The organism is Rhodococcus sp. BL-253-APC-6A1W (assembly GCF_012843405.1).
Lineage (GTDB): Bacteria > Actinomycetota > Actinomycetes > Mycobacteriales > Mycobacteriaceae > Rhodococcus.
In genome coordinates, this window is sequence record NZ_JABAFB010000004.1 from 115,343 (window position 1) to 346,028 (window position 230,686).

215 protein-coding genes and 1 pseudogene (2 of these 216 cut by a window edge) are annotated in these 230,686 nt (G+C 67.7%); 135 read left to right on the forward strand and 81 right to left on the reverse strand.

What is annotated here, in order from left to right; translation table 11 throughout:
• From HF877_RS07170 to thiD, 4 genes are all read right to left on the reverse strand, one after another.
• Positions 1–604, reverse strand: the 5' portion of a protein-coding gene (locus tag HF877_RS07170; RefSeq protein WP_169620494.1) for a hypothetical protein. 425 nt of this gene lie to the left of the window's left edge; the window shows 604 of its 1,029 coding nt (coding positions 1–604); it begins with the start codon at positions 602–604; its stop codon lies beyond the left edge, outside the window.
• Positions 594–1,670: a hypothetical protein gene (locus tag HF877_RS07175; protein WP_169620495.1), complete on the reverse strand. Its 1,077-nt coding sequence runs from the start codon at positions 1,668–1,670 to the stop codon at positions 594–596. Before HF877_RS07175 ends, HF877_RS07170 begins: the two co-directional genes overlap by 11 nt.
• A gap of 3 nt (positions 1,671–1,673) precedes the next feature.
• Positions 1,674–1,964 (reverse strand): hypothetical protein, encoded by a 291-nt coding sequence (locus HF877_RS07180; RefSeq protein WP_169620496.1) that lies wholly within the window; start codon positions 1,962–1,964, stop codon positions 1,674–1,676.
• Between the two features lie 242 nt (positions 1,965–2,206).
• Positions 2,207–2,998, reverse strand: a complete 792-nt coding sequence (thiD, locus tag HF877_RS07185; protein WP_169620711.1) for a bifunctional hydroxymethylpyrimidine kinase/phosphomethylpyrimidine kinase — start codon at positions 2,996–2,998, stop codon at positions 2,207–2,209.
• A gap of 173 nt (positions 2,999–3,171) precedes the next feature.
• Here thiD and HF877_RS07190 point away from each other — a divergent pair, with 173 nt between their 5' ends.
• The 11 genes from HF877_RS07190 (at position 3,172) to proB (ending at position 18,154) form a co-directional block, all read left to right on the forward strand.
• A complete protein-coding gene (locus HF877_RS07190) occupies positions 3,172–3,612 on the forward strand; it encodes a hypothetical protein (RefSeq protein ID WP_169620497.1) in 441 nt (146 codons plus the stop codon).
• Positions 3,613–3,652: 40 nt separating this feature from the next.
• A complete protein-coding gene (locus tag HF877_RS07195) occupies positions 3,653–5,641 on the forward strand; it encodes a S9 family peptidase (RefSeq protein ID WP_169620498.1) in 1,989 nt (662 codons plus the stop codon).
• Positions 5,642–5,736: 95 nt separating this feature from the next.
• On the forward strand, positions 5,737–8,400 hold the full coding sequence (locus HF877_RS07200) for a valine--tRNA ligase (protein WP_206036802.1): 2,664 nt from the start codon (positions 5,737–5,739) through the stop codon (positions 8,398–8,400).
• Positions 8,397–9,818: a folylpolyglutamate synthase/dihydrofolate synthase family protein gene (locus HF877_RS07205; protein ID WP_169620500.1), complete on the forward strand. Its 1,422-nt coding sequence runs from the start codon at positions 8,397–8,399 to the stop codon at positions 9,816–9,818. The genes HF877_RS07200 and HF877_RS07205 overlap by 4 nt, the downstream gene beginning before the upstream one ends.
• On the forward strand, positions 9,815–10,219 hold the full coding sequence (locus tag HF877_RS07210; RefSeq protein ID WP_296550941.1) for a DUF4233 domain-containing protein: 405 nt from the start codon (positions 9,815–9,817) through the stop codon (positions 10,217–10,219). Before HF877_RS07205 ends, HF877_RS07210 begins: the two co-directional genes overlap by 4 nt.
• Positions 10,220–10,235: 16 nt before the next feature.
• Entirely contained in the window at positions 10,236–10,655 is a 420-nt protein-coding gene (gene ndk, locus HF877_RS07215) for a nucleoside-diphosphate kinase (protein ID WP_169620501.1), read from the forward strand.
• A gap of 454 nt (positions 10,656–11,109) precedes the next feature.
• Positions 11,110–14,577, forward strand: coding sequence for a translation initiation factor IF-2 N-terminal domain-containing protein (locus tag HF877_RS07220; protein ID WP_169620502.1), 3,468 nt, complete (start codon positions 11,110–11,112; stop codon positions 14,575–14,577).
• 219 nt (positions 14,578–14,796) lie between these two features.
• The gene (rplU, locus tag HF877_RS07225; protein WP_072698676.1) at positions 14,797–15,108 is read left to right on the forward strand and encodes a 50S ribosomal protein L21; all 312 of its coding nucleotides are present in this window, start codon (positions 14,797–14,799) and stop codon (positions 15,106–15,108) included.
• Positions 15,109–15,145: 37 nt separating this feature from the next.
• Complete coding sequence (gene rpmA / locus HF877_RS07230; protein WP_169620503.1) at positions 15,146–15,409, forward strand: 50S ribosomal protein L27; 264 nt, start codon at positions 15,146–15,148, stop codon at positions 15,407–15,409.
• A gap of 169 nt (positions 15,410–15,578) precedes the next feature.
• On the forward strand, positions 15,579–17,036 hold the full coding sequence (gene obgE / locus HF877_RS07235) for a GTPase ObgE (RefSeq protein ID WP_169620504.1): 1,458 nt from the start codon (positions 15,579–15,581) through the stop codon (positions 17,034–17,036).
• Positions 17,037–17,053: 17 nt separating this feature from the next.
• On the forward strand, positions 17,054–18,154 hold the full coding sequence (gene proB, locus HF877_RS07240) for a glutamate 5-kinase (protein WP_169620505.1): 1,101 nt from the start codon (positions 17,054–17,056) through the stop codon (positions 18,152–18,154).
• Positions 18,155–18,157: 3 nt separating this feature from the next.
• Here the strand turns inward: proB and HF877_RS07245 are convergent, their stop codons facing one another.
• Positions 18,158–19,009 carry an NAD-dependent protein deacetylase gene (locus HF877_RS07245; RefSeq protein WP_169620506.1) on the reverse strand — a complete coding sequence of 284 codons (852 nt, stop codon included), beginning with the start codon at positions 19,007–19,009 and terminating at the stop codon, positions 18,158–18,160.
• A gap of 5 nt (positions 19,010–19,014) precedes the next feature.
• Positions 19,015–20,553, reverse strand: coding sequence for an ATP-dependent DNA ligase (locus HF877_RS07250; RefSeq protein WP_169620507.1), 1,539 nt, complete (start codon positions 20,551–20,553; stop codon positions 19,015–19,017).
• A gap of 129 nt (positions 20,554–20,682) precedes the next feature.
• Here HF877_RS07250 and ligD (HF877_RS07255) point away from each other — a divergent pair, with 129 nt between their 5' ends.
• A complete protein-coding gene (ligD, locus tag HF877_RS07255; RefSeq protein WP_169620508.1) occupies positions 20,683–21,645 on the forward strand; it encodes a non-homologous end-joining DNA ligase in 963 nt (320 codons plus the stop codon).
• Between the two features lie 20 nt (positions 21,646–21,665).
• On the opposite strand, the gene HF877_RS07260 is transcribed toward ligD (HF877_RS07255), so the two are convergent.
• From HF877_RS07260 to HF877_RS07280, 5 genes are all read right to left on the reverse strand, one after another.
• Entirely contained in the window at positions 21,666–22,601 is a 936-nt protein-coding gene (locus HF877_RS07260; RefSeq protein WP_169620509.1) for a D-isomer specific 2-hydroxyacid dehydrogenase family protein, read from the reverse strand.
• A gap of 73 nt (positions 22,602–22,674) precedes the next feature.
• A complete protein-coding gene (locus HF877_RS07265) occupies positions 22,675–23,073 on the reverse strand; it encodes an ectoine synthase (RefSeq protein WP_169620510.1) in 399 nt (132 codons plus the stop codon).
• Positions 23,074–23,130: 57 nt separating this feature from the next.
• Positions 23,131–24,414, reverse strand: a complete 1,284-nt coding sequence (ectB, locus tag HF877_RS07270; RefSeq protein ID WP_169620511.1) for a diaminobutyrate--2-oxoglutarate transaminase — start codon at positions 24,412–24,414, stop codon at positions 23,131–23,133.
• Between the two features lie 61 nt (positions 24,415–24,475).
• A complete protein-coding gene (ectA, locus tag HF877_RS07275) occupies positions 24,476–24,994 on the reverse strand; it encodes a diaminobutyrate acetyltransferase (RefSeq protein WP_169620512.1) in 519 nt (172 codons plus the stop codon).
• Positions 24,995–25,135: 141 nt separating this feature from the next.
• Entirely contained in the window at positions 25,136–27,274 is a 2,139-nt protein-coding gene (locus HF877_RS07280; protein ID WP_169620513.1) for a DEAD/DEAH box helicase, read from the reverse strand.
• A 365-nt stretch (positions 27,275–27,639) separates the two neighbouring features.
• On the opposite strand from HF877_RS07280, the gene HF877_RS07285 reads away from it, so the two are divergent.
• Positions 27,640–29,226, forward strand: a complete 1,587-nt coding sequence (locus HF877_RS07285; protein ID WP_169620514.1) for an acetyl-CoA hydrolase/transferase family protein — start codon at positions 27,640–27,642, stop codon at positions 29,224–29,226.
• 31 nt (positions 29,227–29,257) lie between these two features.
• On the opposite strand, the gene HF877_RS07290 is transcribed toward HF877_RS07285, so the two are convergent.
• Positions 29,258–29,896 (reverse strand): DUF3515 domain-containing protein, encoded by a 639-nt coding sequence (locus HF877_RS07290; protein WP_169620515.1) that lies wholly within the window; start codon positions 29,894–29,896, stop codon positions 29,258–29,260.
• A 109-nt stretch (positions 29,897–30,005) separates the two neighbouring features.
• On the opposite strand from HF877_RS07290, the gene HF877_RS07295 reads away from it, so the two are divergent.
• From HF877_RS07295 to HF877_RS07305, 3 genes are all read left to right on the forward strand, one after another.
• Positions 30,006–30,977: a thiamine-phosphate kinase gene (locus tag HF877_RS07295; protein ID WP_296550968.1), complete on the forward strand. Its 972-nt coding sequence runs from the start codon at positions 30,006–30,008 to the stop codon at positions 30,975–30,977.
• Positions 30,978–30,987: 10 nt separating this feature from the next.
• Positions 30,988–31,509, forward strand: a complete 522-nt coding sequence (locus HF877_RS07300; protein WP_169620516.1) for a gamma carbonic anhydrase family protein — start codon at positions 30,988–30,990, stop codon at positions 31,507–31,509.
• 72 nt (positions 31,510–31,581) lie between these two features.
• Positions 31,582–32,277 carry a uracil-DNA glycosylase gene (locus tag HF877_RS07305; RefSeq protein ID WP_346765086.1) on the forward strand — a complete coding sequence of 232 codons (696 nt, stop codon included), beginning with the start codon at positions 31,582–31,584 and terminating at the stop codon, positions 32,275–32,277.
• Positions 32,278–32,301: 24 nt separating this feature from the next.
• Here the strand turns inward: HF877_RS07305 and HF877_RS07310 are convergent, their stop codons facing one another.
• Both HF877_RS07310 and rpmB read right to left on the reverse strand, forming a co-directional pair.
• The gene (locus tag HF877_RS07310) at positions 32,302–33,096 is read right to left on the reverse strand and encodes an enoyl-CoA hydratase-related protein (RefSeq protein WP_169620517.1); all 795 of its coding nucleotides are present in this window, start codon (positions 33,094–33,096) and stop codon (positions 32,302–32,304) included.
• 87 nt (positions 33,097–33,183) lie between these two features.
• Entirely contained in the window at positions 33,184–33,372 is a 189-nt protein-coding gene (rpmB, locus tag HF877_RS07315; RefSeq protein WP_072698660.1) for a 50S ribosomal protein L28, read from the reverse strand.
• A 177-nt stretch (positions 33,373–33,549) separates the two neighbouring features.
• On the opposite strand from rpmB, the gene HF877_RS07320 reads away from it, so the two are divergent.
• The 23 genes from HF877_RS07320 to trmD all read left to right on the forward strand — a co-directional run bounded on the left by HF877_RS07320 (position 33,550) and on the right by trmD (position 61,158).
• The gene (locus HF877_RS07320; RefSeq protein WP_169620518.1) at positions 33,550–35,262 is read left to right on the forward strand and encodes a DAK2 domain-containing protein; all 1,713 of its coding nucleotides are present in this window, start codon (positions 33,550–33,552) and stop codon (positions 35,260–35,262) included.
• A gap of 46 nt (positions 35,263–35,308) precedes the next feature.
• Positions 35,309–37,618: an ATP-dependent DNA helicase RecG gene (gene recG / locus HF877_RS07325; protein WP_169620519.1), complete on the forward strand. Its 2,310-nt coding sequence runs from the start codon at positions 35,309–35,311 to the stop codon at positions 37,616–37,618.
• A 196-nt stretch (positions 37,619–37,814) separates the two neighbouring features.
• Entirely contained in the window at positions 37,815–41,216 is a 3,402-nt protein-coding gene (locus tag HF877_RS07330) for a pyruvate carboxylase (protein ID WP_169620520.1), read from the forward strand.
• Positions 41,213–41,779, forward strand: coding sequence for a 16S rRNA (guanine(966)-N(2))-methyltransferase RsmD (gene rsmD, locus HF877_RS07335; RefSeq protein ID WP_169620521.1), 567 nt, complete (start codon positions 41,213–41,215; stop codon positions 41,777–41,779). Before HF877_RS07330 ends, rsmD begins: the two co-directional genes overlap by 4 nt.
• Positions 41,776–42,279, forward strand: a complete 504-nt coding sequence (gene coaD / locus HF877_RS07340) for a pantetheine-phosphate adenylyltransferase (protein ID WP_169620522.1) — start codon at positions 41,776–41,778, stop codon at positions 42,277–42,279. Before rsmD ends, coaD begins: the two co-directional genes overlap by 4 nt.
• Before the next feature lie 140 nt (positions 42,280–42,419).
• A complete protein-coding gene (locus HF877_RS07345) occupies positions 42,420–43,178 on the forward strand; it encodes a DivIVA domain-containing protein (protein WP_169620523.1) in 759 nt (252 codons plus the stop codon).
• 111 nt (positions 43,179–43,289) lie between these two features.
• Positions 43,290–43,904: a DUF177 domain-containing protein gene (locus HF877_RS07350; protein ID WP_169620524.1), complete on the forward strand. Its 615-nt coding sequence runs from the start codon at positions 43,290–43,292 to the stop codon at positions 43,902–43,904.
• A gap of 2 nt (positions 43,905–43,906) precedes the next feature.
• Positions 43,907–44,089, forward strand: a complete 183-nt coding sequence (rpmF, locus tag HF877_RS07355; protein WP_006551208.1) for a 50S ribosomal protein L32 — start codon at positions 43,907–43,909, stop codon at positions 44,087–44,089.
• A gap of 13 nt (positions 44,090–44,102) precedes the next feature.
• Positions 44,103–44,876 carry a ribonuclease III gene (rnc, locus tag HF877_RS07360; protein WP_169620525.1) on the forward strand — a complete coding sequence of 258 codons (774 nt, stop codon included), beginning with the start codon at positions 44,103–44,105 and terminating at the stop codon, positions 44,874–44,876.
• 4 nt (positions 44,877–44,880) lie between these two features.
• The gene (mutM, locus tag HF877_RS07365) at positions 44,881–45,744 is read left to right on the forward strand and encodes a bifunctional DNA-formamidopyrimidine glycosylase/DNA-(apurinic or apyrimidinic site) lyase (protein ID WP_169620526.1); all 864 of its coding nucleotides are present in this window, start codon (positions 44,881–44,883) and stop codon (positions 45,742–45,744) included.
• Between the two features lie 57 nt (positions 45,745–45,801).
• Entirely contained in the window at positions 45,802–46,239 is a 438-nt protein-coding gene (locus HF877_RS07370; RefSeq protein WP_169620527.1) for an OsmC family protein, read from the forward strand.
• Between the two features lie 7 nt (positions 46,240–46,246).
• Positions 46,247–46,528 (forward strand): acylphosphatase, encoded by a 282-nt coding sequence (locus HF877_RS07375; RefSeq protein ID WP_169620528.1) that lies wholly within the window; start codon positions 46,247–46,249, stop codon positions 46,526–46,528.
• Between the two features lie 22 nt (positions 46,529–46,550).
• Entirely contained in the window at positions 46,551–50,177 is a 3,627-nt protein-coding gene (smc, locus tag HF877_RS07380; protein WP_169620529.1) for a chromosome segregation protein SMC, read from the forward strand.
• Between the two features lie 12 nt (positions 50,178–50,189).
• Positions 50,190–51,692 (forward strand): signal recognition particle-docking protein FtsY, encoded by a 1,503-nt coding sequence (ftsY, locus tag HF877_RS07385; RefSeq protein WP_169620530.1) that lies wholly within the window; start codon positions 50,190–50,192, stop codon positions 51,690–51,692.
• 268 nt (positions 51,693–51,960) lie between these two features.
• The gene (locus HF877_RS07390) at positions 51,961–53,268 is read left to right on the forward strand and encodes an ammonium transporter (RefSeq protein WP_169620531.1); all 1,308 of its coding nucleotides are present in this window, start codon (positions 51,961–51,963) and stop codon (positions 53,266–53,268) included.
• An 89-nt stretch (positions 53,269–53,357) separates the two neighbouring features.
• A complete protein-coding gene (locus tag HF877_RS07395; RefSeq protein WP_169620532.1) occupies positions 53,358–53,696 on the forward strand; it encodes a P-II family nitrogen regulator in 339 nt (112 codons plus the stop codon).
• A complete protein-coding gene (locus HF877_RS07400) occupies positions 53,686–56,199 on the forward strand; it encodes a [protein-PII] uridylyltransferase (protein ID WP_169620533.1) in 2,514 nt (837 codons plus the stop codon). Before HF877_RS07395 ends, HF877_RS07400 begins: the two co-directional genes overlap by 11 nt.
• Before the next feature lie 112 nt (positions 56,200–56,311).
• The gene (ffh, locus tag HF877_RS07405; RefSeq protein WP_169620534.1) at positions 56,312–57,880 is read left to right on the forward strand and encodes a signal recognition particle protein; all 1,569 of its coding nucleotides are present in this window, start codon (positions 56,312–56,314) and stop codon (positions 57,878–57,880) included.
• Positions 57,881–57,886: 6 nt separating this feature from the next.
• Positions 57,887–58,993 (forward strand): amidohydrolase family protein, encoded by a 1,107-nt coding sequence (locus HF877_RS07410; protein ID WP_169620535.1) that lies wholly within the window; start codon positions 57,887–57,889, stop codon positions 58,991–58,993.
• Between the two features lie 172 nt (positions 58,994–59,165).
• Positions 59,166–59,600: a 30S ribosomal protein S16 gene (gene rpsP, locus HF877_RS07415; protein WP_169620536.1), complete on the forward strand. Its 435-nt coding sequence runs from the start codon at positions 59,166–59,168 to the stop codon at positions 59,598–59,600.
• The gene (locus tag HF877_RS07420) at positions 59,600–59,842 is read left to right on the forward strand and encodes an RNA-binding protein (RefSeq protein WP_072698641.1); all 243 of its coding nucleotides are present in this window, start codon (positions 59,600–59,602) and stop codon (positions 59,840–59,842) included. Before rpsP ends, HF877_RS07420 begins: the two co-directional genes overlap by 1 nt.
• Before the next feature lie 10 nt (positions 59,843–59,852).
• A complete protein-coding gene (gene rimM / locus HF877_RS07425; protein WP_169620715.1) occupies positions 59,853–60,446 on the forward strand; it encodes a ribosome maturation factor RimM in 594 nt (197 codons plus the stop codon).
• Positions 60,447–60,450: 4 nt separating this feature from the next.
• Positions 60,451–61,158 (forward strand): tRNA (guanosine(37)-N1)-methyltransferase TrmD, encoded by a 708-nt coding sequence (gene trmD, locus HF877_RS07430; protein ID WP_169620537.1) that lies wholly within the window; start codon positions 60,451–60,453, stop codon positions 61,156–61,158.
• Positions 61,159–61,177: 19 nt separating this feature from the next.
• On the opposite strand, the gene HF877_RS07435 is transcribed toward trmD, so the two are convergent.
• Entirely contained in the window at positions 61,178–62,194 is a 1,017-nt protein-coding gene (locus HF877_RS07435; RefSeq protein WP_169620538.1) for a serine hydrolase, read from the reverse strand.
• Between the two features lie 128 nt (positions 62,195–62,322).
• Here HF877_RS07435 and HF877_RS07440 point away from each other — a divergent pair, with 128 nt between their 5' ends.
• The 9 genes from HF877_RS07440 to dprA all read left to right on the forward strand — a co-directional run bounded on the left by HF877_RS07440 (position 62,323) and on the right by dprA (position 71,269).
• Positions 62,323–64,701 (forward strand): Tex family protein, encoded by a 2,379-nt coding sequence (locus HF877_RS07440; RefSeq protein WP_169620539.1) that lies wholly within the window; start codon positions 62,323–62,325, stop codon positions 64,699–64,701.
• A gap of 97 nt (positions 64,702–64,798) precedes the next feature.
• Positions 64,799–65,695 carry a hypothetical protein gene (locus HF877_RS07445; protein ID WP_206036818.1) on the forward strand — a complete coding sequence of 299 codons (897 nt, stop codon included), beginning with the start codon at positions 64,799–64,801 and terminating at the stop codon, positions 65,693–65,695.
• A 96-nt stretch (positions 65,696–65,791) separates the two neighbouring features.
• A complete protein-coding gene (rplS, locus tag HF877_RS07450) occupies positions 65,792–66,133 on the forward strand; it encodes a 50S ribosomal protein L19 (RefSeq protein ID WP_072698636.1) in 342 nt (113 codons plus the stop codon).
• A 103-nt stretch (positions 66,134–66,236) separates the two neighbouring features.
• Positions 66,237–67,100, forward strand: a complete 864-nt coding sequence (gene lepB / locus HF877_RS07455; RefSeq protein ID WP_169620541.1) for a signal peptidase I — start codon at positions 66,237–66,239, stop codon at positions 67,098–67,100.
• A gap of 5 nt (positions 67,101–67,105) precedes the next feature.
• Entirely contained in the window at positions 67,106–67,804 is a 699-nt protein-coding gene (locus tag HF877_RS07460; protein WP_169620716.1) for a ribonuclease HII, read from the forward strand.
• Positions 67,805–67,841: 37 nt separating this feature from the next.
• Positions 67,842–68,156, forward strand: coding sequence for a DUF2469 domain-containing protein (locus HF877_RS07465; RefSeq protein WP_072698634.1), 315 nt, complete (start codon positions 67,842–67,844; stop codon positions 68,154–68,156).
• Positions 68,157–68,280: 124 nt separating this feature from the next.
• A complete protein-coding gene (locus tag HF877_RS07470; RefSeq protein ID WP_169620542.1) occupies positions 68,281–68,637 on the forward strand; it encodes a YraN family protein in 357 nt (118 codons plus the stop codon).
• A complete protein-coding gene (locus HF877_RS07475; protein WP_169620543.1) occupies positions 68,637–70,145 on the forward strand; it encodes a YifB family Mg chelatase-like AAA ATPase in 1,509 nt (502 codons plus the stop codon). The genes HF877_RS07470 and HF877_RS07475 overlap by 1 nt, the downstream gene beginning before the upstream one ends.
• Complete coding sequence (dprA, locus tag HF877_RS07480; protein WP_169620544.1) at positions 70,142–71,269, forward strand: DNA-processing protein DprA; 1,128 nt, start codon at positions 70,142–70,144, stop codon at positions 71,267–71,269. The genes HF877_RS07475 and dprA overlap by 4 nt, the downstream gene beginning before the upstream one ends.
• A gap of 19 nt (positions 71,270–71,288) precedes the next feature.
• Here dprA and HF877_RS07485 read toward each other — a convergent pair whose 3' ends face one another.
• Positions 71,289–72,623: a ClC family H(+)/Cl(-) exchange transporter gene (locus tag HF877_RS07485; RefSeq protein WP_169620545.1), complete on the reverse strand. Its 1,335-nt coding sequence runs from the start codon at positions 72,621–72,623 to the stop codon at positions 71,289–71,291.
• Between the two features lie 216 nt (positions 72,624–72,839).
• Complete coding sequence (locus tag HF877_RS07490; protein ID WP_169620546.1) at positions 72,840–73,121, reverse strand: hypothetical protein; 282 nt, start codon at positions 73,119–73,121, stop codon at positions 72,840–72,842.
• A 99-nt stretch (positions 73,122–73,220) separates the two neighbouring features.
• On the opposite strand from HF877_RS07490, the gene HF877_RS07495 reads away from it, so the two are divergent.
• A complete protein-coding gene (locus HF877_RS07495) occupies positions 73,221–74,003 on the forward strand; it encodes a siderophore-interacting protein (RefSeq protein WP_169620547.1) in 783 nt (260 codons plus the stop codon).
• 80 nt (positions 74,004–74,083) lie between these two features.
• Here the strand turns inward: HF877_RS07495 and HF877_RS07500 are convergent, their stop codons facing one another.
• Entirely contained in the window at positions 74,084–75,271 is a 1,188-nt protein-coding gene (locus tag HF877_RS07500; protein WP_169620717.1) for a multidrug effflux MFS transporter, read from the reverse strand.
• A 108-nt stretch (positions 75,272–75,379) separates the two neighbouring features.
• Between HF877_RS07500 and HF877_RS07505 the strand changes: the two genes are divergently transcribed.
• Positions 75,380–76,294, forward strand: coding sequence for a tyrosine recombinase XerC (locus HF877_RS07505; RefSeq protein ID WP_240952167.1), 915 nt, complete (start codon positions 75,380–75,382; stop codon positions 76,292–76,294).
• A 129-nt stretch (positions 76,295–76,423) separates the two neighbouring features.
• Complete coding sequence (locus HF877_RS07510) at positions 76,424–77,833, forward strand: MinD/ParA family protein (protein ID WP_169620549.1); 1,410 nt, start codon at positions 76,424–76,426, stop codon at positions 77,831–77,833.
• 44 nt (positions 77,834–77,877) lie between these two features.
• Here HF877_RS07510 and ligD (HF877_RS07515) read toward each other — a convergent pair whose 3' ends face one another.
• Together ligD (HF877_RS07515) and HF877_RS07520 are read right to left on the reverse strand one after the other, a co-directional pair.
• Complete coding sequence (gene ligD, locus HF877_RS07515; RefSeq protein ID WP_169620550.1) at positions 77,878–78,849, reverse strand: non-homologous end-joining DNA ligase; 972 nt, start codon at positions 78,847–78,849, stop codon at positions 77,878–77,880.
• An 80-nt stretch (positions 78,850–78,929) separates the two neighbouring features.
• Positions 78,930–79,463: a M23 family metallopeptidase gene (locus tag HF877_RS07520; RefSeq protein ID WP_169620551.1), complete on the reverse strand. Its 534-nt coding sequence runs from the start codon at positions 79,461–79,463 to the stop codon at positions 78,930–78,932.
• 302 nt (positions 79,464–79,765) lie between these two features.
• Here HF877_RS07520 and rpsB point away from each other — a divergent pair, with 302 nt between their 5' ends.
• From rpsB to HF877_RS07550, 6 genes are all read left to right on the forward strand, one after another.
• Entirely contained in the window at positions 79,766–80,635 is an 870-nt protein-coding gene (gene rpsB / locus HF877_RS07525) for a 30S ribosomal protein S2 (protein ID WP_072698618.1), read from the forward strand.
• A gap of 132 nt (positions 80,636–80,767) precedes the next feature.
• Positions 80,768–81,592, forward strand: a complete 825-nt coding sequence (gene tsf, locus HF877_RS07530; protein WP_072698617.1) for a translation elongation factor Ts — start codon at positions 80,768–80,770, stop codon at positions 81,590–81,592.
• A 210-nt stretch (positions 81,593–81,802) separates the two neighbouring features.
• Positions 81,803–82,537: a UMP kinase gene (gene pyrH / locus HF877_RS07535; protein WP_072698616.1), complete on the forward strand. Its 735-nt coding sequence runs from the start codon at positions 81,803–81,805 to the stop codon at positions 82,535–82,537.
• 28 nt (positions 82,538–82,565) lie between these two features.
• Complete coding sequence (gene frr / locus HF877_RS07540; RefSeq protein WP_072698615.1) at positions 82,566–83,123, forward strand: ribosome recycling factor; 558 nt, start codon at positions 82,566–82,568, stop codon at positions 83,121–83,123.
• Positions 83,124–83,125: 2 nt separating this feature from the next.
• Positions 83,126–84,058 carry a phosphatidate cytidylyltransferase gene (locus HF877_RS07545; protein WP_169620552.1) on the forward strand — a complete coding sequence of 311 codons (933 nt, stop codon included), beginning with the start codon at positions 83,126–83,128 and terminating at the stop codon, positions 84,056–84,058.
• Between the two features lie 32 nt (positions 84,059–84,090).
• Positions 84,091–84,789, forward strand: a complete 699-nt coding sequence (locus tag HF877_RS07550) for a class I SAM-dependent methyltransferase (protein WP_169620718.1) — start codon at positions 84,091–84,093, stop codon at positions 84,787–84,789.
• A gap of 20 nt (positions 84,790–84,809) precedes the next feature.
• On the opposite strand, the gene HF877_RS07555 is transcribed toward HF877_RS07550, so the two are convergent.
• Complete coding sequence (locus HF877_RS07555) at positions 84,810–85,640, reverse strand: CoA ester lyase (protein WP_169620553.1); 831 nt, start codon at positions 85,638–85,640, stop codon at positions 84,810–84,812.
• 84 nt (positions 85,641–85,724) lie between these two features.
• Between HF877_RS07555 and rlmN the strand changes: the two genes are divergently transcribed.
• Complete coding sequence (gene rlmN, locus HF877_RS07560) at positions 85,725–86,834, forward strand: 23S rRNA (adenine(2503)-C(2))-methyltransferase RlmN (RefSeq protein ID WP_072698613.1); 1,110 nt, start codon at positions 85,725–85,727, stop codon at positions 86,832–86,834.
• Between the two features lie 45 nt (positions 86,835–86,879).
• Here rlmN and HF877_RS07565 read toward each other — a convergent pair whose 3' ends face one another.
• The 19 genes and pseudogenes from HF877_RS07565 to HF877_RS07655 all read right to left on the reverse strand — a co-directional run bounded on the left by HF877_RS07565 (position 86,880) and on the right by HF877_RS07655 (position 106,537).
• A complete protein-coding gene (locus HF877_RS07565) occupies positions 86,880–87,620 on the reverse strand; it encodes an ATP-binding cassette domain-containing protein (protein WP_169620554.1) in 741 nt (246 codons plus the stop codon).
• A complete protein-coding gene (locus tag HF877_RS07570) occupies positions 87,613–88,386 on the reverse strand; it encodes an ABC transporter ATP-binding protein (protein WP_072698611.1) in 774 nt (257 codons plus the stop codon). Before HF877_RS07570 ends, HF877_RS07565 begins: the two co-directional genes overlap by 8 nt.
• Positions 88,376–90,382, reverse strand: a complete 2,007-nt coding sequence (locus HF877_RS07575; protein ID WP_169620555.1) for an ABC transporter permease — start codon at positions 90,380–90,382, stop codon at positions 88,376–88,378. The genes HF877_RS07570 and HF877_RS07575 overlap by 11 nt, the downstream gene beginning before the upstream one ends.
• 53 nt (positions 90,383–90,435) lie before the next feature.
• A complete protein-coding gene (locus tag HF877_RS07580; protein WP_169620556.1) occupies positions 90,436–91,662 on the reverse strand; it encodes an ABC transporter substrate-binding protein in 1,227 nt (408 codons plus the stop codon).
• Positions 91,663–91,682: 20 nt separating this feature from the next.
• Positions 91,683–92,294: a carboxymuconolactone decarboxylase family protein gene (locus tag HF877_RS07585; protein WP_072698608.1), complete on the reverse strand. Its 612-nt coding sequence runs from the start codon at positions 92,292–92,294 to the stop codon at positions 91,683–91,685.
• 49 nt (positions 92,295–92,343) lie between these two features.
• On the reverse strand, positions 92,344–93,087 hold the full coding sequence (gene fabG / locus HF877_RS07590) for a 3-oxoacyl-ACP reductase FabG (RefSeq protein ID WP_072698607.1): 744 nt from the start codon (positions 93,085–93,087) through the stop codon (positions 92,344–92,346).
• Positions 93,084–93,917 carry a TauD/TfdA family dioxygenase gene (locus HF877_RS07595; RefSeq protein WP_072698606.1) on the reverse strand — a complete coding sequence of 278 codons (834 nt, stop codon included), beginning with the start codon at positions 93,915–93,917 and terminating at the stop codon, positions 93,084–93,086. The genes fabG and HF877_RS07595 overlap by 4 nt, the downstream gene beginning before the upstream one ends.
• Positions 93,918–93,970: 53 nt before the next feature.
• On the reverse strand, positions 93,971–94,540 hold the full coding sequence (locus HF877_RS07600; RefSeq protein ID WP_169620557.1) for a nuclear transport factor 2 family protein: 570 nt from the start codon (positions 94,538–94,540) through the stop codon (positions 93,971–93,973).
• Positions 94,537–95,442 carry an SDR family NAD(P)-dependent oxidoreductase gene (locus HF877_RS07605; RefSeq protein WP_169620558.1) on the reverse strand — a complete coding sequence of 302 codons (906 nt, stop codon included), beginning with the start codon at positions 95,440–95,442 and terminating at the stop codon, positions 94,537–94,539. Before HF877_RS07605 ends, HF877_RS07600 begins: the two co-directional genes overlap by 4 nt.
• A gap of 25 nt (positions 95,443–95,467) precedes the next feature.
• A complete protein-coding gene (locus tag HF877_RS07610; protein WP_169620559.1) occupies positions 95,468–96,016 on the reverse strand; it encodes a nuclear transport factor 2 family protein in 549 nt (182 codons plus the stop codon).
• Positions 96,013–97,449, reverse strand: a complete 1,437-nt coding sequence (locus HF877_RS07615; RefSeq protein WP_169620560.1) for an aldehyde dehydrogenase family protein — start codon at positions 97,447–97,449, stop codon at positions 96,013–96,015. Before HF877_RS07615 ends, HF877_RS07610 begins: the two co-directional genes overlap by 4 nt.
• Before the next feature lie 63 nt (positions 97,450–97,512).
• On the reverse strand, positions 97,513–99,219 hold the full coding sequence (locus HF877_RS07620) for a thiamine pyrophosphate-binding protein (protein WP_169620561.1): 1,707 nt from the start codon (positions 99,217–99,219) through the stop codon (positions 97,513–97,515).
• Entirely contained in the window at positions 99,209–100,132 is a 924-nt protein-coding gene (locus tag HF877_RS07625) for an SDR family NAD(P)-dependent oxidoreductase (RefSeq protein ID WP_169620562.1), read from the reverse strand. The genes HF877_RS07620 and HF877_RS07625 overlap by 11 nt, the downstream gene beginning before the upstream one ends.
• 45 nt (positions 100,133–100,177) lie before the next feature.
• A complete protein-coding gene (locus HF877_RS07630; protein WP_346765087.1) occupies positions 100,178–101,125 on the reverse strand; it encodes a hypothetical protein in 948 nt (315 codons plus the stop codon).
• 123 nt (positions 101,126–101,248) lie between these two features.
• Positions 101,249–102,199 (reverse strand): SMI1/KNR4 family protein, encoded by a 951-nt coding sequence (locus tag HF877_RS07635; protein WP_169620563.1) that lies wholly within the window; start codon positions 102,197–102,199, stop codon positions 101,249–101,251.
• Between the two features lie 471 nt (positions 102,200–102,670).
• A pseudogene (locus HF877_RS07640) lies at positions 102,671–103,584 on the reverse strand (NAD(P)/FAD-dependent oxidoreductase); the annotation flags it as partial.
• Positions 103,585–103,615: 31 nt separating this feature from the next.
• Entirely contained in the window at positions 103,616–104,998 is a 1,383-nt protein-coding gene (locus HF877_RS07645; RefSeq protein ID WP_169620564.1) for an aromatic ring-hydroxylating dioxygenase subunit alpha, read from the reverse strand.
• A 26-nt stretch (positions 104,999–105,024) separates the two neighbouring features.
• On the reverse strand, positions 105,025–105,870 hold the full coding sequence (locus HF877_RS07650) for an SDR family oxidoreductase (RefSeq protein ID WP_169620565.1): 846 nt from the start codon (positions 105,868–105,870) through the stop codon (positions 105,025–105,027).
• Positions 105,871–105,877: 7 nt separating this feature from the next.
• Positions 105,878–106,537: a hypothetical protein gene (locus HF877_RS07655; RefSeq protein WP_206036768.1), complete on the reverse strand. Its 660-nt coding sequence runs from the start codon at positions 106,535–106,537 to the stop codon at positions 105,878–105,880.
• Between the two features lie 95 nt (positions 106,538–106,632).
• On the opposite strand from HF877_RS07655, the gene HF877_RS07660 reads away from it, so the two are divergent.
• Together HF877_RS07660 and HF877_RS07665 are read left to right on the forward strand one after the other, a co-directional pair.
• Positions 106,633–107,139 carry an acetyl-CoA hydrolase/transferase C-terminal domain-containing protein gene (locus HF877_RS07660; RefSeq protein WP_346765088.1) on the forward strand — a complete coding sequence of 169 codons (507 nt, stop codon included), beginning with the start codon at positions 106,633–106,635 and terminating at the stop codon, positions 107,137–107,139.
• Between the two features lie 16 nt (positions 107,140–107,155).
• Entirely contained in the window at positions 107,156–107,938 is a 783-nt protein-coding gene (locus tag HF877_RS07665) for an enoyl-CoA hydratase-related protein (RefSeq protein WP_169620566.1), read from the forward strand.
• Positions 107,939–108,077: 139 nt separating this feature from the next.
• Here HF877_RS07665 and HF877_RS07670 read toward each other — a convergent pair whose 3' ends face one another.
• Positions 108,078–108,326 carry a DUF2631 domain-containing protein gene (locus tag HF877_RS07670; RefSeq protein WP_296550871.1) on the reverse strand — a complete coding sequence of 83 codons (249 nt, stop codon included), beginning with the start codon at positions 108,324–108,326 and terminating at the stop codon, positions 108,078–108,080.
• Positions 108,327–108,478: 152 nt separating this feature from the next.
• Between HF877_RS07670 and dxr the strand changes: the two genes are divergently transcribed.
• The 5 genes from dxr to HF877_RS07695 all read left to right on the forward strand — a co-directional run bounded on the left by dxr (position 108,479) and on the right by HF877_RS07695 (position 114,867).
• Complete coding sequence (gene dxr, locus HF877_RS07675) at positions 108,479–109,633, forward strand: 1-deoxy-D-xylulose-5-phosphate reductoisomerase (protein WP_169620568.1); 1,155 nt, start codon at positions 108,479–108,481, stop codon at positions 109,631–109,633.
• 15 nt (positions 109,634–109,648) lie between these two features.
• The gene (locus tag HF877_RS07680) at positions 109,649–110,866 is read left to right on the forward strand and encodes a M50 family metallopeptidase (RefSeq protein ID WP_169620569.1); all 1,218 of its coding nucleotides are present in this window, start codon (positions 109,649–109,651) and stop codon (positions 110,864–110,866) included.
• Between the two features lie 45 nt (positions 110,867–110,911).
• Complete coding sequence (gene ispG, locus HF877_RS07685) at positions 110,912–112,066, forward strand: flavodoxin-dependent (E)-4-hydroxy-3-methylbut-2-enyl-diphosphate synthase (RefSeq protein WP_169620570.1); 1,155 nt, start codon at positions 110,912–110,914, stop codon at positions 112,064–112,066.
• Between the two features lie 73 nt (positions 112,067–112,139).
• Entirely contained in the window at positions 112,140–112,976 is an 837-nt protein-coding gene (locus HF877_RS07690) for a GNAT family N-acetyltransferase (RefSeq protein ID WP_169620571.1), read from the forward strand.
• A 46-nt stretch (positions 112,977–113,022) separates the two neighbouring features.
• Complete coding sequence (locus HF877_RS07695; RefSeq protein WP_169620572.1) at positions 113,023–114,867, forward strand: penicillin-binding transpeptidase domain-containing protein; 1,845 nt, start codon at positions 113,023–113,025, stop codon at positions 114,865–114,867.
• Positions 114,868–114,870: 3 nt separating this feature from the next.
• Here HF877_RS07695 and HF877_RS07700 read toward each other — a convergent pair whose 3' ends face one another.
• Both HF877_RS07700 and HF877_RS07705 read right to left on the reverse strand, forming a co-directional pair.
• The gene (locus HF877_RS07700) at positions 114,871–116,250 is read right to left on the reverse strand and encodes an APC family permease (RefSeq protein WP_169620573.1); all 1,380 of its coding nucleotides are present in this window, start codon (positions 116,248–116,250) and stop codon (positions 114,871–114,873) included.
• A gap of 45 nt (positions 116,251–116,295) precedes the next feature.
• The gene (locus tag HF877_RS07705; RefSeq protein ID WP_169620574.1) at positions 116,296–117,153 is read right to left on the reverse strand and encodes a LuxR C-terminal-related transcriptional regulator; all 858 of its coding nucleotides are present in this window, start codon (positions 117,151–117,153) and stop codon (positions 116,296–116,298) included.
• Positions 117,154–117,266: 113 nt separating this feature from the next.
• Between HF877_RS07705 and HF877_RS07710 the strand changes: the two genes are divergently transcribed.
• Positions 117,267–118,895, forward strand: a complete 1,629-nt coding sequence (locus tag HF877_RS07710) for an AMP-binding protein (RefSeq protein WP_169620575.1) — start codon at positions 117,267–117,269, stop codon at positions 118,893–118,895.
• A gap of 117 nt (positions 118,896–119,012) precedes the next feature.
• Positions 119,013–119,870 carry a type I methionyl aminopeptidase gene (gene map, locus HF877_RS07715; RefSeq protein WP_169620576.1) on the forward strand — a complete coding sequence of 286 codons (858 nt, stop codon included), beginning with the start codon at positions 119,013–119,015 and terminating at the stop codon, positions 119,868–119,870.
• Positions 119,871–119,916: 46 nt separating this feature from the next.
• On the opposite strand, the gene HF877_RS07720 is transcribed toward map, so the two are convergent.
• Positions 119,917–120,531 (reverse strand): DUF1360 domain-containing protein, encoded by a 615-nt coding sequence (locus HF877_RS07720; RefSeq protein ID WP_169620577.1) that lies wholly within the window; start codon positions 120,529–120,531, stop codon positions 119,917–119,919.
• A gap of 146 nt (positions 120,532–120,677) precedes the next feature.
• Between HF877_RS07720 and HF877_RS07725 the strand changes: the two genes are divergently transcribed.
• Positions 120,678–121,244, forward strand: a complete 567-nt coding sequence (locus HF877_RS07725) for an alpha/beta hydrolase (RefSeq protein ID WP_206036770.1) — start codon at positions 120,678–120,680, stop codon at positions 121,242–121,244.
• A 59-nt stretch (positions 121,245–121,303) separates the two neighbouring features.
• Here the strand turns inward: HF877_RS07725 and mtr are convergent, their stop codons facing one another.
• Positions 121,304–122,677 carry a mycothione reductase gene (gene mtr / locus HF877_RS07730; RefSeq protein ID WP_169620578.1) on the reverse strand — a complete coding sequence of 458 codons (1,374 nt, stop codon included), beginning with the start codon at positions 122,675–122,677 and terminating at the stop codon, positions 121,304–121,306.
• Positions 122,674–123,738 (reverse strand): alpha/beta hydrolase, encoded by a 1,065-nt coding sequence (locus tag HF877_RS07735; protein ID WP_169620579.1) that lies wholly within the window; start codon positions 123,736–123,738, stop codon positions 122,674–122,676. The genes mtr and HF877_RS07735 overlap by 4 nt, the downstream gene beginning before the upstream one ends.
• 219 nt (positions 123,739–123,957) lie before the next feature.
• Here HF877_RS07735 and mqo point away from each other — a divergent pair, with 219 nt between their 5' ends.
• The 3 genes from mqo (at position 123,958) to HF877_RS07750 (ending at position 128,359) form a co-directional block, all read left to right on the forward strand.
• On the forward strand, positions 123,958–125,487 hold the full coding sequence (mqo, locus tag HF877_RS07740) for a malate dehydrogenase (quinone) (RefSeq protein WP_169620580.1): 1,530 nt from the start codon (positions 123,958–123,960) through the stop codon (positions 125,485–125,487).
• 125 nt (positions 125,488–125,612) lie between these two features.
• A complete protein-coding gene (gene cobA / locus HF877_RS07745) occupies positions 125,613–126,851 on the forward strand; it encodes a uroporphyrinogen-III C-methyltransferase (protein ID WP_169620581.1) in 1,239 nt (412 codons plus the stop codon).
• A gap of 59 nt (positions 126,852–126,910) precedes the next feature.
• Positions 126,911–128,359, forward strand: a complete 1,449-nt coding sequence (locus HF877_RS07750; protein WP_169620720.1) for an MFS transporter — start codon at positions 126,911–126,913, stop codon at positions 128,357–128,359.
• Between the two features lie 37 nt (positions 128,360–128,396).
• Here the strand turns inward: HF877_RS07750 and yaaA are convergent, their stop codons facing one another.
• Positions 128,397–129,140, reverse strand: coding sequence for a peroxide stress protein YaaA (gene yaaA, locus HF877_RS07755; RefSeq protein ID WP_169620582.1), 744 nt, complete (start codon positions 129,138–129,140; stop codon positions 128,397–128,399).
• A 53-nt stretch (positions 129,141–129,193) separates the two neighbouring features.
• On the opposite strand from yaaA, the gene HF877_RS07760 reads away from it, so the two are divergent.
• The 3 genes from HF877_RS07760 (at position 129,194) to HF877_RS07770 (ending at position 132,542) form a co-directional block, all read left to right on the forward strand.
• A complete protein-coding gene (locus tag HF877_RS07760; RefSeq protein WP_169620583.1) occupies positions 129,194–130,927 on the forward strand; it encodes a proline--tRNA ligase in 1,734 nt (577 codons plus the stop codon).
• 35 nt (positions 130,928–130,962) lie between these two features.
• Positions 130,963–131,619: an O-methyltransferase gene (locus HF877_RS07765; RefSeq protein ID WP_169620584.1), complete on the forward strand. Its 657-nt coding sequence runs from the start codon at positions 130,963–130,965 to the stop codon at positions 131,617–131,619.
• 71 nt (positions 131,620–131,690) lie between these two features.
• On the forward strand, positions 131,691–132,542 hold the full coding sequence (locus HF877_RS07770) for a phytanoyl-CoA dioxygenase family protein (protein WP_346765089.1): 852 nt from the start codon (positions 131,691–131,693) through the stop codon (positions 132,540–132,542).
• A 35-nt stretch (positions 132,543–132,577) separates the two neighbouring features.
• Here the strand turns inward: HF877_RS07770 and HF877_RS07775 are convergent, their stop codons facing one another.
• Positions 132,578–133,189, reverse strand: a complete 612-nt coding sequence (locus HF877_RS07775) for a TetR-like C-terminal domain-containing protein (RefSeq protein ID WP_169620585.1) — start codon at positions 133,187–133,189, stop codon at positions 132,578–132,580.
• Between the two features lie 161 nt (positions 133,190–133,350).
• Between HF877_RS07775 and HF877_RS07780 the strand changes: the two genes are divergently transcribed.
• Entirely contained in the window at positions 133,351–134,328 is a 978-nt protein-coding gene (locus HF877_RS07780; RefSeq protein WP_169620586.1) for a DUF5692 family protein, read from the forward strand.
• A gap of 83 nt (positions 134,329–134,411) precedes the next feature.
• Here HF877_RS07780 and HF877_RS07785 read toward each other — a convergent pair whose 3' ends face one another.
• A complete protein-coding gene (locus tag HF877_RS07785) occupies positions 134,412–134,855 on the reverse strand; it encodes a ferritin-like domain-containing protein (protein WP_169620587.1) in 444 nt (147 codons plus the stop codon).
• Positions 134,852–135,349, reverse strand: a complete 498-nt coding sequence (locus HF877_RS07790) for a hypothetical protein (RefSeq protein ID WP_169620588.1) — start codon at positions 135,347–135,349, stop codon at positions 134,852–134,854. The genes HF877_RS07785 and HF877_RS07790 overlap by 4 nt, the downstream gene beginning before the upstream one ends.
• Positions 135,350–135,504: 155 nt before the next feature.
• Here HF877_RS07790 and rimP point away from each other — a divergent pair, with 155 nt between their 5' ends.
• From rimP to truB, 11 genes are all read left to right on the forward strand, one after another.
• Entirely contained in the window at positions 135,505–136,098 is a 594-nt protein-coding gene (gene rimP, locus HF877_RS07795; protein WP_169620589.1) for a ribosome maturation factor RimP, read from the forward strand.
• Complete coding sequence (gene nusA, locus HF877_RS07800) at positions 136,095–137,123, forward strand: transcription termination factor NusA (protein ID WP_169620590.1); 1,029 nt, start codon at positions 136,095–136,097, stop codon at positions 137,121–137,123. The genes rimP and nusA overlap by 4 nt, the downstream gene beginning before the upstream one ends.
• A gap of 44 nt (positions 137,124–137,167) precedes the next feature.
• Positions 137,168–137,521 (forward strand): YlxR family protein, encoded by a 354-nt coding sequence (locus HF877_RS07805; protein ID WP_169620591.1) that lies wholly within the window; start codon positions 137,168–137,170, stop codon positions 137,519–137,521.
• 163 nt (positions 137,522–137,684) lie between these two features.
• Positions 137,685–140,633 (forward strand): translation initiation factor IF-2, encoded by a 2,949-nt coding sequence (gene infB / locus HF877_RS07810; RefSeq protein ID WP_169620592.1) that lies wholly within the window; start codon positions 137,685–137,687, stop codon positions 140,631–140,633.
• Positions 140,634–140,718: 85 nt separating this feature from the next.
• Positions 140,719–141,009, forward strand: a complete 291-nt coding sequence (locus tag HF877_RS07815; protein WP_169620593.1) for a DUF503 domain-containing protein — start codon at positions 140,719–140,721, stop codon at positions 141,007–141,009.
• A gap of 58 nt (positions 141,010–141,067) precedes the next feature.
• The gene (gene rbfA, locus HF877_RS07820) at positions 141,068–141,526 is read left to right on the forward strand and encodes a 30S ribosome-binding factor RbfA (RefSeq protein ID WP_169620594.1); all 459 of its coding nucleotides are present in this window, start codon (positions 141,068–141,070) and stop codon (positions 141,524–141,526) included.
• Positions 141,527–141,584: 58 nt separating this feature from the next.
• Positions 141,585–142,550, forward strand: coding sequence for a DHH family phosphoesterase (locus HF877_RS07825; protein ID WP_296550894.1), 966 nt, complete (start codon positions 141,585–141,587; stop codon positions 142,548–142,550).
• Positions 142,551–142,588: 38 nt separating this feature from the next.
• The gene (locus HF877_RS07830) at positions 142,589–143,920 is read left to right on the forward strand and encodes an MATE family efflux transporter (protein WP_346765093.1); all 1,332 of its coding nucleotides are present in this window, start codon (positions 142,589–142,591) and stop codon (positions 143,918–143,920) included.
• 5 nt (positions 143,921–143,925) lie between these two features.
• Positions 143,926–144,864 (forward strand): metallophosphoesterase, encoded by a 939-nt coding sequence (locus HF877_RS07835; protein ID WP_169620597.1) that lies wholly within the window; start codon positions 143,926–143,928, stop codon positions 144,862–144,864.
• Positions 144,865–144,905: 41 nt separating this feature from the next.
• On the forward strand, positions 144,906–145,568 hold the full coding sequence (gene npt / locus HF877_RS07840; RefSeq protein WP_169620722.1) for a 4'-phosphopantetheinyl transferase Npt: 663 nt from the start codon (positions 144,906–144,908) through the stop codon (positions 145,566–145,568).
• Positions 145,569–145,571: 3 nt separating this feature from the next.
• Positions 145,572–146,492, forward strand: a complete 921-nt coding sequence (gene truB / locus HF877_RS07845; protein ID WP_169620598.1) for a tRNA pseudouridine(55) synthase TruB — start codon at positions 145,572–145,574, stop codon at positions 146,490–146,492.
• A 4-nt stretch (positions 146,493–146,496) separates the two neighbouring features.
• Here truB and HF877_RS07850 read toward each other — a convergent pair whose 3' ends face one another.
• From HF877_RS07850 to HF877_RS07865, 4 genes are read right to left on the reverse strand one after another with little or no spacing between them, the layout of a single operon-like run.
• Entirely contained in the window at positions 146,497–147,186 is a 690-nt protein-coding gene (locus HF877_RS07850; RefSeq protein WP_169620599.1) for a metal-dependent transcriptional regulator, read from the reverse strand.
• Positions 147,187–147,195: 9 nt separating this feature from the next.
• Entirely contained in the window at positions 147,196–148,077 is an 882-nt protein-coding gene (locus HF877_RS07855) for a metal ABC transporter permease (RefSeq protein ID WP_169620600.1), read from the reverse strand.
• A complete protein-coding gene (locus HF877_RS07860) occupies positions 148,077–148,841 on the reverse strand; it encodes a metal ABC transporter ATP-binding protein (protein ID WP_169620601.1) in 765 nt (254 codons plus the stop codon). The genes HF877_RS07855 and HF877_RS07860 overlap by 1 nt, the downstream gene beginning before the upstream one ends.
• Positions 148,838–149,761, reverse strand: a complete 924-nt coding sequence (locus HF877_RS07865; RefSeq protein ID WP_169620602.1) for a metal ABC transporter substrate-binding protein — start codon at positions 149,759–149,761, stop codon at positions 148,838–148,840. The genes HF877_RS07860 and HF877_RS07865 overlap by 4 nt, the downstream gene beginning before the upstream one ends.
• A gap of 80 nt (positions 149,762–149,841) precedes the next feature.
• Here HF877_RS07865 and HF877_RS07870 point away from each other — a divergent pair, with 80 nt between their 5' ends.
• From HF877_RS07870 to HF877_RS07925, 12 genes are all read left to right on the forward strand, one after another.
• Complete coding sequence (locus HF877_RS07870) at positions 149,842–150,804, forward strand: bifunctional riboflavin kinase/FAD synthetase (RefSeq protein WP_169620603.1); 963 nt, start codon at positions 149,842–149,844, stop codon at positions 150,802–150,804.
• A gap of 182 nt (positions 150,805–150,986) precedes the next feature.
• Positions 150,987–151,256 (forward strand): 30S ribosomal protein S15, encoded by a 270-nt coding sequence (gene rpsO, locus HF877_RS07875; RefSeq protein ID WP_169620604.1) that lies wholly within the window; start codon positions 150,987–150,989, stop codon positions 151,254–151,256.
• 325 nt (positions 151,257–151,581) lie between these two features.
• Positions 151,582–153,855, forward strand: a complete 2,274-nt coding sequence (locus HF877_RS07880) for a polyribonucleotide nucleotidyltransferase (RefSeq protein ID WP_169620605.1) — start codon at positions 151,582–151,584, stop codon at positions 153,853–153,855.
• A gap of 310 nt (positions 153,856–154,165) precedes the next feature.
• Positions 154,166–155,335, forward strand: a complete 1,170-nt coding sequence (locus HF877_RS07885; protein ID WP_240952173.1) for a nitrate/nitrite transporter — start codon at positions 154,166–154,168, stop codon at positions 155,333–155,335.
• Positions 155,332–159,030 (forward strand): nitrate reductase subunit alpha, encoded by a 3,699-nt coding sequence (locus tag HF877_RS07890; protein ID WP_169620606.1) that lies wholly within the window; start codon positions 155,332–155,334, stop codon positions 159,028–159,030. Before HF877_RS07885 ends, HF877_RS07890 begins: the two co-directional genes overlap by 4 nt.
• Positions 159,031–159,064: 34 nt before the next feature.
• Positions 159,065–160,738 (forward strand): nitrate reductase subunit beta, encoded by a 1,674-nt coding sequence (narH, locus tag HF877_RS07895; RefSeq protein ID WP_169620607.1) that lies wholly within the window; start codon positions 159,065–159,067, stop codon positions 160,736–160,738.
• Between the two features lie 2 nt (positions 160,739–160,740).
• The gene (gene narJ / locus HF877_RS07900) at positions 160,741–161,418 is read left to right on the forward strand and encodes a nitrate reductase molybdenum cofactor assembly chaperone (RefSeq protein ID WP_206036840.1); all 678 of its coding nucleotides are present in this window, start codon (positions 160,741–160,743) and stop codon (positions 161,416–161,418) included.
• A 3-nt stretch (positions 161,419–161,421) separates the two neighbouring features.
• Positions 161,422–162,150, forward strand: a complete 729-nt coding sequence (narI, locus tag HF877_RS07905; protein WP_169620608.1) for a respiratory nitrate reductase subunit gamma — start codon at positions 161,422–161,424, stop codon at positions 162,148–162,150.
• 92 nt (positions 162,151–162,242) lie between these two features.
• Positions 162,243–163,580: a pitrilysin family protein gene (locus HF877_RS07910; protein ID WP_169620609.1), complete on the forward strand. Its 1,338-nt coding sequence runs from the start codon at positions 162,243–162,245 to the stop codon at positions 163,578–163,580.
• A 115-nt stretch (positions 163,581–163,695) separates the two neighbouring features.
• On the forward strand, positions 163,696–164,451 hold the full coding sequence (gene dapB, locus HF877_RS07915) for a 4-hydroxy-tetrahydrodipicolinate reductase (RefSeq protein WP_169620610.1): 756 nt from the start codon (positions 163,696–163,698) through the stop codon (positions 164,449–164,451).
• Positions 164,448–164,921, forward strand: coding sequence for a hypothetical protein (locus HF877_RS07920; protein ID WP_169620611.1), 474 nt, complete (start codon positions 164,448–164,450; stop codon positions 164,919–164,921). Before dapB ends, HF877_RS07920 begins: the two co-directional genes overlap by 4 nt.
• 48 nt (positions 164,922–164,969) lie before the next feature.
• On the forward strand, positions 164,970–165,461 hold the full coding sequence (locus tag HF877_RS07925; protein WP_169620612.1) for an NAD(P)H-dependent oxidoreductase: 492 nt from the start codon (positions 164,970–164,972) through the stop codon (positions 165,459–165,461).
• 13 nt (positions 165,462–165,474) lie between these two features.
• Here the strand turns inward: HF877_RS07925 and HF877_RS07930 are convergent, their stop codons facing one another.
• Positions 165,475–165,915 carry an SRPBCC family protein gene (locus tag HF877_RS07930; RefSeq protein ID WP_169620613.1) on the reverse strand — a complete coding sequence of 147 codons (441 nt, stop codon included), beginning with the start codon at positions 165,913–165,915 and terminating at the stop codon, positions 165,475–165,477.
• A 63-nt stretch (positions 165,916–165,978) separates the two neighbouring features.
• The gene (locus tag HF877_RS07935) at positions 165,979–166,503 is read right to left on the reverse strand and encodes a toxin-antitoxin system HicB family antitoxin (RefSeq protein WP_169620614.1); all 525 of its coding nucleotides are present in this window, start codon (positions 166,501–166,503) and stop codon (positions 165,979–165,981) included.
• A gap of 144 nt (positions 166,504–166,647) precedes the next feature.
• Between HF877_RS07935 and thyX the strand changes: the two genes are divergently transcribed.
• From thyX to HF877_RS07965, 6 genes are all read left to right on the forward strand, one after another.
• Positions 166,648–167,403: an FAD-dependent thymidylate synthase gene (gene thyX, locus HF877_RS07940; protein WP_169620615.1), complete on the forward strand. Its 756-nt coding sequence runs from the start codon at positions 166,648–166,650 to the stop codon at positions 167,401–167,403.
• A gap of 60 nt (positions 167,404–167,463) precedes the next feature.
• Entirely contained in the window at positions 167,464–168,369 is a 906-nt protein-coding gene (dapA, locus tag HF877_RS07945; protein WP_169620616.1) for a 4-hydroxy-tetrahydrodipicolinate synthase, read from the forward strand.
• Positions 168,370–170,181 carry a ribonuclease J gene (locus tag HF877_RS07950; RefSeq protein ID WP_169620617.1) on the forward strand — a complete coding sequence of 604 codons (1,812 nt, stop codon included), beginning with the start codon at positions 168,370–168,372 and terminating at the stop codon, positions 170,179–170,181.
• An 86-nt stretch (positions 170,182–170,267) separates the two neighbouring features.
• A complete protein-coding gene (locus tag HF877_RS07955) occupies positions 170,268–170,891 on the forward strand; it encodes a TIGR03085 family metal-binding protein (protein ID WP_169620618.1) in 624 nt (207 codons plus the stop codon).
• Between the two features lie 125 nt (positions 170,892–171,016).
• Positions 171,017–173,746, forward strand: a complete 2,730-nt coding sequence (locus tag HF877_RS07960; RefSeq protein ID WP_206036775.1) for a DNA translocase FtsK — start codon at positions 171,017–171,019, stop codon at positions 173,744–173,746.
• Between the two features lie 165 nt (positions 173,747–173,911).
• Complete coding sequence (locus HF877_RS07965; RefSeq protein WP_169620619.1) at positions 173,912–174,895, forward strand: TerC family protein; 984 nt, start codon at positions 173,912–173,914, stop codon at positions 174,893–174,895.
• 13 nt (positions 174,896–174,908) lie between these two features.
• Here the strand turns inward: HF877_RS07965 and HF877_RS07970 are convergent, their stop codons facing one another.
• Together HF877_RS07970 and HF877_RS07975 are read right to left on the reverse strand one after the other, a co-directional pair.
• Positions 174,909–175,193 (reverse strand): YciI family protein, encoded by a 285-nt coding sequence (locus HF877_RS07970; protein ID WP_169620620.1) that lies wholly within the window; start codon positions 175,191–175,193, stop codon positions 174,909–174,911.
• A gap of 39 nt (positions 175,194–175,232) precedes the next feature.
• Positions 175,233–175,721, reverse strand: a complete 489-nt coding sequence (locus HF877_RS07975) for an amino-acid N-acetyltransferase (RefSeq protein ID WP_169620726.1) — start codon at positions 175,719–175,721, stop codon at positions 175,233–175,235.
• 82 nt (positions 175,722–175,803) lie between these two features.
• Between HF877_RS07975 and pgsA the strand changes: the two genes are divergently transcribed.
• From pgsA to HF877_RS08000, 5 genes are all read left to right on the forward strand, one after another.
• Positions 175,804–176,481 (forward strand): CDP-diacylglycerol--glycerol-3-phosphate 3-phosphatidyltransferase, encoded by a 678-nt coding sequence (gene pgsA, locus HF877_RS07980; protein WP_169620621.1) that lies wholly within the window; start codon positions 175,804–175,806, stop codon positions 176,479–176,481.
• Positions 176,478–176,984 (forward strand): CinA family protein, encoded by a 507-nt coding sequence (locus HF877_RS07985; RefSeq protein WP_169620622.1) that lies wholly within the window; start codon positions 176,478–176,480, stop codon positions 176,982–176,984. Before pgsA ends, HF877_RS07985 begins: the two co-directional genes overlap by 4 nt.
• A 101-nt stretch (positions 176,985–177,085) precedes the next feature.
• A complete protein-coding gene (locus HF877_RS07990) occupies positions 177,086–177,475 on the forward strand; it encodes a helix-turn-helix transcriptional regulator (RefSeq protein WP_169620623.1) in 390 nt (129 codons plus the stop codon).
• Positions 177,476–177,667: 192 nt separating this feature from the next.
• Positions 177,668–178,477, forward strand: a complete 810-nt coding sequence (locus tag HF877_RS07995) for a PspA/IM30 family protein (protein WP_169620624.1) — start codon at positions 177,668–177,670, stop codon at positions 178,475–178,477.
• Between the two features lie 33 nt (positions 178,478–178,510).
• On the forward strand, positions 178,511–179,326 hold the full coding sequence (locus HF877_RS08000) for a hypothetical protein (RefSeq protein WP_169620625.1): 816 nt from the start codon (positions 178,511–178,513) through the stop codon (positions 179,324–179,326).
• 25 nt (positions 179,327–179,351) lie between these two features.
• Here HF877_RS08000 and HF877_RS08005 read toward each other — a convergent pair whose 3' ends face one another.
• The 3 genes from HF877_RS08005 to HF877_RS08015 are packed head-to-tail and all read right to left on the reverse strand — an operon-like array spanning position 179,352 to position 181,251.
• A complete protein-coding gene (locus HF877_RS08005) occupies positions 179,352–179,957 on the reverse strand; it encodes an energy-coupling factor transporter transmembrane protein EcfT (RefSeq protein ID WP_169620626.1) in 606 nt (201 codons plus the stop codon).
• Positions 179,954–180,634, reverse strand: a complete 681-nt coding sequence (locus HF877_RS08010) for an ABC transporter ATP-binding protein (RefSeq protein ID WP_169620627.1) — start codon at positions 180,632–180,634, stop codon at positions 179,954–179,956. Before HF877_RS08010 ends, HF877_RS08005 begins: the two co-directional genes overlap by 4 nt.
• A 20-nt stretch (positions 180,635–180,654) precedes the next feature.
• Positions 180,655–181,251, reverse strand: a complete 597-nt coding sequence (locus HF877_RS08015; protein WP_169620628.1) for a biotin transporter BioY — start codon at positions 181,249–181,251, stop codon at positions 180,655–180,657.
• A 250-nt stretch (positions 181,252–181,501) separates the two neighbouring features.
• On the opposite strand from HF877_RS08015, the gene HF877_RS08020 reads away from it, so the two are divergent.
• The 6 genes from HF877_RS08020 (at position 181,502) to recX (ending at position 185,971) form a co-directional block, all read left to right on the forward strand.
• Complete coding sequence (locus HF877_RS08020) at positions 181,502–181,678, forward strand: hypothetical protein (RefSeq protein ID WP_169620629.1); 177 nt, start codon at positions 181,502–181,504, stop codon at positions 181,676–181,678.
• 123 nt (positions 181,679–181,801) lie between these two features.
• Entirely contained in the window at positions 181,802–182,521 is a 720-nt protein-coding gene (locus HF877_RS08025; RefSeq protein ID WP_169620630.1) for a PIG-L deacetylase family protein, read from the forward strand.
• Positions 182,522–182,560: 39 nt separating this feature from the next.
• On the forward strand, positions 182,561–183,706 hold the full coding sequence (locus tag HF877_RS08030; protein ID WP_296550890.1) for a nucleotide disphospho-sugar-binding domain-containing protein: 1,146 nt from the start codon (positions 182,561–182,563) through the stop codon (positions 183,704–183,706).
• A gap of 88 nt (positions 183,707–183,794) precedes the next feature.
• Complete coding sequence (locus HF877_RS08035; RefSeq protein ID WP_169620631.1) at positions 183,795–183,989, forward strand: DUF3046 domain-containing protein; 195 nt, start codon at positions 183,795–183,797, stop codon at positions 183,987–183,989.
• Positions 183,990–184,191: 202 nt separating this feature from the next.
• Positions 184,192–185,232 carry a recombinase RecA gene (gene recA, locus HF877_RS08040; protein ID WP_169620632.1) on the forward strand — a complete coding sequence of 347 codons (1,041 nt, stop codon included), beginning with the start codon at positions 184,192–184,194 and terminating at the stop codon, positions 185,230–185,232.
• Positions 185,233–185,329: 97 nt separating this feature from the next.
• Positions 185,330–185,971 (forward strand): recombination regulator RecX, encoded by a 642-nt coding sequence (recX, locus tag HF877_RS08045; protein ID WP_169620633.1) that lies wholly within the window; start codon positions 185,330–185,332, stop codon positions 185,969–185,971.
• A 4-nt stretch (positions 185,972–185,975) separates the two neighbouring features.
• Here recX and HF877_RS08050 read toward each other — a convergent pair whose 3' ends face one another.
• The 4 genes from HF877_RS08050 to gluA all read right to left on the reverse strand — a co-directional run bounded on the left by HF877_RS08050 (position 185,976) and on the right by gluA (position 189,352).
• On the reverse strand, positions 185,976–186,878 hold the full coding sequence (locus tag HF877_RS08050) for an amino acid ABC transporter permease (RefSeq protein ID WP_169620634.1): 903 nt from the start codon (positions 186,876–186,878) through the stop codon (positions 185,976–185,978).
• Positions 186,875–187,555: an amino acid ABC transporter permease gene (locus HF877_RS08055; protein WP_169620635.1), complete on the reverse strand. Its 681-nt coding sequence runs from the start codon at positions 187,553–187,555 to the stop codon at positions 186,875–186,877. Before HF877_RS08055 ends, HF877_RS08050 begins: the two co-directional genes overlap by 4 nt.
• A gap of 131 nt (positions 187,556–187,686) precedes the next feature.
• Positions 187,687–188,520 carry a glutamate ABC transporter substrate-binding protein gene (locus tag HF877_RS08060; protein WP_169620636.1) on the reverse strand — a complete coding sequence of 278 codons (834 nt, stop codon included), beginning with the start codon at positions 188,518–188,520 and terminating at the stop codon, positions 187,687–187,689.
• A gap of 103 nt (positions 188,521–188,623) precedes the next feature.
• The gene (gene gluA / locus HF877_RS08065) at positions 188,624–189,352 is read right to left on the reverse strand and encodes a glutamate ABC transporter ATP-binding protein GluA (protein ID WP_169620728.1); all 729 of its coding nucleotides are present in this window, start codon (positions 189,350–189,352) and stop codon (positions 188,624–188,626) included.
• A gap of 221 nt (positions 189,353–189,573) precedes the next feature.
• On the opposite strand from gluA, the gene miaB reads away from it, so the two are divergent.
• Positions 189,574–191,103 carry a tRNA (N6-isopentenyl adenosine(37)-C2)-methylthiotransferase MiaB gene (gene miaB, locus HF877_RS08070; RefSeq protein ID WP_169620637.1) on the forward strand — a complete coding sequence of 510 codons (1,530 nt, stop codon included), beginning with the start codon at positions 189,574–189,576 and terminating at the stop codon, positions 191,101–191,103.
• On the forward strand, positions 191,100–191,645 hold the full coding sequence (locus tag HF877_RS08075) for a hypothetical protein (RefSeq protein WP_169620638.1): 546 nt from the start codon (positions 191,100–191,102) through the stop codon (positions 191,643–191,645). Before miaB ends, HF877_RS08075 begins: the two co-directional genes overlap by 4 nt.
• A 66-nt stretch (positions 191,646–191,711) precedes the next feature.
• Here HF877_RS08075 and HF877_RS08080 read toward each other — a convergent pair whose 3' ends face one another.
• The gene (locus HF877_RS08080) at positions 191,712–193,124 is read right to left on the reverse strand and encodes a DUF349 domain-containing protein (protein ID WP_169620639.1); all 1,413 of its coding nucleotides are present in this window, start codon (positions 193,122–193,124) and stop codon (positions 191,712–191,714) included.
• Between the two features lie 152 nt (positions 193,125–193,276).
• Between HF877_RS08080 and HF877_RS08085 the strand changes: the two genes are divergently transcribed.
• From HF877_RS08085 to HF877_RS08105, 5 genes are all read left to right on the forward strand, one after another.
• Complete coding sequence (locus tag HF877_RS08085; RefSeq protein WP_169620640.1) at positions 193,277–193,990, forward strand: class III extradiol dioxygenase subunit B-like domain-containing protein; 714 nt, start codon at positions 193,277–193,279, stop codon at positions 193,988–193,990.
• Positions 193,978–194,934 carry a tRNA (adenosine(37)-N6)-dimethylallyltransferase MiaA gene (gene miaA, locus HF877_RS08090; protein WP_346765090.1) on the forward strand — a complete coding sequence of 319 codons (957 nt, stop codon included), beginning with the start codon at positions 193,978–193,980 and terminating at the stop codon, positions 194,932–194,934. Before HF877_RS08085 ends, miaA begins: the two co-directional genes overlap by 13 nt.
• Positions 194,935–194,996: 62 nt before the next feature.
• The gene (gene dapF / locus HF877_RS08095) at positions 194,997–195,863 is read left to right on the forward strand and encodes a diaminopimelate epimerase (RefSeq protein ID WP_169620642.1); all 867 of its coding nucleotides are present in this window, start codon (positions 194,997–194,999) and stop codon (positions 195,861–195,863) included.
• Between the two features lie 73 nt (positions 195,864–195,936).
• Complete coding sequence (gene hflX, locus HF877_RS08100) at positions 195,937–197,403, forward strand: GTPase HflX (RefSeq protein ID WP_169620643.1); 1,467 nt, start codon at positions 195,937–195,939, stop codon at positions 197,401–197,403.
• Entirely contained in the window at positions 197,403–198,449 is a 1,047-nt protein-coding gene (locus HF877_RS08105; protein ID WP_169620644.1) for a hypothetical protein, read from the forward strand. The genes hflX and HF877_RS08105 overlap by 1 nt, the downstream gene beginning before the upstream one ends.
• On the opposite strand, the gene HF877_RS08110 is transcribed toward HF877_RS08105, so the two are convergent.
• The 4 genes from HF877_RS08110 to HF877_RS08125 are packed head-to-tail and all read right to left on the reverse strand — an operon-like array spanning position 198,430 to position 202,608.
• A complete protein-coding gene (locus HF877_RS08110) occupies positions 198,430–198,687 on the reverse strand; it encodes an HPr family phosphocarrier protein (RefSeq protein WP_169620645.1) in 258 nt (85 codons plus the stop codon). The genes HF877_RS08105 and HF877_RS08110 overlap by 20 nt on opposite strands.
• 31 nt (positions 198,688–198,718) lie before the next feature.
• Positions 198,719–200,833, reverse strand: a complete 2,115-nt coding sequence (locus HF877_RS08115) for a fructose-specific PTS transporter subunit EIIC (protein ID WP_169620646.1) — start codon at positions 200,831–200,833, stop codon at positions 198,719–198,721.
• Between the two features lie 9 nt (positions 200,834–200,842).
• Positions 200,843–201,844: a 1-phosphofructokinase gene (gene pfkB / locus HF877_RS08120; RefSeq protein ID WP_169620647.1), complete on the reverse strand. Its 1,002-nt coding sequence runs from the start codon at positions 201,842–201,844 to the stop codon at positions 200,843–200,845.
• Entirely contained in the window at positions 201,841–202,608 is a 768-nt protein-coding gene (locus tag HF877_RS08125) for a DeoR/GlpR family DNA-binding transcription regulator (RefSeq protein WP_169620648.1), read from the reverse strand. Before HF877_RS08125 ends, pfkB begins: the two co-directional genes overlap by 4 nt.
• 112 nt (positions 202,609–202,720) lie before the next feature.
• Here HF877_RS08125 and ptsP point away from each other — a divergent pair, with 112 nt between their 5' ends.
• The 4 genes from ptsP (at position 202,721) to HF877_RS08145 (ending at position 208,361) form a co-directional block, all read left to right on the forward strand.
• The gene (ptsP, locus tag HF877_RS08130; RefSeq protein ID WP_169620649.1) at positions 202,721–204,388 is read left to right on the forward strand and encodes a phosphoenolpyruvate--protein phosphotransferase; all 1,668 of its coding nucleotides are present in this window, start codon (positions 202,721–202,723) and stop codon (positions 204,386–204,388) included.
• 190 nt (positions 204,389–204,578) lie between these two features.
• Complete coding sequence (locus tag HF877_RS08135) at positions 204,579–205,658, forward strand: DUF2776 family protein (RefSeq protein WP_206036777.1); 1,080 nt, start codon at positions 204,579–204,581, stop codon at positions 205,656–205,658.
• A 205-nt stretch (positions 205,659–205,863) separates the two neighbouring features.
• Entirely contained in the window at positions 205,864–207,114 is a 1,251-nt protein-coding gene (locus HF877_RS08140) for a solute carrier family 23 protein (RefSeq protein WP_169620730.1), read from the forward strand.
• Between the two features lie 104 nt (positions 207,115–207,218).
• A complete protein-coding gene (locus HF877_RS08145) occupies positions 207,219–208,361 on the forward strand; it encodes an acyl-CoA dehydrogenase family protein (protein WP_169620650.1) in 1,143 nt (380 codons plus the stop codon).
• 99 nt (positions 208,362–208,460) lie between these two features.
• Here the strand turns inward: HF877_RS08145 and lexA are convergent, their stop codons facing one another.
• The gene (gene lexA, locus HF877_RS08150; protein ID WP_169620651.1) at positions 208,461–209,183 is read right to left on the reverse strand and encodes a transcriptional repressor LexA; all 723 of its coding nucleotides are present in this window, start codon (positions 209,181–209,183) and stop codon (positions 208,461–208,463) included.
• Positions 209,184–209,556: 373 nt separating this feature from the next.
• Here lexA and HF877_RS21280 point away from each other — a divergent pair, with 373 nt between their 5' ends.
• Both HF877_RS21280 and nrdR read left to right on the forward strand, forming a co-directional pair.
• Positions 209,557–209,988 (forward strand): hypothetical protein, encoded by a 432-nt coding sequence (locus HF877_RS21280; protein ID WP_240952121.1) that lies wholly within the window; start codon positions 209,557–209,559, stop codon positions 209,986–209,988.
• A gap of 197 nt (positions 209,989–210,185) precedes the next feature.
• Positions 210,186–210,656 (forward strand): transcriptional regulator NrdR, encoded by a 471-nt coding sequence (gene nrdR, locus HF877_RS08160; protein ID WP_169620652.1) that lies wholly within the window; start codon positions 210,186–210,188, stop codon positions 210,654–210,656.
• A gap of 21 nt (positions 210,657–210,677) precedes the next feature.
• On the opposite strand, the gene hrpA is transcribed toward nrdR, so the two are convergent.
• Complete coding sequence (gene hrpA, locus HF877_RS08165) at positions 210,678–214,571, reverse strand: ATP-dependent RNA helicase HrpA (protein ID WP_169620653.1); 3,894 nt, start codon at positions 214,569–214,571, stop codon at positions 210,678–210,680.
• Positions 214,572–214,708: 137 nt separating this feature from the next.
• On the opposite strand from hrpA, the gene HF877_RS08170 reads away from it, so the two are divergent.
• Positions 214,709–215,971, forward strand: a complete 1,263-nt coding sequence (locus HF877_RS08170; RefSeq protein WP_169620654.1) for an aminotransferase class III-fold pyridoxal phosphate-dependent enzyme — start codon at positions 214,709–214,711, stop codon at positions 215,969–215,971.
• 4 nt (positions 215,972–215,975) lie between these two features.
• On the opposite strand, the gene HF877_RS08175 is transcribed toward HF877_RS08170, so the two are convergent.
• Positions 215,976–216,239, reverse strand: a complete 264-nt coding sequence (locus HF877_RS08175; RefSeq protein WP_169620655.1) for a hypothetical protein — start codon at positions 216,237–216,239, stop codon at positions 215,976–215,978.
• 50 nt (positions 216,240–216,289) lie between these two features.
• Between HF877_RS08175 and HF877_RS08180 the strand changes: the two genes are divergently transcribed.
• Complete coding sequence (locus HF877_RS08180; protein ID WP_169620656.1) at positions 216,290–217,012, forward strand: hypothetical protein; 723 nt, start codon at positions 216,290–216,292, stop codon at positions 217,010–217,012.
• Positions 217,013–217,085: 73 nt separating this feature from the next.
• Here HF877_RS08180 and HF877_RS08185 read toward each other — a convergent pair whose 3' ends face one another.
• Positions 217,086–217,619, reverse strand: coding sequence for a carboxymuconolactone decarboxylase family protein (locus tag HF877_RS08185; RefSeq protein WP_169620657.1), 534 nt, complete (start codon positions 217,617–217,619; stop codon positions 217,086–217,088).
• Entirely contained in the window at positions 217,616–218,206 is a 591-nt protein-coding gene (locus tag HF877_RS08190; RefSeq protein ID WP_169620658.1) for a peroxiredoxin, read from the reverse strand. Before HF877_RS08190 ends, HF877_RS08185 begins: the two co-directional genes overlap by 4 nt.
• Positions 218,207–218,380: 174 nt before the next feature.
• On the opposite strand from HF877_RS08190, the gene HF877_RS08195 reads away from it, so the two are divergent.
• Positions 218,381–219,310, forward strand: a complete 930-nt coding sequence (locus tag HF877_RS08195; protein WP_169620659.1) for a hydrogen peroxide-inducible genes activator — start codon at positions 218,381–218,383, stop codon at positions 219,308–219,310.
• A gap of 7 nt (positions 219,311–219,317) precedes the next feature.
• Here the strand turns inward: HF877_RS08195 and HF877_RS08200 are convergent, their stop codons facing one another.
• The 4 genes from HF877_RS08200 to HF877_RS08215 all read right to left on the reverse strand — a co-directional run bounded on the left by HF877_RS08200 (position 219,318) and on the right by HF877_RS08215 (position 224,890).
• Positions 219,318–220,097 (reverse strand): LysR family substrate-binding domain-containing protein, encoded by a 780-nt coding sequence (locus HF877_RS08200; protein WP_169620660.1) that lies wholly within the window; start codon positions 220,095–220,097, stop codon positions 219,318–219,320.
• A gap of 38 nt (positions 220,098–220,135) precedes the next feature.
• Positions 220,136–222,640, reverse strand: a complete 2,505-nt coding sequence (locus HF877_RS08205; RefSeq protein ID WP_169620661.1) for a DEAD/DEAH box helicase — start codon at positions 222,638–222,640, stop codon at positions 220,136–220,138.
• A gap of 76 nt (positions 222,641–222,716) precedes the next feature.
• Positions 222,717–223,754: an alpha/beta hydrolase gene (locus HF877_RS08210; protein WP_169620662.1), complete on the reverse strand. Its 1,038-nt coding sequence runs from the start codon at positions 223,752–223,754 to the stop codon at positions 222,717–222,719.
• 191 nt (positions 223,755–223,945) lie between these two features.
• Entirely contained in the window at positions 223,946–224,890 is a 945-nt protein-coding gene (locus tag HF877_RS08215; protein WP_169620663.1) for a PAC2 family protein, read from the reverse strand.
• A 148-nt stretch (positions 224,891–225,038) separates the two neighbouring features.
• Here HF877_RS08215 and HF877_RS08220 point away from each other — a divergent pair, with 148 nt between their 5' ends.
• Both HF877_RS08220 and HF877_RS08225 read left to right on the forward strand, forming a co-directional pair.
• A complete protein-coding gene (locus tag HF877_RS08220; RefSeq protein WP_346765091.1) occupies positions 225,039–225,845 on the forward strand; it encodes a sensor domain-containing protein in 807 nt (268 codons plus the stop codon).
• Positions 225,846–225,993: 148 nt separating this feature from the next.
• Positions 225,994–227,121, forward strand: a complete 1,128-nt coding sequence (locus HF877_RS08225) for a DUF4192 domain-containing protein (protein WP_169620664.1) — start codon at positions 225,994–225,996, stop codon at positions 227,119–227,121.
• Between the two features lies 1 nt (position 227,122).
• On the opposite strand, the gene galE is transcribed toward HF877_RS08225, so the two are convergent.
• Complete coding sequence (galE, locus tag HF877_RS08230; RefSeq protein WP_169620665.1) at positions 227,123–228,121, reverse strand: UDP-glucose 4-epimerase GalE; 999 nt, start codon at positions 228,119–228,121, stop codon at positions 227,123–227,125.
• Positions 228,122–228,173: 52 nt separating this feature from the next.
• Positions 228,174–228,860, reverse strand: a complete 687-nt coding sequence (locus HF877_RS08235) for a metal-dependent transcriptional regulator (RefSeq protein WP_169620666.1) — start codon at positions 228,858–228,860, stop codon at positions 228,174–228,176.
• 104 nt (positions 228,861–228,964) lie between these two features.
• Between HF877_RS08235 and HF877_RS08240 the strand changes: the two genes are divergently transcribed.
• A complete protein-coding gene (locus HF877_RS08240; RefSeq protein WP_169620667.1) occupies positions 228,965–230,236 on the forward strand; it encodes an acetoin utilization protein AcuC in 1,272 nt (423 codons plus the stop codon).
• A 55-nt stretch (positions 230,237–230,291) separates the two neighbouring features.
• Positions 230,292–230,686 carry the beginning of a bifunctional GNAT family N-acetyltransferase/acetate--CoA ligase family protein gene (locus HF877_RS08245; RefSeq protein ID WP_169620733.1) on the forward strand. Its footprint extends 2,290 nt past the window's final position, so 395 of the gene's 2,685 nt are visible here — the first part of the coding sequence; its start codon is at positions 230,292–230,294; its stop codon lies off the right edge, out of view.

A 230,686-nucleotide genomic window follows, 5' to 3' on the forward strand; every position in this document is an offset into this window, starting at 1 on the left:
CGTCATGGGCGTAACCCCGGAGGTGAATTCCGTCGTGCCGGATGGCAATGTGGCCGGGGCGGACACGTCCGAGCAGGATCTGCATGACGACGACTGCCTGATATCCGAAAGCGAACACCGCGAGGATTGCCCACTTCAAGGGCGCGGTCTCAGGCTCGGCCACATAGACATCGGTGGTGGAGAAGTTGATTTTGACCAGGAACCAGATGGCGACAGAAATTGCAGGGAGTACCACGAACATCGACAGGTTGTAGATCAACCGTGATTGAAGGAGCAGGAGTGCCGGTACGCCTTCGTCGGTACCGACGGCGATGTCGGAATGCCGGGTTCGAGGGCTGTGCATCAGCAGGAGGAAGACCGGAAGGAGCCAGGTGAACACCCCGAATCCGAGCGCGAACCATAGCCAATCGGTCGGGTAGGTCGGACTGTGGAACCTCCCGGCCGAAGTGAGCGACACCGGATCATCCGGGGCGACAACAAAAAAGCCGACGCTGAGAAGAATCAATGCAGCACCGGTTACACAATGCCCGTAGACCGTGCGGGTTCCGTACACCTTCCACCGGGTCCGGCTACCCGACTCCATCGGCGCATCCTCAATTGCCATCGCTGAGCACCTCTCGGACGACCCCACCGAGGTCCGCCAACGCATCTTTTGCTTCGTTCAGTTCACTGACCCCGGCGTCGAGCGTGCTGAGAAATGTCGCAGAGGAATCCTCGTAGAGGTGGTCGACACTTCCGGAGGCGAAGATGCCGACCGCTGTTCCTGCCAGTGCACCGCCCAGAGTGCCTAGGCCGGGAAAAGCAGATCCAGCAATGGCTCCCGCCGCAATCGATGCCGCGAGCCCGGCCGAATTCGACACCACAGCCTGCTCGAGAGGCTCACCGGCGAAGTAGTCGATTCCCGCACCGGCAAGAAGGCCCACGGCGCCGGTCCCCACTGCCAGCCTGGTCGGGATGGGCGCCAGAGCGCCGCGCTTCGCGATCGTGGAGGCGAAATCGTCGGTGGATGCTTTCGCCTGCCCGAAGAGCCGCCGCACCTCGTCGTACGGAGTGCCCGGTGCAAGGTCGATTACGGCCTGCATCGACCGCACCGAATGCTCGAGACACATGCTCGCTCTCTGTGCGAGTTGATCGACACGTTGGGCCAGTTCGCCGGTGAGATAATCGAATCCGGTTGTGGTGGTGAACAATGCGGCCCACGCGGCACTTGTCCACCGATGGGTGACCTCCGCGATGGCGCGTGCCCACCGGCGGTGCACATCTGTCGCGGCATCCGCCAACTCGTCATAGATTCGGAGCAGAGACTCGTCCGAATACGGACCCGGATCGCCGATGGTGTTGCACACGACCGGGAGTCCGGCACTCGCTGCGCGGTCGCGAATATCCGACATATCCGCGAGAGCCGAAGCGAGCGCAACCGACAGCGTGTCGAAATCGTCCGCAGCGGAGAGCGTCCTCGCGTGAAACTCGTCGACGACCCGCACGATCCGCGATGCCTCGCGCAGGTACCGGTCGGACGCCTCTCCCTCCCATGCGTCATCGGCGATGCGGCGGGCTTCTTCGGCATTGTCCCCGGCCGCAGCGAGGGCGGCCGCGAGGTGGCAGCGGATCAAGTGCCCGACGCGCGAGATATCGGCGGGATCGCCGTCGATGTAGGTATCGATCGGCACGGCTCACTCGCCCTGATCGGGCCATGCAGTGACGATTCGCTCGGCGGTGCCGGCGTCACTGTCGCGGTACGCCTCGGCGCAGGAGCTGAGCATGCCCGCAGCGATACCGAGCGTGTGCACGAGACCTGCGACATCCCCGACGGCCCGCCCGAGTACGCCGACAAGCGCGCCGGTGGCCGCGCCCGCCTGCACTGTGTCGGGAAGCGGGTCGACTGCGGCCGCCACAACACGGGCGGAGTCTTCGTATCGCGCTGCGGCGCGGAGTAGTTCGTTCGGATCGACGTGCAGGCTCAACGCGTCGCCTGCCGGCGCGGCGTGCTCCCGTTACCCGGTCGTCGGCCTTCGCCGCCGTACAACGCTCGGCCACATGGACTTTGCAGAAGTGGTGACACTGCATGCGACGGTAAGGTCACGACGATCCCCCCTGATCGGTCGGCGACGCCGGACCCCCCGGTCGGCGACATCGGTGACAGGGTATCAAGATCGAATCGGTTGTGCGATGCGGGCGCAGCGACTACGCCCCGTGACTACGGCGGTCAGGCACCCTGCCACACGGTGTCGAACGGCGTGTGCCCCGACACCCGGCCCTTGATGCCCTTGGTGACGAAGTCCTTCGCATTCTGCACCGCGCGAGTGACGTCGGTGCCTTTCGCGATTTCCGCGGTGATCGCGGCGGCGAGAGTGCACCCGGCGCCGGAGACCCGCTCGCTGCCGATCTTGGGTGCCGACAGCAGCGTCACCTCCCGGCCGTCGAACAGCACGTCGACCGCGTCGTCACCGGCGAGTTCGACACCGCCCTTCGCGACGACGTACTGCGGTCCGAGATCGTGGATGCGGCGCGCGGCTTCGACCAGGTCGTCGACCGAGTCGATGCTGTCCATGCCGGACAGGGTGCGGGCCTCGAAGAGGTTGGGGGTCACCACGGTGGCGTGGGGGAGTATCTGGGTGCGCAGCGCGTTGTCGGTGTCGAGTGCCGCGCCGGGTTCCTGCCCTTTGCAGATCAGGACCGGGTCGAGCACGACGTGCCGCCAGTTCTTCTTGCCCAGCGCGTCCGCGACCACGTCGATCGTCGCCGGAGTTCCGAGCATGCCGATCTTCACGACGTCGAGGTCGTGGGCCGCCGTCGCAGCCTGAATCTGGTCGGCGATGACCTGCGGGTCGATCGGTACGAATCGGTGACCCCAGTTGTTCCCGGGGTCGAACGACACGATGCAGGTGATGGCACCGACCCCGTACACGCCGAGTTGCTGGAACGTCTTGAGGTCCACCTGCAGCCCGGCACCGCCGGTGGCTTCCGATCCGGCAATGACGAAGGCGAGATCGACCACGATGAGTTCTCCGTTCGGCTGGGATGATCGCGGATGCATCAGCGATCGTGTAGCAGGCGTCCCAGCCTAACAACCGGGACTACGGAGCCCGCAGGGGTCATCGGGCGAAACGCCCGGTGTGTACGGTCCTCGTCCGGCAGCATGGAGGCATGTGACGGTGTAGGCGAGGGACGATGACACGCTTCTTCGGAGTGATGCTGGTACTGGTGGCAGTCGTCGCTGCCGGTTTCTATTTCGCCTTGCGAGGCCTCTCCGACTCCGATTCGACACGGACCGTCGAAGACACCCGGGTGCTCCTCGACGGCACTCCCACCACGTGCGGCGAACTGCTCGGCGCACCGTGCAGCGTGGCGATGCAGACCACGTACAACCGGATCGCGCCCCGACTCGACGGCTTCGTGCGCGGAGCCGATCTCGGTCCGTGGGCCGCAACGCTCGACTCCGACGAGACGGCCGCCCTCGTCGTCGAAGCGTGCAGCCTGAGCGGTCAGCCGGGGCAGACGCAACTCGAATTCGTCGACCTTGCCCGCGTCCGGCACCCGGAAGTGGGAAGCCCGGCGCTGTTCCCCTTCTGGAATCGTGCACGCGAGGGTCTGTGCCCACCTCCGGCCTGACACACCCGCAGGGCGCGTCCCCGACGTTAGGGTTTCGGGCATGACCGCCTTCGACGATCTCGACGACTACCTTGCGCTGCCGCGTGCCACGAGCCTCGTGATGTCGCCCGACGGCACCCGCCTGGTACTCGCGCAATCGGTGCTCGACGAGAAGGCCACGGCGTACACCGGGGCACTGTGGGAAATCGATCCCGCAGGCCACGAACCCGCCCGCCGGCTGACGCACGGCGTGACGGGCGAATCGAACCCGACGTTCACAGCCGACGGCGACCTGCTGTTCATCGCCTCCCGGGGGGACGGCGACCCGGCGTCACTGTGGAGCCTCCCCGCAGCCGGAGGCGAAGCCACACCCGTGGCCACACGCAAGGGCGGCGTCGCGACGGTCCACGCCGCGGCATCCGCAGATCGCATCGTCGCCACCGCGAGCGTGTTCGGGCACCGGGACAGCGACGACGAACGTATTCGCACCGCACGCGACGACGCGAAGGTGACCGCGACCCTGCACACCGGATATCCCGTCCGCTACTGGGATCGCGATCTCGGACCCGACCGCCCGCATCTGCTGACCGTGCGGGAACGCGGAGACCTGGTCGACCTGACACCCGGCATCCGCGGTGCTCTGCGCGACGCGCAACTCGACGTGGCCGCCACCGGGTCGTTCGCCGTGTCGACCTGGGTCGTATCCGGCCCGCGCGCATCCCGGCGGACCACTCTCGTGCGGATCGACCTCGCTACCGGACTTCGCACGCCGCTCGTCGACGATCCCACCGGGGACGCGCTCCACCCCGTCGTGTCACCGGACGAAACCCGGCTCGCCTTCCTGCACGAGACGGCGGGCGATCCCGACACGCCCCTGAAGACGACGGTGCGCGTACTCGACCTCACGGACGGCACCACCACCGTCGCGGCACCCGGATGGGACCGGTGGCCCACCTCGATCGCATGGCTACCCGACGGGTCCGGACTCGTCCTCACCGCAGACGACCACGGACGCGCCCCCATCTTCGTACTCCGCTCGGGAGCCGACCGCCCCGACGCACTCACCGGCGGGGACGAGGCCTACACCGACGTGCGTGTCGCACCCGACGGCACTGCTCTGTACGCGCTGCGCGCCTCGTATCGCATGCCGCCGCACCCCGTCCGCATCGCTCTCACCGGACCCGACGCGGGCACCGTGACCCCGTTGCGAGCCCCCGCGGACCTACCGGAGCTTCCCGGTAGGCACACCGAGATCACCACGACCGCCGCGGACGGAACCCCGCTGCGTGGATGGCTCGTGCTGCCGCACGACGCGACGGAGGGCACGCCCGTCCCACTGCTGCTGTGGATTCACGGTGGACCGCTGGGAAGTTGGAACACCTGGTCGTGGCGATGGAATCCGTGGCTGATGGTCGCGCGCGGATACGCCGTGTTGCTCCCGGATCCCGCACTGTCCACCGGGTACGGCGAAGAGTTCGTCCTGCGAGGCTGGGGCCGGTGGGGAGCCGAACCGTACACCGACCTCATGGCGATCACCGACGAGGCCGTCGCGCGACCCGACATCGACGCCGACCGCACCGCGGCGATGGGCGGATCGTTCGGCGGCTACATGGCGAACTGGGTGGCCGGGCACACCGATCGGTTCCGCGCGATCGTCACCCACGCGGGTTTGTGGGCGCTCGACCAGTTCACGCCGACCACCGACGTCGCCTGGTACTGGCAGCGGGAGATGACTCCCGAGATGGCCGTGGAGAACTCTCCGCACCTGTTCGTCGCCGACATCGTCACTCCGATGCTGGTCATTCATGGTGACAAGGACTATCGCGTGCCCATCGGAGAGGCGCTACGGCTCTGGTACGAGTTGCTCGACGAGTCGGGGCTGCCCGCGGAGGACGACGGAACCACGGTGCACCGGTTCCTGTACTTCCCGTCTGAGAACCATTGGGTCCTCAGCCCCCAGCACGCCAAGCTCTGGTACCGGGTGGTCGAGGCGTTCCTGTCCGAGCACGTTCTGGGCCGGCCGGTCGAACTACCGGAGCTGCTGGGCTGAGGGCCGTTCCCGTGCGGGCACCGGCGGCGGTCCGGGATACCGGCAGCGGCCGACAGCCCGTGTCCAGGCGGTTTGTGCTCGACGCTTACGATTGCCTGGTGACCAGTGCGCCAGAGAACCCCCAGAATCCCGCAGATGCCCTCCCCAAGAGCTGGGACCCCAGCGCTGTCGAGGCCGAGCTCTATCAGGGGTGGGTGGACGCCGGTTACTTCGAGGCGGACCCGGGAAGCGACAAGCCCGGCTACTCCATCGTGCTCCCGCCCCCGAACGTCACGGGCAGCCTGCACATGGGTCACGCGCTCGACCACACCCTGATGGACGCGCTGACCCGCCGCAAGCGCATGCAGGGCTGTGAGGTGCTCTGGCTCCCCGGTATGGACCACGCGGGCATCGCGACCCAGACCGTGGTGGAGAAGCAACTCGCCGTCGACGGCAAGACGAAGGAAGACTTCGGCCGCGAACTGTTCATCGACAAGGTGTGGGAGTGGAAGCGCGAATCCGGCGGCACCATCCAGGGGCAGATGCGACGTATCGGCGACGGCGTCGACTGGTCGCGTGATCGCTTCACGATGGACGAGGGTCTTTCCCGCGCCGTGCAGACGATCTTCAAGCGCATGTACGACGACGGCCTGATCTACCGTGCCGAGCGCCTGGTCAACTGGTCACCGGTGCTGCAGACGGCGATCTCCGACATCGAGGTCAAGTTCGAGGAGGTCGAAGGCGAACTCGTGTCGCTGCGCTACGGCTCGCTCGACGACGCCGAGCCGCACGTCATCGTCGCCACCACCCGTGTCGAGACGATGCTCGGTGACACCGCGGTCGCGGTGCATCCCGAAGACGAGCGCTACAAGCACCTTGTGGGAACCACGATCTACCACCCGATCACGGGACGCCAGATCCCGGTGATCGCCGACGCGTACGTCGATCCCGAGTTCGGCACCGGCGCTGTGAAGATCACCCCCGCGCACGATCCCAACGACTTCGAGATGGGTCTGCGGCACAACCTGCCGATGCCCACCATCATGGACAAGACCGGCAAGATCGCAGACAGCGGAACACGTTTCGACGGGATGGACCGTTTCGAAGCACGTGTGAAGATCCGTGAGGAACTCGCCGAACAGGGCCGCGTCGTCGCCGAGAAGCGTCCGTACGTCCACAGCGTCGGCCATTCCGAGCGGTCCGGCGAGACCATCGAGCCGCGCCTGTCGATGCAGTGGTGGGTGAAGGTCGACAAGCTTGCCGAAACCGCCGGCGACGCAGTGCGCAACGGCGACATGGTCATTCATCCCAAGAGCCAGGAACCGCGCTGGTTCGCCTGGGTCGACAACATGCACGACTGGTGCATCTCGCGGCAGTTGTGGTGGGGTCATCGCATCCCGATCTGGTACGGCCCCGACGGCGAAGTGCAATGCTTCGGCCCGGACGAAACCGCACCCGAAGGCTGGGAGCAGGATCCCGACGTCCTCGACACCTGGTTCTCCTCCGGACTGTGGCCGTTCTCGACGATGGGCTGGCCCGACAAGACGCCCGAACTCGAAAAGTTCTATCCCACCAGCGTTCTCGTCACCGGCTACGACATCCTGTTCTTCTGGGTCGCCCGCATGATGATGTTCGGTACCTACGTCGCCGACGACGACGCGGTGAACGGCGGCAAGGTGCCGTTCAAGGATTTGTTCCTGCACGGACTGGTCCGCGACCAGTTCGGCAAGAAGATGTCGAAGTCGCGTGGCAACGGCATCGACCCGCTGGACTGGGTGGACCGCTTCGGCGCCGACGCACTGCGCTTCACCCTCGCGCGCGGCGCGAACCCGGGTGCCGACCTCTCCGTCGGCGAGGACCACGCACAGTCCTCCCGGAACTTCGCCAACAAGCTGTTCAACGCCACCAAGTTCGCGCTCATGAACGGCGCCGTGGTGAGCGAGATCCCGGCCCGCGACGACCTCACCGACGCCGACCGGTGGATCCTCGACCGGCTCGACCAGGTGCGCGCCGAGGTCGACGAGGCCTTCGAGAAGTTCGAATTCTCCAAGGCGTGCGAGGCGCTGTACCACTTCGCGTGGGACGAAGTGTGCGACTGGTACCTCGAGCTCGCCAAGGTGCAGTTCGCGGACGGTGACGTCAGGAGCGCGCACACCAAGGCCGTGCTCGGAACCGTGCTCGACCAGTTGCTGCGGATGCTGCACCCGGTCATCCCGTTCGTCACCGAAACGCTCTGGAAGGTGCTCACCGGCGGCGAGTCGCTGGTGATCGCATCCTGGCCGGTCGCGAGTGGCGTGCCCGCCGATGCGGACGCCCTGCGCCGCGTCGAGGACATGCAGAAGCTCATCACGGAGATCCGCCGGTTCCGCAGCGACCAGGGCCTCAAGCCGTCGCAGAAGGTCGCGGCCCGGCTCGAGGGGATCGACGGTGCCGACCTCGTCGCCCAGGTTCCCGCGGTGCGGTCACTGGCGCGTCTCACCGATCCCGAGGACGGATTCGCAGCGACGGCGTCCATCGAGGTCCGTCTGTCCCGCGCGACCGTCACCGTCGAGCTCGACACCTCCGGCAGTATCGATATCGGAGCCGAAATCGCACGTCTGCGTAAGGATCTCGCCGCGGCGGAGAAGGATCTCGCGGCGACCTCCGGCAAGCTGTCCAACGATGCGTTCCTGGCGAAGGCGCCCGAACCGGTCGTTGCGAAGATCCGCGCGCGCAAGCAGGTCGCCGAGGAAGAGATCGCTCGCATCGACGCGCGACTGAAGGAGTTGGGCCAGGCGTGACCACCGATAATTCCGGGGGACCGTCCCCGGTCGACGTCGCCGAACTGGCGCTGGTCGAGGCGGAACTCGACCAGCGCTGGCCCGAGACCAAGATCGAACCGTCGCTGGCGCGTATCGCGGCGCTGATGGACATTCTCGGCTCGCCGCAGAACAACTATCCGTCCATCCACGTGGCGGGCACCAACGGCAAAACCTCCGTCGCCCGGATGATCGACGCCCTGCTGACCCGGATGCATCATCGCGTGGGCCGCACCACGAGTCCGCACCTGCAACTCGCGACGGAGCGCATCAGTATCGACGGCGCGCCGGTGTCACCGCGCACCTATGTCGACACCTACCGCGACATCGAACCGTATGTGCGCATGGTCGACGAGCAATCCGAGGCGGCCGGCGGACCGAAGATGAGCAAGTTCGAGGTGACCACCGCGATGGCGTTCGCGGCGTTCGCGGACGCACCGGTCGACGTCGCAGTCGTGGAGGTGGGCCTCGGGGGACGCTGGGACGCGACCAACGTGGTCACCGGTCAGGTCGCGGTGATCACCCCGATCGGAATCGACCACACCGGATACCTCGGTGAGACGCTCACCGAGATCGCGGGGGAGAAGGCCGGAATCATCAAGAAAGCCCGGGGCGACGACCTGGTCCCGCGCGACACGGTCGCCGTCATCGCGCAACAGGAGCCCGAAGCGATGGACGTCCTGCTCCGGCAGACCGTCGAAGCGGATGCGGCCGTTGCTCGTGAAGGCTCCGAGTTCGCGGTGGCGCGGCGTGCCGTGGCCGTCGGAGGTCAGCAACTCGACCTCCAGGGGCTCGGCGGTGTCTACACCGACATCTTCCTGCCGCTCCACGGCGAGCACCAGGCGCACAACGCCGTGGTGGCCTTGGCTGCCGTCGAAGCGTTCTTCGGCGCCGGCCCGCAGAAGCAACTCGACGTCGACGCGGTGCGCGAAGCCTTCGCCTCGGTCGTCAATCCCGGACGCCTCGAGCGCGTGCGCAACGCTCCGACCGTCTTCCTCGATGCAGCCCACAACCCGCACGGCGCGAAGGCGCTCGCGGCCGCGCTCGCCGACGAGTTCGACTTCCGCAAACTCGTCGGCGTGGTCAGCGTCATGGCCGACAAGGATGTGGCAGGTCTCATCGAGGCGCTCGAACCGGTCTTCGACGAAATCGTCGTCACCCATAACGGCTCGCCCCGGGCGATGGACGTCGAGGATCTCGCGAATATCGCTGTCGCGCGGTTCGGCGACGAACGGGTCGTCACCGCGGAGACACTGCCCGACGCGATCGAGACCGCGATCGCGATTGCCGAGGAAGTCGGCGAACCCGGTGAGGCAGTATCGGGTGCGGGCGTCGTGGTGACCGGCTCGGTGGTGACCGCAGGTGCTGCCCGCAGTCTGTTCGGAAAGGAACCCGCGTGACCAACCAGAACCCGGCGGAACCGGAGTTCGGACCGCCGACCAAGGACCCCTGGAAGGGTTTCCGGGGTGTGATGGCCGGAACCCTCGTTCTCGAAGCGATCGTCGTACTGCTGGTGCTGCCGGTGATCGCGACCCTCGGCGGCGGCCTGACCGCGCTGTCGGGCGGGTACGTCGTCGGACTCGCGGTGCTCATGATCCTCGGGGCAGGGGTGCAGGGACGCTCGTGGGCGATTCCGTTCAACCTCACGCTGCAGGCTCTCGTCCTGCTCGGATTCCTCATCGACCCCGCGCTCGGCGCGGTCGGCGTGCTCTTCGGTGTGGTCTGGGCATACCTGCTCTACCTGCGGAAAGACATCAAGGATCGTGAATCGAGGGGTCTGCTACCGGGCCAGCGAGGCTGACCTCTACGCTTGTCGCGTGACTGAGCGCACCCTTGTACTGATCAAGCCCGACGGCGTTGCCCGCCGTCACGTCGGAGAAATCCTGTCGCGCATCGAGCGCAAGGGGCTGGACATCGTGGCTCTCGAGCTCCGTGTCGCCCCTGTCGAGGTCGCGGCGGCCCACTATGCGGAGCACGAGGGCAAGCCCTTCTACGACTCGCTGATCGAGTTCATCACCGGTGGCCCCCTCGTGGCCGCGGTGCTCGAGGGCCCGCGCGCGATCGCGGCGTTCCGTCAGCTCGCCGGCGGAACCGATCCGGTGGAGAAGGCCGTTCCGGGCTCGATCCGGGGCGATCTCGGCCTCGATCCGGGTGAGAACCTCGTCCACGGATCCGACTCCGCCGAGTCGGCCGAACGCGAGATCGCACTGTGGTTCCCGGCCCTCGCCGGTAACTAGTCCACCCACGGTGGCGGCCGTTCTGCTGGCGCCCCGGTGTCGTGCGGAAACCGTCCGCGACGACACGAATCAACGTTCCCGATATCGACCGACGGCGCCCCGCGGGGCGCCGTTGGCGTATCCGCGCACGCCTGTGTGGGATACTGGGGAAGGTTGCACCGTGCGAAACCCGTCCGGGGCGACCGAACGACATCACGGATCGATGCCCGACATCGCTGTGGCCGAGGACGAAGGAACCACCTCGCTCCGCGACATGCTGGATGTTCCGGCGCTCGAACCGCGATCAAGCCAGGCATCGCTCGGCCGTGCAGTGATAACGGGCACCGGACGGCCGTGTGATGCGAGACCGGATGATCTCGCGCCCCCAGGCGCGGGCATACAAGCAGCGCCCTCGCGTGGCCGCTCACATCGCACGAGTCGGTGATGGACGCGCCCGGGGGCTTAGGAGACTTACGTGGCCGATCAAGAGCCGCCGGAGAACAATTCCATCGAATCCGCGGACGTCGTCGCCGACGGCACCGAGGTACCGAACCTGCCCGCGAAAATTCGCGTGCACGCGCTCGCCAAGATGCTGGGACTCACCAGCAAGCAGGTGATCGCAAAGGCCACCGAACTCGGGACTGCGCTCAGCAGTGCGCACGCCACGCTGCACCGCGACGCCGCCCGAGAGGTGTACGCCGCACTGAGCGGCGCTTCCGAGCCGGTCGCTCCTGACGGACGCACCGAGGCTCAGGCACCTGAGGCCCAGGCACCCGAGGATCCGGCCGCCGAGGCGCCGGGCGACACGACGCTCGCGCACATCGAAGAGCCGGTGCTCTCCCCGGAGCCGAAGGTCGCGGACAAGGACGAGCCCGTCCAGGAGACGTCGATCGGTGGACCCACCGGTCTGTTCACATCCCCGGAACAGCACACCCCGTTGTTCGCGCCGCCGGAGCCGGTAGCCGACACGGTCGCCGCACCGCTGTTCCTGCAACCGGTCGCGCCCGCGCCTGCGGACGAGGACGCCGACGACGAACCGGTTCGTCCGCGCCGCCGCCGCGCCCGCCGAGGCGCAGCGGCGAAGGACATCGACGAGCAGACCGTCGAGAAGAACGCAGAGAAGACCGCAGAGAAGACTTCCGGGAAAGCATCCGAGACCACGTCCGACAAGGTCGCCGGAGCCGAGGCGCCGGCCGAGCAGGTCGACGAGGCGCCCGCCCGCGATACGGGCTCCGACGGCGGCCGGGCCCAGGGCCCGGACGATGACGATCAGGACGAGCATCCCCGTCGCCGCCGCCGTGGACGTCGTGGCCGTGGCCGTGGACGCGGTGACAGCGGCGAGAACGATCAGCACGACGACACCTCCTCCGAACACGAGGAGAAGAGCGGCAAGGACGACGACCGGACCGAGACCGGCCCCGCGGCCGACTCGGGCGACGACCGGCACGGCAAGCCGGCTGCCGCCGACGAGGAACCGTCGGACCAGACCAAGACGGACCAGACCAAGACGGACCAGACCAAGACGGACCAGAGCAAGTCGGACCACGCCGACTCGGACGACGACTCCGAGGACGACGAGCACAGCGACGGCACGTCGCGTCGCCGTCGCCGCCGTCGTCGCCGCCGCGGATCGGCCGATTCCGACACCGACACGTCGGGCGACGACGATGCAGTTCCCACCGTCGTGCACGAGCGGGAGCCGCGGCCCAAGGCGCGCGTCAAGGACGAGGTGCAGGGCATCAGCGGCTCGACGCGCCTCGAAGCCAAGCGACAGCGTCGCCGGGACGGTCGGGAAGCCGGCCGTCGCCGTCCCCCGATCCTCACCGAGTCGGAGTTCCTGGCACGCCGTGAGTCCGTGGACCGGGTCATGGTGGTCCGCGAGCGCACCTCCGGTGCCCATGCGGGAATGACGCAGGTCGCCGTGCTCGAAGACGGCATCCTCGTCGAGCACTTCGTCACGACCTCCGGGTCGGCGTCGATGGTCGGCAACATCTACCTCGGTCGCGTGCAGAACGTGCTGCCGTCCATGGAAGCCGCCTTCATCGACATCGGACGCGGCCGCAACGGCGTGCTCTACGCCGGTGAGGTCAACTGGGAGGCTGCCGGCCTGGGAGGAAACTCCCGCAAGATCGAGCAGGCGCTCAAGCCGGGCGACATGGTGGTGGTCCAGGTCAGCAAGGACCCCGTCGGCCACAAGGGCGCGCGTCTGACCACCCAGATCAGCCTGGCCGGCCGATTCCTCGTCTACGTCCCGGGTGGATCGTCGACCGGGATCAGCCGGAAGCTGCCGGACACCGAGCGCAAGCGCCTCAAGGACATCCTGCGGGAGATCGTTCCGGCAGAAGCCGGGGTCATCATCCGCACCGCCGCCGAAGGCGTCAGCGAGGACGAACTGGCGCACGACGTGACCCGTCTGCAGTCGCAGTGGGACACGATCAGCGCCCAGGCCGACAAGGTGCAGGCCGAGGCCTCCGGGCAGCCGAAGGCGCTGTACGAGGAGCCCGACCTTCTTGTGAAGGTCGTCCGCGACCTGTTCAACGAGGACTTCTCGAAGCTGGTCATCGAGGGCGACAACGCCTGGAACACGGTCGAGTCCTACATCCGCACGGTCGCACCCGACCTGCTGCCGCGCGTGGAGCGGTACCGCTCCAACAACTCGGTGGACGTGTTCGGTGCTCACCGCATCGACGAACAGCTGGCGAAGGCGCTCGATCGTAAGGTGTGGTTGCCCTCGGGCGGCACGCTCGTGATCGACCGCACCGAAGCAATGACCGTCGTCGACGTCAACACGGGCAAGTTCACCGGCTCGGGAGGCAACCTCGAGGAAACCGTCACCCGCAACAACATCGAAGCGGCGGAAGAGATCGTCCGTCAGATGCGGCTGCGCGACATCGGCGGCATGATCGTGGTCGACTTCATCGACATGGTGCTCGAGTCCAACCGCGACCTGGTGCTGCGCCGTCTCACCGAAGCCCTCGGACGGGACCGCACCCGCCATCAGGTGTCGGAAGTCACCTCACTGGGCTTGGTGCAGATGACGCGCAAGCGTCTCGGTACCGGTTTGGTCGAGGCGTTTTCCACCACTTGTGAGCACTGCAACGGACGCGGCATCATCGTGCACTCGGAGCCGATCGAGTCCAAGCCGCACGAGGAGTCGACGCGTTCGCAGGGCGGCGGTTCGCGGCGCAAGCGGGGGCGCGACAAGAGTGCTCCGGAACCCGTCGCCGAGGTGGTCGTGGAAGAGACCGTCGCCCCGGCACCCTCGCAGGAGGAGCTGGCCAGGCGCGCGGCTCATCCTGTGGCGCTCGCCATGGCCTCGCACCACCCGGAGCACAGCGATTCCGACTCCGCTGATGCTGCTGTGGCCGACTCCACCGACGCTCCTGTCGCCGAGTCCGCGAACGCGGGAGCAGACGCTCCGGCGACGCAGCCACCGGCCGGCCAGGAGGGCGACCCGGTGAAGATCTCCGAGCCGTTGCGGGCAGCCGATCCCGGCCGGATCGCCGACGCCGCCCGGAGCGAATCCGGCACCGGAGAGGACGCGACTACGGTCACGACCCCTGCGGACGAGCCGGAGGAGGTCGCGGAGGAGATCGCTGCGGCCGAGGCTGCGGTCGCGAAGTCGGCCCCGAAGAGTGTTGAGGCGGAGCAGGTTTCCGCGCCGGAATCCGACTCGGAGCCCGCTCCCCGTCGTCGTCGCGCGCGCCGTGTGGCACGCCCGGCAGCACCTGCCGGGGACGCGGACGCCGCTGCGACGGTGTTCGTCCTGCCGGCCCCGGCCGCCGACTCGACGCCGGTGACGCCTCCGGCCACCACGCCGGTGTCGACGCCCGAGGACGCGCCTTCGAGCGCCGACGAACCTGCCGTCAAGGTGGTCCGCAGGACACGTTCACGGCGGGCTGCGGGACGCCCCGCGGGTCCGCCCGTTGACGCCGAAGCATGACGGGTCTCCCCGGACCGGCAGAGACCGGTCCGGGGAGCTCGGCCCGGTTTGACCCTGGCCGCCACTTTCCCGTAATCTTGTTCAGTCGCTACTCGGCGATACTGCCCAGCCGCGCCTGGACTCAGGATGGCGGCGGGACCGAGTAAGCACCATACAGACCAGTCGCGACCGCAAGACTGTGGCGCGAGCACGTTCGAAGAAGCAAGGGGTAGCCGTCCGATGGCAACGTACGCGATCGTCAAGACCGGCGGTAAGCAGTACAAGGTCGCTGAAGGCGACCTCGTCAAGGTCGAGAAGATCGAGGGTGAGCCCGGCGCTGCTGTCTCGCTTGCTCCGGTCCTCGTCGTCGACGGATCCGAGCTGACCACCGACGCCGACAAACTGGCGAAGGTATCGGTCACCGCCGAGATCGTCGAGCAAACCAAGGGCCCGAAGATCCACATCCACAAGTTCAAGAACAAGACCGGGTACCACAAGCGCCAGGGCCACCGTCAGAAGCTGACGGTCGTCAAGGTCACCGGCATCAAGTAACTCGAGCTTCGAGCTTCAACCCCCAGGAGGGTTCGTCATGGCACACAAGAAGGGTGCATCAAGCTCCCGTAACGGTCGCGATTCGAACGCCCAGCGCCTCGGCGTCAAGCGTTTCGGCGGCCAGTCCGTCAGCGCCGGTGAGATCCTCGTGCGTCAGCGCGGCACCCACTTCCACCCCGGTGTGAACGTGGGACGCGGCGGCGACGACACGCTGTTCGCCCTCGAAGCGGGTGCTGTCGAGTTCGGCACCAAGCGTGGACGCAAGACGGTCAACATCGTCCCGGTCGCGGCAGACGCCTGATCTGCCGTCCGAACAGGACACTGCGAGGGTTTCCTCGCGACATACTCCCAATAGGGGCGGGCCAGGGTCGCACACACCCTGTCCCGCCCTTGTTGGTTTTCCACACAGCACGTTTCGCCAGTACATATCGGGAAGCTTCGCCAGTTCTCGCACGGAAAGAGGTCCATCCATGTCCCGCTTCATCGACCGGGTTGTGCTGCACGTCAGCGCCGGTAAGGGTGGCAACGGTTGCGCCTCCGTCCATCGCGAGAAGTTCAAGCCCCTCGGCGGCCCCGACGGCGGCAACGGAGGAAACGGCGGTGACGTCGTCCTCGAGGTGAGCGGCAACGTCCACACACTGCTCGACTTCCACTTCCACCAGCACGCGAAGGCAACCAACGGCACGCAGGGTGCCGGTGGCAACCGCAGCGGTGCCAACGGCAACGACCTGGTGCTCGAGGTCCCGGACGGAACCGTCGTGCTCGACACCGACGGCAACGTCCTCGCCGACCTCGTCGGCGTCGGCAGCCGGTTCATCGCTGCGCAGGGCGGCCGAGGCGGACTCGGCAACGCGTCCCTTGCCTCCAAGGCGCGCAAGGCCCCCGGCTTCGCGCTGCTCGGCGAGGAGGGCGAAGAACGTGAACTCGTCCTGGAACTGAAGTCCGTCGCGGATGTCGGTCTGGTCGGGTTCCCGTCGGCCGGCAAGTCGTCGCTCGTGTCCGTGCTGTCCGCGGCCAAGCCCAAGATCGCCGACTACCCGTTCACCACGCTCGTTCCGAACCTCGGTGTGGTCCAGTCCGGCGACACCACCTTCACCGTCGCCGATGTGCCCGGACTGATCCCGGGCGCAAGCCAGGGCCGCGGTCTCGGCCTCGATTTCCTGCGGCACATCGAGCGCTGCGCGGTGCTCGCGCACGTCGTGGACTGCGCGACCATGGACCCGGGTCGCGACCCGATCTCCGACGTCGACGCCCTCGAAGCCGAACTCGCGGCATACCAGCCCGCGCTGTCCGGCGACAACAGCCTCGGTGACCTCGCGGACCGGCCCCGCATCGTCGTCCTCAACAAGGCGGATGTTCCCGACGCCGCCGAACTCGCCGAGTTCGTCCTGCCCGAGTTCGAGAAGCGCGGCTGGCCGGTGTTCACCGTGTCCGCGGTGACCCACGAAGGTCTGCGGCCCCTTACGTTCGCGCTGGCGAAGATGGTCGAGGAGTACCGCGAGGCGCATCCGCCCGCGGAGCCCACCCGTCCGGTGATCCGCCCGATCGCGCGCAACGAGACCGGCTTCACCGTCGTTCCCGATCCCGAAGTTCCCGGTGGATTCATCGTGCGCGGCGAGCGCCCGGAGCGCTGGGTCCGCCAGACGGCGTTCGACAACGACGAAGCCGTCGGCTACCTCGCCGACCGGCTGGCACGGCTCGGCGTCGAGGCCAAGCTGGTCAAGATGGGCGCGCAGCCCGGCGCCTCGGTCACCATCGGTGACGTCAGCTTCGACTGGGAGCCGCAGACCGCAGCCGGTGTCGACGTCGTGCGCACCGGGCGAGGCACCGACGCCCGCCTGGACCAGGTCGATCGCGTCGGCGCCGAAGAACGCCGCCATGCCAAGAAGGTCCGTCGGGGTCTCGCTTCCGACGACGACGACTTCTGATCTTTTCGAGGAGAGTTGTGAGCGACACGCGAGAGGTCATCTCCGACGCACGCAGCGTGGTGGTCAAGATCGGCTCGTCGGCGATCACCAGTCTGGTGGGCGGCCTCGATCGTGGCAGGCTCGACCGGCTCGCAGACGCGATCGAGTCGCGGATGCGGTCGGGTTCGAGCGTCGTGGTGGTGTCGTCGGGCGCTGTCGGTGCCGGACTCGCGCCGCTGGGACTCACCACGCGGCCCCGCGATCTGGCCACGAAGCAGGCGGCGGCCAGCGTGGGGCAACTCGCCCTCGCTCACGCCTGGGGCACCTCGTTCGCCCGGTACGACCGGACCGTCGGGCAGGTGCTGCTCACTGCGGACGACATCGCCCGCCGCACCCAGCACCGGAACGCCCAGCGCACCCTCGATCGTCTGCGCGCCCTCGGGGCCGTGCCGATCGTGAACGAGAACGACACCGTCGCGACGGCGGAACTGCGGTTCGGTGACAACGACCGGCTCGCGGCTCTCGTCGCGCATCTCGTCGGTGCGGAGGCGCTGATCCTGCTGTCCGACGTCGACGGACTGTACGACGGTGATCCACGGAAGGGCGGGGCTCACTTCATTCCGGAGGTCACCAGTCCGGAAGACCTCGACGGTGTCGTCGCCGGGTCGGGCGGCGCACTCGGCACCGGGGGAATGGCCTCCAAGCTGTCCGCCGCGCGGCTCGCCGCGGACTCCGGTGTGCCGGTGCTGCTTGCCGCGGCGTCGGACGCCGCACGGGCACTGACCACCGCGGACGTCGGGACGGCGTTCTCGGCGCGTCCCGATCGTCTGTCTGCCCGGCTGTTCTGGGTGCGGCACGCCGCCGATACCCACGGCGCGCTGCATCTCGACGAAGGAGCCGTCCGCGCGGTCGTCGATCGCCGCCGGTCGTTGCTGCCCGCCGGAATCACCGGTAGCAGTGGCAATTTCCACGCCGGCGATGTTGTTGCCCTCATCGCTCCGGACGGCCGCACCGTGGCCCGCGGAGTGGTTGCCTACGACGTGGCCGAACTCGACTTCATGATCGGTTTCTCCACCCGGAACCTGCCCGCCGATCTGCATCGTCCCGTGGTGCACGCGGACGATCTGGTGCGAATCTAACTGTTACGCAGTCGGTGTCGGCTCGGCGACGCGGGATGTCAACGCCGCGAGCGATTCCGACGTTCCTGCCTCGATCTTGAGTGCGGCGAGAGAGTCACCGCGCGTCGGTCCCCGGTTGATGATCGCCACCGGTATGTCGCGTGCCACGGCGTGCCGCACGAACCGCAACCCGGACTGCACGGTCAGCGAACTCCCGGCGACGACGAGTGCGTCGGCCTCGTCTATCACCCGGAAGGCGTCGTCCACACGCGGCCGGGGCACGATCTCACCGAAGTACACGATGTCCGGTTTCAGCATCCCGCCACATCGTTCGCAGTCGACCACGACGAAGCCGTCGGTATCGGCCACGACCGCGTCCGCGTCGGGCGCCACTTCGAGTCCCGTGATCGCGCGGGCGCGTTCGGCAAACCCCGGGTTGGCGCCGGTGAGGCGTTCGTGGAGGGTGAATCGGGAGATCCGATGCTGACAGGCCAGGCAGCGAACCTGCGCGTACGTGCCGTGCAGATCGATGACGCGGCGACTGCCCGCCTTGGTGTGCAGGAGATCGACATTCTGGGTGATCACGCCGGTGACGCACCCGGCGTGCTCGAGCGCGGCCAGGGCGCGATGACCGACGTTGGGGCGGGCGGCGTCCATATGCCTCCAGCCCACGTGGTTGCGTGCCCAGTAGCGGCGCCGGAACACCGGGTCTCCGACGAACTGCTGGATCGTCATCGGGTTACGCGGCGGAGAATCCGGTCCGCGGTAGTCCGGAATGCCGGAGTCGGTGGAGACGCCGGCGCCGGTGAGCACGGCGACCCGCTTGCCGTCCACCAGGGACCACAGGGAGTCGAGGGAAGGTCGAACGTCGATCACCCCTTCTACGGTAGGCCGTCGTTGCCGACCGGCGAGCGGGGGAGCAGTGCACGCACCGCGTCGATCGTGTCCGCCTCTGCCGGCGATTTGTCCGGGCGGTAGCGCAGTACCCGCGCGAATCTGAGCGCCACCCCGCCCGGATAGCGCGTGCTGACCTGGGCACCGTCGAGTTCGATCTCCACTACCAGGCGCGGTTCGAGATAGACGGTGTGCTCGTCCCGGTGCGACTCGTGTAGCGGGAATTCGGCTGTCTGCCACCGCAGCAACTCGTCGGTGAGGCCCTTGAACGTCTTTCCCACCATGATCGGCGGGCCGCCGTCGGGATCGCGCGCGCCCAGATGCAGGTTCGACAGATATCCGGTCCGGCGCCCATAACCCCACTCGGCGGCCAGCACCACCAGATCGAGTGTGTGCTCGGGTTTGACCTTCTGCCACGCGCGTCCGCGCCGACCCGCGTTGTAGGGGGACACGAGGGATTTCACCATGACGCCTTCGTGCCCGTGATCGAGCGACGCCGCGAGGTGCGCCTGCGCACGCTCCGGGCCGGGCGCCGTCACCGCAGGTATCCGGTGTCGCGCGGCCACACGGTCGAGGGCGGCCAGTCGTTCGGACAGGGGAGCGTCGAGGAGGTCGTCTCCGTCGAGGTGCAGGCAGTCGAAGAAGTACGGATGCAGCAGCAGTTCGCGCTCGCTGCGTGCGCCGAATCGGCTCATGGTCTCCTGGAAGGGGCGGGGACGGCCGGAATCGGTCAAGGCGAGCGTCTCCCCGTCGAGCACCACACTGGTGCACGGCAGGCCGGCGACGAGGTCGACCAGTTCCGGTACGGACCCGGTGATGTCGCGCAACGTACGCGTGAAGATCCGTACCTCGTCTCCCGCACGATGAACCTGGATGCGTGCGCCGTCGAGTTTGTACTCCACACTCACCTCGCCGCCGAGTTCGGTGAGCGCGGAGGTGAGGGACTCGGCCGGCGAGGCAAGCATGGGCCGTACCGGCCGGCCCACCTCGATCCGGAACGCGGCCAGGGCGTCGAGCCCGCCCTCGAAGGCCGCCGCTGCCGTGCCGCTGAGCCGTCCGGAGAGCATGAAGGCGCGCCGCACCGCGTCGAGGGGAAGGCCTGCTGCCGCGGCCACGGCATCGGTCATCACCCCTTCGAGCGCCCCTTGACGTAGATCGCCGCCGAGCAGACGAACGAGGAAATGCTGTTCGCCGGCGGTTGCGCGTGAGAACAATTCGTCGAGCTGTGCTCGACGTGTCGCAGCAGAACCCGGGCCCGACGTCGTCGCGAGGGAGTCGAGGATCGAGGCCACCTCGGAGACCTCGAGCGTCGCCGTGCCGGCCGGCGACAGATCGAGGCCCGCGAGCGTGCGGAAACCGACTCCGATCCGTCCTTGGGCCAGTTCCCCGGAGAGCCACGACACCACCGATTCGACTTCGGCCGGATCGGCGCGCACGAGCAATGCGCGCAACGCCTCGGTCTTCGCGCGCCGTGAGCGGGTCCCCGCCACCGCGTCCGATGTCTCCACCACGCTCTCGAGCAACACAGCTCGACGGTAACGCGCGGCAGGGAGCACGGCACCGGAAAGTGCTGCGGTGTGGTGTCCGGCGCGCGAGGATGGGTGCACGCCGGCGGGCCGCACGCGGTGGCCCGTGGGTACACGAGGAGGGACCGCATGGGGAAGGACTCGTCGGAAGCCGTCGAACTCGAAGCCGACGGCCGTACGGTTCGGCTGTCGCATCCCGAGCGTGTGTACTTCCCCGAAGTCGGTGTCACCAAGCTCGACATCGCGAACTATTACCTGGCCGTGGGCGACGGCATCGTCCGCGCCTTGCGGGAACGGCCGTGCATGCTGCACCGGTTTCCGTCCGGCATCGAGGGGGAGAAGGTGCACCAGAAGCGGCTTCCCCATGGCGCGCCGGACTGGGTCGACACCGTCCGGGTCCACTTTCCGCGCTACAACCGCGACGCGGACGAGTTGTGCGTCACCCGCGTCGCCGACGTCGTGTGGGCCGTCCAGATGTCCACGGTCGAGTTCCATCCCTGGAACTCGCGCCGCGCCGACGTCGAACGTCCCGACGAGTGGCGCATCGACCTGGACCCGATGCCCGACTGCGGATTCGATCGCGTGGTGCGCGTGGCGGGAGTGGTACAGGAAGTCCTCGCCGAACTGGGCGCGGTCGGCTGGCCGAAGACGTCGGGTGGCCGGGGACTGCACGTCTACGTCCGGATCGAGCCCCGATGGGGGTTCGACGACGTACGCCGGGCCGCATGGGCATTCGCGCGGGAAGTCGAACGACGAGCGCCCCGGGATGTGACGACCACCTGGTGGCGTAAGGACCGCGACCAGTCGGCCGTGTTCGTCGACTACAACCAGAACGCGCGCGACCACACCCTCGCGAGCGCGTACTCGATTCGCGGGGTGGCCGACGCCCGTGTCTCGACGCCGGTCCGCTGGGAGGAAGTGCCCGATGTCGACCCGCGGGAATTCACCGTCGCGACCGTCCCGGACCGGTTCGCGAAATACGGGGACCTGCACGCGGGGATCGACGACGCCGTCTTCTCGCTCGACGCTCTTCTCGAATGGGCCGACCGGGACGAGGCGGAGAACGGGGATATCGGTCGCGCCGGTTCGTGACCCCCCGCACCAAGGCGCGCTCAGTACCCGGCGCTCGGGTCGATCACAGCGACGGGATCGAGCCCGGACGCAAACCGGGTGACGTTCTCCGTGACGTGCTCGAGGTAGGCGGGGATGCGTACCGCCGGGGGGTTGGAGTCGTGGGGTGTGATCATCGCATTCGGCATCGACCAGAGGGGGTGACCGTCGGGGAGAGGTTCCGGGTCGGTGACGTCCAGACCCACTCCCGCGATGGTGCCCTGTCGTAGCGCCTCCACCAGTGCCTCGGTATCGATGAGGCGTCCCCGGGCAACGTTGATCACCCACGCGGTGGGTTTCATGGCGGCAAGTTCCGGGGCGCCGACGAGTTGTTCGGTCTCGGTGGTCGAGGGTGCGGCGACGACGAAATGGTCTGCGAGGTGCCAGATCTCGTCGATCCTCTCGACGGGGTAGGTTTCGACAGCGCCGGGTACGGGACGGCCGCTGCGGGTCACGGCCAGGGCGCGTGCGCCCAGTGCCGCGAGCATGGGGATCAGTGCCCGGCCGATGCCACCGGCGCCGATGATGCCGATGGTGGATCCTCGCAACGTCCCGAGGGTGGGAAAGAAGGCCTCGGGCTCCCAGGAGGTTGCCTCGAGGTGGGCCGGCAGTGCCCGCACCCCGGCGAGCAGCAGCATGAGCGCGTGCTCGGCAACGGTCGCCGAGTACGCACCCGCGGCGGAGGTCCACATCACTTGCGGATGAGCCCGGACGATTCCTTCGGACAGCCAGCGCTCGACCCCGGCCGCCGGAAGCTGAACCCAGCGCACGGACCGGGGGAGCGACTCGGGAAACGAGTCGGGTCCGCCGGTCCAGACCAGCGCGTCGGGCGCGTCGTCGAGGTCGCACACCACCCCACCGCCACTGGTGACGGCTCGGACGAAGCGCTCGTCCGGCGCCGGACCGACAGCAATGCGGGGCGAGCGCTCGAAAGTCATGATTCGACTCTAAGCGCCCGCCCCGCAATTGGTCACGTGCTCGCGTCGCGCGTGGCGACCACCCGGGTGGGTATCAGGCGGGTTCTTCGACGAGCGGGTAGACACCGTTCTCGTCGTGGACCTCGCGACCCGTCACCGGAGGATTGAACACGCACATCATCCGCATCGTCGTGCGCGGCAGGACGCGGTGGCGTTCGTGGCCGTTGAGCAGGTACATCGAACCCGGACCCAGCTCGTACTCCACGTCGTTGTCCAGGTCCTGGAGGGTGCCCTCGCCTTCCACCAGCCACACCGCCTCGATGTGGTTCGCGTAGTGGAACTCGTTGACGGTGCCCGCCTTGATGGTCGTCTCGTGGAACGAGAAACCGACCTTGTCGCCGGCGAGCACGATCCGCTTGCTGGTCCAGTTGCCGTCTTCGGACGTGACGTCGCGATCGGTACCGGTGATCTCTTCAGTCGTACGAACGATCATGGGTGTCGAAAATCCTTAGGGGTGAGGGTTTCTCGGGAAAGGGGGAGCGGACTGCGCTCAGGCCTGCACCTTCGCGGTGGCCTCGGCGAGGATGTTGAGTCCGAACTCCAGCTCGTCGTCACTGATGGTCAGCGGCGGAAGGAGCTTGACCACCTCGTCGGACGGTCCCGAGGTTTCCGCGAGAAGACCCTCCTCGAAGGCGAGCTCGCAGACCTTCTGTGCGTTCTCGTGCTTCTCGAACACCAGTCCCTGGACGAGACCGCGACCGCGCGTCGAGACGCCGTCGAACATGTCGGACAGGTTCATGAACGTCTGCCGGATGCGCTCGCCCTTGCGCAGCGTTTCGCGCTCGAGCTTGTCGTCGGCCCAGTAGTGCTCGAGGGCGGCGGTAGCGGTGACGAACGCCGGATTGTTCCCACGGAAGGTGCCGTTGTGCTCGCCCGGGCCCCAGACGTCGAGTTCGCGCTTGAACAGCGTCAGCGCCAACGGCAGACCGTAGCCACCGATCGACTTCGACAGCGTGACGATGTCGGGGGTGATCCCGGCGACCTCGAAGGAGAAGAACGGGCCGGTGCGGCCGCATCCCATCTGCACGTCGTCGACGATCAGCAGGATGTCGCGTTCCTGGCACAGATCCGCCAGCGCGCGAAGCCATTCGGGGCGGGCGATATTGACGCCGCCTTCACCCTGAACGGTCTCGACGATGACCGCGGCGGGGCGGTTGAGGCCGCTGCCGGCGTCGTCGAGCACGCGGGAGAACCACTGGAAGTCCTCTGTGACTCCGTTGAAGTAGTTGTCGAACGGCATCGGGGTCGCGTGCACCAGCGGGACGCCGGCACCCGCGCGCTTCATGGAGTTGCCCGTGACCGACAGAGCGCCGAGCGTCATACCGTGGAAGGCGTTGGTGAAGTTGATGACCGACTCGCGCCCGGTGACCTTGCGGGCAAGCTTGAGTGCGGCCTCGACCGAGTTCGTGCCGGTAGGACCGGGGAACTGGACCTTGTAATCGAGCCCGCGGGGCTTGAGCACGAGCTGTTCGAACGTCTCGAGCAGGCGCCGCTTCGCGACGGTGTTCATGTCGAGGCCGTGGGTGATGCCGTCGCTCATGATGTAGTCCACGAGCGCGGACTTGAGGATCGGGTTGTTGTGCCCGTAATTGAGGGCGCCGGCGCCCGCGAAGAAGTCGAGGTAGTCCTTGCCGCTCTCACTGCGGAGCCAGGATCCGGACGCTTTTTCGAATACGGTGGGCCAGCTGCGGCTGTAGCTGCGCACTTCCGACTCGAGATGCGTGAAGATATCCATGTCGCCCGTCGTGCCGGGCTTGTGTTCCAGGATGGTCATGTGGTGGTCCTCCTGCGATATTTAAGAAACTCGAAGTGATCGATACCCGAATCTCGGGTGATCACTCTCCGATCGTGTAAAGATCCTCAGCCAGATGAGAATCCGGAAAATCGTCGGGCGCGAACAAATCGCTCCGGGTGATATGGGTTCCGCGGCGGCGAGCCAATGCGGTGAACATCGCGATCGACGCTGCGTTGTCGGGACTCACCGTGGTCTCGAGGCGGGTGACGCCGAGGGGGGCGAGCCTGTCGAGCAGAGTGTCCAGCATGCGGCCTGCGACGCCACGACCGCGCTGATCGGCGTCGACGGCGACCTGCCATACGAACAACGTCTGTGGCGACTCGGGTCGCAGGTATCCGGTCACGAAACCGACGGCGCGGTCGTGCTCGTCGGTGGCGACCACGGAAGACTCGGCGAAATCACGGCACCACAACACATACGCGTAACCGGAATTGACATCGAGTACCTGGGAGTCGCGGGCGATCTGCCACAGCCGTTTTCCGTCGGCGATGCGCGGACTCCGGAAACTCAATTCAGCCGGCTCTACAGATGGGGTACTACTTTCCGTAACGGGCTTCATAAGTCCTCGTAACTTAACAAGATTTGATGTCGAATTCACCCGTTTCGACTGGCTCGGGTGCTAAAGTCCGCGCTTCGTGCAGGTAGGACATGTGGTGTGATACCGGTCACGAACATGTAGCGTCTGGTCTCCTCGTAGCGATTACTTCGGGCTCGCGAGCGCGAACGGCAGCACCGCGTCGGCTCCGGCGGCGACGAGAGTCCTCGCCGCCATCGTGAGCGTCCAGCCGGTGTCGGTCACCGCATCGACGAGAAGGATCGGACCGCGCACTCCGCTGAGATCGGGCGTCTCCCACGCATCGACGAGCGCGGCGATCCGGTATGCCGAATTCGCGGCCGTCGCAGGGGGATGCCCCGTTCGGCGACGTAATACACCTAAATCCTGAAGTCGGCCCAGTTGTGACAGACGCGACGCGAGCGAGGCGGTGAGCACCGGGTGGTCCGGGGACTCGACGGCCATCACCGCGGTGGGTCGTTGCGCCCAATCCCAGGACGCGAGCACTGCCACCGACGCCTGCACCACCGCGTCGGGAACGGGACCGTCCGGAGCGTCGAGAAGCGCACGCAGGCGGGGACCCCAGCCCAGATCCGACAGTCTTCCCAGAACGCGCCCGGGCTCGGGGCCGTCGGTGATGCGGCCCGAGAGCTTCACACCGAGCGTCGCCATGCCCGTCGGCCACTGCCGTCGCGGGGGGAGGTCGACGCCGGGGCGCTCGAGGCGAGCCTTCGTCCTGGCCACCTCCGCCTCGTCCACGACGTCGGACCATCGCGACCCCGTGCAGTTGTCGCACCGGCCGCATCCCGGGGTGTCCGCGGTGAGTTCCGGATCGTCGAGCTGGCGGCGAAGGAAGACCATGCGGCACTCGGTGGTGCGCTCGTACTCGATCATCGCGTTCTGTTCGGCGGTGCGGGCTTCTTCGAGGCGGGCATACCGCTCGGCGTCGTACACCCACGGTTGTCCCGTCGCGATCCAACCGCCCTTCACCCGGCGGACCGCTCCGTCCACGTCCAGCACCTTGAGCACCATCTCGAGCCGTGACCGGTTGAGGTCGACACGCGGCTCCAATGCCTGGGTCGACAGCGGCCGTTCCGGGTCGAGCGCCTCGATGACCCGGCGCACCAGCGACTCTTCCGGGAACGCCACGGAGGCGAACCACTGCCAGATCTGCCGGTCCTCGGGGCCGGGGAGAAGCACGACTTCCGCGCGGTCCGTCGAACGGCCGGCCCGGCCGACCTGCTGGTAATAGGAGATAGGAGAGGACGGCGCCCCGAGATGGACGACGAAGCCCAGATCGGGCTTGTCGAACCCCATGCCCAGCGCCGACGTGGCGACCAGCGCCTTGACGCGGTTGGCCAGAAGGTCCGACTCGAGCTGCTCCCGTTCGGCCGGGTCGGTCTGACCGGTGTACGCGGCGACGGCGTAGCCGTGGTCCGACAGCAGTGCCGCGAGATCGCGTGCGGCCGACACCGTCAGCGTGTACACGATGCCCGAACCCGGAAGCTCGTCCAGATGCTGGGCCAGCCAGGCCGCACGACGAGCCGGTTCGTCGATGCGGACCACCGACAGGTGCAGTGAGGGGCGGTCCAGTCCGCCGCGCAGAACGAGTGTTCCGTCGGACGACGACGCCGGCTCTCCGGGCACACCCGACCGGACCTGAGCGCCGACTCCCAGTTGCGCGGCGACGTCGGCGACCACCCGATCGTTGGCGGTCGCGGTGGTGGCCAGAACCGGCACTCCGTCGCCGAGGTCGGCGACGAGCGTGCGGATACGCCGGTAGTCGGGACGGAAATCGTGGCCCCAGTCCGATACACAGTGCGCTTCGTCCACGACGACGAGACCCGCGTCGCGTGCGAGAGCCGGGAGCACCTGATCGCGGAAGTCGGGGTTGTTGAGCCGTTCCGGACTGACGAGCAGGACGTCGACATCACCGGACCGGATCCGTTCGTGGATCTCGTCCCACTCCGTCATGTTGCCGGAGTTGATGGTCGCGGCCCGCACACCTGCTCGTTCGGCGGCGGCGACCTGGTTGCGCATCAGTGCCAGCAGTGGGGACACGATCACCGTCGGGCCGTGTCCGTGCGCCCGCAGCAGTTTGGCGGAGATGAAATAGACGGCGGATTTTCCCCAACCGGTGCGCTGGACCACGAGTGCCCGGCGGCGCTGGACGACGAGCGCCTCGATCGCGGTCCACTGGTCGTCGCGCAAGCGGGCGTCCGGTCCGGCAAGCTCTCGGAGGAGGTGTTCGGCGTCGTCGCGCAGACCGTCGGTGGGGATGCTCATTGCCCCATCGTGCCCGACATCACCGACTCGTACGGTGGCACTGCGAATCGGAGCGGCCCACCGTCGGCGGGTCGGGTACGCGTTTTTTCACGACGAGTGGCGCGTTCGTTCGGTGAGCGGTGCCGAGTGAGCGACGAACGCATCCAACGGTTGTCCTCCGTCCGCCTGCCCTGCGCCACCGTCCGCGCGACGCGCGGCGCCCGGGAACCTTGTGCGCAGAGCCGAAAGTATCTGTCACACAAGATGTTTGCCCGACAAGGTGGCGTATACGATACGACGCCGGACGCCGGCCGCAACGTGATCGGGATCGCGCCCGTTCGGCGAGTGTGATCGGCGAGTCTCTCGGCCCCTCTATCCTCATCGCCATGCACGCACCCACCCTTTCCTCTGCGCCGTCGAAGGCGGAGACAGTCGCCGGAGTCACCTCCGCGGGCCGCATCCGCAACGAATCCTTCAGGCGCAAGATCGTTTCCGCCGAGGAGGCGGTGCGGCACATTCGCTCCGGCGACACCGTCGCGATCAGTGGCTTCGCGAGCGCGGGTACCCCCAAGCGGGTCACTCCGGCACTGGCCGAGCACATTCGCCGTGCTCGGGCGGGCGGTGACGACTTCACGATCAATCTTCTCACCGGAGCCTCGGTGTCGACGGAGACCGAACGGTTGCTCGCCGAGGCGGACGGCATCGCTCTGCGCATGCCGTACCAAGCCGAGCCGACCGCGCGCGGACGTATCAACGACGGCCGCATGGATTACGTCGACATCCACCTGTCGCACGTGGCGCAGCAGGTGTGGGAGGGCTACTACGGGCACGTCGACGTCGCGGTCGTCGAAGTCTCCGGCATCACCGAGTCCGGTGAACTGATCCCCGCCACCTCCGTGGGAAACAACAAGACGTGGCTCGATGTCGCCGAGAAGATCGTGCTCGAGGTCAATTCCTGGATCCCCGATGCCATGGCCGGTGTCCACGACATCTACTACGGCACCGCGCTCCCGCCGCACCGCACCCCGATCCACCTCACCGATGTCGAGGACCGGATCGGGCAGCAGACCTTCCGGGTCGACCCGGCGCGCGTGGTCGCGGTGGTCGAGACCGATGTGTCGGACAGCGCGAACCCGCTGACGGCGCCGGACGCGACCAGTCAGGCCATCGCCGGGCATGTGCTCGACTTCTTCGCGCACGAGGTGGCCGCCGGGCGCCTCCCCGCCGACACTCTGCTGCCGCTGCAGTCCGGTGTCGGCAACGTTGCCAACGCGGTGCTCGCCGGACTCTCCAGCGGGCCGTACCGCGGGCTGACGTGCTACTCGGAGGTCATCCAGGACGGCATGCTGGAACTCATCGCGAACGGGACGGTGCGCTACGCGTCGTCCACCGCGCTCGCGCTGTCCGAGGCGGGCCTCGACGAGTTCGTGCGCAACATCGACTTCTACCGCAACCACATCGTGCTGCGCCCCCAGGAGATCAGCAACCATCCCGAGATCGTGCGCAGGCTCGGCATCATCGCCATGAACGGGATGCTCGAGGCCGACATCTACGGCAACGTCAATTCCACCCATGTCATGGGCACGCGCATCATGAACGGCATCGGTGGCTCGGGTGACTTCACCCGCAACGGTTACCTGTCGATGTTCCTCAGCCCGTCGACCGCGCGCAACGGCGCGATCTCCTCGATCGTGCCGATGGTGCCGCACGTCGACCACACCGAACACGACGTCCAGGTGATCGTCACCGAACAGGGCCTCGCCGACGTGCGCGGCCTGTCGCCGCGCCGGCGGTCCCGGGTGGTCATCGAGCGTTGTGCCCATCCCGATTTCCGGGCGGAACTACACGACTACGTCGATCGGGCCGAGGCGCTGCCCGGGGCCGGTCAGACGCCACACCTTCTCGACGAGGCGTTCTCGTTCCACAGCCGGTTCCAGCGCACCGGCACGATGCGCGCGGCCGCCGGGCAGTAACGGCACAGCCGCATCGGCAGCGGGTGACGGTTCAGGGCCCGCCGATCGGGGCGGGATCGATCTCCTGCTGGGGGAGCGTCTCGGCAATGGATGCCGAAACGTCCTGCAGCGGTGTCGGTCCCGACCCGTTGGGTACCGTCAGCGCGATGTAGACGGGACGGTCGACGGCGAACCACGTGCTCGCGTCGATGCCCTGCTGTGCGCCCGAGATCTCGAACCACTGGACCTGGTCGATGACCGTCAGCGCCGCGGCCTGATCGAATTCGGCGGGCCGCTCGAGTCCGCATCGCAACACGACCTCCGCGCCGTCTGCGGACTGCCACGCCGCGGCGCCGGCCGGTGCGGGATCGGCGAGTTCGGCGCGCGTGTAGTCGCCGAGATCCTCGGGCAGCGCGCCGAGCAGTGAGGTGCAGGATTCCGACTCGGCGTCGGGGGCGGGCACCGGACCCAGCCCGACCGGAGAGTTGACCGGGGTGCGCGCGACGAACACGGCGGCAACCACCACGCCCACCAGCAGTGCCACCGGCAGCGCGATCGCAGTCGCGATCAGTGCGGGATGGCGACGCGGTTCGGAGGGTGTCGTCTGCTCGGACCCGGCGGTGTCGGCGGGTTCCTGCTCGTCAGGACCCTGGTCGCCGGGTTCCTGCTCGGAAGAATGTGTGTTGTTCATGGTGTCCAGCGTCGGAGGGATGATGTCGGCAACGGTAGCGTGGAACGAACGTAGCAGGGGGCGTACCGGCCCGTATCCGCTGCCGACCGAGAAAGAGGCGCCCATCACCGTGGCAGATCAGACCGGCCCCACCGTCTCCGACATCGGCGAGTTTCCCGCCATCGCCCGTGCGATCGCGGGACGACGGCAACCCCGCACGACCCTGGTAGGACCGGGGCACGACTCTGCGGTCGTCGCCGCGGCCGACGGGAGAATCGCGGTATCCACCGACATGCTGGTCGAGGGCCGGCACTTTCGCTTCGACTGGTCGAGCCCGCACGAGGTCGGACGCAAAGCCGTCGCGCAGAACGGTGCCGATGTCGCCGCGATCGGGGCCCGGCCGGTCGCGTTCGTCGTGGGACTCGGCTGCCCGCCGGAGACGCCCGCCGCCGTGCTCGACGAGATCTCCGCAGGCATCGGTGAAGCAGCCGAAGCGCTCGGAGCAGGAGTTGTCGGCGGCGATCTCGTCCAGGCGCGCGAGGTGATCGTGTCGGTCACGGTCCTCGGTGACCTGGAGGGTCGTGCGCCGCTGCTGCGCTCGGGTGCCCGCCCCGGGGACGTCGTGGCTCTTGCCGGGAATGTGGGGCGGTCGGCAGCAGGTCTCGCCGTGCTCGTCGCCGGCCTCGACGGTTATCGGGATCTCGTCGACGCGCACCGCGTGCCCTCACCCCCGTACGACGCCGGCCCCGCCGCCGCCGATGCCGGTGCCCGCGCCGGAACCGACATCTCCGACGGTCTCGTCGCCGACCTCGGGCACATCGCCACCGCGTCGGACGTTGCGATCGATGTGGATCGCGCCGCGATCACACCCGACGAGCGTCTCGTCGCCGCCGGGGCGGAGTTGGGCGCGGACCCGTGGGAATGGGTGCTCGCAGGCGGCGAGGATCACGCGCTGGCAGCGTGCTTCCCACCGGGCGTGATGCTGCCCAGCGGGTGGCGGCGCATCGGAACAGTGCGGCAGGGGCGCGGGGTGACCGTCGACGGCAGGCCTCCGGCCGGTCCCGGAGGGTGGCACAGCTTTTCGCCCGGTACCTCGAGATAGGTTGGGCGACATGGCTCTCTATGCACTCGGTGATCGCGTTCCCGATATCCACCCCGATGCCTGGATTCATCCCGATGCGGTCGTGATCGGAAACGTCACACTCGGTGCCCGCGCGTCGGTATGGCCCACGGCGGTCCTGCGCGCGGACTACGGGACGATCACCATCGGTGAGGAAACCAACATCCAGGACGGAACGATCGTCCACTGCACCGCGATCGAGCCCACCGTCATCGGCGCGCGGTGTGTGGTGGGGCACAACGTGCACATCGAGGGCGCGACGATCGGCGACGGCGCTCTCATCGGATCCGGATCGCTCGTCCTCAACGGATCGACCATCGGCGCCGGCGCCCAGGTTGCCGCCGGAGCGCTGATCCCGCCGCGATTCGAGTTGCCGGCCCGCCGGATGGCGATGGGCGTGCCCGCAAAGGTTCGCGACGGAGTCGAGATCCCGGAAGGCCACTTCGACGCGAACGCGAAGATGTACGCGGCCAACGCCGAGTACTACCGCACCGCACTGCGTCGACTCGACTGACCGGGCCACCATCGTGTCGGGGAACCCAGTGCACGACCCGCGACATCAAGCACGAATCAGGAGCAGGAGAACGTGACAGAGCAGGCCGCCCGAGTGAGCAAGCCGTTGTCCGAGATCATCGAGCCCGGCTGGGCGCAGGCGCTCGCTCCGGTCGCCGACGACATCGCCTCGATGGGACAGTTCCTGCGGGCGGAACTGGCAGCGGGGCGTTCCTACCTTCCGGCCGGGGCCGATGTCTTGCGGGCATTCGCGCAACCCTTCGACGAGGTGCGGGTGCTCATCGTCGGACAGGATCCGTATCCGACTCCGGGACATGCTGTGGGCCTGAGCTTTTCGGTGGATCCGGCGGTCCGGCCCATTCCCCGCAGCCTGACCAACATCTATCGCGAGTACACCGAGGATCTCGGATTGCCGCTGCCCCCGAACGGTGATCTCTCACCGTGGACCGAACGCGGCGTGCTGCTGCTCAACCGGGTTCTCACCGTAGCTCCGGGACAAGCCGCCTCACATCGGGGCAAGGGCTGGGAGAAAGTCACCGAGCAAGCGATCCGCGCGCTGGTTGCCCGTCGGGCACCGCTCGTCGCCATCCTGTGGGGTCGCGACGCCGGGACTCTCGTACCGATGCTCGGTGATGTGCCCACGGTGCAGTCGGCGCATCCGTCGCCGTTGTCGGCGTCGCGCGGATTCTTCGGGTCGCGGCCCTTCAGCCGGGCGAACGCGCTGCTCGTCGAACAGGGCGCGGAGCCGGTGGACTGGCGACTGGCCTGACCACCGGCACCGCACCGCACGTCGTCAGGAGCGAGCGCGCACAGCAGACCAGTCGGGGCGGCGCTTCTCGACGAACGAGTCGACGCCTTCGATGCCCGTGGGTGTGGTCGCGGCTGCCGAGATGGCAGCGGCTTCGGCGTCGAGATGATCGGAGAGCGACCGGGAATCGGACTCGGCGACGAGTTTCCGGATGGACGCGTACGACTGGGTCGGACCGTGAGCGAGCGTCCGGGCGATACGCAGCGCCTCGCTCCCGATCTCGTCGTCGGCCACCAACCTGCTGAGCAGTCCGAGCCGGACGCCTTCGTCGGCGTTGATCACCGCGTCGGTCATGATGATCTCCCGCGCGCGTGCAGGACCGACGATCCGGGGCAAGGTCCACGACATGCCGCCGTCGGGAGAAAATCCGATCGACGGGTAGGCGGCACGCATCTTGGTGCCGGGACCGGCGAGCGCGATGTCGGCATGCAGAACGATGCTCATGCCGGCGCCGGCGGCCCAGCCGTGCACAGCCGCGACGACCGGAACGCCGATCGCGTCGATCTCCCGGATGAAATCGTGGAACAGGTTCGCGATGTCGAACAGATGCGCGCCCCGGTCCTCGGCACCCGCGAAGCCGCGGACGTTGCCGCCCGCGCAGAAATTGCTGCCCTCGCCGACGAGCAGGACCGCACCGATCTCGGGACCGGCGGCCCGGAGTGCCGCGGTGCCCTGTTCCATCCCCGCGGGGGACAGGGAAGTGCCGTGCTCGGCGGTGGCCACGGCGATCTGCAGCACGCCGTCCTCGATCTGCACGAGGGACTTATTGTTTTCGCTCATTCCGGCACACTATCCGGCACCCGACGCGAACGACGAAGGCCCCCTGCGCTTTCGCGCCGGGGGCCTTCGTCTGCAGCTCGACCTAGGTCAGCGCGTAACCTTGCCTGCCTTCAGGCAGGAGGTGCACACGTTGATCTTGCGGGTGTTGCCCGGGGCAACCTGAGCGCGGACGCTCTGGATGTTCGGGTTCCAGCGACGATTGGTACGCCGGTGCGAGTGCGAGACCGACTTCCCGAAGCCGGGGCCCTTGGCGCATACGTCGCAGACGGCAGCCATGTCGCGAACTCCTTGTGTGTCTAGTGGATAATGCATCTTCTCTGGTCTTGCTTCGCGTCCTACAAACACGGGGAACAGGGTCACCCGTGCGAGGCAACCCAATCAGCTTAGCGAACTCCACGGCGGATGACCAAACCGGACGTATGCACGACCCCCGGCTACTCTTTCGGGCAGAGGATGAACAGCGACGTAGAGGGGTGTGAGCTGGTGCTCGAGGTCGGGGACACGGTCGGCGGGCGCGCGCTGCGGCGATGGGCCGAGATCGCGCTCGAAGCCCTCGAAGAGCGCCGCCACGAGATCAACACCCTCAACGTCTTCCCTGTTCCGGACGGCGATACCGGCACCAACCTCGTGCTCACTCTCCACTCCGCCGTCGAGAACATCGGTGGCCCCGTCGACGGTGCGCTCACCGCGTGGGACGTGTCGGAGCGCCTGGCACGCGGCGCGTTCCTGGGCGCCCGGGGGAACTCGGGAGTCATCGTCGCCCAGGCCTTGCGAGGAGTCGCCGACGCCATGTCCGGGCACACCACCGTCGACGGCCGCGGACTCGCGGACGCACTGGCGCGGGCGTCGACACTGGTGATGAAAGCGCTGAGCACGCCCGCCGAAGGCACCATCGTCAGTGTCCTCGACGCCGCGGCGGACGGTGCGGAACGTGCGGCCCGTGACCCCGGTGCCACGGTCTGCGACGTCACGGTGGCCGCCGCCGACGCCGCAGCGGACGCCCTGCAGCGAACCCCCGCGCAACTCGACGTACTGGCCGAAGCGGGAGTCGTCGATGCCGGCGGCCTCGGACTCGTGATACTCCTCGACTGCCTGGTCGAAGTCACCACCGGGCAACGGCCCCGCCGTCGCATCCAGGTCACCGGACCACCCGTCCCGGCGGCGGCGAGTTCCGCGTCCGAACCCTCCCGTGCACCGCGGACCGAGACGCAGCAGGACTACGAAGTGATGTACGTCGTCGAGCGCGCCGAAACCGAGGACATCGACGTCCTCCGGGTCCGGCTCGACGCGCTGGGCGACTCGGTGGCGGTCGTCGGGGACGGCGCCGGGTCCTGGTCGGTCCATGTGCACTGCTGCGATCCCGGCGCTGCGGTGGAAGCCGGACTCGCCGCCGGTTCCCTGATCCGCATCGACATCACGTGCTTCGCGCTGGACGCCGCGACAGGCGACGCGTGCTCGGCGCAGCCCGGTATTCCCGCCACGGTGGTGCCGCTCACGGCAGTCGGTACCGCGCCGCGGGCTGTACTCGCTGTGGTGGCAGGCCACGGCACGAGGGAGTTGTTCGAATCCGAAGGTGCCGCCGTGTTGCACGCGGACACGGACTTCGGTCCGCACCTCCTCCTCGAGGCGATTCGCGCCCTGCCCAGCGGTGACGTGCTGGTCCTGCCGAACGGTTCACTGTCGGCGCAGGACGTCGTCGCCGTGGGTGTGCAGGCTCGGTCCGAGAACCGGAACGTGATGTTCCTGCCGAGTTCGTCGATGGTGCAGGGGCTGGCGGCGCTGGCCGTCCACGATCCCGGCCGCGCGACGGTCGACGACGCGTTCGCGATGTCCGAAGCCGCGGCCGCCGTCCGGTGGGGTTCGTTGCGCATAGCAGAGGAACGGGCTCTGACCTGGGTGGGAACGTGCGAGCCGGGCGACAGCCTCGGCTTGTCGGGACATGATGTCGTAGTCATCGAGCATGATCTGGTGGCAGCGGGAGTGTCTCTGCTCGACAAGATCCTCGCCGCGGGCGGAGAGCTCGTGACGATGCTGGTCGGCTCCGACGCTCCCGACGGACTTGCCGAGCAGCTGACCGAGCACCTCGATCGCCGTCATCCCGCGCTGGAGGTTGTGGTGTACCGGGGCGGCCAGTGCAGCGACCTGCTGCAGCTCGGCGTCGAGTAGTCGGTGCGCCGCGAGGGCCACCACACGGAATGCGGAAGGGACGGCAGTGGCGACACTCGCGGACCGGCTCGATCATCTCCTCGGGCACAAGACGGCGGATGCCCTGTCCGACGCGTTCGGGATGACCACGGTCGAGGACCTGCTGCGGCACTACCCGCACCGTTACGCGACGCAAGGAGCGGAACTCGGTGAGAGCCGCCCCGTCGAAGGCCAGCACATCACGATCATCGCGCGTGTCGAATCCGCGCAGGAAGTGCCGATGAAATCGCGCGCGGGCAAGCGACTCGCGGTCCGGCTGCGATCCGACCGGCACACCATCGACGTCACGTTCTTCAACCCGCACAAGGTCAAGCACAACATCAAACCGGGCGTCCGGGCGATGTTCTCCGGCACCGTCAAGTACTTCCGCGACAAGTGGAGCCTGACCCACCCCAGCTACGTGGTTCTGCCCGAACCTCGCACCGCCGCCGACCTCGTCTCCGCAGCCCCCGCGCGCGTCCGAGGTGCGGGTGCGCTCGCCGGCCTCGCACGTACCGCGCAGGACGCGGCGGGTGTCGACATGTCGGTGTTCGACCGCGCGTTGATCCCGATGTACCCCGCGACCCGCGACGTCGAGTCGTGGACGGTGATGCGCTGTGTGCGCCAAGTCCTCGACCAGCTCGATCCCGTCGAAGACCCGCTGCCCGACTGGGTGCTGGCCGACCGGGGTTTCATCGGCCTCGACGAGGCGCTGCGCTCGGTCCATCTCCCCGACACCAAGGAGGAGGTGGACCGCGCCCGCGACCGGCTCAAGTTCGACGAAGCCGCGGCCGTGCAGCTCGTGCTGGCGCAACGGCGCCACGACGTGGAGGTGCGCTCGGCACCGGCGTGCGCGCGCCGCGACGGGGGACTGGCCGAGGAGTTCGATCGGCGTCTGCCCTTCGAGCTGACCGCGGGCCAGCTCGCCGTCGCCGAAGAGATCTCCGCCGACGTGTCGCGTCCGCACCCGATGAACCGGTTGCTACAGGGTGAGGTGGGTTCCGGTAAGACGATCGTGGCGTTGCGGGCGATGCTGCAGGTGATCGACGCGGGACACCAGTGTGCGCTGCTCGCACCCACCGAGGTGCTCGCGGCGCAGCACGCCCGGTCATTGACCGCGATGCTCGGCGATCTGGCGTCGGCCGGAGAACTCGGAGCTCATGAACTCGCGACCCGCGTGACTCTGCTCACCGGCTCGATGAGTACGGCCCGGAAGCGGAAGGCGCTCAACGAGGCGGTCACCGGCGACGCCGGGATCGTCATCGGCACGCACGCGCTGATCCAGGACGGTGTGAACTTCTTCGACCTGGGACTGGTCGTCGTCGACGAGCAACACCGCTTCGGCGTCGAACAGCGTGATTCGCTGCGTTCCCGCGGCCGCGACGGCGCGTCCCCGCACGTGCTCGTGATGACCGCGACACCGATCCCGCGCACCATCGCGATGACGGTGCTCGGCGACCTCGAGGTCTCCACCCTCCGGGAACTGCCGCGTGGTCGTTCGCCGATCGTGAGCCGGGTGGTGCCGGCGAAAGTGCATCCGACGTGGGTCGACCGCGCCTGGGAACGCATCCGGGAAGAGGTCGCGGACGGCAGGCAGGCCTATGTGGTGTGCTCGAGGATCGGCGACGGAGATACCGACGAGGACCTCCCCGTCGACCCGGGCGAGCAGGGCGCCGCACCGGCCGGCAAGTCACGCGCACGCGCGTCCGGTGCGCAGGAGCCCCCCGAGACGACCTCCGTGCTCGAACTTCACGAGATGCTCGCCTCCGGCCCTCTCCGCGATCTGAACGTCGGACTCCTCCACGGCCGGTTGCCCGCCGACGACAAGGACGCGGTCATGCGCGAGTTCAACGACGGTGCCGTCGACGTGCTCGTCTGCACCACCGTGGTCGAGGTCGGCGTCGACGTGCCGAACGCGACCGTGATGGTGATCGTCGATGCCGACCGATTCGGTGTGAGCCAGTTGCACCAGTTGCGCGGGCGCGTCGGCCGAGGCGGTCACCAGGGCTTGTGCCTGCTGGTGACCGACACGAAGCCGGGATCCCCGACGATGACCCGCCTCCAGGCGGTCGCGGGAACGACCGACGGGTTCGAACTCGCGCAACTCGACCTGCAGTTGCGCCGCGAGGGCGATGTTCTGGGCAAGGCGCAGTCGGGCACGGTGACCACGCTGCGTCTGCTTTCGCTCGTCGACGACGGGGACGTCATCGAAGCCGCCCGGGCGTTCGCGCGGACCGTCACCGATCAGGACCCGGGACTACGGGAGCACCCGGGTCTGGCGAGCATGGTGACGGCTGCGCTCGACACCGAGAGCATCGAGTATCTGGACAAGTCCTGAGCCGCGATCCCGGTGTTACGTTTCGCGCACCGTCTCCGGGAGCGGGCCGAGAGGTTACGGCGAGAGGGCTGAGGGGATTGCCGGCGTGTTACCTCTGAGACGTCTGAATTGTTCCAGTCGTCACAGGTAGCCACACTTTCCCAGGATATGGAACCGGGGCAGCGAATCGATTGTTACGTCGCGGTACCGTCGTCCAATGTTCTCCAAAGTGCTTGTCGCCAACCGTGGCGAGATCGCGATCCGGGCGTTCCGTGCCGCCTACGAACTGGGCGCCGGAACTGTCGCGGTGTTCCCGTACGAAGACCGCAACTCGCTCCACCGCCTGAAAGCGGACGAGGCGTACCAGATCGGCGACGAAGGTCATCCCGTCCGGACTTACCTGTCCGTGGACCGGATCGTCGACGCCGCCGTGTCCGCCGGGGCCGACGCGATCTATCCCGGTTACGGCTTCCTCTCGGAGAACCCCGAACTGGCAGCGGCATGCGCGAACGCCGGCATCACCTTCGTCGGCCCGCCCGCCGAGATCCTCGAGCTGACCGGCAACAAGGCGCGCGCGATCGCAGCGGCGAAAGCCGCCGGTCTGCCGGTGCTGGCGTCGTCGGAACCCTCCGCCGACGTCGACGCTCTGGTGGCCGCGTCCGAGAACATGCATTTCCCGATCTTCGTCAAGGCCGTCGCCGGTGGTGGCGGACGAGGCATGCGCCGCGTCGCCGAGCCCGACCAGTTGCGGGAGTCCATCGAAGCCGCGTCGCGTGAAGCCGACGCCGCCTTCGGCGATCCGACCGTGTTCCTCGAGCAGGCCGTGGTCAACCCCCGGCACATCGAGGTGCAGATCCTCGCCGACAACTACGGCAACGTCATCCATCTCTACGAGCGCGACTGCTCGCTTCAGCGCCGCCACCAGAAGGTGATCGAGTTGGCGCCCGCGCCGAACCTCGACCCCGCACTCCGCGATCGCATCTGCGCGGACGCGGTCGCGTTCGCACGGGAGATCGGTTACCAGTGCGCCGGCACGGTCGAATTCCTCGTCGACGAGCGCGGCAACCACGTGTTCATCGAGATGAACCCGCGCATCCAGGTCGAGCACACGGTCACCGAGGAGATCACCGACGTCGACCTCGTCCAGGCACAGCTGCGCATCGCAGCCGGCGAATCGCTCGAGGATCTGGGGTTGAGCCAGGACAAGATCACCATCCGCGGTGCCGCGCTGCAGTGCCGCATCACGACGGAGGATCCCGCCAACGGGTTCCGGCCCGATACCGGACGCATCACCGGCTACCGGACCCCCGGCGGCGCCGGTATCCGCCTCGACGGTGGCACCTCGGTGGGCGCCGAGATCTCGGCGCACTTCGACTCCATGCTCGTCAAGCTCACCTGCCGCGGCCGCGACTTCGACGCGGCGGTGGCGCGTGCCCGCCGCGCGGTCGCCGAGTTCCGTATCCGCGGAGTCTCCACCAACATCCCGTTCCTCCAGGCCGTCCTCGTCGACGAGGACTTCCGGGCCGGGCGCGTCAACACCTCGTTCATCGAGCAGCGCCCGCAGCTTCTGACGCTGCGCTCGTCGGCGGACCGCGGAACGAAAATCCTCACCTACCTGGCCGACGTCACGGTCAACAAACCGCACGGTGAGCGGCCGACCACGGTTTACCCGCACGACAAGCTGCCGGACATCGATCTGAGCACCCCGCCGCCGGCAGGCTCGCGGCAACGGCTTCTCGAACTCGGCCCGGAGGGGTTCGCACGCGCCCTACGCGAGCAGAAGGCGGTCGGCGTCACCGACACCACCTTCCGCGATGCGCACCAGTCGCTGCTCGCGACGCGGGTCCGCAGCAAGGACCTGCTCACCGTCGCCGGGCACGTCGCCCGCATGACGCCCGAACTGCTCTCGATCGAGGCCTGGGGCGGCGCGACCTACGACGTGGCACTGCGCTTCCTGCACGAGGATCCGTGGGAACGACTCGCCGCACTGCGCGAAGCGATCCCGAACATCAATCTCCAGATGCTCCTGCGGGGCCGAAACACTGTCGGCTACACCCCGTACCCCGAGGCCGTGACCCGTGCCTTCGTGCAGGAAGCCGCGGCCACCGGCATCGACATCTTCCGCATCTTCGACGCACTCAACAACGTCGATCAGATGCGCCCCGCGATCGACGCGGTCCGGGAGACCGGCACGACGATCGCCGAGGTCGCCCTCTCGTACACCGGTGATCTGTCGAACCCGAACGAGACGATCTACACCCTCGACTACTACCTGAAGCTGGCCGAGCACATCGTCGAGGCCGGCGCGCATGTGCTCGCCATCAAGGACATGGCCGGACTTCTGCGCGCACCCGCCGCGGCCACTCTCGTGTCGGCATTGCGCAAGAATTTCGACCTCCCGGTGCACGTGCACACCCACGACACCCCCGGTGGCCAGCTGGCGACCTACCTCGCGGCGTGGCACGCGGGCGCCGACGCGGTCGACGGTGCGTCGGCGGCGTTGGCCGGAACGACGAGCCAGCCGGCGTTGTCGGCGATCGTGGCCGCGGCGGCGAACAGCGAGTTCGACACAGGCCTGGATCTGCAGGCCGTGTGCGACCTCGAGCCGTACTGGGAGGCGCTGCGCAAGGTCTACAAGCCGTTCGAGTCGGGCCTTCCGGCTCCGACCGGTCGTGTCTACACCCACGAGATTCCGGGTGGTCAGCTGTCGAACCTGCGTCAGCAGGCCATCGCACTGGGTCTCGGCGACCGCTTCGAAGACGTCGAGGCGGCGTACGCCGGGGCTGACCGCCTGCTCGGGCGGCTCATCAAGGTCACACCGTCGTCGAAGGTGGTCGGCGACCTCGCGCTGCACCTCGTCGGTGCGGGCGTGTCGGTCGACGAGTTCGCGGCGGACCCGGGCAAGTTCGACATCCCGGATTCGGTGATCGGATTCCTGCGCGGCGACCTGGGCACGCCGGCGGGCGGATGGCCCGAGCCGTTCCGCAGCAAGGCGCTGGCGGGCCGTGCCGACGCGAAGCCGGAAAAGCAGCTGACCGCGGACGAAGAAAAAGGCCTGGTCGCGTCGTCGTCCGAACGCCGGCGCACGCTCAACCGGCTGCTGTTCCCCGGCCCCGCCAAGGACTTCGAGAACCACCGCGAGCAGTACGGGGACACCACAGAGCTGTCCGCCAACCAGTTCTTCTACGGGCTCCGGCAGAGTGACGAACACCGGGTGCGCCTGGACAAGGGCGTCGAACTGCTCATCGGCCTCGAGGCGATCTCGGACGCCGACGAGCGCGGTTTCCGCACGGTGATGTGCATTCTCAACGGGCAGTTGCGCCCGGTGGCGGTGCGTGACCGCTCCGTCGCGTCCGAGGTGCCCGCGGCGGAGAAGGCCGACCGGAACCACCCCGGCCACGTCGCGGCGCCGTTCGCCGGAATGGTGACCCTGGTGGTCTCCGAAGGCCAGACCGTCTCGGCCGGCGACACCGTCGCCACCATCGAGGCGATGAAGATGGAAGCGGCGATCACCGCTCCTCGCGGAGGCCGCGTCGCGCGGGTCGCGATCGGTCCCGTGCAGCAGGTCGAAGGCGGCGACCTGCTCGTAGAGGTGTCCACCGCGGACAGCGCCGAGTGACACGCATCGTTGCCGGGACGGCCGGGGGGCGGCGCCTGAAGGTGCCGCCCCGCGGGACCCGGCCTACCTCGGAGCGGGTGCGCGAGGCGCTCTTCAGTTCGCTCGAAGCACGAATGGACCTCGACGGCGCCGCGGTCCTGGACCTGTTTGCCGGGTCCGGCGCACTCGGTCTCGAAGCACTGTCGAGGGGTGCTGCCCATGCCCTGCTCGTCGAATCGGATGCGAAAGCGGCCGCGGTGATCCGGGAGAACATCGCGACCGTGCGGGTGCCGGGAGCCGTCTTGCGTACGGCACCGGTGGCGGCGGTGCTCGCCGCTCCTGCCGATCGTGTGTACGACCTCGTGCTCGCCGACCCGCCCTACGCCGTGGACGAGCAGCAGATCGCGGCGATACTGGACGCGCTCCTTGCCGGCGGCTGGGTAAGGGAGGACTCCGTCGTGGTGCTCGAGCGGTCGTCACGATCACCGGAAACGGTGTGGCCGGACGCATTCGAGCCGGGACGTACACGTAGATATGGGGAGAGCAGGATCGAAATCGCTACCTGCTACGGTGCTGGGTCATGAGCCGCGCGGTCTGCCCAGGATCCTTCGACCCGGTGACCAACGGGCACCTCGACGTCATCGGACGGACTTCCCTCCAGTTCGACGAGGTCGTGGTGACGGTGGTGATCAACCCGAACAAACAGGGGATGTTCACCGTTCCGGAGCGACTCGACATGCTCGCCGAAGCGACATCGCATCTGGGGAACGTGACCGTCGATTCGTGGCAGGGCCTTCTCGTCGACTACGCGAAGGCGAACGACATCTCCGCGATCGTCAAAGGTCTGCGCGGCGCCAACGACTTCGACTACGAGTTGCAGATGGCCCAGATGAACCACAAGCTCACCGGTGTCGACACCCTGTTCGTAGCGACCAATCCCGCATTCGGTTACCTCTCCAGTTCACTGGTCAAAGAGGTCGCGACGTACGGGGGAGACGTGCACGACATGCTGCCCGCGGCCGTCCACGAACGGCTGCTCGCCCGCATCGCGGAACGGGCCGCTGCCCGCAACGGCGGCCGCTGAGCGAGACTTCTCACACTCTCTCCGGTTTCTCGCGGTTTCTCGACACACCGGCGCGGGGAACACCTGCTGGGGCCGCGCTGCGGCAGACTGGATGCGGCACGGTCGCAGCGGCCGGGTGAAGCGAGTGATTGGGGTAGAACGTGTACCGGGTATTCGAGGCACTCGACGAACTGGTCGCGATCGTCGAAGAGGCGCGCAGCGTCCCGATGACCGCGAGCTGTGTGGTTCCCCGCGGTGACGTACTCGAGCTTCTCGACGATGTCCGCGACGCACTGCCGCCCGAACTCGACGACGCACAGGACGTCCTCGACCATCGCGACAAGCTGATCGACGACGCGCGTGCGCAAGCCGACAAGACCGTCGGAGACGCCGACGAGGAGGCCCGCGCGCTCCTCGAGAACGCGCGCGCCGACGCCGACCGGATGCTCGCGGACGCGAAGGCGCAGGCCGATCGCATGGTCGGGGAGGCGCGTGCGCACGCCGACGAACTGGTGCAGGACGCGCGGGTCGAAGCGGACGATCTCATCACCGACGGCAAGCAGCAGTACGAACTTCTCACCGGCAGGGCACGCGCCGACGCCGAACGTCTGGCCGAGGCCGGGCAGGCCTCGTACGAGCGGTCGGTGGCCGACGGTGAGGCGGAGAAGGCACGCTTGGTGTCGCAGACCGAAGTGGTGCAGGCCGCGCACGCGGAGTCGGCCCGGGTCATCGACTCCGCCCACGCCGAGTCGGACCGGTTGCGCACCGAATGCGACGAATACATCGACAGCAAGCTCGCGGAGTTCGAGGAACTCCTCGGAGGCACGCTGCGGTCGGTAGGCCGCGGACGTCAGCAGTTGCGTACCTCCGGCGTTCCCGACTACGCGGAAGCCGATCATCGCGCTGTACGCCGGCGCTGACCGACGTAGCGAGCCGGAGTATCCGACGGTTTCCTGCCGGGGGCGTGATCGCGTATTATAGAACGGTTGCCCAATCACTTGGCAGTGCCGTCTATCCGAAAGTGAGTTTTCGTGTCCTCCCGCCATACCAACGCGTCTCGTCGCGATCGAGAGGGCGGTCTGGTTCTGGATACGCTCTCCCTGGGCAGGCGCCCCGGCTCCATGCGTACGGTAGAGCGCGTCGTTCCGTCTCCCTCTCGGATCGGGCTCGATCTGATCGCGATCGAGCCAGGAACCGATATCGCACTCGATCTTCGGATGGAGGCGGTGTCCGAAGGTGTTCTGGTCACGGGTACAGTTCGATCCGAGGCTGTCGGTGAGTGCTCGCGTTGCCTCGAGCAGTTCACCGAACCTGTCGATCTGTTTCTCACCGAGTTGTTCGCCTACCCGAACAGCGTCACGGATCAGACTTCCGCCGAAGATGAGGTCTACCGGGTCGAAGACGACCTGATCGACCTCGAACCCGTCCTCGTCGATGCCGTGGGCCTGGAGCTTCCGCTCCAGCCGCTGTGCAGCGACGACTGTGCGGGCTTGTGTCCCGAATGCGGCATTCGCCTGGCGATTGCGGAATCCGGGCACGGGCATGAGATAATGGATCCTCGCTGGGCTGGGTTGGCAGCCAAGTTCGGTGCAGGCTCCGAAAAATCCAGCAGTGAAATCGTCAGCATGAACAACGAGGAGAAGTAGACGTGGCCGTCCCCAAGCGCAGAATGTCGCGTTCCAATACCCGGTCGCGGCGCAGCCAGTGGAACACCACTGCGCCGACGCTCGTTACCTGCCCGAACCGTGGCTGCGGCGAGAAGAAGCTGCCCCACGTGGCGTGCCCGTCGTGCGGTACGTACAACGGCCGTCAGGTGACCGCGCCCGTCTAGTAACGGTATTCACGTGACGAGCAAGTCGACCAATACACCACCCGTGGGCGACGAGGAGCAGTACACACCTCTCCTCGTCGCCCTCGGCGTGACTTTGGAACCCGAATTATTGATCCTGGCGTTGACGCACCGCTCGTACGCGTACGAGAACGGCGGTCTTCCCACCAACGAACGTCTCGAGTTTCTCGGCGACGCGGTCCTCGGACTCGCCGTCACGGAAAAGCTCTATCTGACCCACCCGGACAAGTCCGAGGGTGAGCTCGCGAAGATCCGTGCGAGCGTCGTCAACATGCACGCTCTCGCGGAGGTCGCGCGCAAGCTCGGCCCCGGCGGACTCGGCGCACACCTGCTTCTCGGTAAGGGTGAAGAACTCACCGGAGGCAAGGACAAGGCCAGCATTCTCGCCGACGGCATGGAATCCCTGCTCGGCGCCGTGCATCTGCAGCACGGCATCGACGTGGCCCGCGAGGTGGTACTGCGTCTGTTCAGTGATCTCCTCGAGCGCGGCCCGCGCCTGGGCGCCGGTCTCGACTGGAAGACGAGCCTGCAGGAACTCACTGCGGAGCGGGGCCTCGGTGTTCCGGTGTACGAGATCACCGCGACCGGGCCCGATCACGACAAGGAATTCACCGCCACCGCGATCATCGGCGGTACTCCACTCGGTGTCGGCATAGGCCGGACCAAGAAGGAAGCAGAGCAGAAGGCGGCAGCCACGGCGTGGCAGGCGCTCTCCGATCAGTCCGCCGGCGAGACCGCAGAGACGGACGCTTCTTCCGAGGACGCCTGAGCACGTGCCCGAACTCCCCGAGGTGGAAGTGGTCCGTCGGGGTCTCGAGGCGCACATCCTCGGCGCGACCATCGAGTCCGTTCAGGTTCTGCATCCGCGCGCGGTGCGCCGGCACGAACCGGGACCGCGTGATCTCGCGCTGCAACTGACCGGGCAGCACATCACCGCAGCGGAGCGGCGCGGCAAGTACATGTGGCTCGTGCTCGAGCCCGGTGACATGGCACTCGTCGTACACCTCGGGATGAGCGGTCAGATGCTCGTGCAACCCCCGACGGTGCCCCAGGAGAAGCATTTACGCATCCGGGCTGTCCTCGACAACGGGGCAGAACTGCGCTTCGTCGACCAGCGGACGTTCGGGGGATGGGCGCTCGCGCCGCTCCTCGACGTCGACGGAGCACGCCTCCCGCTGCCGGTCACGCACATCGCGCGCGACCCCAGGGATCCGCGGTTCGACCCTGATGCGGTCGTAAAGGTGTTGCGCGGCAAGCACACCGAGATCAAACGAGCACTCCTCGATCAAACGGTGGTGTCCGGCATCGGGAACATCTACGCCGACGAAGCGCTGTGGCGCGCCAAGATCCACGGCAACCGCCTCACCGACAGCCTGTCCGGACCGAAACTGAAAGCGGTCCTCGCGGCGGCGCGAGAGGTGATGGGGGAGGCGCTCGACCAGGGCGGCACCTCGTTCGATGCGCTGTACGTCAACGTGAACGGTGAATCGGGCTACTTCGAGCGGTCGCTCAACGTGTACGGCCAGGAGAACCTGCCGTGCAGGCGGTGCGGGGCTCCCATCCGGCGTGAGAAGTTCATGAACCGCTCCTCCTACAGTTGCCCCAAGTGCCAGCCGCGGCCGCGCGCCGGGCGGTGAGCGGATCCGAGGTCCTGCGTGCGGCCCGTGTCGGACGCGCATGGCAGGATTCTCCGTATGGCTGACCCGACTCCTGATACCGCGCCCACCGAGTTGTGGGTGGAGCGCACCGGCACCCGTCGCTACACCGGCCGCAGTTCACGCGGCGCCGAAGTGGCCATCGGTTCCGAGGGCGTCGAAGGGGTGTTCACCCCCGGAGAACTGCTCAAGATCGCACTCGCCGCATGCTCGGGGATGAGTTCGGACTTTCCGCTCTCCCGCAGGCTCGGCGACGATTACGACGCCACCATCCGCGTCGCGGGTGCCGCCGATCGTGAGAACGAGGTCTACCCGCACCTGGCCGAGAACCTCGAGGTCGACATGTCCGAACTCGACGCCGATGCGCAGCAACGCCTCATCGCACTCGTCGAGCGTTCCATCGCCAAGGTGTGCACGGTGGGACGCACTCTCGAGCGCGGCACCCAGGTGACGCTGACCATCACCCCGGACGCGTAGGGACATCGTGACCGAGACACCGCAGCGCCTGACCGCGTGGGTGCACGGACGCGTGCAAGGCGTCGGATTCCGCTGGTGGACGCGGGCGCGCGCACTCGAACTCGGTCTGGTCGGTCACGCCACCAACCACCCCGACGGGCGGGTCCTCGTCATCGCCGAGGGTCCGCTCGCCGACCTGGAACGGCTCCTCGACCTGCTCCGCTCGCCGGGGACGCCGGGCGAGGTCCGGCTCGTCGTCGAGAGCTGGGAACCTGCGCGGGGCGGGCTGACCGGGTTCGTCGAGCGCTGAGTCGCCGGTAAGGTTCTCTCCCATGCACTTGAAGAGTCTGACGCTGAAGGGCTTCAAGTCTTTCGCGTCGTCGACGACTCTGCGCTTCGAGCCCGGTATCACCTGCGTCGTCGGACCGAACGGCTCCGGCAAATCCAACGTCGTCGATGCCCTCACCTGGGTCATGGGGGAGCAGGGCGCCAAAGCGCTGCGCGGCGGCAAGATGCAGGACGTCATCTTCGCGGGCACCGCGGGCAGGCAGGCACTCGGCCGCGCCGAAGTGACCCTCACGATCGACAACGCCGACGGCGCACTGCCCATCGAATACTCCGAAGTCTCCATCACCCGGCGCATGTTCCGCGACGGCGCCGGCGAATACGAGATCAACGGCAGTTCGTGCCGGCTCATGGACGTGCAGGAACTGCTCTCCGACTCCGGCATCGGCCGTGAGATGCACGTCATCGTCGGCCAGGGACGCCTCGCCGCGATCCTCGAGTCGCGCCCGGAAGATCGCCGCGCCTTCATCGAAGAGGCTGCCGGGGTTCTCAAACACCGCCGCCGCAAGGAAAAGGCCGTCCGCAAGCTCGATTCGATGCAGGCCAACCTCGCCCGGCTCACCGACCTCACCGCGGAACTGCGCCGCCAGCTCAAGCCGCTGGGCCGGCAGGCGGAGGTCGCGCGCCGTGCACAGAGCATCCAGGCCGACCTGCGCGACGCGCGGCTGCGGCTCGCCGCCGACGACCTCGTCACCCGCCGCGCCGAACTCGCCGGTCAGGACGAGCAGGAACGCACCATCCGGGAGCGCCTCGACCACATCCTGTCCGCGCTCGACGACGCCAACATCGAACTCGCCCACTTCGAGCAGTCGCTCGCCCAGCTCACCCCGGGCGCCGAGGCCGCGTCGCAGGCCTGGTTCCGGCTGTCGGCGCTCGCCGAACGGGTGTCGGCGACAGTGCGGGTCGCGCAGGAGCGCGCCCGCCACCTGCACAGTGAACCCGAGGACCGCTCCGGGCAGGACCCCGACGAGATGGAGGCCCGCGCCGACCGGATCGCCGCCGAGGAAGCCGAACTCGTCGAAGCCGTCGAGATCGCGCACGGAACGCTCGAGGCCGCACGGGAACAACTCGCCGCGCAGGAAGAACTCGCAGTTGCCGCCGAACGGGCACACATGGCGGCGGTGCGTGCCATCGCCGACCGACGCGAGGGGCTCGCACGCCTCGCCGGGCAGGTCGACACGTTCCGCACCCGCGCCGACTCCGTCGACTCGGAGATCGCGCGCCTGACCGTCGCGATCGAAGAAGCGCGCCTGCGCGGCGTCGAGGCCCAGGCGGAGTTCGAAACCGCGCAACGCAGCATCGCCGACCTCGACGCCGGGGAGATCGACGCGGACGCGCAACACGAACGGGCGGTCGCTGCGCAGCGCCTCGCCGACGCGCGGGTCACCGAACTGCAGGAAGCCGAACGTGCGGCCGGCAAGGAGGTGGCCTCGCTCGAGGCCCGCATCGACGCACTGTCGATGGGACTCGAACGTAAGGACGGCGCTGCCTGGTTGCTCGGCAACGACACCGGAGGAGCACTGCTCGGATCCCTCGCCGAGCGCTTGCGGGTGACACCCGGGTACGAGGCCACGGTCGCGGCCGCGCTCGGACCCGCCGCCGATGCCCTCGCGGTGGCGTCGGTGCGGTCCGCGAACGACGCGGTGGCAGCCCTCGCGGCAGCCGACCAAGGGCGGGTCGCGTTCGTCGCCGCCGACGCGTCCGGCCCCGGCGACGCGGGCGATCCACCGAGCGGTGCGCGCTGGGTCCGGGACGTCGTCGACTGCCCCCCGGACCTACGTGGAGCGCTCGACGCACTGCTTGCCCGCACCGTCGTCGTCGACGATCTCGACGCGGCGGCACACGTGTGTGCCCAGCGCCCCGACCTGCGTGCGGTGACCCGTGGGGGAGATCTCGCCGGTTCCGGCTGGGTGATCGGCGGATCGGATCGTGCACCGAGCACCCTCGAGATCCAGGCCGCGATCGATACGTCGCGCGACGGTCTCGACCGCGCGGTCCGGCGGTCCGAAGAACTCGCGGCGGCGCTCGCCGGCGCGCTCACCGAACAGAAGGATCGCGCCGAGCACGTCGAGCAGACCCTCGCCGCTCTCAACGAGTCGGATGCCGCGATGTCGGCGGTGTACGAGCAGCTGGGGCGGCTCGGGCAGGTGGCGCGAAACGCCCACGCCGAATCGGAACGGCTCGCCGCTCAGCGTTCGGCGGCAGAGAAGGAACGCGACACCGCGCGGGAGAAGCTCGTCGAGCTCGAAGAGCGGCTGCGGCTCGCAGAAGACGAACAGTCCGGCACCGGAGACGGCAGCGGCACCGACTCGACCGCGGCCGAGCGTGAGATGACCGCTGCGGCCCTCGCCGAAGTGCGCGCAGTCGAGGTCGAAGCCAGGCTCGCGGCCCGTACGGCCGAGGAACGCGCGGAATCCCTTCGCGGAAAAGCTGATTCTCTTCGTCGCGCCGCCCAGGCCGAGCGGGAGGCCCGCGCCCGCGCAGAGCGTGCCCGCCGCAGCCGGCGACAGGCCGCTGCGGTCGCCGCGGCGGTCGCGGAAGCAGGAGGCCGGGTCTCTGCGCATCTCGAGACGGTGGTCGCAGAGGCACTCGCCCACCGCGAGGAACTCACGCGCCTGCGCACCGAATGCACCGAGAAACTGGAACACGCGCGTGCACTCGTGCGGGAACTCACCACGCAGCGCGACCAGCTCACCGACTCCGTTCACCGCGACGAGGTGGCCCGTGCTCAGGCGGCGCTGCGAATCGAGCAGCTCGAGCAGACGATTCTCGAGCAGTACGGCATCGCGCTCGACGATCTGGTCTCGGAATACGGACCCGATGTGCCGCTGCCTCCGAGCGACGTCGAGATCGCGGAGTACGAGCAAGCTCGTGAGCGGGGGGAGCAGGTGGTCGCGCCTCAACCCATGCCCTACGACCGGACGACCCAGGAGCGGCGAGCCAAGCGCGCCGAGAAGGATCTCACCACGCTGGGCAAGGTCAATCCCCTCGCACTCGAAGAGTTCGCAGCCCTCGAAGAGCGGTACAACTTCCTGGCCACGCAGCTCGAGGACGTCAAGAATGCCCGCAAGGACCTCCTGGCCGTCGTCGACGAAGTGGACGCCCGGATCCTGCAGATCTTCACCGAGGCGTGGGTCGACGTCGAACGCGAGTTCGAGCAGGTGTTCGCGAAGCTGTTTCCCGGCGGTGAAGGCCGGCTGGTGCTCACCGAGCCCGGCAACATGCTCACCACAGGCATCGAGGTCGAGGCCCGGCCCCCGGGCAAGAAGGTCAAGCGGTTGTCGTTGCTGTCCGGTGGCGAGAAGTCGCTGACCGCAGTGGCGATGCTCGTCGCGATCTTCCGGGCCCGGCCGTCCCCGTTCTACGTCATGGACGAGGTCGAGGCCGCACTGGACGACACCAATCTCCGGCGGTTGATCGGACTGTTCGAGCAGTTGCGGGAAAAATCCCAGCTCATCGTGATCACGCACCAGAAGGCCACGATGGAAGTGGCCGACGCGCTCTACGGGGTCAGCATGCGCGGCGACGGCATCACCCGTGTCATCTCCCAGCGCATGCGCGGCCAGAACGTCCCGACACCCGTCCCCGGGCCGGAGGAAGAGGCGCAAGCCTGACAGTATGGGGGCGTGAGTACCGGAGCTTGGATAATCATCGCGGCCGCCCTGGCGGTTGTTCTCGTTGCGCTCGTCGTCGGTCTGACGCTGTACCGGCGCCGACAGGTGTCGCTCCAGGTGAAGGACACGCCTGAGCTCGACGCCGCCGACACCAAGGACCGCTCCGGCGGTTACACGGCGCAGAGCGGGTTCAGTTTCACCCAGGGGCCCACCGCCACGGCGCCGCCGCAGCCTGTCGAGCGGCCGGTGCCCGACAAGGCGCCCGCACCGCCCACGGTGCCGTTGCCGGAGGAGGTCACGGAGGCTCCGGCGCCGCCGACCACGCCGACCCCGCCGAAAACCGGTCCGGCCGAGCCCGCAGCAGCTCCCGAGACCGCTCCCGCACCTGAGACCGCTCCTGAGACCGCTCCCGAGACCGCTCCTGCACCCGAGACGGCGCCGGAGACCGTCGAACCCGAGGCAGTTCCCGAGACCACGGAGCCCGTCGAGCCCGTCGTCGTGACGCAGCCGACGACCGAGACGACCGTCGAGACGGACTTGGCGCCGGCACCGGTCGAGCCTGCCGCACCGGCCGCGCCCGACCTGGACGAGATCGACCCCACAGCCGGCCGGCTCGTGCGCCTGCGCGGGCGCCTCGCCCGCTCGCAGTCCGCGGTCGGCAAGAGCCTGCTCGGGCTGCTCGGCGGCGGCGACCTCGACGAGGACTCGTGGGAGGAGATCGAGGACACGCTGCTCGTCGCAGACCTCGGTGCCGCGACCACGACCAAGATCGTCGATCGTCTGCGTGAACAGATCGCACTGAACACGGTCCGTACCGAGGCGGAGGCGCGCGCCCTGCTCCGCAGCGTCCTCGTCGACGAGTTGCGACCCGAACTCGACCGTTCGATCCGCGCATTGCCGCACAAGGACCATCCGGCCGTGCTGCTCGTGGTGGGCGTCAACGGCACCGGAAAGACGACCACCACCGGCAAGCTCGCCCGCGTGCTCGTCGCCGACGGCCGCCGGGTGCTTCTCGGCGCCGCAGACACCTTCCGTGCCGCTGCGGCAGATCAGTTGCAGACCTGGGCGGAACGCGTGGGCGCCGAAGTGGTGCGCGGCAAGGATTCCGCCGACCCTGCCGCTGTCGCATTCGATGCGGTGGCGAAGGGGATCGAGAACGGTGTCGACGCGGTCCTGATCGACACCGCGGGGCGCCTGCACACCAAGATCGGCTTGATGGACGAACTCGGCAAGGTCAAGCGCGTCGTGGAGAAGAAGGCCGCGGTCGACGAGGTACTGCTCGTGCTCGACGCGACCATCGGCCAGAACGGTCTCATGCAGGCCCGGGTGTTCGCCGACGTCGTCGACATCACCGGTGTCGTCCTCACCAAGCTCGACGGCACCGCCAAGGGTGGCATCGTGTTCCAGGTTCAGCACGAGCTCGGTGTGCCGGTCAAGCTCGTCGGTCTCGGAGAGGGCGCGGACGACCTTGCGCCGTTCGAGCCGGAGGCATTCGTGGACGCTCTGCTCGGCTGACGGTCCCGCTGCGACACGCTCGATGTGGCCGCTTCCCTCGACAGAGGGGAGCGGCCACTCGCATGTCGGGCCTCGCATGAATCGGGCGAAATCGGCGAATACGCCGTGCGCGCGCCGTTGTTCTCCACAGGCGAAACACAGACGAAACACAGTCCGGTTCGTCGTTCACACCTCCGAAACAGTGCGGCGCTTCCGATGAAACATGACGCCGCCAAGCTTTCCCTCGATGACGACGCGCCGTCCGGCGCGACCAACAGGGAGGTTGCAAGTGGAGGAAGTGGTGAACACCGGGGACGCAGCATGGATGCTGATGGCAGCGTCGCTCGTGCTGTTGATGACACCGGGCCTGGCGTTCTTCTACGGCGGAATGTCCCGGGCGAAATCCGTCCTGAACATGATGATGATGTCGTTCGGGGCGATGGCCGTGATCGGCGTCGTCTACGTCCTGTGGGGCTGGTCGATGTCCTACGGCTCGCAAGACATCGCCGGCATCTTCGCGAACCCGTTCCAGCACTTCGGTCTGCAGGGTGCGATCTACGACGAGAGCGGCGAGTTCCTGCCCGGTCTCGGAAACTACCCGCAGATCATCGACATCGGCTTCCAGGTGACCTTCGCGATCATCACCACCGCGCTGATCAGCGGTGCTCTGTCGGAGCGCGTCAAGTTCGGAACCTGGATGGCGTTCGCGGCGATCTGGGTCACCTGCGCCTACTTCCCGCTCGCCCACATGGTGTGGGGTGGCGGCCTGCTCTCCGGTTCGGAAGACGGACTCGCGGCCAAGCTGTTCGGCACGTCGGACGACGGTGAAGGTGGGCTCGTTGCCACGGTCTCGCCGATCGACTTCGCCGGTGGCACCGTGGTCCACATCAACGCCGGTGTCGCAGCCCTCGTGCTGGCGCTGGTGGTCGGCAAGCGCGCCGGCTTCGGACGCACCGCGTTCCGCCCGCACAACCTCCCGTTCGTCATGCTCGGCGCCGCCCTGCTGTGGTTCGGCTGGTTCGGCTTCAACGCCGGTTCGGCATTCGCCGCAGACGGAACCGCGGGTCTCGCCTGGGTCAACACCACCACCGCCACCGCCGCCGCGATCCTCGGCTGGCTCCTCACCGAACGACTGCGTGACGGCAAGGCCACCAGCCTCGGTGCCGCGTCGGGTGCCGTCGCCGGCCTGGTCGCCATCACTCCGGCAGCCGGCTCGCTGAGCCCGGTCGGCTCGATCGCCCTCGGTGTCATCGCCGGTGTGCTGTCCGCCCTGGCCGTCGGCCTGAAGTACAAGTTCGGCTACGACGACTCGCTCGACGTCGTCGGCGTGCACCTCGTCTCCGGCCTGTGGGGCACCGTCGCCATCGGGTTCCTGGGAACCGAGACCGGCCTGTTCTACGGCGGCGACTACAAGCAGCTCGTGGTCCAGATCGTCATCGCGGTCGTCGCCCTGGTGTTCACCGGTGTCGTCACGCTCGTGATCGCATACGCCCTCAAGCCGCTCGGCTGGCGTGTGACGGACGAGGAAGAAGCCCGCGGAATCGACGAAGCCGAGCATGCGGAATCCGCATACGACTTCGCCACCGCGTTGAAGTGAACGACTTCTCCAACGCACCGAAGTGATAAGAAGACCAAGACAGCGGGCAGTGATCGCAGTAGCCAGTGGGCACTGGGAAGGATGAGGATATGAAGCTGATCACGGCAATCATCAAGCCGTTCACGCTCGAGGATGTCAAAGCGGGTCTCGAACAGGCGGGCGTGCTCGGCATGACCGTCAGCGAGGTGCAGGGCTACGGGCGCCAGAAGGGTCACACCGAGGTGTACCGCGGCGCCGAGTACTCCGTCGATTTCGTGCCCAAGGTGCGCGTCGAGGTCGTCGTGGACGACTCGGCGGTCGAGAAGGTCGTCGAGACCATCGTCGAGGCTTCCCGCACCGGCAAGATCGGCGACGGCAAGGTGTGGATCACCCCCGTCGAGTCGGTGGTCCGAGTTCGTACCGGAGAACGAGGAACGGATGCACTCTGACCCCCACGGGTCCGGAACTCGAGGCCCTGGCCCCGCCGCTTCGGCGGCGGGACCGGGGCCCTCGGTGTCTTCGGGCCACCACACCGCACACTCCGGAGCGGCCGACCTCGCCGCCGCCCGCGATGCCCTCCTGGCCGGCACCTCCCGAAACCGGCGCCTCGATACGCCCGCACTCCGGCACGCACTGGTCGACCTGCACGAATTCTGGTTGACCACGAAGGGTGCCGAGCTCGGCATCAAGCACGACTGTGGATTCGCGATCGTCGCGGTGGGTGGTCTGGGCCGTCGCGAGATGCTGCCGTACTCGGATCTGGACCTGATCCTCCTTCACGACGACATGGACAGCGCCGTGGTGTCCCAGGTCGCCGACAAGCTCTGGTACCCGCTGTGGGACGCCCACATCAAACTCGACCACAGTGTGCGCACGGTCCCGCAGGCGCTGCAGGTGTTCTCCTCGGACCTCACGGCGGCGCTGGGGATGCTCGAAGCCCGGCACATCGCCGGTGACGTGGAGCTGAGCAACCTGCTGATCGGCGGGGTGCGGCGCCAGTGGCGTACCGGGATCCGCTCCCGCTTCGACGAACTGCTCGAGATGACAGAGACCCGATGGCGGCGCAGCGGGCAGATCGCGCACCGCGCCGAACCCGACCTCAAGAGCGGCCGCGGAGGGCTGCGGGACGTACAGCTGCTCAATGCCCTGTCCGTCGCGCAGCTCACCGACGGCATGCCGGGACTCGGTCCGGACGTGCCCGGTGGCGGTCTCGCCGCCGCGCACCGCCGGCTCCTCGACGTGCGTACCGAACTCCACCGCGTCGCGGCACGCGGCCGCGACCAGCTCCGTGCGCAGGACGCCGACGAGATCGGGGCGGCGCTCCGCATCGGCGACCGCTTCGACCTCGCGCGCGTGCTCACCGAATCCGCGCGCACCGTGAGCTATTCGGTGGACGTCGGGCTCCGGACCGCCGCGAACTCGCTTCCACGCAAGGGCCTGTCGAGGTTGCGGCGCGGACCGGTGCGCAGGCCACTCGACGAGGGCGTCGTCGAGCACGGGGGAGAGGTCGCTCTCGCGCGGGACGCACATCCGCGTCGCGACCCGGGACTGATCACGCGGGTCGCTGCCGCCGCAGCGCAGTCCGGCCTGCCGATCTCCGCGGCCACCCTGACCAGGCTCGCGGACAACGCACCCGAACTCCGGGAACCGTGGCCGCGGGAAGCGCTCAACGACCTGCTCGTGCTGCTCGGTTCCGGGCGACGCGCAGTGGACGTGATCGAGTCGCTCGACCGGACGGGCCTGTGGGGCCGACTGCTCCCCGAATGGGGCGCGGTGCGCGACCTGCCGCCGCGCGACGCGATCCACACGTGGACCGTCGACCGGCACCTCATCGAAACCGCGGTGTATGCGAGCGAACTGACGACGCGCGTCGCACGTCCCGACCTGCTCGTGCTCGGCGCACTCCTGCACGACATCGGCAAGGGAAGGGGCGGAGACCACAGCGTCGTCGGGGCCGAACTGGCCCAGCAGATCGGCAGGCGCATGGGACTGTGGCCGTCGGATCTCGGCATGCTCACCGCGATGGTGCGCCACCATCTGCTGCTGCCGCACACCGCGACCCGGCGCGACCTCGACGACCCCGAGACGGTGGCGTCGGTGGTCGAGGCGCTCGACGGTGACCCCGTCCTGCTCGAACTGCTCCACGCGCTCGCCGAAGCCGATTCACAGGCCACCGGACCCGGGGTGTGGGGTGACTGGAAGGCGTCGCTGATGCGGGAACTGGTGCGGCGGTGCCGCATGATGATGGCCGGTGAGGAGCTTCCCGTTCCCGACCCCATCGATCCGGAACTGGCGGCGCTGGCCGCGGAGGGCGCCACGCATGTCGCGCTCGATCCCCGCGAGGACGGCCGCAGCTACTCGGCCACCTTCATCGCTCCCGACGAACGAGGCGTGTTGTCGGACGAGGCGGGTGTCCTTGCCCTGCACGGGCTCCGGGTGCTGTCCGCGTCGATCGGCAGTCATGCCGGCAGCACGGTCAACACCTTCGTGGTGGTGCCCCGATTCGGTGCACCACCGGAGGCGAGCCTGCTCCGGCAGGAACTCGGCCGAGCTCGATCCGGAGACCTGGACCTGCTCTCCGAACTCGACGCGAAAGACCGCGCCGCGCGGGAAGGCCGGACTCCGGAGCGGGCCGAGCACGCCGTGCCCGGCATGTACGCGCAGGCGCCACCGCGCCTGATCTGGTTCGACGCGTCCGAGCCCGGGCAGGTGGTTCTCGAACTGCGCGCGGAGGACCGCCTCGGACTGTTGTGCAGGCTGGCCGATGTGTTCGAACGGGTCGGCGCCGACGTGCGCTGGGCGCGGGTGACCACGCTCGGCACGACCGTGGTCGACGCCTTCGGAGTGGACCTGACCGGGCTCGACACACGAGCGTCGCGTGAGCGCCTCGAGCGTGAGCTCCTCGCCGTCCTGCCTACCGCCGAGCCGAAGAAGCCCGCAACGGAGTCCTGAACGACCGTGATCCTGCCGGCTGGGTGGCCGCACTCGATGCTTGTGGATCGGGAGCGGCTACCCTGGTTCGCAGAATTGTCCGCATCTTCGTCATAGCCCAGGAGCGCATTCGGTGTTCGAATCCCTTTCCGACAGGTTGACAGGGGTCCTGAAGGACCTGCGGGGCAAGGGACGCCTGTCCGACGCAGACATCGACGCCACGTGCCGCGAGATCCGCCTCGCGCTTCTCGAGGCCGACGTCGCCCTTCCCGTTGTGCGCGAGTTCATCAAGAAGATCAAGGAACGCGCCAAGGGTGCCGAGGTGCACGGCGCGCTCAACCCGGCGCAGCAGGTCGTCAAGATCGTCAACGAGGAACTCGTCACGATCCTCGGCGGTGAGACGCGCCGGCTGCGCTTCGCGAAGACCCCTCCGACGGTCATCATGCTCGCCGGTCTGCAGGGTGCCGGTAAGACGACCCTCGCCGGCAAGCTGGCGAAGTGGCTGAAGGATCAGGGCCACACGCCACTGCTCGTCGCGTGCGACCTGCAGCGGCCCGGTGCCGTGACGCAGCTTCAGGTGGTCGGTGAACGCGCCGGGGTCTCGGTGTTCGCGCCCCACCCGGGAACGTCCATCGGCGGCGGCGAGAACGCTCTGGGCATCACGGCGGCAGACCCCGTCGCGGTGGCCGAGCAGGGCATCGCCGAGGCGAAGAGCAAGCAGTACGACGTCGTGATCGTCGACACCGCCGGTCGTCTCGGCATCGACGAGGAACTGATGGCTCAGGCCGCCGGGATCCGCGATGCGGTGAATCCCGACGAGGTGCTGTTCGTCCTCGACGCGATGATCGGCCAGGATGCCGTCAGCACCGCCGAGGCCTTCCGTGCCGGCGTCGGATTCAGTGGCGTCGTGCTGACCAAGCTGGACGGCGATGCCCGCGGTGGCGCCGCCCTGAGCGTCCGCGAACTGACCGGTCAGCCGATCATGTTCGCATCGACCGGTGAGAAGCTCGAAGACTTCGACGTCTTCCACCCCGAGCGCATGGCGAGCCGGATCCTCGGCATGGGCGACGTGCTCACCCTCATCGAGCAGGCCGAGCAGGTCTTCGACGCCGAGCAGGCCGAAGCCACCGCCAACCGGATCGGTTCGGGAGAACTCACCCTCGAGGACTTCCTCGACCAGATGATGGCCGTCCGCAAGATGGGGCCGATCGCAAACCTCCTGGGCATGCTGCCCGGCGCGGGCCAGATGAAGGACGCGCTGGCCAACGTCGACGAGAAGCAGCTCGACCGCATCCAGGCGATCATCCGCGGCATGACCCCGGCCGAGCGGGCGAACCCGAAGATCATCAACGGTTCGCGTCGTCTCCGTATCGCCAACGGTTCCGGCGTGAAGGTCTCCGACGTCAACCAGCTCGTCGACCGCTTCTTCGAAGCCCGCAAGATGATGACGGCGATGGCCGGCCAGATGGGCATGGGCTCTCGCAAGAACCAGCGGTCCAAGAAGGGCAAGAAGGGCAAGAAGGGCGGCCGCGGGCCCACTCCGCCGAAGGTGCGGGGCGGCTTGCCCGGCGGCTTCCCGGGCCTGCCCGGTGGACTTCCGGGTGGCATGCCGGATCTGTCGAAGATGCCGAAGGGTCTCGACGAGTTGCCGCCCGGCCTCGAGGGATTCGACCTCTCGCAGTTCAAGCTGCCGAAGAAGTAGCGACCGGTGGCAGGGGGGACCGCCGAGGCATTCGCGGTTCGGGGAAAGACGCTCGACGGTGAGCCCGTCGAACTGTGGGTCGGCTCGGACGGCATGTTCGCGTCCGAGCCGATTCCCGGCGCCGAGGTTGCGTCGACCGGCGGGTGGATCCTGCCCGGTCTCGTCGATGCCCACTGCCATGTCGGAATCCGCTACGGCGGCGGCATCGAAGACGCTGCCGGGGCCCTCGCGCAAGCGATCGTCGAGCGGGACGCGGGCGTCCTGTTGCTCCGCGACGCCGGGTCTCCCGCCGACACGCGCAGCTTCGACGACGATCCGGCCCTGCCGCGCATCGTCCGCGCCGGCCGTCACATCGCACTCCCGAAGCGGTATATCCGGGGTCTGCCGGTCGAACTGGACGACGAATCGCAACTTCCCGCGGAGGTGGTGAGGCAGGCGCGCGCCGGCGACGGCTGGGTCAAACTGATCGGCGACTGGATCGACCGGGGGAGCGGCGACCTGGCGCCGTTGTGGAGCGATGCCATCCTCGTCGAGGCGATCGCCGCGGCACACCGCGAGGGCGCCCGCGTCACCGCGCACGTGTTCGGTGAAGACGCGTTGCCGGGTCTGCTCGCCGCGGGGATCGACTGCATCGAGCACGGCACCGGCCTGACCGACGAGACGATCGCGACCATGGCGGCAGCGGGCACCGCGCTCGTCCCGACGCTGGTCAACATCGACAACTTCCCCGAAATCGCCGATTCCGCAACGCGTTTCCCAGTGTATGCCGCGCATATGCGGGATTTGCACGCCCGCGTCGCCGACACGATCGGCGCGGCCCACGACGCCGGGGTCCCCATCTATGCCGGCACGGACGCCGGTGGGCACGTCCGGCACGGCCGGATCGCGGACGAGATCGCCGCACTCGCCCGCGTGGGTCTCGGCCCGACCGAAGCGTTCGACGCGGCCGGGTCGGCGGCCCGGACGTGGCTCGGCCACCCCAGCCTCGAGCCGGGCACTCCGGCCGACTTCATCGTCTACACCGAGGACCCGCGCCGGGACCCCGCGGCAGCACGTCCGGATCTCGTCGTCCTCCGCGGTGCGGTCGTCACGCGGAGTGCGTCACTCGCGTGACCTCCGGTTTCGTCCTGGCTCGGCGATCTGGCAGAATGGACCGCTGTCGTCGCATCCGGTTACGTACCGCGCGGCGGTCACAGGTTAGAGGCAAAACCGGGCGTGCCAAAAGGGTGCGCCGTCCGAATTGCACGTGACATGCGCCTTGTGCGCTTCGAAGGAGAACTCAGCCATGGCTGTGAAGATCAAGCTCACCCGTCTCGGCAAGATTCGCAACCCGCAGTACCGCGTGGTCATCGCGGACTCGCGTACCCGTCGCAACGGCCGGGCGATCGAGACGATCGGCAAGTACCACCCCAAGGAAGAGCCGTCGCTGATCCAGATCGATTCGGAGCGCGCGCAGTACTGGCTGAGCGTCGGCGCACAGCCGACCGAGCCCGTCCTCAACCTTCTGAAGATCACCGGTGACTGGCAGAAGTTCAAGGGCCTGCCGGGCACCGAGGGCACCCTGAAGACCGCAGAGCCCAAGCCGTCCAAGCTCGAGCTGTTCCAGGCCGCTCTCGCGCAGGCCGAGAACGAGCCGGCCGCCGCAGCGACCACCCCGAAGAAGAAGAAGGCTGCCAAGGAAGAGGCCACCGAGGCCGAGTCCACCGAGGCCGCCGAGTAATGAGCACCGTGGTCGCCGACGCCGTCGAGCATCTTGTTCGTGGAATCGTCGCCAACCCCGATGACGTCCGCGTCGACCTGATCACAGGCCGACGGGGACGCACCGTCGAGGTTCACGTCAACCCCGACGATCTCGGCAAGGTGATCGGTCGTGGTGGGCGTACCGCCACCGCGCTGCGGACCCTCGTCACCGGCATCGGTGGCCGGGGCATTCGCGTCGACGTCGTCGACACCGACCGATAGGCGCATGCAGGTGGAGCTCGTGGTAGGCCGGGTGGCGAAGTCGCACGGCATCAAGGGTGAGGTGGTCGTCGAGGTTCGCACCGACGAACCCGAGGAGCGCTTTGCTGTGGGTGCGGTCCTGCGTGGCCGCAAACCCCGCGAGAAGAACCTGCAGGACTACACGGTAGAAGCCGCCCGGGAGCATTCCGGGCGGCTTCTGCTGCGCTTGACCGGGGTTGACGATCGCAGCACGGCGGACGCGCTGCGCGGAACCCTGTTCGTCGTCGACAGCGACGACCTGGGGCCGTCCGACGATCCCGACGAATTCTACGATCACGAACTCGAAGGGCTGTCGGTGCGCATCGTCGCCGGCCGTCCCGACGGCGGCACCGTGGTGGGCACCGTGCGCGAGGTGCTGCACACGGCCGCCGGTGAACTGCTCTCGCTCCGTCCCGTCGACGACGAGCGCGCGGAACTGCTGATCCCGTTCGTCACCGACATCGTGCCGACCGTGTCTCTCGCGGACGGTGTCATCGAGATCGATCCGCCCGAAGGTCTGCTCGACCCCGACTTCGGGGAGCCGCCTTCGAAGGCGTCACAGCGGAACAGCAAGGGAGACAGGTAGTTCCGTGCGACTCGATGTCGTCACCATCTTTCCCGAATATCTCGCACCGATGCGTGCAGCGCTCCTCGGCAAGGCCATCGACAAAGGCCTGATCTCCGTGGACATCCACAATCTCCGCGACTGGACGCACGACGTCCACAAGGCCGTCGACGACTCGCCGTACGGCGGGGGTCCCGGAATGGTCATGAAACCCACCGTCTGGGGGCCTGCCCTCGACGACGTGCTCGCCGGCCCCGACGGCGACACCGACCCCGACGTCCTGCTCGTCGTCCCCACCCCCGCGGGGCGGCCGTTCGACCAGGCCACCGCCCAGCGCTGGTCGCAGGAGAAGCGCATCGTCTTCGCGTGCGGCAGGTACGAAGGCATCGACCAACGTGTCTTCGACGACGCGGCCCGCCGCGTGCGCGTCGAGGAAGTGAGCATCGGGGACTACGTACTGATCGGCGGGGAAGTCGCGGTACTCGTCATGGTCGAGGCCGTCGTCAGGTTGCTCCCCGGCGTCCTCGGCAATCAGCAGTCGCACCAGGAAGATTCCTTCTCCGACGGACTCCTCGAGGGACCGAGCTATACGCGGCCCGCCAGTTGGCGTGGACTGGACGTACCGGCGGTGCTCCTCTCGGGCGACCACGCGAAGGTCGCCGCCTGGCGCCGGGAGCAATCGCTCGCCCGCACCCGGGAACGCCGGCCCGACCTGCTGCCCGACGAGAACTGACCGCCCTGCGCGCTGCCGCTCAGCGATCGGCGCTGCTGCCCAGTGCCGTCTCCACCGCCATCGACACCGTCTCGCGCGCATGCCGGGCGCTGCCGTCGTAGGTCACGTCGTAGAGCGCCGTATCCGGCAGGCTTCCCGTGCCGAACTCGGGATCGCCCTCCTCGTAGGTGACCTCTTCCTGCGACGTCACGGCCACGACATACCGTTGGTCGTCGCCGAAGAAACCGGTGGACAGGTGCACCCACTCGCCGTCGAGGCAGCACATCCATCCCTGCTTGACCCCGAGATCGGTCATGCCCGGCAGGCCTTCGGGCAGACCGAACGTCTGGTCGTACCCGTCCGATCCTGTGGGTGTGAAATCGGTCAGATATCCGATGATCCGGGCGCGCGCCTCTTCGTCGAGCCCGCCGCGACCACCGAGCACATCGTCATACCAGGTGAGCAGGTCCGACGCCGTGGTCGTCGTGTTCCACCACCACGGTGAGAACGGCGGCGTGGTCCCGGTGAGGTTGTGCCGCTCCGCAACCCGCAAGACCATCTCCGAACCACCGTGCTGCGCCCACAGCAGATTCGCGGCCGTGTCGTCGGACGACCGGAGCATGTTCTCGATGAGGTCGTAGTCGTCCTCGGTGAGTGTCACTTCGCCGGTCGACTCGCGGAACAGCAGGTCGTCGGCGAGAAACAGTTTCACCACCGATGCGGTTTCCACGGGCTCGTCCACGCCGCCCACCGTGCGTGCGCCGGTGCTGCGATCCAGCACGGCGATGGTCATCCGGGCACCCCGGCGTTCCGCGAGGGTCGCTGCCGCTTCGATGCGGTCGGCGACCGACTCCACGTCGAGTGAGGACGAGCCCATCTGCAAGGCGAGGTCCGCGAACCCGTCACCGTCGGTATCCGTGACACCCGGGTTCAGCGCGGCAAGCGCCGGCACGATCTCTTTCGACCCGTCGGACTGCGATCCACACGCCACTACCGTTGCTGCTGCGAGCAGCACCGTTGCGTACGACCGAGCACCGGTCCGGCGACCCCGATTCATCGTTTGCTCCTGTATGCCATTGTGCGGCGCGCAGCACCATGCGTCCACGCGTCCGTCGTCGACGCTCCGTCCGGAACCCGATGTGGCGCCCGGGGAGCTTCGCAAGGATAAATGTAGGGTCGATCGTCGTGACAACCGAACCCGACACCGTGATCCGGCGAATCGCCGACGAACTCGACGTCCGCGAACACCAGGTGGCTGCGGCGGTGGGATTGCTCGACGGCGGCGCGACCGTTCCGTTCGTCGCGCGCTACCGCAAGGAAGCGACCGGCGGACTCGACGATGCCCAGCTCCGCACCCTCGAAGAGCGACTGCGGTACCTGCGTGAACTCGACGAGCGCCGCACTGCGATCCTCGAATCGATCGAGGCCCAAGGCAAACTCGACGACGACCTGCGCGCCCAGATCCGCCTCGCGGACACCAAGGCCAGGCTCGAGGACATCTACCTGCCCTACAAGCCCAAGCGGCGCACGAAAGCGCAGATCGCGCGGGAAGCCGGCCACGAACCCGTCGCCGACGCCCTCTACTCGGACCCGAGCACCGATCCCGCCGGGTTCTCCGCAGAGCAACTCGACGGTGCACGTGCCATCCTCGTCGAGCGTTTCGCGGAGGACCCCGACCTCGTCGGTGAACTTCGCGAGGCGATGTGGAGCCGCGGTTGCATGAAAGCGGCCGTCCGCCCGGGCAAGGAGACCGACGGCGCGAAGTTCGCGGACTACTTCGAATTCTCCGAGCCGTTCACCCAGCTTCCGTCCCATCGCATCCTCGCGATGCTGCGTGGCGAAAAGGAAGAGGTGCTCTCCCTGACGCTCGTTCCCGATGCCGACGAGCCCGAGCCGGGGGAGCCGTCGTACTTCGAGGGCCGCATCGCCGCACGTTTCGGTATCGCCGACCGCGGCCGGGCCGCCGACCGCTGGTTGCTCGACACCGTGCGCTGGGCGTGGCGGACCCGCCTGCAGGTCTCGCTCGGTGTCGACCTCCGGATGCGGCTCAAGCAGTCCGCGGAGAAGGATGCCGTCGACGTCTTCGCGGCAAACCTCAAGGATCTTCTGCTCGCCGCACCCGCCGGGTCCCGTCCCACCATGGGCCTGGACCCCGGCTTCCGCACCGGCACCAAGGTCGCAGTGGTCGACGCCACCGGCAAGGTCGTCGACCATGCCACGATCTACCCGCACCAGCCCCACAACAAGCGGGACCAGTCGCTGGCGACCCTCGCCCAACTCGTCGCGAGGCACGGCGTCGAACTGATCGCCATCGGTAACGGCACGGCGTCGCGGGAGACCGACGCGCTCGCCACCGAACTGATCGCGAAGCTCGGCACGCCCGGTCTCACGAAGATCGTGGTGTCCGAGGCCGGGGCCTCGGTGTACTCGGCCTCGGCGTACGCCTCACAGGAACTGCCCGACCTCGACGTGTCGATCCGCGGCGCGGTATCGATCGCCCGGCGCCTGCAGGATCCGCTCGCCGAACTGGTCAAGATCGATCCCAAGTCCATCGGCGTGGGGCAGTACCAGCACGACGTCTCGGAGACGATGCTCGCCCGGTCGCTCGGAGCGGTCGTCGAAGATGCGGTGAACGCGGTGGGGGTCGATGTCAACACTGCGTCGGTGCCGCTGCTCTCGCGCGTCTCGGGTGTCACGTCGTCGCTCGCCGAGAGCATCGTGGCGCACCGCGACCAGAACGGTCCCTTCCCCAGCCGCCGGGCGCTCAAGGACGTCGCGCGGCTCGGTCCCAAGGCGTTCGAGCAGTGCGCCGGATTCCTCCGCATCCCCAACGGTGAGGATCCGCTCGACGCGTCCGCCGTGCACCCCGAGGCCTACCCCGTGGTGCGACGGATCGCCGAACGCAGCGGGACGGCCGTGCGCGAACTGCTGGGCAACACCGCAACGCTCCGTACGGTGCGTCCCGACGACTTCGTCGACGACAAGTTCGGGCTGCCGACGGTCACCGACATCATCGGGGAACTCGAAAAGCCCGGACGCGACCCCCGCCCGGAGTTCAAGACCGCTACCTTCGCGGTGGGCGTCGAGAAGGTGGGCGACCTGAAGCCCGGGATGGTGCTCGAAGGTGTCGTCACCAACGTCGCCGCATTCGGTGCGTTCGTCGACGTCGGAGTGCACCAGGACGGTCTGGTGCATGTGTCGGCGATGTCGCGCAGCTTCGTCAAGGATCCGCACGACGTCGTCAAGTCCGGTGAAGTGGTCAAGGTGAAGGTCCTCGAGGTCGACGTGCCGAGACAGCGCATCGCGCTGACCCTCCGCCTCGACGACGAGCTGCCCTCGACCACGCCCGATGCGTCCGACGGGCGTCCGTCCCGGGGCGGTGCACGCCGCGGGGGACCGGCCGGCGGCCAGAGCCGGGGCAGCACTCAGGGCCGGGGCGACAGCCAGACGCGGGGCAACGGACAGGGCGGCCGGAACCGCGACGGGCAGTCGGGCCGGCGCACCGAAGCTCCGGCCGCCGGGTCCATGGCCGAGGCGCTGCGACGAGCCGGATTCGGGAAGTAGTTCGTATCCCGGTGCGGGGTCGCGTTGTTCCGCGGCGTGGCCCCGCACCTGCGATGCTGAGTTGTATGGAGTGGCTGCCGGTCGTGCGATGACCGGAATGATCGACTGGTTCCGCAGAGAAATCGTCGAGCAGGGGCGATTTCCGCTGCTGTGCTTCCTCATCGGTTTCGTGGTGGCCTTCTTGTTCATCCGGATGAGCGTGCGCATGATCCGCGCGAACGTGCGGTGGTGGCCCGGCAACATCAGTCCCGGCGGACACCATGTGCACCATGTGGTGTTCGGCGTGGTGACCATGGTGATCGCCGGTGGTGGCCTGATCGGCTTCTACGAGGACGGCAGCCTGGCGGCCGGGGTCGTGTTCGCGACGCTGTTCGGGATCGGCGCCGCGTTGACCCTGGACGAGTTCGCGCTGATCTTCTACCTCAACGACGTCTATTGGGACGAAGAAGGCCGCGTCTCGGTCGACGCGGTGTTCGTCGCGGTCGCCGTGACGGGCATGTTGCTCGTCGGGCTCCGGCCGCTGGACCTCGGGGACGCCGGCAATTTCGAGGACACCGGCGACCTGGTCAGCCGCGGCCTGCTGGTGGTGGGTGCGGTGATCGACCTGCTGCTGGCGATGGTCGTCCTGTCCAAGGGGAAGATCTGGACGGGGCTGGTGGGCTTGTTCTTCGCTCCGCTGCTGTGGGTCGGTGCGCTCCGGTTGTCGCGTCCGGCGGCACCGTGGGCACGGGCGCGGTACGCACCCGACTCGCGCAAGATGGCTCGGTCGCTCGCCCGGGAGCGGAAAGTACGTCGCCCCGTCGTCCGGGCGAAGGTCGTCGTGCAGAACCTCGTGGCGGGGGCTCCGACACTCGAGACGGTGCGCGGGAGCGTGGAGAATTCGAAGGTCGTGGCCGAGGAGGTCCTCGACCGGGAGGTGCATCCCGCGCTGCCACCGCCGTCGATTTCGCCTCCAGCGGCGTCGTCTGGCACAATTGACGGGTTGCCCCGTTAGGGCACGCCTACCTGACCTGGGTATGAACCGGTCGAGCCCGCCTCACGGTGGTCGCCGCCAGGTTCCTCTGCTCGAGCGAAAAAGAGGATGTAACCGATGAACACCCTGGACTTTCTGGACGCAAAGTCGCTGCGCGACGACATCCCGGACTTCCGTCCCGGCGACACGCTCGACGTGCACGTCAAGGTTATCGAGGGCTCCAAGGAGCGCGTGCAGGTCTTCAAGGGCGTCGTGATCCGGCGTCAGGGCGGCGGCGTCCGCGAGACCTTCACCGTGCGCAAGGTGTCGTTCGGCGTCGGTGTCGAGCGCACCTTCCCGGTCCACAGCCCCAACATTGCGAAGATCGACGTCCTCACCCGCGGTGACGTGCGTCGCGCCAAGCTGTACTACCTGCGCGACCTGCGCGGCAAGGCTGCGAAGATCAAGGAAAAGCGCTGATCTCCACGCGCTGAACCACGAGTTCGACAACCCGGTACGGACATTCGTCCGTGCCGGGTTGTTGCCGTTCGGAGAGCGTGGTGGCAGACGCTAGGCTGTCGTCGTGGCAGATTCCCCGCACGATCCGGCCGGTCCGGGTGCGCACCGTTACAGCGACGACGCCGTCGCCCGCAACCACCGAACCTCCGGTGCACACCACCGGCGCGACGACGCCGATCCGGGCGGTGGATTCTCCCGCAAGGACGACAACACGGACACGAAGAAGGAGAAGTCCTTCTGGCGCGAACTCCCGATTCTCATCGTGGTGGCGCTGGCACTGAGTTTCCTGCTCCAGACATTCGTCGCCCGCGTCTACCTCATCCCGTCCGAGTCGATGGAGCCCACGCTCCACGGATGCCCGGGGTGTACCGGAGACCGGATCGTCGTCGAGAAGATCAGCTACCGCTTCACCGATCCCCGGCCCGGCGACGTCATCGTGTTCAAGGGACCCGACTCGTGGTCGGCGGGATACACCTCGACTCGCTCCGACAATGTCGTTCTGCGCGGCCTCCAGGAGGTCGGCTCGCTGATCGGTGTCGTGCCGCCCGACGAGAACGACCTCGTCAAGCGCGTCATCGCGGTCGGGGGTCAGACGATCGAGTGCTGTGACGACCAGGGCCGCGTCCTCGTCGACGGCAAACCGCTCGACGAGCCCTATGTGCAGATGGACTACCCGTTCACGCCCGGTGTGGTCGACTGCGACACCGACGTACCGTCCGGCCGGTGCTTCGGCCCGATCACCGTCCCCGAGGACGCGGTATGGGTCATGGGCGACAACCGCAGCAACTCCGCGGACTCGCGGTATCACGTCGGCGACGAATACCAGGGTGCCGTTCCCCTGGACAACGTGATCGGCAAGGCCCAGTTCATCGTGCTGCCCCCCGGACGGTGGGGTCTGATCGATTCTCCGGAGATAATCCCCTCGTGACCGTTCTGGACAATTGGCCCCCTCGTCCGGTGATCCGCAGGTCCGCGGGCCTGCGGACGATGGAATCCGCCCTCGTCCGGTGCGGACTCGGTCCCGTGGCCGGAGTCGACGAGGCCGGGCGAGGTCCGTGCGCCGGCCCGCTGGTCATCGCGGCCTGCATCCTCGGCCCGAAGCCGCACCCGTCGCTCGATCGGCTCGACGACTCGAAGAAGCTCACCGAGAAGACTCGCGAAGAGTTGTACGCGGTCATCACGCGCAGGGCACTCGCGTGGAATGTGATCGAGGTACCGGCCGCGGAGATCGACGCGATCGGTATCCACGTGGCCAACATCGAAGGCATGCGACGCGCCGTCGCAGGCCTGTCCCTCGCACCCGGCTATGTGCTCACCGACGGATTCCGGGTGCCCGGTCTGCCGGTTCCGTCGCTTCCGGTCATCGGCGGAGACGGCGCGGCCGCCTGTATCGCGGCCGCCAGTATTCTCGCCAAGGTCACGCGAGATCGGATCATGGTGGACCTCGATCGCGAGATACCGGGGTACGGTTTCGCGGTACACAAGGGCTACAACACACCCGCCCACATCGCGGCGCTGCGAGAACGCGGCCCGTGCCACGAGCATCGACGGTCGTGGGCAAACGTCGCGGCGGTGTCCGGCGACACCCCGTTCCGGCGGCGATTGTTCATCGACGAGGCAGATGCGGGATGATGACAGGACACACCGGACTGGGAGGACACCGAAAGCGATGAGTGCCGAGGATCTCGAAAAGTACGAAACCGAGATGGAGCTCTCGCTGTACCGGGAGTACCGGGACATCGTCGGTCAGTTCGCGTACGTCGTGGAGACCGAACGACGGTTCTATCTCGCCAACGCGGTCGAGTTGCTCCCGCACAACGCGAGCGGAGAGGTGTACTTCGAGGTACGCATGTCCGACGCCTGGGTTTGGGACATGTACCGCCCCGCGCGGTTCGTCAAGCACGTCCGGGTGATCACCTTCAAGGACGTCAACATCGAAGAACTCGACAAGCCCGAGTTGAGGTTGCCCGACAAGCTGGGATAGCCGACCCGAGGGCGTTGTCCACAACGCCCGCCCTCATCCACAGATCACGCCTCGGGGCCCTTGTTTCCGTTGCCTCGCGCCCTCCCCGCTGCACAGTAGGTGCACGCAGGGGGAGGAGCCGGGCATGGGACGTAATCGGGATCTGGGGATACGCGGGGAAGACCTCGCCGCAGAATTCCTCGAGTCCGCCGGAATGGTGGTGCTCGAACGCAATTGGCGCACGCGGTACGGGGAACTCGATCTGATCGCGCAGGACGGCGCGGTCCTCGTATTCGTGGAGGTCAAGACCCGGTCGGGTCTCGGGTACGGCACGCCCGCCGAAGCCGTCACCCGAGGTAAGACCGAACGGATCCGGCGTCTCGCGGGCATGTGGCTCGCCGCGCAGAGCAGGCGGTGGACGCACATCCGGGTGGATGTCGTGACAGTGCTGCTCCAGCGCGGCTACGCGCCCGTCATCACCCACCTGCGGCAGGTGCTGTGATGGCGCTGGGCAGAGCCTGGTCGGTGGCGGTCTCGGGTGTCGACGGGCAGGTCGTCGAGATCGAAGCGGATATCGGCCGGGGGCTACCCGGCGTGACCATGGTGGGTCTGCCCGACACCGCGCTGCAGGAGTCGCGCGATCGGGTGCGCGCCGCGGTGTCCAATTCGGGTGCTGCATGGCCGGATTCGAAAGTCGTGCTGGCGTTGTCGCCGGCGACGCTGCCCAAAGTGGGCAGCGTCTACGACGTGGGTCTTGCGTGCGCGGTGCTCAACGCCGCCGACATCGTCCCCCTCGATCTCCTCGAGAAGACGATCCTGCTGGGTGAACTCGCACTGGACGGCAGGCTGCGGCCGATCCGGGGAGTGCTGCCGGCGGTCGTGACCGCGATGAATCACGGGTGGCGGAGGGTTGTGGTGCCCACCGCGACGATGATCGAAGCCGCGCTGGTGGAGGGGATCGAGATCTACGGCGCCGATACCCTCGCGGACCTCGTGCGCTGGTTGCGGGGTGACGGTGCTCTCGAGCGTCCCGGCGAGCGTCGCGCCCCTCCGCGTGCGGTCCGCGGGGACCTGAGCGAAGTCGTCGGGCAGTACGAGGCGCGCCGCGCCCTCGAAGTGGCCGCTGCGGGGGCGCATCACCTCATGCTCACCGGTCCGCCGGGGATCGGCAAAACGATGCTCGCACAGCGTCTCCCGGGAATTCTTCCCGTGCTCACCGAGAAGCACGCCCTCGAAGTGACCGCGATTCACTCGGTGGCCGGTACGCTCACCGCCGACCGTCCTCTGGTGACGGAACCCCCCTTCATCGCCCCTCACCACACCGCCTCGGTGAGCTCGCTGATCGGTGGTGGGACAGGGATGGCGAAGCCGGGCGCGGTAAGCCGAGCGCACCGCGGAATCCTCTTCCTCGACGAAGTTGCCGAGATGGGCACGAAAACACTCGAAGCGCTGCGGACACCCCTCGAGGACGGCGAAGTCCGGATCGCGCGGCGTGACGGCGTGGCACGGTACCCGGCGCGGTTCCAGCTGATCCTGGCGGCGAACCCGTGCCCGTGCGCACCGGCACGCGACGCCGACTGCGTCTGTGCTCCCACGGCGCGCCGCCGGTATCTGGGGAGGCTTTCGGGTCCGTTGCTCGATCGGGTGGACCTACGCATCCGGATGGAGTCCGTCGCGACCAGTGCCCTGATGGACGAGACCGGTGAGAGTACCGACGAGGTGCGCGCTCGGGTCGCGAACGCACGCGGCGCTGCGCGGGAGCGCTGGGCCGAGTACGGGTGGTCCACCAATGCCGAAGTTCCCGGACCCGCTCTGCGGCAGAAGTTCCGGCTCGCTCCCGCGGCGGTGCGGCCCGTCGAACGAGCGCTGCGGAAGGGTGCGATCACCGCGAGAGGCGCCGACCGGGCGTTGCGCGTCGCGTGGTCGCTGGCCGATCTCGCGGGCGCGGCCTCGCCGTCGGAGGTGCATGTCGCGACAGCACTGCAGTTCCGCGACAGGGGACTGGTGTGAGCGCGGCCGACGAGAGACGCCTCGCCTGGGCGTATCTGTCCACGGTGGCGCAGGGCGCGTCCCGGTCGTTGTCCGCGGCGATCGGGGAACACGGCGTGGTCGAGGTGGCCGAGGCGGTTCGTCAGGGCGGCGCCGGCGGACGGTTGTCGTCCCGGCTTGCCGCGCGGGCGCACCTCGACACGGCGGCGGAGGATCTCGGCAGGCTCGCACGATCGGGAGGGCGCCTGGTCACGCCGGACGACGAGGAGTGGCCGGCCTGGCACCTGCTCGGATTCGACTCGCTGACCACCACCGCCGATGCCGACGCGCCGCCTCTCGCGCTGTGGGTGTGGGGGGAGCGAAGAATCGACGAACTGACCGACCGGTCCGTGGGCATCGTGGGCACCCGCGCGGCGAGTGGATACGGCGAACACGTGACCGCGCAGGTCGCCGGGGATCTCGCTGTCGACGGGTGGACCGTGGTGTCCGGTGCGGCGTTCGGGGTCGATGCTGCAGCGCATCGGGCGGCGCTGGGGGTCGGGGGGCCGACGCTGGCCGTCCTTGCGTGCGGCGTCGACCGGGCTTATCCCGCCGCGCATTCCGCGCTGCTGCGATCGGTCTCGGAAACGGGCCTGGTTGTGAGCGAGTACCCCACGGGCACTACGCCTGCCCGGTACCGATTCCTGGCGCGCAATCGCCTGATTGCGGCGTTGTCGGCGGGCACGGTCGTGGTGGAGGCGGGATGGCGCAGCGGCGCTCGCAATACGGCGACGTGGGCTCGACGGCTCGGCAAACCCGTGATGGCGGTGCCGGGTCCGGTGACCTCCGCATCGTCGCAGGGTTGTCACCGGATGATCCGCGAGGGTGAGGCGCGTCTGGTGGGCAGTGCGCGCGAGATCGTGGAGGAATGCGGACCGCTGCTCGCCCGCGACGACGGACGTGACGCGTTGTTCCACCGAGATCTCGATGGCTTGTCGACGGAGAGTTCTCTTGTGTACGAGGCTTTTCCGGCCACGGGCAGTTGCACTCCGTCGGTCCTGGCGGAGTCGGCGGGTGTGCCGGTCGAGCAGGTTCGTGCGGCGTTGACTCTGCTCGAGCTGGACGGGCTCGTGGTTCTGGTGGACGGTGGCTGGCGGCGTGCGTGAACCTCACCAGGGCCGGATGTCAGTCTCTACGTGGGGGGTGGTGCAGTTGCGCGAGCATGCGTTCTCTCAGGCTGTCGTAGATCGGCGAGGATCCCATCAACTGTGCTACGGCGAATGCCCCGGCGACGGCTGCGAGCATCGGGACGGTGACGCTGGTCGTCGCGGTCATCTCCATGACGAGGACCGCGCCGGTGACGGGTGCGCGCACCGTCGCACTGAACATCGAGGCCATTCCCACGATTGCCATCGGCACCGCAACAGAGGAATCGATTCCGGGAACTATTGCGTGGCAGATCCCCGCGTAGAGCACGCCCCACAGCGCACCGAGTGCGAGTAGCGGAGCGAACAGACCTCCCGGAGTGCCCGCGGCATACGAGACGGGCCCCGTGGCGAAGCGCAATGCGACGTACAACGCGACGAGCGGGATCGCGAGCGCGCCGCCCGACAGCACGTGCTGCACCAGGGAGTCGCCGCCGCCGGTAGCAGGAGGTGAGGCTGCGGAGAGCAAGCCGATGGCACCTCCGATCGCAGTGGCCTTCACCACCGAGGGGACCGAGCGGAGAGCGTCCACAACGGACAGTGAACCCATCACCGCACGGTTGTAGGCAGCGCCGAGAACTCCGGTGAGGAGACCGAACACGACGAACACCGGGAGAAGGGTGATCGAGGGGGGATCGACCGGGCCGACCGAGAAGTCAGACGAATCTCCGACGACAAGACGGGAGCACGCGACCCCGACGGCGACAGACACCAGAACCGGCACCACAGTCCGGAGCCGGAACGAGTGCATGACTTCCTCGAAGACGAACAGCGCGCCACCGATGGGCGCATTGAACGCGACCGCCAGTCCCGCGCCGGATACCGACGTCTGCAGGAGTCGCTGGTGATCGGCGTTCATCCCCGCGCGGCGAGCTGTCTCGGCCCCTGCGACTGCGCCCATGTGCACGATGGGGCCTTCACGTCCGAGCACGAGACCCGACCCGATGCTGAGGACGCCGCCCACCAACGTCGCAGGCAATATCCGGAATTGCGGTGGGTCGACCTCGCCGCGGGAGACGGCCTCGACATGCTGAATACCGCTACCGGATGCGAACGGCACCCAGCGCACTATCAACGCCGCGATCGCGGCACAGACGGCCGTGACCCCCATCGGGATCAACCATCCCGGTCCGGGCAACTCGTGCGCCCAGCCCAGAAGATCGATCCGTGCTGCGTCAGCCCTCAGCAGACACCATCGGAACGCTCCTCCGACGAAGCCGATCAGCGCGCCGGCAACAGCAGCGACCAGGCAGACGATTGCGAGTTCGCGCGCGACTACGGGAGCTTCGTCCGATTTGTCGCGTGAATCCGCCATGCGCTCTCCAGTACCGGGGGATGTCGGCTACGGGCGCAGGCCGCGCCGTGCCGGCGCGGCCGTGAAGGGATCGAAAGCAGGCGATCGAGAACAATCCACACTCGGAAGTATGGCCACCGGAGTCTGTCCTGCGTGGTCGTTCGGACGTTTCGGCCGGTCCGGGAATCGGAGTATCGCGGAATCGTCCCGGCGGGTCGGCGTCGCCGGGGTGTCGTGTCAGTTCTCGGTGGTCTCCGAGTCGGTGCCTTCGGCGGCGGCGGTGTCGTCCACGTACCAGGCGCGATCCTCCCGGTCCCACTTCACGCCACCGCGGTGGGCCTTGCGGAACTCCCGGAGAACGGCCCGGTCGATCGACGCGTGACCGTTGTCGTTGACGTAGGTCCACTCGGGTCCGAACTTGGCCTCGATCGCGTCGACCATGTCGGTCTGGGTGACCTTGTGTTCCGTGGTGATGATGTCGGTCATCCAGGTGGCGATCTCGGTCGCGGTGGTGCTCATGGGTATCGAGCCTAGAGCGTCCCGAGGGGTGACGTCCCCGCTGGACCCCGCCTCGGAGTACGGTTGCGCCGATATAGGTAACCCTTACCAGGAGGCGCAGTGGCCCGGAAATCTCCGTCATCGACGACCCTGACCGTGTTGCGCACGGAGACGATCGCCGAACACTTCGTCCGGGTCGTCCTCGGCGGAGACGGCTTCGGCGACTTCGCCGCGCGAGCCGACACCGACAGCTACGTCAAGATCGAACTTCCCACGGGAGAGGACACCGCGGTACGCACCTACACGGTGCGCCGGGTCGACGAGGCTGCCCGCGAGATCTGGATCGACTTCGTCGTGCACGGTGACCAGGGTGTCGCCGGACCGTGGGCGCGCAGTGTGCAGCCCGGGACCGACGTCGTAGTGCGCGGACCGGGCGGTGGATACCGGCCCGATCCGGCCGCGGATTTCCACCTGCTCGCGGGCGACGAGACGGCGCTCCCGGCGATCGCTGCTGCGCTCGAGTCGCTGCCCGGCGACGCTCGGGGGGCGGTATTCGTCGAGGTGGCGGGCGTATCGGACGAATTGCCCTTGCCCGCTCCGGCGGGTGTCGAGGTGCACTGGGTGCATCGTGGGGTGGCCGCCGGTGACGCACCGCAGGACCTGATCGACGGTAACGCGCCGCTCGTCGCCGCGGTGAAGTCGCTTCCGTGGCCGGCCGGGGACGTCCACGTCTTCGTGCACGGTGAAGCGGAGACGGTGATGAAGCATCTTCGTCCGTACCTGCGAAAGGACCGGGGCGTGAGTCCTGCCCGCGCCTCTATCTCCGGGTACTGGCGTCGTGGTCGTACCGAAGAAGGCTTCCGGACCTGGAAGCAGGAATTGGCGACCATCGAAGCGTCGTAACGGCATTCACAACGAGTGCGGCCCGGGTCCCCGGTGAGGGGAGCCGGGCCGCACTCGTCGTGCCGACGGGGCGCGTTGCGTCAGTGCGCAGGCTCGCGGGCGGCGTCGACGCGGGCTTCCCTGGTGAGCACGGTGAACGCGGTCAACGCGAGGGTCCCGCACACGAGGATCGAGATCGCCATGGGTACCGCGGTGCTCTCACCGCCGAGTCCCACGAGGGGCGAGACGAGTGCCGCGAGCCCGAACTGGGACGCGCCGATCACCGCCGAACCGGTGCCGGCCGCCTTGGGGACCTGCGACTGGGCGAGCGCGGTGGCGTTACCGAGGATGAAGCTGAGGCTGCTGACGCACACGAACATCAGCGGGAGGATCAGCCACGGTGTGTACCCGACGACCAGGATCGACAGCAGCAGGAGTGCTCCACCGCAGAAAAGGGTGGTGACGCCGGCGCGCAGCAGCGACCGCGTCGGGAAACGTCCGATCAGCCGGCTGTTGACGATGTTACCGCCGACGAGACCGACGGAATTCACGGCGAAGACGAGAGAGAACTGTCCCGGGCTGAGTCCGAGGATCTCCTGCGTCACGAACGGGGACGCCGAGATGTAGGAGAACATCGCCCCGAAACTGAGAGCGAAGGTCGCGGCGTAGCCGACGAACCGCCGCTGCGACAGCACGTACCCGAAGTTGCCTGCCATGGCGGAGAAGCCGCCGCCGTGCCGCTTCTCCGGCGGCAGGGTTTCCGGGACGAAGAGCAGCACCGCGACGGTCATCGCGACGGCCAGCGCCGTGAGAACCCAGAAGATGCCACGCCACCCGATGGGGCCGAGAAGCGCGCCGCCGAGCAGGGGCGCGGCTACCGGCGCGATACCGCCGATGATCATCATGATGCTGAAAAGCTTGGCGGCCTGATCGCCCCGCGCGCGGTCGGCGATGACCGCACGCGCCAGGACGATTCCGATTCCGCCGCTGAATCCTTGGACAAGACGCGCGGCGATCAGCACCTCCACCGTCGGCGCCAGCGCGCAGAGGGCGCTGCTCGTCACCAGGACGAGCGTGCCGATGATGAGCAGTCGGCGTCGCCCCCAGCCGTCGGAGAGCGGCCCGATCATCAGCTGTCCCAGGCCGAGACCGGCCATGAACGTCGTCAGGGTGAGCTGGACACCGACCGTCGTCGTGCCGAGGCTTTCGGACATGACGGGGAGCCCGGGAAGGTACATATCGGTGGAAAGTGGTGCGATCGCCGACAGCAGCGCGAGCGCGCAGAGCATCGACAACGGGATTGTTTTACTCACTAACGAACTGTAACGGCGTGGCTCGTTGCGTCGTGCGGTGACTCCGCGCACGGTAGACCCATGCGAACCGACGGTCCGAGAGAACTGCCGCCCCCGCTCGCCGTGCACCTCGACGATTTCGCCGACCACCTCGCCCTCGAGAACAACCGCTCCGCCCACACCGTGCGCGCCTACTCCACCGATGTCCGGTCCCTGCTCGCCCACCTGGCTGCAACGAACCCGGACGCTCGCATCGCGGACCTCGACCTCGCGACGCTGCGATCGTGGCTCGCAGGGCAGGTCGAGGCCGGCGCGGCACGGACCACGATCGCGAGACGCACGTCGACGGCGCGGGCGTTCACGGCCTGGCTGGTTCGGACCGGGCGGCTCGACCAGGATCCGGCAGTGCGACTCGCGTCGGCGCGGGCACATCGGACACTGCCCACCGTGCTGCACGACGAGCAGGCCATCGAGGTCATGGAGGCTGCGAAATCGGGTGCGCAGGAACTCGACCCGTCGGCACTCCGCGACCGGGTCATCCTCGAGGTCCTGTACGCGACGGGCATCCGTGTCGGCGAACTGTGCGGGATGGACCTCGGCGACGTCGACAGCGAGCGGCGCGTGCTGCGTGTGCTCGGCAAGGGTGACAAGGAGCGGGTGGTGCCCTACGGCGTTCCGGCGGCCGACGCGCTCGATGCCTGGCTCCGTCACGGCCGCCCGCATCTGGTGCGGCCGTCGTCCGGCGATGCGCTGCTGCTCGGCAAGCGCGGCGGACGCGTCGACCAGCGTCAGGTCCGCACGGTCGTGCACGACGCGGTGTCGGCGATACCCGGAGCCCCCGATCTCGCGCCGCACGGACTCCGGCACAGTGCCGCGACCCATCTCCTCGAGGGCGGCGCGGATCTGAGAGTGGTCCAGGAAGTGCTCGGGCATTCGAGCCTCGCAACCACCCAGCTCTATACGCACGTGTCCGTCGCGCGGCTGCGTGCCGTGCACGAGCAAGCACATCCACGGGCCTGACGACCGGAACGTCGGCCCTCGTCGCCCGCGCGAACTGTCCTCCGCGCAGGGGTTCGCCCGGTGCGGACGTGCGCAGTCCCGCCCGGATTGATAGCGTGCGCGCCGCACCATCGAATTCGGGGGGATCAGATGAGACGCGACGAACCGGGCCATGCTCTGCCCGCGTGGCTGCGGGACCAGCCGCCTGCCGCAAGTGAGCCACCACCGGCACGGAAGTCTTTCCGCCGGGTGGTCCGGCCGGAGGGGGCAGGCTCCGAACCGAAGAGTGAGACGCCCGAGACAGCTGCCACCGCTGTGCAGGCGGCCGAGCGCCCCGTCGCGTCGGTCCCGTTCGGAACGCCACTCCTGCCCCCGGCCGGTGCGGCGGATGACACGGGAGAGACACCGAGTCCGGAGCCCGGAGCGCCGCGATCCGAAGACATGCCGCGCTCCGAAGAGACCGAGCCGTCCGTCCCGGCTTCCGAACCATCCCCGGTGAACGCGTCCGGGGAGGACTGCCCCGATCCGGTGGTCGAGGCCGAGGAACACTGGGCGCCGCACCAGGCCGCTGAACACGATCCGTCGGCGTTGCTCCCGCACGCGTTCGAGCACCAGCCGTCCACCGTCGATCTCGCGTCGGACGTGCTGGTCCGACGATCCCGTCGTTCTTCGCCGGCCGGGTGGCGCCGCGGTGTGCAACGGTTCGCGAAGGGACTCCTCGAGCCCGGCGACTCCACGGGGAGCGCTCGCCACGAACATCTGGTGGAACGAATCCGGCAGCCGATCTCGGGGGATTACCGCATCGCGGTGCTGTCCCTCAAAGGTGGGGTGGGCAAGACGACCACGACGATCGGGCTCGGTTCCACGTTCGCCTCGTTACGTGGCGACTGTGTGGTGGCGGTCGACGCGAATCCTGATTTCGGCACGCTCGCGCAGCGCATCCCGCAGCAGACCGACGCCACGGTCCGGGACCTGCTCGCGGCAGGGCCCGCGATCCGGCGCTATTCCGATGTCCGGGCGCATACCTCCCAGGCGCCGAGCCGGCTCGAGGTGCTGGCGAGTGAACGCGACCCGGCGGTGTCGGAGGCGTTCAGCGAGGACGACTATCGCGCTGTCGTCGACATCCTCCAGGTCTTCTACAACATCATCCTCACCGATTGCGGTACCGGGATCATGCACTCCGCGATGCGGGGAGTACTCGATCTCGCGAATGCCCTCGTGCTGGTGGGCTCGCCCGCGCTCGACGGTGCGCGGAGCGCTGCCGCGACCCTCGACTGGTTGCAGGCACACGGGTACGACGATCTGGTCGACCGCACGGTCGTCGTGATCAGCGCGCCGCGCCCGGGCACGTCGACGATCGACATGGATGCGCTGACTGCGCATTTCCTCGCGCGGTGCCGCGCACTGCATGTCGTCCCGTTCGACGAGCATCTGGCGGAGGGAGCCGAGATCGACCTCGAGCGGTTACGGCCTGCGACCCGGCGTGCCTTCGTCGAACTCGCCGCGATCGTGGCGGACGACTTTCCTCCGTTGTCCGGCCGGCATGCCGGCCGCGGCTGACGATGCGGGTGTCTCCGGTCCGGCCGAGGGTCGCGGCGCGCTCCTCAGTGCTTGCCCGGTAGCTCGACCTCGGCCGGTGATTTGTCGGTCCGTAGTCCTTTCCAGCTCGGATGGCGCAGGCTCCCGCCCGCGTATTCGCGGAACTCCACGTCGCCGACGAGGACAGGCTCGACCCAGTGCGCATCGCGGGTGTCGCGAGCCGGTGCCGGGACTGCCAGCGGGCTCGTCGTCCGCTCGAGCGAATCGAGTTGTGCGCGCAGCGTCCGCCGGGTTGCGGCGGTGAAACCCGTGCCGACCTTCCCGATGTACACCAGCTGCCCTTCGTCGTCGTGCGCGCCGAGAATCAGGGAACCGATGCCTCCGGCGGCCGACCCCGACCCGGGGAGCCAGCCGACGACCACGACCTCGGTGTTGTTCCGCAGCGGTGATTTGATCCAGCTCGGCGCCCGGGCCCCGGGCAGATACGTCGAGTCGAGGCGTTTGGCCACCACGCCTTCGAGCCCGTGCAGGCGGGCGAGGTCGAGCATCTGCGCGCCGTCGACATCGGTCCAGTACGGCGGGATCTGCACCTGCGGACTCGGCCGCACCAGATCGTCGAGCACGGCCCGGCGCTCGGCATACGGCAACGCGGTGGTCGACCGGCCGTCGACGGCGAGAACATCGAACAGGTACAGCACCACCGGGATCTCGCGTCGCAACGCAGGCGTGGGCCGCTGCACGTGCATCCGGCGCTGGAGCCGGTGGAACGACGGTCTTCCCTTCGCATCGAGCGCGACGATCTCGCCGTCGAGTACCGCCTCGCGGCCGCCCAGGGCGATCGACACCGGGCCGGGCAGTTCCGGATAGGAGACGGTGATGTCGTTGCCGTTGCGGCTCGAGAATCGGCAGTCGTCGGCTCCGGCCCGCGCGATCGCCCTGACACCGTCCCATTTCATCTCGAATGCCCAGCCGTCCCCGGCCGGCAGCACGCCGAGGGTCGCCAGCATCGGGGACGGCTCCGTCGACGCGGAAGGCATAGACCGAGTCTGCGGCATCCACCCGGGCGGTGATCGGCGAATCGGCAGCGTGGTCCCCGGTTACTCGTCCTCGATGCCGGTCACACCGGATGGAGACGGATCACCGGTCGCTCCACGAGGGGGAGGGAGTCGAGATACTCGTCCCGGTCCCGGCGCAGTCCCCAATGCAGGCACGCCGCGACCGGGCACCCCTCGTGACCGCTCTCGACGGTGCCGATCGGATCGCCGCGCCCGATGCGCCGCCCGGACACGACCGCGGCGACGACGGGTTCGTACGTCGTGCGCAGCCCACCGGGATGGTCGACGGACACGACAGGCTTCCCCGCGACGGTGCCTGCGAACACCACCACACCGTCACCCGCAGACCGGACGTGCTGTCCGGGCGACGCGGCCAGGTCGACGCCGCGGTGACCGGGCAGCCAATTCCGGTCGGGCGGGTCGAAGGCGCGAGTGACGGCGGGCCGGGGATCGAGCGGCCATCCGAACAGCGGACCGGCGGGCGGCCCGTCGGTCCGGAGGGGGCCGCCCAGGGCCGGGACGGTCCCCACGGTGAACACCAGCACCGCGAGGCAGGCGCTGCGGGACACGATCCGGCGGACGGCCGCGATACTCATGCAGGAAGGGTGCCGTCCGCAGCCGCCCGAGCGACAGACCCGATCCGGGTCTGTGGACAAAGCGGGAGTGCTCCACAGGGGCGACGTGCCGGTTTAGCGATCCGGCACCTGGGCACGTACACTTGTCGGGCGGTCTGTGTTCGCAGATCGACTTCGCGCGTCCGCGCACGGTGTCACCCGTTCGTACGGTGTACACCCGATGGCCGTCGATCGGTCCCGCAAGGGTTCGACGGGCATGTGGACGCCAGGGCGGGGATCGCAAGATCGCCCGCATCAACCGACACGAAAGAGAGACAACAGCCATGGCTGTCGTAACCATGAGGCAGCTGCTCGACAGCGGCGCCCACTTCGGTCACCAGACTCGACGCTGGAACCCGAAGATGAAGCGGTTCATCTTCACCGACCGCAACGGCATCTACATCATCGACTTGCAGCAGACGCTGACGTACATCGACAAGGCGTACGAATTCGTCAAGGAGACCGTCGCCCACGGTGGCACGATCCTGTTCGTCGGCACCAAGAAGCAGGCGCAGGAATCCATCGCCGAAGAGGCCACTCGCGTCGGAATGCCGTACGTGAACCAGCGCTGGCTCGGCGGCATGCTCACCAACTTCTCCACCGTCCACAAGCGCCTGCAGCGCCTGAAGGAGCTGGAGGCCATGGAGCAGACCGGTGGCTTCGAGGGTCGCACCAAGAAGGAAATCCTCATGCTCACGCGTGAGATGAACAAGCTGGATCGCACCCTCGGTGGTATCCGCGATATGGCCAAGGTTCCGTCGGCCGTGTGGATCGTCGACACCAACAAGGAGCACATCGCCGTCGGTGAGGCTCGCAAGCTCAACATCCCGGTCATCGCGATCCTGGACACGAACTGCGATCCCGACCTCGTCGACTACCCGATCCCGGGTAACGACGACGCGATTCGTTCGGCTGCGCTTCTGACCAAGGTTGTCGCTTCCGCCGTCGCCGAGGGCCTCCAGGCCCGCGCCGGCAAGAGCACGGACGCCGACGCCAAGCCCGAGGCCGGCGCCGAGCCGCTCGCCGAGTGGGAGCAGGAACTGCTCTCGCAGGCCACCCCGGCCGCCGAGGCCGAGGCCCCTGCTGCAGAGGCTCCCGCCGCGGAAGCTCCCGCTGCCGAGGCACCTGCCGCGGACGCAACGCCCGAGGCCTGATCCCGATGGACGGCCCCGACCGGTAGATCGCAAGATCCATGGTCGGGGCCGTCTGTTCGCGAGCGGCCCGGACATTCGCTGCGCCGCCCGCACTCCGAGACTTTCCATCACAGACACAGGAGGCTCGCTTCCATGGCGAACTACACCGCCGCCGACGTCAAGCGTCTCCGTGAGCTCACCGGCTCCGGAATGCTGGACTGCAAGAACGCTCTCGCCGACAACGACGGCGACTTCGACAAGGCCGTCGAGCAGCTGCGCATCAAGGGTGCCAAGGACGTGGGCAAGCGCGCCGAGCGCTCCACCGCCGAAGGCCTGGTCGTGTCCAAGGACGGCGTGCTCGTCGAGCTGAACTCCGAGACCGACTTCGTCGCCAAGAACGACGAGTTCAAGGCTCTCGCCGACACGATCGTCACTGCGGCCGCGCAGGCGCGTCCCGCCGATGTCGACGCCCTCAAGGCCGTCGAGATCGACGGCAAGACGGTCGACGCGCTGGTTCAGGAGATGTCCGCGAAGATCGGCGAGAAGCTCGAGCTTCGCCGCGTCGCGTCGTTCGACGGCCAGACGTCCGTCTACCTGCACAAGCGTGCGTCGGACCTGCCGCCGTCGGTGGGCGTGCTCGTCGAGTACACCGGTGAAGGCGACGCTGCCGCCGAGGCCGCGCGTGCCGCCGCGATGCAGATCGCTGCGCTCAAGGCCAAGTACGTCACCCGTGACGAGGTCCCCGAGGACATCGTCGCCAACGAGCGTCGTATCGCCGAGGAGACCGCAAAGGCCGAGGGCAAGCCCGAGGCTGCGCTCCCGAAGATCGTCGAAGGCCGCGTCAACGGCTACTTCAAGGATGTCGTGCTCACCGAGCAGGCCTCCGTCACGGACTCGAAGAAGACCGTCAAGGCGATCCTCGACGAGGCCGGTGCCACCGTCGTCCGCTTCGTGCGGTTCGAGGTCGGCGCCAGCTAGAATGTCTGCTTCTCGACCCCGCCGGCTCTCTGCCGGCGGGGTCGAGGTGTGTCAGGGCACGCCCACCGGCACGCGCACGGCCGCCGCACGGGCGGTCCGCCGCCGTGCGAACGGTCATGACACAACGTGTCGTCTCGCGCCCGGTCTCGGTTCCACCGGGTCGATGAGGCAGGATGAAAGGGCCGATTCATGCGCAACCAGAGGAGAGTCATGTCCGAACACGCCCACGAACGGCCCGGTTTCCGCCGGGTGCTCCTCAAGCTCGGCGGCGAGATGTTCGGCGGCGGCACCGGCAAGGTGGGGCTGGATCCCGACGTCGTGACCACTGTGGCAGAGCAGATCGCCGAGGTCGTGCGCAGCGGTGTGGAAGTTGCCGTGGTGATCGGCGGCGGAAACTTCTTCCGCGGCGCGGAACTGCAACAGCGCGGGCTCGAACGCGCTCGCTCCGACTACATGGGCATGCTCGGCACGGTCATGAATTCCCTTGCGCTGCAGGATTTCCTGGAGAAGCAGGGTATCGACACCCGCGTGCAGACCGCCATCACGATGGGGCAGGTCGCCGAGCCGTATCTCCCGCTTCGCGCCCGCCGGCACCTCGAGAAGGGCCGCGTCGTCATCTTCGGTGCGGGCATGGGCATGCCGTACTTCTCGACCGACACCACCGCCGCGCAGCGCGCGCTCGAGATCGGGGCCGATGTCGTGCTGATGGCGAAAGCCGTCGACGGCGTCTATTCGGCCGACCCGCGGGTGGTTCCCGATGCGGTGATGTTCGAGGAGATCACCCACCGCGAGGTCATCGAGAAGGACCTCAAGGTCGCGGACGCGACCGCTTTCAGCCTGTGCATGGACAACTCCATGCCGATCATGGTCTTCAACCTGCTGACCAAGGGCAATATCGCCCGGGCCGTCAACGGTGAGAAGATCGGAACGCTCGTACGGTCATGAACGGACAACGGAACATGGAGGAACTGCCGTGATCGATGAAGCCCTCTTCGAAGCCGAGGAGAAGATGGACAAGGCCGTCACGGTGGCCAAGGACGAGCTCGGGGGCATCCGCACCGGACGCGCGAATCCCGGCATGTTCAACCGCATCGTGGTGGACTACTACGGCTCGCCGACGCCCGTCACGCAGATTGCCAGTATCAGTGTGCCCGAGGCACGCATGGTCATCGTCAAGCCGTACGAGCAGTCGCAGCTCGGCGCGATCGAAACTGCGATCCGCAACTCCGATCTCGGCGTGAACCCGAGCAACGACGGGCACATCATCCGTATCTCGGTGCCGCAGCTCACCGAGGAACGTCGCCGCGAACTCGTCAAGCAGTCCAAGTCGAAAGGCGAGGACGCGAAGGTTGCCGTGCGCAACGTCCGGCGCAAGGCGATGGAAGAACTCGGCCGCATCCAGAAGGACGGCGAAGCCGGCGAGGACGAAGTCAACCGCGCGGAGAAGGAACTCGACAAGACCACGGCCAAGTACGTGGCGCAGATCGACGAACTGATCAAGCACAAGGAAGCCGAGTTGATGGAGGTCTGACGGTGGGCAGAGCCGACGGGTCTTCAACCCCGCAGCTTCCACTCGGTGCCGAAGGCGACTCCGGTACCACCCCCGCAGTCTCGGACTCGACATCCGGTACCGCACCCGCGAAGCCGGCCTCCCGTGCCGGTCGAGACCTCCCTGCCGCGATCGCGGTGGGGTCCGGGCTCGGCGGTCTTGTCATCGTAATTCTGCTGTTCGCCCCGACTGCCTGGCTTGGGGTGGTCGCGGCGGCGATCGCCATAGCAACGTGGGAGGTCACCAAGCGCCTCCGCGAAGCCGACGTGTCGGTGCCGCGCGTGCCTCTCCTGCTCGGTGGGCAGGCGATCATCTGGCTGGGATGGCCGTACGGCACCACCGGCGTCCTCGGTGCCTTCGCGGGCACCGTGGTGGTCACCATGTTGTGGCGACTGTTCGACCGCGGCTTGGCGGCGCAGCCGCACAACTATCTCCGGGACACCGCGGTAGCGGTGTTCACCGCGGCGTGGTTGCCGTTGCTCGCCTCGTTCGCGACATTGATGGTCCTCGAAGATCAGGGTGCCGCCCGCGTCTTCTGCCTGATGCTGGTGTGCGTGGCGTCCGATATCGGTGGTTACGCGGCGGGCGTGCTGTTCGGTAAGCACACGATGGCCCCGGCGATCAGCCCGAAGAAGTCCTGGGAAGGATTCGGAGGTTCGCTGGTCGCCTGTGTGGCCGTAGGAATCCTCACCGTCACCTTCCTGCTCGACGGCCCGTGGTGGGTCGGTGCCGTCCTCGGCGTGGTCCTGGTCTTCACGGCCACGGCCGGTGACCTGATCGAATCCCAGGTCAAGCGGGAACTCGGCATCAAGGACATGGGCACACTCCTGCCGGGCCACGGCGGCATCATGGATCGGCTGGATTCGATCCTGCCGTCCGCATTCGTCACCTGGCTGATCCTCACCGCGTTCATCTAGTGGCTGTCGGCAACAGCGGCCGCGACCGGGGCGTGATAGCGAGCCCCAACATCTGGCACTGGCCCGCGGTCTACGAAGAGGAGAACCGGGCCCAGGACACCCGCGGCGCCGTTTATGCGGCGCTGCGGGAGTCGGTCGACTGGACCGGCCGTGACGTCGTCGACGTGGGATGCGGCAGCGGCTACCATCTGCCGATGTTCGCCCGTGCGGCGCGCACGGTGACCGGTGTGGAACCCCACCCGCCGCTCGTGGCGGCGGCACGGCGCCGGGTCGAGGATCTTTCGACCGTCCGGGTTCTGCGAGGATCCGCCGCGTCTCTGCCGTTGCCGGACGCCTCCACCGACCTCGTTCACGCCCGCACCGCGTACTTCTTCGGCCCCGGATGCGGGGCCGGCATCCTCGAGGCCATGCGGGTGCTGCGGCCCGGGGGAGCGCTCGCCGTCGTCGATCTCGACGCGACCGCCCATCCGTACGGAGAGTGGATGCGCGCCGACCTCCCGCACTACGACCCTCCGGCCGTCGAAGCGTTCTTCCGCGCCCAGGGATTCGACCTGCGACGCGTCGACACGGAATGGGCGTTTCCGGACCGTGCGGCCCTCGAACGCGTGCTGGGTATCGAATTCGGCCCGGAGGTGGCATCCCGGGCGATCAGGGAAACACCCGGCACGACACTGACCGTGCGCTATCGCCTCCACGTCCGTCGCAAACCGGCAGGCGTCGAAATACGCTGAGCCGGACCGCGTCGTGCCCGTCAGCGCGACACGCCGACGTGGAATGCCCTCGCGAGTTCGGTGATCTTCTTCGCTTTCGCCAGTGTGGGCAGGTCGCTGCCGTCGTGCACACCGTGGCCGTCCTCGCCCAGTTCGTCGATCACCCGGCGTGCCCATGCGACGTCTTCGGCGCTGGGACTCAACGCCGTGTTGACATACGGCGTCCGCTCCGGCGTCATACAGAGCTTTCCGGTCATGCCCATCGAGCGTGTGTGCTCGGCATCCTGCCGCAGCGCCGCCGGGTCGGCGCTCAGCGACGGACCGTCGACGGGCCCGGGCAGGCGCGCGGCGCGACTGGTGATCACCAGACGCGACCGCGGGTAGGCCAGGGCCAGCGGCGAATCGCTCATACCGGTGTCGCGCCGGAAGTCACCGCTGCCGAAGACGAGGCGGAACGTGCCGTCGGCCCGGGCGATCTCGGGCGCGGCCTCGAGACCGGTCGCCGATTCGATGAGCACCAGGATCCGGGTGCCGTCGGGCATCGCGTCGGCGGTGGCATCGACCTGCTGGCCGCTTTCGGTCTTCGCGAGCATGACTCCGGCGAGATGCGGGATCGCGCTCAGAGCTGCGAGGTCGTCGGCCCAGTGCGGGGTGCTGGTGTCGTTGATGCGCACCCACGCAGAACTGCCGTCGCTGATCCAGTGCGCCACGGCGGCGCGGGCGTCGGCCTTGCTCGCGGCCGGAACCGCATCTTCGAGGTCCAGAACGATCGCGTCGGCGGGCGACGCGGCCGCGGCGTCGAATTTTTCCGGTGCGGTGCCGGGCACCAGTAGCCACGATCGGGCGAGTTCCGGAGCGATGCTGGTGGCCATAGAGCCATGGTCCCCCTGCCGATAGGCGAGCATCACAGCAACGGCGAGTCCGGGCCGCTCCGGTTCATGGGAGAATGGATCATTATGGCTTCTTCTCTGCCCCTGGTATTCGACGCACCCAAGCGCGGCATGCCGCCGCGACACCTCGCCGACCTCGATTCCGAGCAGCGACGTGAGGCGGTGCGGGAGCTGGGTCTGCCGGCGTTTCGCGCCGACCAACTCGCTCGCCAGTACTACGGGCGTCTCGAGGCGGACCCGGCCAAGATGACCGACCTGCCCGCCACGGTGCGGGACACGGTGGGCACGGCCCTGTTCCCCCCTCTGCTCACCGCGGTCAAGCACATCGCCTGCGACAAGGGCGAGACCCGCAAGACGCTGTGGCGCGCCCACGACGGCACACTCCTCGAAAGTGTGCTGATGCGCTACCCCGACCGCGCGACCCTCTGCATCTCGAGCCAGGCCGGATGCGGGATGGCGTGCCCCTTCTGCGCGACCGGCCAGGGCGGTCTCGACCGCAACCTGACGACCGCGGAGATCGTCGACCAGGTGCGTGCGGCCGCGGCCGCGCTTCGCGACGGTGACGTAGCCGGCGGGCCGGGGCGACTGTCCAACGTCGTGTTCATGGGCATGGGCGAACCGCTCGCGAACTACAAGCGGGTCGTCGCTGCGGTCCGTCGTATCACCTCGCCGGCACCCGACGGCCTCGGTTTGTCCCAGCGTTCGGTCACTGTCTCGACGGTCGGCTTGGCGCCCGCGATCCGCAAGCTCGCCGACGAGGGGCTGAGCGTGACGCTCGCCGTGTCGCTGCACACCCCCGACGACGAACTGCGCGACACCCTCGTACCCGTGAACAACCGCTGGTCGGTGAAGGAGGTGCTCGACGCCGCGCGCTACTACGCCGACAAGACCGGGCGCCGGGTTTCCATCGAGTACGCGTTGATCCGCGATGTGAACGATCAGCCGTGGCGTGCCGACCTGCTGGGCAAGAAGCTGCACAAGGCACTCGGCGCGCTGGTGCACGTCAATCTGATTCCGCTCAACCCGACGCCGGGTAGCGAGTGGGACGCAAGCCCCAAGCACGTCGAACGCGAGTTCGTGCGGCGCGTACAGGCCCAGGGCGTCTCCTGCACGGTGCGTGACACCCGCGGCCAGGAAATTGCCGCGGCGTGTGGCCAGCTCGCCGCCGAAGGCTGAGAACGGGGCGACGTGGCGACCCGGACCACCTCGGACTGAGCCGGCTCAGACTGCTCGATCCTGCTTCGCCTCGCTGTCCCCGGCGCCGAAGTACGCTGCCTCGAGACGATCCCGGTCGGCCAGCAGTTCCGCCGCGCTGCCCTCGAGGACGACGCGGCCGTGCCCGAGCACGATCGCGCGGTCCGACACGGCGAGAGCGAGTTCGACGTGCTGCTCGACCAGCACGACGGCGATGTTCTCGTCGCGAGCCAGGTCCCGGATGGCGGGCAGCATCTGTTCCACGACGAGCGGTGCCAGCCCGAGGCTCATCTCGTCGACCATGAGGATCCGCGGTTCCGCGAGTAGCGCCACCGCGATCGCGAGCATCTGCTGTTCACCGCCGGACAGGAGACCGACTGTGCGCGATTGCAATCGGGCCAGAGCCGGAAACCTGTCGAGAACGAATTCTTCCCGGGCACGGTCGGCTGTACTGCGGGCCAGCCGGAAGTGGTCGCGCACCGTCATGGTGGAGAAGAGTCCGCGGTCGTCGGGAACGAGTCGGATACCGCGCCGCGCCATCCGGTAGGGCCTGCGGTGGTCGACCGGGGCACCGAGGGCGGTGACCGCACCGCCCATCACCGGAAGCAGTCCCGCGAGTGTCAACAGAGTCGTCGTTTTGCCCGCGCCGTTGGATCCGAGGATCGAGACGACCTCACCGGCGGAGACGGTCAGGTTCACGTCGGAGACCGCGGCGACGCCGTTGTAACCGGACGTCATGGATTCGGCGGTGAGCACCACGTCAGCCATGAGTGGTCTCCATCGGTGTGCCGAGGTACGCAGCGATCACAGCAGGATCCTTTCTCGCCTCTTCCGGTGTGCCCGAGAAGATCACCTTCCCGAACTCCATGACGTAGATGCGGTCGCACACACCGAGAATGAGCGACATGTCGTGGTCGATGAGCAGCACTCCCGGACCGCCGCGCGCCACGGCACGGATACGCTCGGCGAAGTCGAGGCTCTCCTGGCTGTCGAGGCCCGCGGCGGGCTCGTCGAGCAGCAGCAGGCGGCAGTTCCCGACGAGTGCACGTGCGACGCCGACGAGTTTCTGTTGTCCGAGGGTGAGATCGCGCGCCGTGGTCTCCCCGAGATCGCCGAGGCCTACCGCATGCAGCGTCGAGGCCACGAGTTCGTCCGTGCCGGTCTTCCGTCGGCCGAACAGATCGCGCCACAGCGTCGCCGGTCCGCCGGGACGCAGGGCGGCAACGACATTCTGCGCGACGGTGAGGTTGCCGAAAAGCTCACCGGATTGCCATGTGCGGGACAGTCCGGCGCGTCGGCGCAGATGCGGAGCACGTCCGTCGAGCCGTGTGTCGCCGAGTGTGATCTCGCCGGAGTACTCGGTGAAGCCCGTGACTGCGTCGACGAACGTGGTCTTGCCGGCACCGTTCGGCCCGATCAGTCCGACGATCTCCCCGGAGCCGACCGTCAGCGACACGTCGTCGTTGGCGACGACGCCTCCGTAGGCGACGGTCACGTTCCGCGCGGACAGCCGCGCCGGTTTCTCATCCGGCATCACTCACCGCAACCTTTCTGTCGTCGGCGTTCGGGGCGGAGTCGGTCCCCGGTGGGGCAGGTGGTCGCGATCGGCGGGAGCGGACCAGATCGGCGATCCTGGATGCTTCTCCCGCCACCCCGACGGGATTGACTATCGCGGTGGCGATCAGCGCCAGTCCGGAGATCAGCGCGTAGTAGTCACCGAAATCGAACACGTTGTGCAGCAACACGTAGACGATCCCCAGTGGCCCGATGACGCCGGCGATCATCGCGCCGCCGACCGAGGTGATGCCGCCCAGGTAGGCGACCGCAAGCACCTGCAATCCCACGAAGACCGTGAAGGACTCCGCCGAGAGCTGGCCTGCGCTGTACCCGATGAGGCAACCGGCGACACCGGCGATGAAGGCGGAGAGACCGAACCCGACGAGCTTGGTCAGCCGCACGTTGATGCCGCTCGCGGCGGCGGCGCGCTCATTGGCGCGTACTGCCAGAAACGTCCGGCCCGTGTCGCCGGACGCGAGGCGGATGAATCCCCAGACGACCAGGGCCGCGACGACCAGGACCGTGAGTGAGAAGGACAGCCGTGCGATCTCGCTGCCCTCGCGCACACCGAGATTCAGTCCGAAGAGCGTGGGGTTGGCGATGGGATTTCCTGACGGAGGGGTCAGGCTGTAGTTGTTGAAGACGAACCGCTCGATGGCCAGGGCGGCCGCGATGGTGACGATCGCTAGTTGCGCGCCGCGAATTCTGAAGGCGGGCAACGCGACGAGCATTCCCAGCCCCGCCGCGACGAGCGAGCAGAACACCAGCGCTACCGGGAACGGCAGACCCCAGCCGGTGGTCACCTTCGAGAGCATGAATCCTGCCGCACCGGCGAATGCCGCCTGCGCCAACGAGATCTGGCCGAGGTAACCGGTGATCACCACGTACGACAGGGCGAGCAGCATCAGGATGATCGAATAGGTCAATCCGAAACGGTACGTGCCGGAGGTGGCCGCCAGTAGTACCCCGGTCGCGACGACCACGACGGCGGCGGGGATCGGCCGGAAGCGCGGAATCCGCACATCGGGCAGTTTGACAGTCTGGAGCGAACCGCGGGACGGTATGCGACCGCCGAACGCGAAGAGGATCACGATGATCACGAGGAACGGCACAACCTGGTCGACGCCGGATTGCGCCCACACCGGCCACCAGTTCTCACCGGTGAGCAGGTTGAGCACCGATTGGAATGCTCCGAGGGCGAGCGAGGCGATCACGATCGTCGCGACGGACTCCATCCGGGCGACGAGGAGCACCGCGAGAGCGGGCACGACGAGCAGCGAATAGTTGAGAGGATTCAACCCGGTCAAGCTCGCGCCCAGGACGACACCCATCGTGCTGACGAACGACGCCATCACCATCGCGAGTGCGGCGAGGCGGTCCGCCGAGAATCCCATGAGCGTCGCGCCCCGCTCGTTCTCGGCGGCCGCTCGGGTGGCCGCACCGGCCCGCGTGAAGCGGAAGTATGCCCAGATCAGTGCGGAGAGCGCCACCATGATCCCCGCCATCACCAACTCGGCGGACGAGACGGTGGTGCCGAAGACGTCGAGGGAGCCGTCCGGGACGATCGCCTCGATCGGAATGTTGTTCGGGCCGAACCGAAGCACCACCAGCGCCTGGATGGTGAGCATCAGTGCGACCGAGACGACCACCTGCGCGAGTGCCGGTGCGCGCCGGACGGGCCGGAACACCAGGTAGTGCGTGAGAAGGCCGAGCAGTAGCGCCATGAGCAGCCCGATGGCCAGCGCCACCGGGGTGGAGGGTTTCTCGTCGAACTCCAGGCTTCCGATCGGCAGAACCAGTGTTCCGTCGCGGCGCAACTGCGCGAAGACGTACGCGCCCCACATCGCGGTCGCGCCCTGGGCGAAGTTGATGATGCCGGTCGACCGGTAGACGAGCAGCAGGCCGCCCGACAGCCCGATGTACACCGCTGCGAGGCCGAACCCCAGGACGATGAACTGCAGGTAGGTGCTCATGGTGTACTCCGGCGCGTCTCGGTCGTCATGTCTCGGTCGTCATGTCGTGATCGTCAGGACGCGGGCATCAGTGACGGATCGAGGTCGATGTATCCGTTCTCGTCCACCGAGCGGAGAGTCCCGTCCTCCTGCACCTCGAAGAAGATGGCCTGCGCGTTGCAGGTGGTGGCGACCCCGGGCCATTGCTGCCCGTCGCACGTCACCGTGGGCCCTGCGAACGACGGGAAGTCCTTCACTGCCTTGAACGCGTCCGTGACCGTGCCCGCGGTGATCTCTCCGCCGTGGTCGGACAGGATCTGGGCGATGTTGACGATCGCGGCGAACGTGTAGATCGACCGCGACGACAGTTCGTTCCCGTAACCGACCGCGTCCATCGCGTCGGCGAAGATGTCGAGTTGTTCCTGCACCTCGGCGGGCGCCGACTCCTTGGCCAACGGCACCCACAACCGCGGCTGTGTGACGATACCGGCGGCGTCGGTCCCCATCTCGTCGATGAACTGGGAACACGACCCCGCGAGGATGGTGTCCTCGTAGCCTTGCCGGCGCAAGGCCTGGAACAGGCTCGTGCATCCGTCTTCCGGCAGAGCGATCACACCGGCCATGTCGGGGTTGTCCGCAAGCTGTGTCGCGGCAACGACATTCAGATTCGCGCCCGATGCCGGGGGGTACTGCACGCTGACATCGATCCCCATCCCGTCGGCGATCGGCATGATCAGATCGTCGACGTAGGCATGGGAGGTGGGGGATTCGTTGACCGCGAGCGACGCTGTCGTCTTCCCCATGGTGTCGAGCGCCGACATGCTGGCGAGCGCCGCGAACGACACCGGGCCGGTGAAGTAGAACGCCTGCCCGTATTCGGCGGCGTCGGCGACGAACGATCCGGCGAGCGTTCCGATGATGGGGATACCCGCCGAACCGAGAATCGGTACTGCGGCCCCCATGCTCTGATCGACCGCGTCGATCACGAGCGGCACATTCTTCGAGACGAAACCGTTGGCGCAGTTGATGGCTGTTTCGGGGCTGCCGTCACCACCGCACACATCCACTTCGAGTGGACGGCCGTTGATGCCTCCGAGTACTTCGTTGACGTAGTGGACGCCGGCTTCGAGCCCGTACGCGGTCTGCGGGTACGCGGTTGCACCTTTGATCGGTGCCTGCGCGCCGATGACGATCGGGGCGCCGGTGGGTGCGGCGTCGTCTCCGGACCCGTCGCTCGAACCGCACGCCGACACGGTGAGTGCGGCCACTGCTGCGATCGCACCGATGTGGAGCTTCTTCATTGGTGGGCCACTTTCTCGAATCAGTCGCGGGATGTGAGAGATCGGGCGGCGAGTGTGTGTTCGGGGAGGTACGGCACCAGGCCGGGTTCGGGCTGCACCTCGAACGAGCGCAACGCGGTCGCCAGCATCGCGTAACACCCGACCGTGAACACGATGTCCATCAGTTGCTGCTCCCCGAACTCGCCGGAGAGCACACCCCACGTCTCGCCGGACACCGCGCCCTCACCGATCAGTTCGTCGGTGGCCGCCAACAGTGCGCGGTCGATGTCGGACCAGCCCGGCGCTGCGGGACCTTCGGCGATGCGGGTGATCTCGTCGGCCGTGATGCCGGCACGATCCGCGAGGATGACGTGCTGGGCCCATTCGTAGTCGGAGTGGCGGAGTGTGGCGACTCGGAGAACCATCAGTTCCCGCTGCCGGATCGACAGCGTGGACTGCGCCAGCAAATGCCGGTTGAAGCTCAGAAACGCCATTGCCAGCGACGGGTGGCGGGCCAGCGTGCCGAGCAGATTGGTTCCCGGTTGCCGGTCTTCTTCGGGCGCGCTGCTCGCGACGGCCGAACGGAACCCGGTGACGTACGCTGCGATCTCCTCCGTCCAATCCTCTTGGGGGGCAGGAGAAATCCGGACCATCGTGCTCGGTGTCCTTTCTTCGGGAAGATGAGTGCTCGGCAGAGCCCGATCAGGTGTTGCGTCCGCCGTTGACGCCGATGACCTGGCCGGTGATGTAGCCGGCCTCCTCGCGGACGAGGAACGCGCAGGTCGCGGCAATGTCCTCGGGCTGCCCGATCCGCCCGACCGGCGTCTTCGCGGTTTGCTGATCGAGGTCGACGAATCCCTTCTCGACCGTTCGGCGCAACATGGGTGTGTCGATGAAGCCGGGCGGAATCGTGTTGACGGTGACACCGTGCTTGCCGAATTCCAGGGCCAGCACCTTGGTCAGTCCGACGACACCCGACTTGGCGGACACGTAGCCCGCAAGACCGGGGGAGCCGCTGTGGAAACTCGAGGACGAGATGTTGACGATGCGGCCCCAGCCTTCTTCTAGCATGTCGGGAAGCACGGCCTGGCAGCAGTCGAATGTGCCGGTGAGGTTGACCGCCAGGGACTTCTGCCACAACTCCGCGGTGATGTCGAGGAAAGGAGAGTCGAGGGAGAGCCCGGCGTTGTTCACGAGAATGGTGGGCCGGCCCAGATTGGAGCGCACCTCCGCGACACCGGCGTCGATGTTCGCTCGGTCGGTGACATCGACCTGCACACCGAGTGCTTTTCCTCCGGCCTCGACGATCGTGTCGGCCGTGGCGGCTGCAGCGTCGCCGTCGAGATCGAAAATTGCCACCATGTTCCCGTCGGACGCGAGACGCAGGCCGATGGCCCGGCCGATACCGGAACCTCCGCCGGTCACTATCGCGATGCGGTCGCTCATTTGATCGGCTCCCTTCCGGCGATGGTCGAGCGGTGCATCACGCGCGGCTGCGACCGGTCGAAGGCGCACGCCCGGTGCAGCAGGCCGTGGTTGTCCCAGACCACCAGGTCACCGACCGACCAGGTGTGTCGATACACCCGATCCGGAGTCGTTGCCCGTCGTTCGAGATCCTCGAGCAACGCCCGCCCCTCATCGAAGTCCATCCCCACGATGTGCGATGCGAATGCACCGATCACGAGCGAGCGCCGTCCCGAATCGTGTTCCCAGACCAAGGGGTGCTCCCTCGGAGTCCGCGACGACCACTCGTCCAGCTGTTCCTGTGTCGGATTCGGATACGACCGGCGCTGGATGGCTTCGAAGGTGTAGACGGCGTGAAGACCGGCCAATCGCTCCTTCTCGTCGTCGGAGAGCGCGTCGTACGCGGCGTACGTGCTGGCGAACTCGGTCTCGCCGCCTTCGCCGGGAAGGACTCGCGCGCTCAGCATCGACGCTTTCGAGGCGACCTCGTCGGTCAGGCCGTCGATATGCCAGAAGACGTTGGCAGCGAGGTACTCCGCGTTCCCGTTGGCGGGATCGAAGCTAATTTCCATGACTTCCTCCGCGGCCGGAGGTAGATGGGGGAATGCGCGCAGGGGGCCGAGCTTGCGGCCGAACTCCACTTGCGCGTCGTCGTCGGCGTGCAGTTCGCGGAACAACAGGACGCCGTACTGCTCGAGCGCGTCCAGGCATGCTCCGGGCAGGTCCTCGTCGTGGAGCAGTCGATCGACGTCGACGTCGAGGATCTCGGCCCCGACATTCTCGCTCAGCTTTTCTATGGTGAGTGTGCGCATCCGTCATTCCTCGCTTGTGATCATGGGTTCGCGGGCAGGTTCGGATCCTGCTGTCAGCTCGGGATGTTCGGTTCCCGGACGTTGGTCAGCGGGCGGGTGTACGACGGGTCGCTCGTACTCCGGGACGGTGCGCCGTTGTCGTGGATACCGGGCACGTCGGCGAACGGGATCTCCATCGACGGAACCATTCCCGACCACTCGATCATGTTGGTGCGCAGAGCGATACGCCACTGGCCGTCGCGGCGTTCCAGCCGGTCGATGTACCGTCCGCCGGCAACCCAGTTGCTGTCGTCGAGGTTCCGGGCGGCGAACAGGTAGTAGGTCTCGGTGTGTGCGGTGTCGCCGTCGATATCGCACGTGTGATTGAGCAGATTGTGGTGGGTGGCCTTCTGGCCCCGGGCGTGCATGTCGGTGGACCAGTCGTACAGGTCCACCGGTCCGCCGACGAAGCTTCCCGCGGCGATGATCGCGTCGGGGTGGAAGGCCGAGAGGAAGAGATCGCGGTCGAAGCGATCCATCGCCCGGCTGAACCGCGTGAGCGTATCGAGAATGTCCTGGCGATCGAGGATCGACTCGAGTCTGGCGATCCTGTCCGGGGAAAGTCCTGTCACCGGCGTGGTCATGGTGCGCTCCGTTGCATTCGGGGGGAGGAGGTGTGGGCGTCGGCGATCGGCGACCAGAGGGGTTCACCGCGCGTCGCCCGGAGAGACGGAATCGTTCTCCCGTCGATATCGACGATGCCGTAGTGCTGCGCGAGTTCGGCAGTGATGAAGGTGCCGCCGGATCGGGTCATCACGTCCGGATCGTTCGCGAGAGCCCCAATGACCCGGCCCGGAAACTCCGGTGAGCAACCGTTTTCCGGGCGGGTCGCCGACCCCGCCGTCAACCCGGGGATGGCGGCGAGATTGCGTTCCGCGCGTTCGGTGAAGGTCAGGCCCTGCCAGAGCGAGACCGAGGCCACGTCGTGGGGTTGTAGTTCGACCGCCATGTCGCGCGCCATGCGGTCCACCGCGGACTTGGCCGTCCCGAAGACGACGCCGTAGGTGTAGGCCACGCCGGTATAGCCGGACACCGCCACGATGAGCCCGGATCTTTGCGGAACCATCAGTTTCGCGGCGTGCCGGGCGGCGACGAAGTTCGACCGCACCCCTACATCCACCATCTCCCAGTTCGACAACGGCTTCTCCCAGAAGGGAGCAGGGTCCGTCAGATCGTCGGGAAGCGAGAACGCATTGTTGACGAGGATGTCGAGGCGGCCCTGTTCGTTGCCGACACGCTCGAAGAGGGAGGCAACCTGATCGTCGTCCGCGTGGTCCACCTGGACGGCGACGCCCCGGCCGCCACGGTGATCACACTCGGACGCGGTTTCCCCGATGGTGCCCGGGAGTGGGTGCGTGCCGGGCGTATTCGTGCGGCCACTGGCATAGACAGTGGCGCCCTGTTCCGCCAGTGCCAGCGCGATCCCCTTGCCGATACCGCGGCTGGCGCCGGTGACCACAGCGACCTTGCCCGACAACGCACCCATTCGAACTCCTTACCGCTGTAGCGGGTTACTTGCGTGTGGCGAGGTCGCCGGCGGCGAAGAACGCTTCGCTGTGATCTCCGGCGGCCTTGCCTGTGAACCGGTCGTCGCTGAACGGCGTGCCCATGACGCCCTGCGACCAGTCGACCGAGACGCCGTCGTCGCGGAACCAGTCGTAGAGCATCGTGCGTTCCGCGATCCGCCACTGCCCGTCGCGCTGCTCGAATCGATCGAGGTAGCGGCCGCCGAGGACGGTGTCTCTTTCCTCGGTCCCCGTGTCGACGCGGTGGTAGGCGACGACATGGGTTTCGGCGAGCAACGCATCACCGGCCGGTTCGATGTGGGTCTGACCGAGCAGATGCTGTGTCACCGGAACGGCGGGCGACCCCGGGACGACCCATGCGAGGTAGTCGTCGAACGACCCCGCGAAGATGCCGAAATCCACGGTCGCGTCCGGCCAGAACGCGGCGCGGACGGACTCACCGTCCCGGCGGTCCTCGCCGCGCGCGAGCCCGACGACGCACGCACGGACCCGATGGTGTGCGAGAAGCACGCCGAGGTCGGGGTCTTCGCTCACTCCGCGCCGTCCTCGGACGCGTAGCCGATCACGGCCTTGATCTCGAGGTAGTCGTGGAAGCCGAATTCGCCCCACTCACGCCCGTTCCCGCTCTTCTTGTAACCACCGAACGGAGCACCGAAATCGAATGCGCCGTTGATGGTGATGTTGCCTGCGCGGATTCGGCGCGCGACACTGCGGGCCTGCTCGAGGTCCGCGCCGGCCACGAACGCGGCGAGGCCGTACTCGGTGTCGTTGGCGATGTCGACGGCGTGATCGATGCTGTCGTATCCGAGGATCGTGAGCACGGGCCCGAAGATCTCTTCACGTGCGATGGTCATGTCGTTCTTGACGTCCGCGAAGACGGTGGGCTGCACGTAATACCCGACGCTCAGTCCGTCCGGACGCCCGACACCGCCGCCGACGAGGGTCGCGCCCTCGTCGATGCCCTTCTGGATCAGCGACTGGATCTTGTCGAACTGCGCCTCGGACACCACCGGCCCGATCGAGAAATCGCCCTCGGGGTCGCCCACGGTGATCTGCGACAGCGTCTGCGCCGCCACGTCGATGGCTTCGGCCATGCGCTCGCTGGGAACGAGCATGCGCGACCCGGCACTGCAGGTCTGGCCGGAGTTGACCATCATGGTGGCGACGCCCGCTCCGACGTTCGAGGCGAAGTCGGCGTCGTCGAGAACGATGTTCGGGCCTTTGCCGCCGAGTTCCTGCGTCACGCGCTTGACGCCGACCGCCGCGGCGGCGGCGATGTCGGCTCCGGCGCGCGTCGAACCGGTGAAGGACACCATGTCGATATCGGGATGGCCGGAGATGGCCCGGCCGACGCCGGCGCCGTCACCCTGGACCAGGTTGAACACGCCCGCGGGGACACCCGCTTCGTGCAGGATCTCCGCGAAGACCTGTGCGCTGAAGGGCGACTGCTCCGACGGCTTGAGCACCATGGTGCAGCCGGTGGCCAAGGCGGGGAACACCTTCACCGCGATCTGGTTGAGCGGCCAGTTCCACGGCGTGATCAGGCCGCAGACGCCGATGGGCTCTTTCGCGATGAGGGTGCCGCCACGCTGTTCCTCGAACGTGAAGTGCTCGAGTACGTCGATCGCGGTGGTCAGGTGCCCGAGTCCCAGGTTCACCTGGAAGCCACCCGCCAGCGCCTTCGGAGCGCCCATCTCCTCGGTCAGTGCGGACGCGAGATCGCCCATCCGCTGTTGGTAGACGTCGAGGATGTTGCGGAGCACGCCCAGTCGCTGCTCGCGGCTCGTCCCGGACCAACCGGGAAACGCGCGACGAGCGGCTCCGACCGCTTTGTCGACGTCCGCGGCGGAACCGAGTGCGACGATCCCCGCGACCTCCTCGGTGGCCGGATTGACGACCTCGAAGGTTTCCGACTGCGCAGGATCGGTCCACTGCCCGTCGATATAGAACTTCCGGTACTCACGCATGTTTGCCCGATTCTCTCGTGTTGTTCGACCCGGATGTCACTGCCGGACTCCGGAAAGGCGCTGTCACTGCTGACCTTCGGCGTACCAGGTACGGAACTCGTCGTAGCTCGGCATTTCCTCCGAGTTGGCCTTGGGATCGACCGCCACGTGGATGACGCCCGGCTTGCCGCTGGCGTACGCGCGTTTGATCGCGGGCGCGATGTCTTCGTCGCGCTCGACGTACTCGCCGTAGCATCCGAATCCTTCGGCGACCTTGTCGAAGCGGGTGTCCTTGCTCCAATGGACACCGGTCTCGAGCGAGCCCTGACCGTAGGTGCGCTTGTAGACACCGACTTCCAGGCCCCATGCGTAGTCGACCGCGACGACGCAGACCAGCGGGAGACCGAGGCGCGCAGCCGTTTCCAGTTCGGCGATGTGGAACTGGAACGACGAGTCGCCGGTGATGAGCATCATCGGCCGCTTGCCTCCGGCGGCGACGCCCGCACCCACGGCGTAGGGGAGACCCGTGCCGAGATGGCCGAAGTTCTGGTTCCACATCACGTCGTGCGGCTTCGCCTGTGAGTACGTCCAGCCGAAGATGGTGGTGGCGCCGCCGTCACGGACCATGATGCCGTCTTCCGGGAACGCCTTGGTGGCCTCGACGATCAGGCGGGCCGGGTGCACGGGGGACATGCCGGACGGTGCCGTCTCCGCGAGCTCCGCCAGCTGATCGGCGTCCTGCTTGATCCATCCCTCGAGTTCAGGCGACGGGCTGCGCGGGCTGTCCTTCAACGCGTCGACGAGCTGGGGCACGATCGCTCGCAGGTCGCCGACCAGCGGAACATCGATCGGGCGGTTCACTCCGATGGCCGAGGGGTCCTGTTCGACGAGGATCCAATGACGGTTCGCTTCGTTCGCGACCCAGTGCCGTCCGCGACCGAAGTGCACCGGCTCACCGAGTTCGGTGCCGATGGCCAGGCACAGGTCGGACTTGACGACCGCGTCGATCGCGGCGGCAGAGAAGCCGTACGGGAAGGTCCGGTCCTCGAGTCCTTCGATGTAGGAGGTGCCGCCGGAGGTCTGGATCACCGGGCAGGCCATCAGGTCTGCGAGTGCCTTCACCGACGCGCCCGCGCGCGAGGTGTGGACACCGTGACCGACGAGGAGAACGGGTTGCTTGGCAGCACCGATCAATTCGGCAGCCTTGGCGACGAGGTCCGCGCCGGCGGTCTGCCCGACGAGGCGGTAGGCCTCGGGCGGGAGGACCGGAGGAACGTCGAGTTCTTCCTGGATGACGTGCTGCGGGTACTCGATGTACACGGGACCGGGGGTGCCGGAGAGTGCTTTGCGCAGACCCTCGCGGATGATCTCGTCCGTCTGCTCGGCGTATTCGATGCTCGCGCTGTACTTCACGGAGTTCTCGACCAGTGCCATCTGCTGCACGAACTGGATGCGTCCGCGCCGGACACGCTGCTCGGTGATCCGCGCCCGCTGCCCGCCCAGGAAGATGACGGGGGAGTTCTCGACCTTGGCGCACATGATGGCGCCGGCGAGGTTCGCCAGTCCCGGCCCGAGCGTGCCGATGCACAACGCGGCCTTGCCCGTCATACGGGAGACGGCTTCGGCCATGAAGCCGGCGGACTCTTCGTGGTGGGGCGCAACGACGTTCCAGCCGCGCTCCTCCGCGAGATGGAAGAGATGAACGAAGTTCGGATCGGGAATGCCGAACAGGGTGTTGATGCCCTCGGCTTCGAAGAGATCCAAAATGCGCTCGTAAACCTTAACCGACATGCGTACTGCCCTCCATGGCTATCGCAAAGCTTTTGGTGATGTGGTCGACGTGACCGGAGACGGCCGGCAGAATCCACGGATCATCCGTGTTCCGGATGGCGTCGATGTTGTCCGCGACCTCGTCGATCGACCAGGACGGCCGGTACACGCCGGGGGTTTCGGCGACGAACACCTTCGCCACCCGTCCGGCGATCGCGGCGAACATTTCGCCGGTGACCGAGCAGGACTCGTGGGCGAGCCACCCGACGACCGGTGCGGCGAGTTCCGGTCCCATCGGGGGGTACGACGAGGTGTCGAGCCCGTCGGCCAGCCTCGTCAGAGCTGCCGGAATGATGACGTTGGACTTCACGCCGTGCGCAGCGCCTTCGATCGCGGCCACGTTGGACAGCCCGATCATCCTGGCTTTCGACGCCGCGTAGTTGGCGACGTTCGCGTTGCCGTAGATGCTCCCGATGGACGAGGTCAGCACGATCCGCCCGTATCCGGCGTCACACATGAGCGGGAAGGCCGGACGGACGACGTGGAACGCCCCGCGCAGGTGAACGTCGAGAACCGCGTCGAAGTCCTCGTACGACATCTCCGACAGCGACGCGTAGCGATTGTTGCCCGCGTTGTGGACGAGGATGTCGATGCGTCCGTAGTTGTCCAGCGCGGCCTGGACGATCGCCCGGCCACCTTCGGCGGTCGCGACGGACTCGGTGCAGGCGACGGCCTCGCCGCCGGCCGCCCGGATCTCCCGGACCACTTCTTCGGCCGGACCGGAGTCCACGTCCTCTCCGCTGATGGCGGCGCCCGGGTCGTCGACGACGACCTTGGCACCCAGGGATGCGAGCAGGAGCGCATAGTCGCGCCCCAGCCCGCGGCCGGCGCCGGTGATCACGGCGACGCGGCCGTCGAACCGCAGGTCAGACATCGGACACTCCTCGCGCCGTCGCGATGCGGGGGTAAGATGTGCGTGTCACTTCTCGAGCACCAGGCCCTCCAGTGTTCCTGTGCTACGCCAGTTTTCGAGGAGTTCGGTGAGTTCGTAGAAGCCACCCCAGAAGGGATCGCCGAGGAACGAACGGCCGTTCGGCTCACCCTCGCTGTTGTAGTAGCCGGGAGTGCACTCCGTCGTGAAGGTGCTGTTGTCCACCGAGTACGTCCGGACGGTCTGAATCCAGTCCTCCTCCGCCTCGGCTGTGGGCTCGACGACGGTGGCGCCGCGGGTCTGCGCTTCCTTGATGATGTAGGCGATGTGGTCGGCCTGCTGCTCGAACATGAGGGTGGTCGACGCGGTGACACCGCCCTGGACGAACCCGGTCGCGAAGTGGTTCGGGAACCCGTGCGCCATGATGCCGTGCAGCGTGCGGAAACCCTTACCCCAGTGGTCGTAGAGGGAAGTGCCGTCGCGGCCCGCGAACGGCGCGATATCGAACTGGCGCTCGAGCGCGGTGGTGATCTCGAATCCGCTCGCGAAGACGATGCAGTCGAACTCGTGCTCGACACCGTCGACGACGATGCCCTTCTCGGTGATCCGTTCGACACCCTTGGTTTCCGACACGTCGACGAGGGTGACGTTCGGGCGGTTGAACGTCGGAAGGTACTCGTCGTTGAAGACCGGCCGCTTGCACATGTTGCGGTAGTACGGCTTCAGTTTCTCGGCTGTCTCGGGGTCTTCGACGATCTCGTCCACCCGGCGACGGAGGCGCTCCATCGCCCGGTAGTCCTCGATCTCCTTCAGTTCCATGAACTTCGCCGGATCCGCCAGCGCGGCCCAGCCGTTGGTCTCGTTGAGCTTGGCCGCCATGTTGCGGGCGACCTCGGTCCACCCGTCGCAGATCAGGTCGGGCTCGCCCGGGTTGTAGAACGCGAAGGCAGCATTGTGGAAGTTGCTGTCGAGATGCAGCGAAGGTTGACAGGACACACCGCTGCAGATTGACGAGTTATGGGCGAGGCAACGATGCTCGTAATGTTCGCAGGTGCATCGAGGTAGTGATCATGGCGGAGTTCAACCCTGAAAACGTACTGGTCGAACACCACTACGTGCTCATGTCATTCGTGACCACGTAAGACCTGCCCCGACCTCTGGCCGATACTTCCCCTGGAACAAGGCTCCGTTTGTAGTCAGGGCGGTGATCACATCACTTACCAGCGCTCCGAGCGAGGGCCACAATGTCTCGGAGCCCCCCATGCTGGTGCTGAACTCGATGACGCAGCCGCTCAGCTCGCCGCTGCGCATGTCCACGACCAGAACAGCACCGGTGTTGTCTTCGGCGATCGGAATGAACTGCGGAAGGAAGCGATCCGCTGGTGATCCCGCCGGACGCTCGGCATCTGCTGCAACCGGAGGGAGATCGGCATTCTGTTCGACTACGAATTCCTCAGCGTCGAAGAACATCTGCCGCACCTCGAGCACACGCCCCAGATCCACCAGCTCGAAAGCAGGAACCAGCTCGAAGCCACCGCTGTGCTGCATGAACAGTGTCCGCAGGTCGGCAGTCCATCGGACCCCCGTCGCGCTCTCCACTTTCGTAACGTCATCGAGGGGTGCACCACTGACAATCGAGACATCGGCGACCAAGTCTCGCAATGCCTGCCACGCTGTCACGAAACCCGCAGAATCGGCCCCGTAGCGAGAAGCCACCCCAACCGGTGTTCGGACCGATCGCTCTGATCGGGGTGGCGATTGCTCCTTCTGCAATTGGCGATGCAACCTCTCTCGGACTGCGCGCTCTGCGATCTCGTCGAACGACAGTGAACCGTCGAGACCTTCGATCTTGTAGTAATCGTCATCTTCGTCCTCGCCGTCGAGTTGAAGAGTCGCGCAACCGGCGAGGGTCCTGCCGAACTTGTCGGCCCAGGCATGTGCACGGTCTGCGGCATCACCGATGATATCCGGCAGGGCGCTGCTCGATGTGCTGCCTTTCAGAGTCACGAGTCCTCGGCGAGAATCATCTTCTTGGACTGAGCTGATGGTGATCCGCCAGTGCGTCGTCATGTGATCGAGTCTCCTTCGGTCCGGCTGGAGGCATGCGGTGACCAGCACGTGACCGGGGCACAGGCCTCAAAGGAGCAGCCGACACGAGCGTCGTTTTTCTCGCCTCACCAGGCCAGCTGCGGTTCTGTCGAATGTAGGACGGGAGGGCTGGATTGACAGGCTACTTTGACAGAATGTCGGCGCCGCTAACGGTCGCCGTTACAGGTAAGCGCAGGTGAAACCGGTTTCTCCCTGACCGATCGTTGTCAATCTAGGCGGTCGAGCTTGTCAATCTTCACTGCATCTCGACAGTTGTCGAGATGCAGCGAAGATGAGCGAGATGGGCGGGGCAGATCAACTGGGCCGACCGCAGCTTTATAAGGCTTCTGAGCTGCGGTTTCCCGGAATGAAACCTTGACCGGCGCTCTCGTCTCACCGAGCCTCGGTCAATCTGTAGCGGCGTGTCCTGTCAAACTTCACTGCATCTCGACAGTTGCGCTGCCGCGCCGCGCGCCAGCCCGGTTCGAGGCTCTCCACCCATTCGGGGTCGGTCGGGTAGTTGGCCCGCTCGAAGATGTAGGACGGGGTCCGCTGGAACACGGTCAGGTGCTTCGCACCGCGCGCCAGATGCGGGATCGCCTGGACGCCGCTCGACCCGGTGCCGATGATGGCGATCTTCTTGTCGGCAAGCTTGTCGAGCCCGCCGTGCAGGTCGCCACCGGTGTAGTCGTAATCCCAGCGGGCGGTGTGGAACGTGTGGCCCTTGAAGTCGGTGATCCCGGGGATGCCCGGAAGCTTCGGGCGGTTGTAGGGACCTTGTGCCATGACGACGAAGCGAGCACGGATCTCGTCGCCCCGGTTCGTGCGGATCTGCCAGCGATCGATCTCGTCGTCCCACTCCAGGGAGCGGATCAGCGTATGGAAGATCGCGTTGTCGTACAGACCGAAGTGCTTACCGACGCGCTGGGCGTGTTCGAAGCATTCGTCCCCCTTCGAGTACTTCTCCTTCGGCATGTAACCGGTTTCTCGAGCAGGGGGAGATAGCAATAGGCATCCGAGTCGATCTGGATGCCGGGGTAGCGATTCCAGTACCAGACGCCACCGAAGTCGCCGCCCAGTTCGACGATGCGGAAGTCGGTGACGCCGGCCTGCTGAAGACGATGTGCCGCGATGAGACCGCAGAACCCACCGCCGAGGACGACCACCTCGATGTCGTCGGTGATCGGTTGCCGTGGCACGACCGGCATGTGGGGATCGCCCTCGTAGAACTCCGCGAACTCGTTGTCGGCTTCGAGGTACTGTTTCTGGCCCTCGGGGCGAAGTCGCTTGTCGCGCTCGGCGAGGTACTTCTCTCTGAGGGCGGGGATGTCGACGTCGGGTGTCTGGGTGGGGGCGCAGTTCTTCATGCGGAGATCCTCGGGCTAGGGGGGAGTCGGGTCAGGCGAGGTCGCGCGGAGCGCCCGTACCCATGTAGGTGGCGAGATTGTGATGGAGATTGACGACGCTGCGTTCGCGGTACGGATTCGGCTTGGGGCCGGAGAACCCGCGGGTCTTCATGCCCTTTTGAACAGCGGCCATGTTGTGGAAGTCCTGGGGAAGCACCGTGCGCCAGCCCGGGTCGTCCGCGGGGGTGTACTCCCATTCCGTCTTCGGCTCCTCACCGGCGGGGAAGAGTTCGTACACAGCGGCTTCGAAGATGCACTTGTCGGGGTCGTCGCCGTAGGGACGGGCGCTGTAGCAGAGCATGTTGTTGAGGGCATGCCCGATCTGGAAGTTCGGGAAGATCTGCCACGCGGTACCGCTCTGGGCGACCACTTCGGGCGGAACGGTCGGCCACACCACGCCGCGTGCCTCGTCGTCGCGGCGGGCCGAATCGAGCCAGTGGCGCAGCACCTGATCGGGAGGCGTGCCTTCGGGCAGCTCGTCGATCAGCCGCTGTGCGGCGTCGACCAGAGTCCGGGTGGTGTTGGTGTTCGCGTTCTCCCACGTGAAGTTCTGCAGCTGGATGGTGGCCTTGCGCGCGTCCGGGCCATTTCCGACCCGGAGTTTCGCCTGGTTCTCCTCCATGCCCTTCGGCGCGTCGTAACCGATGTTGCTGTGCTTGCCCTGTGCTCGCGACCACCCCAGGAAGTTGCCGAAGTTCATGAACTCCGGATGGGTGTACGGCACGTGGTAGGTCTCCATGAAGGCTTCGAGCGCGACCTTCCAGTTGCAATCGAAGACCAGCCACTTGCGCCAGCGGTACCGCATGTTCTCGAGCTGGAAGTGGTCGAGCAGGGAAGCCGCGGGCTCGAGGTACTCCCGCAGGGGCTCGGCCTCGGGGTCCATGTTGATCCAGATCCAGCCACCCCAGGTGTCGACCTTGACGTCCACGAGGCGGGAACGCTCCGCCGTCAGGCTTTCCCGCCAGTCGTCCCGTTCCGGCGCAAAGGTGTTGTTGCCATCCAGGTCGTAGCGCCATCCGTGGAAACCGCACACGAACTGCTTCGCGCACCCGTGTGCTTCGCGGGCACCGGCAGGGGTGTCGACGAGCCGCCGGCCCCGGTGTGAACAGACGTTGTGGTACGCGCGGATCGTCTCGGGGGAAGTACGCACGACGATGATCGAGTCGTCGAGAACCTCGTAGGTGAGGAAGTCCCCGACCTTGGCGAGTTCCTCGACGCGGCCGACCTGTTGCCACACCTTCGCCCAGAGCTTGTCGCCCTCGGCGCGTGCGTATTCGCGGGAGGTGTATGCCTCCACACCGATCGTGAGCGGGGTCGAAAGCGGTTCGGTGGTCGCGGTAGCGGTGTCTTCGATGTTGTCGACGGTGTCGGTCATGGGATCTCCTCTGAAACCGTGCTGTGTCAGCGGGTGATGGCGGCGCGGAAGGTGTCGTCCTTGAGGAACAGCGAGGTGTGGTCGGCGCCCATGTGGGTCCACTTCAGGTTCAGTCCGCCGTCCACGAGGATCGTCTGCCCCGTGACGTAGCTCGACAGGTCGGACAGCAGGAAGAGAATCGCTCCCGCCTGCTCCTCGGGCTTTCCGCGGCGACCCATGGCGATCGCACGACGGTCCCGCTCGGGATCCTCGTCGACATAGGTGCCCGAGGCGGGGGTCTGGGTGACTCCGGGCGCGACGGCGTTGACGCGGATGTTGTCGGTGGCCAGTTCGACGGCCATGGTGCGCGTCGCGGCGACGAGTGCGGCCTTGGCGGTGCCGTATCCGATGTGGAACGGTGCGGTGTTCATGCCGCTGATCGACGAGATGGAGACGATCGAGCCGGGCAGCGACTGCGACTTCAGTTCGGCGGCCACCGCCTGGCTCATGAAGAACATCGTTTCGAGGTTCTGCGTGAACAGTGCGCGCCAGTCGTCGCGTGTCACCCGCGTGGCCGGCATCCAGGTCGCAGGTGCGGCACCACCGGCGACGTTGACCAGGCCGTACAGGTCGCCGTCGGTGCGGCGGGCCTGCTCGATGACCTTCGCGATGCCTTCGTCGGTGGACGCGTCCGCGGCCACAGGGATTACCGATAGTCCCTCTGCTGCAAGCGGTTCGATGTGCTTGGTGAGATTCTCCTCCGATCGGCTCACCGCGATCACGGTCGCGCCGGCCTGGGCGGCTGTTCGCGCCACCGATGTGCCGATGCCACCGCCTGCCGCTCCGGACACGATGACGATCCGGCCGGTGAGATCGACGAATTCGTTGCTCATCGGACGCTCACTTCCCTTCGCGGAGAGCGAGGACGCTGCCCTCGGCGTCGGCGGAGATGTACAGAGTGCCGTCGGGGCCCGCGGCGATACCGGCGAACGGTCCCTGTGGACCGGCGAACGGGATGATCCCCTTGAGCGGCTTGGGGGTGACACCTTCGGGCGCGCCGACCGGCAGGTGCCGGGCGATGATCTGCTGCGCCTTGGTGTCCAGGTCCACGCTGATCAACTGCTTCGACCCGGCGTCGACGATGTAGAGCTTTCCGTCGCGTACGAGGATTCCCTGCGGTCGTTCGAGACCGTCGACGAGCGTGTCGACGCCACCGCTCGTGACGGAGACGACGCGACCCGCCCCGGCTTCGGAGACGAGAAGCGTTCCACCCGCGGTGAATGCCACGCCCGTCGGATCCTGAAGTCCCGAGGCCAGCACTTCCGACTGCCCGGACCGGACGGAGTGCACCTTGCCGGTGCCGAGGTCCGCGACCGCCACGGTTCCGTTCCCGGAGACCGCGACGCCGTAGGCCTGGGAGAGTCCGTCGAAGAGCATCTCGCTCTCGGCGGTGGAGGGACGGTAGCGGGAGACGTGAGTGTCGCCGGCGACGATGAAGTCGCCGTCCCCGACGGCCGTGACGCCGCGGATGTAACCGGGCCAGCCGGGGTGGAAGAGCATTCCTGCCGTGTGCAGTTCGCCGTCCGAGCCGAGCGCGAGCAGGAAGGTTCCGTCGGCGACGAAGAGGGTTCGCCCGCAAGAAGATCGACCGGGGGGTGTCGATCACCGGCGCTCTGATCGGCACCGATCGGCTCTACGGATTCGCGCACCGCAACCGGGAGATCCGGATGTGCACGACCTCGTACACCCACGACGCCGGCGTGCTGGCGCAGTTGGAGAACCTGGTGACGATCAACTCCGCGATGGAGGTCGACCTGACCGGGCAGGTCAACGCGGAACAGAGCGGGTCCGCGTACCTGGGCGGCACGGGTGGGCAGGTGGATTTCGTGCGTGCGGGCGCACGTTCGCCGGGAGGCCACGCCATCATGGCGCTGCCGGCGACCGCGAAGAACGGCACCGTCAGCCGGATCACCGCCGCGCTCTCGGGCCCGGTCACCACCGCGAGAAGCGAGGTGGACGTGGTCGTCACCGAATTCGGAGCCGCAGAACTGCGTGGACGAACGCTGGCCGAACGAAGCAGACGGCTGATCGCCATCGCCCACCCCGACTTCCGCGACGCGCTCGACCGTGAGGCACACGTGATCCGACAGAGAGGTTTCTGATGAGCCGAGTTGTCCGATGACCGGGGATCCGGCGAACGCCGCAGTGTTGTTCGATGCCCGGGACGACGGCATCGCCGTCATCACGCTGAACCGGCCGGAGACGCGCAACTGTCTCACCGCGGAGGTGCGCGCGGGCTTGTACGCCGCATGGGACCGCTTCGAGAACGATCCCGGCCTGCAAGTCGCCGTCCTCACCGCGGCGGGGGACAAGGCGTTCTGTGCGGGTGGCGACCTCAAGGAGATGGTCGAGACGGGGATGACGGTTCCCCCCCGCACGCTGATTCCGGTCCCGTACGACACGGTCGAACTGTCGAAACCCACGATCGCGGCCGTCAACGGGGCCGCGTTCGCCGGGGGCTGGCTGATCGCGCAGTCGTGCGACCTGTGTGTGGCGAGTACCGGTGCGACGTTCGCGGTGACGGAAGTGAAGGTGGGCAGGAGCTCACCGTGGGCTTCTCCACTGATCCACATGATCCCGCAGCGGATCATGATGGAGATCCTCCTGACCGGAAACCCGATCACCGCGCAGCGGGCGTACGAGATCGGATTGGTCAACAGGCTCGCCGAGCCCGGAGACCTCCTCGCGACGGCACTCGGCCTGGCGGGTGAGATCCTCGCCGGCGCACCCCTGTCGGTTCGTGCGGCGCGGGAGACCGTGATGCTCTCGACGGAGATGGGACGCTCGGCTGCGCTGGTCGCCGCCCGGCACGCGTCCGAGCTTTGCTACAACAGCGAGGACGCGCAGGAAGGGCCGAGGGCGTTCGCGGCCAAACGTGCGCCCCAGTGGCGGGGCCGCTGATTCAGTGCGGTGGCGGGGCCGCTGATTCAGTGCGGTGGCGGGGCCACTGATTCTGTGCAGTAACGGGAGACGCGGGGACCACGACGGCGAGGGCCCGCCCGGATCACTCCGGGCGGGCCCTGCTGTTCGACCAGTGGTGTTACCGCATGCGACGGCGACTGACGATGTCGCGGACGAGGATGAACACGATCACCGCAGCGAAACCGATGAGGTAGAGGTCCTCGACGCGGCCGGTGTGGTTGCCGATCATCATCAGGAGGAGGAACGCGGCGAAAATCCAGCCTGCGGCACGGAACGCGCGCGGTGCTTCACCACTCCAGCCCCACTCCGCCGAGGGCACCTCCGCCACCGTTCTGTCATGAATGGACTCCAGCTCGGTACCGGCCACCGTTTCCTCCTGCTTGCCAGTTGGTCCTGTTGCCGCTAATCGTGACATACGACCGCCCGTCGTATGAAGTGGGGGCGCTCTCACGGCAAGTCCGGTACGACCCGTGACCACCGGTTCATGACGTGGACACCGCCGTCGGGAACAATGCATCCGTGGCCGAAGCAGAGAACTCCTCCCGTACACGCGTGCTGCTGCTGGGCAGCACCGGCTCCATCGGGACCCAAGCGCTCCAGGTGATCGACGTGAATCCCGACAAGTTCGAGGTGGTCGGCCTCGCCGCGGGCGGTGGCAACATCGACCTGCTGGCGGAGCAGATCCGTCTGTTCGGTGTCTCCGAGGTCGCGGTCGCCGACCCCGCCGCCGCGTCGCGCCTCGACCGTCCGGTGCGCAGCGGCCCCGACGCGGTGACCGCGCTCGTGCGGGAGGTGGAAGCCGACGTGGTGCTCAACGGGCTCGTCGGCTCGCTCGGGCTCGCGCCGACCCTCGCGGCTCTCGAGACCGGGGCGCGCCTCGCGCTGGCGAACAAGGAATCGCTCGTCGCCGGTGGTGCGCTCGTGACGGCAGCGGCCGCTCCGGGCCAGATCGTGCCGGTCGATTCCGAGCATTCGGCGATGGCGCAGTGCCTGCGCGGCGGCACTGCCGACGAGGTGGCCCGTCTGGTGCTCACCGCGTCGGGTGGGCCGTTCCGGGGCTGGACGGCAGATCGTCTCGAGTCGGTCACACCCGAGCAGGCCGGCGCCCATCCGACGTGGTCGATGGGCCCGATGAACACCCTCAATTCCGCGACGCTCGTGAACAAGGGGCTCGAACTCATCGAGGCGCACCTGCTGTTCGGTATCGCCTACGACCGGATCGACGTCACCGTCCATCCGCAATCGATCGTGCATTCCATGGTGACCTTCACCGACGGGTCCACGCTCGCCCAGGCCTCGCCGCCGTCGATGACTCTGCCGATCGCGCTCGCGCTCGGCTGGCCGCACCGTGTCGCGGAGGCGGCTCCGGCGCTCGATTTCTCGACGGCGTCGACATGGGAGTTCGAGCCGCTCGACAACGCGGTGTTCCCTGCTGTGGAACTCGCACGCGCCGCGGGAAGCCGCGGTGGCTGCCTGACCGCCGTGTACAACGCGGCGAACGAGATCGCCGCCGAGGCGTTCCTCGCGGGACGGCTCTCGTTCCCCCGGATCGTGCAGACCGTCGAGGCCGTGCTGGACGACGCCGACGAGTGGTCGGCGCAACCCAGTACCGTGGACGATGTGCTCGCAGCCGACGGCTGGGCCCGCAGCCGGGCGCGCACACTCGTCGACTAGGAGGATCGGCCACACATGATGTTCGTATTGGGCGTTGTGGTTTTCGCCTTTGGCATCGCCGCCTCCATCGCCCTGCACGAGGCCGGCCACATGTGGACCGCGCAGAAACTGGGCATGAAGGTTCGGCGCTACTACATCGGCTTCGGGCCGCGCATCTTCGCCTTCCGCCGCGGCGAGACCGAATACGGTCTCAAGGCCATCCCGGCCGGAGGTTTCTGCGACATCGCGGGCATGACCGCCCTCGACGAACTCGCTCCCGACGAGTACGACCGCGCGATGTACAAGCAGAAGACGTGGAAGCGCCTGGTCGTCATGGCGGGTGGCATCGGGATGAACTTCGCGCTGGGCATCGTCCTGATCTATGTCCTCGCCGTCGCGTGGGCGCTGCCGCAACTGCATCCCAAGGCCACCGTCGCGGAGGTGTCCTGTGTGGCACCCAGCCAGGCGGGGGCGGACGGCGACTACGCGCTCGCCCCGTGTACCGGCACCGGGCCTGCGGGTGAGGCGGGAATCCAGCCCGGTGACGTGATCGTCGCTGTGGACGGCCAGGAGGTCGAAGGGTTCTACGCGCTGGTCGAGGCGACACGCGCCGCCACGGGTACCGTCGACTTCACGGTCGAGCGGGGTGGGGAAACCCTCACCGTGCCGGTGACCGTCGAACAGGTGCAGCGGTACGTGGAGAACACCGCGACCGGGGAGATCACCTCCGAGACCGTGGGCGCGATCGGCGTGACGGGAGAGGAGAACCGTCCGACCGAGTACAACGCACTCACGGCGATTCCGGCGACGTTCCAATTCACCGGCGACCTGGCCGTGATCACTGCCCAGTCGCTCATGGATCTGCCCAGCAAGGTGTCGGATCTGTGGACTGCGGTGACAGGCGGTGAGCGCGCCATCGACACCCCGGTGAGCGTGGTCGGTGCCAGTGTCATCGGCGGGCAGTTCGCGGAGCGCGGGATCTGGCAATCCTTCGTCCTGCTGCTCGCGCAGCTCAACTTCTTCCTCGGTGCCTTCAATCTCCTGCCGCTGCTTCCGCTCGACGGTGGGCACATGGCCGTGGCGATCTACGAACGCATCCGCAACTGGGTGCGCGGATTGCGCGGGCTGCCGGAAGGAGCGCCCGTCGACTACATGAAACTGCTTCCGCTGACCTACGTCGCCGTCGTGATCGGTGGCGCGTTCATGGTCCTCACCCTCACCGCCGACATCATCAACCCCATCCAGCTGTTCTGACCTGCGCCGCTAGAATTGCCGGGTAGCTACGAAAGAAGGCGAACTGTGACCAGCCCCGTCGGATTGGGCATGCCCGAACTGCCCGCGGTCCTCGCGCCGCGACGCAAGACACGCCAGCTCATGGTCGGCAATGTCGGTGTCGGAAGCGATCACCCCATCTCGGTGCAGTCGATGTGCACCACCAAGACCCACGACATCAACGCCACGCTTCAGCAGATCGCCGAGCTCACCGCCTCGGGCTGCGACATCGTGCGTGTTGCCTGCCCTCGGCAGGAGGATGCCGACGCTCTCGCGACCATCGCGAAGAAGAGCCAGATCCCCGTGATCGCCGACATCCACTTCCAGCCCCGGTACATCTTCGCCGCCATCGACGCGGGATGCGCCGCGGTGCGGGTCAACCCCGGCAACATCAAGGAGTTCGACGGTCGCGTCAAGGAGGTCGCGAAGGCGGCCGGCGACGCGGGCATTCCGATCCGCATCGGCGTGAACGCCGGTTCCCTCGATCCGCGCCTGATGCAGAAATACGGCAAGGCGACGCCCGAAGCGCTCGTCGAGTCCGCGTTGTGGGAGGCGGGCCTCTTCGAGGAACACGGCTTCGGCGACATCAAGATCTCGGTCAAGCACAACGATCCGGTCGTGATGGTCGAGGCCTACCGTCAGCTCGCCGCCCAGTGCAACTACCCGCTGCACCTCGGTGTCACCGAGGCCGGACCGGCCTTCCAGGGCACGATCAAGTCCGCGGTCGCGTTCGGCGCGCTGCTGAGCGAAGGGATCGGCGACACCATCCGCGTATCGCTGTCCGCTCCGCCCGCGGAGGAGATCAAGGTGGGCACGCAGATCCTGCAATCGCTGAACCTGCGCCCCCGCAAGCTGGAAATCGTGTCGTGCCCGTCGTGCGGGCGCGCACAGGTCGACGTCTACACGCTGGCCGACGAGGTCTCGGCTGGGCTCGAGGGGATGGAGATCCCGCTGCGCGTCGCAGTGATGGGCTGCGTCGTCAACGGTCCGGGTGAAGCCCGCGAGGCGGATCTCGGTGTGGCGTCGGGTAACGGCAAGGGCCAGATCTTCGTCAAGGGCAAGGTCATCAAGACGGTGCCGGAAGCGCAGATCGTCGAGACGCTGATCGAAGAGGCGATGCGGATCGCCGAGGAGATGGAAGGCGACGCCGGAGCCGGAAACCCGGTCGTGTCCGTCGGCTGATACCCCGATTTCCCTGAGCGGGTGACGCGTGGCACCCTGATCTCGTATCGGCTTGTCGACGGGTGGTGAGCGAGTGCTCAAGCTTCTGGGTGTCCGGTCGCTGGGTGGCCGTGATACGGCCTCGGTGTTGCGGGTGCTCGCGAGAGACCCTGTGGCGTCGTGCATGGTGGCGGGTCGCGTCGAGGAGTACGGTCTCGACGGTCGTGCTGTCGGCGGCGACATGTGGAGTCGCGGCGGGCCGGAGTCCTCACTCTGCTTCGCCGGCGCAAACCTCATACCCCTGCTCGGGAACCCCGACGACATCCAGGCGTTCGCCGAGCGAGCCGTCCGCGGGCCGCGTCTGTGCTCCTCGATCGTGGGCCGCGCCGAGTTGGCGCTGCCGATGTGGGAAGCACTCGAATCCGCGTGGGGGCCTCCGCGTGAGGTTCGCGCCGAGCAACCGCTGCTGGTTCTCGACCGGGAACCCCGCATCGATCCCGATCCGCGCGTCCGGCGGGTGCGCCCGGAAGAACTCGACGCCTATCTCCCCGCCGCCATCTCGATGTTCATCGAGGAGGTCGGAGTCGACCCGCGTCTCGGCGACGGGGGAGCGGGATACCGGCGAAGGGTCGCGAGCCTCATCGCCGCCGGACGCGCCTGGGCGCGCTTCGAGGACGGCCGGGTCGTGTTCAAGGCCGAGGTAGGGTCACAGTCCTCGACGGTGGGCCAGATCCAGGGCGTGTGGGTCGACCCGGACAAACGCGGCGCCGGTCTCGGTGCCGCCGGAACGGCCGCGGTCGGCGCAGCCGTCACCGCGACGGGGCGTCTGCCGAGCCTGTACGTCAACAGCTTCAACACCCGGGCGCGCGCCACGTACGAACGCATCGGTTTCCGCCAGGTCGCGACATTCACGACCGTGTTGCTCGACTGACGCGCCTCGGCCGATTCGGGCGCTCGTCCGCTTACCATGACGGGCGATGAGCCCTCGACGTTCACCTCTGGCGCCCGCGCGGCCCGGTCGTGTCGCCGTCGTCGCGGTCTGGGTGGCGACGGCGCTGCTGTGCGGTCTTCTCGTCGCGTGCACGCCCGGCGTCACGGGCCCCCAAGCCGCCGCGCAGCTTTTTCTCGACGACTTCGCGGCGCAGGACTTCGCCGCAGCGGCCGCGCATTCGGACCGGCCGGACGAGGCCGAGGGCGCACTGGGCGAGGCATGGGACGGGCTGCAAGCCGAATCCCTGGTGGCGACCACCACCTCCACGCGCATCGACGGAGATTCCGCGACCGTCGGGTACAGCTACGAATGGCACCTGCCGCGAGAGAGGGTGTGGCAGTACACGGGTGAACTGCACATGGGGCGAAGCGGCGAGCAGTGGTCGGTCCGATGGGCGAAATCGGCTCTCCACCCGCAACTCGGCAACCGCCAGACCATGCAACTGCGCAGCACTCCGGCCCCGCGCGCCCGCGTCAACGAGCATGCGGGCAGCGACGTGCTCGTCCCGGGGACCGTGTACGGCATCGCCTTCGATGCGACGCAGAACAGAGACGTCTCGTCCGCGGCGAAGGCTCTGGCCGCCGCGCTCGTGCAGTTCGACTCGTCGCTGAGTGCTCAGGCGATCGCCGAATCGGTGACCGCGGTGTCCGGCCCTCGGTCGGTGATGCGGCTCGCGGAGGACGACTACGAACTCGTTGCCGACCGTCTTGCCGCGATACCCGGTGTGGTGGTGACCGAACAGTCCGATCTGGTCTCGACGGATCGTGCCTTCGCGCCCGACCTCGTCGGGCAGGTGAAGAAGGCGGTGATCGGCGAACTCGACGGGACCGCGGGGTGGAGCGTCGTCATCGTCAACCAGTACGGCGTCGACACCGATGTGCTCACCGAGACGAAACCCATGCCGGTGCCGTCGGTCTCCATCAGCCTCGACCGTCCGATCCAGGTGGCCGCGCAGAATGCGGTCGGCGCCCGGACGGAGCAAGCAATGACTGTGGTCATCGAGGCCTCCACCGGCGCGGTGCTTGCGGTGGCGCAGAACTCCGCTGCCGACCGCGACGGACCGGTGGCGCTCGCAGGGCAATACCCGCCCGGCTCCACATTCAAGATCATTACATCGGGCGCCGCCATGTCGAGCGGTCTCGCACTGCCCGACACCATCGTTCCGTGCCCGGGACGCATCACCATCGGCGACCGCAGCATCCCGAACTACAACGAGTTCGCGCTCGGCTCGGTCACACTCGCCACCGCCTTCGCGAGGTCGTGCAACACCTCGTTCGCCAAACTCGCCTCCGAGATGGAATCGGATGCGTTGCACACCGCCGCCGGGCGATTCGGCATCGGCGTCGACTACGAGGTGGTCGGCATGCCGACATTCACCGGGTCGGTTCCGCCCGCGGACGATCTGGTCGAACGCACCGAGGACGGATTCGGGCAGGGCAAGGTGGTCGTCAGCCCGTTGGGGATGGCGCTCGCCGCCGCGACCGTCGCGAGCGGGCGCACACCCGTCCCGTATCTGATCGAAGGCCGGGAGACGGTCGTGCAGGGTGATCCCGCTCCGGTTTCTCCGGAGGTGGTGGCGGGCCTGCGCGACATGATGCGCCTGGTGATCACGAGCGGCACCGCCGACCGCATCCGGGACCAGGGCGACGTGTACGGCAAAACCGGTGAGGCAGAGGTGGAGGGCGGTTCGCACTCCTGGTTCGTCGGCTACCGGGGTGACCTCGCGTTCGCGACCCTCGTGGTGCGAGGAGGCAGTTCGGACAATGCCGTCGCGGTCACGCGCGACATGTTCGCCGCGTTGCCTCCCGGCTACCGGGACGACGGAGCCTGATCGTCAGTCGACGGGTGGCTCCGCCGGTGCAGACGTCCGGTGCGTCATCCCGCCGTATCGTGCCAGCAGGCGGGTGGCGACCCACAGCAGTGCGCCGATTCCCAGCAGGACGCCTGCGATGCGGTATTGGGTGCCCGGTCGATCCACCAACGGGGACACGAGGAACAGGCAACTCGAGGCACCGATGACCGGCAGCACCGTGGGCGCCCGGAAATGGTTGTGGTCCACGTGATCACGGCGCAGGACCAGCACGACCACGTTGACGATCGTGAACACCATGAGGAGAAGCAATGCCGTCGTGCCGCCGAGTTCGGGGATCTCCCCGACGAACGTGATGAGCCCGACTGCGAGCAAGGAGGTGAAGGCGATCGCCACGTAGGGCGTGCGCCGCGTCCGGTGCACCTTGCCCAGCGCAGCGGGGACCACACCCTCGTGCGAGATCCCGTAGAGGAGGCGGCTCGCCATCAGCATGTTGATCAGGGCGGTGTTGGCGACCGCGAACATCGTGATGAACGCGAAGATGCCGAGGGGGAAGGCCGGCGCACCCGCTTCGACGACCCGCAGCAGCGGTGTCTCGCCCTCCCCGAGGAGGTCGGGGGGCACCAGTGCCACCGACGTGATGGAGACCAGCACGTAGATGAGCGCGGTGATGCACAGACCGCCGAGCAGGACCTTCGGGAAGATCCGCGTCGGGTGTTTGCACTCCTCGGCCATGTTCACGGAATCCTCGAATCCCACCATGGCGAAGAACGCGAGAGCCGTGCCCGCGACCACCCCGGTGAAGACGGAGCGATCACCGGTATCGATCTCGACCACTCGCGAGAAGTCACCGGTGCCGAACCCGAGCGCCCACATCCCGATGAAGATGATGATGAGCAGGCCCGAGAGTTCCACGACGGTGAGCACGACGTTCGTCTTGACGCTTTCGCTGACCCCGCGCACGTTGATCACGGCGACCGCGACAATGAACCCCAGCGCCACCACGGTGATCCCGATTCCGCCCGCGAGGTCGAGCTCGAACGCCTCCCCGAAATTCGCCGCGAACGCCCGTGCCGCTGTCGATGCGGAGGTGATACCGGATGCCATCACCGTGAACGTGACCATGTACGTGAGGAAGTGGATCCCGAAAGCTTTGTGCGTGTACAGCGCGGCACCCGCGGCGCGCGGATACTTCGTGACCAGTTCGAGGTAGCTGAACACGGTGATCGTGGCGACGACGAACGCGGTCAGGAACGGCAGCCAGACGACTCCGCCGACTTCGTTCGCGACGTTGCCCGTGAGTGCATAGATCCCTGTGCCGAGAATGTCTCCGACGATGAACAGGAGCAGCAGACCCGGCCCCATCACACGTTTGAGTTCGGGCGCTGCGGTGGTCTCCGGCATCGAACGCTCCTTCCCGATGCCCGACCGATCCGGAACCCGAAGGGGTCAGGGCAGCAGCCCTGATTTTCTCGCGGCGACCACCGCTTCGTGGCGGGAATGGACATCGAGTTTGCTCATGGCGCTGCGGAGGTAGCTCTTGACCGTTTCCGGACCGACCGACAACCGCCTCGCGATCTCGGCGTTGCTGCACCCGAGGGCGACGTAGGACAGGACATCGGTCTCGCGGGACGAGAGCGTCACCTCCGGCCGCCCCTTCTCGGTGCCTCCCATCGCGACAGCCAGTCGTTCGGACAGCTCGCGCAGGCGCCGCTGCAAGTGCTCGTCGCCGGCATCCCGTGCGAGAGTGCGCAACTCGGCGTGGACTTCTCGTATATGAGCGGTCGCGACCGGATCGTGCCCGTTCGGCCCGAGGTGCGTGAGCATCGCCATCCGCCGGTCCACTTCGTCGCGCACCGCGATTTCGTTCGCGAGCCGGCTTGCCGTCTGCGCGAAGGCATGTACCGCGCGTTCGCCGAGCGGTGCGCATTCCCGCGCGGCCCCGTACAACACCGCACGCGCGACTCCGCCGACCATCACCGGCACCGCCAGGATCGACCGGAGACCTTCCCCGAGGACCGGGCGATCGAAGTGGTGGGTGATCGACGACGAGCGTCCGTAATCGGCCACGGTGACGGGGCGGCCCTCCGAGAGCACACGGCCTCCCAGCCCCGCGCGGGGTGGCACGACGACGCCGGCGAGGTTGTTGGTGCGGGTCCCGAAGAACTCGCTCAGATGCAGGTCGTTGTTCTGGACCTGGCCGGCGAAGACCACGGGTACCTGTGCCTGCGCGGCGGTGCGACGGAGTTCGAGACGCAGTGCATCCCCGTCACGGGGGCGAAGCAGCGGCGATGAGACGACCGACACCGGATGTCACCCCTTTCCGGGGGTATCGGAACCAATGTGTGACTCGGATCATAGAGGCATACGAGTGCCGCGTAGAGCGCGGCCCGCCGGGATACGAGGAGAGGACGGACCTGATGGTCGACACAGCGACACGCGTTCGGGAACTGCTGGATCGTTACGACACCCCTGACGCGTGCGCTGCGCAGTTGCTGTGCGACGACCATCCCGCGGATGCGGTGGCATTCACCGTGATCGAACCCGACCTCACCTCCACCGACCTGACCTACGGCGAACTGCGCGAACGATCGCAGCGTTTCGCCGCGGCACTCGCGCACCTCGGCGTCGAACCCGGTGACCACGTCGCCACGCTCATGGGCAAGTCCGCCGACCTGGTGGTCGCGCTGCTCGGGATCTGGCGTCGCGGTGCCGTCCACCTCCCGCTGTTCACGGCATTCGCACCGCCCGCCATCGCTTTCCGGTTGCAGGCCGGCGGTGCGCGGGTCGTCGTCGCGGACGGCGATCAGGTGGGCAAACTCGCACCGGGTGACGACATGCCGCACGACGCTCCGTGGCAGGTCGTGGTCGCGGGAGAGAGCAGCGGAGTCGGTGTGCGCTTCGCGGACCTGCTCGAATCCCACTCGGCCGACGACCCGCGTGCCGAGGCGGTGGCGGTCGGCGGGACCGGTGGTCTCGTGCAACTGTTCACCTCGGGCACGACCGGCACCCCGAAGGGCGTGCCCGTGCCGGTCAGGGCCCTCGCGTCCTTCCACGCGTACCTCGAGTTCGGGCTCGACGTGCGCGAGGACGATGTGTTCTGGAACGCCGCCGATCCCGGCTGGGCGTACGGCCTCTACTACGCCCTGCTCGGCCCGCTCGCGGCGGGACGCCGCAGCATCCTCCTCCACGGAGGTTTCTCACCGGCGCTGACGTGGCAGATCCTCGACCGTTTCGGCGTCACGAACTTCGCTGCCGCGCCCACCGTCTATCGCAGCCTGCGAGCCGACACCGCGGCACATCCCGCGGTGACGCTGCGCCGTGCGTCGTCGGCGGGGGAGCCGCTCACCCCCGATGTGCTGGCGTGGTCCGAAGAGACCCTCGGTGCCGTGGTGCGCGACCAGTACGGCCAGACCGAGCACGGCATGTTCGTGGTCGACGCCTGGGCGGACGGGCTGCGCGAACAGGTTCCGCCGCAATCGATGGGCAAGCCGCTGCCCGGATGGACCTGCGCGGTACTGCGCGACGACAGCGACGAGGTCGCGGCCCCGGGAGAGGTGGGCAGAGTGGCGATCGACGTCCCCGCCAGCCCGCTCGTGTGGTTCACCGGCTACGTCGATGCGCCGGAGAAGACGGCGGACCGGTTCAGCGACGACGGCCGGTGGTACCTCACCGGCGACGCCGGGCGGGTCGACGAGAACGGTTTCTTCTTCTTCTCCTCACGTGACGACGACGTCATCATCATGGCCGGATACCGCATCGGGCCGTTCGACGTGGAATCGGTTCTGGTGATGCACCCGGACGTGGTGGAGGCTGCGGTGGTGGGCGTGCCCGACCAACTTCGCGGGGAGGTCCTCGAAGCGTTCGTCGTGGTGCGCGAAGGCGTCGAGGGCGACGATGCGCTCGAGGCCGATCTCCAGCAACTGGTGAAGAAGAAGTTCGCGGCTCACGCCTACCCGCGGACCGTGCATTTCGTTCCGCACCTTCCCAAGACGCCGAGCGGCAAGGTCCAGCGATACATTCTGCGCCGTCAGGGCGTCACTCCGTAACGAGGGCCGTCAGGGCGTCACTCCGTAACGAGGGCCGTCAGGGCGTCACTCCGTAACGAGAACCGCGGCTCGGCCGGGGTGTCGGTGCGAGCGCGGCGCGCGGGTTAATCTGATTCCATGCCTACCCGCGCCCCGCTCGTCCCCGGAACCGCGACACCGATCCGTGAAGTACCCAAGTCGATCGAGCGTCCCGAATACGTGTGGAAGCCGACCGCGAACGAGGGCAACGAGCCGTGGGTGCAGACGCCCGAGACGATCGAGAAGGTGCGGATCGCGTCGAAGATCGCTGCACAAGCGCTGATCGAGGCGGGTAAAGCCGTCGCACCGGGCGTCACCACCGACGAGATCGACCGCATCGCACACGAGTACATGTGCGACCACGGTTCGTACCCGTCCGATCTCGGCTACCGGGGATTTCCGAAGTCGGTGTGCGTGTCGCTCAACGAGGTGATCTGTCACGGCATCCCCGACACCACGGTGATCGAGGACGGCGACATCGTGAATATCGATGTGACCGCGTACATCCACGGCGTCCACGGCGACACCAACGCGACGTTCTTCGCCGGTGATGTGTCCGAGGAGGCACGGCTTCTCGTCGAACGTACCCGCGAGGCCACAGCCCGGGCGATCAAGGCGGTCGCGCCCGGGCGAGCCCTCAACGTGGTCGGTCGCGTCATCGAGTCGTATGCGAACCGGTTCGGGTACGGGGTGGTGCGCGATTTCACCGGTCACGGCATCGGTGAGACCTTCCACAACGGTCTGGTGGTCTTCCACTACGACCGCCCCGACATCGACACGGTCCTCGAGCCGGGCATGGTGTTCACGATCGAGCCGATGATCAATCTCGGCACTCCGGACTACGAGATCTGGGAGGACGGCTGGACCGTCGTCACCAAGGACCGCAAGTGGAGTGCGCAGTTCGAGCACACGCTCGTCGTCACCGACACCGGAGCCGAGATTCTGACGGTTCCGTAAACCGGCCGTCTCACCTACCCGTCGCCGGGTCCGCCGACCCGCCGGATCACCCCTCCGCCATCTGCTGTGCGCGGGCGTAGGCGAGGTGCAGGAAATCTGCGCCCGTCAGCGCTGTGAGTGCATCCACCACGACAACCGTGGCGGCGGGTGCGAACACCCTGCCCACCGTGACGGCGGTGATCGCCCACACGTCGAAGCAGAACGGGCACGTCAGCAACTCTCCGATGCTGTGCTTGAGGCCCGCACGCCCGGCCGGCCGGTCCATGACCTCGCCGGGGCCGCCTTTTTCACCGGGCTTCGTGAACGGGGCGCGCAGCGGGCGCGTGACCGACGTCTTGGTCACCGTCCTCGACAACTTGTGGGCCGCGGCGGCGGAGACGACGAGGTCGCGCACGGTCAGCCGTCCCGGCAGTCGCCGAGGGGTGACTGCGGTCAGGACGGCCACCACCGCCACGAACAGCCCGTACAGCAGCAGGGTTGCTACGTAGCCACCGAGCTTGCGGTTCTCGTGTCGGGTGTTCGCCGGTGCCGACGATGTCGCCGGTGCGTGTGCTTCCTGGTGTTCGGCGGTTCGGTCGAGGGTGGAGACCGAATCGTGGCCGGACACGGTGTCGGACGGGTCGTTTCGGGGCGAGCGGTCGCCGTTGCTCGTCGGAGTCATAGCGGCCGATTTCCCGGGCCGGATCCGGTTAAACCCGGAGACACCGATCCGTCGGGAAATCGCAGAAGCGGCGGGCGTGCCCGTCCGGGTTTCCCGGGTACGGGACGCAGGGCCGGTCGTCGTGGGGACGTGTAGCGTTTCGGGGCATGGAATCGACGATGGTGACCACCGATTCGGGTTCGATCGAGGTGCGCGTCGACGGACCGGACAGCCGGCACTCCGTGCTGCTGCTGCCCGACGCGGGGGAACGGGCCGACGTATTCGACTCGGTGTGCGAGCGACTGCACAACTCGGATCTGCGCACGATCGTGCCCGAGACTCTCGACGGGTTGACTCCGGACGGCGTCTTCGCCGTGCTCGATCAACTGTCGCTGCCGTGGGTGCACCTCGCCGGCATCGGCGCCGGCGCCGAAATGGCCTGGACGGTCGCTTCCGGCCGCTTCGGCCGCTTCGCGAGTCTCGTTGTGGTCGACCGCGGCCATCCCGTCGTCCCGATGTTCGACGGCGCCGTACGCGACGCGTCGGCACCGGTGGCGGAAGTACCCACCACCATCGTGATCGGAGACCCGGCCCGCAAGCCGGAAGCGGACGCCTCGATGCGGTACGTGACCGGAGAGTTTCGCGTGGTCGACCTCGGCAGCATCGACAACGTGCCCGCACGGGCAGCGGCAGAGTTCGCGTCGGCGATCGCGTTGCGCACCGGGAGCTGGTAGGCCACAACGCATCCGGCCCCCGCAGCCGCGGAGGGTGCGAGGGCCGGAGGAGTTCGGCTCTACAGGCCGAGCAGTGCGTTCTCCACCAATTCGGGAAGTGCCGGATGGATCCAGTACTGGCGTGTGGCCATGTCCTGTGCCGTGATACCGAACACCATGGCCTGGATGAGCGGCTGGATCACTGTCGATGCCTGCGCACCGATGATGTGGGCACCGAGAAGCAGGCCGGTGGACCGGTCTGCGATCAGCTTGCAGAACCCCTCGGTGTCCTCCATCGCCCAGCCGTAGGCGACATTTCCGTAGTCCTGGATCTTGACGGAGATGTCGTATCCCGCGGCGCGGGCCTCCGCCTCGGTGAGTCCGACGGTCGCGATCTGCGGATCGGTGAACACCGCGGCAGGCACGAACCGGTGATCGGTGCGCTGTAGTGCGGAGGTGTCCGGTCCCCACGCGTCGTGCAGGAGATTGTGCTGCACGACACGCGCTTCGTGATTCGCGACGTGCTTGAGCTGGTACGGCGACGACACGTCGCCCAGCGCGAAGACACCTTCCGCCGTTGTGCGCTGGAAGTCGTCGACGACGATGGACCCGGACGCGTCGAGTTCGATCCCCGCCGCCGCGACGTCGAGGAGATCGCCGTTGGGGTGCCGGCCCGTCGCGACGAGCAGCACGTCTCCGGCCACCACGGCGCCGTCGGCCAGTTCGACTTCCACTCCGTCGCCCACCGGCCGGAAGGCACGGGCCGGGTTCTCCAGGTGGACGTCCCACTTCTGCTGCGCGAGTGCGGTGAAGCGTTCGGAGACGTCGGTGTCGAGGTGGCGCAGCAGTCTGCCGCTCCGCCCGATCACCGACACCCTGGTGCCGAGGGCGGAGAAGACGTGGGCGAACTCCATCGCGATGAAGCCGGTTCCGAGAATCACCATCGATTCGGGGAGCTTCGGGAGCCGCATGATGTTGTTGCTCGTGTAGTAGGTCACCCCGCCGTCGAGCACTTCCCGCGGGATCTCGGCGCGCGCGCCGGCTGCCACGACGATCTGGTCGGCGGTGATCGTCTCGCCGGTCCCGGTGTCGAGCGTGCGTTCGCCGACGAACCGTGCATGACCGTCGTACACCGTGACGTTCGCGCAGCCCTCACGCCGGTACTGCTCACCGCCCGCGGCAATCGGATCGATGCGGCCGAAGACCCGGTCGACGATGTCGTTCCACCGGATCCCGTCGATCGTGGCGTCGATCCCGTACTTGGGCGCCGACCGGATGGTGCGGGCAACGTCCGCTGCGTACACGTACATCTTGGTGGGGATGCAGCCCACGTTCAGGCAGGTGCCACCGAAGGTGCCCGCCTCCAGTAACGCGACGCGTTTGCCGTCGTAGCGCTCGTCGAGGATCGAGTTGCCCGATCCGGAGCCGATGATCGCGAGGTCGTAGTGGGTCACGCGTGTTCTCCCGTGGGTTGTGGCGGTGCGGAAACATCCCCGGCCCCGGCGGGCTCGCCCGCGGTTCCGTCTCCGTTCAACCATCCCAGCCACAGGTCCAATTCCCGGAATGCCGCAGCCAGGGGCCCCGGTGTGGAGAGAAACACATCGTGTCGCGCGCCCGCGATCGGCACGATCGTGGTGCGGTCTCCCAGGCAGCCCGCCCACCGCGCGATCTGACGCACGTCGAGGACCGCATCGACGGTGTCGATGGTGGCGTCGTACTTCGGAGCGAAGCGTGACGCCCCGGAACGAAGGATCAGCGACGGCACCCCGACATCGAGACCGCGATGCAGGCGAGCGTGCCCGATGCGCACGGCACGCAGCCAGCCGAACCGGATCGGAAATCCGGTCAGCGGTTTCATGTCTAGGTCGTAGGACCAGCCGCCGTTCTGCAGGCTGACACCGTAGGTGTCGAGCTTTCGCCCGGGCACGGCGGAGTGTGGGCGAACGCGTCCGAGCACGTCGATCGCGGCGGTACCGACGTTGCGCAGATACGACGGGCCCTGCAGGTCGAACCACGGACTGTTGAGGATGAGCCCGCTCACCCCGGCCGAGGCCGATCCGCCGGGGCGACGCTGTAGGCGGTCGAGCCACAGCGGAAGCACGAGGCCACCCGTGGAGTGCGCGGCCAGTACGACGCCGCCACCGGAGACCTCGGCCGAGACGATGCGCAGCGCGTCGTCGAGTTCCTGGTCGTAATACTCGAGGTCGGTGACGAAGTGGGGCGTTTGGCCCGGGGCGCGCGAGCGTCCGCATTTTCGGAGGTCGAGTGCGAAGAACCGGTACCCCTGCGCGGCGAAATGTTCGGCGAGGTGCTGTTGGAAGAAGTAGTCGGTGAAGCCGTGAACGTAGAGAACCGCGCGACGGGGCAGCGTGCTCGGCTCGCCCACCGCGCCGGTGGCGGGTTGATATCGCACCAGGGTCGCGGTGATGTCGCCCTCACCGTCCGGGTCGTCGCCCAGCGGCAACACGAGTTGCTCGTATCCGTCGCCCAGGATGTCGGGCTGCCAAGTAGTCACTATCACACTCTAGGAGGGTTCGGCGGGGGGTGCTGCGGGTAGACAATGAGGTGAAAATGAAGAGCCGGTATACGCCCGGGTAACCTGTGCGTCGCAGTCGCGCGGCTGCGGACGAATCCTGAAATCGGGGATTGTGTGCGGGCGCGTTCGGGACACTCACGTAAGCGGTGCGCGAAGGCGCGACGGCGCGTGCGAACAGACAAGGAAGTCGATTTCCCCGTGTCAGAGAACGTGGTAGAGGCGAAAACCGATGTAGTGCTCGTGGGCGCCGGCATCATGAGCGCGACCCTCGGCGCGCTGATGCGTCAGCTCCAGCCCGACTGGTCGATCACCGCCTTCGAGCGGCTCGACGCCGCGGCGGCGGAGAGCAGCGACCCGTGGAACAACGCGGGTACCGGCCACTCGGCGCTGTGTGAGTTGAATTACACGCCGGGCAAGCCCGACGGCTCGGTGGAGATCGCCAAAGCGGTCAACGTCAACGAGCAGTTCCAGGTTTCGCGCCAGTTCTGGTCGTACGCGGTCGACAACGGCATCCTGAGCGACCCCAAGGATTTCATCAACCCGATCCCGCACGTGAGCTTCGTGCACGGCGCGGACGACGTGAAGTACCTGCGTGCCCGGTACGACGCCCTCGCGGGCCATCCGCTGTTCGCGGGCATGGAGTACTCCGAGAGCCCCGAGTTCTTCGCCGAGCGGCTGCCGCTCATGGCCGCCGGCCGGGACTTCTCCGACCCCGTCGCGCTGAACTGGACCGAGACGGGAACCGACGTCGACTTCGGTGCCCTCACCAAGCAGCTCATCAACAATGTGGCGGCCTCGGGTGGCACGGTCTTCTTCGGCCATGAGGTCACCAACATCAGCAAGCAGTCCGACGGCAGCTGGATCGTCAAGGTGCGCAACCGCCGCACGGGCGAGTCCCGCAAGGTCCACGCCAAGTTCGTCTTCGTCGGCGCGGGTGGCGGTGCCCTCCACCTCCTGCAGAAGTCCGGCATCAGCGAGGCCAAGGGCTTCGGCGGATTCCCCGTGTCGGGTGCCTTCCTGCGCTGCACCAACCCCGAGGTGATCGCTCGTCACAGCGCCAAGGTGTACGGCAAGGCCGCGGTGGGTGCGCCCCCGATGTCGGTGCCTCACCTCGACACCCGCGTGATCGGCGGGAAGCAGGGTCTGCTGTTCGGGCCGTACGCCGGATGGTCGCCCAAGTTCCTCAAGCAGGGCGGCATCATGGACCTGCCCAAGTCGGTCAAGCCGAACAACCTGATGTCGATGCTCGGAGTGGGCGTGACCGAACTCGGCCTGGTCAAGTACCTCGTCGGTGAGCTCACCCAGTCGCCCGCCGATCGCATCGGCACCCTCGCGGAGTTCGCGCCCGAGGCACGACTCGAAGACTGGGAGCTGATCGTCGCCGGCCAGCGCGTGCAGGTGATCCGCCGTAAGGGCGCGGGCGGCGTGCTCGAGTTCGGTACCGCCGTGGTCAGCGCTGCGGACGGTTCGATCGCGGGTCTGCTCGGAGCGTCGCCGGGTGCGTCCACCGCAGTCCCCGCGATGCTCGACGTTCTCGAACGCTGCTTCCCGCAGCAGTGGGACGCATGGCAGCCCAAGCTCCGGGAGATGGTCCCCTCCCTCGGGGTCAAGCTCACCGAGAACCAGGATCTGTTCCGTCAGGTGTGGGACCACACCACCAAGACGCTTCAGCTCGACGTCGTTCCGGGTCGCGGTCAGGTCGCACCCATGGAAGCCGCCGCGGTCTGATCCGCGGCACGGATATGGCGGCCCGGCTCCGAGCCGGGCCGCACTCGTCCGCGACGGGCGGGCGAGACGAGGAGCGCTCCCGGGGTTGATCTCTCGACGGTTCGCTTCGACACGAGAGATGGGGAATGCCGGTGCCGGTAGCCGACGACGAGACCAATTACCTGGTGGGGCTCGACCTTCGGGGACGACGTGTGGTGGTCGTGGGCGGCGGCAGCGTTGCGCAACGTCGTCTGGGCCTGCTGGTGGCCTCGGGCGCCGATGTCCACGTCGTGGCACGGGCCGCCACACCCGCGGTGGAGAGCATGGCCACGAAGGGCCGTCTCTCGCTCGACATCCGCGACTATCGCGACGGCGACCTCGAAGACGCCTGGTACGCGATGGCCTGCACCGACGAGCCCGAGACCAACGCCGCCATCGTCGCCGAGGCGGAACGCCGCCGGATCTTCTGCGTGCGCGCCGACAGCGCACGCGAAGGTAGTGCCGTCACACCCGCGACCGCTCGCTACGACGGGCTTTCCGTCGGAGTCCTCGCCGGCGGCGACCATCGCAGGTCCGCGGCAGTGCGCACCTCCATCCGGGACGCCCTCGCGGGCGCGGCGCTGTCCGAGGTCGCCGACGACGCGGCGCAGAAACCGGTCGGCGTGGCGCTGGTCGGCGGTGGACCCGGTGATCCGGACCTCATCACCGTTCGGGGCCGCCGGTTGCTGGCCCGTGCCGATGTGGTGGTGGCGGATCATCTCGCCCCCCAGGAACTCCTCGCCGAACTGGATCCGCACGTCGAGGTGATCGACGCGGCCAAGCTGCCGTACGGCCGCGCGATGGCGCAGCAGGTCATCAACGACACGCTGATCGATCGGGCGAAGGCCGGAAAGTTCGTGGTCCGGCTCAAAGGTGGCGACCCCTACGTCTTCGGACGGGGATACGAAGAGCTCGAGGCGTGCACCGCCGCCGGAATACCGGTGACAGTCGTCCCGGGCATCACCAGCGCGATCTCGGTGCCGGCCGCCGCGGGTGTTCCGGTGACCCATCGCGGGGTGACACACGAGTTCGTCGTGGTGAGCGGGCACGTCGCGCCCGACCATCCCGATTCGCTCACCGACTGGAGTGCCCTCGCGAAACTCCGGGGGACGCTCGTGCTGCTCATGGCCGTCGAACGCATCGAGAAGTTCGCCGACGCCCTGACGGCCGGGGGCCGGCCCGTCGACACCCCGGTGGTGGTGGTTCAGGAAGGAACCCTGGCCACCCAGCGGGTGCTCCGGACCGATCTCGGCAACGTCGCCGCCCGGGTCCGCGAAGAGGGGACCCGTCCACCCGCCATCATCGTCATCGGTCCGGTCGCCGGGTTCGGTCCGGAAGGTCGGTAACGTTGGACCCCGTGGCACACACCTCGGATACCGCACACGCCTCCGGCGCCGCGCACCCCATGACCGCTCGCGCACTCGCTCTGGCCACCCTGGTCCTCAGCGGATTGCAGCTCATGGTGGTGCTCGACGGCACCGTTGCCAACCTTGCTCTCGCTCCACTGCAGGCGGAACTCGGGTTGTCCGACGCCGGCCGGAATTGGGTCCTCACCGCGTACGCGCTCGCATTCGGTGGGCTGATGCTGCTCGGCGGCCGCCTCGGAGACAGCTTCGGGCGCAAACGGATGTTCATCGCCGGCGTGGGCCTGTTCACGTTCGCGTCGCTGCTGTGCGGTCTGGCCACCAACGAGGCGATGCTCATCGGTGCGCGTGCGCTCCAGGGAGTCGGCGCCGCGATCGCGTCACCGACGGCGCTCGCGCTCGTCGCGACCACGTTCGCCGCCGGTCCCGCCCGTAACCGGGCCATTGCGGTCTTCGCGGCGATGACCGGCGTCGGATCGATCGCAGGCCTCATCCTGGGTGGGGCGCTGACGCAGGTGTCGTGGCGATGGATCTTCCTCATCAACGTCCCGATCGGTGTCGTGATCGTCGTATTGGCCCTCAGTGCATTGCGCGAAACGTCGTCCGAACGTCTGGCACTGGACGTTCCGGGTGCCATCCTTGCGACGCTCGGTTGCACCGGCATCGTGTTCGGCCTCACCGAAGGTCCCGAACTCGGCTGGGGCAGCGCCGCCGTGATCGGTGCGCTCGCCGCCGGCGTCATCCTGCTGGGGATCTTCCTGCTGGTCGAGCGCCGTGCCGAGAACCCACTCCTGCCCTTCGTGCTGTTCCGCAACAAGAACCGCGTGGCGACCTTCGTGGCGATCTTCTTCGCCGGCGCGGTGATGTTCAGCCTCGCGGCGTTCGTCGCGTTGTTCGTGCAGGACGTTCTCGGTTACACGCCGCTGCAGGCGGGCCTTGCGTTCGTGCCGTTCGCATTCGGTCTCGGGGGAGCGGCCGCAGCCTCGTCCAAGCTCGCGGCACGGGTGCAGCCCCGATGGCTCGTGGTCACCGGTGCCGTCATCATGACCCTGAGCCTGCTCTACGGGTCGACGATGGACGAGACGGTGCGGTACTTCCCGACGCTGTTCGTGCTGGTGCTGGTCGTCGGGTTCGGGGTGGGTCTGGCCGTGGTCCCGCTTCCGCTGTGCGCCATCGCGGGCGTCGGCGCGCACGAGATCGGGCCGCTGTCCGCCATCGCGCAGGTCGCGCAGACGCTCGGCGGACCGCTCGGCCTCGCCGTCATCGGCGCGCTGGCCACCTCGAAGACGATGTCGCTCGGAGGCACGTCCGGCGCGGTCGCGGACATGACCGCCGCGCAACTCACCGCGCAGGGTGAGGGATACATGTTCGCACTCGTCGGATGCGCCGCGTGCGCGGTGATCGCCGGCATCGCGGCATTCTTCATCCGGTTCACCTCCGAAGAGGTCGCGCAGGCTCAGGAAGCCGAGAAGTCCGCTCAGTCCGGATGAGGTGTCACCCCTGACTCCCGGCCCGTCGCGCCGGGAGTCAGGTGAGGACGACCAGTTCCGTCGGGGAGGCGATCTCCACCCGCAGTCCGGCCTTCGACGCCACGCGCGCGAGACCTCGCACATCGGCCGGCTCGGCCCGGGTCTGCACAAGTGCGCGGGCGAGGAGCCCCTTGTGGTGCTTGTTGAAATGGCTCACGACCGAGCGGGTGCCGTCGGGCTTTTCCGTCAGCACCGTCGCGGTGATCGCGCCGGGAACCGGACCGAGTTGCTGATAGGCACCCGAACGGAGATCGACGACGAGGTCACCTCCGGCCTCGGCGACGAGCGCGTCGGTCAACTCGGGCCGCCACAACGCCGCGAGGGTGCCGAACCCGGGAAGCTTCGAGCCACCCGAGAGGCGGTAGGCCGGAATGGGGTCGCTCGCACGCACGGCACCGAACAGCGCCGAGCCGACGGCCAGTCGCCGGTACGCCTTCTCGCGCTGCACCTTCGTGAAGCGTGCGGCGTCGAGGGCGTCGAACAGCACCCCGGTGTACCGCTCGAGTGCGGGACGGGTGGGGGAGACCCACAACTTGGCGTTGCGTTCGATCTCGTCTGCTCCGTTCGCGCCCAGGCCGAGCGCCCGGCTCGACGCGTCGTAATCGGCGGCGAGCTCGACCAGAGCCCGGACGAGCAGCTCGCGGGTCTCGGTCAGCTGCGGCATCGAGAGGTCGCCGAGATCCAGCGGCCCGCCGTCGCCGCCGGTGGATTTGGTTTCGGAAGGGGGGAGAAGCACCAGCACAACAGCCCACCGTACCGAGGGCCCGATTCCGGCGAGCGGTAGGCTCATCGACCGTGATCACTCGCATGTCGCACCTGTTCCTCCGCACTCTCCGCGACGACCCGGCCGATGCCGAGGTCGCCAGCCACAAACTGCTCGTCCGGGCCGGGTACGTGCGGCGCATCGCGCCGGGCATCTACTCGTGGCTGCCACTGGGGCTCAAGGTGCTGCGTCAGGTCGAGCGGGTGGTCCGCGAGGAGATGAACAGCATCGGAGCGCAGGAGATCTCCCTGCCCGCGTTGCTGCCGCGCGAGCCCTACGAGACGTCGAACCGCTGGACCGAGTACGGCGCCGGACTGTTCCGTCTCCAGGACCGCAAGGGCAACGACTACCTGCTCGGGCCCACGCACGAGGAACTGTTCGCGCTCACCGTCAAGGGTGAGTACAACTCCTACAAGGACTTCCCGGTCACCCTCTACCAGGTGCAGACCAAGTACCGCGACGAGGAGCGCCCCCGCGCCGGCATCCTGCGCGGCCGCGAGTTCGTGATGAAGGACTCGTACAGCTTCGATCTCACGGACGAGGGCCTCGCGCAGTCGTACCAGGCACACCGCGACGCCTACGAGCGGATCTTCGCCCGCCTGGGCGTGAAGTATGTGATCGTGTCCGCGACGTCGGGCGCCATGGGCGGCAGTGCTTCGGAGGAGTTCCTGGCCGAGAGCGAGGTCGGGGAGGACACCTACGTCCGGTGCGTCGAGTCCGGTTACGCCGCCAACGTCGAGGCCGTCAAGACGCTCGCCCCCGCACCGATTCCGTTCGACGGACTGCCGGACGCGGTCGTCCACGACACGCCGGACACCCCGACGATCGGTTCGCTCGTCGAGGTGGCCACCGAGATCCTCGGCCGTGACGTCGACGCCTCCGAAACCCTGAAGAACATCCTCGTCAAGGTGCGGCAGCCCGGCGGAGAGTGGGAACTGGTCGGAATCGGCATCCCGGGAGACCGCGAGGTCGACGACAAGCGTCTCGAGGCGTCGTTCGAGCCGGCGGAGGTCGCGCTGCTCGACGAGTCCGATTTCGCCGCCAACCCGTTCCTCGTCAAGGGCTACATCGGCCCGAAGGCGCTGCTCGCCAACGGCGTCCGTTACCTCGTCGACCCGCGCGTGGTCGACGGAACGGCATGGATCACCGGCGCGGACGAGAACGGCAAGCACGTCTTCGGGCTCGTCGCCGGTCGTGACTTCGTCGCCGACGGCACCGTCGAGGCCGCAGAGGTCCGCGACGGTGACCCGTCGCCGGACGGTGCCGGCCCCTTGGTGTCCGCCCGTGGCATCGAGATCGGCCACGTCTTCCAGCTCGGCCGCAAGTACACCGACGCGTTCGCCGTCGATGTGCTCAACGAGAACGGCAAGCCGGTGCGCCCCACGATGGGCTCGTACGGCGTCGGCGTGTCCCGCCTGGTCGCGGTGATCGCCGAGCAGCAGCACGACGAGAAGGGCCTGCGCTGGCCGTCCGAGGTCGCGCCGTTCGACGTGCACGTCGTCATCGCCAACAAGGACGAGCAGGCTCGCGCCGGGGCGGAAAACCTCGTCGAGGAACTTTCGAACGCCGGCCTGGACGTGCTGTTCGACGATCGCAAGGCGTCGCCCGGTGTGAAGTTCAAGGATTCGGAACTGCTCGGGATGCCTCTGGTCGTCGTGGTGGGACGCGGATTCGCCGACGGCAACGTCGAAGTGCGCAACCGCCTCACCGGAGAGTCGAGCGAGGTGCCGGTGGGCGAGGCGGTGCGGGAGATCCTCGGGCGCTGATCGCACACCCGGAGCCGGTGGGCCAGAATGGGCCCATGTCCGAGAACTGGAGCGCGACCGACATCTATCTCGCCGATTTCCTCATCGGTGACGATCCCGCCCTCGACGCCGCCCTCGAGGCGAACGCGGAGGCGGGACTGAGGCCCATCGACGTCGCGCCGGTTCAGGGCAAGTTCCTGTACCTGCTGGCCCGGATCCGAGGTGCCCGCCGGGTGCTCGAGATCGGCACGCTCGGCGGGTACTCGGCGATCTGGCTGGCACGCGCGGTCGGCGAGTCGGGACACGTGACGACTCTCGAGTACGAACCCCGGCACGCCGAGGTGGCGCGTGCCAACCTCGACCAGGCCGGCGTCGGAGCGCGCGTCGACATTCGCGTCGGCGCGGCGCTCGACACGCTCCCGCACCTCGAAGGACCGTTCGACCTGGTGTTCATCGACGCCGACAAGGAGAACAACAGCAACTACGTGCGCGAGGCGTTGCGGTTGTCACGTCCGGGCACGGTGATCGTGGTCGACAACGTGGTCCGCGCCGGCGCGATCAGCGATCCGGAGGACGACGACTCGAAGGTCCGCGCGTCGCGGGAACTGCTCGCCGTGCTGGCGGCCGAACCTCGTCTCGACGCCACGGCGTTGCAGACCGTCGGGGTCAAGGGCTGGGACGGTTTCGCGTTGGCACTGGTCGTCGAGCAGTAGCCGTAGCCGGGACCGCCGGTCCGGCAGAAAATCGGTGGCGCCCGGCACCCGGGACGGCGGACATTGTTCGTGTGAGCGAGAACCGGGAAGCGGCCGACACCGAGCGCGTGATCGACACCGAGCGCATGGTCGACACCGAGCGTTTCATCGACGAGGGATATCTGAAGATCGCAGGCGCCGTTCCGCGCTCGATCACGGAGCGGTGCTGCGATCTCCTCTGGGAAGATCTCGACGCAGACCGATCGGACCCGGGCACGTGGACCGAACCTGTCGTGCGGGTCGGAGGTCGATGGGATCCGCCGTTCGTCGAGGCCGCCACGATGCCGGTCCTACTCGACGCCTACGACCGTCTGCTGGGATCCGGCCGCTGGGTTCGGCCCCGCGGCCTCGGCACGTTTCCCGTCCGGTTTCCGCATCCCGCCGATCCCGGAGATACCGGATGGCACGTCGACGGTAGTTTCGCCGTCGAGGGACAGACCTGGCCGTACGTCGATCTCCGCTCACGCGGCCGGGGTCTGCTGGTGCTGTTCCTGCTCACCGACGTAGGACCGGACGACGCTCCCACCAGGATCAAGGTGGGTTCGCACCTCGACGTGCCCGGCTACCTCGTCGACCACCGCGACGGGCGTTCGGTGCTGGAGTTGTGCCGCGCCATGGACGAGGACGGCATGCTCGACGCGGCTTCCCGGCCGACGGTCGAGGCGACCGGTGCCGCGGGCGATGTCTATGTGTGCCACCCGTTCCTGGTGCATGCGGCCCAGCCGATGCGCAGCGCTCAACCGCCGAACAGTGGGCAGGGGTGCGGAATTCGGCCACCCCGCATCATCGCCCAGCCGCCGATCGAGACGGTCGCACCCTTCCGGCTCGACGCCACCGGCACCTCCCCGGTGGAGATGGCGGTACGGCGCGCACTGAACCGGTGACGGTCGGGACTGTCCCGGAAACCCGGCCCTGCCGGTCACCGGCCCTGAGCTCGCCGCGGCGGCGTGGCACGAGCGTCGAGCCGGCGGACGGATTCCCGCACCGCGCCGTGCAGCATGATCTCGAGATCGCCGACCACCTGGTACGGGTGCTCGACCATGCCGTCCGACACCCACCGCAGCACCACGGCGAGCACCGCCGAGGTATAGAAGTCGACCACCAGTACGCGGTCCTGCGCGCGTGCCGGTCCGCCGCCGTCCTGGTCCATCACGGCCTCGGTGACGGGCCGCATCTGGCCGAACAGGAAGCGCTCGAGCCCGGATCTGCCCAGCCCGTCGAGCACCCCGAGCGTTGACGAGCGATTGTCGCGCATGTACAGCAGCAACCGGACCAGACCGTCGGCCCATCCCTCCTCGGACGCGTACGTGCGGACACGGCCGGCGACCTCTCTCTCGAACACCCAGACAGCGAGGTGCCGCACGTCGGGGAAGTGGTAGTAGAACGCCTGCCGCGTCAGTCCGCAGTCGCGCGTCAGCTCCGTCACGGTCACCTTGTCGAGCGGCTCGGTCCGTAGCCGGGCCTTGAGCGCGGCCGCCAGCGCGTCGCGTGCACCTGCACGCCGCTGCGCATCGGCACTCTCGTCGGCCATGGCTCACGGTACCGCCCGAGGTCCCTGGACACATCGCGTCAGATGTCTAGTGACGCCCTGTGTCGGGATTCCTACCGTAGATATCCGGACGGCACGCATGCCGCGGGCCGCGAAAGATATCCGGACGGCACGCACGCCGCGGGCCGCGAAGAGGAGCTCCGATGTTCTTGTTCGAATCCATTCCCTGGTACTCCTGGGTGATGTGGTGCGTCGTGCTGGCCGCCCTCATCGCCCTCAACGAGGTAACGCGCCGCTGGAAGTGGGCCGGTCTCGGCTTCTTCGTGGCGCTGCCTCTCGTCCTGACATTGTTCGTGTGGCCGACGACGGCCGGCGCAGGCTCGTCGACGGGCACCTGGTTCCACTGGGTGAAGGTGTACTCGGCGCTCATCGGGTGCCTGGGCTTCATGCTCATCCGGTACGTCCCGCGTCTGGCGAAGAACCGCTGGATGCTGATGTTCCCCGCCCTGATCCTGGCGATCAACATCGGCGAGGCAGTCATTCGTGACTTCGAGGTCGCGGGCATGCAGGGCATGCACGACGGCGTCTTCATGGTCGGCGGCCCGTGGAACTACATGAACGGCATCGCCGGGATCCTCAACCTGGTCACCATCTGCGGCTGGGCCGGGATCATCGTCTCGCGAGACAAGTCCAAGGACATGATCTGGCCCGACATGATGTGGTTCTGGATCATCGCGTACGACCTGTGGAACTTCGCCTACGTCTACAACTGTGTCGGTGACCACGCCTTCTACGCCGGTGCGGCCCTGCTCATCTCCTGCACCATCCCCGCCTTCTTCATCAAGAAGGGCGCCTGGCTGCAGCACCGCGCCCACACGCTGGCCCTGTGGATGATGTTCACGATGGCAGTCCCGACGTTCGTGACCTCGTCGCAGTTCGCCGTCGAGTCGTCGCACAACCCCACCGCGCTGTTCGTCGTGTCGGCGCTGTCGCTCGCGGCCAACATCGCCGTCGCGGCCTACCAGGTGTTCACCATCGTCACGCGGCACCGCAACCCGTTGCGCGACGAGCTGTACACCCACCTGCGCCCGTACCGCGAGGTGCGCGACGCGAACCTCCCGGTCGAGTCGCCGTCGGTTCTGCCGGAGTCCCGGGACTCGGACCGATTGGCCACGGTCTGACCGCCGCGCGTCCGGCCCCGGCCGGGCGAGCAGCAACACCACGCGCCGTGGTCGAGCCTGCGGGCTAGGCCGCGGCGCCGCTGTCAGGGCCGGCCGGGAAAGGCGACGGTCGGGGGAACCCCTTCGACGACACGCCAGCGGGCAGCGCGCAAGGCGGCTTCGGTGAGCGCGTCGAGTGCGTTTCCACGCGTGGCCTCACTGCGTGCGCGCTCGACGACCGACCGCCACGCGACCGCCGTGTCACTCTCGATCTGCACGGCCAGCCGGGCTGCTTCGACGGGGTCGGTCACCGGGAACGGAACGGTGTACCCGGGCGCGGCGGTGGGCGGTGTCACTCCGGCGGACTGGAGTGCGTCGACGGTTGCATCGCGGCGGGCACGGTGCGCGGCGGCATCGGCGGCGACGTCACCCGAACGGGAGGGGTCCGCGAACGCGGCGACGAGTCCGTACCCGAAGACGGCCGAATGCTCCGCTTCCAGCGCGTCGACAAGGGCTTGTTGCTCGGGTCCGAGCTCCGGGGAACTCACAGCAGAACCTCCGTCTGGACTCCACATGCTGCGCTGATCGAGGACAGGAGACCGGCTCGGTAGCCGGTGAGCGTGCGGGCGAGGTCCGCCGCGCTGCGCTGCGACCGGACCAGCATTTCCCGCAACTGTTCGACGGTCGGCTGCTCCGCGCCGGGCGCAGACGTGGTGGACGAGGTACCCGATGTGGTCGTGTCGGCAGTGATTCCCGCCATGCGAGCGACGTCCGCGTCCAACGCGTCGGCGTGCGCGGTGCGTTCGTCGGCGATCACGCTCAGCGCGCCCGCCCGATCCGGGTACAGGGCGGTGAGTGCGCGGGCGGTCGCGGCATCCCGCCGCGCGCTCGCGGCCTGCGCCAGCAGCGGATCCGGCTCCGATTCGGCGTCGTCGTCGGAGAGCCCGCATCCGGTGACTCCCAGGACACCGACCCCGCCGATCGTCGCCGAGGACCATCGCAACAGGGCTCGTCGGGACAGGGTGGTACGGGTAACTGACATCGGCACCGCACCATCGTGCCAGCAGACCCCGGTAGCGAACCACGGCGGCCTGGTCACGGCGCCCCGATTTGCGCGTTACGCTTGACCCAGCCGGTTCGGATCCGTATCGGCCGGCTGTCCGCTGTGACCACAACTGAACGAGGAGCCCGCCCGCAATGCCTGTGCCGCCCCCGGAACGGATCGTCGAGCTCGTCTCCGATCTTCTCGCCGAAGAGGGATACGACCTCGAAGACGTGGTGGTGACCGCGGCCGGAAAACACAGCACGGTCCGGCTGCTCGTCGACAGCGATGCCGGGCTCAGCCTGGACGAGGCCGCGCGACTGAGCCGGGTGGTCTCCGAGGCGTTCGACTCCGTGTCGGACTTCGGGGAGGCGCCCTACATGCTCGAAGTGACCAGTCCGGGTGTAGGCCGCCCGCTCGTCCACGACCGGCACTGGCGGCGGGCTCAAGGACGCAAGGCGAAGATCCAGCTCGCCGACGAGACCATCGTCGCGCGCGTCGGAGAACTGGTCGGTGACGAGATCCGCGTCGTGCTGCCGGATCGTGCCGGCCCGTTCGTGCGCGCCATCCCCTTGAGCGAGATCCGGCATGCGGTGGTCGAGGTGGAGTTCGCCAAGCCCAACCCGCGCGAGCTCGAACTGGCCGGGGGACTCCCGGACGGCAGGGCGGCCGCAGGCGAGATCGCCGAGGTCCTCGGCGACGAAGAAGACGAAGAAGAAGACGTGAACGAAACGAGGCTGGACAAGTGAATATCGAGATCGCGGCTCTGCGAATGCTGGAGTCCGAGAAGAACATCCCGTTCGAAGAACTGATCGAGACGCTGGAAACCGCGCTGCTGACGGCGTACCGCCACGTGGACGGCCACCAGCCGCACGCCAGGGTCGCCGTCGACACCAAGACCGGTACGATCCAGGTGCTCGCGGAGGAGCGCGACGAGGACGGCAACGTCGTCGCCGAATGGGACGACACCCCCGAGGACTTCGGACGCATCGCCGCAACGACGGCGCGCCAGGTCATCATGCAGCGCATTCGCGACGCCGAACACGAAAAGCGGTTCGGCGAGTTCGCCACCCACGAGGGCGAAATCGTCAGCGGTGTCGTCCAGCGCGACTCCCGCGCGAATGCCCGCGGCATGGTGGTGGTCAAGATCGGCGGCGAGACGACCAGCACCGAGGGGCTCATCCCTCCTGCCGAGCAGGTCCCCGGCGAGACGTACGAGCACGGCGACCGCATCAAGTGCTACGTCGTGGGCGTGTCCCGCGGCCAGCGCGGACCGCAGATCACGCTCTCGCGTACGCACCCGAACCTGGTCCGCAAGTTGTTCGCGCTCGAGGTGCCCGAGATCGCCGACGGCTCGGTGGAGATCGTCGCGGTCGCTCGCGAGTCCGGTCACCGGTCGAAGATTGCCGTGCACTCGCTCGTTCCGGGTCTCAACGCGAAGGGCGCGTGCATCGGGCCGATGGGTCAGCGCGTGCGCAACGTGATGCGCGAACTGGGCGAGGAAAAGATCGACATCATCGACTACGACGAGGATCCTGCGAAGTTCGTCGGAAATGCCCTGTCGCCCTCGAAGGTGGTATCGGTCACGGTCGTCGACCCCGAAGCACGCGCCGCGCGCGTGGTGGTGCCCGACTTCCAGTTGTCCCTGGCCATCGGCAAAGAGGGTCAGAATGCCCGCCTGGCAGCACGCCTGACCGGCTGGCGAATCGACATCCGCAGTGACGCTGCACCCGCCACGAACGAGGCTTCCGGTAACGCGCCGACAGGCAGGTAGGCGTGGAATGCGGGATTCTTCGCAAAACAACGGTAGAGTGGTCGATGGTTCAGCATGAACTGCCCTCGGCCCATGGGTCGCGCACCGGCTCGGTGCGTACCTGTATCGGTTGTCGGCAGCGAACGCTGGCTGCCGAGCTGCTGAGGGTCGTGGCACGCGAACACGGATCACGAACGTTCGTCGTGGTTCCCGACCCCGGGCACAGGCTTCCCGGGCGAGGTGCATGGTTGCACCCCACCCCGGAGTGCCTGGGTCAGGCCGTTCGGCGCCGAGCATTCGGCAGAGCACTCAAAGTATCCGGAAACCCGGATACAGCGGCGCTGGATCAGCTGGTCGGGTCCGCGGCGGCGAGATCACAGAACGTGGCGGAGTCCGGCGATTGTCACCGGACTGCGTGACAGTGAGATCGGCGACGAGGCACCAACAGTGACATCGAACTCTGAGAAGAACAGGTACGAACACTCATGAGCACACCGTGAAGCACCAGCGATGAACGTCCATCGGAGATAACCCGAGGTCGTGCGGGCATTGGCCGGCTCGACCTCATCAGTGAGGAGAGCAGTGGCAGGCAAGGCCCGCGTGCACGAGTTGGCTAAAGAACTCGGTGTCACCAGTAAGGAACTACTCGCACGGCTCAAGGAGCAGGGCGAGTTCGTGAAGTCGGCGTCTTCGACCGTCGAGCCGCCGGTTGCGCGTCGTTTGCGCGAATCGTTCGGCAGCGCGAAGGAAGACGGCGCTACGGCCGGTAAGGCCGCACCCACCCCGGGACCGCGTCCCGGCGGAGGACCCCGTCCGGGTCCGCGCCCGGCGGCACCCGCGCCGGCGGCTGCAGCCCCGGCCCCCGAAACAACACCGGCGGCACCCGCGCCGGCCGAGACCACACCGGCTCCGAGCCCGGCCGCCGGTTCGCGGCCGAAGCCCGGCGCTCCCAAGCCGGTCGCCCCCAAGCCGGCTCCCGCAGCTCCGGCTCCGGCCGCGCAGGCTCCGGCCGCTCCGGCTGCCGAGGCTCCGGCTGCGTCGGCTCCCGAATCAGCGGCACCCGCTGCGGCGGCGTCCCCGCAGGCTCCGTCGGCCAAGCCCGGTCCCAAGCCGGCAGGCCCGCGTCCCGGCCCCAAGGCCCCGCGCGTCGGTAACAACCCGTACTCGTCTGCTCCGGCAGAGCGTCCGGCTCCGCGTCCCGGCGGTCCTCGCCCGACTCCCGGCCAGGGTCGTCCCGCCGCAGGTCAGGGCGGACCCCGCCCGGCTCCCGGCCAGGGTCGTCCCGCCGCAGGTCAGGGCGGACCCCGCCCGGCTCCCGGCCAGGGCGGTCCGCGTCCGGCTCCCGGTCAGGGCGGACCTCGCCCGACTCCGGGTTCGATGCCCCCTCGTCCCAACCCCGGTGCCATGCCGCAGCGGGCTGCACGTCCGGCTCCGGCCGGCCGTCCGGGTCGTCCCGGCGGTGCTCCGGGCGGTCGTCCCGGTGGCGGCGCCGGCGGTGGCGGCGGCTACCGCGGTGGTGGCGCCGGTGGCGGCGCGCCCGCAGGAGCAGGTGCTCCCGGTGGCTTCCGCGGTCGTCCCGGCGGCGGTGGCGCCGGCGGTCGTGGCCGTGGCGGCGCAGCCGGTGCGTTCGGTCGCCCCGGTGGTGCTCCGCGTCGCGGTCGCAAGTCGAAGCGGCAGAAGCGGCAGGAATACGATTCGATGCAGGCGCCGTCGGTCGGTGGCGTGCGGTTGCCGCGTGGCAACGGCGAGACCATCCGGCTCGCTCGTGGCGCATCGCTGTCCGACTTCGCCGAGAAGATCGACGCGAACCCCGCTGCACTCGTGCAGGCACTGTTCAACCTCGGTGAGATGGTCACGGCCACTCAGTCCGTGAACGACGAGACCCTCGAGCTGCTCGGCTCGGAGATGAACTACGTCGTGCAGGTCGTCTCCCCCGAGGACGAGGACCGTGAACTGCTCGAGTCGTTCGACATTCAGTACGGCGAGAACGAGGGCGGCGAGGAAGACCTCCAGCAGCGTCCGCCCGTGGTCACCGTCATGGGTCACGTCGACCACGGCAAGACCCGACTGCTCGACACGATCCGTCAGGCCAAGGTCCGCGAGGGCGAGGCCGGCGGCATCACGCAGCACATCGGTGCCTACCAGGTGCTCACACACCTCAACGGTGACGATCGCCTGATCACCTTCATCGACACCCCGGGTCACGAGGCGTTCACCGCCATGCGTGCCCGTGGCGCGAAGTCCACCGACATCGCGATCCTCGTGGTCGCGGCCGACGACGGTGTCATGCCGCAGACGGTGGAAGCGATCAACCACGCCCAGGCGGCCGACGTGCCGATCGTGGTCGCGGTGAACAAGATCGACAAGGAGGGCGCGAACCCGGACAAGATCCGTCAGCAGCTCACCGAGTACGGCCTTGTCACCGAGGAGTACGGCGGCGACACCATGTTCGTCGACATCTCGGCGAAGCAGGGGCTGAACATCGACCAGCTGCTCGAAGCGGTGCTGCTCACGGCAGACGCATCGCTCGATCTGCGGGCCAACCCCGACATGGAGGCGCAGGGCGTCGCCATCGAGGCGCACCTCGACCGCGGTCGCGGTCCGGTCGCCACGGTGCTGGTCCAGCGCGGCACGCTGCGGGTCGGCGACTCCATCGTCGCGGGCGACGCCTACGGTCGCGTCCGGCGAATGGTCGACGAGCACGGCGAGGACGTCCTCGAAGCGCTTCCGTCGCGGCCCGTCCAGGTCATCGGCTTCACGTCGGTGCCCGGCGCCGGCGACAACCTGGTTGTTGTCGACGAGGACCGTATCGCTCGCCAGATCGCCGACCGGCGCAACGCACGCAAGCGCAACGCGCTCGCTGCGAAGAGCCGTAAGCGGATCAGCCTCGAGGATCTCGATGCCGCTCTCAAGGAGCACAACGAGCTCAACCTCATCCTCAAGGGCGACAACTCCGGTACCGTCGAGGCTCTCGAAGAGGCCCTCATGGGTATCGAGATCGACGACGAGGTGCGTCTGCGGGTCATCGACCGCGGTGTCGGTGGCATCACCGAGACCAACGTCAACCTGGCAGCTGCGTCCAACGCGGTGATCATCGGCTTCAACGTCCGCGCCGAAGGCAAGGCGACGGAGCTGGCGAACCGCGAGGGCGTCGACATCCGCTACTACTCGATCATCTACCAGGCGATCGACGAGGTGGAGAAGGCTCTCAAGGGCATGCTCAAGCCGGTCTACGAGGAGGTCGAGCTCGGCCGCGCCGAGATCCGTGCGATCTTCAAGTCGTCGAAGGTCGGCAACATCGCGGGTTGCCTCGTGCAGTCCGGCATCGTCAAGCGCAACGCGAAGGCTCGTCTGCTCCGCGACAACAACGTTGTCGCCGAGACGATCACCATCTCGTCGCTGCGACGCGAGAAGGACGATGTCACCGAGGTCCGCGAGGGCTACGAGTGTGGTCTGACGGTCACCTACTCCGACATCAAGGTCGGCGACGTGATCGAGGCGTACGAGCTTCGCGAGAAGCCGCGCGACTGATACACCCCGCGCCTGTGGCGGCGAACGATTCGTCGTTCGCCGCCACGGGCGTGTCGGGACGCCACCACCGACACCGAGGATGCGGATGTACCTGGGAGCGCTCGAGCTGGACATCCTGCTCGGAGACGTGCATTCACTCAAGGAGAAGCGGTCGTACATCCGGCCGGTCCTCGCCGAATTGCGTCGCTTCGGTGTGTCCGTCGCGGAAACCGGCGAGCACGACCTCTATCGGCGCTCCACCCTGGCTGTGGCGGTGGTCGCACCCGACTTCGCGCACGTGCGCGACATACTGGACACCTGCGAGCGACTGGTCGCACAGCGCCCCGAACTCGACCTGCTGTCCACCAGACGAAGACTGTTCGGTCCGGAGGATTGACCCGGCCGACGGACATCACGGCCACCGGCACCGGTGGCCGAGGAGAGGAACGAACGACATGGCCGATCCAGCACGGGCCCGCCGACTCGCCAAGCGCATCGCCACCATCGTGGCCACGGCGATCGGCACCGAGATCAAGGATCCGCGGCTCGAGTTCGTGACGATCACCGACGCGAAGGTCACCGCCGACCTGCACGACGCGACCGTCTACTACACCGTGCGCGGCGCCGACCTCGACACCGAACCCGACGTGGAGGCAGCCGCCGCCGGTCTCGAGAAGGCCAAGGGCGTTCTGCGGACCATGGTCGGTGCGGGCACCGGTGTGCGCTTCACCCCGAGCTTGACCTTCGTCACCGACACCGTGCCGGACACGGCACGGCAGATGGAGGAACTGCTTGCGCGGGCACGCGCAGCCGACGAGGATGTGGCCCGCGCCCGCGAGGGCGCAGTACCCGCCGGCGATCCCGATCCGTACAAGGAGCCCCGTGAGCGTGACACCGGTGACGACGCCGAGTAACGATCCGAGCAGCGAACCGAGGTCTGCTGCTCCTCGCGCGGACGCCACCGCGCCCGCAGTGGGGGCCTCGGTCGACCTGCCGGGCGCCGTGGCCCTGCTCGACGCCGCGACGACGGTGACCGTGCTGTGTCACATCCAGCCCGACGCCGACACCCTCGGCAGCGGGCTCGCACTCGGTCTCGCGCTCGAGCGGCGGGGCGTCGCTGTGCAGGTGGCCTTCGCCGCTCCCGCCGAGGTGCCGGAGTCGATGCGCTCACTGCCCGGCGGGCATCTGGTTACGCCCGCCGCCGCGGTGCGCCGGGATGCGGACCTCGTGGTGACCGTCGATTGCGGAACGGCGGGGCGCCTCGGCGATCTGCGTGACCGCCTGACAGGTGCTGCGCGCACCCTCGTCATCGACCATCACGTGTCCAACACCCGGTTCGGGACCGACAACCTCATCGTGCCGGACGCGGAGGCCACCGCCGTGGTGCTCGCCGACCTGTTCGACGAGTGGGGTGTCGTGCTCGACGCGGACCTCGCCCATTGCCTGTACGCGGGGCTCGTGACGGACACCGGTTCGTTCCGCTGGGGCCGGCCTGCGTCGCATCTCCTCGCGGCACGTCTTCTCGCGACCGGAATCGACGGATCCGCGATCACCCGCGGGCTCCTCGATACCCACCCCTTCGGGTGGTTGCCGATGCTCTCGTCGGTGCTGGCGTCCGCGACCCTGGTACCCGAGGCGGTGCGGGGCAGGGGATTGGTCTACGCATTCGTTCGTCGCGTCGATTCGGCACACCTCGGTTCGGAAGAGGTGGAGAGCGTGATCGACATCGTGCGGACCACCGCAGAAGCGGAGGTCGCCGCGGTGTTCAAGGAGGTCGGGACCGAAGTGTGGACGGTGTCGCTCCGGTCGAAGACCGCAGTGGATGTATCCGCAGCCGCCACCGACCTCGGCGGCGGCGGCCACGCGTTCGCAGCCGGCTACACCGCGCACGGCGCACCGGACTCGGTGGTGGCGGCACTGCGTGGCGTACTCGGGTGACGACGGAACCCACGGGAGACACCGCGACGACGCCGGAGATCTCCGGCCGTCGCATTCTCGGTCTGGCCCTACCCGCGCTCGGTGTCCTCGCCGCCGAACCGCTGTACCTGCTCTTCGACATCGCTGTGGTGGGGCGCCTCGGTGCGTTGCCCCTCGCGGGACTCGCGATCGGCGGACTCGTCCTGGCCACGGTCAGCACACAGTTGACGTTCCTGTCGTACGGCACCACCGCCCGATCGGCGCGACTCCACGGCGCCCGCCGCCACGACGACGCCGTCGGTGAGGGCGTCCAGGCGACCTGGCTCGCCGTCGGAGTGGGGTTGCTCATTCTGCTGGCCGGGCAACTCCTCGCCGGACCTGTCTCGCGCCTGATCGCCGGTGACGACGAGATCGCCGCCGAAGCCGTGTCGTGGTTGCGGGTGGCACTGTTCGGAGTGCCTCTGATCCTCATCGGTATGGCCGGCAACGGCTGGATGCGGGGAGTGCAGGACAATTTCCGGCCGCTGCGCTACGTGATCGCAGGTCTCGCCCTGTCCGCGGTGTTGTGTCCCGTGCTGGTGCACGGACTGCTGGGAGCACCGCGATGGGAACTCGTCGGCTCCGCCGTCGCGAACGTGCTCGGCCAGACGGTCTCCGCGACGTTGTTCGTGGTGGCGCTCTTGCGGTCGGGAGTGCCGCTGCGACCCCGGCCCGAGGTGATCGGCGCCCAGTTACGGCTCGGACGGGACCTGATCGCCCGCAGCCTGGCATTTCAGGCGTGCTTTCTCTCCGCCGCGGCCGTGGCCGCGCGGTTCGGCGCCGCGGCAGTTGCCGGCCACCAGGTGGTCCTCCAACTGTGGAATTTCGTGACGCTCGCGCTGGATTCGCTGGCGATCGCGGCGCAGGCGCTCGTCGGTGCTGCGCTCGGGGGCGCCGATCGGCGCGGTGCCACCCGGCTCGCATGGCGGGTCACCGCGTGGTCCGCGTTGTTCGCCACCGGTCTCGCCGTCGTGTTCCTGCTCGGGCGCACGGTGATCCCGGGCTTGTTCACGTCGGACCTCGCGGTACTCGGTCAGATCGACGTGGCATGGTGGTTCTTCGTCGCGATCATGCCGGTCGCCGGTGTCGTCTTCGCGCTCGACGGGGTACTCCTCGGTGCGGGTGATGCCGCGTTCCTGCGTACGGCAACGCTGCTGTCGGCCTTGATCGGGTTCCTGCCGTTCATCTGGTGCTCTCTCGTCTTCGACTGGGGTCTGGCGGGGATCTGGACGGGGCTTACGGTGTTCATCGTGTTGCGGATGCTCGCCGTCGTGGGACGCACGGTCTCGGGTCGATGGGCGGTGACGGGCGCGGACCGGCAGGTCGGCGTGCACAACGAGTCGGGAGGTTGATGCCGGTGGCAGCGAAGCTGTGGGCGATCAGTGATATTCACGTAGGCCATCGAGGCAACCGGCCGGTCACCGAAGACCTGTATCCGGAGTCGCCCGACGACTGGTTGATCGTGGCCGGCGACGTGTCGGAGAAAACCGACGACATCCGCTGGGCTCTGTCGCTGCTGAGCAGCCGGTTCGCGAAGGTCATCTGGGTTCCGGGCAACCACGAATTGTGGACCACCGCGAAGGATCCCGTGCAGATGCACGGGGTGGCCCGCTACGACTACCTCGTCACGATGTGCCGCGAACTCGGGGTGCTCACGCCCGAGGATCCCTATCCCGTCTGGGAAGGCGAGGGGGGACCGGTAGTGCTCGTACCGATGTTCCTGCTGTACGACTACTCGTTCCTTCCCGACGGCACCACCACCAAGGCGGAAGGCCTCACCGTCGCACGCGACCGCAACGTCGTCGCGACCGACGAGTTCCTGCTTCGGCCCGACCCGTATGTCACGCGGGACACGTGGTGCGCGGTGCGGGTGGAACAGACCCGGGCTCGGCTCGACGCGCTCGACCCGGCTCTGCCCACGGTGCTGATCAATCATTTCCCGCTTGTGCGTGAACCCACCCGAATGCTGTTCTACCCCGAGTTCGCACTGTGGTGCGGGACCACCGAGACGGCCGACTGGCATCTGCGCTACCGCGCGCTGTGCAGCGTCTACGGGCACCTGCACATTCCCCGGACGACGTACTACGACGGGGTCCGCTTCGAAGAGGTGTCGGTCGGCTACCCGAGGGAATGGCAGCGGCGCGGACTGCCCGATCGGCTTCTCCGGCAGATCCTTCCGGTGCCGGACTACCCGCCGGGAACCCTGAACAAGTGGGGCGGTCACTTCACGGTGACACCCGAGATGGAAGCCGAAGCCGAGAAGATGCGAGCACAACGACAGAGGGAGATGCGGTGACCGAGCCGTCCGCCGGAGAACAGGCCGAGACACACGCGGCGCTGCTGTCGCGCATCGTGCCGGAGGGGGTCGCGGCTGCGGAAATGTTCTCCGACCCGCCGGGACTGCGGCCGCATCCGCAGGAGGAACCGCTCGTCGCACGCGCGGTGGACAAACGCCGCCGGGAGTTCGCCGGCGCCCGGCACTGTGCCCGGCAGGCGATGCGGCACCTCGGGGTCGAACCCGGCCCCGTCCTGCGGGGTGAGCGCGGCGCTCCGGTGTGGCCGCGTGGGCTGGTGGGCAGTCTGACCCACTGCGACGGGTACCGGGCCGCGGTGCTCGGCTACTCGCTGCAGGTGCGGTCGCTGGGGATCGACGCAGAGCCTCACGACGTGCTCCCCGACGGGGTCCTGCCGGCGGTCAGCCTCGAACCGGAACGGGAATGGCTCGCGTCGGCGGGCGACGACCTGCACTGGGACCGTCTGCTCTTCTGCGCGAAGGAAGCCACCTACAAGGCATGGTTTCCGCTCACCGGCCGGTGGCTCGGGTTCGAGGACGCGCACATCACGTTCGAGCGCGACACCACCGCCGATGCCGTGACCGGCACCTTCCACTCCCGGATTCTGGTGCCCGGCGACACGCCGGACGGTCCACCGCTCACCGGATTCGACGGACGATGGCTCGTCGCCGACGGCCTCGTTCTCACCGCGATCACGGTGCGCTGAACGATGACCGACCGAACCCACGAATTCTCCGACAATCCTGCCGTCGCCCGCGCGGGCCTGCTCGTCGTCGACAAGCCTGCCGGTATGACCAGCCACGACGTGGTGGCGCGTTGCCGCCGGCTGCTCGGCACCCGCAAGGTCGGCCACGCCGGCACTCTCGATCCGATGGCCACGGGTGTGCTCGTGCTCGGCGTCGAGCGGGCCACCAAGCTTCTCGGTCTGCTGTCGCTGACCACCAAGTCCTATACCGCGACGATCCGGCTCGGCCGGAGCACCGTCACAGACGACGCCGAAGGCGACGTCGTGGAGACGTCGGATGCGTCCGGCGTGACCGACGAGCGGATCGCCCAGGTGGTGGAGACGCTGACCGGAGACATCGAGCAGATTCCGGCGAGCGTGAGTGCCATCAAGATCGACGGTAAGCGCGCCTATGCCCGCATGCGCGAGGGGGAGACCGTCGAGATCCCCGCGCGGCCGGTGACGGTGTCGCGGTTCGACGTGCTCGCGCGCCGCAACGACGGTGCCTTCGTCGACCTCGATGTCGAGGTGGACTGCTCGTCGGGAACCTACATTCGCGCACTCGCCCGTGACCTCGGGGCCACCCTGGGAGTCGGGGGACACCTGACGGCCCTGCGCCGCACCCGGGTGGGCCCGTTCGGACTCGAACACGCGCGCACCCTCGAGGAACTCGCGGACGATCCCGTGCCGAGTCTCGGCATCGACGACGCGATCCGCACCGCGTTCGAGTGCCGGACCGTGAGCGACGACGAAGCAGCAGTGCTCGCGAACGGACGCTGGCTCGAACCCGTGGGGATCGAGGGGGTCTACGCGGCGGTCGACGAGCACGGCCGCGCGGCGGCGCTGGTCCAGGAGAAGGGGCGTCGCGCGGCGTCGGTGTTCGTGGTCCGGCCCGCGAACATGTGACGGCTCAGACGAGCCAGATCGCGCCTGCGGCAAGGGTGCCCAGGTCCACGGTGCGGCCGTCGGTGCCGATCCCGATCGAGACCGTTCCGGCGAAATCTCGTCGTTCCACCACGCGGATATCGGTGTCGAGGGCGATGCCGACCTCGTCGAAGTAGCGCAGCATCGCCGGGTCGGCGTCGGAGATCCGCGCGACCCGGCCGTGCTCGCCGTCGCTGAACGTGGTCAGTGGACGGGCGGGCGGCGCCGGAATACGGCCGTCGTGCGACGGGATGGGGTCGCCGTGGGGGTCGCGTTCCGGGTAACCGAGCTTGGCGTCGATGGCGGCGACCATCCGTTCGGATACCGCGTGCTCGAGCACTTCGGCTTCGTCGTGGACTTCGTCCCAGCCGTAGCCGAGTTCCCGTACCAGGAAGGTCTCGATGAGGCGGTGCCGCCGCACCATCGAGACGGCAGCGGTCCGGCCTGCATCGGTGAGCGAGATCGACCCGTAGCGTGCGTGGTCGAGCAGGCCCTGATCGGCCAGGCGCCGCACCGCCTCGGACACGGTCGACGCCGAGACTCCGAGCTTCTCGGCAAGCAGTTTGGTGGAGATCTTCTCTCCGGACCACTCCTGGACCGTCCAGATGATTTTCAGATAGTCCTGGGCCACCGAGGACAGTGTCTCGGTCGCGGTGGTCTCGCTCGTGTCCGTCACGCGTTCAGTTTAGGTAACCGGCAGCACGGATTCACCCGCGTCGCCGGCACCGGTGCGATGCCGGATCGCTTTGGTGACCACTCCGTGGCGCGGCGAGAACAGATACACGGCTGCGAACACCACTGCCTGCGCCAGCACCACGACACCACCGGTAGCGGCGTCGGTGTAGTAGCTCGTGTACACCCCGACCACCGAGGCCGCGACCGCAAGGACGGGGGCGATGACGAGCATCCGCGCGAGACGGTCGGTGAGCAGATACGCGGTTGCGCCCGGAATGATGAGCATCGCCACGACCAGAATGACGCCGACGGCCTGGATCGCGCTGACGATGGTCACCGCCAGCAGTGCGAGCAGCAGAGCCGACAACCTGCCGGGCGAGATACCCAGGGCGTGCGCCTGCACTCGGTCGAACGCGAACAACGTCAGGTCGCGGCGTTTGACCACCAGCACGATCAGCACGACCGCCGCGAGCGCCGAGACCTGCCAGACGTCGCTCGAGGCGAGTCCCAGCAGGTTGCCGAAAAGTACGTGGTTCAGATCGACCTGGCTGGGATTCTTCGAGATCAGCACGACACCGAGCGCGAAGAGCGTGGTGAACACGATGCCGATCGCCGCGTCTTCTTTCACACGGCTCGTGCTGCGCACGAGTCCGATCAAGGCAACCGCGATCCCGGCGAACAGCAGGGCGCCGAGCGCGAAGGGTGCGCCGACGAGATAGGCGAGCACGACACCGGGCAGGACCGCGTGCGAGACGGCATCGCCCATGAGCGACCAGCCGATCAGGACGAGCCAGCAGCTGAGCAACGCGCACACCACTGTGGCGGCGACCGCCACGATCAGCGCGCGCTGCATGAATCCGTACTGCAGAGGATCGACAAGGAGATCCAGCATCACTGCACCTCTCGCGCGACCGGCGCACTCGCCGGCGACTCGGTGGGGGAAGCGCCGAATGCGAGCGCCAGGTTCTCGGGACGCAGCACCTCCTCGGGTGGACCGTGGACGAGGAGGCGTCGTTGCAGCAGGACGGCTTCGTCGCAGAGAACCGGCAGTCCGGTGAGGTCGTGCGTGGCGACCAGGACTGCGCGTCCCGAGGCCGCGAGGTCCCGGATCACCGCTGTCAGTGCCTGTTGCGTCTTCGCGTCCACGCCGGCGAACGGTTCGTCGAGCAGGAGTAGCGGAGCTTCCTGCGCGATCGCGCGCGCCACGAACACGCGTTTGCGCTGTCCTCCGGAGAGCTGGCCGATCTGCCGTGTCGCGTAGTCGGTCATGCCGACACGGTCGAGTGCGGACTCGACTGCCGCGCGGTCCGCCGGCCGGGGCCGGCGCATGAATCCCTGGTGACCGTAGCGGCCGGTCATCACCACTTCCCGCACCCCGATCGGGAAATCCCAGTCGACGGCCTCCGATTGCGGCACATATGCCACTGCGCCGGTCCGGCGCGCGACCACCGTGGATTCGCCCGCGATGGACACGCGCCCCGACACCGGCCGGACCAGACCCATGATCGTTTTGAACAGGGTCGACTTGCCCGAGCCGTTGGTTCCGACCAGACCACACACCGTTCCCGGCGACAAGCTCAGGGACACCCGGTCGAGCGCGGTGACGGTGTCGTAGCGGACGGTGACCGTATCGATGTCCAGTGCAGGTGCCGTCATCGTGTCAATCCTGCCGTGATCGTCGAGATGTCGTGCCGCAGCAGGTCCAGGTAGGTGGGGACGGGACCGTCCGGGCCGGACAGCGAATCGACGTAGAGGGTGCCGCCGAACCGCGCCCCGGTGTCCGCCGCGACCTGCTGCTGCGCCTTGTCCGACACGGTCGATTCGCAGAACACCGCGGGGACCCGGTTCTCGCGCACGAAGTCGACGGTCCGGGCGACCTGCTGGGGCGTGCCCTGCTGGTCCGCGTTGACCGGCCACAGGTAGGCCTCCCGCAACCCTGCGTCGCGCGCCAGATAACTGAACGCGCCCTCACACGTCACGAGGGCTCGCTGCTCCTCCGGTAGTGCCGAGACACCGGCGATCAGTTCGTCGTGGAGCGCCGCGAGTTCGGCTTTGTACGTGGATGCGTTCGCCGCGAAGTCGTCCGCGTGTTCGGGTGCGAGATCGGACAACGCGGCGGCGATGTTGTCGACATAGATCTGCGCGGTGAGCGGTGACATCCACGCGTGCGGATTGGTTTGCCCGGCGTAGCTGTCTCCGGTGATGTACACCGGTTCGATGCCGTCGCTGAGGACGACGTGCGAGGCGTCGGCGTCTTCGAGGAACTGTTCGAACCAGCGCTCGAGCCCGAGTCCGTTGTCCAGGACGAGATCGGCGTCGGCGGCGTTGCGGAGGTCGCTGGGAGTGGGCTCGTAGCCGTGGACCTCGGCGCCCGGTTTCGTGATGGATTCGACGCGCACATGGTCTCCGGCGACGGCGCGGGTCATGTCGGCGATCACGGTGAACGTGGTGAGGGCGAACGGCCGCTCGTCGGCGTCCGTCGGTGAGGTGCAGGCGGTGAGGGCGACGGCAGCAGCCGCCAGAACGGCGGTTTTGACCCATCCAATGGAAATCTTCGGCACACCGAAATTATGCATTCGGGTGCCGGATGTTGTCCACGTGGGCTACGGAGCCGGTCGAGGATGACCGACCGGCGCGTGCGCCGTAGGCTGCCGATGTGCAGAGATGGCGAGGTCTGGACGAGATACCTGCGGACTGGGGTCGTTGTGTGGTGACGATCGGGGTGTTCGACGGCGTACACCGGGGGCACCAGCAGCTGATTTCGAGCGCTGTGAAAGCCGCGACGGAACGAGGTGTCCCGAGCGTGCTCATGACGTTCGATCCACACCCCATGGAGGTCGTGCGGCCGGGAAGTCACCCCGCGCAGCTGACGACACTGGCGCGGCGCGCCGAGCTGGCGGAGGAACTGGGAATCGACGTGTTCTGCGTCGTGCCGTTCACCCCCGAATTCATGAAGCTCTCGCCGGAGCGGTACGCCCACGAGATCCTCGTCGAACGACTCCATGTCGCGGAAGTGGTCGTGGGGGAGAACTTCACCTTCGGCAAGAAGGCGGCCGGCACCGTCGACCTCCTGCGCTCGATCGGCGCGCGATCCGGTTTCGCGGTGCAGGGCCTGACCCTCGTCGCCGAGCACGCCGTCACGTTCTCCTCGACCTACATCCGGTCCTGTGTCGACGCCGGTGATGTCGCTGCGGCGGCCGATGCGCTCGGCCGCCCTCATCGCGTCGAAGGAGTCGTCGTGCACGGCGACGGGAGAGGGCGCGGGCTCGGCTTCCCGACCGCGAACGTCGCGCCGCCGATGTACGCCGCTATCCCGGCCGACGGCGTCTACGCCGCATGGTTCACCGTGCTCGGCTCGGGATCACCCGTCGACGGTGTCTCGGTCGGGGAGCGGTACATGGCCGCGGTGTCCGTCGGAACCAATCCCACGTTCTCCGGACGCAAGCGCACCGTCGAGGCATACGTCCTCGACGAGGAAGCCGATCTCTACGGTCAGCACGTGGCGGTGGACTTCGTCGAACGGCTGCGCGGCATGGAGAAGTTCGATTCCGTGGAGGCGCTGATTTCTGCGATGCACCGCGATGCCGACCGCGTGCGCGAGGTACTCGCTGCCGGCTGACCGCATGTACCGGCCGCCGGGTATCCCCGTCGGCCGAACGTACGGGAGAGGCGGGCGCGCGGGGGGCGGGCGCGGCTCTGGTAATATCGACCGCTGGTGTGTGCTGCGGTTCGCGGCGGCCGCACCGGCGGACCCGGTCCGCTATCTGTCACGCGGACGTCAGTTGTTCAGGAGAACTACCAGTGGCATTGACCACCGAACAGAAGAAGTCGATCCTCGGCGAATACGGCCTGCACGAGACCGATACCGGGTCGCCCGAGGCTCAGGTTGCGATGCTCACCAAGCGCATCGTCGACCTCACCGAGCACCTCAAGCAGCACAAGCACGACCACCACTCCCGCCGCGGCTTGCTGCTGCTGGTCGGTCGTCGTCGCCGCCTGCTGAAGTACGTCGAGAAGGTCGACGTCGAGCGTTACCGCTCGCTCATCCAGCGTCTGGGCCTGCGTCGCTGACGCAGCCGAGAAGCGACACGATCTGCATCCGCTGATCTTTTCCGACAGCCAACGGGGCACCCACTACACTGGGCCCCGTTGGCTATCGGTGTTTGTGCCGGTATAGCCGGCACGCCACACCGCCGACGGCGGTGAACCGTATGCACCGATGGTGTCGGTCCTCGGTAGTGACTTTCCGGTCCGGGCACGGCGTCCGTAAGAGACGCCCCCGCCGGAGGGTTTCGATCGACGACCGCCTCCGTGAATCGGTGCGCTACCACGGCCAAGGGGGCCGTGGAGCCCGCGCGGGTACGGCGAAGACGAAGAGGGAAGAGAAGATACAAAGATGACAAGCAATTCCGCAGTCGAGACCGACGAAGGCGTCTACGAAGCCGTCGCGACACTCGACAACGGTGCCTACGGCACCCGCACCATCCGTTTCGAGACCGGCCGCCTCGCACAGCAGGCCGCCGGCGCCGTCGTCGCCTACCTCGACGACGAGACCATGCTGCTGTCGGCCACCAGCGCGTCGAAGCACCCCAAGGAGCACTTCGACTTCTTCCCGCTCACGGTGGATGTCGAAGAGCGTATGTACGCTGCCGGGCGCATCCCGGGCTCGTTCTTCCGTCGCGAGGGCCGTCCCTCCACCGACGCGATCCTCACGTGCCGCTTGATCGACCGGCCGCTGCGCCCGTCCTTCGTGGACGGCCTGCGCAACGAGATCCAGGTCGTCGTCACGGTTCTGAGCCTGAACCCGAACGACCTGTACGACGTGGTCGCGATCAACGCGGCGTCGGCGTCGACGCAGCTCGCCGGACTGCCGTTCTCCGGACCCGTCGGCGGTGTGCGTGTCGCACTCATCACGTCCGACGACAACAAGGCCGGCCAGTGGGTTGCCTTCCCGACGGTCGAGCAGCTCGAGAACGCCGTGTTCGACATGGTGGTCGCGGGCCGCATCGTCGGCGGTGCGGACAACCCGGACACCGCTGATGTCGCGATCATGATGGTCGAGGCGGAGGCCACCGAGAACGTCATCGCACTCGTCGAGGGTGGCGCACAGGCGCCGACCGAAGCGATCGTCGCGCAGGGCCTCGAGGCCGCCAAGCCGTTCATCGCCCGCCTCTGCGTCGCTCAGCAGCAGCTCGCTGTTGCTGCCGCGAAGCCGACCGGCGACTTCCCGCTGTTCCCGGCCTACGCGGACGACGTGTACGCCGAGGTCGAGGCTGCGGCGTCGACGAAGCTGGCCGAGGCGCTGACCATCGCCGGCAAGCAGCAGCGTGACGAGCGCACCGACGAGATCAAGGTCGAGGTTCTCGAGCAGGTCGGCCCGAAGTTCGAGGGCCGCGAGAAGGAGATCGGCGCGGCCTTCCGCGCGCTGACCAAGAAGCTGGTTCGCCAGCGCATCCTGCGTGACCAGTTCCGTATCGACGGGCGCGGGATCACGGACATCCGTGCACTCTCGGCCGAGGTCGCGGTCGTTCCCCGTGCACACGGTTCGGCTCTGTTCGAGCGTGGCGAGACCCAGATCATGGGTATCACCACCCTCGACATGGTCAAGATGGCTCAGCAGGTCGACTCGCTCGGCCCGGAGACCAGCAAGCGCTACATGCACCACTACAACTTCCCGCCGTACTCGACCGGTGAGACCGGCCGCGTCGGTTCGCCGAAGCGTCGCGAGATCGGCCACGGCGCCCTCGCGGAGCGGGCACTCGTGCCGGTGCTCCCGAGCCAGGAAGAGTTCCCGTACGCGATCCGTCAGGTGTCGGAAGCGTTGAGCTCCAACGGTTCCACGTCGATGGGTTCGGTGTGCGCCTCGACCCTGTCGCTGCTCAACGCCGGTGTTCCGCTCAAGGCTCCGGTCGCGGGTATCGCGATGGGCCTGGTCTCGGACGAGGTCGACGGTGAGATCCGCTACGTGGCACTGACCGACATCCTCGGAGCCGAAGACGCCTTCGGCGACATGGACTTCAAGGTCGCCGGAACGAAGGATTTCGTCACCGCGCTGCAGCTCGACACCAAGCTCGACGGAATCCCGTCGCAGGTGCTCGCGGGTGCGCTGTCGCAGGCACACGACGCGCGCGCCACGATCCTCGAGGTCATGGCCGAGGCCATCGACGCTCCGGACGAGATGAGCCCGTTCGCGCCGCGCATCACCACGATCAAGGTTCCGATCGACAAGATCGGCGAGGTCATCGGGCCCAAGGGCAAGATGATCAACTCGATCACCGAGGAGACCGGCGCCAACATCTCCATCGAGGACGACGGCACCGTGTACGTCGGAGCTGCGGACGGTCCGTCCGCGCAGGCAGCGATCGACAAGATCAACGCCATCGCCAATCCGCAGCTGCCGAAGGTCGGCGAGCGTTTCCTCGGCACCGTGGTCAAGACCACGGCGTTCGGTGCGTTCGTCTCCCTGCTCCCGGGCCGTGACGGTCTGGTGCACATCAGCAAGCTCGGCAACGGCAAGCGCATCGCGAAGGTCGAAGACGTCGTGAGCGTCGGGTCCAAGCTGCGGGTCGAGATCGCCGACATCGACAACCGGGGCAAGATCAGCCTCGTGCCCGTCGAGGACGACGCCGCCGCCGAGGCCGCTCCGGCCGAGGCAGCCACCGAGTCCTGATCGGCTCCTCCCGGTAGCCTCCCGCTCCGGGACAGGCAATCACCGCGCGCTGTTCCTTCCCTTCGGGGCGGGAACAGCGCGCGGTGTCGTTGCGCGAGGGTCCTGTCCGGTCGCCGACCCGACCTGCGGCGGAGCGTCGCCGATGGCTCGCAACATGGAGAATCGAAGACCACCCCCGTGTAAACCTTTAGGCAAAAGGCGTACGGCGATTCTGCCGAGGGTGTTCCCTGGTGGTGTGAGCACGGTTACAGCCTCAGGAATCGGGGCACGTCCAGGAGTCAACCTGGCACTGGCGACCTGGGTGTCGGCCATGAACTTCTGGGCCTGGAACCTGATCGGACCGCTGTCCACCACCTACGCCGGCGACATGTCGCTGAGCAGCTCCGAGACATCGATGCTCGTGGCGACCCCGATCCTCGTGGGGTCGCTCGGCAGGATCGTGGTGGGCGCCCTCACGGACCGCTACGGCGGCAGGGTCATGTTCATCACGATCACGCTCGCGTCGATACTGCCGGTCCTCGCGGTCGGCTTCGCGGGCAGTGCGGGCTCGTACCCGCTGCTGCTCGTCTTCGGATTCTTCCTGGGAATCGCCGGCACGATTTTCGCCGTCGGGATCCCGTTCGCCAACAACTGGTACGACCCGTCGCGTCGTGGCTTCGCCACGGGTGTATTCGGTGCGGGCATGGTCGGCACGGCACTGTCGGCCTTCTTCACGCCGCGTTTCGTCGGATGGTTCGGGCTGGTCGCCACCCACGTGATCATCGCAGTGGTGCTCGCACTGACCGCGGTGTTGTGTCTGACCGTCATGAGGAACGCGCCCGCATTCGTTCCCAACACCCAGCCGGTGGTGCCCAAATTCCTTGCGGCATGCAAACTCCGGGTCACCTGGGAAATGTCGTTCCTGTATGCCATCGTCTTCGGCGGTTTCGTCGCGTTCAGCAGCTACCTGCCCACCTACATCAGGACGGTGTACGAGTTCTCCGCGGTGGATGCAGGTACCCGTACCGCGGGGTTCGCCGTCGCCGCGGTGATCGCCCGCCCCATCGGCGGAACCCTCTCCGACCGGATCCCACCGAAGTACGTGGTGATCGCATCCTTCGCCGGCACCGCCGTGACCGCATTCATCGCCACGTTCAAGCCACCGCCGGACTTCTGGTCGGCCGTTGTCTTCATCTCGATGGCGATCTTCCTCGGCATCGGCACCGGAGGCGTGTTCGCCTGGGTGGCGCGGCGTTCGCCCGCGCAGTCCGTCGGCAGCATCACCGGAATCGTCGCGGCGGCAGGTGGCCTCGGCGGATACTTCCCGCCCTTGGTCATGGGCGCGACCTACGACCCGGTGGGCAACGACTACACCGTGGGCCTGTTGCTCCTGGTCGCGGCGGCTCTCATTGCACTGGTCTACACCGCGGTCTGGCTGAAGGCACGTGAACCTGCCGCATCGCGGGACGCTCCACACAGGCAACCGGAGGAGAGCACGTGACTACGGAAAAAGTCGCTGTGGGTGGGACGCTCGAGGAACTGCTGGTGCGTAGCGGCCGGTTCTTCACGCGTGGCGAAGAATCCGCCGACACCCGCAGCATCCTGCACCAGGGCGGCAGAGAAGGTGACATCTTCTACCGCGACCGGTGGAGCCACGACAAGGTGGTGCGATCGACACACGGCGTGAACTGCACCGGTTCGTGCTCGTGGAAGATCTACGTCAAGGACGGGATCATCACCTGGGAAACCCAGGAGACGGACTATCCCACGGTGGGAGCGGACCGCCCCGAGTACGAACCGCGCGGTTGCCCCCGAGGAGCGGCCTTCTCCTGGTACACCTACTCTCCGACACGGGTGCGGTACCCGTACGCGCGCGGAGTCCTCGTCGAGATGTATCGCGAGGCCAAACAGCGTCTCGGTGATCCGGTACTGGCGTGGGCGGACATTCAGAACGACCCGGAACGCCGGCGCCGGTACCAGCGTGCGCGAGGCAAGGGCGGGCTGGTGCGGGTCACCTGGGCCGAAGCCACCGAAATGGTCGCCGCGGCCCACGTGCACACCATCAAGGAGTACGGGCCCGACCGGATCGCCGGTTTCTCCCCGATTCCCGCCATGTCGATGGTGTCGCACGCAGCCGGTTCCCGGTTCGTCGAACTGGTCGGCGGCGCGATGACCTCGTTCTACGACTGGTACGCGGACCTTCCGGTCGCGTCCCCGCAGGTGTTCGGGGACCAGACCGACGTCCCCGAATCGGGCGACTGGTGGGACGCGTCGTACCTGTTGATGTGGGGTTCCAACGTCCCGGTGACCCGCACCCCCGACGCACACTGGATGACGGAGGTGCGGTACCGCGGGACCAAGGTCGTCGCGATCAGCCCGGACTACGCGGACAACACGAAATTCGCGGACGAGTGGATGCCGTGCGCTGCCGGAACCGACGGTGCCCTGGCGATGGCGATGGGCCACGTCCTGCTGCGCGAGTGCTACGTCGAGAAGCCCGTACCTTTCTTCACCGACTTCTCCGCGCAGTACACCGATCTGCCCTTCCTCGTGAAACTCGAAGAGCGCGGCGGAAAGTGGGTGGCGGGCAAGAACCTCACCGCGGCCGACCTCGGGCAGGACGTGGAGAACGCCCCGTTCAAACCGGTGCTCCTCGACAGCGCCACCGACAGCGTGACGGTTCCTCACGGCTCCCTCGGATTCCGCTACGGCGAGGAGGGTATCGGCAAGTGGAACCTCGAACTGGGTGACCTGTCGCCCGCCCTCACGGTGGCACCGCCGGCCGGCGGCACAGCGGAGGTCCTCGCCGTGCATCTGCCGAGTTTCGACACGATCGACGGTCGGGGCGGAAGCCTCGAGCGCGGTGTGCCGGTCCGCCGGGTGGGTGAGCACCTGGTCTGCACGGTGTTCGACCTGATGCTCGCCCAATACGGCGTGCAGCGGGCAGAGTTGAATCTGCCCGGGCAGTGGCCGACCGGGTACGACGATCCGTCGACGCCCTACACGCCGGCGTGGCAGGAATCGATCACCGGAGTGTCTGCGGCGCAAGCGATCCGGGTGGCCCGGGAACTCGCGCGAAACTCCGAGGAATCGGGCGGGCGCTCCATGATCATCATGGGAGCCGGAATCTGCCAGTGGTTCCACGGCGACGCGACCTACCGGGCCGTGCTGTCCCTGCTGCTCCTGACCGGGGCAATGGGACGCAACGGCGGCGGCTGGGCGCACTACGTCGGGCAGGAAAAGTGCAGAACCGCCACCGGATGGGCCACGATGGCGATGGCCACCGACTGGAGCAGGCCACCTCGTCAGATGGCGGGCACCTCGTACTGGTACGTGCACACCGACCAGTGGAAGTACGACGGGTACCGGGCGGACGCCCTCTCGAGCCCGCTGTCGCGGGGGCGCTTCCGGGACAAGCACACCATGGATGTGATGGCGTCGGCCGTCGCGATGGGCTGGTCGCCGTTCTATCCGCAGTTCGACCGCAACACACACGATCTGGCGGACGAGGCTCGTGCGGCCGGTCGCGACATCCCCGAATATGTTGCCGAACAACTGGCCAAGGGGACGGTGAAACTCGCCGTCACCGATCCCGGGTCGCCGCGTAACTGGCCGCGCGTGCTGAGCGTGTGGCGGTCGAATCTTCTCGGCTCCTCCAGCAAGGGCAACGAGTACTTCCTGCAGCATCTGCTGGGTACCGACTCGAACATTCAGGGTGCTCAGACCGCGCCGGATTTGCGGCCCAACGACGTCACCTGGCGGGAGGACGTCCCCGACGGCAAACTCGACATGCTCATGTCGATCGACTTCCGGATGACGTCGACGACGCTGTTCTCGGATGTCGTGCTGCCCGCAGCGACCTGGTACGAGAAGGGGGACCTGTCGAGTACCGACATGCACCCCTACGTGCACGCGTTCAGCCCCGCGATCGATCCGCCCTGGGAGACCCGCTCGGACTACGAGGCGTTCGGTGCGGTCGCGAAGGCGTTCAGCGCCCTGGCACGCACGCATCTGGGAACGCGGACCGACGTGGTGATGGGGACGCTCCAGCACGACACGCCCGGTGCGATGGCGTATCCCGGTGGAACGGAGAACGACTGGAGGAAAACCGGTGAAGTGCCCATCCCGGGGAAGACCATGGGGCCTCTCGTGGTCGTCGAGCGGGATTACACCGCCGTCGCCGACAAGTGGGCCACGCTCGGGCCGCTCGCGGAGTCGGCAGGGCTGACCACCAAGGGGGTGACCACCCACCCCGACCAGGAGGTCGCCGAACTCGCCGTCAAGTTCGGCGTCATGGATTCCGGTGCCGCCGCCGGGCGCCCGGCGATCACCACTGCGGAACGGATGTGCGACGTGATTCTCGCGCTGTCCGGGGCGTCGAACGGCCGGCTCGCCGTGCAGGGGTATCGCGAACTCGAGAAGCGAACCGGGCGCAGGCTCGTCCACCTCGCCGAAGGCAGTGAGGAACGCCGGATCACCTACGCCGACACGCAGGCCCGGCCGGTACCGGTGGTCACGAGCCCGGAATGGTCGGGCAGCGAAACAGGTGGTCGCCGCTACGCACCCTTCACCACCAACATCGAGGAACTCAAACCGTTCCACACCCTCACCGGCCGGATGCACTTCTACCTCGACCACGACTGGATCGAGGAGATGGGCGAGCAACTTCCGACCTACCGGCCCCCGCTGGACATGAACCGTCTGTTCGGTGAGACATCCCTCGGTACCGGTGACGGAGTGGGGCTGACGGTGAGATACCTGACCCCGCATTCGAAATGGTCGATCCACTCGGAGTATCAGGACAACCTGTTCATGCTCTCGCTCTCGCGCGGCGGACCGACGATGTGGATGAGTCCGGCGGACGCGGCGAAGATCTCGGTGCGCGACAACGACTGGATCGAGGCCGTGAACCGCAACGGCGTGGTGGTGTGCCGGGCCATCGTGTCGCAGCGCATGCCCGAGGGCGTGGTGTTCGTCTACCACGCGCAGGAACGCGTCATCGATGTCCCGCTCACCGAAACCACCGGAAAGCGTGGCGGGATCCACAATTCGATCACGCGGATCCTGATGAAACCGAGTCATCTGGCGGGCGGCTACGCCCAGACCTCGTATGCCTTCAACTATCTCGGACCGACCGGCAACCAGCGCGACGAAGTCACGGTCGTGCGCCGCCGGTCTCAGGAGGTGACGTACTGATGTACACGATCGGACCCCACGGACGGGGGCACTCATGAAGGTCATGGCACAGATGGCGATGGTCATGAACCTCGACAAGTGCATCGGGTGTCACACGTGCTCGGTGACCTGTAAACAGACCTGGACCAACCGTTCCGGAACCGAGTACGTCTGGTTCAACAACGTGGAGACCCGTCCGGGTCAGGGGTACCCCCGCACCTACGAGGATCAGGACAAGTGGCGCGGCGGCTGGATCAGGGACAAGAAGGGCAGGATTCGGCTGCGCGACGGCGGCCGCCTCCACAAGCTCAGCCGGATCTTCTCCAACCCCAAGATGCCGTCGATCGACGACTACTACGAACCGTGGACGTACGACTACGAGACCCTCACCAACGCCCCTGCGGGGGAGAACATCCCGGTGGCGCGACCGCGCAGTCTCCTCAGCGGCGAACCGATGAAAGTGGAGTGGTCGGCCAACTGGGACGACAACCTGGCGGGCTCGCCCGAGATCGTTCCGGACGACCCGATCCTGGCTAAGATCAACGAAGAGGTCAAGACGTCGCTCGAAGAGACGTTCATGTTCTACCTGCCCCGGATCTGCGAGCACTGCCTCAACCCGTCGTGTGTCGCGTCGTGCCCGTCCGGAGCGATCTACAAGCGCTCGGAGGACGGCATCGTCCTCGTCGACCAGGACCGGTGCCGCGGCTGGCGGATGTGCATCTCCGGATGCCCGTACAAGAAGGTCTATTTCAATCACAAGACCGGCAAAGCCGAGAAGTGCACGTTCTGTTATCCCCGCATCGAGGTCGGGCTACCGACGGTGTGTGCCGAAACCTGCGTCGGGCGTCTGCGCTACATCGGGCTGGTGTTCTACGACGCCGACCGGGTGCTCGACGCGGCGGCGGTGGAGAACGAACAGGATCTCTACGAAGCCCAGCGTCAGGTCCTGCTCGACCCCCACGATCCGGAGGTCATCGCGGGGGCCCGGGCCGAAGGGATTTCCGACGACTGGATCGCCGGCGCACAGAAGTCACCGATCTACTCGCTGATCAACGTCTACAAGGTCGCGCTGCCGTTGCATCCGGAGTACCGGACCATGCCGATGGTCTGGTACGTGCCGCCGCTGTCGCCGGTCGTCGACGCGGTCAGCCGCGACGGTCACGACGGGGAAGATCTCGGAAACCTGTTCGGAGCACTCGAGTCGTTGCGCATTCCCATCCGCTACCTCGCGGAGCTGTTCACAGCCGGGGACACCGCGGCCGTGGAAGCCGTCCTGCAACGGCTCGCCGCGATGCGGTCGTATATGCGCGACATCAACCTCGGTCGCGACACCCAGCCGCATATCCCGGAGTCCGTGGGCATGACGGAGGAGCAGATCTACGAGATGTACCGGTTGCTCGCCCTCGCCAAGTACGAAGAGCGCTACGTGATCCCGACGGCCTACGCGACCGAAGGACACAAGCTCGAGGAATCCGCCACGGACTGCTCTCTGTCGTTCGACGGTGGACCGGGAATGTACGAGTCCGGGCCCTTCGGTGAGTCGAGCGGCGGACCCGTCCCGGTCGCGGTGGAAACGTTCCACGCGCTCGCAGAGCGCCAGACCACGGAAGGCCTCGCGGTCAACGAGCGCGAGCCCTCCCGCGTCAATCTGCTGAACTGGGACGGCAAAGGAGCGCCCACGGGTCTGTTCCCGGGTGCCTGGCCCGGCGACGGCGAGGAGCGGCGGTGACATTGTTCCGGCGGGCGTCACGCCGAGAGGATCCCGCTCGCCGGTTGCAGACCCGGCTCGTCCACCAGGCGGCCTCGTTGCTGCTGGCGTATCCGGACGAGCAGATGGCGGAGCGTCTCGACACCGTCGAGGCACTCGTCGACCACATCGACGAGCCCGCGCGCGGCCGGCTCACCCGGACCGCCGCGTACCTGCGTCGTAGCAGCCTGCTCGATGCGGCCCAGGCGTATGTCGACACGTTCGACCTGCGTCGGCGCTCGACGATGTACCTGACCTACTGGACCGCGGGAGACACACGCAACCGGGGATCGGAAATCCACGCGTTCGTGCAGACCTATCGGGAGGCGGGCGCCGAACCTCCGGTCGGCGAGGCGCCCGACCACCTCCCGGTGGTCCTCGAGTTCGCGGCCACCGTCGCACCCGAGGCGGGAGAACGGCTGCTCGTCGCGCACCGGGTACCGATCGACGTCCTGCATCGCGCGCTGGTCGGCGACGATTCGCCGTACGCGGACACCGTCGCCGCGGTGTGCGCCACGCTGCCTCCTGTGGACGAGGCCCAGGAACAACGGGCCCGCCGGCTGATGCACGCCGGACCTCCGGCCGAGGCGATCGGCCTGCAGCCGTTCACCCTGACCGTTCCGCCACGCCGGGACGCCCACGACCGACGAGAAGGGCCGTAAACGATGAGCGCGGGTGCAATCTTCTGGGACATCGTGCCGTACGTGACACTCGCGATCCTGATCGTCGGCACGTGGTGGCGGTACCGATACGACAAGTTCGGCTGGACCACCCGCTCGTCACAGCTCTACGAGAGCAGGCTGCTGCGCATCGGCAGTCCGCTGTTCCATTTCGGCATTCTGGTGGTGATCATCGGCCACGTCATCGGCTTGCTGATCCCGAAACAGTGGACGTACGCGATAGGGATCAGCCAGCACGCGTACCACGTCCAAGCTCTCGTGCTCGGGACCATCGCCGGCGCCGCGACCCTCATCGGGGTGTGCCTGCTCATCTACCGCCGGCGTACCAACGGCCCGGTGTACTCCGCGACCACCCTCAACGACAAGGTCATGTACGTAGTCCTGGTCGCCGCGATCGTCGCGGGTCTCGCCACCACCCTCATGGGCGCGGGAGTGGTCGGCGAACACAATTACCGCGACACCGTTTCGCCGTGGTTCCGGTCCATCTGGATCCTGCAGCCACGCGGCGAACTCCTCGTCGAGGCGCCGGTGTCGTTCCAGATCCACACCCTGATCGGTCTGGTGCTGTTCGCGATCTGGCCGTTCACCCGGCTCGTCCACGCATTCAGCGCACCGGTGGGATATCTGTTCCGCCCGTACATCGTCTACCGCAGCAGGGGAGAGGCGCGAGAGGGTCAGCTGGTCGGCTCCCAGCCCCGGCGCCGCGGTTGGTGACCGTCGCCGGATCCGCCCGCGCATGTATCGTGTGATGTTCCGTTCCCGGACGTATGTGCCGGACCCCGACCGCAGGACCGTAGAACTCACACATGGCTCCCACCCGGCACGTTTCTCCTTCCGATACCGCTTCCGCCCCCGCAGTGGATTCCGGCGTTCGCCGCACCGTTCTGCCCGGAGGCGTGCGAGTGGTCACCGAGCACGTGCCGGGCGTGCGATCGGCGGCGGTCGGCGTGTGGGTCGGAATCGGCTCCCGCGACGAACAGCCGTCCGTCGCCGGCGCGGCACACTTTCTCGAGCACCTGCTGTTCAAATCCACCCCGACGCGCACGGCGCTCGACATCGCGGAGCTCATCGACGGGGTGGGCGGTGAACTCAACGCGTTCACCAGCAAGGAACACACCTGCTACTACGCGCACGTCCTCGACGACGATCTTCCGCTCGCAGTCGACGTCGTCGCCGACGTGGTGTTACGGGGCCGGTGCCGCAGCGCCGACGTGGACGTCGAACGGCAGGTCGTACTCGAGGAGATCTCGATGCGCGACGACGATCCCGAGGATCTCCTCGGTGACTCCTTCCTCACCGCGCTGTACGGAGATCACCCCATCGGCCGTCCCATCATCGGTTCCGTCGACTCCATCGAGGCGATGACCCGCGCTCAGCTGCACTCCTTCCACGTGCGCAGGTACACCCCGCAGCGGATGGTCGTCGCGGTCGCCGGCAACGTCGATCACGAGCACACCGTCGAACTCGTCCGCCGCGCCTTCGCCGGGCACCTGGACGGCACGGGCGGGCCGGTGCCGCGCCGGGAAGGCCGGCTCGAACTGCGCACCACACCCACCCTGAGCATCACCGAGCACGACGGCGAGCAGTCGCACCTCTCGCTCGGCGTTCGTTCCTTCGGCCGGCACGACGACCGCCGCTGGGCACTGTCGGTGCTCAACGCCGCGATCGGCGGCGGATTGAGCTCACGGTTGTTCCAGGAGGTGCGCGAGAAGCGGGGTCTGGCGTACTCCGTCTACTCCGGTATCGACACCTTCGCCGATACCGGCGCGTTTTCCGTGTACGCCGGGTGCCAGCCCGAGAATCTCTCCGAGGTCGCGGCCGTGATCCGCGAGGTGCTCGGCGCCGTCGCGAAGGACGGCATCACCGACGCGGAATGCGCTCGCGCCAAAGGCTCGTTGCGCGGTGGTCTGGTCCTCGGTCTCGAAGACACCGGGGCGCGAATGCACCGCATCGGACGCAGCGAGCTGAACTACGGCCGGCACTGGAGCCTCACCGAGACCCTCGAGCGCATCGCGACCGTGTCGTCGGAACAGGTGCGTGAGGTCGCAGCCGAACTACTGCACCGTCCGTTCGCCGCCGCGGTGGTCGGGCCGTACCGACGCCCGCGCGATCTCCCCGCCGCGGTGCGCGACATCGTCGGCTGACCCTGTTCCGCCTGCCGGGCACCTGCGCCGTCGCGGTGACCACCCGTGCAGACCACAACCCCGGTTGCGTACGCTTTCCTCGGAAAGACGTGACGGGAAGGTCGTGGACGGCAAAGTGAACGCAGCAGCAGTTCGGGTGGGTGTGCTCGGGGCCAAGGGCAAAGTCGGCCAGGCCATCTGCGCGGCAGTCGAGGCGGCCCCCGACCTCGAACTCGTCGCAGCGGTGGACCGAGGCGACAGCCTCGACGACTTCGTGACCTCCGGCACGCAGGTCGTCGTGGATTTCACGCACCCCGACGTGGTCATGGGCAACCTGCAGTTCCTGATCGACCACGGCATCCACGCCGTCGTGGGCACCACCGGCTTCGACGACGACCGCCTCGCGCAGGTCCGCAGCCGCCTCGCCGATCAGCCCGCCGTCGGTGTGCTCATCGCTCCCAACTTCGCGATCGGCGCGGTGCTGTCGATGCGCTTCGCGCAGGCCGCCGCCCGATTCTTCGACTCCGTCGAGGTCATCGAACTGCATCATCCCAACAAGGCCGATGCGCCGTCCGGCACCGCCTACCGCACCGCGGAACTCATCGCCGAGGCACGTGCCGCCGCAGGCGTGGGACGCAGCCCCGATGCCACGACCACCGAACTCGACGGTGCGCGCGGCGCCGACGTCGACGGGGTGCGGGTGCACTCGGTGCGTCTCGCCGGGCTGGTCGCGCACCAGGAGGTGTTGCTGGGAACCCAGGGTGAGACGCTGACGATCCGCCACGATTCCATCGACCGTTCCTCGTTCGCACCGGGCGTACTCCTCGCAGTCCGCGAGATCGCTTCCCGTCCCGGCCTGACGCTGGGCATCGACCCCCTCCTCGACCTGTGAAAAAAGATCTCGTCAAGGTCCTCGTACCGATCGCGTTCATCGTCGCCGCGCTCGCCTTCTACTTCGTGTTGCTCGGCAGCCGCGGAGTCGAACTCGTCCGGTCCGGCGGCGTCGCCGCGGTCGGGCTGGGTATCGGCGTGTTGCTGCTCCCGCTCGTCGGAGTCTGGATCGTGTACGCCAGTCTGCGTGCGGGCTGGCAGCACCAGCAGCTTGCGCAGCGCATCCACGAGGAAGGTCTCGAACTCGATGTCACCGACCTTCCGCGACGGCCGTCCGGAAAGATCGACCGCGACGCGGCGGACGCCCTGTTCGAGACCGTCAAACGGGAATGGGAAGCCGATCCCGACAATTGGCGGAACTCCTACCGGCTGGCGCGCGCCTACGACTATGCGGGTGACCGGGGGCGTGCCCGCGAGACGATGCGCCGGGCGGTTGCCCTCGAAAAAGCAGAACGCGACAGCACGACGTAGCGGGCGCGGTATCGCGGCTCGGGCAACGCCCCGTCGTAGTCTTCGCCTGTGACCGAACAACCCGAACGAACCGACGCCACGGACCGGACGCTGCTCGTCGTCCACCACACGCCGTCTCCGGCGACGCGCGAGCTGCTCGAAGCGGTGCTGGCGGGGGCGAACGACCCCGACATCGACGGGGTGACTGTGCGTGCGGTGCCCGCCCTCGGCGCGACCGTCCCGGACGTGCTTGCCGCCGACGGCTACCTGTTCGGTACTCCCGCGAACTTCGGATACATGTCGGGCGCGCTCAAACACTTCTTCGACACCGTGTACTACCCGTGTCTGGACGCCGTTGCGGGCCGCCCGTACGGCATGTGGGTCCACGGCAACGACGACACCGCGGGAGCGGTGTCGTCGGTGCGCAAACTGGTGACGGGGATGGGGTTGACGCAGGTGGCTGCCGACCTGGAGATCACCGGCCCGATCGACGCGCAGGTCCGCGAACGCTGTTACGAGCTCGGTGGGACGGTTGCGGTGACTCTCGCCGACAGGGTGTGAGGGGCTGCCCGCGTCAGCGGTAGTTCTCCTCGACGAACTTCGTCAGGCCTTTGCCGGCTGTCTCGATCGCCGTCTTCTCGGCGCGTCGGACGAGGAATCCGGGGACCGGAATCTTCGGATCGATGGTCAGGCTGAAACCGACCTCGGTCGCTCCGCCTGCCGGTGTGAGTGTGTAGGCACCGTCCTGCTGGTTCTGCTGCGTGCTCTCGACGAGCGTCCAGGACATCGACCGGTCGCCGTCCCAGGTGTAGTCGACGACCTGCTCGTCGGTGAGTCCGATGACCGAGACGGTCATGCGCACCCGGTGCGGGCGGCCGTCCGGGTAGGTGGACTCGACAACGACCTTCTTGTGCGTCGACGACCACTCGGGCAACCGGTCCACCGCTGCGATAGCCGCCATCACCTGCTCCGGTGTCGCCTTGATCTCGAAGCTTCTGGTGCTGCTCACGGCCATCGGTTCGGTGTCCTCTCGTTCCCGCGTTCGGTGCGTCGGGAATCTACCGCACGGGAGGGGTTTTCAGGCCGTATCGCCGTCTTCGTCCTCTCGGGGAGCCGGCGCCGGGGGAGCGGTGGGTGTGGTGCCTTGCCGGCGCCACTCTTCGGCGCGCTTCTGATACCGCTTCTGATCCTTCAGTGCGCCCTGCACGGCCTGCGCCACCCAGGAGTTGAGCGAGACACCGCTCTGCGCGGCCGCTTCCTCGGCGCGGGATTTGATCTGTTCGACGAGACGCAGGGTGACCCGGCTGATGTCTCCGGTCATCTCCTCGAAGGTCTGCGACGGCGAGTCGGTGTGCGGCGTGGCATCGCTGCGCACATCCACGACGGCTTCCGTGCCGTCGAGCCGAACCGTGACGGTGTGGTCGTCCAACTGCTTGCTGATTTCCCCGGCCATATCCGACAGCGCACTGAGAACGGCCAGCCGGGCCGGCGCGGCGAGAGCGGCGGAGAGGGCCGCTGCGGTACGGCGGGTCTGTTCGTCGCCGAGTTCGGCGGCGTTGACGACGGCGTCGGTGATCGCCGCGGTATAGGTGTCGATGTTCATGCCGTCAGTGTGACGCCATGCGTGACATCAGTCAACAGGCCTATGACGCCACGAGTGCCGTCGTGGTGGCGTCATTGAGGTGGCGGTGAGCGCGCGGAGGCTCCGGGTCGCTAGGGTGCGATCACGCACCGGGAGGAGACGCGCATGATTCCCGAACCCGCAAACCTGAAGGTCAGGCTCGTCGCAAAGACCGAATTCCTGCCGCCGGACGACATCCCTTGGGAAACCGATGCCGACGGAGGGGAAGCGCTCGCCGAGTTCGCCGGACGTGCGTGTTATCAGAGCTGGTCGAAGCCGAACCCGCGGACCGCGACCAACACCGGATATCTGCGGCACCTGCTGACCGTGGGCCACCTCTCGGTACTCGAGCACGCCTCGGTCACCTTCTACATCACCGGGATCTCCCGTTCGTGCACCCACGAACTGATCCGGCATCGGCACTTCTCGTTCTCCCAGCTGTCCCAGCGTTTCGTCGCGGACGGCGATGCTCCGGTCGTCGTTCCTCCCGCGATCGCGGGCGATCCTCATCTCGAGGAACTGTTCTTCGCCGCCACCCGGCGCAGCCGCGACGCGTACGTGGAACTGCTCGACGCACTCGACGAGAAGATGGCGCATCTGCCTCCCGGGCCCCTGCGGGCGAAGCAGGTGCGGGAAGCGGCGCGAGCGGTGCTCCCCAACGCCACCGAGACCCGCATCGTGGTCACCGGCAACTACCGGTCGTGGCGGCACTTCATCGCGATGCGCGCGACCGAGCACGCCGATGTGGAAATCCGGCGGCTCGCCGTCGAATGCCTGCGGCAACTCACCGATGCGGCGCCGAACGCGTTCTCCGACTTCACGATCACGGCGTTGCCCGACGGCAGCGAAATCGCCGCTCCCACCTTTGCCGCAGACCGCTGACCCACCCGGCGGAGGCGGGCGTGTGTCGGACCTGTATCCCCACGCGGTAGCCTTCTGACCATGACCAACGGTGAATCCGCAACTGCTGTCGAGCTCCCGTTCGGCACCGTCGCCACTGCGATGGTGACCCCGTTCACTGCCGACGGCAAGCTCGACGTGGACGCGGGTGTGCGTCTTGCGAACTACCTCGTCGAGGGTGGCTGCGACGCGCTGGTACTCGCCGGTACCACCGGCGAGTCGCCTACCACCACCGAGAACGAGAAGCTCGAACTGATGCGGGCTGTTCTCGCTTCTGTCGGCGATCGCGCGAAGATCATCGCCGGTGCCGGAAGCAACGACACCGCGCACAGCGCCGAACTCGCCCGCGATGCCGCGCGCGCCGGCGCGCACGGCCTGCTGGTCGTGACCCCGTATTACTCCCGGCCGCCGCAGGCCGGTCTCTACGCGCACTTCGTGGCGGTGGCCGATGCCACCGACCTTCCCGTCATGCTCTACGACATTCCGCCACGCTCTGTGGTGCCCATCGAAACGGACACGCTGCGGTTGCTCGCCGAGCATCCGCGGATCGTGGCCGTGAAGGATGCGAAGGGTGACCTCAATGCGGGAGCCGAACTGATCGGCACGACCGATCTGAAGTTCTACTCCGGTGACGACCCGCTGAACCTGCCGTGGTTGTCGGTGGGTGCTGTGGGATTCGTGAGTGTCATCGGTCATCTCGTGCCCGGCCGGTTGCGCGAACTGCACACCGCCTTCGAAGCAGGCGATCTAGAACTGGCCCGCACGATCAATCTGTCCATGGTGCCGATCTACCGCGCGGTCGCTCGACTCGGTGGTGTCAGCGCTTCCAAAGCAGGGCTGAGACTGCTGGGTATCGACGTCGGCGAGCCGCGCCTTCCGCAGGTCGCACCGGTATCGGCCCAGATCGACGCCCTCGCGGCCGATCTTCAAGCAGCAGGGGTTCTGTAAATGAGTCGTCCCACCAGTAGTCGTGGCCGCGCCACCCGTAACGCCGGCCCGCCGGCGTCGCGGCCGCAGCGCCGCATCGTCCAGAACTCGGCATCGGCGCAGCGTCCCGACCCGCGTCCGCCCGTCGATCCCACCGCACGTCTCGGGACCCCTCCCAAGGCGCCCAAGAACGGTCTGCGGATCGTCGCTCTCGGCGGCATCGGCGAGATCGGCCGCAACATGACCGTCTTCGAGCACCAGGGCCGTCTGCTGATCGTGGACTGTGGCGTGCTCTTCCCGGAAGACCAGCAGCCGGGCGTCGACCTGATCCTTCCGGACTTCCGGCACATCGAGAACCGGATGGACGACGTCGAGGCGATCGTTCTCACCCACGGTCACGAAGACCACATCGGTGCCGTCCCGTTCCTGCTGCGACTGCGCCCCGACATCCCGGTCGTCGGCTCGAAGTTCACTCTCGCGCTTGTTGCTGCGAAGTGCCGCGAGCACCGGCAACGGCCCCGCCTCGTCGAGGTCACCGAGGGCGAACGCACCGATCACGGCCCGTTCGAGTGCGAGTACTTCGCCGTCAACCACTCGATTCCCGATGCGCTCGCGGTCGCGATCCGGACGTCGGCCGGTCTCGTGCTGCACACCGGTGACATCAAGCTCGACCAGTTGCCGCTCGACAACCGGCTGACCGACCTGGCCGGTTTCTCCCGCCTGGGCGACGAAGGTGTCGACCTCTTCCTGGTCGACTCCACGAACGCCGAGGTCCCCGGATTCGTCACCCCCGAACGCGAGATCGGCGGGGTGCTCGACAACGTCATCGGCAAGGCCAACAACCGGGTCATCGTGGCGTCGTTCGCGAGCCACGTGCACCGGATCCAGCAGGTCGTCGACGTCGCACACCGCTACAACCGTCGGGTCGCCTTCGTCGGGCGCTCCATGGTGCGCAACATGCAGATCGCGCAGGACCTGGGGTATCTCCACGTTCCCGACGGCGTCGAGGTCGATCTGAACGCCGCGGCGTCGTTGCCCGACAACCGGGTCGTTCTGGTGTCCACCGGCTCGCAGGGTGAGCCGCTGTCGGCCTTGTCGCGCATGGCGCGCGGCGAACACCGCCAGATCAACATCCGCGCCGACGACCTCGTCGTGCTCGCGTCGTCGCTGATCCCCGGCAACGAGAACTCCGTGTTCGCCGTGGTCAACGGTCTCGCCAAGCGCGGCGCCACGGTCGTGACGCAGCAGAACGCGAAGGTGCACGTGTCCGGCCACGCCTCCGCGGGCGAACTGCTGTACCTGTACAACGCGGTGCGGCCGACGAACGCGATGCCGGTTCACGGCGAATGGCGGCACCTGCGCGCCAACGCCGCACTGGCCGAAGCCACAGGCGTGCCCAAGGAACGAATCGTCCTCGCCGAGGACGGCGTCGTCGTCGATATGGTCGACGGTCTCGCCGAGATCGTGGGCCGCGTTCCGGTGGGCTACGTGTACGTCGACGGATTGTCGGTCGGCGATGTCGGCGAATCGACACTGTCGGACCGTCTCGTCCTCGGCGAAGGTGGATTCATTTCCATCTCGGTCGCGGTGGACGCGACCACCGGCCGCGCCGTGAGCACACCCGAGGTCTCCGGCCGAGGGTTCTCCGACGACCCGACCGCGCTCACCGAAGCCGCCCAGCTCGTCGACAAGACCCTCAGCGAACTTGCGGCCGAAGGCGTCACGGAGACGCACCGCATCGCGCAGGGTATCCGGCGCGTAGTGGGCAGGTGGGTGGCCGACACGTACCGCCGTCGCCCCATGATCGTGCCGACCGTCATCGCTGTGTCCTGACATAGTTCGCCCGCCCGACCAGGCATGTTCGCGCGGCACGGGACTCTTCCCGTGCCGCGCGCCCGTGCCGTCGATAGAGTGGCCGGATGAGTCTTGCCCGCACGGAACGACATGCCCTGGTCCGCACGATGTCCGAGGTCGGTCCCGACGCGCCCACCCTCTGCGGCGACTGGACGACCCGCGATCTCGCCGCGCATCTCCTCGTCCGAGAGCGCCGGGTCGACACGATGCCCGGAATCATGATCCCGGCCTTCGCCGGCCACACGGAGAAGGTCCGTCGCGAGGCGACCGACAAGCAGTGGTCTCACCTGCTGTCCGAGGTCGACTCCGGTCCGCCGAAGTGGTCGCCGCTCTTCCTCCTGGACTCCGTGGCCAACGCAGTGGAAATGTTCGTGCACCACGAGGATGTGCGCCGCGCCCAGCAGGGATGGGAACCGCGACGCCTCTCCACCGAGGTCCAGGACCAGTTGTGGAAGACCGGGCGGATGTTCGCGCGCACCAGCTACGGCGGGTCCGACGTCACCGTCGTCTTCGAGCGCCCCGACGGCGAGCGCGTCACCGTCCGGAAGCGTGGGCCTCGCAGCGTCGTCCTTCGCGGCGAGCCCGCGGAACTACTTCTTCACGCGTTCGGGCGCGACGCGGTGCACGTCGACAAGGAGGGCGAGCCGAGCGCCGTCGCCGAGATCGACGGATCCAAGCGCGGAGTGTGACCGGCCGGTCCCGCATCGTCGCGGCGTCGTGGCCGAGAGCGCCGCACCACCTGTGACCAGTGCCGCCCGGCGTTACCCGTGTTGCACATGGTTCACGAGAGGCCCGGGCGGTTACCCTGGCGGTTATGGCAGGAAAGTCGGGCAGTCGCGCTTCGTCCTCAACGACCTCACGGTCGCGGACGGGGGCACGCGGCTCGTCCGGCGGTGCCAACCGGTCCCGTGCGGCCTCGGCCAAGTCGGGAAAGGCGAAGGCCGGTACCGGTAGGGCAGCAGCAGGCAGAGGCTCGACGGCGAAGACGTCGGGCGGAGCGCGAACGTCCCGCGGGACGGGCTCGGCCGGAACCCGCCGCTCGCCCCGGCCCCGCGCCAACACCCCGCGCGGCGCCGCAGCGCGGCGGTCCCGCACCTCCGGCGGGGTACTCGGCGCGCTCGGCAAGGGCGTCGCCGCCGGATGGTTCATGGCGGCGCGGGCGCTCGGTGCCACCGCGCGCACCATGGGCATGGCCACCGACATCGAGCACGGCCATCGGCGGGACGGTATCGCGCTGGGACTCGTCGCAGTCGGGGTGGTCGTCGCAGGATCGCTGTGGTTCGGTGTCGGAGGTCCGGTCGGGGACTGGGTCGAGACCGGTGTGCGCGCCGTTGTGGGCGGCGCGGGAGCGGTGCTCCCGCTGGTCGCCATCGGCATCGCCCTGACCCTGATGCGTACCGAACCGTTCCCCGAGATCCGCCCGAGGCTCGTGCTCGGTGGGCTTCTCGTCGCTCTCCCGGCATTCGGCCTGTGGCACGTTGCGTCCGGCCTCCCGGGGGATGCGACCGGTCGATCCGAGGGTGCCGGTTTCGTCGGCGCCGCGGTCGGCGGACCTCTCACCGCGGGACTGACCGCGTGGCTGTCCGTTCCGCTGATGCTCCTCGCCGCCGGATTCGGCATTCTTCTGCTCACCGGCACCACCATCCGGGAACTGCCCGAACTGTTCCGTGAGTACTTCGGCCTGGAATACCCCGCGGACGACGAATACGGGGACGAATACGGGGACTACTACGACGACGATCCTGGTCTCTACGACGACGGGTATCGCACGGAAAAGCCCAGGTCGCGTCGTCGCCGCACCCCCGTCGAGAACTACCCACCCGACGAATTCGAGGCCGAGACCGAGATACTGCCCCTGTGGCCGGACGACGAGGCCACCGCCGCGGCGCCGCCGCCCGAACCCGAGCCGGAAACCGCCCCCGCACCGGCGCGCACCCGCGCGAAACGTCCGGTCCCGGCGGCACCGGTTCCGGAGCCCGAACCGGTGCCGGAGCAGTCCGATGCCCATGCTCTCGTCGTTCCCGACCGCGAAGTCGACGGCGATTACGTCCTGCCGTCGCTGAGCCTGCTCACCAAGGGCGATCCGCCGAAGAAGAGGTCGCCGGCGAACGACGAGATGATCGAGTCGATCACCGAAGTCCTCGAACAGTTCAAGATCGATGCGGCGGTCACCGGCTTCACCCGGGGGCCCACCGTCACCCGCTACGAAGTCGAACTCGGACCGGGCGTGAAGGTCGAGAAGATCACCGCGCTGGCCCGGAACATCGCGTACGCGGTCGCGACGGACAACGTCCGGCTGCTCGCGCCGATTCCCGGTAAGTCGGCGGTCGGTATCGAGGTACCGAACTCCGACCGCGAACTGGTCCGGCTGTCGGATGTCCTCGCCGCCCCGTCGACCCGCCGCGACCACCATCCGCTGGTCATCGGTCTCGGCAAGGACATCGAGGGAGATTTCGTCTCCGCGAACCTCGCCAAGATGCCTCACCTGCTGGTGGCGGGTTCCACCGGGTCCGGTAAGTCGAGTTTCGTCAACTCGATGCTGGTCTCGCTCCTCATCCGGGCCACGCCCGACGAGGTCCGGATGATCCTGATCGACCCCAAGATGGTCGAGTTGACGCCCTACGAAGGCATTCCGCACCTCATCACGCCCATCATCACGCAGCCGAAGAAGGCCGCGGCCGCGCTGGCGTGGCTGGTCGAGGAGATGGAACAGCGCTACCAGGACATGCAGGCCAATCGCGTCCGCCACATCGACGATTTCAATTCGAAGGTGAAGTCGGGCGAGATCACCGCCCCGCTCGGCAGTGAACGTGTCTACCGGCCCTACCCGTACATCCTCGCGATCGTCGACGAGCTGGCGGACCTGATGATGACGGCTCCGCGCGACGTCGAAGAAGCGATCGTCCGGATCACGCAGAAGGCCCGCGCCGCCGGCATCCACCTCGTCCTGGCCACCCAGCGTCCGTCGGTGGACGTGGTGACCGGCTTGATCAAGACCAATGTGCCCTCGCGGCTCGCGTTCGCGACGAGCTCTCTCACCGACTCGCGCGTCATCCTCGATCAGCCCGGCGCCGAGAAGCTGATCGGTATGGGCGACGGGCTGTTCCTGCCCATGGGTGCCGGCAAGCCGGTCCGCATGCAGGGTGCGTTCATCACCGACGAGGAGATCTCGGCGGTCGTCGACGCCGCGAAGAACCAGGCCGAACCCGAGTACACCGAGGGCGTCACGGCACCGAAGGCCGGTGAGAAGAAGGACGTCGACGCAGACATCGGCGACGACCTCGACGTGTTCCTCCAGGCCGTCGAACTCGTCGTGACGAGCCAGTTCGGCTCCACGTCGATGCTGCAGCGCAAGCTGCGCGTGGGATTCGCGAAGGCAGGCCGGCTCATGGACCTCATGGAGACGCGCGGGGTGGTGGGTCCGAGCGAGGGCAGCAAGGCGCGCGAGGTGCTCGTCAAACCGGACGAACTCGACGGGCTCCTGTACTCGATCCGCGGCGCCGGCGATCCGGACGACGCAGGATCCGGGTCCGGGGACGCCTGAGACACATATGGCACAATCGTGTCAGCTGTGGAGGGGAGTATCCCCTACTTCGCGGCGGTCTCGTCAACACGTACGGCGCCGATGCCGTTCCGGGGCCGTCGGTCCGGCATTCGTGCAGGGCGGGAGAGACCTCCGGCAGGTATACACCTACCGGAAGGCCGAGGTATGCACGTAACCCTGACGACCTGGTTGATCACCATCGCGGTGATCGTCGGACTTTTCGTCTTCGACTTCTATGCCCACGTACGCAAGCCCCACGCGCCGACGTTGCGCGAATCGGGTTTCTGGTCCGCGGTGTTCATCACGATCGCCATCATCTTCGGTGTGGTCGTCTTCATGGTGTGGGGGCCGACGTACGGCGGGGAGTACTTCGCCGGCTACGTCACCGAAAAGGCACTGTCCGTCGACAACCTCTTCGTGTTCGTGATCCTGATGGCGACGTTCGCGGTGCCGCGGGAGTATCAGCAGAAGGTGCTCACGATCGGCATCGTTCTCGCCCTCGTGATGCGCGGCCTGTTCATCGCTGTCGGCGCCGCCGCCATCAATGCGTACAGCTGGGTGTTCTACCTTTTCGGGATCTTCCTGATCTACACCGCCGTCAAGCTCATCCGCGACCACGGTGAGGACCAGGGAAGTATCTCCGAGAACAAGATGGTGGTTCTCGCGCGTAAGTTCCTGCCGGTCCACGACGAATACGACGGCGACAAGCTCGTCACCCGCATCGACGGCAAGAAGATGGTCACGCCGATGCTGCTGGCCCTCATCGCGATCGGGTTCACCGACATCCTGTTCGCGCTCGACTCGATTCCCGCGATCTACGGTCTCACCGAAGAGCCCTACCTCGTGTTCACCGCGAACGCGTTCGCGCTCATGGGTCTGCGGCAGCTGTTCTTCCTCATCGGCGGCCTGCTCGAGCGCCTGGTGTACCTGTCGTACGGACTCTCGGTGATCCTGGCGTTCATCGGCGTCAAGCTCGTGCTGCACGCGCTGCACGAGAACACGCTCGGCTGGATCAACGGCGGCGAACACGTGGCGGTGCCCGAGATCTCCACCGGCTTGTCGCTGGCTGTGATCGTCGGTGTTCTCATCATCACCACGGTTGCGAGTTTGCTGCGGACGCGGCACGTGGAAGCATCCGCCAAGCGATGACGGCGCCGATCGCCTAACCGCTGAAAGCGCCCATCACGGGAGTCCAGGCGGTGATGCGTACCGCATCGACGAGGCCGCGCTGCGCGAACGGATCCTGAGCCATCAGGTCCCGCGCCGCGGCCTCGTCGGCTACGTCGAGCAGGATCAGTGCCCCGGACCCGTCGGTCCACGGGCCGGTTGCCCGGACCCGTCCGTCCTCGACGAGACCGCTGAGCCATGCCCGGTGCTTCGGGCGGTGCTCGTCGCGGGCCGCGGCGGTGGCGTCGGAGTACGTGTATTCGACGGCGAACATGGCCATGAAGTTTCCTTCGATCCGGTGGGAGACGGGCGTCGCGGCTCAGAGTGTGAGCAACATCCGGGTGTTCCCGAGCGTGTTCGGTTTCACGTAGCTCAGGTCCAGGAATTCGGCGACACCGGTATCGTACGACCGGCACATTTCGGCGTAGACCTCGGCTGTCACCGGGGTGCCTTCGATTTCGGTGAATCCGTGGCGGGCGAAGAAGTCCACTTCGAAGGTGAGCACGAACAGCCGCTCGAGCTCGAGTTCCCGGGCCACCTCGATCAGCCGCGCGACCAGGAGATGACCGGCGCCGCGCCCTTTGACCTGCGGGTCGACGGCCACGGTGCGGACCTCACCGAGGTCGGACCACAGCACGTGCAGCGCTCCGCACCCGACGACACGCGCACCGACCTCGACCACCCAGAACTCCTGGACGGCCTCGTACAGGGTCACCAGGTTCTTCTCGAGAAGGATCCTTCCCGAGTAGATGTCGATGAGCCGCTTGATTTCCGGCACGTCGGACGTTCGGGCCCGACGCACGACCATTCGGTCGGTTGTGCTGGATTCCGGCGCCGCTGTTGTCATGCGGTGAACAGTAGCGCGTGCCCCAGGCGATATTGTGGGGCCCATGAGCACGCCCCGCCAGCACGTCGCCGCATCGGGCGGGAGCGGCGCCGCCCCGGGACCGAACGCCGGTTCCCCGCACGATCCGGTGCCTTTGTGGAACATCGCGAACATCCTGACGGTGCTGCGAATCGCGCTGGTCCCGGTGTTCCTGGTGTTGCTTTTCGTCGGCGACGGGCACGACACCGGGTGGCGCCTGGCGGCCACGGCCGTCTTCGCGGTCGCCGCGATCACCGACCGGATCGACGGCCAGTTGGCGCGCCGGTACGGCCTGGTCACCGACTTCGGCAAGCTCGCCGACCCCATCGCCGACAAGGCGCTCATCGGTGCCGCGCTGGTCGGGCTCTCGCTCCTCGGCGACCTCACCTGGTGGGTCACCGCGATCATCGCCGCTCGTGAACTGGGCATCACAGCTCTGCGATTCGCGGTGCTGCGGCACGGCGTGATCCCGGCCAGCCGGGGCGGCAAGGCCAAGACGTTCGTCCAGACCCTTGCCATCGGGATCTACCTGCTCCCGCTGCCCGACGCGATCGCGCCGGTGGCGGTGACGATGATGGTGCTCGCGGTGGTGCTGACCGTCGTGACGGGCCTCGACTACGTCGTGCAGGCGGCCAGACTGCGTACGGCGGTGCGGGCCGGCGAACCTGCGCACGACGGCGGCGGGGACCGGACGTCGTCGTGACCGCTGCCGACCCGCTTGCCTCCGCGACGCGGGCAGCCGAACTCGTGGCCGAGTTGTCGGCGCGCGGACAGACCGTCGCGACCGCGGAGTCGCTCACCGCAGGACTGGTCGCGGCGACGATCGCCGGCGTTCCCGGCGCCAGCGCGGTCCTGCGCGGGGGGCTGATCGTATACGCCACCGACCTGAAAGCCGTTCTGGCCGGCGTCGACACCGAGATCCTCGCGCACGACGGTCCCGTCTCCGAGTCCACGGCTGCGGCACTCGCGGACGGTGCGCGTACCCGATGCGACGCCACCTGGGGGCTGGGACTGACCGGCGTGGCCGGACCCGACAGCCAGGACGGACATCCCCCCGGCACGGTGTACATCGGAATCAGTGGGCCGGGAGGTACGCGTGTGGGCCGGCCCGAGGTGGCCGGAGACCGGTGGGGCATCCGGCTCGGATCGGTCGATGCCGCCGTGTCGGGACTACTCGCCCGCCTGCATACGACTTCGGCGTTGTAATGTCTGTTCACCGCGTTCTCGAGGTTCGATCGAGAAGTGGGAACCCGTAGGTGCTGTTGCACGTTGTCGGGGTATAGGTACGAAGGACGAAGGAGGATGCGATGGCGCTGTTGCTACGCGAAGCACTGGGGGACAGCCTTCGGCGTACCCGTGTGTCGCAAAGCCGCACCCTGCGCGAAGTCTCCAGTAGCGCAAGGGTCAGCCTCGGGTATCTCTCCGAGATCGAACGTGGGCGCAAGGAAGCGTCGAGTGAGCTTCTCGCGGCGATCTGCGACGCGCTCGCCGTCCCGCTCTCCGACGTCCTTTCCGACGTGAGCGAGTCGCTCGCCGATGCGGTTCCCCGCCGCAGTGGCATGAACGAGCGGGTTGCCGAGGTCGGTATCTCCGATCTCGCGGGATCCGACGGGGTGGCGCGGGATTCTGCGCGGATTGCGCAAGAGACCAGAGTTGTGATCCCTGCACCGGCGGCGCGGGCGCTTGCTGCCGCCTAACATGGATTGAAGATCGCACCGGGCATCCGGCGCGGACAAGCGACATATCCCGGCTTCGCCTCCAGGGTGATCCGGGCTCGGCAGGTTGGACCGCCGGGATTCGACCGGCAGGGCGGTCCGGAATCGGTGCGCGAGGGCCGCGCATCGGGTCGCGTTCTGCGCGGCGTACCAGATGGAGGCGGGATCACACCCATGGCTAATCCGTTCGTCAAGGGTTGGAAGTACCTGATGGCGCTGTTCAACTCCAAGATCGATGAAAAGGCCGACCCGAAGGTCCAGATTCAGCAGGCCATCGAGGACGCCCAGCGGCAGCACCAGGCACTCTCACAGCAGGCAGCATCCGTCATCGGGAACCAGCGGCAGCTCGAGATGAAGCTCAACCGCCAGCTGGACGAGGTCGAGAAGCTCAACGCGAGTGCCCGGCAGGCCGTGATGATGGCGGACCAGGCCAGTGCTGCGGGCGACACCGAGAAGGCCATTCAGTACACCAACGCCGCCGAGGCCTTCGCCGCGCAACTCGTCACCGCTGAGCAGTCGGTCGAGGACCTGAAGGTGCTGCACGACCAGTCCCTGCAGGCTGCGGCGCAGGCGAAGAAGGCTGTCGAGCAGAACGCTATGGCATTGCAGCAGAAGGTGGCCGAGCGCACCAAGCTGCTCAGCCAGCTCGAGCAGGCCAAGATGCAGGAACGGGTCAGCGAATCCCTGCGCTCCATGGATTCCACTTTGTCCGCGCCCGGAACCACGCCGAGTCTCGATGCCGTGCGCGAGAAGATCGAGCGTCGCTACGCCAATGCGCTCGGTTCTGCCGAGCTCGCGCAGAACACGGTGCAGGGACGGATGCTCGAGGTCCAGCAGGCGACCGTCCAGATGGCCGGACACAGCCGGCTCGAGCAGATCCGCGCCTCCATGAAGGGTGACGCCCTGCCCGGTGCGCCCGCGACGCCCGCCGTCGATATCGGCAAGGAGCCGCCGGCCGCTGCGGGCAGTGCCGGTAGCCAGTAACGCACGCGACCACCCCAGGAACGTGACCTCGCCATGAACGCACCCGGAAGCGGCCGGGCCGGAAGCATCTCCGGCCCGGCCGCTGCCGTGCTCAGAGACGCCACGGGCGCTGCGGTCGATGCTGCCCGCCGCTGGCGTGATCCCGCGGCGCGACTTCGTCGCAAGAAGCGCCGGGCCCGTCGTCGCGCCCGCTTGTTCGGCGCAGCAGGCGGCACCGGGGGTATCGGTACGGCCACACTCATCGCCGCGTCGGCGCCCGACTGGACGATCGTCGCCACCGGCGGAGCGACAGCCGCATTCGTCGTTCCCGCAGTCATGGCGGTGCGGACGTTCCGCCGCCTCGACGCGCTCCCGTTACCTCCACCCGGACCGGGCCGCCGGACTCTGCCTCCCGCAGGCTCGGTGGCGCGCGCCCCCATGGAGCGCCTGTCCGCCGACGAGCAGAGCCTGGCCCGGCTGCTCGCCGTCATCGCACGATCCGGCGCTGTCGCCGCCGACGACCTCGACGAGATCGGTGAGGCGGCGCGTGCGGCGTCGGCCGCGCTCGACGCAGTGGTCGAAGACGTCGTCGCGCTCGAAGCGGCGTCGCGGGGGAGTGCTGCCGCAGGCGCACACCTCGACACGGCGATCACCGCTGCGGGTCAGCGGCTCGAGTCGGGCGTCGACCAGTACGAGGAACTCGTCGCGGCCGCCGCCCGCCTGGCTGCCGCCCCGGAGGGCAGCCGCTCGATGGCGCTGCTCGAACAGCATCGAGCGGAGCTGATCACCACGTCGGACAAGCTCGAAAGCTGGGCACTGTCCTGGCAGGACGTCGCGCAGATCGAGCGGCGCTATCGCGGCCGTCCGTAGCCGGCGCGCGACCGAAAGCCCGCCCTCAGTCGTCGACGCCCCGCGCGGCGAGCGCTTCACCCATCGCTTCGGCGGTCATCAGCGCACCGACCACGACCGGCACGACCAGAGCGCGCAGCGAGAATCCGAGTCCGCGGGCTTTGCGTGCCTCCGTCACCCGGGTCACCACCGCCCCCAGCAGCGGGATCGCGCGGATGGTCATTACCAGCACGAGACCGACACGATCCGGGTCGACGCCCACACGGCGCAGCGGCCGCGCGGCGGACACGATCGCGTCGAGCATGTCCGTCATGCGTGTCGTCAAGGTGACGAGCGCGGCGAGTGCGACGGCGACGAGCAGTGAACCGCAGATCACGACAGCGCGTTCCCAGCCCGCGACGATCCATTGGAACGCGCCGACGAACGCCAGCATCCACACGATCGGCCGCAACTGGATCACCGTGAGCCGCAGGGGTATTCGTGCAACCGTGTACGTGATCACCGCGAGTACGGCAGCCGGAAGAACCTGCCAGGGCTGCCGGATCCACAGGCTCAGGACCACGATGATCGCTGCGGTGACGACAAGCTTCGGTCCGGCAGGCACTCGATGCAGCACCGACGTCCCGGGGTGGTAGAGGCCGAAGGTGTTCACCCGATCAGCTTCCGGTAGTACGCGACGGCCGGTCCGGGTTCGTCGTCGGCCACGATCAGACCCGAGTCCACCACGAGGACGCGGTCGAACTCCGTGAGCAGATCCAGGGCGTGGGTCACCACCACGAGTTGCTGGCGGAGCGAGGCGAACGTGCGGGCGATCAGCTTGGTGTTGCGCAGGTCCAGCAAGGTGGTGGGCTCGTCGGCCACCAGCACGTCCGGGTCGGTGACCATGATCGCCGCGAGTGCCAGCAGTTGTTTCTGCCCACCGGAGAGCAGGTGGCTCGGATGATCGTGGTGCCCGGCGAGACCGAACTCGGCGAGCACCTCCCGCACCCGGTCGGCGCGCTCCGCTTTCCCCAGTCCGCTGCGTCGCAGAGAGAATGCGACGTCTTCCGCGACCGTCGGCATCACGATCTGATGGTCGGGATCGGTGAAGACGAAGCCCACCCGCTTGCGGACCTCCCGGCCCTTCTTCGCGGTGTCGAAACCGTCGACCGTCACGGCGCCGGCGGAGGGCACCACGAGACCGTTGATCATGCGCGCGAGCGTCGACTTCCCGCTCCCGTTCGCCCCTACGATGCCGACCCGTCGCTCGGTCAGCGTCAGGTCGATGCCGTCGAGGACGGTCCGGTCACCGTAGGAGTGACGGACCTGCCGGAAGCAGATTTCGCTCATCGACCGGTGCGCTCCGTCCGTCAGTGCGTCGGGTCGGCTGCGGGCTGCCGCTGGATCCGGGCGGCGAGGAGCGCCGGGTAGGCCCGGTGGACCTGCGCCGCGACCGCAGCGGCGACGACAGCCTTGATCAGGTCGCCCGGAAGGAAGGCGACGTTCGCGGCGGCCGCGGCCCACACCGTCAGGTCGGTCCGGAGCACCATGCCGGCGATCCCGAGGGCGTACAGGACGACGATGCCGCCGAGCACGTTCACTCCGACACCCAGCACTGTCCGGTACCGGGGGAGCATCCGCATGCTCAGCCACCCGATGACGGCGACGGCGGGAATCCAGCCGATCAGGAAACCCGCGGTCGGTCCGGCCAGGGACGTGAGCGTCGTACGTCCGCCCGCCAGCACGGGGAGTGCGAGACCGATCACGATCACCGTCGTCACCGACAGGACACCCTTCCGGGCGCCGAGCAACGCGCCGGCCAGCATCACACCGAGAGACTGCAGGGTGATGGGGACGCCGGAAGAGCCGATGGTGATCTGGCCGGGCAGACCCAGCGCGATGATCAGAGCGGCGAAGACGGCGATCTGCGCGAGATCGCGAGCGGGCATACGACGGGTCGAGGACACGTTTTCTCAGCCTTCTGACGGCGGGTCGAGTAGCAGTGGGATCGAACGTGTAGAGCGTAAGGGTCCAGGAGGGTCCCCACGCCACCACCCCCGTTCGGGGTGCACCCCTGAGACGGCCGGGCCGCGCGCTGCGGGTATCCCCTGATCTTTTCCTGAACTACGCGATGACGTGGTGTTTTTCCGTCGTGACGGTGTGAGGATCGAGTGTGTACGACAGCGACGGTGCTCAGGTGCCAGGCGGGAGAACACGATGTTCTGGAAGATCGTAGGAATGGTCGCACTCGTGTGGGTGGGCCTCGCGGTGATCGGCGCCCTGTTCGACCACCTGTTCGGCATCCTCGTACTCAGCGCGATCATCTTCGGTGGATATCTGCTGTACAAAGCGATGTCGCGCAGTGACAGGGACGACCACGTCACCCGGTTCTGACCGGACGGTGGACAGCCACGGCGGCAGAGAGGGGGCCCGGCGGTAGAGGTACCGCCGGGTCTTCGTCCGCGCGGTGTGTCCCGGAGTCCGGTGAGCCGGACCGTGCGGGTGGATAGTGAGTGCATGGATCCTGTACCGGAGGACTGGCAACGCGCCGTCGTGGTGGTGGCGCACCCGGACGACATCGAATACGGCGCGGCGGCGGCAGTCGCGAGATGGACGCGGCAGGGCAAGGACGTGCGGTATGTCCTCGCGACACGTGGCGAAGCGGGTATCGCCGGTCTTCCGCCGGCACAATCCGCGCCTGTACGTGAGGACGAGGAGCGGGAGTCCGCTCGGATCGTCGGGGTCGAATCGGTCGAGTTCCTCGGGCACGCCGACGGCCTGCTCGTCGCGGGTCCGGAACTGCGCCGCGATATCGCGGCTGCGATCCGGCGGCACCGGCCGCAGATGGTCGTGACCGCCCATTTCGGGGAGACCTGGTTGCCCGGAATCCTCAACAGCGCGGACCATCGTGCACTCGGTATCTGCGTCCTCGACGCGGTGGCCGACGCCGCCAACGAGTGGATCTTTCCGGAATTGACCCGCGACGGGCTCGAACCCTGGCCGGGTGTGCGGTGGATCGCGGTGAACACTCCGTCACCGACGCACGCGGTCGACGTCACCGAGACTGTCGAGACCGCCGAGCGCTCGCTCGCGGCGCACCGGCGATATCTCGAGGCGCTGAGCACCGTGGACGTCGACGAGCAGGCCCGGGCACAGGTGCAGATGTCGTCGGGAGCGTTGCCGGGGTTCCCGGCCGAGCGTGCCGTCGGGTTCGAACTGTTCACCGTCGCGGGGTAGCAGCGGACCGTCCTGATCGGCTGTGGCAGTCTGAGCTGCGTGCGAGTGGCAGTGGTGGCAGGACCCGATGCAGGCCATGCGATTCCGGCGATCGAATTGTCGCGCCGGTTCGCCGCCGCCGGCCACGAGGCGATCCTGTTCACCGGTGAGCGCTGGTTCGGCATCGATGTTCCGGGCGTGACCGTCGCCGAGCTCAAGGGGCTGGCTCCGCGGTCGGACGATGACGACGCGGATGCCGGGGCCAAGATCCATGGACGGGCCGCTCACATCGCGACCGAGATGCTCCAGGACCTCAGCGCTCTGCTCCCGGACCTCGTGGTGTCGGACGTCATCACCGCCGGGGGCGGCATGGCGGCCGAGCGCCTGGGCATTCCCTGGATCGAATTGTCGCCGCACCCCCTCTACCTCCCGTCTCGTGGATTGCCGCCGATCGGAAGCGGGCTCGCCGTGGGCACCGGAGCGGCAGGACGCCTCCGCGACACCGTGCTGCGTGCCATGACCGCGAGTTCGGTGCGTAAAGGTGTCCGGCACAGGGCGGACGCGCGGATCGGGATCGGCCTGCCGGCCCGGGACCCCGGACCGTGCGCGCGCCTCGTCGCGACCGTGCCCGCCCTCGAGGTGCCCCGGCCCGACTGGCCCGCGCACGCCCACGTCGTCGGCCCGCTGCTGTGGGAACCCACCGACGTGGTGCTCGAGCCTCCGTCCGGCACCGGGCCGCTGGTGATGGTCGCACCGTCGACCGCCACGACCGGTGTCGTGGGACTGGTCGAGTCGGTGTGCGAGGGGCTGAGCGGCACGGGGATGCGGGTGGCGGCGACGATGCTCGACCCGCCGGCCGGTTCGCTGCCGGACTGGGCGGTCGCGGGGCGCGGCCGTCAGGACGTGCTGCTCCGTGCCGCCGATGTGGTGGTGTGCGGCGGAGGGCACGGAATGCTGGCGAAGGCGCTCAGCGCCGGAGTTCCCGCCGTGATCGTTCCCGGTGAAGGCGACCAGTGGGAGCTTGCGAACCGTGCGGCCCGGCAGGGCAGCGCCGTGGTCGTCCGGCCGCTGGATGCGGGCGCGGTGCGGACCGCGGTGGAGACGGTGTTGTCGCGCCCGGAGTTCGCGGCGGCGGCCCGCGCCGCGGCTGCCACGGCGGGAAGTGTCGAGGACCCGGTCGCGGTGTGCGAGGCTGCCCTCCGCTGAAGCACGGTGCGGTGAGGAACTCGGGAAGATCGAATTGCCGCGGGGCGGATGCGGCACCGCGTCGTCGGGGACGACTACCGTGGGGCGCGTGCGGTTGACGGAATTCCACGAGATGGTCCGAGACGAATTCGGGCAGATGCACGGCGACGCCCTGCTGCGCGACCACGTGCTCCTCGAACTGGGTGGACGTACCGCCGCCCAGGCGATCGAGACAGGCCAGGAACCTCGGGAGGTGTGGCGGGCTTTGTGCGAAGAGTTCGATGTGCCACCGGCGCGACGGTGACCGCAGCGCAGCGGGGAGTGCCCTGTTCCGACCATTCGAACAGATGTTCGTCTATGCTGATATGGCCGGGCGGTGACGACGCCGTCCACACGGAGCGAATCCATCCACAGAAGAGACGTTCTGTGCTCGCCGCAGCGAACTTGTCGGTACCGGCTTCTAACGTCGTCGACAAGCAGGACGAGATTCGATGAAGGGGACCAACATGGCAGCACAGACTCACGATCGCGAAAAGGCGCTCGAGCTCGCCCTCGCGCAGATCGACAAGAACTTCGGCAAGGGCTCGGTGATGCGACTGGGGGAGGAAGCCCACCAGCCCATCGCAGTGATCCCGACGGGGTCGATCGCTCTCGACGTCGCGCTCGGAATCGGTGGTCTCCCGCGTGGCCGCGTCGTCGAGATCTACGGGCCGGAATCCTCCGGTAAGACGACGGTGGCACTGCATGCGGTGGCAAACGCACAGGCGAACGGCGGTCTCGCCGCCTTCATCGACGCCGAGCACGCGCTCGACCCCGAATATGCCCGCAACCTCGGAGTCGACACCGACGCGCTGCTGGTCTCCCAGCCCGACACCGGTGAGCAGGCTCTCGAGATCGCAGACATGCTCATCCGTTCCGGTGCCCTCGACATCATCGTGATCGACTCGGTGGCGGCTCTCGTGCCCCGAGCCGAGATCGAAGGCGAGATGGGCGACAGCCACGTCGGCCTGCAGGCCCGGCTCATGAGCCAGGCACTGCGCAAGATGACCGGCGCGCTCAGCAACTCCGGCACCACCGCGATCTTCATCAACCAGTTGCGCGAGAAGATCGGCGTGATGTTCGGCAGCCCCGAGACCACCACCGGTGGCAAGGCGCTGAAGTTCTACGCCTCCGTGCGTCTCGATGTGCGACGGATCGAGACGCTCAAGGACGGCGGCGACGCGGTGGGCAACCGCACCCGCGTCAAGGTCGTCAAGAACAAGGTGTCGCCTCCTTTCAAGCAGGCAGAGTTCGACATCCTGTACGGACACGGCATCAGCAAGGAAGGTTCGCTGATCGACATGGGTGTCGAGCACGGCTTCATCCGGAAGTCGGGTTCCTGGTACACCTACGAGGGCGATCAGCTCGGACAGGGCAAGGAGAACGCCCGCAAGTTCATGCTCGAGAACACCGACGTGCGTGACGAGATCGAAAAGAAGATCAAGGAGAAGCTCGGCATCGGGGCGGTCGTCACCGCCGGCGAGGCCGAAGAGCCCGCAGACTTCTAGAGTTCGAGACTTCCACGAGGTTCGTGAGGAAGGGGCCGACCGGTGTGGTCGGTCCCTTCGCCGTATCCCGTCGGTGTCCTCCTCTAGTGTCCGCAGCATGGACGACAGCAGCCGAGGGGGCACTCGGGGGAGTAGCCGACGCAGATCCGAGCGAAGCTCCGGGCCCGACCGCAGTTCCCGCACCGACCGGGGCACCGGCAAGGAGCCCGGCGGAGGAACCGAAGCACAGGCGAAAGACGTGTGCCTTCGCTTGCTCACCGATCGCGCCCGCAGCCGCGCCGAACTTGCCGCGAAGCTCGAGCAGAAAGGCTTCACAGCGGAAGTCGCCGAACGCACCCTCGACCGTCTCACCGAGGTGGGACTGATCGACGACGCGGACTTCGCCCAGCAATGGGCGCGGTCACGTCACCTGTACTCCGGCAGAGGAAAACGTGCGATCGCGCTCGAGTTGCGGCGCAAGGGCATCGACGCCGACGACGCCGAAGCGGCCCTCGACCGGATCGACAGCGACGACGAACGAGAGCGCGCCGTCGAACTGGTCCGGAAGAAGCTTCGCACCCAGCCGCCGCTGTCCACCGAGGGCGACCGGCGCGAACGTGCGCTCGAGCGAGACAAGGTGGTGCGGCGGCTGGTGGGAATGCTGGCACGACGCGGCTACGCGCAGGGCATGGCCTTCGACGTGGTGCGGCAGGAACTCGCGGCCCTCGGTGCCGACACCGGCGACCTGCCCGCCGACTGACAGGTCACCGCTTGTCGGTGATGTCCATGCCCGGGACGGCCAGCACAGGGATCGTCTGAGGACTTTCCGCAGGCACTGCGCCCTTCTTCCCGCGTCCGGAACGCAAACGCTTCTCGAGTCGCGTCGCGAACTGGGTCAGAGCACTGTTGAGCACGATCATGATGGCGGCCACCACGAGCAGCGACGGCAGGTAGTTGGAGAAGAAGGCGCCGAGTTGCTGTCCGGAACGCACTACTTCGACGTATCCGATGAGGTAGCCGAGCGCGGAGTCCTTCAGCGCGATCACCATCTGCGACACGATCGCCGGCAACATCACTGTGACCGCCTGCGGCAGCAGGATGAGCCGCATGACCTGGTTCTTCCGCATGCCGATCGCCGATGCGGCCTCGGTCTGGCCGCGGGGAAGCGAGTTGATGCCGGCTCGCACGATCTCGGCGATCACCGATCCGTTGTAGAGCGTCAGGCCGGTGATCACCGCAGCGAGTGCCAGATAATCCGACTTGAACACGCGGTACTCGGCGAACACCTGGTAGGCGAAGATCATGAGGATCAGGACGGGAACGGCCCTGAACAGTTCCACGATGGTGCCGGCGACGATACGTACCGGGCGATGATCCGACATGCGTGCGATGCCCAGCACAGCACCGAGAATCAGCGCCAGAACGATCGAGACGGCCGCCGCGATGAGTGTTCCCCGGATGCCGGGGAGGAGATACGTTGTCCAGCTGGTCGATTCGAGGAACGGCTCCCACTTCGCCGCGGTCAGCTGACCCTGCGAGTCGAGTGCTCGGTAGATGAACCACGCGGCGAGCAGCAGTAGCGCGACCACCACCACCGACAGGATCCGGTAGATCGCCTTCGCGCGGGGGCCGGGTACGTCGTAGAGAACGCTTCCGCTGGCACTCATCGTGCTACCTCGAATCGCTTGCTGAGCCAGCCGAAGAGAAGGCCGGTCGGGAGGGTCAGGATCACGAACCCGAGGGCGAAGATGCCACCGATCGCAAAGATCGCGGCTTCGTTCTCGATCATCGTCTTCATCAGCAGCGACGCTTCGGAGACGCCGATCACCGAGGCGATGGTCGAGTTCTTCGTCAAGGCGATCAGCACCGAACCGAGCGGCGCGATCACCGCACGAAATGCCTGCGGCAGCACGATGAGCCGAAGGTTCTGCCCGAAGGTCAGGCCCAGTGAGCGCCCGGCCTCGGACTGCCCGAGCGACACGGTGTTGATGCCCGAGCGCAGGGACTCGCACACGAACGCGGCGGTGTACACGGTCAGACCGAGCACCGCGAGGCGAAAGTTGTTGTCGACGAGGAACGTCGGGGAGGACTCCGAGGCGAGTTTCACTCCGAGTGTCTGGGACAACCCGAACAGGCAGAAAATGATGATCAGCGTCAGTGGCGTGTTACGGAAGATGGTCACGTAGGCGGTGCCGATGGCCCTCGCGACGGGGATGGGGGAAACCCGCATGCCCGCGAGGATCGTTCCGAGGACCAGCGCGCCGATCGCCGACACGACCGTCAGCTGGATGGTGGTCCAGAACGCATCGAGCAGCTGGCTTCCGTACTTGCTCAACAGATCCACAGGTCTACTCCGGATCGAGGGGAGGGCGGTTGCCGGAGCGGTCCGGCCGGTTCGCGACGTCGTCGACGAACCGGCCGGGCGCTACTTCGGCGGGGACTTCCGGAACCGGATCGACCGGTGCCGGGTTCTACTCAGTACTTGTCGACCGACGGTGCTTCGGGGAGCGGGTAGCCCGACGCGCCGACCGTCTCCTGGAACGCAGATTCCCATGCTCCGCTGGAGATCATCTCTTCGATCGCGTCGTTGATCGCGGTGCGCGACTCGTCGTCGCCGAGGGCGACGCCGATGCCGTAACGCTCCTCGGTGAACGGCTCACCGACGACCTTGAACTCGCCGGGGCTCTGTGCTGCGTAGCCGGCGAGGATGATGTCGTCGGTGGTCACCGCATCGACGGCCCCGTTCCGCAGCGCCTCGACGCATGCCGAGTAGGTGTCGAATTCCTGCAACTGGACGTCCTGCGCGTAGGTGTCCTTGACCTTCTGCGCCGGGGTCGAACCTGCGACCGAGCAGAGACGCTTGCCACCGTTGAGCGAATCGGGGCCGGTGATGTCGGTGTTGTCCGAGCGCACCAGCAGCGACTGGCCGGCGACGAAGTACGGGCCGGCGAAGTCGACCTTCTCCTTGCGGGAATCGGTGATCGAGTAGGTCGCGACGACGTAGTCGACCTCACCGTTCTGGATGAGCGTCTCGCGCTGTGCCGACGGGGCTTCCTTGAACTCGATGTTCTCTTCCGAGACGCCGAGCTGGCCGGCGATGTACTTCGCAACCTCGACGTCGAACCCGGTGAAGGTTCCGTCGGGGTTGCGCAGGCCGAGCCCGGGCTGATCGAACTTGATGCCGACGGTCAGGTTGCCGTTCTCGGCAGAATCCGACACGCTGCGCGTCTCGTCGCCGCCGCAGGCCGTCGCGGTGACGGCAAGGGCAATCATGCCGATGCCCAGGCGGATCGAGCGGGACAGTTTCATCGAGTACCTCCGGTTTGCGGGTGTCGTGCGGGTGGAAACGGCGCGGACATCTCCGCACCGGCGCTTGCAGGGACCTCACGGGGCAGTCGCCCACGAGGTCGGCTCAGTGGCTGAGGATCTTGCCGAGGAAGTCCTTGGCGCGATCGGAACTGGGCGAGGTGAAGAAGCTGTCCGGGTCGGTGTCTTCGACGATCCGGCCGTCCGCCATGAACAGCACCCGGTCGCCGGCCTTGCGGGCGAAGCCCATCTCGTGGGTCACGACGACCATCGTCATGCCCTCCTTCGCCAGCGAGGTCATGACGTCGAGGACTTCCTGAACCATTTCGGGATCGAGCGCCGACGTGGGCTCGTCGAACAGCATCACCTTCGGGTTCATGGCAAGCGCCCGCGCGATGGCGACGCGCTGCTGCTGGCCACCCGAAAGCTGCGCGGGGTACTTGTCGGCCTGGTTGGCGATGCCCACGCGTTCGAGGAGCCGCATGCCGGTCTCGCGTGCGTCGTCCTTCTTCATCTTCCGCACCTTCACGGGCCCGAGCGTCACGTTCTCGAGGATCGTCTTGTGGGCGAAGAGGTTGAAGGACTGGAACACCATGCCGACGTCGGAACGGAGCTTCGCGAGAGCCTTGCCCTCGGCGGGAAGCAGCGTGCCGTCGACCCGGATCTCTCCCGAGTCGATCGGTTCGAGCCGGTTGATGGTGCGGCACAGTGTGGATTTTCCCGATCCCGAGGGACCGACCACGATCACGACCTGCCCACGAGGGATTTCGACGTTGATGTCCTGCAGCACGTGAAGGTCGCCGAAGTGCTTGTCGACTCGGGAGAGGGAGATCATCGAGGTGGTGCTGTCCGAGTTGTCGGACGGCTTCTCCGTCCCGGCTGCCGGTGATGTCATGGGGAGACCTTATGCGGTCCTTGCGCCGATTCCTCGCATTTCGGGCCGTGGAGTGAATGCTGTCACGGAAAATTTACGGCCGCCACCGGAACAGACCGGTTCGTCGGTCGCCCGGCGTCACCGGCGGGAAGACCCCTCGTCCGCGTGAGCTACCCTGAGACGTGTCACTGATCGACGAGAATGTCTCCCGCGCCGCTGCCCGGACCTACGAAGTCCGCACATACGGCTGCCAGATGAACGTGCACGATTCCGAGCGACTGTCCGGATTGCTCGAGGACGCCGGTTTTCATCGTGCTTCCCCGGGAACGTCCCCTGACCTCGTTGTTTTCAACACGTGCGCAGTCCGCGAGAACGCAGACAACAAGCTCTACGGCAACCTCAGTCATCTGCGGCCGGTCAAGGACGAGAACCCCGACATGCAGATCGCGGTCGGAGGCTGTCTCGCGCAGAAGGACCGCAGTCTCGTCGTCCAGAAGGCCCCGTGGGTCGACGTGGTCTTCGGCACCCACAACATCGGGAACCTGCCGGCGCTGCTCGAGCGGGCGCGTCACAATCGCCGCGCGGAAGTCGAAATTCTCGATTCCCTCGAGGCTTTCCCCTCCACGCTTCCCGCCAAGCGGGAGTCGCCGTACGCGGGATGGGTGTCCATCTCGGTCGGATGCAACAACACCTGCACGTTCTGCATCGTGCCGTCGCTGCGGGGCAAGGAAGTCGACCGGCGTCCGGGCGACATACTCGCCGAGGTCAAAGCCCTCGTCGACGAAGGTGTCCTCGAAGTGACGCTGCTCGGGCAGAACGTCAACTCGTACGGCCGGTCCTTCGCCGATCCCGAACAGCCCCGCGACCGCGGCGCCTTCGCCTCACTTCTGCGTGCGTGCGGTGACATCGAGGGCCTCGAGCGTGTGCGGTTCACCTCACCCCATCCGGCGGAGTTCACCGACGACGTCATCGAAGCGATGGCGCACACACCGAATGTCTGCCCGCAGCTCCACATGCCGCTGCAGTCCGGCAGCGACCGGATCCTGCGCGCGATGCGCCGGTCCTACCGCAAGGACCGGTTCCTCGGCATCATCGACAGGGTGCGCGCCGCGATGCCGCACGCCGCGATCACCACCGACATCATCGTGGGCTTCCCCGGCGAGACCGAGGAAGATTTCCAGGACACTCTCGACGTCGTCGAACAGGCCCGTTTCACCAGTGCGTTCACCTTCCAGTACTCGAAGCGCCCCGGCACCCCGGCAGCCGAGATGGACGGCCAGGTTCCCAAGGCAGTCGTCCAGGAACGCTACGAGCGGCTCATCGCACTCCAGGAGCGCATTACCCTCGAGGCGAACCGCGAACTCGTGGGTACCGAGGTGGAACTGCTCGTCGCCGCCGGGGAAGGGCGCAAGAACGCCGAGACCGCGCGCATGAGCGGGCGCGCACGCGACGGGCGCCTCGTGCACTTCCGTCCCGAAGGCAACATCGACACCGCTGTTCGTCCCGGCGACGTGATCACAGTCGTCGTCACCGGGGCGGCGCCGCACCACCTCATCGCCGACAACCCGATACTCACCCACCGCCGTACCCGCGCCGGAGACCATTTCGAGCAGGGCAAACTCCCCAAGACTCCGCCGATCGGCGTGGGTCTGGGCCTGCCCACGATCGGTGCTCCTGCCGACCTCCCGACCCAGATGGGATGTAACGCATGACCGAGGAGATCCGTGCCGGCCTCGAGGCCGCCGAACGGAACGCCGCCAAAGAGATCGATCCCGGTGCGCGTGCGATGGTCGTGGCGATCGCAGTGCTCGTGCTGCTCGGCTCGTTCGCTCTGCCGCACGCGGGTTCGGCGAACGGCTGGGAGGTGCTGGCCTTCGCCCCCGACGCCGTGACGCAGGAGATCGCCCTCCCGTCCCGGCTGTTCGTGTGGTTCGCCCTGATCTTCGGCGGACTCGGCTCGATCCTGGCGCTGCTCACCCGCAAATGGGTGCTGGCCTGGGTGACGCTGGCAGGTTCGTCGGTCACACTCGTGTTCGGGATGCTCTCCATCTGGACACGTCAGACGCTGCCCGTCGAGTCGGTGGCGAGCGGCCCGGGCTTCGGAGTCGTCCTGGGCTGGTTCGCGATGATGGTGATCGTCTTCCACTGGGCACGCGTGGTGTGGGCGCGGACGTCCGCACAACTCGAAGCAGAGAGCGACCTGCGTCGCGTCGTCGCCGAAAACGACCGCCCGCGGCTGTTCCGCGATACGTAGAGATCCCCCGGCGCTACATACGACGGTGCCCCTCCCGATTCCGGGAGGGGCACCGTCGTATGTCCGTCACAGTTCGCCGACGGCGCCTTCTGCGGCTTCGGCCCATTCACGCCACTGCGAAGCCTGCGCCAAGGCCTGCTCCGCTTCCTTCTCGCGGCCGTTCGCCGTCGCCTTGGCGGCCTGGTCCTCGAACTGACGCACCCGCTCACGGAACTGCGCGGCACGGGCGAGAGCTTCGGGGTCGGTGCGGCGCCACTCCGACTCGGAGGCGTCGCGGACGCGCTTCTCGATGGCGCGCAGGCGGCCTTCGAGGTCGTGGGTGCGCTCGCGCGGCACCTTGCCGATCGCCTCCCACTTGTCCTGCAGTTCCCGCAGTTGCGCCCGCGCGGCCTCCACGTCCGTGGACGGGTCGATCGTCGCGGCCTTCTCGAGCAAGGCTTCCTTCGCGCGCGCGTTCTCCTCGAACTCGGCCTCGCGCTCGGCGTTCGCGCTGTTGCGCGCCGCGAAGAACACGTCCTGCGCGGCCTTGAAACGCTTCCACAGCTGATCGTCCGCTTCGCGCGGCGCCCGGCCGGCGGCCTTCCACTCGGCGAGCAGGTCGCGGAAGGTGGCTGCGGTAGCGCCCCAGTCGGTCGAGTCCCGCAGCGACTCGGCCCGCGCGACCAGCTCTTCCTTGCGGCTCTTGGCGGTTGCCCGCTCACGGTCCAGTTCGGCGAAGTGCGCACCGCGACGACGGTTGAACGCTTCGCGGGCCTTCGAGTACCGGCGCCACAAGACGTCGTCGGCCTTCCGGTCGACTCCGCGGATGGACTTCCACTCGTCGAGGATCTCGCGGAGCCGATCGCCCGCCGCTTTCCACTGCGTCGACTCGGCACCGATCGTCTCGGCTTCCGCTGCGAGCGCTTCTTTCCGTGCGGTGCTCTCGGCGCGCTGTTGTTCCTTCTCGTGCTTGGCGGCGACGGCAGCCTGCTCCGACGCGGTGATGATGTCGGCGAGCCGCGCGGAGAGCGCGTCGAGGTCTCCGATCACCGCGGCCGTCGGGAGGGATTCGGCGAGGGCTTCCGCCGCGGCGCGTGTCTTCTTGATGTCACCGGTGCCGGAGGCGAGCCGCGTCTCGAGGATTGCTACCTCGGTGGCGAGATCGTCGTATCGGCGCCCGAAGTGGGCGAGGCCTTCTGCCGCGTCACCGGCTTGCCACGAACCGATGCAGCGTTCCCCCTCGGCGGTGACGACCCACGCGGTGCCGTCTTCGTCGACCCGGCCGAACTTGCTGGGATCGCCGGCCGGCACCGAGGGCATGTGTGGATGGCTCTGGGAGGTGACGGGGTGCGGCTTGGGGTGCGAGCCGGTGCTCTGGACGCCGGCGGTCGCGGCCTTCACCGGGCCGGGACGCGGGGCACCCGGCTTGGGCGGTCCGGGCCGGGGTGCATCGCCGGGCGTCCGCTCCACTGCGGGTTCCGGTGCATTCGGGTCACTCATCAGTACCTCATCTCTGCCGCGCGGCACGGCTGCCTGGTCGCATCGTTCTACCGCAGGTCGGGTCGCGGGAGTCCGTGACCACACATCCGCCCCCTATTGAAACAGGTCGTGGCGGCGCAGGGCGCCGGGTCCGGTCGACTACCGTTGCCGGTGTGTTGATCGCCGGGGCCTTCGTGCCCTCCCCACCGCTGCTCGTACCGGAGCTCAACGGTCTCGCCGTGGCCGAAACCGATGCCCTTCGCCGGGCGGTGCTCGACGTCGCCCGCGAACTCGCTGCGGTCCCCGAGTGGCTCGTCGTCGGCACAGGAGATGTTGCTGTCGAGGTCCCCCCGACGGCACGCGGCACCTTCCGCGGGTACGGGGCGGATGTTCCCGTCGCGCTGGGACCGGGCGCGCGTGGCGAGCCCGATCCCGATCTCCCGCTCGCTGCTCTCGTCGCCGGATGGCTTCGAGACCGCGTGGCTCCGGAAACCCTCGTCGACGTGCACATCCTGGCCGAAGACGCCGACCCCGCGACGTGCGCGAAGCTCGGCCGCCTGGTGCGCGAACGGCTCGACGCCGACTCCGTCCCACGTGCGCTGCTGGTGGTCGCGGACGGTCCCGCGACCCTGACGGACAAGGCGCCGGGAGCGTTCGACCCCCGATCCGGGAACGTCGACTCGGAGCTTGCGACGGCGTTGGCCTCGGGCGACCCCGACGGTCTGGCGGCGCTCGACCCGGCCCTGTGCGCCGAGGTCCGGCTGGCCGGCCGCGCGGCATGGCAGGTGTTCGCCGCGGCGTTCACTCGGGCGCCCGCCTCTGCGGTGGTCACCTATGCCGAGGCGCCGTACGGCGTGGGCTACTACACGGGGCTGTGGCGCCCGTGACCGGCGGGACGGTCCTGCGACCGGTCGCTGTCGTCGGTCCCACCGCAACCGGCAAGTCCGACCTCGGCCTCGATCTCGCGGACTCACTGGGCGGCGAAATCGTCAACATCGACGCGATGCAGCAGTACCGCGGCATGGACATCGGAACTGCCAAACTTCCCGTCGAGGAACGGCGTGGGATTCCGCATCATCAGCTCGACGTTCTCGACGTCTCCGAAACGGCGACGGTCGCGCGTTATCAGGTTGCCGCGACAGCGGATATCGAAGCCGTACTCGCCCGGGGACGCGTCCCCGTCATCGTGGGCGGCTCGATGATGTACGTCCAGGCGCTGCTCGACGAGTGGCAGTTCCCCGCGACGGACCCGCAGGTCCGGGCCAAATGGGAGGCGGTGCTCGAGGAAGGCGGGCCCGCAGCTGTGCACGAGGCGTTACGCCACGCCGACCCCGTCGCGGCCGAGACGATCCTTCCGACCGACGGCAGGCGGATGGTGCGTGCACTCGAGGTCGTCGAACTCACCGGCATGCCGTTCGCCGCATCCCAGCCGACGATCGGTGATCCCCGCTGGGACACCGTGATCCTCGGCGTCGACCGCGAGACCGAGGAACTGGACGACCGCATAGCCCGCCGCACCGACACCATGTTCGACCTCGGGCTCGTGGACGAGGTCCGGACGCTGGCCGAGAACGGATTGCGCGACGGCGTCACCGCCCGCCGCGCCATCGGGTACGCCCAGGTTCTCGAGTATCTCGACGGTGGGTACGACCTCGCCCATGCTCGCGAACGTACGTTCATCGGGACCCGCCGTTACGTCCGGCGCCAGCGCTCGTGGTTCCGGCGTGATCCGCGCATCCACTGGCTCGACGGCAGCGATCCGAAGCTCACCGAGTCCGCGCTGCGTGCCGTGCGGGACGCCGAGACCGGTGTGACGCCGAGACCGGTGTGACGCCGAGCTCTCGGATGACGCCGGACCTTCGTTGACCGCCTGTCCTCGATAAGGTGACCGGCATGGAGTTCAGCAAAGGGCACGGCACCGAGAACGACTTCGTGATCCTCCCCGATCCCGACGCGCGGTTGGATCTTGCACCCGAACGGATCGCGGCGCTGTGCGACCGCCGCCGCGGGCTCGGCGCCGACGGTGTTCTCCGTGTCGCGCGCACCGGAGCCCTCGTGTCCGCCGGGGTGCTACCCGAACTCCCCGAAGGCACCGGCGCCGACGACTGGTTCATGGACTACAGGAATGCGGACGGGTCGATCGCCGAGATGTGTGGCAACGGGGTCCGGGTCTTCGCGCACTACCTCACCGCCCACGGTCTCGAGACCGGCCGGGACTTCGTGGTCGGCAGCCGCGCCGGCGGAAAGCCGGTTCAGGTGCATGCGTCCGGGCCCGTCTTCGGCGATGTCACCGTGGACATGGGACTCGTCCGGCACCTCGGCACTTCCACCGCAACGCTCGACGGCCGCTTCTACAGCGGAATCGGCATCGACGTCGGGAACCCGCACCTGGCGTGCGTCGATCCCACTCTGACCGAGTCGAGTCTCGCGGCGCTCGATCTGACTGCGCCCGGCTTCGACCCGGGGTTCTTCCCGCAGGGGGTCAACATCGAGTTTCTGACGCCGATCCTCTCCGGGGCGGTGCACATGCGAGTGCACGAGCGCGGTGTGGGGGAGACCCGCTCCTGCGGAACCGGAACCGTGGCTGCCGCGGCTGCCGCGCTGAACTACGACGGCAGCGAGGAAGGCGTGGTCCAGGTGCGTGTGCCCGGCGGTTCCGTGGAGGTGCGTATCGAGCAGGGCCGTGCGTGGCTGCGGGGTCCCTCGGTCCTCGTCGCGACGGGGGAGCTTGCAGGCGACTGGTGGGCGTCCCTCCGGTGACCTGGCCTCTCCCCGGTGGGGGCGGCAGAAACTCGAATGCATCGATTCGGGCTTCATGGGAACATGGAGGCGTATGACAAACACATCGCACACCCACCGTGCCACCACAGAAGACAGTCCCGACGTTGCGAACACCGCACACGGAGACTGGACCGTCGACGATCCGTCCGTCGGCGAGATGCAACTCGACGATCGCGCCGCCCTTCGGCGCGTCTCCGGGCTGTCCACCGAACTCGAAGATGTCACCGAGGTCGAGTACCGCCAGCTGAGGCTGGAGCGGGTCGTGCTCGTGGGTGTCTGGACCGGCGGTACGTCCGCGCAGGCCGACGCGAGCCTCGCCGAGCTCGCCGCGCTCGCGGAGACTGCCGGCTCGGAGGTCCTCGACGGACTGATTCAGCGTCGCGACAAACCCGACGCCGCGACCTACATCGGCTCCGGCAAGGCGGAGGAACTCCGTCAGATCGTCCTTGCCACCGGCGCCGACACCGTCATCTGCGACGGTGAGCTCACCCCTGCGCAGCTGACAGCGCTGGAGAAGGTGGTCAAGGTCAAGGTCATCGACCGGACGGCGTTGATCCTCGACATCTTCGCGCAGCACGCGACGTCGCGCGAAGGTAAGGCACAGGTCTCCCTCGCACAGATGGAGTACATGCTGCCCCGCCTGCGTGGCTGGGGTGAGTCGATGTCGCGCCAGGCGGGCGGTCGTGCCGGCAGCAACGGCGGCGTCGGTCTTCGCGGTCCGGGCGAGACCAAGATCGAAACGGACCGTCGGCGTATCCGCGAACGGATGGCGAAGCTGCGCCGCGAGATCAAGGGTATGAAGGCAGCGCGCGACACCAAACGGACCAGGCGGCTGCGCAACCGGATTCCGTCGGTGGCGATCATCGGTTACACCAACGCCGGCAAGTCCAGCCTGCTCAACGCGCTGACCGGCTCGGGTGTGCTGGTGCAGAACGCTCTCTTCGCGACACTCGATCCGACGACCCGCCGGGCAGCCCTGCCCGACGGCCGCGAGTTCGTCCTGACCGACACGGTCGGGTTCGTCCGGCACCTCCCGACCCAGCTGGTCGAGGCATTCCGGTCGACGCTCGAGGAGGTCGCCGACGCCGATCTGCTGCTGCACGTCGTCGACGGTTCCGATCCGATGCCCACCGAGCAGATCAAGGCGGTGCGCGAGGTCGTCACGGAGGTGTTGCGCGAGAGCGACACACCGCCGCCGCCGGAACTGATCGTGGTGAACAAGGTCGATGCCGCCGATCCGGTGACGTTGACCCAGCTCCGGGGCCTGCTCACCGATGCGGTGTTCATCTCGGCTCGCACGGGCGAGGGCATGGACGAGTTGCGCACGCGCCTCGCCGGCGTCCTCGAGGACCCCGACGTGGAGGTGAAGGTGCTCGTTCCCTACACGCGCGGAGACCTGCTCGCCCGCATCCACTCCGACGGGCAGATCCTGGACTCGGCACACGAAGCCGACGGCACGCGAGTGCATGCCAGGGTTCCGATGGCGCTCGCCTCGGCATTGGGCGAATACGCCGCCTGATGCGCGGTGTGCGCAGCTCGGCTGCGGGGGTCCCGCTCCTGCTTGCCGTCGTGCTCGCGGCGCCGGCGGGTGCAGACGACGGACAGGTCCCGCCGGCCGGGGTGGTACCCGAGGTGCTCTGCACCCCGAGCGATCCCGCACTCGCCGAACTGTCGGGTCTGGCGGTGCTCGGCGGACGGGTGTTCGCGACGCCCGACGCGGGCCCCGACGAGAGAATCGTCGAACTCGATTCCGAGTGCGCTGTGGTGCAACGGTTTCCGGATCCCGTCGATCCGTACGACGTCGAGGACATGGCAGCCGGGTCCGACGGCCGGTTGTGGCTCGCGGATCTCGGCGACAACTCCCGTAACCGGCAGACCGTGGCGCTCGTCTCGCTCGATCCCGAGTCCGGCGCAGGCGACCTGTATCGCCTCCGCTACCCGGACGGTCCCCAGGACGCGGAAACTCTTCTCGTGTCGGCCGACGGCGAGCCTGTCGTCGTCACCAAGTCGTTGTTCGGGCCGAGCGGGATCTACCGGCCGGCCGGCGCCCGCACCGTGACCGAACTCGAGTCGCCCGGACCCACAGATCTCGAGCGGGTCGGCACTCTCGCTCTCGGCCCTACCGAGACCCCGGGCGGACCGGTCCCGGGAGCGTCCTCGTCGATGATCACCGGGGGAGCCGTCAGCGAGGACGGGACGGTCGCGGCGGTACGGACCTACACCGACGTGTACCTCTTCCACGCCCCGGACCGCGACATCGTCGCGGCGCTGTTGTCCGGCCCGGACCTGCGGATCGCCGTCCCCGGAGAACCACAGGGCGAGGCGGTAGCGTTCACCGCGGACGGTGATCTGCTGACGGCGTCGGAGGTGAACTCCGACACCGGGGAACAGCCCCCTGTCCGGATCGTGCGCGGGGTCACAGACCTCTTCGTCGCCGACAGTCCCGAGGACGCCGGCGACGAAGAGTCGTCGACCGCAGTATTGCCCGTGGTGGGCGCCGTGGTTGCGGCGGTGGTCGTGCTCGCGCTCGCAGCGGTGGTGACGATCAGGCGTCGAGGTCGGTAGCCACCAGTTTCGCCACCTGGTCGAGAACGGCGTCGTCGTCGCACGTGACAGTCACCTCGGTGCCCTGAGAGGCGCCGAGCGTCATGATCATCAGAGCCGAACCGGCATCCACCGGCTCGCCTCCGGCCACGGAGAGCGTCACGGGAACACCCGAGGCGACCACGGCCTCGGAGATGATTCCGGCGGGACGGGCGTGCAGGCCGATGGACGAGCCGACGGCGACGGTGGTGCTGGGCATGGGATCTCCTTCGATCGCGAACGGGACGGGTTCAGGAACGGACTGCGGTGGGCTGAGAATCGGACTCGTCGGCGATGGCGTCGGTGGTGTGGGTGACTTCCTTGGCGATCGTGACGGCGATTCCTGCCACGATCGTGCCCGCCACCAGCGCCACGAGGAACCACACCACGTGATCCATCGCGAAGAGGACGAACAGTCCTCCGTGCGGGGCGGACAACGTGACGCCCGTGGCCATGACGAGGCCGCCGGTGAGAGCCCCGCCGAGCATCATGGACGGGATCACGCGGAAGGGGTCCGCCGCTGCGAACGGGATCGCGCCTTCCGAGATGAAGGACGCCCCGAGCAGCCATGCGGCCTTACCGTTCTCGCGTTCGGCCTCGCTGTAGAGACGCGGCCGGATCTGCGACGACAGCGCCATCGCGAGCGGCGGGACCATACCGGCAGCCATGACCGCGGCCATGATCTGCAGCGACGCCAGGTTGTTCACGTCCAGTCCCGCGACGGCGAACGCGTACGCGGCCTTGTTGACCGGCCCCCCGAGGTCGAAGCACATCATCAGGCCGAGGATGACGCCGAGCAGTACTGCCGAGCCTCCGGAGAGGCCGTTGAGCCAGTTGGTCAAGCCCGAGGTGATCGCCGCGAGCGGACGTCCGAGCACGAGGAACATCAGGCCGCCGACGATGAGGCTCGCGAGCAGCGGAATGATCACGACGGGCATCAGGCCCCGAGCCCAGGCAGGCAGCGGGATACGGGCCACCCACAGCGCGGCGAAGCCGCCGATCAGGCCGCCGATCAGGCCGCCGATGAACCCGGCTCCCACGAAGACGGCGACGGCGCCGGCCGTGAAACCCGGTGCCAGGCCTGGTCTGTCGGCAATCGCGAACGCGATGTATCCGGCGAGAGCCGGCACCAGGAAGGAGAATGCCAGCGACCCGATCTGATACAGCACCGCACCGAGATAGGTTGTCAGGCCACCGTCGGGGAGATTGGTGAGGCTGTTGTCGAGGACGATGTCGGCGGCGAAGTCGCCGATCTCGTGTCCGGCGAGAAGGAAGCCGAGCGCGATGAGCAGGCCGCCGGCGGCGACGAACGGGATCATGTAGCTCACGCCGGTGAGCAGGATCTGCCGCAGGCGGGTGCCCCAGCCCAGATCGGATCCCGTGTCGCCGCCTTCCGGCGTCGCGGCGGACGTGTCGGTCTCCACCGTGCGCGCCGACGGATCGGATGCGGCCCGCAGCGCCTCGGCGATCATGACGTCGGGTTCGTTGATCGCGCGTTTGACTCCGGAGGCGATCACGGGCTTACCACCGAAGCGTTCGCGTCCCTTGACTCCGACATCCGTCGCGAAAATCACAGCGTCCGCCTCGGCGATCGCGGAGGCGGGAAGCGGTGTGCTGCCGCTCGAGCCTTGCGTCTCGACGCGGAGGGTCACTCCGGCGCGTTCGGCGGCAGCGGTCAATGCGTCTGCGGCCATGTAGGTGTGGGCAATACCCGTGGGGCACGCGGTCACCGCGACGATCGTCCGGGAATCGGGAGAGGTCGACGCCTCGGCGTCCTCCCGCGCGTGGGTGCCGGCCACAGCGCCCGTGGGGCTCTCCGTGGTGGCGCCCGGCGGGGCCGCGGCGGCTGCGGCCGGCTGCGGTTCACTTCCTGTTCCCGGTGTCCGGGGCGGAAGGACGCTCTCGACCAGAGTGATGACCTCGTCGGCGGACTTCGCGTCGCGCAGCGAGGCAACGAAGTCCGGCCGCACCAGCGCCCGCGCGAGCGCGGTGAGCACCTTCATGTGATCGGCACCGGCGCCCTCGGGGGCGGCGATGAGGAACACCAGGTCGGCGGGCCCGTCGGGAGCCCCGAAATCGACCTTCGGCGACAATCGGGCGAAGGCCAGGGAAGGCGTGGTGACGGAGTCGGCCCGGGCGTGGGGAATGGCCAGCCCGCCGGGAAGCCCGGTGGCCGACTTGGCTTCCCGGTCGAGGACCGATGCAGCGAGTGCTTCGGCGTCGGATGCGCGACCGGCAGCACCGAGGCGTCCGGCGAGTGCCGAGATCACCGACGCCCTGTCGGACCCCAGATCGACGTCGAGGGAAATGAGATCAGCGTCGATGATCGCCGGGCGGTCGCCGGGATCGGATGCGCTGTGTGTCATGACGTGTCCTTACGGGTGTGAGGGGAGAGCGCGGGTGGGTGGCTCCGGACGGTCTTGAAGGCCGGTGATGCGCACGGCGTTCGGATCGACGGATTCGGGTCCGGGAAGTTCGGTGCCGGGCAATTCGACGGCGGCGCTGCCGTACGCGACCGCGTACCGCAGGCAGTCCGCGCTTCCGTGCCCGGCACGCTCTGCGACGAGGTAGCCGGCCAGGGACGAGTCCCCGGCGCCCACGGTGCTGCGCACCGTCGCCGGGGCCGTCGATGCGTGCCACGCACCGTCGGAGGTGACGAGGACTGCGCCTGCCGCCCCGAGCGTCGCGAGAACTGCTCCGACGCCCCGCTCGACCAGAACCCGGCCGGCGTCGACGACCGGGCCGACATCACCGACTGCGGCGCGCGCCTCCAACGTGGCCGCGTCGGCGCCGGTGAGCTGGGCGAGTTCGTCGGAGTTGGGCTTGATCAGATCCGGCGCGGCTGCGGGAAACTGTTCCGCGAGCGCGAGCAGCGGGGCTTCCGAGGTGTCTACCGCGATGCGGCATCCCAGGCTTCGCAGTGCCGTGACCAGGTCGGCGTACCAGATGTCGGGGATGCCGGGTGGCAGCGAACCGCACAGGACCGTCCAGGACGCGTCGCGCGCGGAGTCGAGCAGAGCCGTGTGGAGTTCGCCGAGGGTGCGACCCGTGCACGTGTTCCCCGGTTCGTTGATCTTGGTGGTGGTGCCGTCCGGTTCGGCGATCGTGATGTTGTTGCGGGCCGGCCCGGAGGTGGCGACAGCCCGGTACGGCACCGCGCGCTCGTCGAGAGCGGTCAGCAGCGGATCACCGGGATCGGCGGGAAGAACCGCGACCACGTCGCGTCCGGCACGGCGCAGGACGCGGGCGACGTTGATGCCCTTCCCTCCCGGGTCGACCGTCGTTCCGGTGGTGCGGAGAACCGCACCGCGCACGAGCGCGCCGTTGAGTCCGACGGTGCGATCCAGGCTGGGATTGGCAGTCAATGTGACGATCACGCGATCACCACCTCGATTCCGTGTTCGGCGAGTTGCTTCAGGTCCGTTTCGTCGATGTCGCTGTCGGTGACGAGAACGTCGACGGCGGCAAGAGGTGCGAATCGCAGAAGAGTCCTCCGTCCGATCTTCGATGAATCTGTCACCACCACAACGCGTTCCGCGCAGCGGACGATGGCGCGCTTGACGGCGGCTTCATCGGCGTCGGGCGTGCTGAGACCGTGTTCGACGGTGAGCGCGTTGGTTCCGACGAACGCCACGTCGACATGCAGGATCTCGAGGAACTGCACGGCGTCCGGTCCCACTGCGGCTTGCGTGACGCCCCGCACGCGTCCGCCGATCAGGTGAAGTTGCACGGAGGGGAGTGCTGCGAGGCGGGCGGCGATGGGTACGGAATTGGTCGCGATGGTGAGTTCGGTGTCGGTGGGCAGGGCCGAGACCATCCTGCCGGTCGTGGTGCCGGCGTCGAAGACGACGCTTCCGCCGGAGGACGGGAGGAATGCGGCCGCTGCGGCGGCGATCCGGTTCTTCTGGTCGGCCCGCGAGTGTTCCCGGTCCGCCAGTGCGGGTTCGGTGACCGTGAGTGCCGCGAAGGGAACTGCGCCGCCGTGGACCCGGCGCACGTGGCCGAGTCGTTCGAGCAGTGCGAGGTCCCGTCGCACGGTTTCGGTGGTGACGCCGTACCGATCGGCGAGCGCGGCCACGGACATGCGTCCTCTGTGACCGATCAGGTCCGCTATCGCCTGTTGGCGTTCCTCCGCGTACACCCACACTCCTTCGAGGTTTTCTGTTGCTTTATGTTGTTTTACGCCCGTCTGTGTTGACATGTCAAGGGTTCGGAGTAATCTCGATCACATTGATCCCTGCGAGGAGGTATCCATGGGCAACACCGCACGCGTCCTGTCCGGAACGCCGGTTGTTCCGGGCATCGGCTTCGGCCCGGTCATCCGTCCTGCTCCGCGGCCGATCGTGTCACCGGATCCCGTGTCGATTCCGGACACGGCCCGGGAAGCGGAGGTGGGCCGGTTCGAAAGTGCGGTCGCCGATGTCGCGGAACGTCTCCGTGTCCGTTCGTCCCGGGCGTCCGGCGCCGCGTCCGAGGTGCTCGCCGCGACCGCCATGCTCGCCGAGGACCGCGCGTGGAAGGGTGCTGCCGCCACCCGCATCCGTTCCGGGTCCGATGCCGTCTCCGCTGCCACCGCGGCCACCGAACAGTTCGCTGCCGTGTTCGAGAAGATGGGCGGTCTTCAGGCGGAACGTGTCACCGACCTGTTCGACGTGCGCGACCGTGTGATTTCCGAACTGCAGGGTCTACCCGAGCCCGGCCTCGAACTCCCGGAGGTGCCGTCGGTCCTGTTCGCCGACGACCTGGCGCCCGCCGATACCGCGGGCCTGGACCCTGCTCTCGTCGTGGCGATCGCCACCACACTCGGTGGCCCCACCAGCCACACCGCGATCATCGCGCGCCAACTCGGGATCCCGTGCGTCGTCGCCGTCGTGGGGCTCGACGACGTGCCGACCGGAACCCCTGCCCTGCTCGACGGCTCGACCGGCCGGATCGTGATCGAACCGGACAAGGACGAAGCCGACGCGGCGGTCCGGCGCGACCGTGCCGAGCGTGAACGCACCGCCGCGTGGACGGGCCCGGGAGCCACGGCCGACGGTCACCCCGTCGAAATCCTCGCCAACGTGCAGGACGGGGCAGGCGCACGAGCCGCACGCGAGACTCCCGCGCAGGGTATCGGCCTGTTCCGCACGGAATTGTGTTTCCTCGACCGGGAAACCGAGCCCACGGTGACCGAACAGGCCGACATCTACGGGGAGGTGTTCGACGCGTATGCCGGACGCAAGGTCGTCGTCCGCACCCTCGACGCCGGCTCCGACAAACCGTTGCGCTTCGCGAACCACCCCGAGGAGTCGAACCCGGCTCTCGGTGTTCGCGGCATCAGGATCACGTCGGCCGCACCGGGCATTCTCGAACGCCAGCTCGACGCCGTCGCCGACGCCGCCATCCGGACCGGTGCGTCCCCATGGGTGATGGCTCCGATGATCGCGACGATCGACGAAGCCGCGGAGTTCGCAGCACTGGTCCGGGAACGCAACCTCTCCCCGGGTGTCATGGTCGAAATCCCTTCTGCCGCTCTACTTGCCGACCGGCTGCTCGAACACGTCGACTTTCTCTCGATCGGCACCAACGACCTGGCCCAGTACACGATGGCGGCGGACCGGATGTCCTCGCAGCTCGCTGCCCTCACCACAGCCTGGCAGCCGGCAGTTCTGACCCTCGTAGCGCACACGGCCCGGGCCGGGGCAGCAGTGGGCAAACCTGTCGGCGTCTGCGGAGAGGCGGGAGCAGACCCGCTTCTCGCCTGTGTCCTGGCCGGCATGGGTGTGACGTCGCTGTCCTGTGCGGCGTCCGCGGTCGCGCCGGTGGGCGCCAGGCTGGCGACGGTGACGATGGACCGCTGCCGGGAGGCAGCCGAGGCGGTGCTCGCGTCCGGTGATGCGATGTCCGCGCGATCGGCGGCGACCCGGATCCTGGAGTGACCTGACCGCCGTATCCGCCGACTCCCGAAAACGGGCCCGTTGATCTCGAGCCTCCGAACGCGCCATAGGCGCTGCGGCAGCGTGATCTACTTCAAGAACGGGCCCGATATGCACCCGACCGGCACTCCACCGGTAGGTGGTCGACGGTCCTCATGTGAACGCTAGGTCGACGTGCCCGACACAAGAGGTCGTGATCTTCGTGAACTATTGGGTGAGTGTTCTTTTCCGGGTCATCCCGCTGATGATGATGGCGCTGTGTCTCGGCTTCGGCATCTACGTCTGGACAGCGGCAGACGACCCGGCAAACTTTGTCGCGGGCAGGGTGGTGACATTCCTCGGGGCGATCTGCCTCTGCCTGTTCTGCACTGCGGCGACCATCATCCGCCAGTTGATCGGCCGGTTCAACGAGACCGACCGGATCCTCTATCCGGTGCTCGGATACGCGGCGGCGATCGGAACCGCCGCGTACGGCATCTCACTCTTCCTCGGAGCATCGAGTGCGGGGGAGAGCCCGGACTATGTGGCGGGTCACGTGGTGTTCGGACTCGGACTGATCAGTGGGTGTGTCGCGACCGTTGCCACCGCGTCGACGAAATTCTCGCTCATCCCGCAGAATTCACAGCTACCGGAGCCGGAGGGGGACAGAGAGCCTCCGGAAACGGCCTTCTCTCCGACCACCGCGCTGGTGCTGTGCCTGATTCCCGTGGTACTTGCGATCGTGGCCTGGGCCTTTGCGATCACCAACCTGGTACTCGGGACGACGCCCGCGCGTTTCACCGTGGGGCACGTCGTCGCAGGACTGGCACTGATCTGTACGGCGCTGATCGGGCTGGTCGTGAGCATCGTGCGGCAGATCCAGGACACCTACCGCCCTCGGCACCGGATCATCTGGCCCTGGCTCGTGATCGCGGCGGGGACGATCGCTTTCGTCTGGGGCATCGTTCTGCTCGCGTGGAACGGGCCGGACTACTATCGGACGCCGGGCTTCGTAATGGTCGGGCTGGGGCTCGTCTGTTTCAGCATTCTGAGCAAGGTCGGCCTGCTCGCCCTCGTCTGGCGCCGAACGTTCGAACTCGCCAACAGGGTTCCGCTGTTGCCGGTCGTGACGGCGCTGACGTGTCTCTTCCTGGCCGCATTCGTCTTCCAGGCAGCCGTCGACGACGAGAGTGTGTTCATCGCCGCCCGGGTGCTGGTGGGGCTCGGCGCGATCTGCTTCTCGCTCTATTCCATCGTCAGCATCTTGGAGAGTGGCACCTCATCCGGGGATTGATTCGCACTGCGTCGCCCGCTTCGCTGACCTCGGGTGGGGCGACCTGGGCGGCAGGGGGCGCGGAGCCTTAACATTGCGTTTCGTGAACGTACAAGAGGACGGGACCGAGCGAGAGAACGGGACCGAGCGAGAAAACGGGACCGAACGAGTGGACGGGACCGAGCGAGACCGCGAGAGCGGCACCGAGCGCCGACGCTTCGGCGGTCTGGGATGGTCGCTGCACGGCGACGGACGCCACATCGACAAGGGTGCGGTCGTCGCACCGCACGAGCGGCTGTCGTGGCCGCGAACCATCGGCATCGGGATGCAGCACGTCATCGCGATGTTCGGAGCGACGCTGCTCGTCCCCACCATCACCGGCTTCCCGGTGACCACGACGCTGCTCTTCTCCGGTATCGGCACCGCGTTGTTCCTGATACTCACCCGCGGGAGGGTGCCCAGCTACCTCGGGTCGTCGTTCGCGTTCATCGCGCCGCTCACCGCATCCGCCGGTTCGGGTCCCGCCGCTCAACTCGGCGGCATCCTGGTCGCCGGCGTCGTGCTCGCATTGATCGGCCTGCTCGTCAAAGCGCTCGGCGCCCATGTCATCGATGCCGTCATGCCGCCGGTGGTCACCGGCGCGGTGGTGGCACTCATCGGCCTCAATCTCGCCCCCACAGCGGCAGGTTCGTTCGAAGCGCAGCCGCTGATCGCCTTCGTGACACTGGTCGTGATCCTCCTCGTCACCGTGGTAGGACCGGGAATGCTCGGGCGACTGGGCATTCTGGTCGGCGTCGTCGTCGGGTGGATCTTCGCCGCGTTGACCGGATCGCTCGCATCCGAGCGGGTCGACGCCATGCGCGAGGCCGCGTGGTTCGGGCTGCCAGATTTGCGGGGGCCGACGTTCGAACTCTCCGTGATCCTGCTGACGCTTCCCGTGGTCATCGTCCTGGTCGCCGAGAACGTCGGGCACGTCAAGGCGGTAGCCGCCATGACGGGTAAGAACCTCGACGACGTGGCGGGCAATGCGCTGCTGGCCGACGGACTTGCCACCACCCTCGCCGGTGCCGGCGGCGGATCCGGAACCACGACGTATGCCGAGAACATCGGTGTCATGGCTGCCACTCGTGTCTACTCGACCGCGGCCTACTGGGTCGCGGCGGTGACCGCCGTGGTCCTGGCCTTCTCGCCGAAGTTCGGCGCACTCGTCTTCACCGTGCCCGACGGCGTGCTCGGCGGCGCAACACTCGTCCTCTACGGCCTGATCGGCCTTCTGGGCGTGCGGATCTGGATGGACGCCAAGGTCGACTTCACCGACCCGGTGAATCTCACCGTCGTCGCGGCGGCGCTGGTCGCGGGCATCGGTGACCTCACTCTGTCCGTCGGTTCGGTGGAGCTCGGGGGCATCGCCTGGGGTTCGATCGGCATCCTCATCGCGTACCCGATCCTTCGGCGATTGAGTGACCTTCGTCGCTGAGGGTGCGTGCGCGGTCACAAAACTCGCTCGCTCCTGTCAGCGTCACCACACATTTCCGTGCATACGGTTGGGGGTGTCGAAAGCCGTCACACACAGGAGCGCAGATGCAACGCACCCTTTTCGAGCCCGAGCACGAACTCTTCCGGGAGTCGTACCGGAAGTTCCTCGAACAGGAGGTGGCCCCCTTCCACGAGCAGTGGGAGAAGGACAAGATCGTCGACCGTGAGGTGTGGAAGAAGGCCGGCGAGCAGGGCTTCCTCGGCATGGCCGTGCCGGAGGAATTCGGCGGCGGCGGGGTGGACGACTTCCGCTACAACACCGTCCTCACCGAGGAGACCACGCGAGGCGGCTTCAGCGGCGTCGGCTTCATGTTGCACAACGACGTGGTGGCGCCGTACCTCCTCGCGCTCACCAACGACGAGCAGAAGAAGCGCTGGCTGCCGGGCTTCTGTTCCGGCGAGATCATCACCGCGATCGCGATGACCGAGCCGGGCACCGGTAGTGACCTGCAGGGCATCAAGACCCGCGCGGTACGCGACGGCGACGACTGGGTGCTCAACGGCTCGAAGACCTTCATCACGAACGGCATCAACGCCGACCTGGTGATCGTCGTGGCCTGCACCGACCCCGACAAGGGCGCGCAGGGGTTCTCGCTGCTCGTCGTCGAGCGTGGCATGCCCGGCTTCGAGCGGGGACGCAACCTCGACAAGATCGGCCTCGCTGCCCAGGACACCGCGGAACTGCACTTCACCGACGTGCGGGTGCCGGCGGCCAACCTCCTCGGCGAAGAGGGACTGGGCTTCATCTACCTGATGCAGAACCTTCCCCAGGAACGTCTGTCGATCGCCGTCGTCGCTGCTGCGGCGATGGAGAAGGTCCTCGAGGACACGATCCAGTACTGCCGCGACCGCAAGGCCTTCGGCAAGCCGATCGGCAAGTTCCAGAACACCCGCTTCGAACTCGCCGAACTGGCGACGGAAACGAAGCTCGCGCGTGTCTTCGTCGACAAGTGCATCGAGGAACTCAATGCCGGCACGCTCACCGTGCAGGAAGCCGCGATGGCGAAGTACTGGACCACCGACAAGCAGGTCGAGCTCATCGATCGCTGCCTGCAGTTGCACGGTGGTTACGGCTACATGCGTGAGTACCCCGTGGCACGCGCCTACCTCGACGCGCGCGTGCAGAAGATCTATGGCGGAACGAACGAGATCATGAAGGAAGTCATCGGGCGCGGACTCGAGATCTGACCTTCGTACCGGCTCGCCCGGTGAGCGGATCGGAAGAGGCCGGGGTGCCCCGCACTACGCGGACGGCACCCCGGCCTCGTCGTGTCCGGGAACAGACGCTCAGATCTTGCGGATGACCGTGACGACCTTGCCGAGAATGACGGCGTCGTTGCCCGGAATGGGCTCGAACATGGGATTGTGCGGCATGAGCCACACGTCGTTCTTCACGCGCTTGAAGGTCTTGACGGTGGCTTCACCGTCGAGCATGGCCGCGACGATGTCGCCGTTGTCGGCGACGTTCTGCTGCCGCACGACCACCCAGTCCCCGTCGCAGATCGCCGCGTCGACCATGGACTGACCCACGACCTTGAGCAGGAACAGCGAACCCTGTCCGACGAGTTCGCGGGGGAGCGGGAAGATGTCTTCCACCGACTCCTCTGCGAGGATGGGGCCGCCGGCGGCGATCCGCCCGACCACCGGCACCATCGCGGCCGAGGCCATGAGATCCGGGTCGGAGGTCGCGACGATCGTGGTGGCGGAGCCGGTCTCCGTAGACGTCACCGAGCCGTTGTCGTCGAGTCCGCGGATGTCGACGGCCCGCGGACGGTTTGCGTCACGCCGCAGGAATCCCTTGCGCTCGAGTGTGCGCAACTGGTGCGCCACCGAGGAAGTGGAGTTGAGTCCGACGGCGTCGCCGATCTCCCGGATGCTGGGGGGATACCCGCGAACCGTGATCGAGTCCCGGATCACCTCGAGGACGCGGCGCTGGCGCTCGGTGAGGCCGGGTGTCGTGTCGTCGGCCGCCTTCCGGCTCCGGCCTGCCGCGGAGTTGCCGTCCGCCATGGTCGTGACCTCCGTGGGTCGAGTGTCGGATGCGATTGGTGTTACCTACCGAATCTATCGACATCGCCCGCGTATATCAAACACCTGTTCGAGATTCATGCGGTGAACGGGTGACGTGCGTCGCGCCCCTGTGATAGAAATTCGAACAGACTTTCGTTCGAACGGATGATCGAATACCCTCACGGTATCGAACGTATGATCGACACGGCGAACGCACACGGAGGTTCCGATGGGTGCAACAGCGGTTCGGCGGAATGCGGCGCACAGTCGAGCGGGGGGTGTGGTGCCGCCGGCACATCCTCGTACGGGTCAACCTGCACGGAACGGCACGCGACAACCTGCACGGAACCGCACGCGACAGCCGTCACGGCTCATGTCCCGTGCGACACCAGGAGGTGCCGGTGCCTTGTGGGCGGGAGACGAGCGTGTCCGGTCCGGTCGTGCGCCCCAGGTGGATCCGCTCTTCCGGCGCACCCGGATCGTGGCGGCGCGTCCGTCGCAGCGAGCGGTGTCCGACGGCGTCACGTGGCGGCAGATGATTGCCGTTGTGCTGGCCAGCGCGCTCGCCACCGCCGCGCTGCTCACGGTCGCGCACGTTCGGACGAGCCAGGTGACGGCGGGCGCGGGCTCGGCGGTCGTGACGGAGGTACGCGACGGGGAGACGCCTGCTGCGCTGGCTGTGCGGGTCGATCCGGACGCTCCGGTCGATGTCACGCTCGCGCGGATCGCGGAGATGAACGACCTCGACGCGGGGGCCCTGACCTCGGGCCATCGACTCCTGGTGCCCGCGCCGGACCGGGGGTGATTCCGGTGGCGACGCCGTCTGTCGACCCGCCGCACCCGGCCGAACCGGACATGCGGGTATTGTCGTGGACTGTCAGTCACACCACCCCGTGTGGTCGCGTCGGCATCACTGCACCCGAGGGTGGCAGCGATTCCGCCAGGACGGCATCGGTCCCACGCCGGCGTCGCGGCCCTCACGGCAGCGACGAAGGAACCCACATGCACTGCCCGTATTGCCGCCATCCCGATTCTCGGGTGGTCGATTCGCGCGAGGCAGACGAGGGTGCCGCGATCCGTCGCCGCCGGGCATGCCCCGAATGCGGCCGCCGTTTCACCACCGTCGAGACCGCCGTTCTGTCGGTGGTCAAGCGCAGCGGGGTCACCGAACCCTTCAGCCGCGAGAAGGTCGTCCGAGGTGTCGCCCGCGCATGTCAGGGGCGCGACGTCGACAACGATGCGCTCAACAAACTGGCTCAGCAGGTCGAAGACACGATCCGTGCCAAAGGCTCACCCGAGGTGCCCAGTCACGAGGTCGGACTGGCGATCCTCGGCCCGTTGCGCGATCTCGACGAGGTCGCTTACCTGCGCTTCGCGTCGGTGTATCGGTCCTTCAGTTCGGCAGAGGATTTCGAGCGCGAGATCACGGAACTTCGTCAGCACCAGACCGAGCGCGTCCCCGACGCCGACTGAGCGCGGGGTCTGCGCTTCCGCTCAGCGGACGGCGTCGATCGCTTTGAGGACCCGCTTCTCGGACACCGGGATTCGGGTACCCAATCCCTGCGCGAACAGGCTCACGCGCAACTCTTCGATCATCCAGTAGATATCGACGACGTCGGGCGCCGTTCGGCGTCCTTCGGGAAGCCGCGCCAGCAACCGGTCGTACGCGGAGTACACGCGATCCAGGACGTCCATGCCCTGCGCGTCGCGTGGGGAACCACCGGGCAGCGCATCGAGGCGCTGCACCGCTGCCGCCAGATAGCGGGGCAGTTCCGCGAGGCGGCGCGAACCCAGGTCGGTCACGAATCCGGGGAAAACCAGTGAGGACAATTGTTCTCGTACGTCGTCGGCGGCCTCACCGCGGACCCGCTCGAGTGCGACGCCGACCTCGTGTGCGCCCGAGAGGACCGGGACCACTGCGCGGAGCAGACGGGCGACCGCACCGGGAAGACGGCTACGAACCGTTTTCGCGAGTTCCTCGAACTCGGCCGGTGTGCGTACCGGGGTGCCGTGCGCAGCGATCATCTCGTCCACTGCACACGCCCGGCAGTCCTCGACGAGCGCGTCGAACGAACCGTCGGGGTTGCGGCCGAGGGCGAGGCGTTCGGCGTTGGTGAGGCCGGAGGTGATGGCTTTCGACTTCGTCGGTGCGGTCGCGAGGAGCAGCGTCCGTAGTCCGAGTCTGTTCGCGGCAGCCTGGGCCGACGCGGTGCTCAGGACGCGGACCGCCACGCCCGAACCCTCCGCCACGAGCGCCGGGTAACCGGTGACCTGCTGGCCTCCGGCTTTGCGGGTGACGGTCGGCTCGAGCGTGCCGAGGGTTTCCGCAGTCCAGACCACTGCGGGCGCGCGTTCGGTGCCCGACGCAGCCCGGGACACCTCCGCATCGACCCGGGTGGACAGTCGAGCCCGCAGTTCGGTCAGGCTCTTGCTGTGCGCCAGAACCGTGCCCTTCTCGTCCACCGCCGCAAAAGTCATGCGGAGATGGTCGGGGAGGGCCGCAAGGTCGAAGTCGGCCGGTTCGATACGGCAGTTGCCGAGCCGGGAGCATTCACGCGCGACCGCATTGACGAGCGGTTCGGAGCGAGGAGTCACCGACGCGAGCACCGCGGCCGCATAGTCGGGTGCGGGAACCACCTGGCGCCGAAGAGGTTTCGGCAACGTCTTGATCAGCGCTGTGACGAGGTCCTGCCGCATCCCGGGAACGAGCCAGTCGAAGCCGACGGGGCGGACGTTGGCGAGCAGTGCGACCGGAATCCGTGCTGTCACACCGTCGTTCTCGGTGCCCGGCTCGAATTGGTAGGTGAGCGGGAACTGCATCTCCCCTTGACGCCAGGCGTCGGGGTAGTCCCCTTCGAGGACTGCGGCGGCATCCTGGTTGACGACGGTTTCAGGGGTGAACGTCAGCAGGTCGGGCTGGGACTGCCGGGTTTTCTTCCACCACGTGTCGAAATGCCGGGCGGAGACGACGTCCGGGCCGACCCGCTCGTCGTAGAACTCGAAGAGCGTGTCGTCGTCGACGACGATGTCGCGCCGGCGCGCGCGGTGCTCGAGTTCTTCGACGTCCTCGAGCAGTGCGCGGTTGGCGTGGAAGAACTTGTGGCGCGTCCGCCACTCACCCTGGACGAGTGCGTGACGGATGAACAATTCGCGCGAGACCTCGGGATCGATCCGTCCGTACTGCACGGGCCGTTGGGCGACGAGGGGAATGCCGTAGAGGGTGACGCGCTCGTACGCCATCGCGGACTCGTGCTTGATGGACCAGTGCGGCTCGGAGTACGTCCGCTTGATCAGATGCGGAGCGAGTTTCTCGACCCATTCCGGTTCGACGCGCGCGACCATCCGTGCCCACAGCCGCGACGTTTCCACCAGTTCTGCGGCCATCACCCAGCGCGGGGGTTTCTTGAACAGGGACGAGCCGGGGAAGATCGCGAAGTGCGCACCGCGGGCGCCCAGGTAATCGCGCTTGTCGCCTTCGCGGAGGCCGACGTGCGAGAGCAGGCCCGCGAGGAGCGAGCGGTGGATCGCCTCGTCGCTCACGGGCCGGTGATGTGTCTCCCAGCCGAGCGAGACGGTGATCTGGCGCAGTTGCCCTTGCAGATCCTGCCATTCACGGATGCGCAGCCAATGCAGGAATTCGTCGCGGCACATTCTCCGGAATCGGCTGGAGGACAGCTCTTTCCGTTGCTCTTTCAGGTAATCCCACAGGCGTAGGAAGGCGAGGAAATCCGAGCCCTCGACGGCGAAGCGGGCGTGCTTCTCGTCGGCCGCCTGCTGGAACTCCGAGGGTCGCTCCCGTACGTCCTGGATCGACAGCGCCGAGACGATGATGAGAATCTCGCGCAGACATCCGTTGCGATGGCCCTCGACGATCATCCGGGCCATGCGCGGATCCACCGGAAGCCGGGCGATCTCACGTCCTGTTGCGGTCAGCCGCGGCGATTCCCCGGCCTTGGCCGGTTCGAGCGCTCCGAGTTCCTCGAGCAGCGCGATGCCGTCGCGGATCGCACGCGGGTCGGGTGGTTCGACGAAGGGGAACGAACCGATGTCTCCGAGACCGAGTGCGGTCATCTGCAACACGACCGACGCCAGGTTCGTGCGGAGGATCTCCGGCTCGGTGAACTCGGGGCGGCCCTCGAAATCGTCTTCCGAGTAGAGCCGGATACAGATTCCGTCGGCGACACGTCCGCATCGGCCAGCGCGCTGGCGAGCGGAGGCCTGGGAAATCTCCTCGATCGGGAGACGCTGCACCTTGGTGCGCACCGAATAACGGGAGATGCGCGCTGTACCCGGATCGACGACGTAGCGGATACCCGGCACCGTCAGCGACGTCTCCGCGACGTTGGTCGACAGGACTACCCGGCGGCCGGTGTGGGAGGAGAACACGCGGTGTTGCTCGGCGGCGGAGAGCCTGCCGTACAACGGCAGGATCTCGGTGTTGCGGAGTTTGCGGTCGTGCAGCGCGTCCGCGGTATCCCGGATCTCGCGTTCGCCGGAGAGGAAGACCAGGATGTCGCCGTCACCGGCCGACTGGAGTTCCTCGACCGCCTCGCACACCGCGTCGACGGGGTCTCGGTCGACGAGCTGGTCACCGATCTCCACGGTGAGCGGCCGGTAGCGCACCTCCACCGGATAGGTCCGCCCGGACACCTCGACGATCGGCGCCGGTGTTCCGTCCGCATCGGCGAAATGCCGGGCGAAACGTTCGGGATCGATGGTGGCCGAGGTGATGATCACCTTCAGGTCGGGCCGTCGCGGCAGCAACTGGCGGAGATAGCCCAGCAGGAAATCGATGTTGAGGCTGCGTTCGTGCGCCTCGTCGATGATGAGGGTGTCGTACTGGCGCAGCATGCGGTCACGCTGGATCTCGGCAAGCAGAATGCCGTCGGTCATCAGTTTGACGAGTGTCGACCCGGACACCTCATCGGTGAAGCGCACGGTGTAGCCGACGGTGTCGCCCACTTCCGAGCCGAGTTCCTCGGCGAGCCGCTCGGCCACCGCACGGGCTGCGATCCGGCGTGGCTGGGTGTGGCCGACGAGACCGCGAACCCCGCGACCGAGCTCGAGACAGATCTTGGGAATCTGGGTGGTTTTCCCCGATCCCGTCTCACCTGCGACCACCACGACCTGGTGATCGCGGATCGCCGCGGCGATGTCGTCCTTGCGCTGGGAAACGGGCAGGTCCTCGGGATACGTGATCGCCGGGACCGCGGCGGCACGGTCGGCGAGACGCCCGCGGGCGCGCTCGATCTCGGCGGCGATGCCGGCGAGTGCGTCCTCGCCACGTGCGCGGTCGAGACGGCGGCGGAGGCGGTGTTCGTCGCGGAGCGACACGTCGGCGAGCGCCGACTTCAGGTCGCGGCGGTTCGGGGCAGGGGAGATGGACATGCTGAGTACACAGCCTAGCGAAACGCCCGGGCCCGGGGCTCGCGGAGGCCTGCGTCGAACCGGAAACCGGGGACCGGCTCGAGGGAACACGGTGCCGGGCCGGGGCGTGTGCGCCCCGACCGAGGTCGCCGCATACGATGACCGGCGACAATCTTGGTCGTGGACAGGAGTTGGTCGTGGGCGCGTTGTGGCACGGATTTGCCGATATGGGCGTGGTCGAGCGTGACGGCGCATTCGTCGTGGCCCGTGGTGAGGGCGCCTACATCTGGGACGACGCGGGCACCCGCTACCTGGATGCGACGGCAGGGTTGTGGTTCACCAACGTCGGGCACGGGCGCACCGAGATCGCGACGGCTGTCGCGGACCAGATCGGGAAGCTGGCCCACTACTCGAACTTCGGTGACCTGACCTCCGAGCCGACCGTCGAACTCGCCGAACGCCTCGCGACGATCGCTCCGGTTCCGGGCAGCAAGATCTTCTTCACCTCCGGCGGCTCCGATTCGGTGGACACGGCCGCGAAACTGGCGCGACGCTATTGGCAGGAGGTCGGCAAACCCACGAAGACGCTGCTCGTCGGACGCGAGAAGGCCTACCACGGCATGCACGTCGGCGGCACCTCGCTGGCGGGTATCCCGGTCAACGGCGACGGATACGGCCGGCTGTGGGACGACACCGCGACAGTGACCTGGGACGACGCGAAAGCGCTGCTCGCGCTGATCGAGAAGGTCGGTGCCGACACGATCGCGGCGTTCTTCTGCGAGCCGATCATCGGCGCGGGCGGGGTGTACCTGCCGCCGGACGGCTACCTCGCCGAGATCCGCGACATCTGCCGTGAGCACGACATCCTGTTCGTCGTCGACGAGGTCGTCACCGGCTTCGGCCGGATCGGTGGCTCGTGGTTCGCCTCCTCCCGGTTCGATCTGCAGCCGGACATGGTCACGACCGCGAAGGGACTGACGTCCGGTTACCTTCCGATGGGTGCGGTGTTCATCGCTCCCCGGGTGGCCGAGCCCTTCTTTGCGGGCGGCGTGTGGTGGCGTCACGGCTACACGTACGGCGGCCACGCCGCCGCCGCTGCGGCCGCTCTGGCGAACCTCGACATCCTCGAGCGCGAGAATCTGCTCGCCGAGTCGGCGCGCCTCGAGAAGACGCTGCACGAGACCCTGGCTCCGCTCGCCGACCATCCTCGCGTCGCGGAGGTCCGCAGCGGACTGGGAGCCGTCGCAGCGGTGCAGCTCACCGACCCGGCAGAGGCGCCGGAATTCGTGAAACAGCTCCGTGCGCACGGCATCTCGGGGCGGGCGGCAGGACAGGGCGCGTTGCAGATCTCGCCGTCGTTCGTCATGACCGACGAGCAGGTCCGCGACCTCGCGGACGGATTCGCCGCAGCGCTGGGCTGACCGCTCAGCCGCGATCCCGGATCCGCCGAAGCACACGGCGGATCCGGGCCGGTGCGCCCGCGGGGACCTGGGTGAGCGGGAGGTCGCCGCGGCCGTCCTGCTGCGCGACGGCCCGCGCATACCGTTCGTGGAGGCGCGAGCGCACCTCGTCGGGGGTGTAACTGCGGCGCTTGCGTTCCGCACGCAGAGTCACCGCTCCGGTCGCGGCGACGCCCACGACTCCGGCCAAGCCGAGAAGCTTCCACCACTGTCTGCCGCGAAGTGCCATGCCCCCGACCCTAGCGTCGTGCGCACGCGCGGCGTGGAAGGCTGTCGGGTATGCCCACGTACCCGGCTCGGTCGCAGATCACCCTCGACGACGCGGTGTCCATCGCCCGCACCGGCGATCTCTGGATCTTCCGCGGCAGCAGCGGTGCGGATCGCGCGATCCAAGCCCTCACCAACGCTCCGGTCAATCACGTCGGGATGGCGGTCGTGCTCGACGACCTGCCGCCGTTGATGTGGCACGCGGAACTCGGGAAAACCTTGCCCGACATGTGGACCGGCCGCCACCAGCGCGGCGTGCAGTTGCACGACCTGCGCAGTGCGGTGCAGGTCTGGAGCGCCCGCTACGGGCAGCGTGCATGGCTGCGGCAGATCTCCGTGCCGGTGAGCACCGAGCAGGAGGACCAGTTGCTCCGAACGGTCGCCCGGCTCGACGGCACTCCGTTCCCGTCCACCGCCAAGCTGACGGGCCGCTGGTTCGCCGGCCGGCTCCCGCTGAGCCGGAAGACGGCACGAGACCGGGTGCCCGGGGGAGGCGGTCTCGAAAGTGCTTACTGCGCAGAGGTGGTGGCGGTGACGATGGAAGAAATGGGGCTGCTCGAGCAACGGCGGCGCGGCAGCAACTGGTACGACCCGGGCCGGTTCTGGAGTGGGGACCGGCTTCCCCTCGCGCCCGGCGTGGACTTCGGCGGCGAGATCGAGGTTCTGCTCGACGACGAGGATCTCGCCACGGGGCGGGCGCTCGGCGGCACCGCGAGCGCTGCGCCTCCCGAATGACCGCGGCACCGGGGACGGCGCAAAAAAAGGACCCCTCCGAGGAGGGGTCCTTTTCAGCGAACGGAAGGGCGGATCAAACGCCGGCGAAAAGCTCGGCGGTGGTGATCGCCTGGGCGACACCCTGCAGGGTTGCCGCGATCTTGACGGCCTCCCAGACCTGTTCCTTGGTGAGGCCCTCCTTGCGGACGACGTTGTCGTGCGCAGCAGTGCAATCGTGGCAGCCGTTGATCGTGGAGACCGCGAGCGACCACAGTTCGAAGTCGGACTTCTCGACGCCGGGGTTGCCGATGATGTTCATCCGCAGACCCATCCGCACCTGGGCGTAGTCGTCACCGAGGAAACCCTTGGCTCGGTAGGCGACGTTGTTCATGCCCATGATGGACGCGGCACCGAGGGCGGCGTTGTACGCCTCCGCGGACAGCACGTCGGCAGCTTCTTCGGAGATCTCCTTGAGCACGGTCGGCGACTTGGTCGCGGCCGCGGCGGCGAGGAACGTGCCCCACAGCTGCTGCTCGTTGAGTTCCGTCGAACGCGCAAGGGAGCCGAGGTTGAGCTTGAGGTCCTTGGCGTACTCCGGCAGAGCGTTCTTCAGGTTCTCGACACTCACTGCAGCGCCGCCTTGACGAGCTCACCCGCATTGAGGGTCGGGTCGTTCTTCTTCCAGTTGCATGCGCACAGCTCGTCCGACTGCAGAGCGTCGAGGACACGGAGGACCTCGTCGACGTTGCGGCCCACGGAACCGGCGGTGACGGAGACGAACTGGATCTCGTTGTTCGGGTCCACGATGAACGTCGCGCGGTCGGCGACGCCGTCCTTGTTCAGAACACCGGTGGCCGAGACGAGCTCACGGTTGAGGTCCGACAGCATCGGGAACGGGAGGGTCTTGAGATCCTCGTGCTGTGCGCGCCACTGGAAGTGGACGAACTCGTTGTCGACGGAAGCGCCGAGCACCTGTGCGTCACGATCGGCGAACTCGTCGTTCAGCTTGCCGAACGCGGCGATCTCGGTCGGGCACACGAAGGTGAAGTCCTTGGGCCAGAAGAAGATGATCTTCCACTTACCGGCGTAGTCGTCGCTGGTGATGGTGGTGAAGTAGTCATCGGGCTGGGTGGCGTCGACCTGGGTCAGGTCTCCGCCGACGAGGGCCTTCAGGTTGAAAGCGGGGAACTGATCGCCAATGGTCAGCAGTGCCATTCTCGGTCCTCTCGATAAGTCGTAAACAAGCGAGTCGATCACGCGCTTCCGCGCCGGTCGGCACGGAATCATGCGTTACCGGACGATCCTGTCGGACCGTTCTCCGGTATGAAAACCATCATGCCGGAAACCTTTCAAAAGGTAAAGGTGATTGGTGGCACTAGACTGATAGGCGTGTCCGATCAGAGTTATCAACCCACCCTGTCGCAGCTGCGTGCCTTCGTGGCAGTCGCGAAGTATCGCCATTTCGGTACTGCGGCTACGAGATTGAATGTGAGCCAGCCCACTCTTTCTCAGGCGTTGGCGGCCCTCGAGAACGGTCTCGGGGTCCACCTGATCGAGCGCAGTACCCGTCGCGTGCTGGTGACTCCGGCGGGCGCGCGATTGTTGCCGCAGGCGCAGGTGATCCTCGACGCGGCCGACGGTTTCGTCGCCGCGGCCGCCGGCGCCTCCGACGGATTGTCCGGCCCGCTCCGTCTGGGGTTCATACCCACGGTCGCCCCCTACGTGCTGCCGGATCTGCTTCCCGCGCTCGGTGTGACGATGCCCAACCTGGTGCTCCACGTCGTCGAGGACCAGACCGCGCGGCTGCTCGGAGCGCTGCGGGCGGGGACACTCGACGCTGCGGTGGTGGCGCTGCCCTCCGACATCTCCGGGGTGGTCGAAATGCCGTTGTATTCCGAGGACTTCGTGCTCGTCGTGCCCAAGGGGCACGAGCTGGCCGGTCGTACGGACGTGCCGCTCTCCGCTCTCGACAACGCCCCCTTGCTGCTGCTCGACGAGGGGCACTGCCTGCGTGACCAGACACTCGATCTGTGCCGGTCCGTCGACGCCCGGCCGGTGGCTGGCGACACCCGCGCGACATCCCTCGCGACCGTCGTGCGGTGCGTCGCGGGGGGACTGGGGATCACGCTCGTTCCCGCGTCGTCGATTCCGGTCGAGACGGCGCGCGGAGATCTTGCGATGGCGTACTTCGCATCTCCCGCGCCGAGCCGCACCGTCGGGCTGGTCGTCCGGTCGTCCACCGCCCGCGCGGCCGACTATCGGGCGCTGGCCGATCTCATCAGGATGCAACTGCCTCCGCAGGTCCGTCCCATCGCCTGAGTGCGCGTCAGCCGCGTCCCTTGCGGGGCCGGCCCGAACCCTTGGGCCGGGTGGCTTTGCCGCCTCGTGCCTTGGGCTTCTTGTCGCCGACGACGCGCCGCGGCTGGGATCCTTGTCGTTCCCCGCGCCGAGGACCCTTGCGGTCCTTGGTGTTCTCCGCGGGGGTTTCCGAATCCTGTTGCCGTCCCCGGGAACTGTTGGCGGTGCGGCCGCGGACGATACCGACGAACGTGTCGACGAGATCGGTGGTGTTCTCGGTCATCCACACGAGCCCGACCTGCGATGCGGGCGCATCGGTGACGGGCCGGTAGGTGAGGTCCTTGCGATGGTGGAGGCGGGCGAGCGACTGAGGAGTGACGAGCACACCGACCTCGGAGGCCACGTGGGAGATCGCGGTCTCCGTGTCGGCGGGTCGCTCGAACGCCTCTTCGCCGGGGAAGGTGGCCCAGTCCAGCACTTCGTCGAGCGGGTGCAGCACCGTTTCGTCCGCGAGATCGGCGACGGAGACGGAGTCGACGGCGGCGATCGCGTGTTCCTTCGGAACAACCACCACGGATGCCTCGGTGTAGAGGTTGATCACCGACAGTCCGTCCCGCTCGAGCGGCAGGCGCAGCAGAGCGATGTCGGCGCTTCCGTCCCGCAGGGGGTCGGCGCCCGCCGTCGGTTCCACGGGGACGAGTTCGATCGGGACGTCCGGCATACGTTCGATCCACACCCGGACCCACTTGGTGGGGGTGACCCCAGGGACATAGGCCAGCCGGAACGCCTGCGCGGACTCTTCGTTCACCTGGTCAGGTTACCGGTACGGCGCGTGCCCGAACCGCGTCAGCCCTCTGCCACCTCGAACTCGTCGAACACCACCTCGCCTGCCGCATCCGACTCCGCGAGGTTGACCTCGGCGAGCAGTGCCCATCCGTGGTCGCCCTGAGGATCGTGCAGCGTTTGGCGGACCCGCCACACGTCGGTGTCCATCTCCACCGAGAAGAGTTGCGGCCCACGGGCGTCGGGCCCGGTACCGATCTCGGAGTACTCCTCGAAGTACAACTCGAGGAGGTCCTCCCAGTCCTCCGCATCCAGACCGTCACCGAGCTGGGCGAGGTCGTACCAACGGCGGCGCGCCGCGAGTTCCACGCGCTTGAACATCGCATTGCGGACCATGACCTTGAAGGCACGCGTGTTCGCGGACAGCGGCCGCGGAACGTCGGCCCCGAACGCGACCTGCTGGTCGTCCGATTCGACACCCGGGTTCGTCAGCGATTCCCATTCGTCGAGCAGGGACGAATCGACCTGCCGGATGAGCTCACCGAGCCACTCGATGATGTCCTCGAGTTCCTCGGTGCGCGCCACGTCCGGCACCGTCTGGCGCAGCGCGCGGTAGGCGTCGGCGAGGTACCGCAGCACGAGCCCTTCCGATCGCGCGAGACCGTAGTGGCTCACCAATTCGGAGAAGGTCATCGCGCGCTCGATCATGTCGCGCACCACCGATTTCGGGGACAACGGCGTCTCCGACACCCAGGGATGGCCCCCGCGATAGGTCTCGAACGCCGGATCGAGCAGCTCGGCGAGCGGCTTCGGCCAGGTGACCTCCTCCAGCAATTCCATGCGCTCGTCGTACTCGATACCGTCGGCCTTCATCTGGGCCACGGCTTCCCCGCGTGCCGCGTGCTGCTGCGCCATGAGGATCTGCCGGGGATCGTCGAGCGTCGATTCGATCACCGAGACGACATCGAGGGCGTAGCCGGGAGCATCGATGTCGAGCAGTTCGATCGCGGCCAGTGCGAAAGGCGACAACGGCTGGTTCAGCGCGAAATCGCGCTGGAGATCGACCGTCAACCGGGCCCTGCGGCCGTATTCGTCGGGTTCGTCGAGTTGCTGGACCACACCGGCCTGGAGCAGACCCCGGTAGAGGGAGATCGCCTTGAGGATGTGCTTGCGCTGCGCGGGCCGGGGTTCGTGATTGTCCTCGAGCAGATGCCGCATGGCGTCGAAACAGTTGCCGGGCCGCGCGATCACGTTGAGCAGCATCGAGTTGCTCACGGCGAACCGCGACTGCATCGGTTCCGGCGACGCGACGATGAGCTTGTCGAACGTGCCCTCACCCCAGGAGACGAACCCCTCCGGCGCCTTCTTCCGCTGCACCTTGCGGCGCTTCTTCGGGTCCTCGCCCGCCTTCGCGAGGGCCCGGACGTTCTCGATCTCGTGCTCGGGCGCCTGCACGACGACCGTGCCCATGGTGTCGTACCCGGCCCGGCCGGCGCGGCCCGCGATCTGGTGGAATTCACGCGCCTTGAGCTGCCGCGTGCGGGTGCCGTCGTACTTGGTCAGTCCGGTGAGCAGCACCGTGCGGATCGGAACGTTGATTCCGACACCCAGCGTGTCGGTGCCGCAGATCACCTTCAAAAGACCATCCTGCGCGAGCTTTTCGATCAATCTCCGGTACTTGGGCAGCATTCCCGCGTGGTGGACGCCGATGCCGTGCCGCACGAGCCGGGACAGGGTCTTGCCGAATCCCGTCGAGAACCGGAATTCGCCGAGTGCGGCCGCGATCGCCTCCTTCTCGGCTTTCGTGCACATGTTGACGCTGGTCAGTGCCTGGGCACGCTCGAGCGCGGCGGCCTGGGTGAAGTGGACGACGTACACCGGTGCCTGGTGAGTGGTGACCAGCTCTTCGATCGCTTCACCGATGGGGGCCTGCGAATACGAGAAGGTCAGGGGCACCGGTCGCTCGGTCCCCGAGACCTCGACGGTCGGGCGCCCGGTGCGACGAGTGAGGTCCTTCTGGAGGAACGACACGTCCCCGAGGGTCGCGGACATGAGCAGGAACTGCGCGTGGGGCAGTTCGATGAGGGGCACCTGCCAGGCCCATCCACGGTCGGGGTCGGAGTAGAAATGGAACTCGTCCATGACCACCTGGCCGATGTCCGAGTCCGGGCCTTCACGCAGCGCGAGGTTGGCGACGATCTCCGCGGTCGCGCAGATGATCGGGGCGGTCGGGTTCACCGAGGCGTCGCCGGTCATCATCCCGACCCGGTCGGCTCCGAAGACCTCGCACAATGCGAAGAACTTCTCGCTGACGAGCGCCTTGATCGGTGCGGTGTAGAACGTGCGCTTGCCGGCCGCGAGCGCGAAGAAATGGGCTCCGATCGCCACCATCGATTTGCCCGACCCCGTGGGCGTCGCGAGGATCACGTGCGAACCGCCCACGAGTTCCATCAGCGCTTCCTCCTGCGCCGGGTAGAGCGACAGTCCCCGATCCGTCGTCCAGGAGGTGAAGGCGTCGAAGAGGGTGTCGTCGTCGACGGGGTCGGGTATCAGATCGGGAAGCAGCACTGCTCCAGGCTAGTCGCCCGGTGGCGAGGGCCTTTCCGCGCTGCCGTTCCGTCGCGGCAGCGGACCGCGAGGCCTGCTACGTGGCGCTGCGCTCGTCGGACTCCATCACGTCGAGCACGGCCATGCGGGTGGCCGGGCCGCCGGTGATGCGCGATTCGCTCACCCCGGAGACGAGGAGCTTCCGCCAGCTCTCCTCGTCGAACTGCAGGGGAGCGGTGTTGTCGAGGAAGTTCTCCACGACCCGGAGGAAACGCAGGGGATCGTCCCGGAACGGGAAGTGGCCGGCGCCGCGGAACACTTCGAGCCGGGAACCGGGCATCGCGGAATGCGCGAGGTAAGCGTGCCCCACCGGAATGACGCTGTCGCGGTCGCCCCAGATCAGCTGCACCGGCAGATCCTCGGTGAGGTAACTGCGGTCGAGCATGGTCACCACCTGGCCACGCCAGTCGACAACCGCCCGCAGGGTCCGCAGATAGGCCTGGCACGCCGTCGGATCCGGAAGTTCGCCGAGGATACGTACCAGGTCGGAGGCGTCGTGCAGGAGTGCGCCGGGCTTGAGCGGCGACTTGTTGAGCTGGCCCAGCGCGGAGCCGGCAAGCCTCATGGCGGGCATCGCACCCGGTATGCGCAGGAGCTTGAGCACCTCGCTGACGACGGGTACCGACACCATGCGCAGGACAGGGTGGACGTCCTTGGTGACGCCGCCCGACGACACGAGCACGAGTCGCTCGACCCTGCCCGGGAACTGGTACGCGAACTGCATCGCGACTCCGCCGCCGAGGGAGTGGCCGACGACCGTAACCTTGTCGATCCCGAGCACCGACAGCAGGTCACGCATGCCGTTGGCATACGCGGCGACGGAGTAGTCGGCTCGCGGCTTGTCCGATCGGCCGTGGCCGAGCAGATCGGGGGCGATCACGGTGTACTTCTCGGCGAGGTGCGGAATCACGTCCGTCCACGTCGACGAGTTGTCACCGATACCGTGGATGAGCAGCAGCGCAGGCCCGCTGCCGGCCATCCGGAACGCGCGCCGGTAGCCGTGGATCGTGCGGAAGACCATGCGCGGTTCCTTGTCGGGAACCGGGCGGAGCTTCCTCGGACGCGCTGTGGTCATCACCGTCTCCTGCCGACGTGGGGAGGCACCTACGTACGGCCGGTTTCTCGACCTGACGGTAATCGCCGCCCGGAGTCACTCTTGCATGCCGCGAGAGCGTACCGAGTGTATGTGACGCGATGGGCGACGATCGTAACGGTCATGAAACGTCCCACCGTGGACCCGCCGCGTCGTGACGCGCCCCGTTCCGCTCAGAGCGACTGATCGGTATCGTCGTCGCCGCGCTGGTCGTATTCCGCGAGGAAGCGCTCGAATTCCGCCCCGAGTTCCTCGCCGGTCGGCAGATTCTCGTCGGTCGGCAGGGGAGAGGTCTGCTGTTCCTGCGCGGCCACGTAGCTGTCGTACTGCCGTTCGAGGGCCTGCACCACTCCCTGTACTTCCTCGTTGCCCTCGATGTGCTCGTCGATCTGCTCACGGACCCGTGCCGCGGCCTCGTCGAGTGCCTGCAGCGGAATGTCGAGATCGCCGATCTCCGCCACGTGGGTGAGAAGCGTCTCGGCGGCCGCCGGGTAGTCGGTCTGTGCCAGGTAGTGCGGCACGTGCACGGAGAATCCCACCGACTCGTGTCCGTGCTGCGCCATGCGGAGCTCGAGCAGCGACGACGCCCCCGCCGGAATCTGCAACTCACCGGACCAGCGGTGGTGGCCGGCGATGAGGTCCTTGTTCGTGGAGTGGGCGGTAACCGAGAGCGGCCTGGTGTGCGGTGTCGCCATCGGGATGGAGTTGAGGCCGATCGTGCGCCGCACGCCGAACTGCTCGGCGAGCAGGCGCACCGCGGTGATGAACCGCTCCCATTTGAGATCCGGTTCGCTGCCCGCAAGCAGCAGGAACGGAGTTCCCGCATTGTCGATGAGGGCGTACAGGTTCAGCTCGGGGGCCGCATAGTCGGAGAAATGGTCCGACTTGAAGGTCATCAGCGGTCGCCGGGAGCGGTAGTCGATGAGGTCGTCGACCGCGAACGACGCCACGAGTTCGGTCTCGAGCGTCTCCCTCAGATGCGTGGTGGCCAGCCGGACCGAATGTCCGGCGTCCGCGAACCCTTCGAGGCCGTGAACGAGAACCGGACCCTGCCCGTCGGTGGTCATGAGTTGTGGAGCCGGGAACTCCAGCTCGTACATCCGGGACTGCTCGTCCATTGGGGAACCACTCCGATCACACTCCGCCGTCGTAGCCTTCCCGCCGGTGCAGCACCGGCGTGGCATGGTGGTGTCCGAGTCTAATTGAAGCGGCGGTGGCGATTTCCCGGGTCCGGGCCCCGCTGGACTGTGGACGACGGAGGTTCGGGTGGCGAAGTGCGACGCTCCACGGTGCAGGACCGCCGACGACCCTCGCCCGCCCCGCCCGGCCGCGCGCCGCACGATCACGGCAGCGATACTCCTCACCGGCGCATCAGTCCTGGTCGCAGCGTGCACGACCAGCATTTCCGGTGTCGCACGCCCCGAGGCCACGCCGCACACCGGCAGCCCGCCGGCCACCGCGGCGCCGCCACCCGGCGCCGCTCCCGGTAGCGGAAGCACCCCAGCCGAATTGCTCTTGCCGGTCGACCGCTTCCCGGAGCCGTACAGTGCCGTGGTCCTGCCCCCGCAGGCGGTGGCGCAGGCGGCGCCGGACCTCACCGGGATCCCACCGGGTGCCCGCGTGAACCCAGGCGGCTGCCTGCCGCCGCCGCAGGACTACGGGCCGGGAGGGACGGCGATGGCCGTCGGCACCGACACCGGCGGCCGCGCCACGCTCAGCGTCGAAGTGACGACCCCGGCGGAGCCCCTCGCGGACTACCGTCGCCACCTGGTCGAGTGCGCGCGGGTCGAGGCCACCCACCGGGGCGTCACCGCGACCGTCACCACGGCGCTCGAACCCGACCCGCCGGTGCTCGTCCCGGGCTCGGAGACACTGGCGTTGTCCCGGACGATCACCTCGGGGGAAGGCCCGGACGCTCTCGCTCAGTCGATACTCACGCATACCGCCCAACTCGGGGACGTGCGCGTGCTGGTGACGTACATGTCGTTCGAATCGGGCGCCGCGGACGCCGAGAACGTCGATCGGGTCTACGCGGACGCGGTGCGGTACGCGCTCGAAGCCCGGCCACGGTAGACGCGGGTACCCACGCGCCGGCCACGTGCGTCCGCGGCGGTACCGGCACGCCGCGCGGTTGTCCACAGAGCGCGGGTCGATCCCCAGAGCGCACCGATGGAGCCCCGGAGGCACCGGACCTGTCCTCGGGCCGGGAGACCGTTCGGGCATGACCACACCCACCTCGTCCTCACGCCCGCTCCGCCTCACCGATATCGGAGACCTGATCGCAGCGGTGCCCGCGCTGCTCGGGTTCCGTCCCGCGCGCTCCCTCGTCGTTCTCAGCCTCTCGCCCGTGACAACCCGGCCGGGTGAGACGGGGGCCGCCACGATCGGAGCGGTGATGCGGCACGACCTGTTACTCGACGGACCCCGAGACGGGACGCAGGACCCGATGCGCGAGGCGTTCCGCCGGTTCCGTGCCGTGTGCGCACGTGAGGAAGCCGACTCGGTGATCGCGATCCTCGTCGACGACAGGCTTCAGGACCCTCACGGACCTGCCGCCGGCCGTGCTCACGCCCTCCTCGAGGAGTTCGCCGCCTATCTCGCGACCGCCGACATCGTGCTCGGCGGTGCGCTCGCGGTCCCCGCCATCGATGCCGGCGCAACGTGGTTCGTTCCCGGTCGCGACGATTCCGGGACGGTGCCCGACCCCGACGCCTCCGTCGTGGCGGCCACCCGGGTGTTCGACGGCAACCCCATCCGGCGAACTCGCAGCGAACTCACCACACTCCTCGAGCCCTACCCGGCGAGTTTCCGCGCCGACGTCGCGAGCAGGCTCGACGCGGCCGTGCACGCCCGCGACCTCGCGTACGAGCGTGCCGAACGGAGCGGAGGATCCGCCGCCGCCGACCGGGCCGAACTGGAAACCCTCCTGGCCCTGGTCCTCCCGGGCCGCGACGGGGAACATCTGCTGCCGGGGGAATGCGCCGAACTGGCTGTGATCCTTGCGAACCGGACCGTCCGGGACGCCGCGCTGGCCCTCGCAACAGGACCGTGGGCGGGCGCCGCCGAACGCCTCTGGGTGGATCTGGTACGCGCCCTGCCCGACCCCGAACGCGCCGATGCGGCCGCACTGGTGGCGTTCGGAGCGTACGTGCGCGGCGACGGGCCGTTCGCCGGCGTCGCTCTCGGGGTCGCGCTGGAATCCGATCCGCGACACCGGCTTTCCGATCTACTCGATCAGGCGTTGCAGGCAGGGTTGCGTCCTGACGCGATCAGGAGCCTCGCAGCGACCGGATACGAGATCGCCGCGAGACTGGGTGTCGCACTACCGCAGGACGGACCTGCCCGGTGACTCAGCCGCGACGTGCGGCGTGCGAGCGATCGCCGAGGCTCTTGGTGAATTCCCAGGCGTCCGAGACGATCTCGTCGATATCGGTGTGTTTCGGAGCCCATCCGAGTTCGTTCATCGCCCGAGCACTCGACGCGATCAGCACCGCGGGATCGCCGGCCCGGCGGGGGGCGTCGACCGACGCGATCGGCAGTCCCGTGACGCGTTCGCACGCAGCGATCACTTCTCGGACACTGAAACCTTCACCGCTGCCGAGGTTGTAGATGCGGTGGCGACCCGGTTCCGACCGCGTGAGCGCCAGGACATGCGCGTCGGCGAGATCCTTGACATGGATGTAGTCGCGCACCGCGGTCCCGTCCTTGGTGGGCCAGTCGGTGCCGAACACGGAGATGTGGTCTCGCTGCCCGAGCGCCACCTGCAACACCAGGGGAATCAGGTGGGTCTCCACCGTCCGGTTCTCACCTGCACCGCCGTACGCCCCGGCGACGTTGAAGTACCGCAGGCTCGTCGCCGCCAGACCGTGCGCGTGGGAGTACGACGAAATCGCATGATCGATGGCCAGCTTGGACGCGCCGTACGGATTGGTGGGTCTCGTCGGTGCGTCCTCGACGATCGGTACCTCGTCGGGCTCACCGTAAGTCGCCGCCGTCGACGAGAACACCAGACGGGGAGTGCGCGATCGCCGGATCGCCTCGAGCAGCGTCAAGGTTGTGACGACGTTGCCCTGCCAATACTTTTCCGGGTGTTCGACGGATTCGCCGACGAGCGACTGCGCGCCGAAGTGCAGCACGCCGTCGAAGCGGGGGCCGTCGTCACCGGAGCCGAGGACCTCGGTCGCGACCGTCGCGATGTCGCCTTCGACGAATTCGGCACCGGTGGGGACCGCGTCGGCGTTGCCTGTGGACAGGTCGTCGACCACAACCACCTCGTGGCCTTGTTCGAGCAGCACTGTGCTGCACACGCTGCCCACATACCCGGCACCGCCGGTCACCAGAAGTCTCACGCTGTGGATCCCCTCTTCACAGGCCCGCCGCGGGCCTGTGAAGAGGTCTGCATCAAACCTGTTTCACCTGCACGGCGTGGGCCATCTCGTCGGAAAGCTCGAAGCTGTTGTGCCCGGCCACGGTGATGGTCACCGAGCCCGGGCGCGTCTCGACTGTAACGCGCGCGTCCGGGACGACTCCGGCCTCACGCAGGCGCGCGATGACATCGGGGTCGGACTGCACGTATTCGGCGAGCCGACGCACCACGACCGCGGTCGGTTTACCGGCGGGAATCTCCGTCAGCCGAACCAGCTTCTCGTCGGGAGCAGCATCCTTGTCCAAGCCCAGCTGTGCCAGGCCGGGGATCGGGTTTCCGTACGGGGACGTCGTCGGGTTGTTGAGCACCTCGACCAGTCGCCGCTCGACCTCCTCGCTCATCACGTGCTCCCAACGGCACGCCTCGGCATGCACGTTCTCCCAGTCGAGGCCGATCACGTCGACGAGGAGTCGCTCCGCGAGACGGTGCTTGCGCATGACCGACACCGCGAGGTCGCGGCCTTTCTCGGTCAGTTGCAGATGGCGGTCGCCGGCGACGCGCAACAGGCCGTCCCGCTCCATGCGGGCGACCGTCTGGCTGACGGTGGGTCCACTCTGCTCGAGGCGTTCGGCGATGCGCGCACGCAACGGCACGACGCCTTCCTCTTCCAGATCGTAGATCGTCCGGAGATACATCTCCGTGGTATCGACCAGGTCCTTCACTCTCACACCCCTTCGTCTGCGCCGATTCTAACCGTGCGAATAGGGCGGTGGGGGCGCCCTTGGTTGCTCGCGCGTCCCATCCCGGACCAGTAGCGTCTGTGTTCATGACCACTAGCTCCACCGCCGAGGGCGGTACGACACAATTGGGCGGCGATCGAGTGGTGGTGTGGAGCCCCGAATACCTCGACTACCGGTGGGGCCCGACACACCCGATGAACCCCACGCGGCTCGATCTCACCATGGCGCTGTCGAAGAGTATCGGTCTGCTCGAGGGTGTCGAGACGGTCCATCCGTCTCCCGCGGACGATGTGGACCTGCTGCGCATCCACACCCCGGCCTACCTCGATGCCGTCAAACGGGCCGGCGCGGTCGCCCCCGGTACCGCTGCCGTCGCCGACGCCCCGCACGGCCTGGGTACCGAGGACAATCCGATCTTCCCCCGCATGCACGAGGCGAGTGCCACCCTCGCCGGCGGCACACTCGCCGCCGCCCGGGAGATCGCCTCGGGCCGGACCCTGCGCGCGGTGAGCATCGGCGGGGGAATGCACCACGCGATGGCCGACTGGGCCGCCGGATTCTGCGTCTACAACGACGCCGCGATCGCGATCTCCTGGCTTCTCGACAACGGTTACGACCGCATCGCCTACGTGGACGTCGACGCGCATCACGGTGACGGAGTCCAGCACGCCTTTCTCGGCGACCCGCGGGTGCTCACCATCTCTCTCCACCAGCACCCCGCGACGCTGTGGCCCAACACCGGATGGTCGAGTGAGGTGGGCTCGGGTGAGGCCGAGGGGACCTCGATCAACATGCCGGTTCTGCCCGGCACTGTCGATTCCTTGTGGCTGAGGGCTTTTCACGCGGTGGTGCCCGGAGCGCTCGCTGCGTTCCGCCCGCAGATCCTCATCAGCCAGTGCGGCGCCGACAGTCACCGCGAGGACCCTCTCGCAGATCTGGCGCTGACCGTCGACGGTCAGCGGGCCTCCTATCTCGCCATGCGTGATCTCGCGGACCGGCACTGCGAAGGCCGCTGGCTCGCAGTCGGCGGCGGCGGTTACGGGTTGGTTCGCGTCGTGCCCCGGGCATGGACCCACCTCATCGCGGCGGCGCTCGACCGCGAGATCGACCCCACCACCGCCGTTCCGGAAGACTGGCGCGAACGGGTCGGCGCCCTCGCACCCGGAGTGGATCTGCCGACCGTCATGGGGGAGGACTCGGACGTGTCCTACCTTCCCTGGGACGGCCCGGGAGGTACCCCGGAAACCGGGGTGGCGTCTCTCGATCGGGCGCTCACCCGTATCGACTCGGGGATCATCGCCACACGCCGATCGGCGTTCCCGCTGCTCGGCCTGGATCCGGAGGACCCGCGTGACTGAATCCCAGCAAGTACCGGCGGACCCGGGCCTCGAGTCCGGGAAAAGCGAGGCGGAGATCGCTGCCGATGCGGCACGCGAGCGCGCGCTCAGCGTCGCCCGGGACTATCCCCGTCACTGGGTCGCCGACGTCCTGGCCTCCGATGGCGGCGTCGTGCATCTGCGGCCCATCGTCCCCGAGGACGCCGACCGCATCGTGGAGTTCCACAGCAAACTGTCGGAACGGACCCGGTACCTGCGGTACTTCGGGCCGTATCCCACGATTTCGAAGAAGGACCTGTTCCGGTTCACCGTCGTCGATCACCACACCCGTGTCGCGTTCGTGGCGCTGCTCGGCGACGAGATCATCGCGGTCGGGCGGTACGAAGGACTCCCGGACGAGGGGGACGGGTTGTCCGCCGAGGTCGCGTTCACCGTCGCCGACGCGCATCAGGGGCGCGGTCTGGGGCCGAT

Excerpts from the sequence above, each read along its gene's own strand:
- HF877_RS07265 (WP_169620510.1), bottom strand. The coding sequence starts at position 23,073 with ATGATCGTTCGTACGACTGAAGAGATCACCGGTACCGATCGCGACGTC.
- HF877_RS08105 (WP_169620644.1), top strand. The coding sequence starts at position 197,403 with ATGCGCGGTGTGCGCAGCTCGGCTGCGGGGGTCCCGCTCCTGCTTGCC.
- ectB (WP_169620511.1), bottom strand. The coding sequence starts at position 24,414 with ATGACCATCCTGGAACACAAGCCCGGCACGACGGGCGACATGGATATC.
- HF877_RS07420 (WP_072698641.1), top strand. The coding sequence starts at position 59,600 with ATGAGCACCGTGGTCGCCGACGCCGTCGAGCATCTTGTTCGTGGAATC.
- HF877_RS07555 (WP_169620553.1), bottom strand. The coding sequence starts at position 85,640 with ATGGCCACCAGCATCGCTCCGGAACTCGCCCGATCGTGGCTACTGGTG.
- HF877_RS07595 (WP_072698606.1), bottom strand. The coding sequence starts at position 93,917 with ATGCGCACACTCACCATAGAAAAGCTGAGCGAGAATGTCGGGGCCGAG.
- HF877_RS07775 (WP_169620585.1), bottom strand. The coding sequence starts at position 133,189 with ATGGCCGACGAGAGTGCCGATGCGCAGCGGCGTGCAGGTGCACGCGAC.
- map (WP_169620576.1), top strand. The coding sequence starts at position 119,013 with ATGCCTACCCGCGCCCCGCTCGTCCCCGGAACCGCGACACCGATCCGT.
- HF877_RS07720 (WP_169620577.1), bottom strand. The coding sequence starts at position 120,531 with ATGACTCCGACGAGCAACGGCGACCGCTCGCCCCGAAACGACCCGTCC.
- recX (WP_169620633.1), top strand. The coding sequence starts at position 185,330 with ATGGACGACAGCAGCCGAGGGGGCACTCGGGGGAGTAGCCGACGCAGA.
- HF877_RS07790 (WP_169620588.1), bottom strand. The coding sequence starts at position 135,349 with ATGTCAGTTACCCGTACCACCCTGTCCCGACGAGCCCTGTTGCGATGG.
- rlmN (WP_072698613.1), top strand. The coding sequence starts at position 85,725 with ATGGCTTCTTCTCTGCCCCTGGTATTCGACGCACCCAAGCGCGGCATG.
- HF877_RS07285 (WP_169620514.1), top strand. The coding sequence starts at position 27,640 with ATGCACGCACCCACCCTTTCCTCTGCGCCGTCGAAGGCGGAGACAGTC.
- HF877_RS07370 (WP_169620527.1), top strand. The coding sequence starts at position 45,802 with ATGGCTGACCCGACTCCTGATACCGCGCCCACCGAGTTGTGGGTGGAG.
- HF877_RS07300 (WP_169620516.1), top strand. The coding sequence starts at position 30,988 with ATGGCTCTCTATGCACTCGGTGATCGCGTTCCCGATATCCACCCCGAT.
- HF877_RS07190 (WP_169620497.1), top strand. The coding sequence starts at position 3,172 with ATGACACGCTTCTTCGGAGTGATGCTGGTACTGGTGGCAGTCGTCGCT.
- thyX (WP_169620615.1), top strand. The coding sequence starts at position 166,648 with ATGATTCCCGAACCCGCAAACCTGAAGGTCAGGCTCGTCGCAAAGACC.
- dapF (WP_169620642.1), top strand. The coding sequence starts at position 194,997 with ATGGAGTTCAGCAAAGGGCACGGCACCGAGAACGACTTCGTGATCCTC.
- pgsA (WP_169620621.1), top strand. The coding sequence starts at position 175,804 with ATGAGCACGCCCCGCCAGCACGTCGCCGCATCGGGCGGGAGCGGCGCC.
- HF877_RS08215 (WP_169620663.1), bottom strand. The coding sequence starts at position 224,890 with ATGGACGAGCAGTCCCGGATGTACGAGCTGGAGTTCCCGGCTCCACAA.
- HF877_RS07965 (WP_169620619.1), top strand. The coding sequence starts at position 173,912 with ATGCACGTAACCCTGACGACCTGGTTGATCACCATCGCGGTGATCGTC.
- smc (WP_169620529.1), top strand. The coding sequence starts at position 46,551 with ATGCACTTGAAGAGTCTGACGCTGAAGGGCTTCAAGTCTTTCGCGTCG.
- HF877_RS07400 (WP_169620533.1), top strand. The coding sequence starts at position 53,686 with ATGCACTCTGACCCCCACGGGTCCGGAACTCGAGGCCCTGGCCCCGCC.
- HF877_RS08210 (WP_169620662.1), bottom strand. The coding sequence starts at position 223,754 with ATGACCACAGCGCGTCCGAGGAAGCTCCGCCCGGTTCCCGACAAGGAA.
- HF877_RS08000 (WP_169620625.1), top strand. The coding sequence starts at position 178,511 with ATGAACGCACCCGGAAGCGGCCGGGCCGGAAGCATCTCCGGCCCGGCC.
- HF877_RS08075 (WP_169620638.1), top strand. The coding sequence starts at position 191,100 with ATGACCGAGGAGATCCGTGCCGGCCTCGAGGCCGCCGAACGGAACGCC.
- HF877_RS07470 (WP_169620542.1), top strand. The coding sequence starts at position 68,281 with ATGGGACGTAATCGGGATCTGGGGATACGCGGGGAAGACCTCGCCGCA.
- HF877_RS07290 (WP_169620515.1), bottom strand. The coding sequence starts at position 29,896 with ATGAACAACACACATTCTTCCGAGCAGGAACCCGGCGACCAGGGTCCT.
- lexA (WP_169620651.1), bottom strand. The coding sequence starts at position 209,183 with ATGGCGGACGGCAACTCCGCGGCAGGCCGGAGCCGGAAGGCGGCCGAC.
- HF877_RS07490 (WP_169620546.1), bottom strand. The coding sequence starts at position 73,121 with ATGAGCACCACCGCGACCGAGATCGCCACCTGGATGACCGACATCATC.
- HF877_RS07860 (WP_169620601.1), bottom strand. The coding sequence starts at position 148,841 with ATGACGGCACCTGCACTGGACATCGATACGGTCACCGTCCGCTACGAC.
- HF877_RS08050 (WP_169620634.1), bottom strand. The coding sequence starts at position 186,878 with ATGAGTGCCAGCGGAAGCGTTCTCTACGACGTACCCGGCCCCCGCGCG.
- ligD (WP_169620508.1), top strand. The coding sequence starts at position 20,683 with ATGGGGAAGGACTCGTCGGAAGCCGTCGAACTCGAAGCCGACGGCCGT.
- HF877_RS07645 (WP_169620564.1), bottom strand. The coding sequence starts at position 104,998 with ATGACCGACACCGTCGACAACATCGAAGACACCGCTACCGCGACCACC.
- ligD (WP_169620550.1), bottom strand. The coding sequence starts at position 78,849 with ATGCCTTCCGCGTCGACGGAGCCGTCCCCGATGCTGGCGACCCTCGGC.
- HF877_RS07605 (WP_169620558.1), bottom strand. The coding sequence starts at position 95,442 with ATGGGTGCGTTGTCGGGCAAGGTCGCTGTGGTCACCGGCGCCAGCCGC.
- HF877_RS08115 (WP_169620646.1), bottom strand. The coding sequence starts at position 200,833 with ATGACACACAGCGCATCCGATCCCGGCGACCGCCCGGCGATCATCGAC.
- rpmB (WP_072698660.1), bottom strand. The coding sequence starts at position 33,372 with ATGGCTGCCGTCTGCGACGTATGCGCCAAGGGCCCCGGCTTCGGGAAG.
- HF877_RS07465 (WP_072698634.1), top strand. The coding sequence starts at position 67,842 with ATGAGTGCCGAGGATCTCGAAAAGTACGAAACCGAGATGGAGCTCTCG.
- ptsP (WP_169620649.1), top strand. The coding sequence starts at position 202,721 with ATGGGCAACACCGCACGCGTCCTGTCCGGAACGCCGGTTGTTCCGGGC.
- HF877_RS08010 (WP_169620627.1), bottom strand. The coding sequence starts at position 180,634 with ATGAGCGAAATCTGCTTCCGGCAGGTCCGTCACTCCTACGGTGACCGG.
- HF877_RS07395 (WP_169620532.1), top strand. The coding sequence starts at position 53,358 with ATGAAGCTGATCACGGCAATCATCAAGCCGTTCACGCTCGAGGATGTC.
- HF877_RS07865 (WP_169620602.1), bottom strand. The coding sequence starts at position 149,761 with ATGCATAATTTCGGTGTGCCGAAGATTTCCATTGGATGGGTCAAAACC.
- HF877_RS07910 (WP_169620609.1), top strand. The coding sequence starts at position 162,243 with ATGGCTCCCACCCGGCACGTTTCTCCTTCCGATACCGCTTCCGCCCCC.
- HF877_RS07995 (WP_169620624.1), top strand. The coding sequence starts at position 177,668 with ATGGCTAATCCGTTCGTCAAGGGTTGGAAGTACCTGATGGCGCTGTTC.
- HF877_RS07855 (WP_169620600.1), bottom strand. The coding sequence starts at position 148,077 with ATGCTGGATCTCCTTGTCGATCCTCTGCAGTACGGATTCATGCAGCGC.
- HF877_RS07445 (WP_206036818.1), top strand. The coding sequence starts at position 64,799 with ATGATCGACTGGTTCCGCAGAGAAATCGTCGAGCAGGGGCGATTTCCG.
- HF877_RS08080 (WP_169620639.1), bottom strand. The coding sequence starts at position 193,124 with ATGAGTGACCCGAATGCACCGGAACCCGCAGTGGAGCGGACGCCCGGC.
- HF877_RS07520 (WP_169620551.1), bottom strand. The coding sequence starts at position 79,463 with ATGAGTATCGCGGCCGTCCGCCGGATCGTGTCCCGCAGCGCCTGCCTC.
- pyrH (WP_072698616.1), top strand. The coding sequence starts at position 81,803 with ATGTCCGAACACGCCCACGAACGGCCCGGTTTCCGCCGGGTGCTCCTC.
- HF877_RS07710 (WP_169620575.1), top strand. The coding sequence starts at position 117,267 with ATGGTCGACACAGCGACACGCGTTCGGGAACTGCTGGATCGTTACGAC.
- ectA (WP_169620512.1), bottom strand. The coding sequence starts at position 24,994 with ATGAAGCCCGTTACGGAAAGTAGTACCCCATCTGTAGAGCCGGCTGAA.
- HF877_RS07815 (WP_169620593.1), top strand. The coding sequence starts at position 140,719 with ATGTACCTGGGAGCGCTCGAGCTGGACATCCTGCTCGGAGACGTGCAT.
- truB (WP_169620598.1), top strand. The coding sequence starts at position 145,572 with ATGACCGACCGAACCCACGAATTCTCCGACAATCCTGCCGTCGCCCGC.
- HF877_RS07615 (WP_169620560.1), bottom strand. The coding sequence starts at position 97,449 with ATGCGTGAGTACCGGAAGTTCTATATCGACGGGCAGTGGACCGATCCT.
- HF877_RS07195 (WP_169620498.1), top strand. The coding sequence starts at position 3,653 with ATGACCGCCTTCGACGATCTCGACGACTACCTTGCGCTGCCGCGTGCC.
- HF877_RS07975 (WP_169620726.1), bottom strand. The coding sequence starts at position 175,721 with ATGGTCGTGCGTCGGGCCCGAACGTCCGACGTGCCGGAAATCAAGCGG.
- HF877_RS07680 (WP_169620569.1), top strand. The coding sequence starts at position 109,649 with ATGATGTTCGTATTGGGCGTTGTGGTTTTCGCCTTTGGCATCGCCGCC.
- hflX (WP_169620643.1), top strand. The coding sequence starts at position 195,937 with ATGACAAACACATCGCACACCCACCGTGCCACCACAGAAGACAGTCCC.
- rplU (WP_072698676.1), top strand. The coding sequence starts at position 14,797 with ATGGCAACGTACGCGATCGTCAAGACCGGCGGTAAGCAGTACAAGGTC.
- HF877_RS08190 (WP_169620658.1), bottom strand. The coding sequence starts at position 218,206 with ATGGCACTGCTGACCATTGGCGATCAGTTCCCCGCTTTCAACCTGAAG.
- obgE (WP_169620504.1), top strand. The coding sequence starts at position 15,579 with ATGTCCCGCTTCATCGACCGGGTTGTGCTGCACGTCAGCGCCGGTAAG.
- HF877_RS07310 (WP_169620517.1), bottom strand. The coding sequence starts at position 33,096 with ATGAGCGAAAACAATAAGTCCCTCGTGCAGATCGAGGACGGCGTGCTG.
- HF877_RS07725 (WP_206036770.1), top strand. The coding sequence starts at position 120,678 with ATGGAATCGACGATGGTGACCACCGATTCGGGTTCGATCGAGGTGCGC.
- HF877_RS07695 (WP_169620572.1), top strand. The coding sequence starts at position 113,023 with ATGAGCCCTCGACGTTCACCTCTGGCGCCCGCGCGGCCCGGTCGTGTC.
- rplS (WP_072698636.1), top strand. The coding sequence starts at position 65,792 with ATGAACACCCTGGACTTTCTGGACGCAAAGTCGCTGCGCGACGACATC.
- dapA (WP_169620616.1), top strand. The coding sequence starts at position 167,464 with ATGACCAACGGTGAATCCGCAACTGCTGTCGAGCTCCCGTTCGGCACC.
- HF877_RS07585 (WP_072698608.1), bottom strand. The coding sequence starts at position 92,294 with ATGGTCCGGATTTCTCCTGCCCCCCAAGAGGATTGGACGGAGGAGATC.
- HF877_RS07320 (WP_169620518.1), top strand. The coding sequence starts at position 33,550 with ATGAACAGCGACGTAGAGGGGTGTGAGCTGGTGCTCGAGGTCGGGGAC.
- HF877_RS07990 (WP_169620623.1), top strand. The coding sequence starts at position 177,086 with ATGGCGCTGTTGCTACGCGAAGCACTGGGGGACAGCCTTCGGCGTACC.
- HF877_RS07955 (WP_169620618.1), top strand. The coding sequence starts at position 170,268 with ATGAGTCTTGCCCGCACGGAACGACATGCCCTGGTCCGCACGATGTCC.
- HF877_RS07655 (WP_206036768.1), bottom strand. The coding sequence starts at position 106,537 with ATGCTCTTCCACCCCGGCTGGCCCGGTTACATCCGCGGCGTCACGGCC.
- fabG (WP_072698607.1), bottom strand. The coding sequence starts at position 93,087 with ATGAGCGACCGCATCGCGATAGTGACCGGCGGAGGTTCCGGTATCGGC.
- rpsB (WP_072698618.1), top strand. The coding sequence starts at position 79,766 with ATGGCTGTCGTAACCATGAGGCAGCTGCTCGACAGCGGCGCCCACTTC.
- HF877_RS07600 (WP_169620557.1), bottom strand. The coding sequence starts at position 94,540 with ATGACCACGCCGGTGACAGGACTTTCCCCGGACAGGATCGCCAGACTC.
- HF877_RS07765 (WP_169620584.1), top strand. The coding sequence starts at position 130,963 with ATGTCCGAGAACTGGAGCGCGACCGACATCTATCTCGCCGATTTCCTC.
- HF877_RS07930 (WP_169620613.1), bottom strand. The coding sequence starts at position 165,915 with ATGGCCGTGAGCAGCACCAGAAGCTTCGAGATCAAGGCGACACCGGAG.
- rpmA (WP_169620503.1), top strand. The coding sequence starts at position 15,146 with ATGGCACACAAGAAGGGTGCATCAAGCTCCCGTAACGGTCGCGATTCG.
- narH (WP_169620607.1), top strand. The coding sequence starts at position 159,065 with ATGAAGGTCATGGCACAGATGGCGATGGTCATGAACCTCGACAAGTGC.
- HF877_RS08180 (WP_169620656.1), top strand. The coding sequence starts at position 216,290 with ATGCCCACGTACCCGGCTCGGTCGCAGATCACCCTCGACGACGCGGTG.
- rbfA (WP_169620594.1), top strand. The coding sequence starts at position 141,068 with ATGGCCGATCCAGCACGGGCCCGCCGACTCGCCAAGCGCATCGCCACC.
- HF877_RS07805 (WP_169620591.1), top strand. The coding sequence starts at position 137,168 with ATGGTTCAGCATGAACTGCCCTCGGCCCATGGGTCGCGCACCGGCTCG.
- HF877_RS07260 (WP_169620509.1), bottom strand. The coding sequence starts at position 22,601 with ATGACTTTCGAGCGCTCGCCCCGCATTGCTGTCGGTCCGGCGCCGGAC.
- HF877_RS07935 (WP_169620614.1), bottom strand. The coding sequence starts at position 166,503 with ATGAACATCGACACCTATACCGCGGCGATCACCGACGCCGTCGTCAAC.
- HF877_RS08170 (WP_169620654.1), top strand. The coding sequence starts at position 214,709 with ATGACCGGCGACAATCTTGGTCGTGGACAGGAGTTGGTCGTGGGCGCG.
- HF877_RS21280 (WP_240952121.1), top strand. The coding sequence starts at position 209,557 with ATGTCCCGTGCGACACCAGGAGGTGCCGGTGCCTTGTGGGCGGGAGAC.
- recA (WP_169620632.1), top strand. The coding sequence starts at position 184,192 with ATGGCAGCACAGACTCACGATCGCGAAAAGGCGCTCGAGCTCGCCCTC.
- HF877_RS07960 (WP_206036775.1), top strand. The coding sequence starts at position 171,017 with ATGGCAGGAAAGTCGGGCAGTCGCGCTTCGTCCTCAACGACCTCACGG.
- HF877_RS08175 (WP_169620655.1), bottom strand. The coding sequence starts at position 216,239 with ATGGCACTTCGCGGCAGACAGTGGTGGAAGCTTCTCGGCTTGGCCGGA.
- HF877_RS07565 (WP_169620554.1), bottom strand. The coding sequence starts at position 87,620 with ATGGCTGACGTGGTGCTCACCGCCGAATCCATGACGTCCGGTTACAAC.
- HF877_RS07625 (WP_169620562.1), bottom strand. The coding sequence starts at position 100,132 with ATGTCTGACCTGCGGTTCGACGGCCGCGTCGCCGTGATCACCGGCGCC.
- HF877_RS07780 (WP_169620586.1), top strand. The coding sequence starts at position 133,351 with ATGTTCTTGTTCGAATCCATTCCCTGGTACTCCTGGGTGATGTGGTGC.
- HF877_RS07510 (WP_169620549.1), top strand. The coding sequence starts at position 76,424 with ATGAGACGCGACGAACCGGGCCATGCTCTGCCCGCGTGGCTGCGGGAC.
- rimP (WP_169620589.1), top strand. The coding sequence starts at position 135,505 with ATGCCTGTGCCGCCCCCGGAACGGATCGTCGAGCTCGTCTCCGATCTT.
- HF877_RS07485 (WP_169620545.1), bottom strand. The coding sequence starts at position 72,623 with ATGGCGGATTCACGCGACAAATCGGACGAAGCTCCCGTAGTCGCGCGC.
- HF877_RS07950 (WP_169620617.1), top strand. The coding sequence starts at position 168,370 with ATGAGTCGTCCCACCAGTAGTCGTGGCCGCGCCACCCGTAACGCCGGC.
- HF877_RS07435 (WP_169620538.1), bottom strand. The coding sequence starts at position 62,194 with ATGAATCGGGGTCGCCGGACCGGTGCTCGGTCGTACGCAACGGTGCTG.
- rpsP (WP_169620536.1), top strand. The coding sequence starts at position 59,166 with ATGGCTGTGAAGATCAAGCTCACCCGTCTCGGCAAGATTCGCAACCCG.
- HF877_RS07700 (WP_169620573.1), bottom strand. The coding sequence starts at position 116,250 with ATGCCGGAGACCACCGCAGCGCCCGAACTCAAACGTGTGATGGGGCCG.
- HF877_RS07970 (WP_169620620.1), bottom strand. The coding sequence starts at position 175,193 with ATGGCCATGTTCGCCGTCGAATACACGTACTCCGACGCCACCGCCGCG.
- HF877_RS07880 (WP_169620605.1), top strand. The coding sequence starts at position 151,582 with ATGACAAGCAATTCCGCAGTCGAGACCGACGAAGGCGTCTACGAAGCC.
- HF877_RS07580 (WP_169620556.1), bottom strand. The coding sequence starts at position 91,662 with ATGAAGAAGCTCCACATCGGTGCGATCGCAGCAGTGGCCGCACTCACC.
- HF877_RS07635 (WP_169620563.1), bottom strand. The coding sequence starts at position 102,199 with ATGACGACGCACTGGCGGATCACCATCAGCTCAGTCCAAGAAGATGAT.
- tsf (WP_072698617.1), top strand. The coding sequence starts at position 80,768 with ATGGCGAACTACACCGCCGCCGACGTCAAGCGTCTCCGTGAGCTCACC.
- HF877_RS07575 (WP_169620555.1), bottom strand. The coding sequence starts at position 90,382 with ATGAGCACCTACCTGCAGTTCATCGTCCTGGGGTTCGGCCTCGCAGCG.
- HF877_RS07665 (WP_169620566.1), top strand. The coding sequence starts at position 107,156 with ATGACCGGGGATCCGGCGAACGCCGCAGTGTTGTTCGATGCCCGGGAC.
- nrdR (WP_169620652.1), top strand. The coding sequence starts at position 210,186 with ATGCACTGCCCGTATTGCCGCCATCCCGATTCTCGGGTGGTCGATTCG.
- HF877_RS08020 (WP_169620629.1), top strand. The coding sequence starts at position 181,502 with ATGTTCTGGAAGATCGTAGGAATGGTCGCACTCGTGTGGGTGGGCCTC.
- cobA (WP_169620581.1), top strand. The coding sequence starts at position 125,613 with ATGCCGGTGCCGGTAGCCGACGACGAGACCAATTACCTGGTGGGGCTC.
- HF877_RS07885 (WP_240952173.1), top strand. The coding sequence starts at position 154,166 with ATGAACTTCTGGGCCTGGAACCTGATCGGACCGCTGTCCACCACCTAC.
- HF877_RS07500 (WP_169620717.1), bottom strand. The coding sequence starts at position 75,271 with ATGCTCTGCGCGCTCGCGCTGCTGTCGGCGATCGCACCACTTTCCACC.
- HF877_RS07475 (WP_169620543.1), top strand. The coding sequence starts at position 68,637 with ATGGCGCTGGGCAGAGCCTGGTCGGTGGCGGTCTCGGGTGTCGACGGG.
- HF877_RS08060 (WP_169620636.1), bottom strand. The coding sequence starts at position 188,520 with ATGAAACTGTCCCGCTCGATCCGCCTGGGCATCGGCATGATTGCCCTT.
- narI (WP_169620608.1), top strand. The coding sequence starts at position 161,422 with ATGAGCGCGGGTGCAATCTTCTGGGACATCGTGCCGTACGTGACACTC.
- HF877_RS07620 (WP_169620561.1), bottom strand. The coding sequence starts at position 99,219 with ATGTCGGTTAAGGTTTACGAGCGCATTTTGGATCTCTTCGAAGCCGAG.
- HF877_RS08110 (WP_169620645.1), bottom strand. The coding sequence starts at position 198,687 with ATGCCCAGCACCACCGTCGCCGTCGGCTCGTCCATCGGCCTGCACGCC.
- HF877_RS07280 (WP_169620513.1), bottom strand. The coding sequence starts at position 27,274 with ATGAGCATCCCCACCGACGGTCTGCGCGACGACGCCGAACACCTCCTC.
- HF877_RS08145 (WP_169620650.1), top strand. The coding sequence starts at position 207,219 with ATGCAACGCACCCTTTTCGAGCCCGAGCACGAACTCTTCCGGGAGTCG.
- HF877_RS07750 (WP_169620720.1), top strand. The coding sequence starts at position 126,911 with ATGACCGCTCGCGCACTCGCTCTGGCCACCCTGGTCCTCAGCGGATTG.
- HF877_RS07330 (WP_169620520.1), top strand. The coding sequence starts at position 37,815 with ATGTTCTCCAAAGTGCTTGTCGCCAACCGTGGCGAGATCGCGATCCGG.
- HF877_RS08240 (WP_169620667.1), top strand. The coding sequence starts at position 228,965 with ATGACCACTAGCTCCACCGCCGAGGGCGGTACGACACAATTGGGCGGC.
- coaD (WP_169620522.1), top strand. The coding sequence starts at position 41,776 with ATGAGCCGCGCGGTCTGCCCAGGATCCTTCGACCCGGTGACCAACGGG.
- HF877_RS08225 (WP_169620664.1), top strand. The coding sequence starts at position 225,994 with ATGACCACACCCACCTCGTCCTCACGCCCGCTCCGCCTCACCGATATC.
- HF877_RS07570 (WP_072698611.1), bottom strand. The coding sequence starts at position 88,386 with ATGCCGGATGAGAAACCGGCGCGGCTGTCCGCGCGGAACGTGACCGTC.
- gluA (WP_169620728.1), bottom strand. The coding sequence starts at position 189,352 with ATGATCTCCCTCTCCCGAGTCGACAAGCACTTCGGCGACCTTCACGTG.
- HF877_RS08025 (WP_169620630.1), top strand. The coding sequence starts at position 181,802 with ATGGATCCTGTACCGGAGGACTGGCAACGCGCCGTCGTGGTGGTGGCG.
- HF877_RS07650 (WP_169620565.1), bottom strand. The coding sequence starts at position 105,870 with ATGAGCAACGAATTCGTCGATCTCACCGGCCGGATCGTCATCGTGTCC.
- hrpA (WP_169620653.1), bottom strand. The coding sequence starts at position 214,571 with ATGTCCATCTCCCCTGCCCCGAACCGCCGCGACCTGAAGTCGGCGCTC.